Origin of the sequence: Variovorax paradoxus, from assembly GCF_022009635.1 — a bacterium.
Lineage (GTDB): Bacteria > Pseudomonadota > Gammaproteobacteria > Burkholderiales > Burkholderiaceae_C > Variovorax.
On sequence record NZ_CP091716.1, the window covers coordinates 1 to 220,275 of the forward strand.

Annotated in this window: 211 protein-coding genes, 20 pseudogenes and 1 riboswitch (1 of these 232 only partly in view); of the genes and pseudogenes, 96 read left to right on the forward strand and 135 right to left on the reverse strand. The window is 66.7% G+C overall.

Going from position 1 to position 220,275, the window contains the following annotated elements:
* The 9 genes and pseudogenes from L3V85_RS00005 to L3V85_RS00040 all read left to right on the forward strand — a co-directional run.
* Positions 1 to 181, forward strand: a pseudogene (locus L3V85_RS00005) (hypothetical protein); the annotation flags it as partial.
* A gap of 20 nt (positions 182 to 201) precedes the next feature.
* Positions 202 to 1,142, forward strand: a pseudogene (locus tag L3V85_RS00010) (tripartite tricarboxylate transporter substrate-binding protein).
* A gap of 19 nt (positions 1,143 to 1,161) precedes the next feature.
* Positions 1,162 to 2,070 (forward strand): amidohydrolase family protein, encoded by a 909-nt coding sequence (locus tag L3V85_RS00015; protein ID WP_237677465.1) that lies wholly within the window; start codon positions 1,162 to 1,164, stop codon positions 2,068 to 2,070.
* Positions 2,071 to 2,089: 19 nt separating this feature from the next.
* Positions 2,090 to 2,362 carry a hypothetical protein gene (locus tag L3V85_RS00020; protein WP_237677466.1) on the forward strand — a complete coding sequence of 91 codons (273 nt, stop codon included), beginning with the start codon at positions 2,090 to 2,092 and terminating at the stop codon, positions 2,360 to 2,362.
* Entirely contained in the window at positions 2,362 to 2,526 is a 165-nt protein-coding gene (locus L3V85_RS00025; RefSeq protein WP_237677467.1) for a hypothetical protein, read from the forward strand. Before L3V85_RS00020 ends, L3V85_RS00025 begins: the two co-directional genes overlap by 1 nt.
* 24 nt (positions 2,527 to 2,550) lie before the next feature.
* Positions 2,551 to 3,177: a flavin reductase family protein gene (locus L3V85_RS00030; protein ID WP_237677468.1), complete on the forward strand. Its 627-nt coding sequence runs from the start codon at positions 2,551 to 2,553 to the stop codon at positions 3,175 to 3,177.
* A 37-nt stretch (positions 3,178 to 3,214) separates the two neighbouring features.
* A complete protein-coding gene (locus L3V85_RS00035) occupies positions 3,215 to 4,045 on the forward strand; it encodes a hypothetical protein (protein WP_237677469.1) in 831 nt (276 codons plus the stop codon).
* Positions 4,046 to 4,078: 33 nt separating this feature from the next.
* Positions 4,079 to 4,600, forward strand: a pseudogene (locus L3V85_RS37500) (transcriptional regulator); the annotation flags it as partial.
* Between the two features lie 88 nt (positions 4,601 to 4,688).
* Positions 4,689 to 4,838: a hypothetical protein gene (locus tag L3V85_RS00040; RefSeq protein WP_237677470.1), complete on the forward strand. Its 150-nt coding sequence runs from the start codon at positions 4,689 to 4,691 to the stop codon at positions 4,836 to 4,838.
* On the opposite strand, the gene L3V85_RS00045 is transcribed toward L3V85_RS00040, so the two are convergent.
* From L3V85_RS00045 to L3V85_RS37420, 5 genes and pseudogenes are all read right to left on the reverse strand, one after another.
* Positions 4,825 to 5,571, reverse strand: coding sequence for an HpcH/HpaI aldolase family protein (locus L3V85_RS00045; RefSeq protein WP_237677471.1), 747 nt, complete (start codon positions 5,569 to 5,571; stop codon positions 4,825 to 4,827). The genes L3V85_RS00040 and L3V85_RS00045 overlap by 14 nt on opposite strands.
* Positions 5,572 to 5,591: 20 nt before the next feature.
* A complete protein-coding gene (locus L3V85_RS00050) occupies positions 5,592 to 6,515 on the reverse strand; it encodes a Bug family tripartite tricarboxylate transporter substrate binding protein (RefSeq protein WP_237677472.1) in 924 nt (307 codons plus the stop codon).
* A gap of 102 nt (positions 6,516 to 6,617) precedes the next feature.
* Positions 6,618 to 6,809, reverse strand: a complete 192-nt coding sequence (locus tag L3V85_RS00055; protein ID WP_237677473.1) for a hypothetical protein — start codon at positions 6,807 to 6,809, stop codon at positions 6,618 to 6,620.
* Positions 6,764 to 7,234 carry a fumarate hydratase C-terminal domain-containing protein gene (locus L3V85_RS00060; protein ID WP_237677474.1) on the reverse strand — a complete coding sequence of 157 codons (471 nt, stop codon included), beginning with the start codon at positions 7,232 to 7,234 and terminating at the stop codon, positions 6,764 to 6,766. The genes L3V85_RS00055 and L3V85_RS00060 overlap by 46 nt, the downstream gene beginning before the upstream one ends.
* Positions 7,235 to 7,240: 6 nt before the next feature.
* Positions 7,241 to 8,177, reverse strand: a pseudogene (locus L3V85_RS37420) (fumarate hydratase).
* Between the two features lie 149 nt (positions 8,178 to 8,326).
* Here L3V85_RS37420 and L3V85_RS00070 point away from each other — a divergent pair.
* A complete protein-coding gene (locus L3V85_RS00070) occupies positions 8,327 to 9,493 on the forward strand; it encodes a porin (protein ID WP_337250108.1) in 1,167 nt (388 codons plus the stop codon).
* The gene (locus L3V85_RS00075; RefSeq protein WP_237677429.1) at positions 9,483 to 10,523 is read left to right on the forward strand and encodes a ketopantoate reductase family protein; all 1,041 of its coding nucleotides are present in this window, start codon (positions 9,483 to 9,485) and stop codon (positions 10,521 to 10,523) included. Before L3V85_RS00070 ends, L3V85_RS00075 begins: the two co-directional genes overlap by 11 nt.
* Here the strand turns inward: L3V85_RS00075 and L3V85_RS00080 are convergent, their stop codons facing one another.
* Positions 10,524 to 11,051 (reverse strand): DUF1566 domain-containing protein, encoded by a 528-nt coding sequence (locus L3V85_RS00080; protein ID WP_237677475.1) that lies wholly within the window; start codon positions 11,049 to 11,051, stop codon positions 10,524 to 10,526.
* Between the two features lie 258 nt (positions 11,052 to 11,309).
* Between L3V85_RS00080 and L3V85_RS00085 the strand changes: the two genes are divergently transcribed.
* The 5 genes and pseudogenes from L3V85_RS00085 to L3V85_RS00105 all read left to right on the forward strand — a co-directional run bounded on the left by L3V85_RS00085 (position 11,310) and on the right by L3V85_RS00105 (position 16,526).
* Positions 11,310 to 12,542 carry a SpoIIE family protein phosphatase gene (locus L3V85_RS00085; RefSeq protein WP_237677431.1) on the forward strand — a complete coding sequence of 411 codons (1,233 nt, stop codon included), beginning with the start codon at positions 11,310 to 11,312 and terminating at the stop codon, positions 12,540 to 12,542.
* Between the two features lie 15 nt (positions 12,543 to 12,557).
* Positions 12,558 to 13,127, forward strand: a pseudogene (locus L3V85_RS00090) (SiaB family protein kinase).
* A 34-nt stretch (positions 13,128 to 13,161) separates the two neighbouring features.
* On the forward strand, positions 13,162 to 13,551 hold the full coding sequence (locus L3V85_RS00095; RefSeq protein WP_237677433.1) for a DUF1987 domain-containing protein: 390 nt from the start codon (positions 13,162 to 13,164) through the stop codon (positions 13,549 to 13,551).
* Positions 13,552 to 14,292, forward strand: a complete 741-nt coding sequence (locus L3V85_RS00100) for a GGDEF domain-containing protein (protein WP_237677476.1) — start codon at positions 13,552 to 13,554, stop codon at positions 14,290 to 14,292.
* Positions 14,289 to 16,526, forward strand: a pseudogene (locus L3V85_RS00105) (putative bifunctional diguanylate cyclase/phosphodiesterase). Before L3V85_RS00100 ends, L3V85_RS00105 begins: the two are co-directional and overlap by 4 nt.
* 70 nt (positions 16,527 to 16,596) lie before the next feature.
* Here the strand turns inward: L3V85_RS00105 and L3V85_RS00110 are convergent.
* From L3V85_RS00110 to L3V85_RS00120, 3 genes are all read right to left on the reverse strand, one after another.
* Positions 16,597 to 16,893, reverse strand: a complete 297-nt coding sequence (locus L3V85_RS00110) for a type II toxin-antitoxin system RelE/ParE family toxin (protein WP_237677434.1) — start codon at positions 16,891 to 16,893, stop codon at positions 16,597 to 16,599.
* The gene (locus tag L3V85_RS00115) at positions 16,890 to 17,198 is read right to left on the reverse strand and encodes a type II toxin-antitoxin system RelB/DinJ family antitoxin (RefSeq protein ID WP_237677435.1); all 309 of its coding nucleotides are present in this window, start codon (positions 17,196 to 17,198) and stop codon (positions 16,890 to 16,892) included. The genes L3V85_RS00110 and L3V85_RS00115 overlap by 4 nt, the downstream gene beginning before the upstream one ends.
* A gap of 115 nt (positions 17,199 to 17,313) precedes the next feature.
* Entirely contained in the window at positions 17,314 to 18,288 is a 975-nt protein-coding gene (locus tag L3V85_RS00120; RefSeq protein ID WP_272934592.1) for an AraC family transcriptional regulator, read from the reverse strand.
* Positions 18,289 to 18,363: 75 nt separating this feature from the next.
* On the opposite strand from L3V85_RS00120, the pseudogene L3V85_RS00125 reads away from it, so the two are divergent.
* Positions 18,364 to 19,172: pseudogene (locus L3V85_RS00125) on the forward strand (SDR family oxidoreductase).
* A gap of 32 nt (positions 19,173 to 19,204) precedes the next feature.
* Here the strand turns inward: L3V85_RS00125 and ilvB are convergent.
* Positions 19,205 to 20,861 (reverse strand): annotated as a pseudogene (ilvB, locus tag L3V85_RS00130) (biosynthetic-type acetolactate synthase large subunit).
* Between ilvB and L3V85_RS00135 the strand changes: the two are divergent.
* Positions 20,790 to 20,939 carry a hypothetical protein gene (locus L3V85_RS00135; RefSeq protein ID WP_237680727.1) on the forward strand — a complete coding sequence of 50 codons (150 nt, stop codon included), beginning with the start codon at positions 20,790 to 20,792 and terminating at the stop codon, positions 20,937 to 20,939. The pseudogene ilvB and the gene L3V85_RS00135 sit on opposite strands and share 72 nt — an antisense overlap.
* 243 nt (positions 20,940 to 21,182) lie before the next feature.
* On the opposite strand, the gene L3V85_RS00140 is transcribed toward L3V85_RS00135, so the two are convergent.
* The 8 genes and pseudogenes from L3V85_RS00140 to L3V85_RS00180 form a co-directional block, all read right to left on the reverse strand.
* A complete protein-coding gene (locus L3V85_RS00140) occupies positions 21,183 to 21,581 on the reverse strand; it encodes a hypothetical protein (protein WP_237677477.1) in 399 nt (132 codons plus the stop codon).
* Entirely contained in the window at positions 21,578 to 22,528 is a 951-nt protein-coding gene (locus tag L3V85_RS00145; RefSeq protein WP_237677478.1) for a branched-chain amino acid ABC transporter permease, read from the reverse strand. The genes L3V85_RS00140 and L3V85_RS00145 overlap by 4 nt, the downstream gene beginning before the upstream one ends.
* A gap of 17 nt (positions 22,529 to 22,545) precedes the next feature.
* A pseudogene (locus L3V85_RS00150) lies at positions 22,546 to 23,432 on the reverse strand (branched-chain amino acid ABC transporter permease).
* Between the two features lie 19 nt (positions 23,433 to 23,451).
* Positions 23,452 to 24,651, reverse strand: coding sequence for an ABC transporter substrate-binding protein (locus L3V85_RS00160; RefSeq protein WP_237677481.1), 1,200 nt, complete (start codon positions 24,649 to 24,651; stop codon positions 23,452 to 23,454).
* Positions 24,652 to 24,674: 23 nt separating this feature from the next.
* The gene (locus L3V85_RS00165) at positions 24,675 to 25,397 is read right to left on the reverse strand and encodes an ABC transporter ATP-binding protein (protein ID WP_237677482.1); all 723 of its coding nucleotides are present in this window, start codon (positions 25,395 to 25,397) and stop codon (positions 24,675 to 24,677) included.
* Positions 25,394 to 25,645 carry a hypothetical protein gene (locus tag L3V85_RS00170; protein ID WP_237677483.1) on the reverse strand — a complete coding sequence of 84 codons (252 nt, stop codon included), beginning with the start codon at positions 25,643 to 25,645 and terminating at the stop codon, positions 25,394 to 25,396. Before L3V85_RS00170 ends, L3V85_RS00165 begins: the two co-directional genes overlap by 4 nt.
* Positions 25,642 to 26,157, reverse strand: a complete 516-nt coding sequence (locus L3V85_RS00175) for an ABC transporter ATP-binding protein (RefSeq protein WP_237677484.1) — start codon at positions 26,155 to 26,157, stop codon at positions 25,642 to 25,644. The genes L3V85_RS00170 and L3V85_RS00175 overlap by 4 nt, the downstream gene beginning before the upstream one ends.
* Before the next feature lies 1 nt (position 26,158).
* Positions 26,159 to 27,424: a metal-dependent hydrolase family protein gene (locus L3V85_RS00180; protein ID WP_237677485.1), complete on the reverse strand. Its 1,266-nt coding sequence runs from the start codon at positions 27,422 to 27,424 to the stop codon at positions 26,159 to 26,161.
* A gap of 108 nt (positions 27,425 to 27,532) precedes the next feature.
* Between L3V85_RS00180 and L3V85_RS00185 the strand changes: the two are divergent.
* A pseudogene (locus L3V85_RS00185) lies at positions 27,533 to 28,113 on the forward strand (LuxR C-terminal-related transcriptional regulator).
* A 3-nt stretch (positions 28,114 to 28,116) separates the two neighbouring features.
* Here the strand turns inward: L3V85_RS00185 and L3V85_RS00195 are convergent.
* On the reverse strand, positions 28,117 to 29,703 hold the full coding sequence (locus L3V85_RS00195) for a PucR family transcriptional regulator (protein WP_237677447.1): 1,587 nt from the start codon (positions 29,701 to 29,703) through the stop codon (positions 28,117 to 28,119).
* Between the two features lie 92 nt (positions 29,704 to 29,795).
* On the opposite strand from L3V85_RS00195, the pseudogene L3V85_RS37425 reads away from it, so the two are divergent.
* The 7 genes and pseudogenes from L3V85_RS37425 to merE (L3V85_RS00230) all read left to right on the forward strand — a co-directional run.
* Positions 29,796 to 30,271, forward strand: a pseudogene (locus tag L3V85_RS37425) (FAD-binding oxidoreductase); the annotation flags it as partial.
* Positions 30,272 to 30,274: 3 nt separating this feature from the next.
* Entirely contained in the window at positions 30,275 to 31,240 is a 966-nt protein-coding gene (locus L3V85_RS00200; protein ID WP_337250128.1) for an FAD-binding oxidoreductase, read from the forward strand.
* Positions 31,241 to 31,293: 53 nt separating this feature from the next.
* Positions 31,294 to 32,487 carry an aminotransferase class III-fold pyridoxal phosphate-dependent enzyme gene (locus L3V85_RS00205; RefSeq protein ID WP_237680721.1) on the forward strand — a complete coding sequence of 398 codons (1,194 nt, stop codon included), beginning with the start codon at positions 31,294 to 31,296 and terminating at the stop codon, positions 32,485 to 32,487.
* 36 nt (positions 32,488 to 32,523) lie between these two features.
* Positions 32,524 to 33,507: an IS5 family transposase gene (locus tag L3V85_RS00210; RefSeq protein WP_237676703.1), complete on the forward strand. Its 984-nt coding sequence runs from the start codon at positions 32,524 to 32,526 to the stop codon at positions 33,505 to 33,507.
* A 51-nt stretch (positions 33,508 to 33,558) separates the two neighbouring features.
* Positions 33,559 to 34,679 (forward strand): annotated as a pseudogene (merA, locus tag L3V85_RS37310) (mercury(II) reductase); the annotation flags it as partial.
* A gap of 16 nt (positions 34,680 to 34,695) precedes the next feature.
* Positions 34,696 to 35,061 carry a mercury resistance co-regulator MerD gene (gene merD, locus L3V85_RS00225; protein WP_003465059.1) on the forward strand — a complete coding sequence of 122 codons (366 nt, stop codon included), beginning with the start codon at positions 34,696 to 34,698 and terminating at the stop codon, positions 35,059 to 35,061.
* Entirely contained in the window at positions 35,058 to 35,294 is a 237-nt protein-coding gene (merE, locus tag L3V85_RS00230; protein WP_001087809.1) for a broad-spectrum mercury transporter MerE, read from the forward strand. The genes merD (L3V85_RS00225) and merE (L3V85_RS00230) overlap by 4 nt, the downstream gene beginning before the upstream one ends.
* A gap of 51 nt (positions 35,295 to 35,345) precedes the next feature.
* Here the strand turns inward: merE (L3V85_RS00230) and L3V85_RS00235 are convergent.
* From L3V85_RS00235 to L3V85_RS00250, 4 genes and pseudogenes are all read right to left on the reverse strand, one after another.
* Positions 35,346 to 35,959, reverse strand: a pseudogene (locus tag L3V85_RS00235) (recombinase family protein).
* Positions 35,960 to 36,019: 60 nt separating this feature from the next.
* Positions 36,020 to 37,236: pseudogene (locus L3V85_RS00240) on the reverse strand (TniQ family protein).
* Positions 37,233 to 38,141, reverse strand: coding sequence for a TniB family NTP-binding protein (locus L3V85_RS00245; protein ID WP_011137966.1), 909 nt, complete (start codon positions 38,139 to 38,141; stop codon positions 37,233 to 37,235). The pseudogene L3V85_RS00240 and the gene L3V85_RS00245 overlap by 4 nt, the downstream one beginning before the upstream one ends.
* Before the next feature lie 2 nt (positions 38,142 to 38,143).
* Complete coding sequence (locus L3V85_RS00250) at positions 38,144 to 39,826, reverse strand: Mu transposase C-terminal domain-containing protein (protein WP_011137965.1); 1,683 nt, start codon at positions 39,824 to 39,826, stop codon at positions 38,144 to 38,146.
* Between the two features lie 203 nt (positions 39,827 to 40,029).
* Between L3V85_RS00250 and L3V85_RS00255 the strand changes: the two genes are divergently transcribed.
* The 3 genes from L3V85_RS00255 to L3V85_RS00265 all read left to right on the forward strand — a co-directional run bounded on the left by L3V85_RS00255 (position 40,030) and on the right by L3V85_RS00265 (position 43,971).
* The gene (locus L3V85_RS00255; RefSeq protein WP_013521180.1) at positions 40,030 to 42,996 is read left to right on the forward strand and encodes a Tn3 family transposase; all 2,967 of its coding nucleotides are present in this window, start codon (positions 40,030 to 40,032) and stop codon (positions 42,994 to 42,996) included.
* 36 nt (positions 42,997 to 43,032) lie between these two features.
* On the forward strand, positions 43,033 to 43,269 hold the full coding sequence (locus L3V85_RS00260) for a type II toxin-antitoxin system YafQ family toxin (protein ID WP_013521179.1): 237 nt from the start codon (positions 43,033 to 43,035) through the stop codon (positions 43,267 to 43,269).
* Positions 43,270 to 43,395: 126 nt separating this feature from the next.
* Positions 43,396 to 43,971, forward strand: coding sequence for a recombinase family protein (locus L3V85_RS00265; RefSeq protein ID WP_001173919.1), 576 nt, complete (start codon positions 43,396 to 43,398; stop codon positions 43,969 to 43,971).
* 152 nt (positions 43,972 to 44,123) lie between these two features.
* Here the strand turns inward: L3V85_RS00265 and L3V85_RS00270 are convergent, their stop codons facing one another.
* From L3V85_RS00270 to L3V85_RS00350, 17 genes and pseudogenes are all read right to left on the reverse strand, one after another.
* Complete coding sequence (locus L3V85_RS00270; RefSeq protein ID WP_001665065.1) at positions 44,124 to 44,555, reverse strand: OmpA family protein; 432 nt, start codon at positions 44,553 to 44,555, stop codon at positions 44,124 to 44,126.
* Between the two features lie 15 nt (positions 44,556 to 44,570).
* On the reverse strand, positions 44,571 to 45,269 hold the full coding sequence (locus tag L3V85_RS00275; protein WP_011114053.1) for a TraX family protein: 699 nt from the start codon (positions 45,267 to 45,269) through the stop codon (positions 44,571 to 44,573).
* A complete protein-coding gene (locus L3V85_RS00280) occupies positions 45,269 to 45,535 on the reverse strand; it encodes a hypothetical protein (protein ID WP_010890140.1) in 267 nt (88 codons plus the stop codon). Before L3V85_RS00280 ends, L3V85_RS00275 begins: the two co-directional genes overlap by 1 nt.
* Positions 45,536 to 45,563: 28 nt before the next feature.
* A complete protein-coding gene (locus L3V85_RS00285; protein ID WP_011114052.1) occupies positions 45,564 to 46,199 on the reverse strand; it encodes a transglycosylase SLT domain-containing protein in 636 nt (211 codons plus the stop codon).
* Between the two features lie 13 nt (positions 46,200 to 46,212).
* Positions 46,213 to 46,800: a TrbM/KikA/MpfK family conjugal transfer protein gene (locus L3V85_RS00290; RefSeq protein WP_010890138.1), complete on the reverse strand. Its 588-nt coding sequence runs from the start codon at positions 46,798 to 46,800 to the stop codon at positions 46,213 to 46,215.
* A gap of 17 nt (positions 46,801 to 46,817) precedes the next feature.
* Positions 46,818 to 48,535, reverse strand: a pseudogene (trbL, locus tag L3V85_RS00295) (P-type conjugative transfer protein TrbL).
* Positions 48,536 to 48,545: 10 nt separating this feature from the next.
* Positions 48,546 to 48,773 (reverse strand): entry exclusion lipoprotein TrbK, encoded by a 228-nt coding sequence (trbK, locus tag L3V85_RS00300; RefSeq protein ID WP_000644148.1) that lies wholly within the window; start codon positions 48,771 to 48,773, stop codon positions 48,546 to 48,548.
* A 9-nt stretch (positions 48,774 to 48,782) separates the two neighbouring features.
* Positions 48,783 to 49,547, reverse strand: a complete 765-nt coding sequence (trbJ, locus tag L3V85_RS00305; RefSeq protein WP_010890135.1) for a P-type conjugative transfer protein TrbJ — start codon at positions 49,545 to 49,547, stop codon at positions 48,783 to 48,785.
* A 20-nt stretch (positions 49,548 to 49,567) separates the two neighbouring features.
* A complete protein-coding gene (locus L3V85_RS00310) occupies positions 49,568 to 50,989 on the reverse strand; it encodes a TrbI/VirB10 family protein (protein ID WP_011114050.1) in 1,422 nt (473 codons plus the stop codon).
* Between the two features lie 4 nt (positions 50,990 to 50,993).
* A complete protein-coding gene (locus tag L3V85_RS00315) occupies positions 50,994 to 51,482 on the reverse strand; it encodes a conjugal transfer protein TrbH (RefSeq protein WP_006122479.1) in 489 nt (162 codons plus the stop codon).
* Positions 51,483 to 51,484: 2 nt separating this feature from the next.
* Positions 51,485 to 52,384 (reverse strand): P-type conjugative transfer protein TrbG, encoded by a 900-nt coding sequence (gene trbG / locus L3V85_RS00320; RefSeq protein ID WP_013521178.1) that lies wholly within the window; start codon positions 52,382 to 52,384, stop codon positions 51,485 to 51,487.
* A 17-nt stretch (positions 52,385 to 52,401) separates the two neighbouring features.
* Positions 52,402 to 53,184, reverse strand: a complete 783-nt coding sequence (locus tag L3V85_RS00325; protein WP_006122481.1) for a conjugal transfer protein TrbF — start codon at positions 53,182 to 53,184, stop codon at positions 52,402 to 52,404.
* Positions 53,181 to 55,739, reverse strand: coding sequence for a VirB4 family type IV secretion/conjugal transfer ATPase (locus L3V85_RS00330; protein WP_011114047.1), 2,559 nt, complete (start codon positions 55,737 to 55,739; stop codon positions 53,181 to 53,183). Before L3V85_RS00330 ends, L3V85_RS00325 begins: the two co-directional genes overlap by 4 nt.
* Positions 55,736 to 56,047 carry a conjugal transfer protein TrbD gene (locus L3V85_RS00335; protein WP_001207961.1) on the reverse strand — a complete coding sequence of 104 codons (312 nt, stop codon included), beginning with the start codon at positions 56,045 to 56,047 and terminating at the stop codon, positions 55,736 to 55,738. Before L3V85_RS00335 ends, L3V85_RS00330 begins: the two co-directional genes overlap by 4 nt.
* A gap of 3 nt (positions 56,048 to 56,050) precedes the next feature.
* Positions 56,051 to 56,515 (reverse strand): conjugal transfer system pilin TrbC, encoded by a 465-nt coding sequence (gene trbC, locus L3V85_RS00340; RefSeq protein ID WP_011114046.1) that lies wholly within the window; start codon positions 56,513 to 56,515, stop codon positions 56,051 to 56,053.
* Between the two features lie 16 nt (positions 56,516 to 56,531).
* On the reverse strand, positions 56,532 to 57,494 hold the full coding sequence (gene trbB, locus L3V85_RS00345) for a P-type conjugative transfer ATPase TrbB (protein WP_011137962.1): 963 nt from the start codon (positions 57,492 to 57,494) through the stop codon (positions 56,532 to 56,534).
* A gap of 309 nt (positions 57,495 to 57,803) precedes the next feature.
* Complete coding sequence (locus tag L3V85_RS00350; RefSeq protein WP_011137961.1) at positions 57,804 to 58,166, reverse strand: transcriptional regulator; 363 nt, start codon at positions 58,164 to 58,166, stop codon at positions 57,804 to 57,806.
* Between the two features lie 113 nt (positions 58,167 to 58,279).
* Here L3V85_RS00350 and L3V85_RS00355 point away from each other — a divergent pair, with 113 nt between their 5' ends.
* The 5 genes and pseudogenes from L3V85_RS00355 to L3V85_RS00375 all read left to right on the forward strand — a co-directional run bounded on the left by L3V85_RS00355 (position 58,280) and on the right by L3V85_RS00375 (position 62,897).
* Positions 58,280 to 58,621, forward strand: coding sequence for a single-stranded DNA-binding protein (locus tag L3V85_RS00355; RefSeq protein ID WP_000019167.1), 342 nt, complete (start codon positions 58,280 to 58,282; stop codon positions 58,619 to 58,621).
* A gap of 46 nt (positions 58,622 to 58,667) precedes the next feature.
* A complete protein-coding gene (gene trfA / locus L3V85_RS00360; RefSeq protein WP_011114072.1) occupies positions 58,668 to 59,888 on the forward strand; it encodes a plasmid replication initiator TrfA in 1,221 nt (406 codons plus the stop codon).
* A 278-nt stretch (positions 59,889 to 60,166) separates the two neighbouring features.
* The gene (locus tag L3V85_RS00365) at positions 60,167 to 61,150 is read left to right on the forward strand and encodes an IS5 family transposase (RefSeq protein WP_237676703.1); all 984 of its coding nucleotides are present in this window, start codon (positions 60,167 to 60,169) and stop codon (positions 61,148 to 61,150) included.
* 41 nt (positions 61,151 to 61,191) lie between these two features.
* A pseudogene (locus L3V85_RS00370) lies at positions 61,192 to 62,222 on the forward strand (TniQ family protein); the annotation flags it as partial.
* A 60-nt stretch (positions 62,223 to 62,282) separates the two neighbouring features.
* The gene (locus tag L3V85_RS00375) at positions 62,283 to 62,897 is read left to right on the forward strand and encodes a recombinase family protein (RefSeq protein ID WP_000904941.1); all 615 of its coding nucleotides are present in this window, start codon (positions 62,283 to 62,285) and stop codon (positions 62,895 to 62,897) included.
* 52 nt (positions 62,898 to 62,949) lie between these two features.
* Here the strand turns inward: L3V85_RS00375 and merE (L3V85_RS00380) are convergent, their stop codons facing one another.
* The 6 genes from merE (L3V85_RS00380) to merT are packed head-to-tail and all read right to left on the reverse strand — an operon-like array spanning position 62,950 to position 66,096.
* Entirely contained in the window at positions 62,950 to 63,186 is a 237-nt protein-coding gene (merE, locus tag L3V85_RS00380) for a broad-spectrum mercury transporter MerE (RefSeq protein ID WP_001087809.1), read from the reverse strand.
* Entirely contained in the window at positions 63,183 to 63,548 is a 366-nt protein-coding gene (merD, locus tag L3V85_RS00385) for a mercury resistance co-regulator MerD (RefSeq protein WP_003465059.1), read from the reverse strand. Before merD (L3V85_RS00385) ends, merE (L3V85_RS00380) begins: the two co-directional genes overlap by 4 nt.
* A 16-nt stretch (positions 63,549 to 63,564) precedes the next feature.
* Positions 63,565 to 65,211 carry a mercury(II) reductase gene (gene merA, locus L3V85_RS00390; RefSeq protein WP_000136268.1) on the reverse strand — a complete coding sequence of 549 codons (1,647 nt, stop codon included), beginning with the start codon at positions 65,209 to 65,211 and terminating at the stop codon, positions 63,565 to 63,567.
* Positions 65,208 to 65,453: a mercury resistance system transport protein MerF gene (merF, locus tag L3V85_RS00395; protein WP_000654684.1), complete on the reverse strand. Its 246-nt coding sequence runs from the start codon at positions 65,451 to 65,453 to the stop codon at positions 65,208 to 65,210. The genes merA (L3V85_RS00390) and merF overlap by 4 nt, the downstream gene beginning before the upstream one ends.
* A gap of 2 nt (positions 65,454 to 65,455) precedes the next feature.
* Positions 65,456 to 65,731: a mercury resistance system periplasmic binding protein MerP gene (merP, locus tag L3V85_RS00400; RefSeq protein WP_000735441.1), complete on the reverse strand. Its 276-nt coding sequence runs from the start codon at positions 65,729 to 65,731 to the stop codon at positions 65,456 to 65,458.
* On the reverse strand, positions 65,728 to 66,096 hold the full coding sequence (gene merT / locus L3V85_RS00405; protein WP_237677488.1) for a mercuric ion transporter MerT: 369 nt from the start codon (positions 66,094 to 66,096) through the stop codon (positions 65,728 to 65,730). The genes merP and merT overlap by 4 nt, the downstream gene beginning before the upstream one ends.
* Positions 66,097 to 66,167: 71 nt before the next feature.
* On the opposite strand from merT, the gene merR reads away from it, so the two are divergent.
* Positions 66,168 to 66,602: an Hg(II)-responsive transcriptional regulator gene (merR, locus tag L3V85_RS00410; protein WP_000429838.1), complete on the forward strand. Its 435-nt coding sequence runs from the start codon at positions 66,168 to 66,170 to the stop codon at positions 66,600 to 66,602.
* A gap of 58 nt (positions 66,603 to 66,660) precedes the next feature.
* Here merR and L3V85_RS00415 read toward each other — a convergent pair whose 3' ends face one another.
* From L3V85_RS00415 to L3V85_RS00435, 5 genes are read right to left on the reverse strand one after another with little or no spacing between them, the layout of a single operon-like run.
* Positions 66,661 to 66,924: a hypothetical protein gene (locus L3V85_RS00415; protein ID WP_423838535.1), complete on the reverse strand. Its 264-nt coding sequence runs from the start codon at positions 66,922 to 66,924 to the stop codon at positions 66,661 to 66,663.
* 23 nt (positions 66,925 to 66,947) lie between these two features.
* On the reverse strand, positions 66,948 to 67,343 hold the full coding sequence (locus L3V85_RS00420; RefSeq protein ID WP_196996155.1) for a hypothetical protein: 396 nt from the start codon (positions 67,341 to 67,343) through the stop codon (positions 66,948 to 66,950).
* On the reverse strand, positions 67,340 to 67,699 hold the full coding sequence (locus L3V85_RS00425; protein WP_196996156.1) for a transposase: 360 nt from the start codon (positions 67,697 to 67,699) through the stop codon (positions 67,340 to 67,342). The genes L3V85_RS00420 and L3V85_RS00425 overlap by 4 nt, the downstream gene beginning before the upstream one ends.
* A 14-nt stretch (positions 67,700 to 67,713) precedes the next feature.
* Entirely contained in the window at positions 67,714 to 68,049 is a 336-nt protein-coding gene (locus L3V85_RS00430; protein ID WP_196996157.1) for a helix-turn-helix domain-containing protein, read from the reverse strand.
* On the reverse strand, positions 68,030 to 68,407 hold the full coding sequence (locus L3V85_RS00435; protein ID WP_196996158.1) for a type II toxin-antitoxin system RelE/ParE family toxin: 378 nt from the start codon (positions 68,405 to 68,407) through the stop codon (positions 68,030 to 68,032). Before L3V85_RS00435 ends, L3V85_RS00430 begins: the two co-directional genes overlap by 20 nt.
* 191 nt (positions 68,408 to 68,598) lie before the next feature.
* Here L3V85_RS00435 and L3V85_RS00440 point away from each other — a divergent pair, with 191 nt between their 5' ends.
* A complete protein-coding gene (locus L3V85_RS00440) occupies positions 68,599 to 69,189 on the forward strand; it encodes a recombinase family protein (protein WP_196996159.1) in 591 nt (196 codons plus the stop codon).
* A gap of 4 nt (positions 69,190 to 69,193) precedes the next feature.
* Entirely contained in the window at positions 69,194 to 72,154 is a 2,961-nt protein-coding gene (locus L3V85_RS00445) for a Tn3 family transposase (protein WP_196996160.1), read from the forward strand.
* Between the two features lie 39 nt (positions 72,155 to 72,193).
* Here the strand turns inward: L3V85_RS00445 and arsH are convergent.
* The 3 genes and pseudogenes from arsH to L3V85_RS00455 all read right to left on the reverse strand — a co-directional run.
* A pseudogene (gene arsH / locus L3V85_RS00450) lies at positions 72,194 to 72,838 on the reverse strand (arsenical resistance protein ArsH); the annotation flags it as partial.
* A pseudogene (locus L3V85_RS37505) lies at positions 72,807 to 72,908 on the reverse strand (ArsR/SmtB family transcription factor); the annotation flags it as partial. The pseudogenes L3V85_RS37505 and arsH, both read right to left, overlap by 32 nt.
* Before the next feature lie 197 nt (positions 72,909 to 73,105).
* A complete protein-coding gene (locus L3V85_RS00455) occupies positions 73,106 to 73,861 on the reverse strand; it encodes a TSUP family transporter (protein ID WP_031942744.1) in 756 nt (251 codons plus the stop codon).
* Positions 73,862 to 74,104: 243 nt separating this feature from the next.
* On the opposite strand from L3V85_RS00455, the pseudogene L3V85_RS00460 reads away from it, so the two are divergent.
* A pseudogene (locus tag L3V85_RS00460) lies at positions 74,105 to 74,303 on the forward strand (IS481 family transposase); the annotation flags it as partial.
* Between the two features lie 42 nt (positions 74,304 to 74,345).
* Here L3V85_RS00460 and L3V85_RS00465 read toward each other — a convergent pair.
* The 5 genes from L3V85_RS00465 to L3V85_RS00485 form a co-directional block, all read right to left on the reverse strand.
* On the reverse strand, positions 74,346 to 74,813 hold the full coding sequence (locus tag L3V85_RS00465; protein ID WP_031942745.1) for a nuclear transport factor 2 family protein: 468 nt from the start codon (positions 74,811 to 74,813) through the stop codon (positions 74,346 to 74,348).
* Entirely contained in the window at positions 74,810 to 76,015 is a 1,206-nt protein-coding gene (locus tag L3V85_RS00470) for an aromatic ring-hydroxylating oxygenase subunit alpha (RefSeq protein WP_031942746.1), read from the reverse strand. Before L3V85_RS00470 ends, L3V85_RS00465 begins: the two co-directional genes overlap by 4 nt.
* A gap of 64 nt (positions 76,016 to 76,079) precedes the next feature.
* The gene (locus L3V85_RS00475) at positions 76,080 to 77,045 is read right to left on the reverse strand and encodes a Bug family tripartite tricarboxylate transporter substrate binding protein (RefSeq protein ID WP_237677489.1); all 966 of its coding nucleotides are present in this window, start codon (positions 77,043 to 77,045) and stop codon (positions 76,080 to 76,082) included.
* 134 nt (positions 77,046 to 77,179) lie between these two features.
* A complete protein-coding gene (locus L3V85_RS00480; RefSeq protein WP_031942748.1) occupies positions 77,180 to 77,956 on the reverse strand; it encodes an IclR family transcriptional regulator in 777 nt (258 codons plus the stop codon).
* A 25-nt stretch (positions 77,957 to 77,981) separates the two neighbouring features.
* Entirely contained in the window at positions 77,982 to 78,947 is a 966-nt protein-coding gene (locus L3V85_RS00485; RefSeq protein ID WP_028605018.1) for a PDR/VanB family oxidoreductase, read from the reverse strand.
* A 95-nt stretch (positions 78,948 to 79,042) separates the two neighbouring features.
* On the opposite strand from L3V85_RS00485, the gene L3V85_RS00490 reads away from it, so the two are divergent.
* Positions 79,043 to 79,504 carry a MarR family winged helix-turn-helix transcriptional regulator gene (locus L3V85_RS00490; RefSeq protein ID WP_031942749.1) on the forward strand — a complete coding sequence of 154 codons (462 nt, stop codon included), beginning with the start codon at positions 79,043 to 79,045 and terminating at the stop codon, positions 79,502 to 79,504.
* A gap of 5 nt (positions 79,505 to 79,509) precedes the next feature.
* On the opposite strand, the gene L3V85_RS00495 is transcribed toward L3V85_RS00490, so the two are convergent.
* From L3V85_RS00495 to L3V85_RS00515, 5 genes are all read right to left on the reverse strand, one after another.
* The gene (locus L3V85_RS00495; protein ID WP_031942750.1) at positions 79,510 to 80,511 is read right to left on the reverse strand and encodes a Bug family tripartite tricarboxylate transporter substrate binding protein; all 1,002 of its coding nucleotides are present in this window, start codon (positions 80,509 to 80,511) and stop codon (positions 79,510 to 79,512) included.
* 80 nt (positions 80,512 to 80,591) lie between these two features.
* Complete coding sequence (locus L3V85_RS00500; RefSeq protein ID WP_031942751.1) at positions 80,592 to 81,869, reverse strand: Rieske 2Fe-2S domain-containing protein; 1,278 nt, start codon at positions 81,867 to 81,869, stop codon at positions 80,592 to 80,594.
* 144 nt (positions 81,870 to 82,013) lie between these two features.
* Positions 82,014 to 83,537 carry an FAD/NAD(P)-binding protein gene (locus L3V85_RS00505; RefSeq protein WP_237677490.1) on the reverse strand — a complete coding sequence of 508 codons (1,524 nt, stop codon included), beginning with the start codon at positions 83,535 to 83,537 and terminating at the stop codon, positions 82,014 to 82,016.
* Between the two features lie 366 nt (positions 83,538 to 83,903).
* Complete coding sequence (locus L3V85_RS00510) at positions 83,904 to 84,887, reverse strand: IS5 family transposase (RefSeq protein ID WP_237676703.1); 984 nt, start codon at positions 84,885 to 84,887, stop codon at positions 83,904 to 83,906.
* Entirely contained in the window at positions 84,779 to 86,212 is a 1,434-nt protein-coding gene (locus tag L3V85_RS00515) for a M20/M25/M40 family metallo-hydrolase (RefSeq protein WP_237677491.1), read from the reverse strand. The genes L3V85_RS00510 and L3V85_RS00515 overlap by 109 nt, the downstream gene beginning before the upstream one ends.
* Positions 86,213 to 86,303: 91 nt before the next feature.
* Here L3V85_RS00515 and L3V85_RS00520 point away from each other — a divergent pair, with 91 nt between their 5' ends.
* Positions 86,304 to 87,083, forward strand: a complete 780-nt coding sequence (locus L3V85_RS00520; protein WP_237677492.1) for a DUF72 domain-containing protein — start codon at positions 86,304 to 86,306, stop codon at positions 87,081 to 87,083.
* A 33-nt stretch (positions 87,084 to 87,116) separates the two neighbouring features.
* Here L3V85_RS00520 and L3V85_RS00525 read toward each other — a convergent pair whose 3' ends face one another.
* Positions 87,117 to 87,617, reverse strand: coding sequence for a bactofilin family protein (locus L3V85_RS00525; RefSeq protein WP_237677493.1), 501 nt, complete (start codon positions 87,615 to 87,617; stop codon positions 87,117 to 87,119).
* 112 nt (positions 87,618 to 87,729) lie between these two features.
* Here L3V85_RS00525 and L3V85_RS00530 point away from each other — a divergent pair, with 112 nt between their 5' ends.
* A complete protein-coding gene (locus tag L3V85_RS00530; protein ID WP_237677494.1) occupies positions 87,730 to 88,650 on the forward strand; it encodes an ion transporter in 921 nt (306 codons plus the stop codon).
* Here the strand turns inward: L3V85_RS00530 and L3V85_RS00535 are convergent.
* The 4 genes from L3V85_RS00535 to L3V85_RS00550 form a co-directional block, all read right to left on the reverse strand.
* Entirely contained in the window at positions 88,595 to 89,182 is a 588-nt protein-coding gene (locus tag L3V85_RS00535) for an IMPACT family protein (protein ID WP_237677495.1), read from the reverse strand. The genes L3V85_RS00530 and L3V85_RS00535 overlap by 56 nt on opposite strands.
* A gap of 30 nt (positions 89,183 to 89,212) precedes the next feature.
* Positions 89,213 to 89,803: a methionine biosynthesis protein MetW gene (gene metW / locus L3V85_RS00540; protein WP_237677496.1), complete on the reverse strand. Its 591-nt coding sequence runs from the start codon at positions 89,801 to 89,803 to the stop codon at positions 89,213 to 89,215.
* Entirely contained in the window at positions 89,800 to 90,963 is a 1,164-nt protein-coding gene (gene metX / locus L3V85_RS00545; protein ID WP_237677497.1) for a homoserine O-succinyltransferase MetX, read from the reverse strand. The genes metW and metX overlap by 4 nt, the downstream gene beginning before the upstream one ends.
* 128 nt (positions 90,964 to 91,091) lie before the next feature.
* The gene (locus L3V85_RS00550) at positions 91,092 to 91,655 is read right to left on the reverse strand and encodes a TMEM165/GDT1 family protein (protein ID WP_237677498.1); all 564 of its coding nucleotides are present in this window, start codon (positions 91,653 to 91,655) and stop codon (positions 91,092 to 91,094) included.
* Positions 91,656 to 91,674: 19 nt separating this feature from the next.
* A riboswitch (yybP-ykoY riboswitch) is annotated at positions 91,675 to 91,853 on the reverse strand.
* A gap of 260 nt (positions 91,854 to 92,113) precedes the next feature.
* On the opposite strand from L3V85_RS00550, the gene L3V85_RS00555 reads away from it, so the two are divergent.
* Positions 92,114 to 92,653 carry an RNA recognition motif domain-containing protein gene (locus L3V85_RS00555; protein ID WP_237677499.1) on the forward strand — a complete coding sequence of 180 codons (540 nt, stop codon included), beginning with the start codon at positions 92,114 to 92,116 and terminating at the stop codon, positions 92,651 to 92,653.
* 90 nt (positions 92,654 to 92,743) lie between these two features.
* On the opposite strand, the gene L3V85_RS00560 is transcribed toward L3V85_RS00555, so the two are convergent.
* Genes L3V85_RS00560 through L3V85_RS00575 form a run of 4 tightly spaced genes read right to left on the reverse strand, consistent with a single transcriptional unit; the run spans position 92,744 to position 95,767 of the window.
* Positions 92,744 to 93,529, reverse strand: a complete 786-nt coding sequence (locus L3V85_RS00560; RefSeq protein ID WP_237677500.1) for an SDR family oxidoreductase — start codon at positions 93,527 to 93,529, stop codon at positions 92,744 to 92,746.
* Positions 93,530 to 93,558: 29 nt separating this feature from the next.
* Positions 93,559 to 94,221, reverse strand: a complete 663-nt coding sequence (lptC, locus tag L3V85_RS00565) for an LPS export ABC transporter periplasmic protein LptC (protein ID WP_237677501.1) — start codon at positions 94,219 to 94,221, stop codon at positions 93,559 to 93,561.
* Positions 94,218 to 94,766, reverse strand: coding sequence for a KdsC family phosphatase (locus tag L3V85_RS00570; protein ID WP_237677502.1), 549 nt, complete (start codon positions 94,764 to 94,766; stop codon positions 94,218 to 94,220). The genes lptC and L3V85_RS00570 overlap by 4 nt, the downstream gene beginning before the upstream one ends.
* On the reverse strand, positions 94,766 to 95,767 hold the full coding sequence (locus L3V85_RS00575) for a KpsF/GutQ family sugar-phosphate isomerase (RefSeq protein WP_237677503.1): 1,002 nt from the start codon (positions 95,765 to 95,767) through the stop codon (positions 94,766 to 94,768). Before L3V85_RS00575 ends, L3V85_RS00570 begins: the two co-directional genes overlap by 1 nt.
* Before the next feature lie 86 nt (positions 95,768 to 95,853).
* Between L3V85_RS00575 and L3V85_RS00580 the strand changes: the two genes are divergently transcribed.
* Positions 95,854 to 97,839 carry a monovalent cation:proton antiporter family protein gene (locus L3V85_RS00580; protein WP_237677504.1) on the forward strand — a complete coding sequence of 662 codons (1,986 nt, stop codon included), beginning with the start codon at positions 95,854 to 95,856 and terminating at the stop codon, positions 97,837 to 97,839.
* Positions 97,840 to 97,864: 25 nt separating this feature from the next.
* On the opposite strand, the gene L3V85_RS00585 is transcribed toward L3V85_RS00580, so the two are convergent.
* The 8 genes and pseudogenes from L3V85_RS00585 to rpmH all read right to left on the reverse strand — a co-directional run bounded on the left by L3V85_RS00585 (position 97,865) and on the right by rpmH (position 103,561).
* Positions 97,865 to 98,533 (reverse strand): hypothetical protein, encoded by a 669-nt coding sequence (locus L3V85_RS00585; RefSeq protein ID WP_237680728.1) that lies wholly within the window; start codon positions 98,531 to 98,533, stop codon positions 97,865 to 97,867.
* A gap of 219 nt (positions 98,534 to 98,752) precedes the next feature.
* Positions 98,753 to 98,800 (reverse strand): annotated as a pseudogene (locus L3V85_RS37510) (hypothetical protein); the annotation flags it as partial.
* A gap of 103 nt (positions 98,801 to 98,903) precedes the next feature.
* Positions 98,904 to 99,365, reverse strand: coding sequence for a Crp/Fnr family transcriptional regulator (locus L3V85_RS00595; RefSeq protein ID WP_237677505.1), 462 nt, complete (start codon positions 99,363 to 99,365; stop codon positions 98,904 to 98,906).
* 89 nt (positions 99,366 to 99,454) lie between these two features.
* Positions 99,455 to 100,861, reverse strand: a complete 1,407-nt coding sequence (gene mnmE, locus L3V85_RS00600) for a tRNA uridine-5-carboxymethylaminomethyl(34) synthesis GTPase MnmE (RefSeq protein WP_237677506.1) — start codon at positions 100,859 to 100,861, stop codon at positions 99,455 to 99,457.
* Between the two features lie 75 nt (positions 100,862 to 100,936).
* Positions 100,937 to 102,622 carry a membrane protein insertase YidC gene (gene yidC / locus L3V85_RS00605; RefSeq protein ID WP_237677507.1) on the reverse strand — a complete coding sequence of 562 codons (1,686 nt, stop codon included), beginning with the start codon at positions 102,620 to 102,622 and terminating at the stop codon, positions 100,937 to 100,939.
* Positions 102,619 to 102,906, reverse strand: coding sequence for a membrane protein insertion efficiency factor YidD (gene yidD / locus L3V85_RS00610; RefSeq protein ID WP_106936290.1), 288 nt, complete (start codon positions 102,904 to 102,906; stop codon positions 102,619 to 102,621). The genes yidC and yidD overlap by 4 nt, the downstream gene beginning before the upstream one ends.
* Positions 102,903 to 103,325 (reverse strand): ribonuclease P protein component, encoded by a 423-nt coding sequence (locus L3V85_RS00615; RefSeq protein WP_237680471.1) that lies wholly within the window; start codon positions 103,323 to 103,325, stop codon positions 102,903 to 102,905. The genes yidD and L3V85_RS00615 overlap by 4 nt, the downstream gene beginning before the upstream one ends.
* Positions 103,326 to 103,426: 101 nt before the next feature.
* Positions 103,427 to 103,561 carry a 50S ribosomal protein L34 gene (gene rpmH / locus L3V85_RS00620; RefSeq protein ID WP_007834827.1) on the reverse strand — a complete coding sequence of 45 codons (135 nt, stop codon included), beginning with the start codon at positions 103,559 to 103,561 and terminating at the stop codon, positions 103,427 to 103,429.
* A gap of 342 nt (positions 103,562 to 103,903) precedes the next feature.
* Here rpmH and dnaA point away from each other — a divergent pair, with 342 nt between their 5' ends.
* The 9 genes from dnaA (at position 103,904) to L3V85_RS00665 (ending at position 120,976) form a co-directional block, all read left to right on the forward strand.
* Positions 103,904 to 105,283 carry a chromosomal replication initiator protein DnaA gene (gene dnaA, locus L3V85_RS00625; protein ID WP_237677508.1) on the forward strand — a complete coding sequence of 460 codons (1,380 nt, stop codon included), beginning with the start codon at positions 103,904 to 103,906 and terminating at the stop codon, positions 105,281 to 105,283.
* 88 nt (positions 105,284 to 105,371) lie between these two features.
* On the forward strand, positions 105,372 to 106,478 hold the full coding sequence (gene dnaN / locus L3V85_RS00630; RefSeq protein WP_093242281.1) for a DNA polymerase III subunit beta: 1,107 nt from the start codon (positions 105,372 to 105,374) through the stop codon (positions 106,476 to 106,478).
* A gap of 136 nt (positions 106,479 to 106,614) precedes the next feature.
* A complete protein-coding gene (gene gyrB / locus L3V85_RS00635; RefSeq protein WP_237677509.1) occupies positions 106,615 to 109,224 on the forward strand; it encodes a DNA topoisomerase (ATP-hydrolyzing) subunit B in 2,610 nt (869 codons plus the stop codon).
* Between the two features lie 159 nt (positions 109,225 to 109,383).
* On the forward strand, positions 109,384 to 112,587 hold the full coding sequence (locus L3V85_RS00640) for an AAA family ATPase (RefSeq protein ID WP_237677510.1): 3,204 nt from the start codon (positions 109,384 to 109,386) through the stop codon (positions 112,585 to 112,587).
* Positions 112,587 to 115,856 (forward strand): AAA family ATPase, encoded by a 3,270-nt coding sequence (locus tag L3V85_RS00645; protein WP_237677511.1) that lies wholly within the window; start codon positions 112,587 to 112,589, stop codon positions 115,854 to 115,856. The genes L3V85_RS00640 and L3V85_RS00645 overlap by 1 nt, the downstream gene beginning before the upstream one ends.
* 22 nt (positions 115,857 to 115,878) lie before the next feature.
* On the forward strand, positions 115,879 to 118,149 hold the full coding sequence (locus L3V85_RS00650) for an AAA family ATPase (protein ID WP_237677512.1): 2,271 nt from the start codon (positions 115,879 to 115,881) through the stop codon (positions 118,147 to 118,149).
* 325 nt (positions 118,150 to 118,474) lie between these two features.
* On the forward strand, positions 118,475 to 118,996 hold the full coding sequence (locus tag L3V85_RS00655) for a hypothetical protein (protein ID WP_237677513.1): 522 nt from the start codon (positions 118,475 to 118,477) through the stop codon (positions 118,994 to 118,996).
* A gap of 115 nt (positions 118,997 to 119,111) precedes the next feature.
* The gene (locus L3V85_RS00660) at positions 119,112 to 119,597 is read left to right on the forward strand and encodes a hypothetical protein (protein WP_237677514.1); all 486 of its coding nucleotides are present in this window, start codon (positions 119,112 to 119,114) and stop codon (positions 119,595 to 119,597) included.
* Positions 119,598 to 119,731: 134 nt separating this feature from the next.
* On the forward strand, positions 119,732 to 120,976 hold the full coding sequence (locus L3V85_RS00665; protein WP_237677515.1) for a metallophosphoesterase: 1,245 nt from the start codon (positions 119,732 to 119,734) through the stop codon (positions 120,974 to 120,976).
* Between the two features lie 10 nt (positions 120,977 to 120,986).
* Here L3V85_RS00665 and L3V85_RS00670 read toward each other — a convergent pair whose 3' ends face one another.
* Positions 120,987 to 121,496, reverse strand: a complete 510-nt coding sequence (locus L3V85_RS00670) for a polyhydroxyalkanoate granule-associated phasin (RefSeq protein WP_237677516.1) — start codon at positions 121,494 to 121,496, stop codon at positions 120,987 to 120,989.
* Positions 121,497 to 121,706: 210 nt separating this feature from the next.
* Here L3V85_RS00670 and L3V85_RS00675 point away from each other — a divergent pair, with 210 nt between their 5' ends.
* A complete protein-coding gene (locus L3V85_RS00675; protein ID WP_237677517.1) occupies positions 121,707 to 122,285 on the forward strand; it encodes an acyloxyacyl hydrolase in 579 nt (192 codons plus the stop codon).
* Here the strand turns inward: L3V85_RS00675 and L3V85_RS00680 are convergent.
* The 3 genes from L3V85_RS00680 to L3V85_RS00690 are packed head-to-tail and all read right to left on the reverse strand — an operon-like array spanning position 122,273 to position 125,299.
* Positions 122,273 to 123,223, reverse strand: coding sequence for a lysylphosphatidylglycerol synthase domain-containing protein (locus tag L3V85_RS00680; RefSeq protein ID WP_237677518.1), 951 nt, complete (start codon positions 123,221 to 123,223; stop codon positions 122,273 to 122,275). The genes L3V85_RS00675 and L3V85_RS00680 overlap by 13 nt on opposite strands.
* 19 nt (positions 123,224 to 123,242) lie before the next feature.
* Complete coding sequence (clsB, locus tag L3V85_RS00685) at positions 123,243 to 124,514, reverse strand: cardiolipin synthase ClsB (protein ID WP_237677519.1); 1,272 nt, start codon at positions 124,512 to 124,514, stop codon at positions 123,243 to 123,245.
* A gap of 11 nt (positions 124,515 to 124,525) precedes the next feature.
* On the reverse strand, positions 124,526 to 125,299 hold the full coding sequence (locus L3V85_RS00690) for an endonuclease/exonuclease/phosphatase family protein (RefSeq protein ID WP_237677520.1): 774 nt from the start codon (positions 125,297 to 125,299) through the stop codon (positions 124,526 to 124,528).
* Positions 125,300 to 125,522: 223 nt separating this feature from the next.
* Here L3V85_RS00690 and L3V85_RS00695 point away from each other — a divergent pair, with 223 nt between their 5' ends.
* Positions 125,523 to 125,954, forward strand: a complete 432-nt coding sequence (locus L3V85_RS00695; protein WP_237677521.1) for a serine/threonine protein kinase — start codon at positions 125,523 to 125,525, stop codon at positions 125,952 to 125,954.
* A gap of 84 nt (positions 125,955 to 126,038) precedes the next feature.
* Here L3V85_RS00695 and L3V85_RS00700 read toward each other — a convergent pair whose 3' ends face one another.
* From L3V85_RS00700 to L3V85_RS00720, 5 genes are all read right to left on the reverse strand, one after another.
* The gene (locus L3V85_RS00700; protein WP_237677522.1) at positions 126,039 to 126,593 is read right to left on the reverse strand and encodes a Spy/CpxP family protein refolding chaperone; all 555 of its coding nucleotides are present in this window, start codon (positions 126,591 to 126,593) and stop codon (positions 126,039 to 126,041) included.
* 139 nt (positions 126,594 to 126,732) lie between these two features.
* Positions 126,733 to 127,818, reverse strand: coding sequence for a flavodoxin family protein (locus L3V85_RS00705; RefSeq protein WP_237677523.1), 1,086 nt, complete (start codon positions 127,816 to 127,818; stop codon positions 126,733 to 126,735).
* Positions 127,819 to 127,905: 87 nt separating this feature from the next.
* Positions 127,906 to 128,802: a pirin family protein gene (locus tag L3V85_RS00710; protein WP_237677524.1), complete on the reverse strand. Its 897-nt coding sequence runs from the start codon at positions 128,800 to 128,802 to the stop codon at positions 127,906 to 127,908.
* Positions 128,803 to 128,848: 46 nt separating this feature from the next.
* The gene (locus L3V85_RS00715) at positions 128,849 to 129,406 is read right to left on the reverse strand and encodes a hypothetical protein (protein WP_237677525.1); all 558 of its coding nucleotides are present in this window, start codon (positions 129,404 to 129,406) and stop codon (positions 128,849 to 128,851) included.
* On the reverse strand, positions 129,403 to 130,830 hold the full coding sequence (locus L3V85_RS00720) for a carotenoid oxygenase family protein (RefSeq protein ID WP_237677526.1): 1,428 nt from the start codon (positions 130,828 to 130,830) through the stop codon (positions 129,403 to 129,405). Before L3V85_RS00720 ends, L3V85_RS00715 begins: the two co-directional genes overlap by 4 nt.
* A gap of 129 nt (positions 130,831 to 130,959) precedes the next feature.
* Here L3V85_RS00720 and L3V85_RS00725 point away from each other — a divergent pair, with 129 nt between their 5' ends.
* Complete coding sequence (locus tag L3V85_RS00725) at positions 130,960 to 131,601, forward strand: TetR/AcrR family transcriptional regulator (protein WP_237677527.1); 642 nt, start codon at positions 130,960 to 130,962, stop codon at positions 131,599 to 131,601.
* Here L3V85_RS00725 and L3V85_RS00730 read toward each other — a convergent pair.
* The 5 genes from L3V85_RS00730 to L3V85_RS00750 all read right to left on the reverse strand — a co-directional run bounded on the left by L3V85_RS00730 (position 131,598) and on the right by L3V85_RS00750 (position 137,198).
* Positions 131,598 to 132,353 (reverse strand): GNAT family N-acetyltransferase, encoded by a 756-nt coding sequence (locus L3V85_RS00730; protein WP_237677528.1) that lies wholly within the window; start codon positions 132,351 to 132,353, stop codon positions 131,598 to 131,600. The two genes, L3V85_RS00725 and L3V85_RS00730, sit on opposite strands and share 4 nt — an antisense overlap.
* Positions 132,354 to 132,358: 5 nt before the next feature.
* Entirely contained in the window at positions 132,359 to 133,555 is a 1,197-nt protein-coding gene (locus L3V85_RS00735; RefSeq protein ID WP_237677529.1) for a biosynthetic peptidoglycan transglycosylase, read from the reverse strand.
* 83 nt (positions 133,556 to 133,638) lie between these two features.
* Entirely contained in the window at positions 133,639 to 134,208 is a 570-nt protein-coding gene (locus L3V85_RS00740; protein ID WP_237677530.1) for a hypothetical protein, read from the reverse strand.
* On the reverse strand, positions 134,189 to 135,118 hold the full coding sequence (xrtQ, locus tag L3V85_RS00745; protein WP_237677531.1) for an exosortase Q: 930 nt from the start codon (positions 135,116 to 135,118) through the stop codon (positions 134,189 to 134,191). Before xrtQ ends, L3V85_RS00740 begins: the two co-directional genes overlap by 20 nt.
* A gap of 19 nt (positions 135,119 to 135,137) precedes the next feature.
* Entirely contained in the window at positions 135,138 to 137,198 is a 2,061-nt protein-coding gene (locus tag L3V85_RS00750) for a VIT and vWA domain-containing protein (protein ID WP_237677532.1), read from the reverse strand.
* Positions 137,199 to 137,410: 212 nt separating this feature from the next.
* Here L3V85_RS00750 and creD point away from each other — a divergent pair, with 212 nt between their 5' ends.
* The 4 genes from creD to L3V85_RS00770 all read left to right on the forward strand — a co-directional run bounded on the left by creD (position 137,411) and on the right by L3V85_RS00770 (position 143,277).
* A complete protein-coding gene (creD, locus tag L3V85_RS00755; RefSeq protein WP_237677533.1) occupies positions 137,411 to 138,874 on the forward strand; it encodes a cell envelope integrity protein CreD in 1,464 nt (487 codons plus the stop codon).
* On the forward strand, positions 138,871 to 140,163 hold the full coding sequence (locus L3V85_RS00760; RefSeq protein ID WP_237677534.1) for a glycoside hydrolase family 3 N-terminal domain-containing protein: 1,293 nt from the start codon (positions 138,871 to 138,873) through the stop codon (positions 140,161 to 140,163). Before creD ends, L3V85_RS00760 begins: the two co-directional genes overlap by 4 nt.
* A gap of 20 nt (positions 140,164 to 140,183) precedes the next feature.
* Positions 140,184 to 142,586 carry a penicillin-binding protein 1A gene (locus L3V85_RS00765; RefSeq protein ID WP_237677535.1) on the forward strand — a complete coding sequence of 801 codons (2,403 nt, stop codon included), beginning with the start codon at positions 140,184 to 140,186 and terminating at the stop codon, positions 142,584 to 142,586.
* Between the two features lie 85 nt (positions 142,587 to 142,671).
* Positions 142,672 to 143,277, forward strand: coding sequence for a hypothetical protein (locus L3V85_RS00770; RefSeq protein WP_237677536.1), 606 nt, complete (start codon positions 142,672 to 142,674; stop codon positions 143,275 to 143,277).
* 4 nt (positions 143,278 to 143,281) lie between these two features.
* Here the strand turns inward: L3V85_RS00770 and creC are convergent, their stop codons facing one another.
* Positions 143,282 to 144,733 carry a two-component system sensor histidine kinase CreC gene (gene creC, locus L3V85_RS00775; protein WP_237677537.1) on the reverse strand — a complete coding sequence of 484 codons (1,452 nt, stop codon included), beginning with the start codon at positions 144,731 to 144,733 and terminating at the stop codon, positions 143,282 to 143,284.
* On the reverse strand, positions 144,730 to 145,524 hold the full coding sequence (creB, locus tag L3V85_RS00780) for a two-component system response regulator CreB (RefSeq protein WP_237677538.1): 795 nt from the start codon (positions 145,522 to 145,524) through the stop codon (positions 144,730 to 144,732). The genes creC and creB overlap by 4 nt, the downstream gene beginning before the upstream one ends.
* A gap of 577 nt (positions 145,525 to 146,101) precedes the next feature.
* On the opposite strand from creB, the gene L3V85_RS00785 reads away from it, so the two are divergent.
* Complete coding sequence (locus tag L3V85_RS00785) at positions 146,102 to 147,061, forward strand: YcjF family protein (RefSeq protein ID WP_237677539.1); 960 nt, start codon at positions 146,102 to 146,104, stop codon at positions 147,059 to 147,061.
* Positions 147,062 to 147,170: 109 nt separating this feature from the next.
* Here the strand turns inward: L3V85_RS00785 and cueR are convergent, their stop codons facing one another.
* Together cueR and L3V85_RS00795 are read right to left on the reverse strand one after the other, a co-directional pair.
* Positions 147,171 to 147,569, reverse strand: coding sequence for a Cu(I)-responsive transcriptional regulator (cueR, locus tag L3V85_RS00790; protein WP_237677540.1), 399 nt, complete (start codon positions 147,567 to 147,569; stop codon positions 147,171 to 147,173).
* The gene (locus tag L3V85_RS00795; RefSeq protein ID WP_237677541.1) at positions 147,566 to 147,763 is read right to left on the reverse strand and encodes a heavy-metal-associated domain-containing protein; all 198 of its coding nucleotides are present in this window, start codon (positions 147,761 to 147,763) and stop codon (positions 147,566 to 147,568) included. The genes cueR and L3V85_RS00795 overlap by 4 nt, the downstream gene beginning before the upstream one ends.
* Positions 147,764 to 147,898: 135 nt before the next feature.
* Here L3V85_RS00795 and L3V85_RS00800 point away from each other — a divergent pair, with 135 nt between their 5' ends.
* On the forward strand, positions 147,899 to 150,136 hold the full coding sequence (locus L3V85_RS00800) for a heavy metal translocating P-type ATPase (protein WP_237677542.1): 2,238 nt from the start codon (positions 147,899 to 147,901) through the stop codon (positions 150,134 to 150,136).
* A gap of 10 nt (positions 150,137 to 150,146) precedes the next feature.
* On the opposite strand, the gene L3V85_RS00805 is transcribed toward L3V85_RS00800, so the two are convergent.
* From L3V85_RS00805 to L3V85_RS00825, 5 genes are read right to left on the reverse strand one after another with little or no spacing between them, the layout of a single operon-like run.
* A complete protein-coding gene (locus L3V85_RS00805) occupies positions 150,147 to 150,629 on the reverse strand; it encodes a GNAT family N-acetyltransferase (protein ID WP_237677543.1) in 483 nt (160 codons plus the stop codon).
* Positions 150,630 to 150,689: 60 nt separating this feature from the next.
* Positions 150,690 to 151,820, reverse strand: a complete 1,131-nt coding sequence (locus tag L3V85_RS00810; protein ID WP_237677544.1) for a sterol desaturase family protein — start codon at positions 151,818 to 151,820, stop codon at positions 150,690 to 150,692.
* A 35-nt stretch (positions 151,821 to 151,855) separates the two neighbouring features.
* The gene (locus tag L3V85_RS00815; protein WP_237677545.1) at positions 151,856 to 153,139 is read right to left on the reverse strand and encodes a beta-ketoacyl-[acyl-carrier-protein] synthase family protein; all 1,284 of its coding nucleotides are present in this window, start codon (positions 153,137 to 153,139) and stop codon (positions 151,856 to 151,858) included.
* On the reverse strand, positions 153,136 to 153,441 hold the full coding sequence (locus tag L3V85_RS00820; protein ID WP_237677546.1) for a phosphopantetheine-binding protein: 306 nt from the start codon (positions 153,439 to 153,441) through the stop codon (positions 153,136 to 153,138). Before L3V85_RS00820 ends, L3V85_RS00815 begins: the two co-directional genes overlap by 4 nt.
* A 34-nt stretch (positions 153,442 to 153,475) precedes the next feature.
* A complete protein-coding gene (locus L3V85_RS00825) occupies positions 153,476 to 154,336 on the reverse strand; it encodes an alpha/beta hydrolase (protein ID WP_237677547.1) in 861 nt (286 codons plus the stop codon).
* Between the two features lie 136 nt (positions 154,337 to 154,472).
* On the opposite strand from L3V85_RS00825, the gene L3V85_RS00830 reads away from it, so the two are divergent.
* Both L3V85_RS00830 and L3V85_RS00835 read left to right on the forward strand, forming a co-directional pair.
* The gene (locus L3V85_RS00830; RefSeq protein WP_237677548.1) at positions 154,473 to 155,162 is read left to right on the forward strand and encodes a response regulator transcription factor; all 690 of its coding nucleotides are present in this window, start codon (positions 154,473 to 154,475) and stop codon (positions 155,160 to 155,162) included.
* A 7-nt stretch (positions 155,163 to 155,169) separates the two neighbouring features.
* Entirely contained in the window at positions 155,170 to 156,564 is a 1,395-nt protein-coding gene (locus L3V85_RS00835; RefSeq protein WP_237677549.1) for a sensor histidine kinase, read from the forward strand.
* Between the two features lie 17 nt (positions 156,565 to 156,581).
* On the opposite strand, the gene L3V85_RS00840 is transcribed toward L3V85_RS00835, so the two are convergent.
* The 7 genes from L3V85_RS00840 to gstA all read right to left on the reverse strand — a co-directional run bounded on the left by L3V85_RS00840 (position 156,582) and on the right by gstA (position 162,988).
* Positions 156,582 to 157,337: a VOC family protein gene (locus L3V85_RS00840; RefSeq protein WP_237677550.1), complete on the reverse strand. Its 756-nt coding sequence runs from the start codon at positions 157,335 to 157,337 to the stop codon at positions 156,582 to 156,584.
* Between the two features lie 8 nt (positions 157,338 to 157,345).
* A complete protein-coding gene (locus L3V85_RS00845; RefSeq protein ID WP_237677551.1) occupies positions 157,346 to 157,807 on the reverse strand; it encodes a GNAT family N-acetyltransferase in 462 nt (153 codons plus the stop codon).
* Positions 157,804 to 158,289, reverse strand: coding sequence for a RidA family protein (locus L3V85_RS00850; RefSeq protein WP_237677552.1), 486 nt, complete (start codon positions 158,287 to 158,289; stop codon positions 157,804 to 157,806). Before L3V85_RS00850 ends, L3V85_RS00845 begins: the two co-directional genes overlap by 4 nt.
* Before the next feature lie 155 nt (positions 158,290 to 158,444).
* Positions 158,445 to 159,548, reverse strand: coding sequence for an alkene reductase (locus L3V85_RS00855; RefSeq protein ID WP_237677553.1), 1,104 nt, complete (start codon positions 159,546 to 159,548; stop codon positions 158,445 to 158,447).
* Between the two features lie 85 nt (positions 159,549 to 159,633).
* On the reverse strand, positions 159,634 to 161,442 hold the full coding sequence (locus L3V85_RS00860) for an acyclic terpene utilization AtuA family protein (protein WP_237677554.1): 1,809 nt from the start codon (positions 161,440 to 161,442) through the stop codon (positions 159,634 to 159,636).
* Positions 161,439 to 162,221, reverse strand: coding sequence for an enoyl-CoA hydratase/isomerase family protein (locus L3V85_RS00865; protein ID WP_237677555.1), 783 nt, complete (start codon positions 162,219 to 162,221; stop codon positions 161,439 to 161,441). The genes L3V85_RS00860 and L3V85_RS00865 overlap by 4 nt, the downstream gene beginning before the upstream one ends.
* 158 nt (positions 162,222 to 162,379) lie before the next feature.
* The gene (gstA, locus tag L3V85_RS00870; protein WP_237677556.1) at positions 162,380 to 162,988 is read right to left on the reverse strand and encodes a glutathione transferase GstA; all 609 of its coding nucleotides are present in this window, start codon (positions 162,986 to 162,988) and stop codon (positions 162,380 to 162,382) included.
* 184 nt (positions 162,989 to 163,172) lie between these two features.
* Between gstA and L3V85_RS00875 the strand changes: the two genes are divergently transcribed.
* The 10 genes from L3V85_RS00875 (at position 163,173) to L3V85_RS00920 (ending at position 171,415) form a co-directional block, all read left to right on the forward strand.
* A complete protein-coding gene (locus L3V85_RS00875) occupies positions 163,173 to 163,358 on the forward strand; it encodes a DUF1328 family protein (protein ID WP_013538518.1) in 186 nt (61 codons plus the stop codon).
* Positions 163,359 to 163,361: 3 nt separating this feature from the next.
* Positions 163,362 to 163,508 carry a hypothetical protein gene (locus L3V85_RS00880; protein WP_172839905.1) on the forward strand — a complete coding sequence of 49 codons (147 nt, stop codon included), beginning with the start codon at positions 163,362 to 163,364 and terminating at the stop codon, positions 163,506 to 163,508.
* A gap of 10 nt (positions 163,509 to 163,518) precedes the next feature.
* Positions 163,519 to 164,406: a transglutaminase-like domain-containing protein gene (locus L3V85_RS00885; RefSeq protein ID WP_237677557.1), complete on the forward strand. Its 888-nt coding sequence runs from the start codon at positions 163,519 to 163,521 to the stop codon at positions 164,404 to 164,406.
* A 175-nt stretch (positions 164,407 to 164,581) separates the two neighbouring features.
* Positions 164,582 to 166,531, forward strand: a complete 1,950-nt coding sequence (mnmG, locus tag L3V85_RS00890) for a tRNA uridine-5-carboxymethylaminomethyl(34) synthesis enzyme MnmG (protein ID WP_237677558.1) — start codon at positions 164,582 to 164,584, stop codon at positions 166,529 to 166,531.
* Positions 166,528 to 167,169 (forward strand): 16S rRNA (guanine(527)-N(7))-methyltransferase RsmG, encoded by a 642-nt coding sequence (gene rsmG / locus L3V85_RS00895; RefSeq protein ID WP_237677559.1) that lies wholly within the window; start codon positions 166,528 to 166,530, stop codon positions 167,167 to 167,169. Before mnmG ends, rsmG begins: the two co-directional genes overlap by 4 nt.
* Positions 167,170 to 167,308: 139 nt before the next feature.
* The gene (locus tag L3V85_RS00900) at positions 167,309 to 167,923 is read left to right on the forward strand and encodes a LysE family transporter (RefSeq protein WP_237677560.1); all 615 of its coding nucleotides are present in this window, start codon (positions 167,309 to 167,311) and stop codon (positions 167,921 to 167,923) included.
* A 15-nt stretch (positions 167,924 to 167,938) separates the two neighbouring features.
* Positions 167,939 to 168,859, forward strand: a complete 921-nt coding sequence (locus L3V85_RS00905) for a ParA family protein (protein ID WP_237677561.1) — start codon at positions 167,939 to 167,941, stop codon at positions 168,857 to 168,859.
* Positions 168,860 to 168,875: 16 nt separating this feature from the next.
* On the forward strand, positions 168,876 to 169,421 hold the full coding sequence (locus tag L3V85_RS00910) for an RBBP9/YdeN family alpha/beta hydrolase (protein WP_237677562.1): 546 nt from the start codon (positions 168,876 to 168,878) through the stop codon (positions 169,419 to 169,421).
* Entirely contained in the window at positions 169,421 to 170,389 is a 969-nt protein-coding gene (locus L3V85_RS00915; protein WP_237677563.1) for a ParB/RepB/Spo0J family partition protein, read from the forward strand. Before L3V85_RS00910 ends, L3V85_RS00915 begins: the two co-directional genes overlap by 1 nt.
* Positions 170,390 to 170,503: 114 nt before the next feature.
* The gene (locus L3V85_RS00920) at positions 170,504 to 171,415 is read left to right on the forward strand and encodes a CsgG/HfaB family protein (protein ID WP_237677564.1); all 912 of its coding nucleotides are present in this window, start codon (positions 170,504 to 170,506) and stop codon (positions 171,413 to 171,415) included.
* A gap of 96 nt (positions 171,416 to 171,511) precedes the next feature.
* Here L3V85_RS00920 and L3V85_RS00925 read toward each other — a convergent pair whose 3' ends face one another.
* On the reverse strand, positions 171,512 to 172,936 hold the full coding sequence (locus tag L3V85_RS00925) for an FAD-binding oxidoreductase (RefSeq protein WP_237677565.1): 1,425 nt from the start codon (positions 172,934 to 172,936) through the stop codon (positions 171,512 to 171,514).
* A 76-nt stretch (positions 172,937 to 173,012) separates the two neighbouring features.
* On the opposite strand from L3V85_RS00925, the gene L3V85_RS00930 reads away from it, so the two are divergent.
* The 4 genes from L3V85_RS00930 (at position 173,013) to L3V85_RS00945 (ending at position 175,141) form a co-directional block, all read left to right on the forward strand.
* Positions 173,013 to 173,513, forward strand: coding sequence for a DinB family protein (locus L3V85_RS00930; protein ID WP_237677566.1), 501 nt, complete (start codon positions 173,013 to 173,015; stop codon positions 173,511 to 173,513).
* A 26-nt stretch (positions 173,514 to 173,539) separates the two neighbouring features.
* Positions 173,540 to 174,139, forward strand: coding sequence for a cob(I)yrinic acid a,c-diamide adenosyltransferase (locus L3V85_RS00935; RefSeq protein ID WP_237677567.1), 600 nt, complete (start codon positions 173,540 to 173,542; stop codon positions 174,137 to 174,139).
* Entirely contained in the window at positions 174,136 to 174,498 is a 363-nt protein-coding gene (locus L3V85_RS00940) for a hypothetical protein (protein ID WP_237677568.1), read from the forward strand. The genes L3V85_RS00935 and L3V85_RS00940 overlap by 4 nt, the downstream gene beginning before the upstream one ends.
* Before the next feature lie 121 nt (positions 174,499 to 174,619).
* Entirely contained in the window at positions 174,620 to 175,141 is a 522-nt protein-coding gene (locus L3V85_RS00945) for a class IV adenylate cyclase (RefSeq protein ID WP_237677569.1), read from the forward strand.
* 4 nt (positions 175,142 to 175,145) lie between these two features.
* Here the strand turns inward: L3V85_RS00945 and L3V85_RS00950 are convergent, their stop codons facing one another.
* Positions 175,146 to 175,787 (reverse strand): GDSL-type esterase/lipase family protein, encoded by a 642-nt coding sequence (locus L3V85_RS00950; RefSeq protein ID WP_237677570.1) that lies wholly within the window; start codon positions 175,785 to 175,787, stop codon positions 175,146 to 175,148.
* A gap of 160 nt (positions 175,788 to 175,947) precedes the next feature.
* On the opposite strand from L3V85_RS00950, the gene L3V85_RS00955 reads away from it, so the two are divergent.
* The 6 genes from L3V85_RS00955 to L3V85_RS00980 are packed head-to-tail and all read left to right on the forward strand — an operon-like array spanning position 175,948 to position 182,130.
* Complete coding sequence (locus L3V85_RS00955) at positions 175,948 to 177,129, forward strand: ABC transporter substrate-binding protein (RefSeq protein ID WP_237677571.1); 1,182 nt, start codon at positions 175,948 to 175,950, stop codon at positions 177,127 to 177,129.
* 3 nt (positions 177,130 to 177,132) lie between these two features.
* Positions 177,133 to 178,962 (forward strand): ABC transporter permease, encoded by a 1,830-nt coding sequence (locus L3V85_RS00960; protein WP_237677572.1) that lies wholly within the window; start codon positions 177,133 to 177,135, stop codon positions 178,960 to 178,962.
* Positions 178,963 to 178,976: 14 nt separating this feature from the next.
* Entirely contained in the window at positions 178,977 to 179,534 is a 558-nt protein-coding gene (locus L3V85_RS00965; RefSeq protein WP_237677573.1) for an OsmC family protein, read from the forward strand.
* A complete protein-coding gene (locus L3V85_RS00970; protein WP_237677574.1) occupies positions 179,518 to 180,360 on the forward strand; it encodes an ABC transporter ATP-binding protein in 843 nt (280 codons plus the stop codon). Before L3V85_RS00965 ends, L3V85_RS00970 begins: the two co-directional genes overlap by 17 nt.
* Complete coding sequence (locus L3V85_RS00975; protein ID WP_237677575.1) at positions 180,357 to 181,202, forward strand: ABC transporter ATP-binding protein; 846 nt, start codon at positions 180,357 to 180,359, stop codon at positions 181,200 to 181,202. The genes L3V85_RS00970 and L3V85_RS00975 overlap by 4 nt, the downstream gene beginning before the upstream one ends.
* Positions 181,203 to 181,233: 31 nt before the next feature.
* Positions 181,234 to 182,130, forward strand: a complete 897-nt coding sequence (locus tag L3V85_RS00980) for a VOC family protein (protein ID WP_237677576.1) — start codon at positions 181,234 to 181,236, stop codon at positions 182,128 to 182,130.
* Positions 182,131 to 182,149: 19 nt separating this feature from the next.
* Here the strand turns inward: L3V85_RS00980 and L3V85_RS00985 are convergent, their stop codons facing one another.
* On the reverse strand, positions 182,150 to 182,542 hold the full coding sequence (locus tag L3V85_RS00985) for a VOC family protein (RefSeq protein ID WP_237677577.1): 393 nt from the start codon (positions 182,540 to 182,542) through the stop codon (positions 182,150 to 182,152).
* A 204-nt stretch (positions 182,543 to 182,746) separates the two neighbouring features.
* Between L3V85_RS00985 and L3V85_RS00990 the strand changes: the two genes are divergently transcribed.
* On the forward strand, positions 182,747 to 183,172 hold the full coding sequence (locus L3V85_RS00990) for an RcnB family protein (protein WP_237677578.1): 426 nt from the start codon (positions 182,747 to 182,749) through the stop codon (positions 183,170 to 183,172).
* Between the two features lie 78 nt (positions 183,173 to 183,250).
* On the opposite strand, the gene L3V85_RS00995 is transcribed toward L3V85_RS00990, so the two are convergent.
* Together L3V85_RS00995 and L3V85_RS01000 are read right to left on the reverse strand one after the other, a co-directional pair.
* Complete coding sequence (locus L3V85_RS00995; protein WP_237677579.1) at positions 183,251 to 183,505, reverse strand: hypothetical protein; 255 nt, start codon at positions 183,503 to 183,505, stop codon at positions 183,251 to 183,253.
* Positions 183,506 to 183,632: 127 nt separating this feature from the next.
* Positions 183,633 to 184,577 carry a CysB family HTH-type transcriptional regulator gene (locus L3V85_RS01000; RefSeq protein WP_237677580.1) on the reverse strand — a complete coding sequence of 315 codons (945 nt, stop codon included), beginning with the start codon at positions 184,575 to 184,577 and terminating at the stop codon, positions 183,633 to 183,635.
* A gap of 177 nt (positions 184,578 to 184,754) precedes the next feature.
* Between L3V85_RS01000 and L3V85_RS01005 the strand changes: the two genes are divergently transcribed.
* Both L3V85_RS01005 and L3V85_RS01010 read left to right on the forward strand, forming a co-directional pair.
* The gene (locus L3V85_RS01005) at positions 184,755 to 185,357 is read left to right on the forward strand and encodes a TetR/AcrR family transcriptional regulator (protein WP_237677581.1); all 603 of its coding nucleotides are present in this window, start codon (positions 184,755 to 184,757) and stop codon (positions 185,355 to 185,357) included.
* A gap of 217 nt (positions 185,358 to 185,574) precedes the next feature.
* Entirely contained in the window at positions 185,575 to 186,501 is a 927-nt protein-coding gene (locus L3V85_RS01010; RefSeq protein WP_237677582.1) for an alpha/beta fold hydrolase, read from the forward strand.
* Between the two features lie 9 nt (positions 186,502 to 186,510).
* On the opposite strand, the gene L3V85_RS01015 is transcribed toward L3V85_RS01010, so the two are convergent.
* Positions 186,511 to 187,452, reverse strand: a complete 942-nt coding sequence (locus L3V85_RS01015) for a fatty acid desaturase (protein WP_237677583.1) — start codon at positions 187,450 to 187,452, stop codon at positions 186,511 to 186,513.
* Positions 187,453 to 187,603: 151 nt separating this feature from the next.
* Between L3V85_RS01015 and L3V85_RS01020 the strand changes: the two genes are divergently transcribed.
* Together L3V85_RS01020 and L3V85_RS01025 are read left to right on the forward strand one after the other, a co-directional pair.
* Complete coding sequence (locus tag L3V85_RS01020) at positions 187,604 to 188,584, forward strand: Bug family tripartite tricarboxylate transporter substrate binding protein (protein WP_237677584.1); 981 nt, start codon at positions 187,604 to 187,606, stop codon at positions 188,582 to 188,584.
* A gap of 98 nt (positions 188,585 to 188,682) precedes the next feature.
* A complete protein-coding gene (locus L3V85_RS01025; protein ID WP_237677585.1) occupies positions 188,683 to 190,308 on the forward strand; it encodes a rhodanese-like domain-containing protein in 1,626 nt (541 codons plus the stop codon).
* Here L3V85_RS01025 and minE read toward each other — a convergent pair.
* From minE to L3V85_RS01050, 5 genes are all read right to left on the reverse strand, one after another.
* On the reverse strand, positions 190,286 to 190,564 hold the full coding sequence (gene minE / locus L3V85_RS01030) for a cell division topological specificity factor MinE (protein WP_093057088.1): 279 nt from the start codon (positions 190,562 to 190,564) through the stop codon (positions 190,286 to 190,288). The two genes, L3V85_RS01025 and minE, sit on opposite strands and share 23 nt — an antisense overlap.
* Positions 190,565 to 190,567: 3 nt before the next feature.
* Positions 190,568 to 191,383: a septum site-determining protein MinD gene (gene minD, locus L3V85_RS01035; RefSeq protein WP_237677586.1), complete on the reverse strand. Its 816-nt coding sequence runs from the start codon at positions 191,381 to 191,383 to the stop codon at positions 190,568 to 190,570.
* Positions 191,384 to 191,453: 70 nt separating this feature from the next.
* Positions 191,454 to 192,227 carry a septum site-determining protein MinC gene (gene minC, locus L3V85_RS01040; protein ID WP_237677587.1) on the reverse strand — a complete coding sequence of 258 codons (774 nt, stop codon included), beginning with the start codon at positions 192,225 to 192,227 and terminating at the stop codon, positions 191,454 to 191,456.
* Positions 192,228 to 192,366: 139 nt separating this feature from the next.
* Positions 192,367 to 193,650 (reverse strand): solute carrier family 23 protein, encoded by a 1,284-nt coding sequence (locus L3V85_RS01045; RefSeq protein ID WP_237677588.1) that lies wholly within the window; start codon positions 193,648 to 193,650, stop codon positions 192,367 to 192,369.
* A gap of 139 nt (positions 193,651 to 193,789) precedes the next feature.
* Complete coding sequence (locus L3V85_RS01050) at positions 193,790 to 194,212, reverse strand: hotdog fold thioesterase (protein WP_081267295.1); 423 nt, start codon at positions 194,210 to 194,212, stop codon at positions 193,790 to 193,792.
* Between the two features lie 87 nt (positions 194,213 to 194,299).
* On the opposite strand from L3V85_RS01050, the gene L3V85_RS01055 reads away from it, so the two are divergent.
* Positions 194,300 to 195,637, forward strand: a complete 1,338-nt coding sequence (locus L3V85_RS01055; RefSeq protein WP_237677589.1) for a hypothetical protein — start codon at positions 194,300 to 194,302, stop codon at positions 195,635 to 195,637.
* Here L3V85_RS01055 and L3V85_RS01060 read toward each other — a convergent pair.
* The 3 genes from L3V85_RS01060 to L3V85_RS01070 all read right to left on the reverse strand — a co-directional run bounded on the left by L3V85_RS01060 (position 195,621) and on the right by L3V85_RS01070 (position 198,841).
* Positions 195,621 to 197,009, reverse strand: coding sequence for a tripartite tricarboxylate transporter permease (locus L3V85_RS01060; RefSeq protein ID WP_237677590.1), 1,389 nt, complete (start codon positions 197,007 to 197,009; stop codon positions 195,621 to 195,623). The genes L3V85_RS01055 and L3V85_RS01060 overlap by 17 nt on opposite strands.
* A complete protein-coding gene (locus tag L3V85_RS01065) occupies positions 197,006 to 197,458 on the reverse strand; it encodes a hypothetical protein (protein WP_237677591.1) in 453 nt (150 codons plus the stop codon). Before L3V85_RS01065 ends, L3V85_RS01060 begins: the two co-directional genes overlap by 4 nt.
* A gap of 66 nt (positions 197,459 to 197,524) precedes the next feature.
* Positions 197,525 to 198,841 carry a hydroxymethylglutaryl-CoA reductase, degradative gene (locus tag L3V85_RS01070; RefSeq protein ID WP_272934804.1) on the reverse strand — a complete coding sequence of 439 codons (1,317 nt, stop codon included), beginning with the start codon at positions 198,839 to 198,841 and terminating at the stop codon, positions 197,525 to 197,527.
* Positions 198,842 to 198,951: 110 nt separating this feature from the next.
* Between L3V85_RS01070 and L3V85_RS01075 the strand changes: the two genes are divergently transcribed.
* Positions 198,952 to 200,340 (forward strand): PLP-dependent aminotransferase family protein, encoded by a 1,389-nt coding sequence (locus L3V85_RS01075; protein WP_237677593.1) that lies wholly within the window; start codon positions 198,952 to 198,954, stop codon positions 200,338 to 200,340.
* Positions 200,341 to 200,370: 30 nt separating this feature from the next.
* Here the strand turns inward: L3V85_RS01075 and L3V85_RS01080 are convergent, their stop codons facing one another.
* Positions 200,371 to 201,927: a class I adenylate-forming enzyme family protein gene (locus tag L3V85_RS01080; protein WP_237677594.1), complete on the reverse strand. Its 1,557-nt coding sequence runs from the start codon at positions 201,925 to 201,927 to the stop codon at positions 200,371 to 200,373.
* A 58-nt stretch (positions 201,928 to 201,985) separates the two neighbouring features.
* Entirely contained in the window at positions 201,986 to 202,768 is a 783-nt protein-coding gene (locus tag L3V85_RS01085) for a crotonase/enoyl-CoA hydratase family protein (RefSeq protein ID WP_237677595.1), read from the reverse strand.
* A gap of 79 nt (positions 202,769 to 202,847) precedes the next feature.
* On the opposite strand from L3V85_RS01085, the gene L3V85_RS01090 reads away from it, so the two are divergent.
* Complete coding sequence (locus tag L3V85_RS01090; protein ID WP_237677596.1) at positions 202,848 to 203,660, forward strand: PaaX family transcriptional regulator; 813 nt, start codon at positions 202,848 to 202,850, stop codon at positions 203,658 to 203,660.
* Positions 203,661 to 203,666: 6 nt separating this feature from the next.
* On the opposite strand, the gene L3V85_RS01095 is transcribed toward L3V85_RS01090, so the two are convergent.
* The 4 genes from L3V85_RS01095 to L3V85_RS01110 form a co-directional block, all read right to left on the reverse strand.
* Positions 203,667 to 205,478 carry a feruloyl-CoA synthase gene (locus L3V85_RS01095; RefSeq protein WP_237677597.1) on the reverse strand — a complete coding sequence of 604 codons (1,812 nt, stop codon included), beginning with the start codon at positions 205,476 to 205,478 and terminating at the stop codon, positions 203,667 to 203,669.
* 126 nt (positions 205,479 to 205,604) lie between these two features.
* The gene (locus L3V85_RS01100) at positions 205,605 to 206,552 is read right to left on the reverse strand and encodes a 3-hydroxyacyl-CoA dehydrogenase NAD-binding domain-containing protein (RefSeq protein ID WP_237677598.1); all 948 of its coding nucleotides are present in this window, start codon (positions 206,550 to 206,552) and stop codon (positions 205,605 to 205,607) included.
* Positions 206,549 to 207,757 carry an ABC transporter substrate-binding protein gene (locus L3V85_RS01105; RefSeq protein ID WP_237677599.1) on the reverse strand — a complete coding sequence of 403 codons (1,209 nt, stop codon included), beginning with the start codon at positions 207,755 to 207,757 and terminating at the stop codon, positions 206,549 to 206,551. The genes L3V85_RS01100 and L3V85_RS01105 overlap by 4 nt, the downstream gene beginning before the upstream one ends.
* Positions 207,758 to 207,793: 36 nt before the next feature.
* The gene (locus L3V85_RS01110; protein WP_237677600.1) at positions 207,794 to 208,714 is read right to left on the reverse strand and encodes a 3-keto-5-aminohexanoate cleavage protein; all 921 of its coding nucleotides are present in this window, start codon (positions 208,712 to 208,714) and stop codon (positions 207,794 to 207,796) included.
* A gap of 168 nt (positions 208,715 to 208,882) precedes the next feature.
* On the opposite strand from L3V85_RS01110, the gene L3V85_RS01115 reads away from it, so the two are divergent.
* Together L3V85_RS01115 and L3V85_RS01120 are read left to right on the forward strand one after the other, a co-directional pair.
* Positions 208,883 to 209,266: a DUF1090 domain-containing protein gene (locus L3V85_RS01115; protein ID WP_237677601.1), complete on the forward strand. Its 384-nt coding sequence runs from the start codon at positions 208,883 to 208,885 to the stop codon at positions 209,264 to 209,266.
* A 34-nt stretch (positions 209,267 to 209,300) separates the two neighbouring features.
* The gene (locus tag L3V85_RS01120; protein WP_237677602.1) at positions 209,301 to 210,011 is read left to right on the forward strand and encodes a Crp/Fnr family transcriptional regulator; all 711 of its coding nucleotides are present in this window, start codon (positions 209,301 to 209,303) and stop codon (positions 210,009 to 210,011) included.
* Between the two features lie 9 nt (positions 210,012 to 210,020).
* On the opposite strand, the gene L3V85_RS01125 is transcribed toward L3V85_RS01120, so the two are convergent.
* On the reverse strand, positions 210,021 to 211,832 hold the full coding sequence (locus tag L3V85_RS01125; protein WP_237677603.1) for an NAD(P)/FAD-dependent oxidoreductase: 1,812 nt from the start codon (positions 211,830 to 211,832) through the stop codon (positions 210,021 to 210,023).
* A gap of 371 nt (positions 211,833 to 212,203) precedes the next feature.
* Between L3V85_RS01125 and L3V85_RS01130 the strand changes: the two genes are divergently transcribed.
* The 3 genes from L3V85_RS01130 (at position 212,204) to L3V85_RS01140 (ending at position 215,710) form a co-directional block, all read left to right on the forward strand.
* Complete coding sequence (locus tag L3V85_RS01130; RefSeq protein WP_237677604.1) at positions 212,204 to 213,595, forward strand: hypothetical protein; 1,392 nt, start codon at positions 212,204 to 212,206, stop codon at positions 213,593 to 213,595.
* A gap of 292 nt (positions 213,596 to 213,887) precedes the next feature.
* Positions 213,888 to 214,493, forward strand: a complete 606-nt coding sequence (locus L3V85_RS01135) for a TetR/AcrR family transcriptional regulator (protein ID WP_237677605.1) — start codon at positions 213,888 to 213,890, stop codon at positions 214,491 to 214,493.
* Positions 214,490 to 215,710: a glycosyltransferase gene (locus L3V85_RS01140; RefSeq protein ID WP_237677606.1), complete on the forward strand. Its 1,221-nt coding sequence runs from the start codon at positions 214,490 to 214,492 to the stop codon at positions 215,708 to 215,710. Before L3V85_RS01135 ends, L3V85_RS01140 begins: the two co-directional genes overlap by 4 nt.
* A gap of 11 nt (positions 215,711 to 215,721) precedes the next feature.
* Here L3V85_RS01140 and L3V85_RS01145 read toward each other — a convergent pair whose 3' ends face one another.
* From L3V85_RS01145 to L3V85_RS01155, 3 genes are all read right to left on the reverse strand, one after another.
* Positions 215,722 to 217,647 carry a sigma-54-dependent Fis family transcriptional regulator gene (locus L3V85_RS01145; RefSeq protein WP_237677607.1) on the reverse strand — a complete coding sequence of 642 codons (1,926 nt, stop codon included), beginning with the start codon at positions 217,645 to 217,647 and terminating at the stop codon, positions 215,722 to 215,724.
* Between the two features lie 139 nt (positions 217,648 to 217,786).
* The gene (locus tag L3V85_RS01150; protein WP_237677608.1) at positions 217,787 to 219,700 is read right to left on the reverse strand and encodes a tannase/feruloyl esterase family alpha/beta hydrolase; all 1,914 of its coding nucleotides are present in this window, start codon (positions 219,698 to 219,700) and stop codon (positions 217,787 to 217,789) included.
* 106 nt (positions 219,701 to 219,806) lie between these two features.
* Positions 219,807 to 220,275, reverse strand: partial view of a helix-turn-helix domain-containing protein gene (locus L3V85_RS01155; RefSeq protein WP_237677609.1) — the 3' portion only. It continues 410 nt past the right edge of the window; only the last 469 of its 879 coding nucleotides appear in the window; its start codon lies beyond the right edge, outside the window; it ends in the stop codon at positions 219,807 to 219,809.

The window sequence follows — 220,275 nt, forward strand, 5'->3', positions numbered from 1 at the left end:
GCTTGGCGTGGCGTACGTGCCCGGCTTCGCGTTCTTCGCGGACCGATCGCGCCGCAACCTGCTGCGCCTGTCTTTCGTGACCGCGCCGCCCGCCCAGATCGATCGGGGCATCGAATTGCTGGCGCAGGCGCTGAACACGGCACTCGACCAGCCGACAACAAGAAAAGGAGACCACCCATGATGAAACGCCGCCACTTCTCCATGTCGCTCGCGCTCGCGGCGCGCGACCTCGCCCGTGCCTTCCGTGTGGGCGCAGGACACCACACGCACATCCTGGTGGGCTTTCCGCCCGGGGGCGGCGTGGACGCGGTGGCGCGCCTGCTGGCGGACAAGCTGCGGGTTTCGCTGAACACCAATGTGCTGGTGGACAACCGGCCCGGCGCGGCCGGGCGCATTGCGCTGAGCGAGCTGAAGCGTTCGCGGCCCGACGGGCGCACGCTGGCCATCGCGCCGGGCGGCGCGCTGACCATCCTGCCGTGGCTCTACCCGGCCAGCCTGGGCTACGACCCGGTCAAGGACTTCACGCCGGTCTCGCGCCTGACCACGCTGGACCTTGCCATGTCCGTCGGGCCGGCCGTGCCGCCTGGCGACGTGAAGGCGATGTTCGCGTGGATGAAGGCCAACCCCGCGAAGGCCTCCTATGCAACGTCCGGCGCGGGCTCGGTGCCGCATTTCGCGGGGCTGGTGATCGCGCAGGCGACCGGCGTTCCGCTGCTCCATGTGCCCTACCGGGGCGCGCGGCCATCCAGGACCTGATTGGCGGACAGGTGCCGCTGATGATCGACAGCCCGGCCGAAGTGGTGGAGATGCACCGCAACGGCAAGCTGCGCGTTCTGGCCGTGACCGGCGCCCAGCGCACGCCCGCCCTGCCCGACGTGCCGACGCTGCGCGAATCGGGCATCGATGTGGTGGTCGACAACTTCTTCGGCCTCTATGGGCCCGCGAACATGCCGGCCGCCGCCACCGAGCGCATCGACAAGGCCGTGGCGCAGGCGCTCGCATCGCAGGACGTGCGCGACAAGCTCCTGAACCTCGCGATGGTGGCCGACCACGGCAGCCCGCAGTTGCTCGCGAGCACGCAAGCCTCCCAGTACAAGCGCTGGGAAGACCCCATCAAACGCTCCGGCTTCAAGGCCGAATGAAGAGACAACGCACCACACCATGACAGACATCAGCACAACCACCGGCACGCCCGCTCCTCTCAGGGTCAATCCCCCGCCGCACCCGAACCCCAGCCGGCCCGCCTACCGGCTGCCGCCCGGCGCCTGCGACGCGCACTGCCACGTGTTCGGGCCCGGTGCGCGCTTTGCGTACTCGCCCAAACGCACCTACGAACCGACGGACGCGCCGGCGGCGGTGCGCGCGCTGCATGCGCTGCTCGGCATCGAGCGCGTGGTGCTGGTGCAGGCCAGCATCCACGGCCACGACAACAGCGCGATGCTGGACGCCATCGCACAGTCGCCCGACACCTACCGCGGCGTCGCGATGGTGCCCGCATCCATTGCCGACGCCGAGCTGCGAGCCCTGCACGAGGGCGGCGTGCGTTCGCTGCGCTTCAACTTCGTGCGGCGGCTGGGCGGCGCGCCCGATCTCGACGCCATCCGCAGCCTGGCCCATCGCGTGAAGACGCTGGGCTGGCACCTGGTGCTGCACTTCGACCCGCAGGACCTGCCGGTGTACCGCCAGTTCCTCGACGAGCTGCCGCTGCCCTACGTGATCGATCACATGGGCCGCGTGCTCGCCGAAAGCGGCCCGCGGCAAGAGCCTTTCGACGCGCTGCTCGAACTCATGAAGGACGAACGCTGCTGGGTCAAGGTGAGCGGCGCGGAGCGTACCTCGCACCTGCTGTCGGGACCGGGCCTGCCTTTCGAGGACGCCGTGCCCTGCGCGCCGGCTGATCCAGGCGGCCCCGACCGCGTGCTCTGGGGCACCGACTGGCCGCACCCCAGCGTGCGCGAGATGCCCGACGACGGCAAGCTGGTCGACCTGCTGCCGCTTTTTTCAGACGATCCCGCCGTGCTCCACAAGCTGCTGGTGGACAACCCCACGCGCCTTTACTGGCAAGACTGAAACGGCACGAAAGCCACGCATGAACCACATCGAAAAACTCGCGATTCGCCAGGCGCTCGAGGCACTGGCCGTCGACTACTGGTACGAGGTCGACTTCAATTGGGGCCAGGACGCCCACGCCTACTACACCGAGGACGCGGTATTCACCACCAGCCAGAAGTCGCGCACCGGCCGCGCCGCCATTGCCGACTTCTACAACGCGCGGCAGGCGCGGCGCGCGCGTCGCTGCACGTGGTGCAGAACTTCCGCGTGGTGCCGGTGTCGCCGCAGCGCGTGGACTGCAACTACGTGATGAGCCTCTACGCTGCCGACGGCGAAGGCGTGCTGCCCTCCCGGCCCGCGATCATGATCGCCGACGTGCGCGAGACGGTCGTGCGCCAGCCCGACGGGGCCTGGCTCTACGCGCTGCGCACGCTGCGTCCGCTGTTCCGGGACGACACGCCGACCACGGGCTGAAGCGCTCGAACGAAAGAAGTCCCCATGCTCTTCATCGACCCCGAAAACGCACCCGGTTTCAAGCGCACCCTGTTCAACGCCATCGTGGCGCCCCGGCCCATCGGCTGGATCAGCACGATGAGCCCCGAAGGCCAGGTCAACCTGGCGCCGTTCTCTCACTTCAACCTGGTTTCCACGGCGCCGCCGGTGGTGATGTTCTCCTGCAACGCGCCCGCCGACCGGCACGAGAAGGACACCATCACGAACGTGCGCGCGACCGGCGAGTTCGTCACCAACCTCGTGACCTGGGAGCTGCGCGACCTCATGAACATCAGCTCGCTCGACGCGCCCTACGGCACCGACGAGTTCGAACTCGCCGGCCTGGAGAAGGCGCAAAGCCAGAAGGTGCGACCGCCGCGCGTGGCGCGCTCGCCGGCGAGCATGGAATGCAAGCTGCTGCGCATCGTCGAGATCGAGCCGCAGGGGCCGGGCGACACGGTCAGCAACGTGGTGTTCGGCCGGGTGGTCGGTATCCACCTGGACCCGGCCTTCGTCGAGCCGAACGGCCGTTTCGACGTGGCGCGCACCCTGCTCACGCGGCTGGGCGGCAACCAGTACGCGTCGGTCGGCCCGCTGGTCGAACTCTCGCGGCCGAGCCCGCGGCGCGACTGACGGCACGCACCGCAATCAAGTCAATGAAAGGAACACGATGACGAACACCACACCCGAAACCGGCGTACGCCGCGCCTCGGTCCACGAGCTTGCGCCGGGTTCGGTCGCGCGCGGACAGAACTTCTGGGTCCAATGGATCGAGGGCGCGGCCCCGGTCGAAGCCACCAGCCTGAACGAGATGCTGCTGCTGCTGCCCGACGGCGGCGCCACCGTGCACGCCGGTGCCGAGGTGCGCGAAGTGCCGGGGCGCAGCGTCTGCGTGCTGCCGGCCGGCGCCGTCACGGTGCGCCTCGCGGGTACGGGCCAGGGCACGGACCGCGCCGCGCTGGTCGCGTCTTCGCGGCCCGACCTGGCGCCCGGCGTGGCGCGCAACCAGACCGACTACGCCGTGCCCGACGCCCGGGTGCGTCCGGTCGGCGACGACTACCGCCGCGCATCCGCCGGTGCGATCCGCGTCATGGAAGTCGACGCGATCCAGCCCCCGGCCGACAAGCCCCGGCTCAAGATGTTCCAGACCGATACGCTGAGCATCAACTGGGTCGAATACCAGGAGGCGCGCGACCGCACCCAACTGAGCCCGCACAACCACGCCGACTTCGAGCAGGGCTCGCTGGCGATGGCGGGCGACTTCGTGCACCACCTGCGCGTCAACTGGGGCGGCAACGCCGACCAGTGGCGCGACGACGAGCACCTGCACGCGCCTTCGCCCTCGATGATCACGGTGCCGGTGCTGCTGGTGCACACCACCGAAGGCGTGGGCCCGGGCCGCCATCTGCTGATCGACGTGTTCTCGCCGCCGCGGCACGACTTCATCGACAAGGGCTGGGTGGCCAACGCAGGCGACTACGAGCGCCGCAAGGCCGGCTGAAGCACGACAGGCGCGGCCTACACTGCGCCCTCCATGCCATCCTTCACTCCCATCCGTGCCGTCGAGCGCGCCATCGACGTACTGGCCGCGCTCAACCGTTCCCCGTCTGCACGCTCGACACGCTGCACCGCCAGACGGCATTCCCGCCCCCTGATCCGGCTGCTCGAAACGCTGGAGGGCAAGGGGCTGGTCACACGGGCACCGCAGTACGGGGCCTACAGCCTCACATCGGGCGTGCGGCAGCTGTCGTCGGGCTACCACGGCGAGCCGCGACTGGTGGAGGCCTCGATGCGCCCCATGGACGAGCTGACGCGCAAACTCAAATGGCCCATTGCGCTGGCGGTGCCCGATTACGACGCGGTCGTGATCCGCTACAGCACGATTCCCAGCTCGCCGCTGTCGTTGCTGCACTCCAGCATCAACATGCGCCTGAGCTTCATGACGCGCGCGCTCGGCCGGGTCTACCTCGCGGCCTGCACGGCGCAGGAGTGCCGCGCGCTGCTCGACATCCTCAGGGTTTCGGACGATCCGGAAAATGCGCCGGCGGCCCAGCCGCGCACCGTGCAGGCGATGCTGCGGCAGATCCGCCAGCAGGGCTATGCGTTGCGCGCCCGATGTCAGGCCGGTCTCGAACACGCTGGCCGTGCCCATCTTCGAAGGACGCAGGGTCGTGGCCAGCGCCGGGCTCACATGGATCACCTCCGCCATCAGCGAAGAGCAGGCGGTGAAGAAATTCCTGCCGCCGATGCAGGAGATGGCCCTGCGCATCAGGGAGCGGCTCAGCGCGCTCTAGATGTCCTGGGCGGTCCGGCAAAGGCCTGCACCGCCTGCCGCAGCAAGGTCTGGTCGGACGAAACGACGAACCAGTTGGCGCCCTCGGCCATGAATTGCTCGCGCTCGGGCGTGCCGCCCACGTGCATGCCCGCGAGCTTGCCGGCTCGCGTGGCCGCCTGCAGCGCCACGCGGGTGGCCTGCAGCACCTCCGGCGCGCGATCGTCCAGCCCCATCGACAACGCCAGGTCGGCGCGGCCCACGAACAGGCCCGCCACGCCCGGCACGTCGGCAATCGCCTGCGCTTCCTCGACGGCCTGCGCGCTCTCGATCTGGCAGACGATCTGCGCCTGGTCGCCCAGCTGCAGCGCCTGCGCCATGCCCAGGCTCGCGTAGCCCGCAAAACGCGGGCCGCCCGAGTAGCCGCGGCGGCCGCCGCGGTAGCGCGCCATGGCCACCACCTCGCGGGCTTGTTCGGCGGTGTCCACGTGCGGCACCAGCAGCCCGGCCGCGCCGATGTCGAGGCAGGAAAGAATCACCGCCGGATTGATCTCCGGGATGCGGATGAACACCGGTATCCCAGCGGCGCGCCCGCCCATCACCATCAGGTCGAGCAGCGCGCGATCGAAGGGCGCGTGCTCGGCGTCGACCACGACGAAGTCCAGGCCGGTGGTACCGAGCACTTCGACGGTTTGCGGCGAACCGGTCTTGACGAAGGTGCCGAGTTGCGCTTCGGCCGTGCTGCTGTCTTTCATGGGCGTATGCCTGCCTTTCTTCAGTCGAGCTTGATCTGCGCGGTCTTGATCACGCGCTGCCACTTCTGGCCGTCGGCCTCGATGCGCTGGCGCAGCAGTGCCGGCGCACCGCTTGCCACCACGCCGCCGTATTGCTGCAGCTTGCTCTTGCCCTGCGGGGATTCGAGCAGGCGGTTGATCTCGGCGTTGAGTCGCTGCACCATGGGTGCCGGCATGCCTGCCGGCCCGACCATCGCGAACCACACCGTCGCCGTCTGGTCGATGCCCTGCTCCTTGGCGGTCGGCACATCGGGCAGGCCGGGAAAGCGCGTGCCCGATGTCACCGCCAGCCCGCGCAGCTTGCCTGCCTGGATGTTCGGAATGAAGGTGGAGACGGGCGCCGAGATGGCCTGCACCACGCCGCCCAGCAGGTCCGTGAGCGCGGGGGTGTCGCCGCGATAAGGCACGTCCTGCAGGCGCACGCCGACTGTCTGCGACAGGTCGGCCAGCGCCAGGTGGCCGATGGTGCCGTTGCCGGGCGTGGCGACGGAGAACGCGGAAGGTTTGGCCTTCGCCGCCTCCACGAACTCCTTGAGGTTGCGCACCTTCAGCTGCTCGGGGTTGCTGACGAAGACCATCGGGATCTCGCAGACCAGCGCAATCGGTGTCAGGTCCTTGTCGCCGTCGAAGGGCATCGACTTGTAGAGGAACTTGTTGTTCACCAGCGGGCCCGAGGTGACCAGGCCGATGGTGTAACCGTCGGGTGCGGCCTTCGCCACGGCGTCGGTGCCGATGTTGCCGGCCGCGCCGGCCCGGTTGTCGACCACGACGGGGGCGCCCAGGCGCTCGCCCAGGCCCTGCGCGAGATAGCGCGCCACCATGTCGGTGCTGCCGCCAGCCGGGAAGGGCACGACCATGCGGATCGGGCGGTTCGGCCACCCGCTGTTCGAGGCCCATGCAGCCATCGGCGAGAGCTCGCGGCCACGCCTGCGCCAACTGCACCGATGGCGCCCAGGCTCGCGCCGAGCCAATGTCTCCTGTTCATTCTTGAAGTCTCCTGAGGTTTTCTAAAGGGATGCCTTGCGGGCGGTTTCCAGTCGCTGCAGCAATTGCGGCATGCGGGCCTGCGCCTGATCGCGCAGCTGGTCGTAGAGGCTGTTGCCGTGGGCATCGATCGCCACCGTGGCGGGGCCGAGCGCGGCCACGTTCAGGGTCAGCAGGCGGAACTGCGAGATGTATTCGTTCCAATGGGACGACACCACGCGGCGCAGCAGCGCGAGAGCAGCGGCGCTCCGCCGCCGAGAAAGGACAGGTAGACGCAGCCGGTGTCGCGCAGCGCCTGCACGCAGGCCGCGTCGAGCCCGCCCTTGCCGCCGGTCAGCCGCAGATCGAGGCCGCGCACCAGCGGCGGCATCCAGGCGTTGTAGCGCGTGCTGGTGCTCGGGTTCATGTAGAGCGGCACGGGGCCGTCGGCGGTCTCGCGCACGAAGGTGCTCAGGTGGAAGAAGGCGCCGCCGCGCAGATCGACCGGCAACGCCTGGCCGTCGGCCACGGCCTGCGCCATGCGCTGGTGCGTGGGCAGGCCGATGCTGACGGTGATATCGCCGTCCAGCGTCACCATGTCGCCGACCGCGAGTTCGCGCACCTTCTCGCGCGAGAGGGGAAGTTCAAGCTTGTGGAGCATCGCGGCCTACCAGTTGAGGTCTTCGACGCGGCCGTCGTTGTAGATGCGCGCTGAGGTGCGGCGGTTGATCCAGCAGTTGAAGCACACCGCGACCGGTACGAAGCCATGGCTCGCCGCATAGTCGATGTGTACCGCCATTGCGCTGGCATCGCCGCCGGTGCCCATGGGGCCGAAGCCCATGGCGTTGATGGCGTCCAGCAGGCGCTGCTCCATGGCCGCGAGGATGGGCTCCGGGTTGGTGCGGCCGAAGGCGCAGCACCGACTCCTTGGCCAGCCGCGCCGCGTAGTCGAAGGTGCCGCCGATGCCCACGCCGACAACGATGGGCAGGCAGGGTTGCGAGCCCGCGCGCAGCACGGTGTCGAGCACGAATTTCTCGATCTGCTCGAGCGTCGGGTACACGAAGGCGTCGACGGCCTCCCAACGGCCGGTGCCCATGGCCTTGGGCGCGCAGACGATTTCCATGTAGTCGGCGTCGTCGATCACATCGAAGCTCAGCAGCGGCATGTCCTTGCGCCAGCTGCGCGCATGCGTGAGCGGGTTGGTCACCATCTTGAGGATCGGCGGGTCGATGTGCTGCACCAGGTCGGCAAAGCCGCGCACGATGGCCTCGCGCACCGGCCCGTCGAACTGCACGCGCGTGCCGATCTTGATGCTGTAGGTGGGAATGCCGACGTCGGTGCACACCAGCTCGTTGCCCTGCTGCGCGGCGTCGGCGCTGTGCAGCATGATCTTGAGCGTGTGCTTGCCGGTGCTGCCGGTCTCGGCTGTTTCGGCGCGCTGCAGCGCGGCACGCGTGTCGTCGGGAATTTTCTTCAGGGAGCGCTCATAGAGCTGCGCCGTCACTCGTTGAAGAGTGGCACTGTCGATGGCCATGTTTACGTGGGATTCGCTTGTCTCGATGGCCCGTACGATGCGCTGTCGCGAGCAAGTGTTCAAGCGCATTCTTTGAAGTTTTCACCTGTAGAAAGTCTGAACGTTTCGTTTGCGCCGGTGCCGTCGCCCTCCAACAATGCGCCCCAACTTTCATGGAGGAGACAAGCAATGAGGTTTTTCGCGATGGGACTTGCAGCCGCCGGCCTGGCCGGTGCGGCGTGCGCCCAATCTTCGGTCACGCTGTTCGGCGTGGTCGATGCGGCATCAGCGGCTATTCGAACAAGTCGACGGACCCGAAATCGGCCACGCTGGCCAATCCGTTCTATCGGAACCAGGGCAGCGTCACCGCGAGCCAGCGGGTGCTGTCGAACTCGGGCCTTGCGTCCAGCCGCGTCGGCTTTCGCGGCGTCGAAGACCTGGGCGGCGGACTGGCCGCGAGCTTCTGGCTCGAATCATCGATCACCAACGACTCGGGGCAGGAAGGCATCCAGAGCTTCGCGCGCCGCTCGACAGTCAGCCTGTCCGGCAGCTTCGGCGAGATCCGCCTGGGCCGGGATATCAACGCGACCTTCACCAACGACTTCGTGTTCGACCCGCTCGGCGTCAATGGCGTGGGCGTCAACCTGCTCTACCGCGCCGGCACCGCGATGAGCAAGATGGGCGTGCCGCAATCGGCGGGCGTGTCCCCGGTGCTGACCAATGCCTATGCGCGCAGCAGCAACATGGTGTCCTACTTCCTGCCGCCGAACCTCGGGGGCTTCTATGGACAGGTGCAGTACGCCTTCAACGAGAAGACCCAGACCTCGCCCGGCGTGCTGACGCCCGCCGCGACCGACACGCGTTCGGGCCGCTTCGTCGGCGGACGCTTCGGCTACGACCGGGGGCCGCTGAACGTGGCCCTGGCGCTCAGTCGCAACACGCTGCTGAGCGACTACCTCACGGGCACCACGCTGCGACAGGACACCGTCAACCTCGGCGCGGCCTACGACCTGGGCGTGGCGAAGCTCTTCGGCGAGGTTTCGCGCATCAAGAACCGGACGATCGTCACCGGCCTGGCGGCCAGTACAGCGTCCGACCTCGATCTCTCGGGATTGATGTTCGGCGTCAACGTGCCGGTGGGGCCGGGCGTGATCCGGGCGTCTTATGCAAAGGTGCGGTACGACTACCACCGGCCGTTCAACACCACGCCGGACCCGAAGGCGCGGCAGCTGGCGTTGAGCTACGTGCACAACCTGTCCAAACGCACCGCCCTGTATGCGAGCGTTGCGCGCATCGACAACAGGAACGGCGCGGCGCTGTCCGTGGGTGGTCCGAGCTTCGTGTCGGGCGCTCTTGTGCCAAGCCGCTCGACCGGCTACGACTTCGGGCTTCGCCATGCCTTCTGATTCCATGCGCACCCCGACGAACGGGTGCCCCCTGCGCATCGCGGTCATTGGCGCGGGCGCCATCGGCGGCCACTTCGCGGCGCGGCTCGCGCAGGCCGGGCACTCGGTCACCGTGCTCGACCGCGGCGCCACGCTGGAAGCGATTCGCGAGCACGGCCTGCGCTACACAAGCGGCCCGCAGCCGCAGCAATGCATCGCGGTTCGCGCCGCGGCATCGCCGCTCGAGATGGAGCCGCCCGAACTCGTGGTGCTCGCGCTCAAGTCGCACGTGCTGCCGGCGGTGGTGCCCACGCTGTCGCCCCTGCTGAAAGAAGGAGCCACTGTTCTGCCGGTCGGCAACGGCTTGCCGTGGTGGTATTTCCTGGTGCCCGGAAAGCCGCTGTCCGGTTTGCGTCTTCGAAGCGTGGACCCCGAAGGCGCCATCGAAAGAAGCATCGACGTGCAACAGGTGCTCGGCGGCAGCGTGATGGCGTCCTGCCACTGTTCGGAGCCGGGCGTGGTAGTGCACAGCGCCGGCGGACGCGTCGTGGTCGGAGAGCCGGCCGGCGGACTCAGCGAACGTGCGCAGCACTGGGCCGGCGTGCTGGCTGACGCCGGGCTTGGCGCCGTCGCGAGCGACGATATCCGCAGCGAGCTTTGGCTCAAATTGCTGGGCAATGCCTGTGCCAATCCGCTGAGCCTGCTGACCGGCGTGACCACCGACCGGATGCTGGACGATGATCCGATGCGCCAATTGTTCGAACGCATGATGACCGAGTGCATCTCGCTCGGTCGGCGGCTGGGCCTGACGATCCAGACCGACACGGCGCAGCGCATGGCGCAGACACGCAAGCTCGGCGCGATCAAGACCTCGATGCTGCAGGACATGGAGGCCGGCCGCGGCGTGGAACTCGATGCGATCCTCGGTGCCGCGCTCGAAAGCGCATCGGCCTTGCAGCAGCCGGTGCCCTACCTGGAGAGCGCGTTCGCGCTGGCCTGCATGCGGGCGCAGCAGGCCGGGTTGTACTTCTCGCGAAGTTCGGCCCGCTGATCAGCGCGCCCGGTCGGCCACCGGGCGCACGGCGTGCGTGGATTCGGCGTCCTCGTTCAGCCCGATCCACGCGTTGCCGAAGTTCACGGCATAGAAGTGCTGATCGGCCTCGCTGCCGGAGCCCGACCAGAACTTGATGGGCGGCGTATCGGGGAAGCGCGCCGCGTCGATGGTGGGAATGGTGGTTTCGCCTACGCACCAGCGTGGCAGGGTCACGGGAGACTGCTCGGGGCTCAGTGCGAGCGTGAAGCTCTCGTCCACCAGTCCGTGGTCGCAGCGCCGCAGGGCGGCCAGTTCCCCGATGGTCGGCAGCCGCCACTGGGTGATGCCCTCATGGCCTTGGGTATTGAGCGCGTGAACGCGTGCCTGGGCATCCATCAGGCCCAGCCTCTCGGGCTCGCCCACACAACGTTCGCCCTTCGAGGTCTGGCCCACGGCGCAGCGCAGCCATCGCAACCCGGTGGTGGCATCGGTGACGACAGCCGCCGACTCAGGGCGGGTCGTGGTGAAACGGCTTGTTCGTTGCAACCGCCGAGCAGCAACAGGGTCATCAAAGCAGCCGCCGACGACCAAGGCTTCGCATCGCGCATTCAAAATCCTCCATGACATATAGGTTCTTGGCGGATTTTCCACTCTAGGAGGTGGCACCGGCTTCGCTCAGCCGCGCCCGGCCCGCAATTGCTTCGCCTGTCAGAGCAGCCGCGGAGAGCCGTCATCCGACTGTCATAGATACGAAACGTTAAAACATAACATAAGTACACATCTATCCAGCAGGCGCCGTTTTCCATGCCCGAAACCTCCGAGTATTTGAGCGATTTCCGGCCGCGTTTTCGCCAGCCCAGCGCGGCGGATCTCTGCACGGAAGTGCCGTGCATGACGACCGAGGAGACGAACGAGAAGGTGATGGAGGTTTTCAACCGGCACCGCGACCTCGTCAGCCTGCCGGTGGTGGAGCAGAACCAGCCGATCGGCCTGATCAACCGGAACATCTTCCTGTCGCAGATGAGCAAGCCGTTCCGCGTCGAGCTGTATGGCCGCAAGAGTTGCATCGCCTTCATGGACAAGGACCCGCTGATCGTCGATGCGGCGCTGGACCTGGAAGCGTTGACCTTCAAGACCGTGGCGCACGGCGAGAAGGCCCTGTCCGACGGCTTCATCATCACGCGCGACGGCGAGTTCGCCGGCGTCGGCAACGGCTTGCAGCTCATGCGCCTGGTGGCGGACCTGCAGGTGTCGCGCAACCGCCAGATCATGCACAGCATCGAATACGCCAGCGTGATCCAGCGCTCCACCCTGCGCAGCTCGCTCGACGCCCTGTCGCGCGCCTGTCCCGAGGCCCACCTGGTGTGGGAGCCGCGCGACGTGGTCGGCGGCGATTTCTACCAGTTCAGCACCGCGGCGGACGGCTGGTTCGCCACCGTGGCCGACTGCACGGGGCACGGCGTTCCCGGCGCCTTCATGACGCTGATCGCCTCCACCAACCTGAATCAGGCCATCGAGCAGCACGGGCCGCGCGACCCCGCCCTCCTGCTGGGCAACGTGAATCGCAGTATCAAACATATGCTGGGCCAGATGGACGGGCAGGACGCAACGCCCGGCTCGGACGACGGCATGGACGCCGCGTGCTTCTGGTTCGAGCCCGCGCATGGCCGGCTGGTGTTTGCCGGCGCCCGGCTGTCGCTGTTCCTGCTGCGCCCCGGCGCCGATGCCGTGGAACTGGTCGAGGGGCAGCGCAAGGGCGTGGGCTACATGGACACCGAGTTCGACTTCGGCTGGACCAACCAGGAACTGCACCTGCCCCAGGGCAGCCTTGTCTTCGTGAGCACCGACGGGCTGATCGACCAGGTCGGCGGCCCCCGCGCCATCGCACTGGGCAAGCGTCGCGTGCGCGAACTGCTGCTCGAGCAGCGCGGGCGCACGGCCGCGCAAGTCAATCAGGCGGTGCTGGACGCCCTGCGGGCCTGGCAAGGCGAGCACCACCGCCGCGACGACCTGACCTTTTTCTGTTTCCGCACCTGACACGGGAATTCACCCATGCCCTTCCCCCCGATCGCCGACAAGTACGGTTCCTTCTTCAACGTGGCGCGCCAACACCAGGTCATCTTCTATTACGTGGGCTACTTCTCCCAGCACATCGTGGCCGCCATGTCCGACGCCGTGAAGCTGCAGCTCGAGGTGGCCGGCGTGGCCGGCCCGACACGGCGCAAGCTGTTCTCCTCGTTCGTCGAGATGGCACAGAACATCATTCACTACTCGGCCGATACACTCACGGCCGCGAGCCTGGACAGCGGCGAGTTGCGCCACGGCTCGGTCTGCATCCGCCGCGAGCGACGGCGGCTTTCTACTGCTGTGCGCCAACCCCGTCGAGCCCGCGATCGCCGATGCGTTGCGCGAGAAGCTGGAGACGCTGCGCAGCATGACGCTGGAAGAGATCAAGCAGGCCTACCGCCAGACGCTGCGCGAAGAAACGCCCGAAGGCAGCAAAGGCGCGGGCATGGGACTTCTCACGGTCGCTCGCGACGCCCGCGAGCCGCTGGAGTTCGATTTCGACGCTGCCGACAGCGCCGGTGGCTCCCGGTGTTCTACCTGAAGGCGGCGATCTAAACCGCCCAAGCCCGGCAACGAATCGAGATTACAGATGGAAAACCTCTACATCGCCCCGACGCCCAGTTCCCCCCAGGTGGACTTCAAGTTCGACGCTCGGACACTCAGCCTGCGGGGCGAGTCCTATCCCGAAAACGCCGCCGCCTTCTATGGCGAGGTGATTGCGCGACTCAAGGAATACCTGGCCCAGCAAAGCGGCACCCAGATCGAGGTCAATATCGCATTGGCCTACTTCAACAGCTCCAGCACCAAGATGCTGTTCAACCTGATCGCGGCGCTCAACGACGCGGTGGAGGCCGGCAACCGGGTGAACCTGAACTGGTACCACGACGAGGACGACGACACCATCCTCGAATTCGGCCAGGAGCTCAGCGAAGACTTTCCCGCGATCGACTTCGCGAGCCATCCCGTGAAGCCGGCCTGAATGGACACCGCCGCACCGCCGGATCTGTTCGACGCCGAGAGCCGGGCGCTGCAAGCCGCGCGCGCCGCCTACGACGCCAGCGCCACGACGCAGTCCGAACCCTGCCGGCAGGCGCTGGGCGAACTGCTCACGGCCTACGAACGGCTCCTGCGCGAAACGCGCCGGCTGGTGCGCCGCAGTGACCGGGCCGAATTCGACATGAACCAGCTGAACCTGCGCCTGCAGGACCTGGCGGCCGAGCTCGAATACCGCGCCACGCACGATCCGCTGACCGGCGTGCTCAACCGGGCGGCCATCATCGAGCTCGTGAACAGCCATTTTTCGGACGGTGACATCGCACTGATCGTGCTGGACATCGATCACTTCAAGCGCATCAACGACAGCTTCGGCCACCCCACGGGAGACCGCGTCATCCAGGCCGTGGTGAGCTGCCTCAAGCAAGAGGTGCCGACGACGGCGCAGATCGGCCGTGTCGGCGGCGAGGAATTCACCGTGGTGCTGCCAGGGCAAGGCGGCGATGCCAGCGGACAGGTCGCGCAGGCGCTGCGGCGTGCCATCGAGGCGTATGCATTCGATCTGCCCGACGGCAGCGGCGTCACGGCCAGCTTCGGCGTGTGCTGGTCGCCGCGCGGCAGCAACTTCGACAGCGCCTACGGTCTGGCCGACGAAGCCCTGTATGTCGCCAAGCGCGGCGGACGCAACCAGGTCGCGCTCGCATCCGGCCACGCGCAACCCGCATGAGGCGCGAGGCTGAGCCGGGCCGGTCGGCCCGCGCGAAGGGCCGGGCGCCCGACTGGCGCGTGCTGGTCGTGGACCAGGACGCCGACGTGCATGCGGCAGCGCGCGCCGCGCTGCAGGGCCTCACGCTGTTCGAACGCCCCCTGGTGTTCGTGCATGCCTACTCGGGCGAGGAAGCGCGCGCGCTCGTGCTGCGCGAGCACGACCTGGCCGTGGTCATCCTGGACGTGGTGACGGAAAGCACGAAAGCCGGGCTGGACCTGGTGGACTTCATCCGCCACACCGCCGGCCTGCGCAACACGCGCATCGTGCTGCGCACGGGCGGACCGGGCCATGTGCCGGCGCTGGACACGCTGCTGCGCTATGACATCAACGACTACCGGACCAAGGCCGAGCTCACGCAGGACCGCCTGCTGGCCATGGTCGTCACGGCCGTGCGCTCCTACAAGCAGCTGTGCGCCATCGAGGCCAACAGCCGCAGCCTGGAGCTCATCGTGCGCTCCAGCGCCTCGCTGCTCGAAGAGACCGATCTGCGCGCCTTTGCCCGCAGCATCATCACCCAGCTCATCGCGCTGCTCGGCGCGGCCGGGGACGGCCTGGTCTGTGCACCGGGCATGCAGCCGGCCAGCCCGTACCGCGTGGTGGCGGCGGCCGGCCGGTTCACCGGCCTGGTCGATCTGCCGCTGGATGCGCTGCCCGAATTGCCCGAGCTCTCCGGGCTGCACCTGTTGCGCCGCGCGCTCGCTCGGCTGCAACGTCTATGGCGAGGACGGCGGCGTGGCCCTGCACATCGGCCGCAAGGACGATCAGGACATGGCCGTCTTCATCGACACCACCGGGCTGCGCGGCACTGTCGACCGGCAGCTGCTGGACGTGTTCTGCGTCAACCTCAGCACGCTGCTGCACAGCCGAGGGCTGCTGGAGCGGTTGCACGAATACGCCTACTACGACCCGCTCGTGCGACTGCCCAACCGGACCCACTTCGTCGAAAAGGTCGACGACTGCGCACGGCAGGGCATGCGGGACCACATCCTGGCGCTGGTCGACATCGACGACTTCAGCGCCACCAACGACGTCATGGGCCACCGCTTCGGCGACCGCCTGCTGGAGACCGTGGCCCGGCGCCTGGCCGATGCATTGCCGGCCGAAGTCGTGCTGGCCCGCCTGGGCGCCGACACCTTCGGCGTGCTCGGACCCGTCGGCCAGGTGTCGCCGACGCAATTGCTGGAATGCGTGCGCCAGCCGCTGGCCGTCGACGGCGTGCCGCACAAGGTCTCGCTGACCTGCGGCTACGTCTTGCTTCCGGAAGACGCACAGGCTGGCGTCGATCTGGTCAAGGACGCCACGATTGCCTTGAAGCGCGCCAAGCGCGACCACCGCGGCCAGCACCTGCAGTACTCCGGGCACATGGGCACCGAGGCCCGCGCTCGCGCCTTGCTGCTGTCCAATTTGCGTGCCGCCATCGACAACGCGCAGCTGTTCCTGGTCTATCAGCCGCAAATCGACCTGAACACCCGCGCGCTGGTGGGCCTGAAGCCCTGCTGCGCTGGCGCGCCGATGACGGCAATCTGGTGCCGCCGGACCGGTTCATTCCGGTGGCCGAGCATTCCGGCCTGATCGTGGCGCTCGGGCAATGGGTGTTGTCCACGGCCTGCATGACCATGCGCGAGCTGCTGGATGCGGGCTGCGCGCCGCTGCGCATGGCCGTCAACGTCTCGACCGTGCAGTTGCGGGACCCGGGGTTCTTCGAGACCGTGCGCGCGGCGTTGTCGCACAGCCGGCTCCAGGGCAGCCACCTGGAACTGGAGATCACCGAATCCGTCGCCGTGCTGCCCACGCAACTGCTGGAGTCCACTTTGACCGCCTTGCGGGCCGAGGGCATTTCCATTGCCATCGACGACTTCGGCACCGGCTATTCATCGCTGAGCTATCTGGAGCGGCTGCCGCTGGACCGCATCAAGATCGACGGCACTTTCGTGCGCCAGCTCAGCGAGACGCAAGGGGCACGCATCGCCGAAATGGTCGTGCAACTGGGCCGCAAGCTCGGCCTGCACGTGCTGGCCGAAGGCATCGAGGACGATGCCGCCTGGCAAGCGCTGCTGGCCATGGACTGCAACGAAGGCCAGGGCTACTGCATTGCTCCGCCCATGGACAAGGACAGTTTGTTCCGCTGGCTTCAGCAGCGGGCCGATCGGCGCGAGGGCATCGCGCTTCACAGCGGGCTGGACGGGGCCTGATCGATGAGGGCGGCCTGCGGACCACACGCCCTCGCGCTGTCGAACCATGAGATCTGCGTGCCACGCGTCTTCACGACAGATCTGTCAGTCCACCGGGCCACGACTGTGCACTGTGAAGAACTCGCAAGATGCGAACGCCATCTTCTTCGACCCGATACGCCACGATGTATGGCGTGCGACGAATGACAAGTTCGCGGGTTCCTTCGATGCGCCCCGGACGCCCGCCCTCTGGAAACTGCAGCAGCACCAATACCTGCGTGGCAATGCGCTCATCTACCGAGATTGCCGCGCGTGAGTCATCTTTCTCGATGAAATCGAATATTCGCTCGCGGTCATCCATCGCCAGCGGCGACCACTCAAGCCTCACGCGCCACCTTCACCGGCCTTGAGCTGCGCGGCCGCACGACGCTTGGCGAAATGCGCCTCGACTTTTTCATGAGGAATACCCGGGCGAGGGTCGTCCAAGGCCTCCTGGACCTTGGCCCGGAACCAGGCGTCATACGCCGCGGGATCGACGGTCAGGCCCGCCGGCAACGCGCCCTCTTTTGCCACGCGCGTCAAAACGATCCTCATCACATCCGACACGCTAAGACCGATGTTGTCGAGCACAGCAGTCGCGCGCTCCTTGATTTCGGCGTCGATGCGGGTCTGCACCAATGCGTTTGCGGCCATGGCGGCCCTCCTGGTCAGAAAACAATCGATCAATTGTAATTCAATTGAATGACAAATGAGCTGCTCACGGTGCGGGCACGGAGGCGTGTGCAGTCGGCCGCCATGCCGCGAAGGTTCAAGCGTCGAGCCTAGCCTCTGCAGGGGCTGCAGGCGGATCGGCACGCCCCGTGCGTGCAAACGCGCTGGGAGAGAGCCCCACGGAACGACTGAAGGCAGCACTGAACGCGCTTGCCGATTGGTAGCCGACTGCATGAGCGACCTCGCCGAGCGAGAGTCCGTCATGCCACAGCATGTCCTTAGCCAGGGCCATGCGCCATCGCAGCACGTACTCCATCGGTGGCGCGCCAAGAATTTGTGTGAAGCGCGCGGCAAAGGCCGCGCGCGACATGCCGACCTTGCTCGCGAGATCCTCGATGGTCCAGCGCCGCGCGACGTCCTCATGAATCAGTCGCAGCGCATTCGCCATGCGCGGATCGGCCAGGCCCGCCAGGAGTCCTGAAATCGGCGCTGCGTCCTGCGCGGGTTGCCAGCGCAGCGCTTCGATCAGCATGATCTCGACAAGGCGCGTCAGGATGGCGTCGCCACCGGGTCTCGGCGTCATGCTCTCTTCGCCGATGGCGCGCGCAATCCAGCTCAAACGCGCCGCCCCGCTGTCCGCCGCCTTGATGTGGACCACCATGGGCAGAAGCCCCACCAGCAGCGGAGCGCTCGTCGGGTCGAACAGGAAGTAGCCGCCGAGCATCCTCACCGCCGCCTCGTCCTCCTGGGTGCCATGTCGGACCTCTCCCGCCGGACTCGCCTCCGCGATACGCATGGCGGGGCGATCCATTGCCTCGAGGTCGCTCCCCATGCGCAAACCCGGCGTTGCGGGCAGCAATACGTAGTCCCCCGGTTCCATGAGAAAGGGATCTGCCGAGTCCAGCCTCAGCCAGCATGAGCCTTGCACCATCAGGCAGAAGCTGGGCTGCCCGTAGCTCGGATATTGCACCGCCCAACTGCCCGCGCCACTGACGAACTTGGACAGCACCGTTTGGGGTCGCAGCAAGGCCACGATGGAAGCCAGTGGGTCCGCATTTAGACGATCTCGCATGAAATCCAGATTATGCGATATGGATCGTCTTGGTCAAGCGCCCTAGCATCGACCCATCTTGAAAGGAAGACGAACATGAAAACGGTACTGATCACGGGCTGCTCCTCAGGTTACGGCAAGGCCACGGCAGCGCATTTCCTGGCGCTGGGTTGGAACGTCATCGCGACGATGCGCAAGCCCGACCCGGCGCTTCTGGGAGCGTCTTCGGAGCGGTTGCGCGTGGTCCGGCTCGACGTGACGAACGACGAGAGCATCGCGCATGCAGTAGACCAAGGCATCGCGGCCTTCGGCCAGATCGACGTGCTGGTCAACAACGCCGCATCGGCTTGTTCTCGGCCTTCGAGGTCACGCCCAAGGAAACCATCCGCGAGCTGTTCGAGACCAACACCTTCGGCGTAATGGCCATGAGCCAGGCCGTGATTCCCCACATGCGCGAGCGCGGCGAAGGCGCCATCGTCAACGTGACGTCCAGCGTCTGCTTCGCGGGGATGCCGCTGGTTGCACCCTATGCCGCCAGCAAGTTCGCGATCGAAGGGTTCACCGAAGCGCTGTTCTTCGAGCTGGAGTCCATCGGCGTGCACGTGCGGCTCGTCGAGCCGGGCTACGGCCCCGGTACCGCCTTCACGGCCAATGGCATGGACCGCATGGACGGGTTGATCTCGCCGCCGTACCAGGCCTATGCAGGACAACTCCTGGCGCAGTTCAAAGTCGCTGGCGCGGTGACGACGCCGAATCAGGTCGCGGCGGCCGTGTTCGCGGCCGCCACGGAAACGTCGGAAAAGCTGCGATTTCCGCGGGCCCCGACAGCACCCACCTGGCCGATGCGCGCTGGAACAGCACCGACGAGCAGTTCCTTGCGGGAATGCGGTCGATGCTGCGGATGAAGGCTTAGCCGCGCGTCATCGGCTCCGCCCCCTCAAAGGTCTTCGCTTCCCAGCAGCATCTCGTTGATGCCCTTGCCCACTTCCACCACGGGGAAGACGTTCTCCGTCGGATCGATCCGGAAATCGAGAAGCACGGTGCGGTCGCGCATGGCCCGGGCTTCCTGCAGTGCGGCTTCGATATCGGTCGGGCGTTCGACCAGCATGCCGACATGGCCGTAGGCTTCGGCGAGCTTCACGAAGTCCGGCAAAGCGTCGAGATAGCTGTGGCTGTACCGGCCCTCGTGGCTGATCTGCTGTTGCTGCCGGACCATCCCGAGATAGCGGTTGTTCAGAAGAACGATCTTGATCGGCGTGTCGTACTGCAGGCAGGTCGACAGTTCCTTGGTGCTCATCTGCACGGAGCCGTCGCCCACGATGCAAAAGACCTCGCTGTCGGGTCTTCCCATCTTCACGCCCATCGCGTAAGGGATCCCAACGCCCATGGTGCCAAGCCCACCTGAATTGATCCAGCGCCGCGGTTCCTCGAAGCGGAAGTACTGCGCGGCCCACATCTGATGCTGTCCGACATCCGACGCGATGTAGACATCGTCATCGCGGGTGATCCTGCAAAGCGTCTCTATGACGCGCTGCGGCTTGATGACGAACGTGTTGTCGCGATCGTAGTCAAGACAGCGTCGGGCGCGCCAGATCGCGATCGCCGACCACCACTCGGCCATGTCCTGCGCCGCGGGCCGAGCCGTTGAAGCATCGAGCAAGCAGAGGAGTTCCACGAGAACGGTCTTGACGTCGCCGACGATGGGAATGTCCACCTTCACGCGCTTGGCAATGCTCGAGGGATCGATGTCGATGTGAATGATCTGGCGCCTGCTCTGCGCGAAGTGCGCCACGTTGCCGATGACCCGGTCATCGAAGCGCGCCCCGATGGCCAGCAGCACGTCGCAGTCCTGCATGGCGTTGTTGGCCTCCCAGGTGCCGTGCATCCCCAGCATCCCCAGAAATTTGGGATCCGAGGCCGGGTATGCGCCCAGGCCCATGAGCGTGCTGGTGACCGGAAAGCCCAGCCGATCCACCAGCGTGCGCAGTTCATCGCAGGCGCCACTGAGAAGCACGCCTCCGCCGGTATAGATGTAGGGACGCCTGGCGCTCAGAAGCAGCTGCAGGGCCTTGCGGATCTGACCGCCGTGTCCTTGCATCGTGGGCTTGTACGACCGCATTTCCAGCGCCTGCGGATAGCCCGCATGGACGATCCTGCTGGCCGACACGTCCTTCGGGAAATCCACCACCACGGGGCCGGGACGGCCGCTGCGTGCGATGTGAAACGCCTTCTTCAGCGTCTGCGCGATGTCCCGTGGGTCCTTGATCAGGAAGTTGTGCTTCACGATCGGGCGAGTGATGCCGACCGTGTCGCACTCCTGAACGCGTCCTGCCCGATGGCGGGGTCGGCACCTGGCCGCTGATGACGACCATCGGAATCGAGTCCAGGTAGGCCGTCGCGATGCCGGTCACGGCATTGGTCAAGCCGGGGCCGGATGTGACGAGCGCCACGCCGACGTGGCCGGTGGCGCGCGCATAGCCGTCGGCCGCATGCACGGCCGATTGTTCGTGCCGGACCAGGACATGCTGGACCTGCTGCTGCTTGTGCAGGGCGTCGTACACATGAAGTACGGCGCCGCCGGGGTAGCCCCACAGGCAGGTGACACCTTCTGCCTGAAGGCATCGGATGAGGATTTCAGAGCCCGTGAGCTCTTCGCTGGATGCATCGAGTGAAACCGATGCGGCGGAGGTTGCGCCGGGCAATGCCGCGGCTGCCGGGGGATGCCCGGCGGGAGAGTTTTTCATGGTCTACCTTTGTGAATTTCTCTAACGAAATACCTCGGGTGCCCCTTCCCCCGACCCTTGTGAGGTGGTGTTGGGACCTTGGACCCAGCGGCCATGGACGCAATGCTTGCTGCGTCGGGCCGGGATCTGTTTGCCGTTGAAGTGCAGCGGCGATTATCTCCGCATCGGGTGCTACAGCCGCTGCAGGACGGCCGAGACGGCCTGTTCGGGAAATGCCCCCGTCCCGCGAAGCAGGTTGACGGTGAATACCGTCCGGCCCAGCTCCTGCCATGGAACATTGAGTGCAAAGGACAGATCGAGCGCTTCCAGTTTCCTGTAATCCGCGAAGGACGCGCGGAACTCGGCGCTGGTTTGCGACCTGAATGCCTGACCGCCAAAAATCACGCGATCGGCCCACGGGCTTCCCATCAGGCGCTTGATGCCCCCGCTGGGATAGTTCACCTCGTCGGTCGAGAAGTGGCGTCTGACCAGGTTCTCGTGCCAGTCCACTTCAAGCACCGTCAGCAGGTCGAAGTTCACGCGCAACGCCAGGCGCTTCGCGAACAGCGTCCAGTCCCGTTGAACCGTCACGCGTGGCTCGCAAGCGGAGTCGAGCCGGCGTCCGGTTCGCTGGTGGTTTTTCCCGACTCGCGCCGCGACGCTGGCGCCGCGAGAGCTTTCTGGTTGACGCTCTGGAACACGCCTTCCGGCTTGAGCTGCATGATCACGATCAGACTGACTGCGATGACCAGCTCACGCAACGAGGCGACCTGCACGGCCGTCAGTCCTGGAATGACTGCTGCGATGAAGCGCGTCGACTCCAGCAAGGCAACGACGGCAAGCGACCCTGCGAGTGCCCCCACCACGCGTGTGTACCCACCGGCGGTGGCCGCAAGGAAGATGTAGATCGTCAGCAGCGGAACGAATCCGTCGGGGGCGATGTAGCTGGTGAGATGGGCATAGATGCCTCCCGCCAGGCCCGACAGCGCGGCGCCGACGAAGAAGGTCTTGAGCTTGAGTTGCAGCACGGGCTTGCCCGCGACCGCGGCCACCTGCTCGTCGTCTCGCACGGCCCTGAGCGCGCGTCCATACGGCGACCTGAACAAGCGGACAAGGCCGAACGCCGCGGCCGCGACAATCGCCCAGACCAGCAGAAGGTAGAACCAGGGGTGGATGGCGCCAAGCTCCGCCTTCAGCGGCGACCGGATGCCCGAGAGCCCGTCGCTGCCGCCGGTGAGCCATTTCTCGTTGGTCGCGACAAGCCGGATGACTTCGGCAAAGCCCAGCGAGACGATCGCCAGGTAGTCGCCACGCAACGGCCGCGTCAGGTACGACAACACGACCCCCACCGCACCGGCCATCAGCGCCGCGCACATGAGCGAGATACCGATCGGAATGCCGGCGTTCGACAGCAGGGCGGAGGCGTACGCACCGACGGCGTAGAAGCCGACGAGGCCGAGATTCACCATGCCGCCCTGCCCCCAGATCGTGACCAGTCCGAGGGACAACAGAGCGTAGATGCCGGCCAGCGTGGCCATGAAGACAAGGTAAGAGGTCACTTGCGAACTCCCGATGCTCCGGCGAACAAGCCGCTTGGACGAATCAACAGCACCAGCAGGATCGCGGCGAAGGCCGTCGCCGACTGGTAGACGGGAGAAATGACCAGAAGCGAAACCTCGCTGACCATGCCGATCAAGAGCGCCCCCAGCACCGCCCCGGTGAGGCTCGTCAGCCCACCGAGCACGCTCGCCGAGAAGATGATCAGCAAGAGACGCGAACCTGTGGAAGGGTCCACGCTGGTGTCGATGGCCAGCAAGGCGCCGCCGATGCCGGCCAACCCCATGCCGATGAAGGTGGCCAGGTTCGACAGCCTTGTCGGGTCGATGCCCTTGAGACGGGCCAGGTCGGCGTTGTCCGCCACGGCCCGCATGGCCTTGCCCACGCGCGTCACGGTGAAGAACGCCGCCAGCACCACCGCGATCGCCAGAGCGATGCCGAGGTTGTGCACCTGCTGCGGCCCCACCCGGATGCCCGCGAACTGCACATCGCGTGCAATGGGCATCTCGAAGCTGTTCAGGTCGCTGCCGAAGCCGAAGCGCAGCGCGTTCTCCAGTGCAAGGTTCAATGCGATGGACACGATGGCCACCATCAGCGGTGTATGCGCCGAGATCTTGCGGCGCATGGGAACGAGCGCGAGACGGTCGCCCACCACCCCACCAGCCCGGCCAACGCGAACGCCGCCACCAGCACGGGAACAAGCGGCCAGTGCAGATGGGTGTTGACCAGCCAGCCTCCGTAGGCGCCCACCGTCATCTGCGCGGCAATGCTGAAGTTGATGAACCCGAGCACGCTGAAGATGAGCGTCAGGCCCAGGGCGGGAAGGGCGACGACCGCCCCCATCACCAGGCCGTTGACCAGGTGCTGAACAAGATCGGAGAACATCTGGATCCTTCGGTTCGGGTCAAGCGACCTTTGTCACGACGAGCTTGCCCTTCTGGATCTGCTCGTAGCGAAAGAAGACGCCCTTGACATCACCGTTGTCGGCGAAGTCGAGCGGCCCGCTGGCACCGTCGAAGTTGATGCGGCCGCCGGCACCCAGCAGCTTGAGCCCTTCGGCGGCACTGTCGACCACCTTGGCCTGCGTCGATTGGGAGATGCCGCGCAGGTGGTCCCGCACCGTGGTTCCGTTGGCCTCGGCCGTCGGCGCGCTGGCGAGCGCAAGAGCGACAAGCATCACGTGGTCGTAGACTTGGCAGGAATAGCTGTCGAGCGCCTCGAGCTTCATCCTGGCCACCAGGCGCTTGTAGGCACCTGCGGTCACCGACGCCGAAGGAACCAGCGAATACGCGCCTTCTGCGACCTCGGCGGGCACGGCCTCCACGAGCTTCTGGTTGATCCCGAACGAGAAGCCGATGCGCTTGCCGTCGTAGCCGGCACGGTAGAGGTCTTTCAATACCACCGAGGTGTCGGGAACGTAGCCGCCAAGCACGATCACATCCGGCCGGGTGCGCAACGCCTGGTCGACCTCGGAGCGATAGCTGGACTTCTTGTCTTCGTAGATCAGGCCGGCACCCGCGCCGCCGGCCCGTGTGAAGATCCCCGAGATGATGTCGATGTACGACTGCGCGAACGGCGTTTGCGGCCCCATGAAGAACATCTTCCTGCAGCCGAGTTCGATGCCGAGGTCACCCACCCGCGTGCCCTGCAGTGTCACCGTGGGCGAGGTCCGGAAGACATAGCCCTGGTGCGGCAGCTTCGTGATGCTGTCCGCGCCCGAGGAGGTGGCCAGGACCGTCTTGCTCTCCCAGCACAGCGGCGCGATGGCCGAAGTCACGGACGATGCATAGGACCCGCCGATAGCGACCACGCGATCGACGTCGATCAGCTTGCGCGCAGCGCGCACCGCGGCTTCCGGGTTGCTCTGATCGTCTTCGATGACGACTTCCAGACGGCGTCCGTTCACCCCTCCGGCCGCGTTGACCTCCTCCGCGGCGATCTGCGCGGCACGGCTCATGGTCGCACCGAACTGGCTGGTGGCGCCGGTCAGGGGGATCAGGATTCCGATCCTGATCGGCTCCTTGTTCTGCGCCCACAGCACGGGGTGCGCAACACCGAGGGCCACCGCGGCGCCGGTGGAAAGAAAAGATCTTCTGCTAGTCATGGCCATGCTCCAAGGAAGTTGAATCAGTGATGAATCGGTGCGCCGCCGAGGAACAGGTGACGGATCTCGTCATCCGCCAGCAGCTCGCTGGCCTTCGTGTCCCTGAGCTTTCTCCCGGCGACAAGCACGATCCCGCGCGTGCCGTACTCCAGAGCCAGCAGGGCGTTCTGCTCGACCATCAGAATCGCAAGGCCCTGGGCGGCCAGCTCGCGGATCAGGTCGAACACTTCGTCGGCCGCGGCCGGCGACAGCCCGGCCGTCGGTTCATCGAGCAGGAGCACGGTCGGCTGCGTCATCAGGGCAATCGCCATCGCCAACACCTGCCGCTGGCCTCCGGACAGGTTGCCGGCCTTGTGCTTCAGGCGCGGCTTGAGCAGCGGGAAGCGTTCGAGCTGCGCCTCGATTCGCGACCTGGCCTGCGCACGCACCAGGTAGCCTCCCATCTCGAGGTTCTCCCTGACCGTCAGGCTCTGGAAGACGTTGCGCTCCTGAGGCACGAAGCTCAGCCCCTGTGCACAGGCTTCCTGCGCGCTGCCCGACAGGAGATGACGGCCATCGATCTGCACATGGCCGGTCTTGGGCTTGAGCAACCCGGCGACGAGCTTCAGGAAGGTCGACTTGCCAGCCCCGTTGGGGCCGATGATCACGGCAAGGTCACGCGCCCGCACCTCGAGATCGATGCCCTTGACGATCTCGTCCGCACTGCCGTAGCCGCCGCGGATGTCGCGCACGTTCAGCGTCGTCATGTGCGGCTCCTTCCAAGATACGAGGACTGGACACGCGGGTCCGACGTGACCTGGTCGAAGCTGCCGTGCATCAGGTACTTGCCCTGCGCCATCACGACGACTTCTTCGCAGAGCCGTTGAATGAGCGCCATCTCGTGTTCGATCAGGAGGATCGCGATGCCTTCGGCCTTCACGATTTCGAGCTGATCCGCGATCTCGCCGACAAGCGTCGGATTGACTCCGGCCATGGGTTCGTCGAGCAGGATCATGTCGGGCTCGGCGAGCAGCGCGCGATCTCCAGCAGCTTCTTCTGGCCGCCCGAGAGCGCGGGCACGAGGTTGTCCAGCACGTGATCCAGACGGAGCCTTCGCGCCATGGCCCAGGCTTTTTCCCGAAGATCTTCCTCGCGTGCGCGGACCGCCGCGCCGCCGAGAAGACCGGCAAGAAAACCTTCTCCGCGCTGCCGCGGGCCATAGAGCATCAGGTGCTCGAAGACGGTCATCCGCGGACAGCCGCGCGCGAGCTGGAAGGTCCTGATCAGACCCGATCGCGAAATGCCCTCGGGCCGCAACCCGGTGATGTTCTTGCCCTTGAACGCGATTCGCCCCGACGCATGCGGCAGCAAACCCGTGATGGCATTGAAGAGCGTCGTCTTGCCGGCACCGTTGGGGCCGATCAAGCCGGTGGTCTTGCCGCGCGAGACATTGAAGGTCGCACCGTCCAGTGCATGGAGTCCGCCGAACGTGGCACGCACGTTCGAGATTTCAAGGAGTGCATCCATGTCAATGCGCCAGCGAGGTGCTCGCACGTACCGGCAGTTCATTCTTGACGAACTTCCCGTCCTTCAGGATGGCGGCGATTCCCTCGCCCTGCCCCGTCAGCACACCGATGTCGCGCAGCGGGTTGCCCCGCACGACCAGCAGATCGGCGATTGCGCCAGGCCGCACCACACCCAGCTTGCCGGCATGCTGCACGATCTCCGCGGCCACGGTCGTGGCGCTGCGCAGCGCCTCCAGATTCCCGACGATCTCTGCGCGCACGCGCAGCTCCTCGCTCTGGTGGCGATGCGACTCGCCCAGCAGGTCGCTGCCGTAGCCCATCTTCACGCCGTTGCGGTGAAGCAGCGCAACCGCCTGCCGGCCTGCCTGGCGCACATCGTCCACTTTGGCGATCGACTCCACAGGCAGCCCGAGCGAGGCGCCTTCGAGCGAAAGCATGTCGAAAGTGATCAGCGTCGGCACGACGAAGACGCCCTTCTCCTTCAGCAGCACGGCCGTCGCCTCGTCCACCAGATTGCCGTGCTCGATGGTTCGGACACCGGCTTCCACCGCACGCCGGATGGCGTGCGGTGTGTAGGCATGCGCCATCACGTAGGTCTGCCACGCGGTGGCCTCTTCGACGATGGCCCGCAGTTCGTCCATCGAGTAGCCGGTGTTTCCGATGGGATCGTTCGGCGAGGTCACGCCGCCGCTGGCCATCACCTTAATCTGGGTTGCCCCTTTGGTCAGCTCTTCCCGCGCGGCGCGGCGCACCTCGTCGACACCGTCCACGACGCGCCCGATGTTGCCGATGCGGAACGAACATGCGCAGGACTCGAGCTGGTCGCTGCGTGCACGGAAGTCGCCGTGCCCGCCGGTTTGCGAGAGTGCCTTGCCGGACGTGAAGAGCCGGGGCGATTCGATCAACCCGTCTCTGGCGGCCTGGCCCAGGGCCCAGTCGCCACCGCCCGCGTCGCGCACGCTGGTGAAGCCGCGCATCAGCATCCCCTTGAGGATCGGCAGCGACCGGATGATGCCCAAGGCGTTGGGCAGCCGTGCCGCGAGTCCCAGGTTGACCGAGGAAGCCGTGACATGGACATGGCAATCGATCAGACCGGGCATCAACGTCAGGCCATCGAGGTCGTAGACGGCTTCGGCCGCCCTCGGCCGGGCAAGCCGCGCCCCGACCTCCGCCACCTGGCCGTCGACAACGACGACGTCCATGCCATCGACCAGCTCACCCTGTTCGAGATCCAGGAGGTTCGCATTCCGCAGAACGAATATCGACATGAAAATTTCCGCCCAAAACACCTAATACGATAGGAGTCTAGGAGTCGTATACTCCTACGACAATAGGTGTCGAGCACCTAAGTGTTTTTTCCTAGGGAGTTTTCATCGATGCGCAATAAGGCACCCGACAAGAACGCGGCGATCGACTACCACCGCGCCTTTCAAGATGCGCCCGTCGGCCAGGCGCTGGGACGCGACCGGCTGATCGTTGCCTGCAACCGCGCCTTCGCCGCCATCTTTCGAGCGCAGGTCGACGACCTCATCGGTACGTCGTTCGAGCGGCTCTACCCCACGCAGACGCACTTCGAGCAGACGGGCGATCGCATCGCCCCGGTGCTCGCCAAGCACCGCACGTTCTCCGACGACCGGGTGATGCGCCGGCTCGACGGAGAACTCTTTTGGGTGCACGTGAGCGGGTTCACGTACACACCGGAAGATCCGCATCACGACACGCTCTGGGCTTTCACCGACCTGTCCACCGGACGCAAGGTGAACTCGGCGCTGCGCGGCTCCATGACGCCTCGCGAGCGCGATATCGCGGCCCTGCTGATCGAGGGAAAGACAGGCAGGAAGTGGCGCGGGCACTGAACATCAGCCCGCGCACGGTGGACATCTACAAGACACGCTTGCTGCGCAAGTACAGCGTGAGCAGCACGCCTGACCTGGTGAAGCGCCTGCTCGCCGGCTAGGCGTCAAGCCTGCTCGGCCAGATACAGCCGCACTCCGAACTGGAGACGGAAGCGCCCTTCGACGCAGTCCAGGTCCAGCTTGGTCAGTTCGCTCAGGCGCCCCAGGCGGTAGCGCAACGTGCTGATGTGCACGTCGAGGCGATCGGCGGCGCGCTGCAGGTTGAACCCCTCGTCCGTCAATGCGATGGCGGTATCGATCAAGGCTTGCCCGCGCCTGTCCGCTTCCAGCGCGCCGAACAGCCGCTGGATGAAGACCCGCCGCGCGGCCGCATCGCCGGCCAGCACGCGAGGGAACATCGCTTCATCGAAGAAGTGGACGCGCCCGGGCTTGGTGTGCGGCATGAGGTCGGCCATCTCCAGTCCCGCCGAATGCATGCCTGCGACACCCTGGTGAACCTCGCTCACGCCCATCGCGCAGTGGCCATGGGAGATGCTTGACCAGAGCCATTCGATGTCCACTTCGTGCGGCACGAGCGCATGGATCTGGTTGGCCGACAGGCTGATGAGCGGCTGCGCCCCCTTCTGGCGAAGCGCCCGCGCGACCTGCCCTGCGAGTTGCTCGCGACGCCCCAGGCCTTCGCTCGAAAGCGGGTTGGGCTCATCCAGCAGGATCGTCGCCAGGCGGTAGGACTGCTCAGGGTCCCAGCCGAGCAAACGGGCGCGCTCGATGACGCTCGGCGTTTCGTCAAAACGCCCTTCCAGCAACGCGGCGACAAGCGCATAGCCAAGGCGCGCCTCGTGGGCCGACAGCTCGCGCTGATGCGCGATCTGCAAGGCAGCCACGATGCTCGCCTGCTCCACGGCACGCAGATCGATCTCGCTGAGCGGCGGCACGCCTTCGGCCACCAGAACGTAGCCGAGGCCGCCATTGCGATTGCGTACCGCACAGCCCACCACACTCTGGGCTGTCGTTGCCAGTCGCGACGGGCGCGGATGCCAGCGGATGGCGCGCGTCTGCGCATCCATCGCCTTGATGCCGCCGCCCGCGGACAGCGCCTGGAAGATACCCGGCTCGAAAGCCGGCGACGCATGGCCGCCCTGCTCCACGATGTGGCCTGCCAGCAGACCGCCCTCGGTGGCGTGAATCTGCACCGAGCGCTCCAGAACCTGGCCGAGCACGCGTGCCACGTCCTGCAGGCTGTCGCCTGTTGCCGCGGCCTCGGTGAGCTGGCGGTGGATCTGCGCCGACTTCGCCAGGGCGCGGCTCTGGCGGTCCACGAGTTCACGATGCACGTATTGCGTGATCGAACTGAACGGCACCTCCCAGGGCAGCTCGATGAGCGGCAGGTGCGCCCGGTTCGCGGCGGCAATGGTTTCGGCCGCGAAATGCTCGACGAAGTTGGGAACCGCCAGCACCACGCCGCAAGCCCCCTTGGCCGCGAGCTTGCCGATCAGCACGGCGGCGTCCTTGTCGCCCTTCGGCCAGTTGTAGCCGGTGCTCAGAAGCAGATGGCCCGGCTCCACCCATTCCTCGATGTCCGGGTGATCCACCACCTGAACCCACGAAATGTCCCTTGCCAGGTGCGCCGAAGCCGCCACCACGGTCCCCACCTGAAGGGGGGATGTGCGAAAGGCTTCATCGAGTTGCATGGGTCAAATTCTACGAATCAACGGAGAACCTGGATATCGATTCCCATCTTTCCTTCATATCCGAAGACCGCCATCGCTCTTAAATTTGCCCCATGCCCTCATCGCACATCGAGAGTCTTTCTGTCTTGGTCGGCGCCGCGAATTGCCTGGTCGAGGAAGAAAGCACGCACCCCTTCACGACCGACTACCGCGGCGTGTTCCACGGAAAGGCGCTCGCCGTCGTGCGTCCGGCCGATACGGCCGAAGTCAGCCGCGTGGTCGCGTACTGCCACGCCCACGCCATTCCGGTCGTGCCTCAGGGCGGCAACACCTCGTTGCTCGGAGGTTCGGTCCCGGACGGGGCCGGCAAAAGCATCGTGCTCAGCCTGTCACGCATGAACCGCATCCGCTCGGTGGATGCCGTGAACGACACCATGGTCGTCGAGGCCGGCGTGACTTTGCATCAGGCGCGGATGAAGGCCGAGGAGGTGCGCAAGCTCTTCCCTTGCGCATCGGATCCGAAGGCAGCTGCCAGATCGGCGGAAACATCTCGACCAATGCAGGCGGTACAGCGGTCCTGCGATACGGCAACATGCGCGATCTCGTTCTCGGCATCGAGGCCGTGTTGCCCGACGGGAACGTCTGGCATGGGCTGCGCGCCCTGCGAAAAGACAACACCGGCTACGACCTGAAGCAGCTGTTCATCGGCGCCGAGGGCACGCTCGGCATCGTCACCGCCGCCGTCCTCAAGCTGATGCCCCAGCCGCGCTCCGTCTGCACCGCCTTCCTGGCGTTCGATACAACGGAGATCGCGCTTGGCTTCTTCATGGAATTGCGCAAGTGCATCGGTCAGGATGTGACTGCCTACGAACTGATTTCGCAGCCCGCGCTCGACCTGGTTCTGAACCATCTGCCCGATTCGCGAGCGCCTCTTTCCGTGTCCGCCGAGTGGTACGTGCTCGTCGAGATGGCCTCGGGTCGATCGCAAGAGGAACTCGAGAGCGATTTCTATGGCGCCGTGCAGGTCGGTCTGGAAAACGGCAGCGTCCGCGACGCGGCAGTGGCGGCAACGCAGGCGCACGCCGCCGATTTCTGGCGGATCCGGGAGGAAATATCGGATGCCCAGACGCGCGCAGGCGGAAGCGTTCGCTGCGACATCTCCGTGCCGCTTTCGAAGATGCCGGAGTTCATCGCACAAGCCTCGGCCGGCGTACTCGCCCTGGAGCCGCACACGCGCATGGTGGTCTACGGACACGTTGGCGACGGCAACGTGCATTTCAACCCGCTGCGACCCGCCTGCGAAACGGCCGCTCGATACCTGGCCCGCGCCAGCCGGCCGATCACGCACATCGTGGACGAGATCGCCATGGCCATGAACGGTTCGATCTCCGCCGAGCACGGCGTCGGCGCGGCCAAGCGGGACGAGTTGCTGAGCGTGAAGTCTCGCGTCGAGCTCGAGATGGCATGGCGCATCAAGCGCGCCTTCGATCCCGGCAACCTGTTCAACCCGGGGAAGTTCCTTCCTCGACTGGATGCCATGAAAGAGGCCGCGCCTTGACCGCCATCGGCCCCGGCACCGCGATTTTCCAGACACTTTCAACGAGGACTTCCATGCACATGTCAGACCATTTCGCCGAACTCACCGAGATCGACCGTCGTCACTGGCTTCATCCCGTTGCCCCGCTGCGGCAGCACGAGAAGCGGGGCGCGACCATCTGGCAGGCGGCCGACCGCATTCATCTGATCGACGCCACCGGCCACCGGGTGCAGGATGCGTTCTCGGGCCTGTGGTGCGTCAACGTCGGCTACGGGCATGAATCGATCGTGCAGGCCGCCGCCGAGCAGATGCGCCGACTTCCGTATGCCACGGGCTACTTCCATTTCGCGAACGAGCAGGCCATCCGCCTTGCAGGCCGCCTGACGGCGCTGGCACCGGCGGGGCTGACCCATGTGCTTTTCGGCCAAGGCGGCTCCGACGCCATCGACACCGCCATCCGCGCCGTCCGCTATTACTTCAATGCGACCGGCAGACCGAACAAGAAGCACTTCATCGGCCTGGAGCGCGGCTTTCACGGAAGCTCCGCGGTCGGCAGCGGGTTGACGGCGTTGCCGCTTTTTCACCGCTTCTTCGACGTGCCGGCGCCGCAGCAGCACCACATTCCTTCGCCCTACCCCTACCGGCACGCGGACGGGCCCGACCCGGCGGCGGTGCTCGCGAGCACGGTGCGCGCGCTGCGTGACAAGGTGGCCGCGCTCGGTGCCGACAACGTGGCGGCGTTCGTCTGCGAGCCGATACAGGGCTCCGGCGGTGTGATCATTCCGCCACCGGGCTTTCTGGCCGCCATGCGCAAGGCGTGCGACGAACTGGGAATCCTGCTGATCGTCGACGAGGTCATCACCGGCTTCGGCCGCACGGGGCCCATGTTCGCCTGCGCTTCCGAGGGTGTGACGCCGGACGTGCTCACGCTCGCCAAGGGGTTGACCGCCGGCTACGCGCCGATGAGCGCGACCCTGATCTCGCAGGAGCTCTACCAGGGCATCGCCGACGGTGGCAGCGACGGGACTGCGTTCGGCCATGGCCAGACCTATGCCGGCCACCCAGTCAGCGCCGCCGTGGCCAATGCGGTGCTCGACCTGTACACGGACGGCGGCCTGCTCGAAAACGGCCAGCGTGTCGGCCAGTATTTCGAAGCGAAGCTGAAAGATCTCGAGTCCCTGCCGTGCGTGGGCGAGGTCCGTGTGCGCGGCCTGCTCGGGGCCGTGGAACGGCGTTGGTGCATGGATACTGCGCAGGCGTTCTGTTAGGCTCGCGGCCCTGATAAAAAGACCGCCTCCCGCCACATGCCCAACAAATTCAACGCCGATCACCGCCATCATATTCCGAAGATGCGGCACTTCGTGCGTAACTGGCCCGAATATGAATCGGGACTTCGCAACCGTGGCAGCCTGACGTTCTGGGTTACCCCGCAGGCGATGCAACTCTGGCCAGCCCAAGCGCGCAGCACACCAGGCGGGCAGTCCATCTATTCGAATCAGGCCATCCAAACCAGCCTGATGCTGCGCCTGGTATTTGGCCAAGCCCTGCGACAAACCGAGGGTTTGATGAGGTCGATTTTCCAGCTTCTCGAGATTGATCTGAAGGCCCCCGACCACACTACCTTGAGTCGCCGAAGCATGACCCTCAAGGCTTTGCCACGCCAGTGCGCGCTGCCCGCCGGGCCGCTGCATTTGTTGATCGACAGCACCGGGCTGAAGCTGTTTGGCGCAGGCGAATGGCTGCAGAAAAAGCACGGACAAAAGTCGCGGCGTAGCTGGAGAAAGCTGCACTTGGCAGTGGACGCCAGCACGGGGCACATCGAGGCGTCGGTCTTGACTGGCCAGGATGTCGATGACCCATCTCAGGTTGGTCCACTGCTTGATCAGATCGAGCACGAAGTCGCCTCTGTTACCGCCGACGGCGCCTATGACGGCGAGCCAACCTACGAGCGGATTGCCCAACGCGATACGCAAATCGACGTCATTATTCCACCGCGCGTTACCGCCCAGCCCAGCGCGCAATTCGAGGCAGCGCCGACCACACGCGACAACCACCTGTTGATGATTCAAAGCTTGGGACGGCTGGAGTGGCAAGAGGCCTATGGCTACGGCAAACGTGCGCTGGTGGAAACCACGATGGGTCGCTTCAAGGCCATCATCGGGCCAAAGTTGCGTGCCCGTGATCCACGTGGCCAGCAGGCCGAGGCAAATGCTGCGGTGGCGGTGCTCAACCGCATGCTGAGCGCTGGACGCCCGAACTCCGTCCGCACTTCAGCAGCTGCCGTCTAAGCCCCTGCGGGGTTGGGGTAACCCCGGTCCCAGCGGTATCCATGCACCAACGCCCTGCGGCACGCCAAATACGAAGGCATCCTGGACGGCAATCCAGCCATCACCGTTTTGCACGGTGAAGCGCGTTTCAAGGACGACCAGAGCCTGGTCGTCCGTTTGAACGAGGGTGGCGAGCGCGAGGTAACGTTCGACCGCTGCCTGGTCGCCACCGGTGCCAGTCCGGCCGTGCCGCCGATTCCGGGCCTGAAAGAGTCACCCTACTGGACTTCCACCGAAGCGCTTGTCAGCGACACCATTCCCGCACGCCTGGCCGTGATCGGTTCGTCGGTGGTGGCGTTGGAACTGGCGCAAGCCTTTGCCCGGCTCGGCAGCCAGGTCACGATCCTGGCACGCAGCACCTTGTTCTTCCGGGAAGACCCGGCCATCGGCGAGGCCGTGACAGCCGCTTTCCGCGCCGAGGGCATCGAGGTGCTGGAGCACACGCAAGCCAGCCAGGTCGCCCATGTGAACGGCGAATTCGTGCTGACCACCGGACACGGTGAATTGCGCGCTGACAAGTTGCTGGTTGCCACCGGTCGGGCACCGAATACGCGCAGCCTCGCGCTGGACGCGGCGGGGTCACTGTCAATGCGCAAGGGCCATCGTTATCGACCAAGGCATGCGCACGAGCAACCCGAACATCTACGCGGCCGGCGACTGCACCGACCAGCCGCAGTTCGTCTACGTGGCAGCGGCCGCCGGCACCCGTGCCGCGATCAACATGACCGGCGGCGACGCAGCCCTCAATCTGACCGCGATGCCGGCAGTGGTGTTCACCGACCCGCAAGTCGCCACCGTGGGCTACAGCGAGGCGGAAGCGCACCACGATGGCATCGAGACCGACAGTCGCACGCTGACACTCGACAACGTTCCGCGAGCGCTTGCCAACTTCGACACACGCGGCTTCATCAAGCTGGTCATCGAGGAAGGTAGCGGACGGCTCATCGGCGTGCAGGCGGTGGCCCCGGAAGCGGGCGAACTGATCCAGACGGCGGTGCTCGCCATCCGCAACCGCATGACGGTGCAGGAACTGGCCGACCAGTTGTTCCCTACCTGACAATGGTCGAGGGTTGAAGCTTGCGGCGCAGACCTTCAACAAGGACGTGAAGCAGCTTTCCTGCTGCGCTGGATAAAAAAAGGAGGTTTTCAATGAGCGCCTACACCGTGTCCCGGCTGGCCCTTGATGCCGGGGTGAGCGTGCATATCGTGCGCGACTACCTGCTGCGCGGATTGCTGCGTCCGGTGGCGTGCACCCCGGGCGGCTATGGCCTGTTCGATGATGCCGCCTTGCAACGGCTGTGCTTCGTGCGGGCGGCCTTCGAGGCGGGCATCGGCCTGGACGCGCTGGCGCGGCTGTGCCGGGCGCTGGATGCTGCGGACGGCGATGAAGCGGCCGCGCAGCTTGCCGTTCTGCGCCAGTTCGTCGAGCGTCGGCGCGAAGCGTTGGCCGATCTGGAGGTGCAGTTGGCCACCATGCCGACCGAGCCGGCACAGCACGCGGAGAGTCTGCCATGAACAGCCCCGAGCGCTTGCCGTCCGAGACGCACAAACCGATCACCGGCTACCTGTGGGGCGCGCTGGCCGTGCTCACCTGTCCCTGCCATTTGCCGATTCTCGCCATTGTGCTGGCCGGCACGACGGCCGGCGCGTTCATCGGAGAGTACTGGGGTATCGCAGCCCTCACGCTGACCGGTTTGTTCGTCCTGTCTGTGACACGACTGCTGCGGGCCTTCAAAGATCGATCATGAGCGCTTCCCATTGAGACAAACCACGCTGTCGCTACGTTGCCTCATGCCGCATCAAATTCGGCTGAGTAGCTTCTCGCCATCTGGACGTAGCTCACCCTTGGGTGAAACATGCCGATACAGGGTCTGCCGCGTGACGCCAAGTTCCTGGCACAGGTCGCCGACCTTGGTCTCTGGCTGACCCATTGCCGCCATCGCCAGCCGCAGCTTGGCGGCGGTCATCTTGAACGGCCGGCCGCCTTTCCGCCCGCGCGCGCGGCCGAGGCTAGGCCGGCAATCGTGCGCTCCGCGATCAACTCGCGCTCGAACTCGGCCAGGGCGGCGAAGATGCCAAAGACCAGCTTGCCGGCGGCGGTCGTGGTGTCGATGGCCGCGCCGTGCCCGGTTAATACCTTCAAGCCGATGCCGCGCCCAGTCAGGTCGTGCACGGTGTTGATGAGATGTCGCAGGTCGCGTCCGAGCCGATCCAGTTTCCACACGACCAGTGTGTCGCCAGTTCGCAACGCCTTCAGGCAGCTCGTCAAGCCGGGCCGATCCTCGCGCATGCCGGATGCCTGGTCCTCGTAAAGATGTACTGGATCGACCCCGGCGGCAATCAGCGCGTCGCGCTGCAAATCGGTAGCCTGGGAGCCGTCCGCCTTCGATACCCGCATGTAGCCTATCAGCATGTCGTACCTGTCACATATACGTTCGATTATGTGACAGTGTGCGCCGGAAAGTTAAGGTCGTCAAAATTTGTCACTTAACCCGTCATTCTGTCTAAGACATGCAAAGGATCCGTCAGGCTCATAATGTGACAGAAATTCCGTGGCGATGCCTTCCTTCGCGAAGGTGGCGCGCAACTGTTCCAGGGAAGCGGGGTCGCGCCGACCATAGGAAGCCAACGCGAACAGCGAGCGTGCCGTCTCGGGGTTGTGCCGCGCTTCAATGATGGCCTCGTCGATGGCCTGGACTGCACGCTGCCAGTGATTGATGGGTTCGGGCTTCGGCGCTTTCGTCGGCAGGCCACTGGTGAACCCTGTTTGGGGCTCGGACCAGAACAGCTTTGCCTGCTCGCCTGGCGGGCTTATGTACCTCACCTCAATCAAGCTGATTGCCGTTGCCGCCGCCTCCAGCATCTGCAACCGTACTGCCGGATTCAGGGTTTCATACGGTCGCCACAGACTTTGCCCAGCACGCAGCGGATGCCCGCAGCCTTCCCAGACTTGGCGGAGATACCCGCGTAGGTTCCGCACGCCGAAAGCGGTGTGTTCAGCTCATCGAGCAGCGTGCGTAGCAGCCGAAACCACAATCCGGCATGGATGCGTCGGCGCGGCAGCTCCAGGTGACCGGTCGTCAGTGCCTGCCAGGTACGCTGGTCCATCGCCGCAATCGCGTCGCTGGCGGTGCGCGGTTCGGCGTCGGCGTTCTCCCAGCCTAGAAACCGCCCTGGCACGCCCCAATAGGATTCCAGCCGGCAGCCATGCAGCGGGCAGCTCAGCATCAGGGGCAGCTTCCACGCGAGCAGTACGGCTTGGTTCTCCGGATCGTTCAGGCATAGCGGACAGGCGCGGTGTATCGGCTGGCTGGGCAGCCAGGCACGCCAGCTCGTGATGGATCGCGTCTTACGGCGGTGTGTCGGCAGCAACACCGAGAGCTGGAACGCATAGGTCTCCAATGCATCTGGAATCTGATCATCAAGGCTGTCCAGTAGCCAAGGCACCCAGCCGGCAAAGCTCATGCAACGCAGCCGGTTCAGTTCGATGCCGCTCCGCTGGGAAAGCATCGCCAGCAGCGCCAGTGGTGGCGCGGTGTCCAGGTCATCAACCTGACCGTGACCAAGATCGTGCTCCAGCAGCTCGGACACCTCTATGTGATAGCAAAGGGCCACGCGGTTGAGCCACGAAGACAAGGCTTCACCTTCCCTGGGAGCCGGATGCAGTGGCCAGCGTGGCGCTGGCTTCACATCAGTTCCCGCTCGAATTGCCGACGCCGCTCGCTGGGGCCGGTGTAATCGGCCATGCTCAGCGTGCGATGGTTGATCGCTTCCTCGCCGCTCTCCACGGCGGCGAGGGCTGCCGCCATCAGCAAGTGCGTCAGTTCGCCGATGGTGCCTTCGCTGCGTGTGAGCAGGTAGCGGGCCATGTCCAGCGTGGCAATCGACGAGGGGCGCCGCAGTGGAAGCGAAGCGGCGAAGCTGGCCAGCAGTGAGCAGCAATCGTCGTTGGCCTCCCATACCGGCAGCATCATCGGCTCGAAGCGATTTTCCAACTGGTCATCGGAGCGGATGACCAGGTAGGCGTCGCGCGTGCCGACCCCGACCAGTGGGATGCGCAGTTCATTGCCGAGGAAGCGCAGGAGATTGAGAAATTCCCGGCGGTTGACGCTGTTACCGGCCAGGACGTTGTGCAACTCGTCGATCACCAGCATGCGCACGCCGACCTTGCGCAGCAGTGCCAGCGCCAGTTGTTCCATTTCTGGCAGCCGTGGGCGCGGTCGCAATGGCGCACCCATCGCCGCGAGCAGCGCGACGTAGAAGCGGATTACCGACGGTTCGGATGGCATCTGCACGACCAGTACCGGAATGTGCTCCTGGTCGGCGTCGGCGCTGGCCGGATGCGTGCGCCGGAACTTCTCGACGATCATCGACTTGCCGTTGTTGGTCGGGCCGACCAGCAGCAGGTTGGGCATGCGTTGCTTGTTTGGCCACGCATACAGGGTTTCCAGCCGGTTCAGCGCCTCGACCGCGCGCGGATAGCCGATCCAGCGGTCGGCGCGAAGGCGCTGGATGCGCTCGTCCGCCGGCAGCCGAGCCAGCCCCTGTGCCGCTGGCAGCAGGTGTGACAAGTCGATGATGGGATATTCGTCCACGGCTACCACTCCTCAATCTGGTCGAACGGTTTGGCCGGCGGCTGGTTGTCGGCCTGTGGGTCAGCCATGTCCGCATCTGGTGGTGGCGTGGTTTTGACAGGCGGTGCCGTTGCCTTGAGATGCTGGCGTCGATCCGCGTCGCGCCGCGCCTTGCGCGTAGCTTTCTGCGCGGTGGTCACGATTTCTCGCATCTGGCCGATCATGCGGAACAGCGCTGACTCATCCACCTGTTCGCGCCCTTGCTGCCGTAATTTCGCCAGCGCCTGCCGTTGTTCCCATAGGGTGACAGCCGGGTGCGACAAGGTACGGTAGGGAATTTCCAGGTAGTGCTGCCCCTCTGGTTCCAGCACCCATATGCGGCTGATGTCGCGCGGGTCGCGCCGGATCAGGAACGCAGGCAAGCGGTCCCGCCGAGCTATCCACGGCTTGAGCGCATCGGCGTAGTAGTGGATGTGGTCGATGACGAAGCCGGTGCGGGTCAGCGTGCGGCGGATGATGGGCAGAAAATCGACCAGAAAAGCCGTAGCGCGAGTGATGACGGTTGGCACGCCGGTCCGCGTGATAGCTTCGGCCCAGCGCGCGGCCGGCGGTTGGAGCAGGCCGTTGTGCACGGAGCCGTGATAGGTGCCGACCGCCAATGTGAGCCAGCGCTCCAGCTCGCGCAGTGTCAGGGCGGCCATCTTCTCGGAGGCGTATTCCCCGCGCTGGTCAGGATTGGAGAAGGTCGTCCCCGGCAATTCGTCGTGGATCATCTGCATCGCCGTGCCGATGATCCGTTCCACGATACCGCCGTAGTGCGGCTGCCCGAGCGGGCGATAGTCCAACCGGATGCCATGCTGCTCGCAGCCACGGCGCAGCGCCTCGCTCTTGAACTCAGCCGCGTTGTCCAAGTAGAGCAGTCTGGGCTTGCCGCTCATCGGCCAATCCATCTCTACGTTCAACCCTTCCAACCAAGGGCGCTTGTCGCAGGCGGCATGCACCAAGCACAAGCCGACCGAGACGGCGGACGGGGCTTCCAGCGTAACGACCATGCCAACCACGCAGCGGGTGAATACGTCGATGGCGAGGGTCAGGTATGGACGGCCAATCGGTTGCCGGTCGCGCTCGTCCACCACGATCAGGTCGATGACTGTGTGGTCGATCTGCACCTGCTCCAGCGGCGCGGAGACGGGTGGCGGAACACCACCAACACCTTGCAGGTCGCGGGCGGCATCTTGTCCTTCCCGGCGGTGAGTGACCTCGCGCGGATCGAGGCCGGCGATCCGCAGAGCCACCGTGTTGCGCGCCGGCACCCGCAGCTTTTGCAGCTTGCACGCCCGCACAACTTCGCGGTGGAACGCCGCCAAGCTACGCTTCTGCTTGGTCAGGAAGCGCTTTTGCAGTAACTCGCGGATGATTCGTTCGACCGACTCCGGCAAGCGGCCTTTACCTTTGCCACCGCTCGACTGCCCAAGAGCCAAGTCAGTGACCAGCCCCGATCCTAGCCGGGCACGGCGGATCAGGACGTAGACCTGCCGCCGGGACAGCCCCAATGCCTGGGCTGCCGCGTCGGCCGCTTCATGCCCAACCGTCTCCGACTGCGCCAACGGCCCAATGATCTCCGCGCGACGACGCGCACGCTCCCATGCCTGTTCTGGCAGGGTGGCCACGCCGTGCTCGGTAATCGGTGCGGTATCGGTCGCCATGCTCATCTCGCTTTGGTGCACACGAGTATTGAGCATAGACGAGTTTCGTGCAGAGGAGTCCTGATATCTGGCTGTCAGGAGCCGTATGCACAAGAGGCTTCAAACCGCGCTGAATGGTGCAGTCGTCTTCTGAAAATGACAGCCGCGCCGGTTGCCTTGGCGGGCTTGTCACAAACCTACGTTTTCAAGAAGAAGGAAACCGCATGCCCCGCCGTTCGATCCTCTCCGCCGCCGAGCGCGAAAGCCTGCTGGCGTTGCCGGACACCAAGGATGAGTTGATCCGTCACTACACGTTCAGCGAAAGCGACCTCTCCATCATCCGGCAGCGGCGCGGCCCGGCCAATCGGCTGGGCTTCGCGGTGCAGCTTTGCTACCTACGCTTTCCGGGCGTCATACTGGGCGTTGATGAACCGCCGTTCCCGCCCTTGCTGAAACTGGTCGCCGACCAGCTCAAGGTCAGCATCGAAAGCTGGGGCAAGTACGGACAGCGGGAGCAGACCCGGCGTGAGCACCTGATCGAGCTGCAAACCGTCTTCGGTTTCCGGCCCTTCACCATGAGCCACTACCGGCAGGCCGTCCACACGCTGACCGAGCTGGCCATGCAAACCGACAAGGGCATTGTGCTGGCAAGCGCCTTCATCGAGCACCTGCGGCGGCAGTCGGTCATTCTGCCTGCTCTCAACGCCGTCGAGCGGGCGAGCGCCGAGGCGATCACCCGCGCCAACCGGCGCATCTACGACGCCTTGGCCGAACCGCTATCGGACATGCATCGCCGTCGCCTCGACGATCTGCTCAAGCGCCGCGACAACGGCAAGACGACCTGGCTGGCCTGGCTGCGGCAATCCCCGGTCAAACCGAACTCGCGGCACATGCTGGAACACATCGAACGCCTCAAGGCGTGGCAGGCGCTCGACCTGCCCTCCGGCATCGAGCGGTCGGTGCACCAGAACCGGCTGCTCAAGATCGCCCGCGAGGGTGGCCAGATGACGCCAGCCGACCTGGCCAAGTTCGAGCCGCAGCGCCGCTACGCGACTCTGGTTGCGCTCACCATCGAAGGCATGGCGACCGTCACTGACGAAATCATCGACCTGCACGACCGCATTCTGGGCAAACTGTTCAACGCCGCCAAGAACAAACATCAGCAGCAGTTCCAGGCATCCGGCAAGGCGATCAATGCCAAGGTGCGGCTATTCGGACGCATCGGCCAGGCGCTGATCGAGGCCAAGCAAGCCGGCCGCGATCCGTTCGCCGCCATCGAAGCCGTCATGTCCTGGGATGCCTTCGCCGAGAGCGTCACCGAGGCGCAGAAACTCGCGCAGCCCGAGGACTTCGATTTCCTGCACCGCATCGGCGAGAGCTATGCCACGCTGCGCCGCTACGCGCCGGAATTCCTCGCCGTGCTCAAGCTGCGGGCCGCGCCCGCCGCCAAGGACGTGCTCGACGCTATCGAAGTGCTGCGCAACATGAACAGCGACAACGCCCGCAAGGTGCCCGCCGATGCGCCAACCGATTTCATCAAGCCGCGCTGGCAAAAGCTGGTGATGACCGACGCCGGAATCGACCGGCGTTACTACGAACTGTGCGCGCTGTCGGAGATGAAGAACGCACTGCGCTCCGGCGACATCTGGGTGCAAGGCTCCCGCCAGTTCAAGGATTTCGAGGACTACCTGGTGCCGCCAGCGAAATTTGCCAGCCTCAAGCAGGCCAGCGAATTGCCGCTGGCTGTGGCCACCGATTGCGACCAGTACCTGCATGAACGGCTGACGCTGCTGGAAACGCAGCTCACCACCGTAAACCGCATGGCGCTGGCCAACGAGTTGCCGGATGCCATCATCACCGAATCGGGACTGAAGATCACGCCACTCGACGCGGCGGTGCCCGACACCGCGCAGGCCCTGATCGACCAGACCGCAATGGCCCTGCCGCACGTCAAGATCACCGAATTGCTGCTGGAGGTGGACGAATGGACGGGCTTCACCCGGCACTTCGCGCATCTGAAATCGGGCGACCTGGCCAAGGACAAGAACCTGCTGCTGACCACGATCCTCGCCGACGCGATCAACCTGGGCCTGACCAAGATGGCAGAGTCCTGCCCCGGCACAACCTACGCCAAGCTGGCCTGGCTGCAAGCCTGGCACATCCGCGACGAAACCTACGGGGCGGCGCTGGCCGAGCTGGTCAACGCGCAGTTCCGGCATCCCTTCGCCGAGCACTGGGGCGACGGCACCACGTCGTCATCGGACGGCCAGAACTTCCGCACCGGCAGCAAGGCCGAGAGTACCGGCCACATCAACCCAAAATACGGCAGCAGCCCAGGGCGGACGTTCTACACCCACATCTCCGACCAGTACGCGCCGTTCCACACCAAGGTGGTGAATGTCGGCGTGCGCGACTCGACCTACGTGCTCGACGGCCTGCTGTACCACGAATCCGACCTGCGCATCGAGGAGCACTACACCGACACGGCGGGCTTCACCGATCACGTCTTCGCGCTGATGCACCTGCTGGGCTTCCGCTTCGCGCCGCGCATCCGTGACCTGGGCGACACCAAGCTCTACATTCCAAAGGGCGATGCCGCCTACGAGACATTGAAACCGATGATCGGCGGCACGCTCAACATCAAGCACGTCCGCGCCCATTGGGATGAAATCCTGCGGCTGGCCACGTCGATCAAACAAGGCACGGTGACGGCCTCGCTGATGCTGCGCAAGCTCGGCAGCTATCCGCGCCAGAATGGTCTGGCCGTCGCCCTGCGCGAGTTGGGCCGCATCGAGCGCACGCTGTTCATCCTAGACTGGTTGCAAAGCGTCGAGCTGCGCCGCCGTGTGCATGCCGGACTGAACAAGGGCGAGGCCCGCAACGCGCTGGCCCGTGCCGTGTTCTTCAACCGCCTGGGCGAAATCCGCGACCGCAGTTTCGAGCAGCAACGCTACCGGGCCAGCGGCCTCAACCTGGTGACGGCAGCCATCGTGCTGTGGAACACGGTTTATCTGGAACGGGCCGCGAACGCCTTGCGTGGCCACGGTCAAGCCGTCGATGACGGCCTGTTGCAGTACCTGTCGCCGCTCGGCTGGGAGCACATCAACCTGACCGGCGATTACCTCTGGCGCAGCAGCGCCAAGATCGGCGCGGGCAAGTTCAGGCCGCTACGGCCGCTGCAACCGGCTTAGCGTGCTTTATTTTCCGTTTTCTGAGACGACCCCTCTATTGAACGAACAGTATCAGGAGTCCGCTGCACGAATGATGACCTCAAGCCGGTTCTGGTCGCGCTGGCGACCGATCAGCCCCTGGATGTGCGATACCGCGACCACGATCTTTCCGGCGATTGGGCGGGCTACCGCGAATGCCACATCAAGCCCGACCTGCTGCTGATCTACCGCAAGTCCGACGCCGACACCCTGCGACTGGCGCGGCTTGGCTCCCATAGCGAGCTGTTCGGCTGATGCCAGTCGCCTTGTCCGCCAAACGATCATTAGGCGGCCAAACCGGACGCCTGTCCGAAAACATCTTGCGCAACGGGATGACGGACAATAAGATAGGCGGACGGTATAACGGACAAATGGGCGGAAATGGCACTCATCGGCTATGCGCGGGTATCGACGGCGGAACAGGACACCGCCTTGCAGACGGATGCGCTGCGCAATGCAGGCTGCGAACGGGTTTTCGAGGACACGGCATCCGGGGCCAAGGCAGACCGGCCCGGCTTGGCCGATGCGCTGGCTTATCTGCGCGATGGCGATGTGCTGGTCGTCTGGCGGCTGGATCGGCTTGGCCGCTCCCTGCCGCACCTGATTGAGACGGTCGGCAAGCTGGAAGCACGGGGCGTCGGCTTCCGCTCGTTGACTGAAAACATCGACACCACCACGCCGGGCGGACGGCTCATCTTCCATGTGTTCGGTGCGCTGGGCCAGTTCGAGCGCGACCTGATCCGCGAGCGCACCAAGGCCGGGTTGACCGCTGCCGCCGCACGCGGGCGCAAAGGCGGACGCAAGCCGGTTGTCACTGCCGACAAGTTGCAACGAGCGCGGGAGCTTGTCGCCAACGGCTTGAATGTCCGCGAGGCCGCCGCACGCCTCAAGGTAGGAAAAACCGCTCTCTACGCTGCCTTGCAGGCGGCCAGTTCTGGCAGTGCAGCCGACTCCTGATATTTCGTGCAGTCGCCTTCTGAAAACGACAAGCATCGTCAGAAATGGCGATGCTGTCAAGGGAAGCCGGCCGGGCCTGCATCGTCAGAGCCGACGATGCGAAGCTGCTGGAGCGACCTGCAGCACCGCCAGGAATGGCGATGCCGGATCGCTCAGTAGGTGGGGATGTAGACCACCTCAATGTCCACGCGCTGGTTCTCGCGCCGGCCCTCGGCCGTCGAGTTGTCTGCCACGAAATCGGCGGCCGATGCGAAGTTCACCATGATCTTGAGCGGCGAGACGCCGCGCGCCACCAAGTACGACCTGGCCGAGAGCGCACGGCGTAGTGCAAGGGCCTCATCGGCCGCGCTGGGCCGTAGTGTGCTGGTGCGCCCGCTGATGTAGATGATCGCCGCATTCCTAGCGTCGGCCAGCAGCTCCAGGGCCTCTGGCGTCGGCTGGAATGTCGCGCTGCTGTCGGGGAAGGACACCGATACGCCGGACTTGATCGGCGTGCCGAAGTTGCCGGCGTCGCCGGCGGCCAGTGCGCTTTGCGCGCTGACCAGGAACGCCAGAGAGAGGGCCAGAAGAACGGGTTTTCGCATGGGGCAGGACTCCAATCAGAAGAACAGGTAGCCGGCCTTGCTCATGGGGATGCGGATCAACCAGAGCGAGGCCAGGTGCAGCGGGTAATAGGCGTAGAAGGCCCAGCGCAGGCGCGGCACGCGCACATCCACCCGCGAGGCCAGGAAGAGCACCGGCAGGGCTGCCAAGGCCCACAGGTTGCGATTGACGAACCACAGGGCCGCGCAGGCCAGCACCGCGACCGCCGCGGCGGCCCAGCTCGGCCGGCGCGTGTACGACCACACCGCCAGGCCGAAAGCCACGGCCGGCCACCAATATTCGACCGAGCTGCCGCCGACCAGGAACACCACGCCGGCGGCCGCCAGGTGCAGCTTGCCGCCACGTTCGACCAGGTAAGCCGTGGCCGTGACGACCAGCAGCGTGAACATCACGTTGAGCGGCCACCAACCGGCGTACAGGCCGCCGAGGGCCACGAAGGGCACGGAGGCCAGCGCGCCGAACATCGCCAGGCGCGACATGGTGCGGCCGTACACGCCGCGTTCGAGCGTGCCCGGCCGGGCCAGGTTGTAGGCCAGGACGAACACGAAAAGGGGGAGCGCCACGCGGCCGGCCTCGAACAGCACCGGCAGCGTCGCGTTGAACAGGTACTTGTTGACGTGATCGCCGGTCATGAGAACCAGTGCGAGCCACTTCAACGCTTCGACGGTTCCATCAGGAATCCGCAGGGCCTTCATCAGCGCCGGCCCCCGCGAATCGCGTAGGCGCGCAGCACCAGGAAGATGATGTAGAGCGCTGGCAGTGAGAGCACGAAGGCGATGGGCTTGCCGATCCACGCCGGCAGCGCCCACAGCAGAAGGCCCAAGGCGAAGATCGGGCCGAGGCCCAGCAGAAGCAAATCGAGCTGGTTCTTGGCCTGCCCTTCCGCCCACTTGCAATAGGCTTGAAGCAACCGGCCGACGCCCAGCGTGTACCGCATCATGAAGGCGTGGAATTTGTCCATGTTTAGCCGCTAAATCGGAAGAGCCGGCCTACTCGGCCGACCCCTCGCGTGAAGTGTTGAAAGACACCGTGCGGGGCACGTAGCCGGCCACCGACACGCTGCGAGCTGCTGCGGCCGCTGGGGCGGCCTGCTGGGGTGCTGGTGCCGGCCTGGCCGCCGGCGTCGCCCGCTGGGCCACCGTCGCGGGCTGGCTGGGCGTCGAGGGCGTGGCCCCGGCCTTCGTCACGTCAAGCGTGACGAACCGAGCTTCGAGCCAATCGGCCCACTTCGACGCCTTGCGCATCAAGTCGGCCCGGTACACCGCGTTGTACTGCGGCGTGCGCGAGTGGTAGTTCGCCGCCTTCGTCCAGAGGTCGCCCTTGTCGTTGCGGATGTGCATCCGCAGCCGCCAGGCGGCCAGGTCGAACGAGTAGCAGCCGGCAGCCGCCACATCGTTCGCCGTGATGCCGTATCGGGCCAGGTCGCCCAGGTACGCGGTGTTGAACTGCATCGGGCCAACGTCATGCGTGCCATTCGAGTTGCGCACCCACTGGCCCGGCTTGCCGCCCTCTTTCTCGGCGACGGCCAACACGATGTTGACCGGCACCTCGTACTTGACGGCGGCCGAGATCGAGCAGACGACGCGCTCCTGGAGCTGCGGCGGCAGATCGGCGAAGAACGGCATGCCCTCCCCTCCCTCAGTTCAGCCAGGACTGACGGCGGCGCTCTTCGTCCTCGCGCCGGATGCGTTCGTTGTACTCGGCCAAGGCGCGGTCATAGTCGCGCGCTTCGACCCAATACCCGCCCCGCTCTGGCGTCCCGACATAGCGCGGCAGCGTGCCGCTGCTGGCGAAGTCGGTGTAGGCGTGGCCGGTGTAGGCCCCGCAGTAGTCAGGCAACTGGTTGCTGATGTACGTGCGCCCATCGTCGTAGCCGCCCGTCCACATCACCAACGTCGAGTTCAGCGACTGCGCGTCGCAACGGCCAGCGCCGCGCGAGATCGCCGACACGAGCGACTGCATTTCCGGCGTCTGGCTCGCCACCGGGCAAAGCTGGAGGAAGTTCAGGCGGGCGCGGATCGTGTCCGACAGCTTGCGCTTCGTGATGTTGAAGTACCGCGACAGCGACGGCGTGCATTCGCTCGGGCGCGTGCCCGACGACAGGCACAGGATCGCCTCGCAGGCCAGGCGCGTGTCGCCGGTCAGCACGTCTTGCGCGCTGGCCGTGCCGGCGGTCGATCCGAGGGCTGCCACGAGGGCGGCCAGGGCAAACAGTTTCTTCTTCATGGTTGGACTCTCCTTGGTTACGCAGTTGTGCCGTCGCGGCCTTGCTCGCGGTTGGCGAACGCAGCTACTTCGGACTCGGGATCGGCATCGGCAGGGCCGCCTGCCAGGCTGTTGTCGCCGAAGCTCGGCGCGGGCTGCTGGTCGGGCACGTCGATGTTCTCGGCCGTGCCGCTTCCTTGCGCCTTGATCGCGGCGGCGATCTTTCCGCCAGTGGTGTCGGCGATCCGCTCGGCTGCGGCTTCGCGCAGGCTCGCGGCTTTGGCCTTGGCAACATCGGCGGTTCCCTTCGCCAAGTTCGCGCCGGCGTCGGCGGCGATGCGGCCGGCCGTGCCGAGGGCCGATGCGGCCGATGCGAGCAAGCCGGGGCCGGTGCTGCCCGGTGCGGCCTGCTGCCCTTGCCCTGCCCCGCCGGCGGGCTTGGGTTCGTTCTTGGCGGCCTTGTCGGCACTGCTGCCGGTGCTGGCCGTCGAGCTGCTGCCCTGGCCGCCGGCGTCGGCTTTGCCGCCGCCCTTATCGCCGCCCTTCGAGCTGCCCGAGCTGCTGCCGGTCGAGGGGCTGCCGCCACCCGACGAAGAGCCACCGCCGGAGCTGCCGCTAAAGCCCGCAGCCTGAGCGAAGGGCGTGCTGCCGGTGCCGGCGTCGCCGCCGCCGCCCGCACCGCCGCCCGAGCTGCCGCCGCCCGAGAAGGCCGACATAACGTCCGTGCCTGCCGACACGTTCTCATTGGCCTTCGAGAAGGCGGCCATGACGGCAGAGGCACCACCGGCGGCCGAGGCTGCGCCGGCGGCCAGAGCGGCGCCGCCGGTCGCGGCCGCTGCTGCTGCCATGCCTGCGGCACCCAACGCAGCACCTGCACCGAACTGGCCGATGCCGGCACCGCCCACGCTCGCGCCGGTGATGATCCCGGCGATGAGCGGCGGAATCTTGTTGACCAACGCCAAGAGGATGATGACGACGATCAGCATCACGCCCATTTCCTTGAGGCTGATGCCGGCGCTCATGCGCGAGTAGTAGTCATCGAGGAAGGTCTTGCCGATGCCCACCAGGAGCACCATTGCGAAGAGCTGCGCGGCCACGCCCAGGACGACCTTGTAGTAGTTGATCGCCATGTCGGAAGTCCAGCGCGAACCACCGAAGCCGAGGAAGAACACGCCGCCGTAGGCGAGCACCCAGCCCGACGCGAGCAGCAGAAGCATATTCACACCGACCAGGGCCAGGATGACCAGGATCGCCACGGCCATGAGGATGCCGGCCATGCTGTCCACCGGCGACCACACCGAGGACTGATCCATCACCTTGTCGAAGATCGCAAAGCCCACGTCCACGATGCCCGAGGGCGACAGAGCATTGCCCAGGCCCGTCGCGTTGCCGGCGAGCTGCCGCAACGACGCATAGATGGACGAGGCGAAGTTAGGGCCGTTGGTTAGCGCCCACCAGAAGAAGCCGGTAAAGATCGTGAAGCGGACGAACTCCGCGAAGAACTCGCCAATGTCGGCCTTGCGCAAGGCCATCATGCCGAACGTCCAGACCATCGAGATCACAACCAGCGTCCAGAAGAGCCAGGTTGCGGCCGTGGTGATGACACCGGCCCAGCCGCTCGCGGCGGCCTGGTAGCGATCCAGCACGCTATCGAACACGCCGGCGTTGTCGATGGCCGCGTGGGCATCGACCGCGAAGAACGCCAGCCAGACGAACAGCGGCAGGGCGAGGGTTTTAGATTGGCTGGCATTCTCATCGTCAGCACCTCACCATTCGCGTTTCGGGCTGGGCTTGAAATCCCCACCACGACGCAAGCACAGCGACGAAAAAGCCTGCTGGACGCCCTTGTCCTCGATCTTGGCGATGTTCTCGGGCTTGCAGTTCTCGTCGTTCACTTCCGGCATGGGGGCCGTGGCCGGCTTGTTGTCGCAGCCGGCGACCAAGGCCGCCACGAGGGCGGCCGAGGCCAAGGACAGAGCCTTGATTGCTTTCATGAATCCCCCTTACCAGGTGCGCGCCGGGCTGGCCCGGTAGCTGCCCTGGCGCAGTTGTGCGGCCGCTGCCGCCTGCTGGGCTTCCTTGTCGGCGTCGGCCTGCATCTTGGTTGCCATCGCGTTCTGCTGCGCGATCAGCAGGCCACGAATCTGCAAGAGCTGGTTGGCCTGCTGGCTGGCGAGCTGGTTGGCGTAGCCGATGGCCTGCATTTGGCCCTGCGCGCCCTGCGCTGCCGATTGAAGACGCTGCAACGTCGCTGCATCGGCCGTGAGATTCGTTTGCTGCCTATCGAGGCCCTTGAACAAGGCATCGTTGGCCTTCTTCTGCGACTCGCTCGCGAGCTGGGCCACATTCCGAAGTGCTGCGCGTTCCGCGTCGGAGCACCCTGCCGCCGTAAAGCACGGCGAGTTCTTGTAGTAGTTCACGTCCTGGAACTTGCCGATGTAGCTGTCCAGGCTGCCGAGTTGGGTCTTGTAGTAATCCAGCGTGTTGACCGCGTTCATCAACCCGTTGATGGTCGATTGCGCCTGATCCCAGATATACGCGGCCGGGGCCATCGTGTTCTGGAGTTGGTTTTGATACTGCTGGAGCTGGGTGCTGTACTGCTCAATTTGCTTGAGCGTCTGGGCCACCGATTCGATGGCCGTCATGATGTTCTGCGACAGGTTGGTGCCGTCGATGACGGGGATGCCAGCCTGCACAGGTGTGACCGCCAGCGTGCTCGAAACAGCAATGACGAGGGCCAATTTAGCGGCTAAAAACTTCGGCTTCATGGTGCTTTTCTCCTATGGCGTTAGTAATCGAAGGAACGGTACGGCTTGGAAAACGTCATGTCCTTCGTGACCACGACGTTGAAGCGATACCCCGGCCGAATTTCCAGCGTCGGCGAAATGCTCAGGTTCTTGGCGATGAGTTGCGCCGTAACCTGGCCGAGCTGCTGGCCGAGGGCTTCGCTTAGGGCACTGCTGGCGCTCGGTGCGCCATAGGTGTTTGTGGCCTGGTTCTGGCGTTGGCTGTAGGTGATGCCTGCTGTCACGCCGGACATGAGGAAGGCCGAGCCGAACAGGCGCACATAGTGGTTGTTCACCTGGTCGTGGAAGCCCGCGTATCCCGCGCTGTCCGCGCCTGGCATCGCGCCAATGTCCATCGCCTTGCCATCGGGGAACACGATGCGTTGCCACGCAACCAGCACGCGCGCTTGGCCGTAGGCCACGTCGCTCGAATACGAGCCGACGAGGCGCGATCCCTGCGGGATCAACAGGTGCTTGCCGGTCGGTGTGTCGTACACGTCCTGCGCGACCTGGGCCATGATTTGGCCCGGCAGATCGGAGTTGATGCCCGAAATGAGCGTGGCCGGCACGACGAAGCCCGCGCGCAGCTCGAACGGTGTGCGCGGCGCTTCCGGCTGCGAATCCAGCTTCCAGCGGTCGCCCTGCCCACCTTGGCCGAACTGCGCCATGCTGTTGCGCCCGCCGCCGCTGGTCGAGGTTTGCAGGAGCTGCGGCGCACCGCCCGCGCCCATGCCGCCGGCGGCCGGAGCCGCGCCGCCACCACCGACGCCCATGCCGCGAATCTGCGCCAGGCGTGCTTGATAGGCGGCGGTCGGATCGTTGCTGCGCTGCGCGTCGATTTGCTGCTGCACCGCTGCGATGCGGTTCAGCATTTCATCGCGCGTCTGCGGCGTGCCGGTGTAGGTGCTCGGGCCACCCGGCGCGGAGCCGTTGCTACGCGGGGCATCCACGCGCACGGTGGTCTTGGCCTTCACGGCTTCGCCGAACATCTGCATCTTCGCCATGCGGATGCGCTGGGCCTCGTCGTCGTTCACCGGCTGGCCCGGGTTGCCGGGGTTGGCCGGCGGGGCCGGCGGCGCGTCCGGGTTGGACGGCCGCGCGATCTCCAGCGGAGCCGACGCCGGGCCGGTCGGCATGTCGGGCACCTTGAGCGGGCTTGCCGGCTCGATCAAGCCGCCGGTCTTGTCGCCTGCGATCTCCTTGGCGAACATCGACGTGTTGCCGGCCTTCTCCTTGGGGCCGTCCGCCGGCGCGTTCTGCTTGGCCGCGCGATCCGCCGCGACCAGGGCCATGACCAGCACGAACGACAGCAGGACGCCGCCGAGGATGTACATGGGCATGTTGTTGACGCGACGGACGCCCGCCTTCTTGGACACTTCGCCAGGCGAAGCGTCAGGTGCCATCTGATCGGCGTTTTCTGTCATGGCGTCACTCCTTGCGCACCCAGTACCCGGCCGGCGCGAACGTGCCGTTTTGCGCCAGGTAAGGGCGGGTGATGGATTGATTGCCGACCATCAAGGTCAGGCGGTACAGGTTCGAGTCGCCAGCCTGGTCGAGCACGTAGCGCAACGGCAGGCCGCCCGACGCGGCCGTGGTGGCCGGTGCGCTCGCCTGCGATGCCGCCGAGGCCGGGGCCTGCGTGGAAGCGCCGGCCGGGGCGTACTCCAGGAGGGCATAGCCCTTGTCGCGCAGCGACTTGACGAGCGCCTGGCCGAACGGATCGGGCGTCGGCTGTTGCAGCTCCAGGCGCGTGCGCGCCGGCGCGTACAGCGTGGCGAGCTGCTGCACCGCGTCGGTGGCGAGCTTCTGCTGATCGAGCGCGGCCGACTGGACGAAGTTGCCGTACTGGCTGGTGGTTGCGCAGCCGCCGAGGCCCAGGGCGAGGGCGAGCAGCGCGAGAGAGACGATCTTGCGCATGGTCACTTCCTCCGGCTGATGGTCACGCGGTCTTGGCTACTGCCAACACCGGCAATCAGGATCGCGTGGTCAAACACCGTGTCCACGATGTAGCGATTGCCCTGCACGCGGTAATTGACCAGCACCGTTTCGTCGTCGGTGAACAAGCCGCCCTCTTTGCGCACGACCAGGAGCGTCGGCGCTTCGGTCTGCTGCATCGTGCCGGGCATTTCGATGATGGTCTTGCGGCCATCGTTGTAGACGCGCACAGGCTTCCAGCTCGCCGACCCGGACAGCTCATAGTCGAACGAGAGATCGCCCAGGTACTCGCCCGTCGCCGGCAGGGTGTTGTCGGTGCGTTCCTGCTTCTCGCGGCGCTGGATCGCGTCCCACTTGGCTTGCGCTTCCTCGGGGTACGTGAACGAGACTTGCGGCATGTACTCGGTGCGATGCGAGCGCAGGCGGAAGTGGTAGCTGCGGCGGTTCGTGGTCACAACCAGGCTGGTTTCGAGGCCCACGTCCATCGGCTTGATGATGAGGTGCTGAACCTCGGTCGCGCCGCTGCCGGTGATGGCCGGTTCCACCGTCCACCTGGCCGTGTCGCCCAGGTTGATCGAGTTCACTTGTTCGCCGGGCTGCAAGGCCACGTCGCACACCTGGAGCACCGCGCAAACGATGCTCGGCTGCTGCGCGCCGTACACGAACTTGATGGCACCGCCCGAGCCGGCCACCGGCTTGATGCCGGTCGCCGACCCCGCTTCCCACCGTTTGGCGATGGCGAGCGCCGCGCGCTCTTGAGCGGTCAGCGTCGGGTTGGTCTTGTTGAAATACTTGTCGGCAATGTCGTCGCCAGGGGCGGCCAGAGCCAGGGAGGGCACCGCCACAGCAGCGCCCACGATCAAAGCGGAGAGGGTTTTCTTCATGGTGGATGACCTCGAATTCATTGGATGCGGGACCAGGAGTAATCACGCACGTAGATGCTCAACGGGTTGTTCCGCAGTTGCTCATCGGTGGTGTTGGGCGTGACCTCGGCGATGTAGGTAGTCACGAGCGCGCGCCAGGTGACGGGCTGACCTTTCAGCGTGCCTTGGCGGTCGCGCGTGGTTTCCACCCACTCGACTTGCCAGGTGTCGGGCGTTTGCGGGATGACGGTCTTGATCTCGACGCTGACCATTTCCTTCTCGGCGCGCTTGAACGGGCTGGAATCGGGCGTGCCGTTCAACCACTCGTTCATCTTTGGCGTCGCCGGATCGTTGGGGGCGAGCATCGAGTACGCCTTGAACACGCACTTGCGCTGCAAGGCCACGTCAGGCGACACCATGCGCGCGCAGCTCATCCAGTCCGCAACGGCGGCGTGGATGACACGCGGATCGGCCTTCCCTGCGGCCTGCACCGGGCCGGCGGCCACCGTCTGGCCCAGCTTGTCCACCTCGACCACGTAGGGGATGAACTTCGACTGGCTGCCGATGTGGATCACGCCACCCACGCCGGCCAGCGCGATCAACAGCGACAGGATGCCTATCACCTGCCAGGTTTGGCGCTGCGAGACGACGCCGCCCACGTGATCGTTCCAGGTGCGGCGCGCGGCCAGGTAGGGGTTCTCGGCCTCGCCCGCACGGCGGCCGCCGGCGAGCGGTTCCTTCGAGCGGCGCGGATCGCGCGGCTCGGCGGAGTTGGCGGGCTTCTTGAAGATCAAGCCCTTGAGGGTGTCGGCGATGCTCATGCGGCCTCCAGGTAGTCGTTGAGATTCAGCCCACGGCCGGCCAGCCACTCATGCACCCATTCGTGGCCGAACTTGGCTTCGAGGCTCTTGATGGTGGCGACCGATTCCTTGTCGGACGCACCGACGAAGGCCAGGGCCATCGGCCCCAGGGCAAGGTCATAGAGACGGCGGCCGTTCTCCGAGACGTAGTAGTACTGACGCTTCGGAATGGCAGTCGCCAGGATTTCGATCTGACGCGCGTTGAGGCCCATACGGCGATAGAGCGCCGATGTGTCCTCATCCCTGGCGTAGACGTTAGGCAGGAAAATCTTGGTCGCGGTCGATTCCACGATCACGTCCAAGATGCCCGAGTTGGCCGCGTCGGAGAGGCTTTGCGTCGCCATCAGCACAAGGCAGTTGGCCTTGCGCAGCACCTTGAGCCATTCCCTGATCTTGGCGCGGAACGCGGGGTGGCCCAGCATCAACCAGGCTTCGTCCAGGATGATGACGGAGGGCTGGCCTTTCAGTGCGCGCTCGATGCGGCGGAACAGGTAGAGCAGCACCGGCAGCGCGAACTTCTCGCCCAGGTTCATCAGCTCTTCGATCTCGAACACCGTGAAGTCGGACAGCGACAGGCCGTCCTCTTCGGCGTCGAGCAGGTGGCCCATCGAGCCGTCCACCGTGTACTGCTTGATGGCCTCGCGGATCGCCTCGTCCTGAATCGTCACCGAGAACTCGGAGAGCGTGCGCGCGCCGCTGGCGTGCATGCTCATGATCGCGTTGCCGATCTCGTTGCGCTGCGCCGGCGTGGTGTTGACGCCGTTCAACGCCAGGATGGTGTCGATCCACTCCATCGCCCAGGCCCTATCCCCCTTCGTTTCGAGGAACTGGAGCGGGCAGAACGCCAGGCGGTCATCGTCGGCGGCCACCGTGAAATGCAGGCCGCTCTTGCCCTTCGTGGCCGCGCGGATGCCGGCCGCGAGTGGGTACATCGACATGCCCTTGTCGAAGGCGTAGATCGACATGCCGGCGTAGCGACGGAGCTGCGCGGCGATGATGCCCAGGTGCGTCGATTTGCCTGCGCCGGTCGGGCCGAACATGAAGGTGTGGCCCAGGTCGCGCACGTGCAGGTTCAGGCGGAACGGCGTAGCGCCCACCGTCACGCAGTGCATGAGCGCCGGCGACAGCGGCGGGTACATCGGGCACGGAGCCGTGGCGCTGCCCGTCCAGATCGAGCTTGTCGGCAGCAGGTCGGCCAGGTTCATCGTGTTGATGAGCGGCCGGCGCACGTTCTCGACGCCGTGGCCGGGCAAGCTGCCCAGGTACGCATCGAGCGTGTTGATCGTCTCGATACGGGCCGCGAAGGCCAGGCGGTTGACGGCCTTCTCGACCAGGAGCGCGGAGGCCGCCAGGCGCTCCCGATCCTCGTCCATCAGCACGACTACGCTGGTGTAGTAGCCGGCCGCCACCAAGCCGCTGTTGACCTCGGCGATGGCCGCCTCGGCGTCGCCGACCATCGCGGCCGCGTCCTGGTTGATCGAGCCGGTATTCGTGTTGAACACCTGATCGAAGAAGCCGCGAATCTTCTGCTTCCACTTCTTGCGGAACTTGTCCAGGTGCTTCAAGGACTCGTGCTGATCCATGAAGATGAAGCGGCTCGACCAGCGGTATTCGCTGGGCAGCTCGGCCAGGGCCGAGAGCACCCCAGGCGTTGACTCCAAGGGGAAGCCTTCGATGGCGACCACCTGGATGAACTTGCGCCCGATCTTGGGCACGACGCCGCCCCACAGCTCTTGCCCGCCGATTACCGCATCGAGGTACATCGGATTGCTGGGCAGCATGACCGGGTGATGGAGGCCCGTCACGCAGAACTGCAACCAGCTCAGGAAGTCATCGTGCGTGACTTCCCTGCCCTCTTCCGACACGACTTTTTGGCCGCGCAGGCGCGTCATCTTGACCGCCGAGGACAGGCGCGATTCCAGGCTGGTGATCTCGCGCTTGAACTGCGCAATCAGGCCCGTAGTGCGCGCCGTATGGTCGGGAGCCACCGCATCGTCATCGAACATGAGTTCGACAAACTTGCGCTGGGCCAGCACTGGCGGGAACCACGTGACGGTCAGGACAAAGTAGCCCTCGAACATCGCGCCCAGGCCCTCGAACAAGCGCCGGCGTTCCTCGTCAATGGCGAAGGAAACGGAGTCGGGGAACGATGACACGCCCCGCTCCGAGTAGTTCGGCGCAGGCCGACGCACAGCATCGACATGCACCATCCAGCCGTTCCCCAGGCCCGCCAGGGCCTGGTTGATGCGGAACGACACCATTTCCCGCTGTTCCTCGGTGCTGCTGGCGTTGTCATCACCCTTGTACAGCCAGGCGGCCATAAAGGAGCCGTTCTTGCCCACGATCACGCCGTCATCGACCACGGCGGCGTAATTGAGCAGATCGGCCAGGCCGGCATCCTTGGCGCGATGCTTCTTGAGCTTCAGCTCGGCATCGACAGCCCGGATGCGGGCAAAGAGGATGAGCAACAGAACCGCACCGAGCACAGCAATGGCAATTGCGATTGCTTCGATCATTTGTATTGCTTCCCTTGACTCGGCGTGTTGTCACGGAAGGGCGTGCTGCGAGCCGGGTAGTACGGCTTGTACCGGCGGTGCCGCAGGTACACGTGTCGCAGCTTCGGATCGGCCTTCGCCATGAGGCGCAGCGCGAAGAGCGCGCCGAACCACAAGGCGATGCCGAACACCGTTGCCCTCACTTCTTGGGCGCTGAAAATCAGCGCGCCGGCCAGCAGGCCCGAGAACATCACCAGCTCACGATCCCCGCCCATGAACAGGTTTTCTCGGTTGCCGGCCCTACGGATGGGGATCGCGCGCAGAGCCATGACTTACCCCGCGATGTGGCCGCGCTCGGCCCAGCGCATGACGGCTTCGCCGGGGAAGCCGGCCACGTCCAGCGCGGCGACCTTGACCTGGTGCAGCGCGCCATCGGTCAGGGCGGCGATTTCCGCGCCACGGCCGAAGAACGTGCTCATCATGTTCTGCGCGCCGACCAGCAGGGCCATGACCAGGACGATGAAGATCAACGTGCGGAAGAAGCCGTTGAGTTCGCCGCCGAAGATCAGGATGCCGCCGGCGACCACGATGCCGATGATCGACAGCGCGAAGGCCACCGGGCCGGTGACGGAGTTGCGGAGGTTGGTCAGCCAGCTCTCATACGGCAGAGAGCCGCCGGTGCCCTCGGAGGCGAATGCGTGCTGGGGGGCCAGCAGGAAGAACGCCAGGAGGGCGAAGAGGCCCATGTAGAACAGGGCGTTGCGGTTGAGGCGGAATGCCGGGAAGGTTGCTTGCATTGGTCGTAACTCCTAGTCAGAGGGTTTTGGTGATGTACTGGCCGTTGGCGAACCCGGAAACCTCCAAGATTTCCTGGATGCGCCGCGAGCCTTCGACGCGGGCGATATGAACAACCACGTGAACCGCCTCGCCGATAAGCGGTTCAATGGGTTTCGGGGAATCGGGGTGCATGCTGATGAGCATGGCGAGCCGATCCAATCCAGCTTTGGCGTTGTTTGCGTGCAGGGTTGCAGCACCTCCTTCGTGCCCGGTGTTCCAGGCCATCAACAGATCAAGGGCTTCGGGGCCGCGCACCTCGCCGACCAGGATTCGGTCGGGGCGCATGCGGAGGGTGGTTTTCAGCAGCGCCGTCATGTTCACGTCGATGCTGGTGTGGTACTGGACGTAGTTCTCGGCGGCGCACTGGATTTCGCCGGTGTCCTCGATGATGAAAACCCGCTCGGTCGGGTCTTGAATCACCATCTCGTTGATGATCGCGTTCACCAGCGTGGTCTTGCCCGAGCCGGTGCCGCCGATCACAAGGATGTTCCGGTGCGCGCGCACCACTGCAATCAATGCCTCGCGCTGCGGCGCGGTCATGATTCCGCGTTCGACGTACTGATCGAGCGTGAAGATGGCGACGGCCTTCTTCCGAATGGCGAAGGTGGGTGCGGGCACAACCGGCGGGAGCTGGCCGGCGAAGCGACTGCCATCAAGGGGCAGCTCGCCTTCCAGGATCGGCTTGGAGCGCGTGACTTCCTTGCCGTGGTAGCCCGCGATGGTTTCGATGATGGCTTGCGCCTGCGCGACGCGCAGCGTGCCGATGCACTTCATCGGCTCGCCCAGGCGTTCGAGCCAGAGCTTGCCGTCCGCGTTGAGCATGATTTCAACGGTCTTGGGATCGTTGAGGGCGGCCAGCAGCTCCGGCCCCATGTCGCGTTCGAGCTTCTTCTTCGCCCGTTCCTTGATGCTGTTGTGTTCTGGTTTCTGGTCGGTCATTCCGTATGCCCTGTATGCCGTTGCGTTTCGCGCATTCTACACAGGTTCATACGATATACCGAACTAATTTCGACCGCAACACCGAAGCGCACAAGGGTGACTTCGGCCGCGACGTTGCATCGCGGATTGCAGGGGCGAAAGAGGCGACAACGCGGCGCATGCTCCGTGCGCCCTCGCGCCGAACCCGTGGCGTTTGCGTTATGGGTTGTCCGGGGGTTGAGCCACCCCGGCGGGCTTTAGCGGCTAAAACTTGGCTGGCTCTTGTGGCTCAGTTCCGCGCCGCTTCCCTTCCCTTCTCACATCCTGGCGTCAACTCCCTCTAAGTTTCTTCCTTGTCGCTTCGCCCCACTTCTTGACGATGAACGCCTGGTGTTCTGGCAGCACGGCCGCCACGCGCTCGAAGCCTGGCGGCAGGCTTCGGGGTGCCTTGCCGCCGGCCAGGGTGTCAAGGGCTTCTTTGTCCAGGTCGGTCGATTCAAGCAGGAGCGGCAGGGGAGTTTCAAGGGCCTGCGCAATGTCCTCCATCACCTTTAGGGAGGGGTTGGCTTTGCCAGTAGTGAGATCGGACAGGAAGGAGATCGAAACCCCCGACCTGTTCGATAGCTCCTTTTTCGTCATGTGCCGCTCATCGAGCAGCCGGAGCACGTTCGTGAAGAAGATGTAGTTGTACAAGGCCCGTATGCCTTCTCGGTGCGGGCGGCAGAAAATTTTAGCCGCTAAAGTTCTTGACCACGGACGCAGGTTTAGCTAAACTGACGACTCCATTAGCGAAAGGAGCATGACGAATGAGCCACAACCTGTTCCAGTTTATCGGTAATCTTACCCGCGATACCGACGTTCGCCATAGCGAAAACAGCGCCCGCGCCGTTTTCGACCTGGCTGTCAATCGCGTGTGGCGCAACGCAGCCGGTGCGAAGCAGGAGCAGACGGACTTCTTCCGCATCAAGTCGTTCGGCGGCCTGGCCGAGAACGCGGGCAAGTACCTGGGCAAAGGCTCCAAGGTGTTCGTCCAGGGCCGCATCGAGCCGACGAAGTACGAGAAGGACGGCAAGACCGAATACGGGTTCGATTTCATCGCCGAGGAAATCGAATACCTGGACACCAAAGCGCCAGGCGGCGGCCAGTAAGGCCAGGCCCGGCCACGGCCGGGCAGTATGCTAGGAGGGAGATTAGATGCAGAACGAGTTCAACGAGCAGGAATACAGGCGCAAGCTCATCGAGGGCGGGCTTAGCGAAGCCGACGCCACCGACCTTGCCGCCCGTACCGCCGCCGCTCGCAGGGACTCGGGCAGCGCCGGCGGGGCCTTCCGCCCCGCCGGTTCCCTCTTCGAGCTGCCGGCCACGGCCGGCGACAACGAGGCGGCTTTGCCGCCGAAGCTACCGACGCCGGCAAGTGCCGCCGTCGAGCGATCCGAGCGCATGGCGCAGGAATCGGCCGAGCTTGCGCGCACGATGGGCCTGCCGCCCGAACCGCGCACCGCCGTGAACAAGATGGCCGAGCAGATCGGCGCGCTGGCCCAGGACAAACGGAGTAGTGCGATGGCGACCAAGAAGCGAACGGCCGGCGGTGAGCTGGCCGAGAAGGTCAGCGAGGCCAAGCAGACGGCCTTGCTCAAGCACACGAAGCAGCAGATCAAGGACATGCAGCTCTCGCTGTTCGACCTGGCTCCCTGGCCGGATCACATGCGGGCACTGCCCAACGACTTCGGGCGGTCGGCGATCTTCACCGTCCGCAACAAGAAGGTGCCGCGCGCCGCGCTGCAAGGCCAGTCGATCTACCACGTCAACAAAGACGTGGAGATCACCTACACCGGGATCGAGCTGCGCGCCGACGACGACGAGCTGGTATTCGCCCAGGTGCTGGAGTACGCGAAGCGCACCGCGCTCGGAGAGCCGGTTTCCTTCACGTTCTACGAGCTTTGCCAGGACTTGGACTGGTCAATCAACGGTCGGTACTACACAAGGGCCGAGGAATGCCTGACGCGGCTCCAGGCGTCGGCCATGCAGTTCTCATCCCAACGCATCGGCCGGCTCGAATCGGTGTCGCTGATCCGGCGCTTCCGCGTCCTGGATCGCGGCAAGCGCACGTCGCGCTGCCAGGTCGAGATCGACGCCGAAATCGTGGTGCTGTTCGCCGGCGACCACTACACGAAATTCGTGTGGGAGAAGTACCGCAAGCTGTCGCCCACCGCGCGGCGCATGTTCGACTACTTCGCCACCCACAAGGAGCCGTACCCGCTCAAGCTGGAGACGTTCCGGCTGATGTGCGGCTCGGATTCCACCCGGCCGAAGAAGTGGCGCGAGCAGGTAGGCGAAGCGTGCGACGAGCTGCGCGAAAACGGCCTGGTCGAAAGTGCGTGGGTGAACGACGACCTGGTGCATTGCAAGCGGTGATCGCCCCCCTGCCCTCCCCTGGAGCCGCCCGAGATCGAGGCGGCTTTTTTTCTCGAGCATCGCCACTTCCGGCGAGGCAGTACCGCGCACCAGCTCGCGCACGTCGAGCTGCAGCATCGTCACTTCCGGCGAGGCTGGCCACGTCCTGGCCACGGTCGACCATCGCCACATCCAACGATGACGGCCGCCGCTGGATCTCGCATCGGCGTTGGTGCATGGATACTGCGCAGGCGTTCTGTTAGGCTCGCGGCCCTGATAAAAAGACCGCCTCCCGCCACATGCCCAACAAATTCAACGCCGATCACCGCCATCATATTCCGAAGATGCGGCACTTCGTGCGTAACTGGCCCGAATATGAATCGGGACTTCGCAACCGTGGCAGCCTGACGTTCTGGGTTACCCCGCAGGCGATGCAACTCTGGCCAGCCCAAGCGCGCAGCACACCAGGCGGGCAGTCCATCTATTCGAATCAGGCCATCCAAACCAGCCTGATGCTGCGCCTGGTATTTGGCCAAGCCCTGCGACAAACCGAGGGTTTGATGAGGTCGATTTTCCAGCTTCTCGAGATTGATCTGAAGGCCCCCGACCACACTACCTTGAGTCGCCGAAGCATGACCCTCAAGGCTTTGCCACGCCAGTGCGCGCTGCCCGCCGGGCCGCTGCATTTGTTGATCGACAGCACCGGGCTGAAGCTGTTTGGCGCAGGCGAATGGCTGCAGAAAAAGCACGGACAAAAGTCGCGGCGTAGCTGGAGAAAGCTGCACTTGGCAGTGGACGCCAGCACGGGGCACATCGAGGCGTCGGTCTTGACTGGCCAGGATGTCGATGACCCATCTCAGGTTGGTCCACTGCTTGATCAGATCGAGCACGAAGTCGCCTCTGTTACCGCCGACGGCGCCTATGACGGCGAGCCAACCTACGAGCGGATTGCCCAACGCGATACGCAAATCGACGTCATTATTCCACCGCGCGTTACCGCCCAGCCCAGCGCGCAATTCGAGGCAGCGCCGACCACACGCGACAACCACCTGTTGATGATTCAAAGCTTGGGACGGCTGGAGTGGCAAGAGGCCTATGGCTACGGCAAACGTGCGCTGGTGGAAACCACGATGGGTCGCTTCAAGGCCATCATCGGGCCAAAGTTGCGTGCCCGTGATCCACGTGGCCAGCAGGCCGAGGCAAATGCTGCGGTGGCGGTGCTCAACCGCATGCTGAGCGCTGGACGCCCGAACTCCGTCCGCACTTCAGCAGCTGCCGTCTAAGCCCCTGCGGGGTTGGGGTAACCCCGGTCCCAGCGGTATCCATGCACCAACGCCGCATCGAACTGAACCGGCTGCGTTGCATGAGCTTTGCCGGCTGGGTGCCTTGGCTACTGGACAGCCTTGATGATCAGATTCCAGATGCATTGGAGACCTATGCGTTCCAGCTCTCGGTGTTGCTGCCGACACACCGCCGTAAGACGCGATCCATCACGAGCTGGCGTGCCTGGCTGCCCAGCCAGCCGATACACCGCGCCTGTCCGCTATGCCTGAACGATCCGGAGAACCAAGCCGTACTGCTCGCGTGGAAGCTGCCCCTGATGCTGAGCTGCCCGCTGCATGGCTGCCGGCTGGAATCCTATTGGGGCGTGCCAGGGCGGTTTCTAGGCTGGGAGAACGCCGACGCCGAACCGCGCACCGCCAGCGACGCGATTGCGGCGATGGACCAGCGTACCTGGCAGGCACTGACGACCGGTCACCTGGAGCTGCCGCGCCGACGCATCCATGCCGGATTGTGGTTTCGGCTGCTACGCACGCTGCTCGATGAGCTGAACACACCGCTTTCGGCGTGCGGAACCTACGCGGGGTATCTCCGCCAAGTCTGGGAAGGCTGCGGGCATCCGCTGCGTGCTGGGCAAAGTCTGTGGCGACCGTATGAAACCCTGAATCCGGCAGTACGGTTGCAGATGCTGGAGGCGGCGGCAACGGCAATCAGCTTGATTGAGGTGAGGTACATAAGCCCGCCAGGCGAGCAGGCAAAGCTGTTCTGGTCCGAGCCCCAAACAGGGTTCACCAGTGGCCTGCCGACGAAAGCGCCGAAGCCCGAACCCATCAATCACTGGCAGCGTGCAGTCCAGGCCATCGACGAGGCCATCATTGAAGCGCGGCACAACCCCGAGACGGCACGCTCGCTGTTCGCGTTGGCTTCCTATGGTCGGCGCGACCCCGCTTCCTGGAACAGTTGCGCGCCACCTTCGCGAAGGAAGGCATCGCCACGGAATTTCTGTCACATTATGAGCCTGACGGATCCTTTGCATGTCTTAGACAGAATGACGGGTTAAGTGACAAATTTTGACGACCTTAACTTTCCGGCGCACACTGTCACATAATCGAACGTATATGTGACAGGTACGACATGCTGATAGGCTACATGCGGGTATCGAAGGCGGACGGCTCCCAGGCTACCGATTTGCAGCGCGACGCGCTGATTGCCGCCGGGGTCGATCCAGTACATCTTTACGAGGACCAGGCATCCGGCATGCGCGAGGATCGGCCCGGCTTGACGAGCTGCCTGAAGGCGTTGCGAACTGGCGACACACTGGTCGTGTGGAAACTGGATCGGCTCGGACGCGACCTGCGACATCTCATCAACACCGTGCACGACCTGACTGGGCGCGGCATCGGCTTGAAGGTATTAACCGGGCACGGCGCGGCCATCGACACCACGACCGCCGCCGGCAAGCTGGTCTTTGGCATCTTCGCCGCCCTGGCCGAGTTCGAGCGCGAGTTGATCGCGGAGCGCACGATTGCCGGCCTAGCCTCGGCCCGCGCGCGCGGGCGGAAAGGCGGCCGGCCGTTCAAGATGACCGCCGCCAAGCTGCGGCTGGCGATGGCGGCAATGGGTCAGCCAGAGACCAAGGTCGGCGACCTGTGCCAGGAACTTGGCGTCACGCGGCAGACCCTGTATCGGCATGTTTCACCCAAGGGTGAGCTACGTCCAGATGGCGAGAAGCTACTCAGCCGAATTTGATGCCGGCATGAGGCAACGTAGCGACAGCGTGGTTTGTCTCAATGGGAAGCGCTCATGATCGATCTTTGAAGGCCCGCAGCAGTCGTGTCACAGACAGGACGAACAAACCGGTCAGCGTGAGGGCTGCGATACCCCAGTACTCTCCGATGAACGCGCCGGCCGTCGTGCCGGCCAGCACAATGGCGAGAATCGGCAAATGGCAGGGACAGGTGAGCACGGCCAGCGCGCCCCACAGGTAGCCGGTGATCGGTTTGTGCGTCTCGGACGGCAAGCGCTCGGGGCTGTTCATGGCAGACTCTCCGCGTGCTGTGCCGGCTCGGTCGGCATGGTGGCCAACTGCACCTCCAGATCGGCCAACGCTTCGCGCCGACGCTCGACGAACTGGCGCAGAACGGCAAGCTGCGCGGCCGCTTCATCGCCGTCCGCAGCATCCAGCGCCCGGCACAGCCGCGCCAGCGCGTCCAGGCCGATGCCCGCCTCGAAGGCCGCCCGCACGAAGCACAGCCGTTGCAAGGCGGCATCATCGAACAGGCCATAGCCGCCCGGGGTGCACGCCACCGGACGCAGCAATCCGCGCAGCAGGTAGTCGCGCACGATATGCACGCTCACCCCGGCATCAAGGGCCAGCCGGGACACGGTGTAGGCGCTCATTGAAAACCTCCTTTTTTTATCCAGCGCAGCAGGAAAGCTGCTTCACGTCCTTGTTGAAGGTCTGCGCCGCAAGCTTCAACCCCTCGACCATTGTCAGGTAGGGGAACAACTGGTCGGCCAGTTCCTGCACCGTCATGCGGTTGCGGATGGCGAGCACCGCCGTCTGGATCAGTTCGCCCGCTTCCGGGGCCACCGCCTGCACGCCGATGAGCCGTCCGCTACCTTCCTCGATGACCAGCTTGATGAAGCCGCGTGTGTCGAAGTTGGCAAGCGCTCGCGGAACGTTGTCGAGTGTCAGCGTGCGACTGTCGGTCTCGATGCCATCGTGGTGCGCTTCCGCCTCGCTGTAGCCCACGGTGGCGACTTGCGGGTCGGTGAACACCACTGCCGGCATCGCGGTCAGATTGAGGGCTGCGTCGCCGCCGGTCATGTTGATCGCGGCACGGGTGCCGGCGGCCGCTGCCACGTAGACGAACTGCGGCTGGTCGGTGCAGTCGCCGGCCGCGTAGATGTTCGGGTTGCTCGTGCGCATGCCTTGGTCGATAACGATGGCCCCTTGCGCATTGACAGTGACCCCCGCCGCGTCCAGCGCGAGGCTGCGCGTATTCGGTGCCCGACCGGTGGCAACCAGCAACTTGTCAGCGCGCAATTCACCGTGTCCGGTGGTCAGCACGAATTCGCCGTTCACATGGGCGACCTGGCTGGCTTGCGTGTGCTCCAGCACCTCGATGCCCTCGGCGCGGAAAGCGGCTGTCACGGCCTCGCCGATGGCCGGGTCTTCCCGGAAGAACAAGGTGCTGCGTGCCAGGATCGTGACCTGGCTGCCGAGCCGGGCAAAGGCTTGCGCCAGTTCCAACGCCACCACCGACGAACCGATCACGGCCAGGCGTGCGGGAATGGTGTCGCTGACAAGCGCTTCGGTGGAAGTCCAGTAGGGTGACTCTTTCAGGCCCGGAATCGGCGGCACGGCCGGACTGGCACCGGTGGCGACCAGGCAGCGGTCGAACGTTACCTCGCGCTCGCCACCCTCGTTCAAACGGACGACCAGGCTCTGGTCGTCCTTGAAACGCGCTTCACCGTGCAAAACGGTGATGGCTGGATTGCCGTCCAGGATGCCTTCGTATTTGGCGTGCCGCAGTTCATCGACACGGGCCTGCTGCTGGGCCAGCAGTTTGCTGCGGTCAATCGCAGGCACAGTTGCCGCAATACCGCCGTCGAACGGACTTTCCCGGCGCAGATGGGCAATATGGGCAGCGCGGATCATGATCTTGGACGGCACACAGCCGATATTGACGCAGGTGCCGCCGATGGTGCCGCGTTCGATCAGCGTGACCGTCGCGCCTTGCTCGACGGCCTTCAGCGCCGCCGCCATCGCGGCCCCGCCGCTGCCAATGATGGCGATATGCAAACCGGCGCCCTCAAGTGCATCACGGATTTTTGGTTCATCTTTGAAATCACCAACCCGGATCGAGCCTTGATAACCCAATGCGGCGATGGCGGCCAGCAGTTGGTTGTGGCTCACGGCGGTGTCTGCCATGACTTGCGCGCGGCTTTCTGGATAGGACACCACAGCGGCATTCACGCCGGGAATCTTTTCCAAAGCATCTTTGACATGGGTGGCGCAGGATGTGCAGGTCATGCCATTCACGGTGATTTCGGTCATTTTTTTACTCCATTGAATTTCGGGGTGCAGCAGGCATCGGCTTGGCGTTTTCGTTGGATGGCGTAGATGGTCAAGCCGATGAAAATCGCCAGCGCAGGCAGCAGCACATAGTCCAGATAGCCGGTCAGCGCGGACAAGCCGACCACACCGAGCAAAATGACCAGAACAGGGGTGAAGCAACACAGCGCCACGAGGGTTGTGCCAATGATGCTGACCCGCAGCAGTGTCTTCGGGTCTTTCATGATCAGTTCTTGACTGATGATGGGTAGCCCGCATCCTCGGTAGCCTTGGTCAGTTTCTGCACGCTGGTCTTGGCATCATCGAAGGTGACCACCGCTTCGCGCGTCTCGAAGGTCACGTCAACTTTACTGACGCCATCGACCTTGGAAATCGCCTTCTTGACAGTGATCGGACAGGCCGAGCAGGTCATGCCCGGTACGGACAGCGTAACGGTCTGGGTGGCGGCCCACACGGGGGCAACAACGGCAGCGAGGGCAAGGGCGGAAAGCAGCTTTTTCATGGTGAACTCCTGTGATCAATAGAAAATGGCACGACGTAGGGAAATCCGAGCGCGACCAAAACCAGCACGGCCACGCCCCAGAAAATGAGCTTGTAAGTAGCTCGCACTTGGGGAATCGCGCAAACCTCACCCGGTTTGCAGGCGGCTGACGGCCGGTAGATGCGCCGCCAGGCGAAGAACAACGCCACCAGCGCCACGCCGATAAAGATGGGGCGATAGGGTTCCAACACCGTCAAGTTGCCGATCCAAGCGCCGCTGAACCCCAAGGCGATCAGAACCAGCGGCCCGAGGCAGCAAGCCGAGGCGAGGATGGCGGCCAGCCCGCCAGTGAAGAGCGCGCCGCGCCCGTTTTGAGGTTCAGACATACGTTTGTCCTTTCGAATCTGAATTGGATAGCTTAAGCTTACTTCCGTAGTTATGTACGGAGTCAAGCGATATGGAAAACAATTTGGAGAACCTGACCATTGGCGTTTTCGCCAGGACGGCCGGGGTCAATGTGGAGACCATCCGGTTCTATCAGCGCAAGGGCTTGCTCCCGGAACCGGACAAGCCTTACGGCAGCATTCGCCGCTATGGCGAGACGGATGTAACGCGGGTGCGCTTCGTGAAATCAGCCCAGCGGTTGGGCTTCAGCCTGGATGAGATCGCCGAGCTGCTGCGGCTGGAGGATGGCACCCATTGCGAGGAAGCCAGCAGCCTGGCCGAGCACAAGCTCAAGGACGTGCGCGAGAGGATGGCTGACCTGGCGCGCATGGAGGCCGTGCTGTCTGATTTGGTGTGCGCCTGCCATGCGCGGAAGGGGAACGTTTCCTGCCCGCTGATTGCGTCACTGCAAGGGAAGAAAGAACCGCGCAGTGCGGACGCGGTGTAGCCCGAGGGAACTACGCCTTAGCGTGCTTTATTTTCCGTTTTCTGAGGCGACTCCAACGTCAGAAAAGACCGTGCGGTCGACTTTTGATATTTCGTGCTGTCGCCTTCTGAAAGTGACAGCGGCCGTCCTTGCCCATCGACCAGACGCTGCTGACCTGGTTTTCCAGCAAGGGCAGGTGGGCGCTCAGCGCATCCGGCGATGCACTGGCCAGCGCCGTGCGTTCGCGAGTTCGCCAGCGCTGATGCCAGAGCTTCTTGTCCTCGCGCTCGCTGCGGCACGTCGTGTGCCCAACGATGGGTGTCTTGCGGCGGCTGCGACTCATAACGTGTCTGTCTCCCAGAACATTCAGGACTGATCCCAGGCGTCGATGGTCAAGACCAGATCGGCAGGACAGGCGGCCACACGGTCGGCATGCACTTCGACCTTTCCCATCCAGCCGGGCGGCTGGGCGTATTCCTCGCTTTCGTCGATACCGAAAATCCAGACGCCATCCTTGGACGGCTGGATGCCGCCGCCCTCAATCAGCGGCAGCACGTCGGCAGCGCGAGCGGTGTAGCGGTTTGGGTAGCCGCCTCCGGCGAGCTTGGCAACCGTGCCCGCTTCCGTCAGGCGCTCAATCCAGCGGATGCCGTCCGCGCCTGTCTCCCACTGCGCCAGGATGGCCGCACGGCGGGCCTCCTGGTCGGCGCGGTCGCGTTCCTCAGGGCTTTGCGTCGATATGACGATCCACCAGCCGATCATTCGGCACCGTCCAATCCGCCGTAGTACAGGCTGTCCGGGTACAGCGCCGTCAACCGCGACAGCGTGTCCTGTATCTCTTCCAGCTTGGTCATCATGTAGGAAACCTGCTCGTCCAGATCACCGGCCAGCTCGAACAGGTCGGCAACCTGGCTGCGCGATCCCTCGTTGATGACGGCCATCGCCAGTTGGTGCAACTTCAGCAGGTCGGTGCGAAGCTGCGGCGGGGCGGCGTCTTCGCCATCGTTGAGATCGTCGCGCAGCTCGTCCATGGCATCGACCGCACGCAACAGCGAATGCGTCTCGAAATTCTCCGGAGACAGCTTGTCCCATTCTTCGTCGGTAATGCGCGCGGCCATCGTGACGTTCCTGGTCAGGCGGTGGCGAGCGTCAGGTGCCCGACCGGCTCGGATGCCGGGCGCACCTTGATTTCGATGTCGTAACCGAGGCGATTCAGGCAGTCCATCAGCTTGCGCTCGGACAGGTTGGTGAAATCGCCGTGCATCATGCCCGACACCTTCGGTTGCGGGATGCCCATGCGCTTGGCCGCGGCTTGTTGTGTCAAGCCAAGCGCACGCATCGCTTTCCTGATCTCGACTACCAGGCCGGTTTTGATTTTCAGTTTCTCGGCATCGGGCAGTCCAAGGTCGGCAAAGACGTTGCCCGAGCTGCGTTGAACCTCGACGCCTTCAATGATTCGTTTTTGCATTTCGTAGCTCCTGTGCCAATGCTTCGGCCACCTTCAGCCGAGCGCGGATGATGTCCATGTCCACCTTTGGCGTGGCGATCCCGCTCTTGCTCTTCTTCTGGAAGCAGTGCAGGACGAACACCGCTTCCGCAAACTTCACCGTGTAGACCGCCCGATACGTGCCACCGGCATCGTCTTCGATGACTTCCAGCACACCGGCACCGCCAAAGCCCTTGAGCACCTTGGCCGCGTCGTCCTGGTCGCCCATCTGCGCCAGCGACAGCGCGTAACCGAAACGCCGACGCACGTCCGGCGGCAACGCCATCAGATCCTTGTAGCTGCTCGCGATCCATTCGAGCGGTTTTTCTTTGTCGGTCATGATGGCATCTTATACCTGTTCAGGTAATTTCACAAGTACGGCAGGTTCAAGGGGCATGTCGTGAAACACTTGTTTTACGACACCTCCGCAAAAGTCATGTGCACCAACCCATGGATGGCCTCAAAATTGTGCGGAAAACTCTGTCGCCACGCGCTACCATACGGAAACCTATTTCTGATGGTTATCCGCCTATGTTGATTGGCTACATGCGCGTGTCGTCTGACACCGACCGACAGAGCACGAACTTGCAGCGCGATGCACTGCTCGCCGCCGGCATCGATCCGCGTCACCTGTTCGAGGATCACGCCTCAGGCGCGAAGGATGACCGCGCCGGCCTGGCGCAGGCGCTGGAATTCGTCCGGCCCAGTGACGTGCTGGTCGTGTGGAAGCTCGACCGGCTCGGCCGCTCGCTGTCGCATCTGCTTGGCATCGTGACCTCACTCAAGGATAAGCGGGTGGCGTTCCGCTCGCTGACGGAGAACCTGGACACCACGACGCCATCGGGCGAGTTCCTATTTCAGGTGTTCGGCGCACTCGCGCAATATGAGCGCGCCTTGATCCAGGAGCGCGTCGTCGCGGGGCTGACCGCCGCGCGCAAACGCGGTCGGATCGGCGGCCGACCACCTGCCATCGTTGGCGAGAAACTGGACGCCATCATTGCCGCGCTCGATGGCGGCATGTCCAAGGCGGCGGTGTGCCGTAACTTCAATGTCAAGCGCACCACCTTGATCGAAACGCTGGCGCGGGTCGGCTGGCCCGCACCATCGCAACCAGGAGCGTAGGGGCATGGCGGACGGCAACGCGGAAGATCAGTGGCTGTTGGCACCGGCCGAACGCGAGCTGGTGATGACCAAGAACCGAGCGACCCGGCTGGGCTTTGCCATCCTGCTGACCTTCTTCCGCGAGCGCGGCCGTTTCCCGCGCGACGAAACCGAAGTCGAGGCACAGGGCATAGCCGCGCTCGCCAAACAATTAGACGCACCCGCGCCCATTGACGGCGAAGCCTTCCTCACGGGCCGCACTGCCGAGCGGTTGCGCGGCGAAATCCGTGCGCGTTTCGGCTTCCGCGAAGCGACGGTGGCCGACGCTGAGCTGCTGACGGAGTGGCTGCGCGATCATGTTGCCGGAGAAGTCGGCGGTGACATCGAGCCGATGATCGAACGGCTGGAAGGACGTTGCCGCGAACTCGCCATTGAACCTCCGACACCAGACCGGATGGAGCGCATCGCGCGTAGCGCGTTGCGTGCCCACGAAGACCGCTTTCATAACGGAGTCCATGAGCGGCTGCCGCCCGCAACCCGCGAACGCCTGGATGCCTTGCTGCGCCCCGAAAAATCGGGCCACGGGGAGAGCGCCGTTGAAGATGCTCAAGGCGAAGCCGCAGGCAGCGCGCCGGCCGTTCTGCTGAAACTGCGCGGCAGTCCCGGCCGCCCAAGTCTTGCCAGCATGCAGGACGAGTTGGCGAAGCTGGAACTGATCCGGGGCATCGACCTTCCCGCCGATCTATTCGACCAAGCTTCGCCGCGCGATCTGGAGCGCTGTCGCCAGCGTGTGTCGGTCGAGGTTCCCCGCGATCTGCGCCGGCATCCCGATGCCGCGCGCCTCACTTGGCTGGCCGCTTTCGTCTACCTGCGCGCCCGCAGCCTGACCGATGACCTGGTGGACTTGTTGATCGAAACCATCCACCAGATCGGCGCGCGTGCCGAGCGCAAGGTCGAGCGCGAACTGCTGGAAGATCTCAAGCGCGTGTCCGGCAAGCAGAACCTGCTGTTCAACCTGGCCGACGCTACGTTGGCCCAGCCGGATGGCGTGGTGCGCGACGTGGTGTTTCCGGTGGTCGGCGAGCAGACGCTGCGCGATCTGGTCAAGGAGTGGAAGGCCACCGGCCCGACCTATCGCATCACGCTGCGCACGGTGATCCGCAATTCGTACCAGGGGCACTACCGGCGCATGGTGCCGACCTTGCTGGCCGCGCTGGAATTCCGTTCCAACAACGACCGCCACCGCCCGGTGATGGATGCACTCGACTTGGTGAAGCGCTTTGCCGACACCAAGGTGCACGTTTTCCCGGCTGACGTGGATGTGCCGCTCGATGGCGTGGTACGCGGCCTATGGCGCGAAGCCGTGATGGAGAAGGACGCCGCCGGCCGGGATCGCGTCAACCGCGTCACCTATGAAATCGCGGTGCTGGAAGCGCTGCGCGAGCGGCTGCGCTGCAAGGAAATCTGGGTGGTCGGCGCAAACCGCTACCGCAACCCCGACGACGATCTGCCGACCAACTTCGAGCAAAACCGCGAGGACTACTACCGGGCGCTGAGTCTGCCGCTCGATGCGGAGCGTTTCATCGCCGACTTGCAAGCCGAGATGCGCGAGGCGCTGTCCACCTTCGACGCCGGCTTGAAGAAGAACCCATTCGTCCGGCTGAGCAGCAAGGGCGGTGGCTGGATCACGCTGACGCCACTTGATGCGCAACCCGATCCGCCCAATCTGACTGCGCTCAAGGCCGAACTCAACGCCATCTGGCCGATGACCAGCCTGCTCGATATGGTCAAGGAAACCGATCTACGGCTGAGCTTCACCGATGCCCTGAAAAGCCCGACCTCCTACGAGACGATGGATCGCTCGGTGTTGCAGCCGCGCCTGCTGCTGTGTCTGCACGGCCTGGGCACCAATGCCGGCTTGCAGCGCATGGCCGGACTGGATTCCGGCACCACGGCACGCGACTTGGCTTATGTGCGCCGCCGTTACATCAGCGTGGACGCGATGCGTCGCGCGATTGCCATCGTCGCAGACGGCACACTGCATGCCCGCAACCCAGTGATCTGGGGTAGCGGCACCACCGCCTGCGCGTCGGACTCCAAACACTTCGGCGCATGGGATCAGAACCTCACCACGCAATGGCACGTCCGCTACGGCGGGCGCGGTATCATGATCTACTGGCACGTCGAGCGCAGCTCGCTGTGCATCCATTCGCAGCTCAAGTCGCCGTCGTCGTCGGAAGTGGCGTCAATGATCGAGGGCGTGATCCACCATTGCACCGAGATGGAGGTGGATCGGCAGTATGTCGATTCGCACGGCCAGAGCACGGTCGCGTTCGCCTTCTGCCGACTGCTCGGCTTCCAGTTGCTGCCCCGGTTGAAGGCGATCCACTCACAGAAGCTGTACCGGCCGGAAACCGGCAAGGCCGATGCCTACGCCAACCTGCAACAGATTCTGACCAAGCCCATCGACTGGGACTCGGTGCGGCAACAGTACGACCAGATGGTCAAGTACGCCACCGCGCTACGCCTAGGGACGGCGGAAACCGAAGCCATTCTACGACGCTTCACCAAGAAGAACGTACAGCATCCGACCTACAAGGCGTTCGCTGAGTTGGGTAAAGCGATCAAGACCATTTTCCTGTGCCGCTACCTGCACGACGAGGCGCTGCGCCGGGAAATCAACGAGGGGCTGAACGTGGTCGAGCAGTGGAACGGCGCGACAGACTTCGTATTCTTCGCCCGCCGTGGCGAGATGGCGAGCAACCGCCGCGAGGATCACGAAGTCAGCATGCTCGCGCTGCACCTGATCCAGAACTGCATGGTCTATATCAACACGCTGATGATCCAGAAGGTCTTGGCCCTGCCGCACTGGCAAGGCAGGTTCACGCCGCGCGACTACGCCGCCCTGACGCCGCTGATATGGGAACACGTCAACCCATATGGGCGGTTCGACCTGGACATGAATACCCGGCTTGATCTGCCGTGATCGAGATGGCGGTTGATGACACGACTGCTTGTTCTACCCCAGGTAAGGACTGACGTCTCGTGTCATCAGCGTGAATTTAAACAGCTCCTCGTTTACGTCGACGACCCGGTCGTAGTAGGCCGAGGGTTTCATTCAGCCCTCGTCAGTGAATTCGGTGAATGCCTTGGCGACACTCGATTGGTTTGGGATGGTGATCATGCGCATCCAGCGACCCAGGATTCGCATCTGGTTCACCGCGTTGAAACTTTGGCTGCCGCCGGAAACTTGCATAACCGCCAGAGTTTTCCCTTGGGTCGGACGGACGGCCCCGATCGACAGGGGAATCCAATCAATCTGCGTTTTCATGATGCCCGTCATGGCTCCGTGTCGTTCTGGCGAACACCAGATCATCCCTTCGGCCCACGCTGCAAGCTTGCGCAGATCCTGGACCTTGGGGTGCGTTTCGGGCTCGCTGTCGGCCAGCGGGAGTCCAGCAGGATCGAAGATCTTGACTTCGCCTCCCATGGCCTGAAGAAGACGTGCCGCTTCGAGGATCAGAAGCCGGCTGTACGAACGCTCACGCAAGGATCCGTAGAGCAGCAGGAAAGGTGGCAGGGGTCGAGACGGGACGCGACCGCCAGTCGTCGCTCGGTACCCAGCTCTGCCGGCCGTCCGAAAGTTCCTTGAGATGAAAGGACAATGCACTGCGCGAAACGCCCAAACCTAGCGCCATCGTGCCCGGAGTCAAGCCTAAACGGCCGGCGACCACCAGCGCGAGCCCCCTCCCCCATTCCGCATCCAGAAGCCCAGAAGCCTTCGGCGGGCAGGACAGCATCGACCCGCGTGACACCCGGCGGTACCTGTGCCGCTTCATCGATGGCGCGTAGTCCCGCAGCGCACCATCCTCGGACCGAAGCTCAGGGCAGGGGTGCTGCCCTCAGGGGGAACCCTGGTTCCTCATGCGGTGGGGAATCAGCGTCCCAGCAGGGCTGAGGCGACGATGCTGACGCCGGTGGCGAGAAGCAACACACAGACGGTCCTGAGCACCGTCTCGCGTCGCCAGCGGGGGGGATAGCGTCGCAGCAGCCAAGATGTCCCCAGCACCGCAGGGGCGGCGAGCAGGATCATCTTCACCGCAACCAGGCTGAACTGTCCCGTTGCCAGGACGACGACAATCCGCATCGCGCTCATCGTGGTCAGCGCGGCGACCAAGGTGGCCCGCAGTGCTTCCATTGGCATGGGCTGTCGGTAGAAGTGGTACACAAGCGGGGGGCCGCCGGCCGAAAACAGGCCGCCCAGCAGTCCCGAGAGCAGGCCGAAGCCGCCGAACCAGATGCCGCTGGACCGTACTGGCAGCACGTTTCCCGGCCGCAACATGGTGATCGCGCACGCGAAGATGGTCACGCCAAGCGTCACGCCCAACACGGTCATGACGTTTGCGCTCAGCCACTTTAGCAACATCACACCCGCGAGAACCCCCGGCGCGGATCCAGCCACCGCCTCGAGATAGGCAGTACGGTCGACGTGTCTCAGCGAGGTGCGCAGCATTGCCGCCGCGCCCAGCACGGCCAGCGTGGTTGCCACGTTCGCCAGGTCCGTCACGGGCGCAAGCTGGAAGAGTCCGGCGAGCCCAAGCAGTACCAGCACGAACGCGAAGCCTGTCAGCCCCTGCGCCAGGGTCGCGACCACCACGAAAGCGATGAACAGTGCGACCTGGGCGCCGCTCATGCGCCCCTCTCGCCACGAAAGTGCAATCCCTGGCGACCGGAAATGATCTGGAGTGTCCTCAGCACCTGCATGCCTTGCGAAGCCAGCGGAATGATGTGCATTCGTTGTATGTTCATGCGTTCAAAGGTGTTCACCATTCGACAGCATTCGATCTCCGGACCTATCACATGCCGAACGCTCGCGGAAGGCATCTAGCCCTGGCTCAATGTTCAGTCGAACGGAGGCTCAAGTTAGCTCGGCGGCGACACCTTGGGCATTCGTCGCGTACGAACTCGCTGTGTATGCCCAACAGGAAGGCTGAACGGTTCGTGCAAACCAACCTGCGCGAGTGGGCGTACGTCCGCCCTTATGAGAGTTCAGCGAGCGCGGAGCCGCCCTGCAGCCTCTTACTGACGGCAACTGGCTTCGCCAACACTCCGTTGAGAATCGCAAGCCGCCCATCAGAGGAGGATTCGCGCGTGAACAACGCCTTGGGATTCGACATTTAGAGCGGCAGATGCGTAAATGCATCGAGAACGCGTGTCTCCAGTTGCACCCGATGGACGCTGAAGCGCCAGCCGCTCCCGACCCGGACCAGCTCGTCCAGGTAGCGGCCGACCGCGAAGAGACTGGTCTCCCCCGTGGGCAAGGTGCGAAACACCGAGAACGCGGTTTCTCCACGCGCCTCGTCACCCGTCACGCTCACCAGCGGCGGTCCAAGAACATGCAGGCGTCTTGCTGGATCTCGCACGTGTCTCGGCACCTCCGAGATGGTCTTTTGCAACAGCGGCAGCTCCTGCTTCCACCAGGCCAGTTCCTTGCCTAGCTCGGTGCTGTAGGCGGTGACCTCGTACGTGCCGGCGGCATCGAACTGCTGGACCCATTCTGAAAGCTTCTCGGCGTTCAGAAGTGAGGCAGTGCGTTGAATGAACTGCTGGACCTCAAAGGCGTCCACTAGGTTTTCATAGCTCACGACGTCACCTCCTGCGCGTCCCGAGCGAATGGAGCAGAGGCGCTGCGCCCCATCAATCGGCCCCACTCTTGATAATAGGCTCGAAGGTTCGCGTCGTCGGTCGGATTGAGGTCTTCTTCGCGTGCGAGGATGCTGTAGCGGACTGCGTCGGCGCGCATGGACCGGTACTGCGATTCCACCGCAATCAGGTCTTCGGGCAGGTTGCGGCCCGCCGGACCCCAGAACATGTTGTGGTGCCGCAGCCTGAGTTCCCGCGTCTCAGCGTCGTCGTCGGCGACACCGAGCCCCCGCCATTCGATCATTGTGTGCTGCTCGTCGATGGGGCTCATGCGGTCAATTCGCACCACGTTGGAACGAATATTCACCATCAGATCGGGGAAGAAGTTGACCACCCGCATTTCGTTGTCGCGCATGCCCGGCAACGTACCGCCGGTCACGTTGGTATAGCCACCGCGCTCGTACGCGACGGCTGCCTCGCCGTCAGACCAGTAGCCACTGTGGCCATTGGGAAATAGCCTGAGCTTCATCGGGCTGCTCTTGCCCAACACCCAAGGCTGCGTGGATCGGTTGATCGTGTGCAGCATACTGTGATACCGCTCGCTGTTATTGTCCTGCCACAGCTTCCAGTTCGCCTTGACCACGGCCTTGTGAAAGTGGATGACTTGCATCGGCACAGAGCCGAGTGGACCCTGCAAGGGTTGGAGGATATCTCCGAGATATTCCTGCAACGCAGGCGCGTCCGGATCCAGGCAGGTGAAGACGAGCCCGAGCACGGACTCGGTCCTCACCGGAACCAGGCCGAGCGCAGCCTTGTCTAGACAGGCGCGCTCGTATCCTTCCGGCTTGGAGACCACCCGCAGGCTTCCGTCCAAGCCGTAGTTCCAGTGGTGGTAGAAGCAGGTGAACGAGCGCACGTTGCCTGACTCTGAGCGCACCACCTCCGCCGCGCGGTGCCGGCAAACGTTGAAGAAGGACCGGATGCTGCCGCTTTCGTCGCGGACCACGATGAGCGGCTTTCCCGCGACCTGCGTGGTGCGGAAGTCACCGCTGTTCGGCAGCTCGCTCTCATGGCAGACAAACTGCCACACCTTGGAGAACAGGCGTTCCTGTTCCTCCCGGAAGATGGATGGATCGGTGAAAATCCGGTTGTCCAGATAGTGGCTGGGCGGCAATGCCGGAGGCAAGTGGCCAGGGTTCTGCATGGGATGTACCTGCTTGGTTCGGCGCGGAGCGCGCGCCTTGGGAAAAAATCGGTTGCCGGTAACGCTACTCGGCGACGAGGCTCGCCCGCTTGGCGACGCTGCCCCAAATTTCAGCTTCCCGCTTCAGGAATTTCGCAAATTCCTCCGGTGAGTTTGCAACAACGTCGAACTCATTGGCTTCCATCCTTTTCTGGACTTCGGGACTCGTGAGCGCCCGCGCGAACTGCTGCTGCATGTCGCGTACCACCGGGTCCGGCGTGCTGGCCGGAGCAAGGAAACCGATCCAGATGGTGGCACTGAAATTCGGGAAGCCTGCCTCCGCCATGGAAGGGACATTGGGAAGCGCCTTCAGCCGCTTGCTGCCGGTAACCGCGAGCGCTTTCAGCCGGCCGTCCTTGACGTATGGAATGACGTTTGCCGCCGCGAATACCCCTGCGTGGGTCACCTTGCCGAGGAGATCGGTGATGGCGGGCGCAGCCCCCTTGTAGGGGACGTGCTTGAGCTCGATGCCCGCACGGGACTTGAACAGCTCCATCGTGAGGTGCGACGCGCTGCCGGCGCCGATGGATCCGAAGTTCATATTCCCATCGGACTTCTTCGCCAGGGCCACGAACTCAGCCAAGGTGGACACTGAGACTTCAGAGTTGACCACCAACACCTGCTCGGAAGTGACACCCAGCGTGATCGGCTTCAGATCCTTCTGCAGATCGTATTGCAGGTTCTTCGAGAGGAACGTACTGATGACGAGCGGATTGAAACCGGTGAGGATGGTGTGACCGTCACCCGGCGACTTCGCAACTAGGGTAGCGGCAATGTTGCCCGACGCGCCCGGTTTCGCATCGGCAATCACCGACTGACCGAGGGCCTGCTGCAACCCCGGGATCACGGCACGCGCGACGAGATCAACCGTTCCCCCCGATGCCGGGACCACAATGCGCACGGGCTTGCTCGGTGTCCAGGATTGCCCGAAGGCAAGAGGAGAAGCCAGAGCGGCCGAAGCAACGCAAATCAGCGTGAATATTTTAGGCATTGGAGGTCCCGAGGAGGAGGAGGGCGCGGTGTGTCTCGACGGCGGCTTCAATCTTTGATACCAGCCTATTCTAGTCGTTCCCGCGGGGCCGGCGTCTTGCGGTTTTCCCTGAAAATGTCCGGAGTGTGGACAGATCAGAGTCGCGTTGAGATGTCGCACGCCGCATTGGCGGTCTGGCTGCGAGAGGAGTGCAGTGCGGCGCCGCGCAGCCGCATCTCCGCCCCGAACACGCAGACTGCCGCCACCGGCTGGCCGCTTTTTGTCAGCACCGGCGAGGCGACGGCCACCGTCCCCGCCATCACTTCGGCGTGCGTCACGAGCACACCGTCCTGGAGCACGGTCTGGAGGTCACGGGCGATCAGGTCGCGTGCATGTCTACTGAGCTGACTAAGCGACTGCCGCCGCTGGTCCGGCGTCAAGTGCGCCAGTATGACCTTTCCGCCGGCACCGTTGTGCAGCGGCTCGGTATAACCCACTCCGCGGCTGAACGAGAGGGCCTGAGGGCTCTTCCGCTCGAAGACGCACATGCGATGGGTAGCGGAGACGGGCATCATGAGCGCGACGGTTTGCTGGGTGCTACGCCAAAGCTGTTCTAGCGGGCCGGCAGCCAGAGTGACCAGTGGAGGCGCAGGCGTCCACGTGCTCGCGAGCAAGCCGGTGCGGGCGCCCAGCTGGAAACGTAGCGGGTTCCCGAACGAGTAGATCAGTCCCCTGGTTTCCAGTGTTCGCAACAGTCGGTAGAGAGTGGGTCGGGACAGCCCGGTGCGCTGCTGCAGCGCCGGAATATCGAGAACCGGCTCCTGCTGTGTGAAACTGAAGAGCACTTCGATGGCGCGTTCCACGGAACGCACCGAGCTGTCACTCAAGATCTGGCTTGTGGTGGGTTGCGACTTCGAATAGAGCTCTGCCATACACATGCTTGCTGAGACTTACCGATTAAAGATCCAGAACAAGGCAAGCTGACCTGGAGCGGGAACAGCAAGGCAGGAACTGGTCGTTCGCGGCCTGCTCCTGCGGCGTCAGGTACATGTCCCGATGGTCGGGCTCTCCTTCGAGCACGCGTGTGAGGCAGGTCCCACACACGCCTTGCTCGCAAGAGGTCGGCACCAGGATACCTGCGGCCGCAAGCGCCGAGGTCACCGAGGCATCGGCCGCAACGCGGATGGTTCGACCGGAGCTGGCTAGCTTAACCTCGAAGCTTCCGTCGGTGGCCAGCTTCTGCGGCGCGGCGCTGAAGAATTCGTAGTGAAGCTGGTCCTGCGGCCAGCCGCTGCTGCGCGCATTGGACAGCACAGCGTCCATAAAACCCTTGGGACCGCAGGTGTAGATGTGGACTCCGCGCCGTGGCGTGCGCAGCAGCGCGGGCAAGCCGAGCTTCTGCTGCTGCGGGCCGTCGTCAAGGTGCAACTGCACGTGCGCTGCATAGCCCGCCTGCTGGATGCGCTCCCGGAACGCTGTGCGTTCCACCGAACGCGAACAGTAATGCAGGGTGAAAGGCTGCTTGAGCACGTACAGCCGCTCGGCCATGCACAGCAAGGGCGTGATGCCGATGCCGCCGGCGATCAGCAAGGTCTCCTCGGCACCCGGAGTGAGTGGGAAATGGTTCCGCGGTGCGCTGATGGTGATCACATCACCTTCGCGCACGAGCTCGTGCATCGCGCGCGATCCTCCCCTGCCCCGCGGGTCCTTGAGCACGGCAATCTGGTAGCGGTGCGACTCCTCAGGATCGTTGCACAGCGAGTACTGGCGCGTGACACCAGAGGGCAACAGAACGTCCACGTGCGAGCCCGCAGAGAACGGAGGCAGTGCCCTGCCGTCGGTGCTCACCAGTTCGAACAAGGCAATGTCCAGCGCAAGGGGAATCTTGCGCGCCACGCGCACTTGCAGCATTTGCGCATTCATGGTCTCGACTTCTCCCGACTGGCAGACGAAGAAATGCTCGCGCCGCGCTGCGAACCGGCAGCCGACGCGGCTGTCCCGATCCGTAGAATCTGCGCATGCGCAACTCTCCCCGTGTGCCCCTTGAAAACAGAATCTCTTACCGCTGCCTGTCGGTGGCATCGCGCATCACACGCCATCTCGCCCCGCGGTGGAAGAGCGAGTTCGGCCTGACGGTGACCAGCTGGCGTGTCATGGCCGTCATCGGACGCTACGAGCCGCTGTCGGCGATGCAGGTCGCCGAGCGCACCAGCACCGATGCCTTCTTCGTCGGCCGGGCGATCGACAAGCTGGTCGAACAGGGATACCTCAAGAAGGGCGTGGACCCCGACGATCGCCGGCGCTTGCGACTGAGCCTCACGGCCACCGGCAGGAAAGTCCACCGGCAGGTGGAGGACATGATCAACCTGGTGGAAGCCGACCTGCTCGCCGGGATTCCCGCCGATCATCTGAGTACTTTCTTCGCCACCATGTCCCTGCTGGAAAGCCGAGCCGGCAGGCTTGGCGGCTGCGATCCGTAGCCGGGTCACTTGTCGAGAGTGATCCCCGCCTTGCGAATCACGCCGCCCCAGCGCTTGTACTCGGCCTTCAGGTAGGTATCGAACTCCTCCGGAGTCATCCCTCGGCTTTCCACGCCGAGTTCCTTCAACTTCTCCTGGACCTCACCCTGATTCAGGATCTGGCGCATCTCATCGGAGAGCTTGCGGCGGATCTCGATGCCGGTACCTGCGGGTGCCAGCACCGCGAACCATGGGCCCGAGACGATTTCAGGGTGACCCGCCTCGGCGAAGGTCGGCACCTGCGGCAGCACGGTGCTGCGTCGGGCAGACGCGATGGCGATGGGCCGCAGCTGGCCGGATCGGATGCGCGGCACGAGGTTGATCGTGTCCCCGATCATCATGCCGACCCGCCCGGCCAGAACGTCCGTCAGGGCGGGAGGAAACCCCTGATAGGCAACGTGAGTGAGACCAAGCCCAGTCAGCTGGTTGATCAGTTCGCCGGTGACATGCCCGGTGGTGCCCACTCCTTGCGTGCCAAAGGTCATCTTGTCCGGGTTTGACTTGGCAAAAGCAAGCAAGTCGGAAAAATTAGCCACCGGAAACGCTTGGTTGGTCACCAAAAGGTTCGGTGCCTCGGCCACGAGGGTGACCGGCGCGAACGCAGTTTCGGCGTTGTAAGGCAAGCGCTTCATCAGGAACGGATTGAGCACCAGTGGCCCCTGCGCCGTAAACAGGAAGGTGTGCCCGTCGGCCGCGGCCCGCGCTACCGAGTCCGCACCGACGGTTCCGCCTGCGCCGGGGCGGTTCTCCACCACGACGTTTTGACCGAGCCGTCCTTCCAGGTGCCGGCCCATCAGACGGGCCACTACGTCGATTGAGCCGCCTGCGGCAAACGGGATCACGAAGCGGATCGGCTTGGAGGGCCATGCAGCATCCCTGGGCTGCGCCTGCGCGGCGAACGCAAAGGCGGTGGCCACTACAGCGGCAGTCAGCGCGAGGGGTCGGCGGAACTTCACGAGAACATTCACTGGAGTCTCCTTTGGATTGGTGGTGAGGCACGGGCTCGCTTCGCTTTGGCGGCGCGCGCCGACCTCCTGCAGCGGCGCGCTCAGGCGCTCGGCACGGTGGCAGGATGGGTTCCCGCCTGCTCTGCGGTCATCTCCTTGGGCAAGAGCATGGCGACGGCGCGCCGCTTGTACAGATCGGCGCGCGAGACGGCCGCCGGGATCGTGCCTTCCGTGGCGAACTTCTTCGCGGATTCGATCAGGCGCCGGCGGCACTTGACGATTGCGGTATCCGAAGAGCCCAGGTGTTCCTTGGTCCGGTCGGCGATCGCGCCCTGGCTCTCCTGCACTACGAGATCCTGCAGCTGGGCGCTCAGGACGCCGGTGAACGAGCCGCTCTTCTGGAGGGTGCGGTCCATTAGGTAATCATTGGCGCGGTTGCCCTCGGGGATGTAGGTTCCCGAAACGAGCTTCGCGTAGTCGAGCCCGCCGCCCTTGTACTCGGCGAGTTCATCGTTGCTCAGAGGACGTCCAGCGTGGTAGCGGATGCGGTACCACCAGCAGTTCTCATCGTCGATGGGGATGAACAGGTTGGCCCTGCAGACCAGGCCTTCGGCTGTCGGCACCAGGACGGCGGTGGGCATCAGCCACTGCGTGATGCGCCAGTAGAAGGTGTCCTCGCCTCCGTCCCGGCGCGCAGAGATGCGCATACCGTAGTCGGTGTCCTCGCAGAAAAAGCGTGGCGCCCCGTCGGCATCGCCGTACTCCTGCAGGTGGCCTACGTTGAACACGTCCTTCTCCATGGGCGCGATGGACCGGTGCAGAAAGGTAAGGTGCGCTGTGTCGATGCTGCCTTCCAGCGCCTGCTGGTAATTGCATTTCATCAGGCACTTCGAGGTGTAGAAGTTCTGTGCCGGCAGGCTCATGAATTCCATCTGCGGCAAAGGCGGGACGCACTCCTGCGGGCCCAGGTAGGCCCAGACGATGCCTCCGGCTTCGTGGACCGAGTATGCCTTGGCGCGAATGTTCGGATTGCACCGCATCGGGCTGCCGGCAGGTTCACTCGGCATGTCCAGCAGCTCGCCGGTGACGCTGAACTTCCAGCCGTGGTACACGCAGCGCAGCCCGCCTTCCTCGTTGCGCCCGAAGAACAGCTCGGCCAGGCGGTGCGGGCAATGCGCGTCCAGCAGGCCGACCTTCCCGCTGGAGTCCCGGAAGGCGACGAAGTTCTCGCCCATCAGCCGAACCCGCACCGGAGGGCAATCCGGCGCCGGCAGCTCCTCGCACAGAAGCGCGGGCTGCCAGAACTGCCGGAACAGGCCACCCATGGCCGTGCCGGGGCCGACGCGGGTGAGGATCTCATTGTTTGCAGAATTCAGCATGTTTGACCTCGGACGAAAATTACTTGCGGTTCGCTATTATTCGATCGCATCCACCGGCTGTCAATGCCGCCGCCCCGTCCCCACCGCCGGTGGGGCATTCACCGGTCACACATACGGGGCTGCCGAGGCTAAGCGGCCCGAAACTCAGCAATCCAGGGTGCGCAGCACGTCCGGCAGGATCCGCCGGATTTGACCGGAGATGAACGGCACCCCGAGCGGGTCGCCGAACACTCCGGCGGTAGGCGGACCGATGGCCCTCAACGTGGGTTGCGGGTTCCCGGCCGCATCCAGCGCTTCGCAGTGGGATCCCACATGCAGGCCGATGCCGGTCGGGTCCAGCCGCAGCCAACCGTGGTCTGCGAGGGCATTCAGAAAGGGGTTGAACCGCCAGCCAGCGCCGGGGTCAAGCCCGGTGCAGTTCACCACCCAGTCGAAGTGCCTGACCGCCGGTTCCCCCGAACGCGTGTCCTTCATTTCCACCCGGATTCCGCCGTCTGGCGCAGAAGGATGGACCGCAAGCAGCGTGGCGGCCGCAAAGCGCACGCGGCCGCTGCTCTCCGCCCGCCTCACGCCGGCGTCGTTCATGGGCGGGCAGCGGAACCGGTGGGCGTCGTAGTAGACGCGCAGTCGCCGCAGGAAGCGGTTTTTCTCCTCGACAGGCAGCTGCGGCCAGATCTTGAACACGGCATCGCGCAAAGCGTCGAAGCTGTCTTGCCAAGGCAGCCCCGCTGCGCTGCAGCGGCGCATCTCGCGGCGCAGCGCCTTCGACCATGCGCGGATGCGCAGGGGCTCGTCCCGAAGGAAGGCAGGCACCGGTGGATCGAATACCACCGGTGGCCGGTGTCCCTTGGGCGCTGCCGCACCGAGGATATGTGGGGCGTGCGGGCGCGGCCGAAGCCCCCGACGGGACACGACGAGGAGCTCGGCTCGGTGTTCGCGGCGCAGCAGCGTCGACACGATGTCCAGCGCCGTGAGGCCGCTGCCCACCACCAGCACGCGCGCATCGGCCGGGATGGCTTCGAGGCACCCCGGCTCCAGCGGGTTTGCGATGATTCCCGGATGCCCGGCGTGTTCTGGCAGGAAGGGCGGCCGCAGCGAGGGCTCCGGGTTGCCGGTGGCGAGCACCAGGAGGTCGGCCTCGAGCCGGCGGCCGCCCGACGTGACCACGCGATAGGCCCCGTCCGGGCGCGACACCGCCACGGCGAGGTCCCTCACGTGCTCCATGCTGGAGCCGGGGCGAGCGTGCGACGCCTCGCGCCGCAGCAGGTCGGTCAGGAACGCTCCGAAATCCCGCCGCCGCAGGAAGACGTGCCCGCCCCCGGAGCGGCACTTCTCGTCGGAGTGCAGGACCCCGGCTCCTTCAACCCATTCCCGCAGTTCGCCGGGCCGGTCCGGGTCGATGACATGACCTTCGAGCGGCGCGTTCAGCCGGTGGTCGGCGTCGGCTGCGGAGTACGCAAGCCCGCGCCCGAGATGCTCGCGCGGCTCGATGATGGAGATCGCCACGGGGAACGTGGCAGCACGCAGTAGTTGCAGGGCGAAACAGGCGGCGGAGAACCCGCCGCCCACGATCACGACGCGCCGGGACTGCACTGACCCTCCCCTGTCCGGGTGCGATCCTGCGGCGGCACGGCCCGAGGCCTGCCGCTCGGCTGGGTCGTTGGACATGCAGGAGCTGTGTCTAGCGCTGGAGCCACGATTCGACGCGGCCCGTGAAGGTGTGGTGCATCGCGCCCGATCACCTTTGCGTACTGGCCGGCGCTGAGCGTGCGATTGCTGGCTGCCCAGATCTGCGCGACGCACGGCGTGTTCACCGGGTCCCGGGTGAAGGCGGATGCCTCTGCCATGCCTGCTGGAGACGGCGCAGCTTGTCTGCATCTGCGGTTGCCTTCTCGCGGGTCGTCACATAGACCGCGACAGTCCAGCGCGTCAGCAACTCGATCCCCTTGCTTCCCGCCATGTCGAAGACCGTGTGAGCGCGGCGTTGGTGCATGGATACCGCTGGGACCGGGGTTACCCCAACCCCGCAGGGGCTTAGACGGCAGCTGCTGAAGTGCGGACGGAGTTCGGGCGTCCAGCGCTCAGCATGCGGTTGAGCACCGCCACCGCAGCATTTGCCTCGGCCTGCTGGCCACGTGGATCACGGGCACGCAACTTTGGCCCGATGATGGCCTTGAAGCGACCCATCGTGGTTTCCACCAGCGCACGTTTGCCGTAGCCATAGGCCTCTTGCCACTCCAGCCGTCCCAAGCTTTGAATCATCAACAGGTGGTTGTCGCGTGTGGTCGGCGCTGCCTCGAATTGCGCGCTGGGCTGGGCGGTAACGCGCGGTGGAATAATGACGTCGATTTGCGTATCGCGTTGGGCAATCCGCTCGTAGGTTGGCTCGCCGTCATAGGCGCCGTCGGCGGTAACAGAGGCGACTTCGTGCTCGATCTGATCAAGCAGTGGACCAACCTGAGATGGGTCATCGACATCCTGGCCAGTCAAGACCGACGCCTCGATGTGCCCCGTGCTGGCGTCCACTGCCAAGTGCAGCTTTCTCCAGCTACGCCGCGACTTTTGTCCGTGCTTTTTCTGCAGCCATTCGCCTGCGCCAAACAGCTTCAGCCCGGTGCTGTCGATCAACAAATGCAGCGGCCCGGCGGGCAGCGCGCACTGGCGTGGCAAAGCCTTGAGGGTCATGCTTCGGCGACTCAAGGTAGTGTGGTCGGGGGCCTTCAGATCAATCTCGAGAAGCTGGAAAATCGACCTCATCAAACCCTCGGTTTGTCGCAGGGCTTGGCCAAATACCAGGCGCAGCATCAGGCTGGTTTGGATGGCCTGATTCGAATAGATGGACTGCCCGCCTGGTGTGCTGCGCGCTTGGGCTGGCCAGAGTTGCATCGCCTGCGGGGTAACCCAGAACGTCAGGCTGCCACGGTTGCGAAGTCCCGATTCATATTCGGGCCAGTTACGCACGAAGTGCCGCATCTTCGGAATATGATGGCGGTGATCGGCGTTGAATTTGTTGGGCATGTGGCGGGAGGCGGTCTTTTTATCAGGGCCGCGAGCCTAACAGAACGCCTGCGCAGTATCCATGCACCAACGCCCTTGTTGAGCGCATCTTCGAACCACGGCGTGATGGTCGGGGCATTCCAGCCGGTGGCGCCGCCGTTGCTTTCGAAGGTCACGCGGGCCTGGTAGGGCGCGTTGTCCTCCAGCAGGGCCTTGAGCGTCTGCACCGTCTCGGCCGCGTCGACCAGCGGCGGCAGGCGCAGCGAGAGCTTGAAGGCGGTGTAGGGACGCAGCACGTTGCCCGCGTCCTTCAGCGCCGGAAAGCCTTCGGCGCCGGTGACCGACAGCGTGGGCTTCCAGGTGCGATTGAGCAAGGCCTCGACCGGGTCGGTGGTGGTCGGCAGCGCGAACATGGTGGAGCCGCCGCAGTCGTAGTGCGCCCACGGGAAGCGCTTGTAGACCTCTTCGCCCAGGATGGCGGCGGTGGCCTTGGCCTGCGCCAGCCGGTCGGCCGGCACTTCGCAGTGGAAGCTCGCGGGCAGCAGGCGGCCGGTGGCGCTGTCTTCGAGGCGGTCGAGCACCTGCCGCATGATGCGGAAGCTCGAGGGCACGAGACCCGAGGCATCGCCCGAGTGGATGCCTTCGGTCAGCACTTCGACCTTGAGCGTGCCGCTGGCCATGCCGCGCAGCGAGGTGGTGAGCCAGAGCTGGTCGTAGTTGCCGGCGCCGGAATCCAGGCAGATCACGAGTTCGACGTTGCCCAGGCGCGGACGCAGCGCGTCGACGTAGGGCAGCAGGTCGTAGGAGCCGCTTTCCTCGCAGGTCTCGATCAGGCCGACGATGCGCGGATGCGCCACGCCCTGGGCCTTGAGCGCCTGCAGCGCGGCGACGCTGGCGTACACCGCATAGCCGTCGTCGGCGCCGCCGCGGCCGTAGAGCAGGCCGTTCTCGTACTTGGGCGTCCAGGGACCGAGGTCGTTACGCCATCCGGTGAACTCGGGCTGCTTGTCGAGGTGGCCGTACATGAGCACGGTCTCGTCCATGTCGGTGCCGGATGCCGGCACTTCGAAGAACAGCACCGGGGTGCGGCCTTCGAGCCGCACGATCTCGAGCTTCAGGCCCTCGACCTTCTGCGCCTCGACCCAGGCCGCGGCGTTGCGCAGCACGGTCTCGAGGTAGCCGTTGGCGGCCCAGTCCTTGTCGAAGCCGGGCGACTTGGAGGGAATGGCGATGTAGTCGGTGAGTTGCCTGACGATGTCGCCGTCCCATCGGGCGGTGACGTCGGACAGGGCACGCTCGGCGTCGAGCGTGCCGGCGGGCATTTCGCGGTGCAGGGGGGCGTTCATCGGTGGGTTCTCCGCGGGTGGACGAAAAGACGCATTTTGCGCCTTGAGGCGAGCGCGCGTAGAGTGCGGGCGATCTCAAACCGGAGGCCATGTGAGCAAGTCAGCATCGACTCGGATCAAGGTGGGTATTGGAGGCTGGACCTACGAACCCTGGCGCGACAACTTCTACCCCAAGGGGCTCGCGCACGCGAAGGAGTTGAACTACGCGAGTCGCAAGGTCAGCGCCATCGAGATCAACGGCACCTACTACAGCACCTTCAAGCCCGAGACCTTCAGGAAGTGGCACGACGACACGCCCGCCGACTTCATGTTCTCGCTCAAGGCCTCGCGCTTCGCGACCAACCGCAAGCTGCTGTCGGGCGCGGGCGATTCGATCAAGCGCTTCATCGACAGCGGCGTGGCCGAGCTGGGCGACAAGCTGGGCCCGATCGTCTGGCAGTTCATGCCGACCAAGCAGTTCGACGCGGAAGACTTCGAGGCCTTCCTCTCGCTGCTGCCGAAGAAGGAAGGCAGCCGCGTGCTGCGCCACGTGATGGACGTGCGGCACGAGAGCTTCATGGTGCCCGCGTACAAGGCGCTCGCGAAGAAGCACAAGGTGTCGACGGTGTTCACCGACGCCGAGAAGTTTCCGTCGTTCGAGGAGCCCGAGGGCGACTTCGCCTATGCGCGGCTCATGATGGCCGACGCCAAGCTCAAGGCCGGCTATGCGCCGAAGGCGCTGGACACCTGGGCCGAGCGCGCGCGGGGCTGGGCCGAATCGCCGAAGAAGCGCGACGTGTTCGTCTACTTCATCAATGGCGCGAAGGAAAGGGCACCGGCCGCGGCCGGTGCCCTGCTGGAGCGCCTGGGATGGGTGCCGCCGGCTGCATGAAGCCGGGCAGCGCAAGATAAACCAGAGACTGCGTCAGCCCTTGGCGCCGAAGCTGATCTCGCCCGACAGCTGACCGCCTTCTTCGATCACGATCTTGCCGTAGCGGATCTTGCCGGTGACCTTGCCGGTCGAGTGGATGACGAGCTTCTCGCGCACGGTGAGGTTACCGTCGAACACGCCGCGGATTTCGGCGATGTCTATTTCGGCCGAGCCCTTGAACTCGCCCTGTTCGGCGATCTGCATCAGGCGCGAATCCATGGTGGCTTCCACCAGGCCTTCGACCACGAGCGTGTCGCAGTCGGTGATCTCGACGCCCTTGAGCTTGATGTTGGGGCCGACGGTGAGCTTGCTGCCGCCTTCCTTGGCTGCGGGGGCCGCCGCTGCATTGAGGCCGCCTTGCTGCGCGGTCAGCGACGAGGGATTGACGGGGGAACCGGAGAGGTTGGTGGCTGCGCCGACGAGCGGAGCGGGGCGGGAAGTCAGCGAGTCGGTGTCTCGGTCACGTTTGCCGAAGAAGGGGGACTGTGTAGCCAATGGGGAGCTCCTCAAGAAAGGGGACTATCGTAAGAACGCACTCACGGCATGCGGCACTTCATTGCGCAAGAAGCGTAACTGAATAAGTCGTCCGCGACACGACAATGCCCTCATGACCCGCCCGAATCTCGAAGCCCTCTCCACGCCCGCAGCCACCGACTCCCGCTTCGACAAGCCCGCGCACGGCTGGCGGCGCACGCTGTTCACGGTGATCTTCGAGGCCGACACGCGCGCTGGCCTGTGGTTCGACCTGGCGCTGATCGCGGTCATCGTCACCAGCGTGCTGGTGGTCATTCTGGACAGCGTGCAGTCGATCCGCGAGCACTGGCGCCCGGTGTTCAACGCGCTCGAATGGGTGTTCACGATTCTCTTCACGCTGGAGTACATCGCGCGGCTGTGCTGCGTGAACAAGCCGCTGCGCTATGCACTGAGCTTCTACGGCGTGATCGACCTGCTGGCGCTGCTGCCCACCTTCCTGGTGGCCCTTGCGCCCGAGCTGGCCTACCTGATCGACGTGCGCATCCTGCGGCTCTTGCGCGTGTTCCGCATCTTCAAGCTGTCGCGCTATTCGGCGGAGTACCGCGCGCTGGTGATGGCGGTGGCGTCGAGCCGCCGCAAGATCACCGTGTTCGTCGGCTTCGTGATGCTGGTGGTGCTGGTGATGGGCACGCTGATGTACGTGGTCGAGGGGCCGGAGCACGGCTTCACGAGCATTCCGGTGGCGATCTACTGGGCCATCTCGACGATGGCCACGGTGGGCTTCGGCGACCTCGTGCCCAAGACCGACCTGGGCCGCGCGATCGCCTCGGTGATGATGCTGCTGGGCTGGGGCGTGCTGGCGGTACCGACGGGCATCGTCACGGCAGAGATGGCGCGGCGCGGGCCGAACGACGAAGCAGTGCCCGTGCCCGTGGCCCCGCGCGGCGTTCTTGCAATGACAGCGCCGGCACCCGCTCCCGCCGTGCCGGCGAAGCGCATCACTCCGTCGGCCAGACGACGCGCCCTTGCGCAGCATCGCCGAGGCAGGCGATGAAGGCATCGGCGTCGGGCTCGGGGAGCGTGAAGGCGAAGTGCACGTCGCTGTCGTGCCGCACGCTCTCGATGACCGCACCGGCCGAAGCGAGTTCTCGACGCACCAGCCCTTCGAGCGCATAGGGCACGGCGCACCGCAGGCTGCGCTGGCGCAGCAGCGGCACGAGCGTGGCGCCGAGCAGGGCCTGCGCCACCGCGTCTGTGTAGGCCCGCACGAGGCCGCCGGCACCGAGCTTCACGCCGCCGAAGTAGCGCACCACGGTCGCGAGCGCGCCCTCGACCTGCTGGTGGCGCAGCACCTCCAGCATCGGCCGTCCCGCGGTGCCGCCTGGCTCGCCGTCGTCGTTCGCGGCCGACTGGCCGCCGGCCATCAGGGCCCAGCACACATGCGCTGCAGCGGGATGTTCGGCGCGCAACGACGCGACCACCGCCAGCGCGGCCGCGCGGTCGGCCACCGGCTGCACGCAACCGATGAAGCGGCTCTTCTTGATGAGCAGCTCGCTGTGAACCGGCTGCGCCAGCGTGAAGCTCATGCGGTGCGGTCCGGCATGTGCATCGGAGGCTCAGCCGCCGCCGCGCTCGAACTTGAAGACCGCGGTGCTGGCGCGCGCATTGGGCAGCCAGCGCACGTCGCGGCCGTCCTGCAGGCCGAAGGCGTCGAGCACGCGCAGGTTGTTCTTGCCGGCCAGCACCTCGAAGTCCTTGAAGGTGCCGACGCGGATGTTGGGTGTGTCGTACCACTGGTAGGGCAGGCGGCGCGTCACCGGCATGCGGCCGCGCGCCACGCTCAGCCGGTTGGGCCAGTGCGCGAAGTTGGGGAAGGCGACGATGCCGATGCGGCCCACGCGCGCGGTCTCGCGCAGCATCACCTCGGCATTGCGCAGATGCTGCAGCGTGTCGATCTGCAGCACCACGTCGAACGAGGCGTCGTCGAACATCGACAGGCCTTCGTCGAGGTTGAGCTGGATCACGTCGACACCGCGGCGCACGCACTGCAGCACGTTGCCGTCGGCGATTTCCACGCCGTAGCCGGTGCAGCCGCGCTCGCGCTGCAGCAGGTCGAGCAGGGCGCCGTCGCCGCAGCCGAGGTCGAGCACGCGCGAGCCCTGGGGCACGAGTTGCGCGATCAGCCGTTGATGTTCGAGGTCGCTCATTGCTGGAACTCCTTGGCGACGCGCTCGAAGTACGAGCGGACCACGCCCATGTAGCGCACGTCGTCGAGCAGGAAGGCGTCGTGCCCGTGCGGCGCGTCGATCTCGGCGTAGCTCACGTTGCGGCGGTTGTCGAGCAGCGCCTTCACGAGTTCGCGGCTGCGCGCGGGCGAGAAGCGCCAGTCGGTCTTGAAGCTCACGAGCAGGAACTTGGCCGTGGCGTTCGCGAACGCGGCGCTGAGCTTGCCGCCGTGGCTGCGCGCGGGGTCGAAGTAATCGAGCGCGCGGGTGATCAGCAGGTAGGTGTTGGCGTCGAAGTACTCGCTGAACTTGTCGCCCTGGTAGCGCAGGTAGCTTTCGATCTGGAACTCGACGTCCTGCGTGGAATAGCGGTAGTCGAGCCCCGCGGCCTCGCCTTCGACGACGCTGCGCAGGATGCGGCCGAACTTGGCGTTCATCACGTCGTCGCTGAGGTAGGTGATGTGGCCGATCATCCGCGCGATGCGCAGGCCGCGCTTGGGCACCACGCCATGCTCGTAGAAGTGGCCGCCGTGGAAGTCGGGGTCGGTGACGATGGCGCGGCGCGCGACCTCGTTGAAGGCGATGTTCTCGGCCGTGAGGTTGGGAGCGCTGGCCACCACCACGGCGTGGCGCACGCGATCGGGGTACTGCAGCGTCCATGAGAGCGCCTGCATGCCGCCGAGGCTGCCGCCCATGACGGCCGCCAGCGTGTCGATGCCGAGCGCGTCGAGCAGGGCGGCCTGGGCGTCGACCCAATCCTCGACAGTGACCACCGGGAAGTCGGCGCCGTAGACGCGGCCGGTGGTGGGGTTGACGTGCATCGGACCGGTCGAGCCGAAGCAGGAGCCGAGGTTGTTGACGCCGATCACGAAGAAGCGGTCGGTGTCGACCGGCTTGCCGGGGCCGACCATGTTGTCCCACCAGCCCTCGGAGCGGGCCTGGCCCTGGTAGACGCCCGCCACGTGGTGCGAGGCATTGAGCGCATGGCACACCAGCACCGCGTTGCTGCGCTCGGCGTTCAGGGTGCCGTAGGTTTCGTAGGCGAGCGTGTAGTCGCTGATCGATGCGCCGCTGCGCAGGGCCAGCGGGCCCGCGAACTGCATCGACTGCGAAGTGACGACCAAGGGAGGTGACGACGACATGAATGAAAAAACCCGGCCTCGCCAAAAACGAGCCGGGTCTGCCGCGCCTGTCTTTAGCTGAATTTATAAAGCGCCCGCAAGCTGAAGCAAATCGGCGCAGGGGCAGTATATCGCCCCCTCGGATGAGGTTACCAGCCGATGATCATGATCACGCCCAGCGCCAGGAAGATCGCGGCGGAAATGCCGTGCACGAGCTTGATCGGCACGCGGCGCACGATCTTGTCGCCCAGCCACACCACCGGCGCATTCGCCAGCATCATGCCCAGCGTGGTGCCGGCGACCACCCAGAAGTAGTCCTGCGTGAAGCGGGCGGCCAGCATGACGGTGGCGATCTGGGTCTTGTCGCCCATCTCGGCGAGGAAGAACGCGATTACCGTGGTGCCGAAGACGCCGAACCTGGAAACGCCGGGTGCATCGTCGTCGTCGAGCTTGTCGGGAATGAGCATCCACACCGCCATCGCGATGAACGAGCCGCCAAGAATCCATCGCAGCACGTCGGGGCCAAGCCAGTGCGTGATGTAGTTGCCGACGGCACCTGCCAGGGCGTGGTTGATGATCGTGGCGGCGAAGATGCCGAGCACGATGGGCCAGGGTTTCCTGAAACGGGCTGCGAGCAGAAGGGCCAGGAGTTGGGTCTTGTCGCCCATTTCGGCGAGCGCAACTACGCCGGTTGCAACGAGAAAAGCTTCCATTTTTTGAACGTGGGGTTTCTTGGCCGAAGGACGCAATTGACCGTGCAACACCTTCGGCCATATTCCCGAAGTTGCACGGTCAAAGGTCTCGCCAGGTGTTTTCTCACTGCACGCGCCATGTCCTGTGGGGCAGGACAAGTCTGTTGACGCGGGCCCCTCTCGCAAATCGGAAGGCGGCTACTCCCCAATGACGGGCAGGATTCTACCTGTAGCGCCAAGGGCCTCACTCAATTTTGTAAGCGTGCGCTAGCTTTTGATTGTTTTCACAGGTGCTACCTCAAGAAGCAAATTCCTGCTTGCTTTTCGGATATTTCACCCATAATGCACGAGCCTCCCTCTTCATTTTGGTGGGGAGGCAGTTCGGTGATCGGTCAGTTTCGCGCGACTCGACGGCTCTCGTTTGAGTGATGCTTTCGGGACTCCATCGCTTTTCTTGATGTGTTTATAGGAGTCCCTTGATGGGCAACAAACTGTACGTCGGCAACCTGCCTTACTCGGTGCGCGACGGTGATCTCGAACAGGCCTTCGGCCAGTTCGGCGCAGTGACCAGCGCCAAGGTCATGATGGAGCGCGACACCGGCCGCTCGAAGGGCTTCGGCTTCGTCGAGATGGGCAGTGACGCGGAAGCACAGGCCGCCATCAACGGCATGAACGGCCAGCCCCTGGGCGGCCGCAGCGTCGTCGTCAACGAAGCACGTCCCATGGAAGCTCGTCCCCCGCGCAGCGGTGGTGGCGGCGGCTACGGCGGTGGTGGTGGTTATGGCGGCGGCGGTGGCGGCGGCTACGGCGGCGGCGGTGGTGGCGGCTACGGTGGTGGCGGCGGTGGCCGCTCCGGCGGTGGCGGCGGCTACGGCGGCGGTGGCCGCAGTGGTGGCGGCGGTGGTGGTGGCGATGGCGGTTTCCGCAGCCCCTACGGCGCCGGTCCCCGTGGCGGTGGCGGCGGTGGTCGCAGCGGCGGTGGTGGTGGCTACGGCGGCGGCGGCAACAGCGGCTACTGAGCACTGCGCCTCAAAACGCAAAAAAGACAAAAGGCTCCTTTCGGAGCCTTTTTCTTTGGTCGCTCGCTTTTCCGCCGATCTGCGCGCCGCTCAGGCCTCGCCGCTTCGCTTCTTGCGCCCGCGCCCCTGCACCGCGCGGTCGAGCACGGCGTTGGGCAGCATGCGCATGATCTTGGCGACCACGCCCATCTGCCACGGAATCACCCGGTAGCTCGTGCCGGACTCGATGGCCCGCAGCGCCTGGGCCGCGAAGTCTTCGGCCTTCATGAGAAAGGGCATGCCATAGCGGTTGCCTTGCGTCAGCGGCGTGTCGATGTAGCCGGGGCAGAGCGTGACAACCTTCACGCCGCTGTTGTGCAACTCGCCGCGCAGGCTCTCGCAGTACGCGACCACGCCGGCCTTGCTCGCGCAGTAGGCGCCGTGGCCCGGCAGGCCGCGGATGGAAGCGACGCTGCCAATGCCGACCAGCCGCCCGCTGCCGCGCTGCACCATCGCCCGCACGAACGGATGGAAGGTCGCGGCCAGGCCGACGTTGTTGGTGGCGAAGGTCTGCGACAGCACGTCGAGGTCGGAGCGCTCCGCGGTGTCGATGCCGATGCTGATGCCCGCGTTGGCGATCACCACGTCGGGCAACCCCTGCTGCGCGATGCATGCGTTGCCGGCCGCCACGATGCTGTCGGTCTGCGCCACGTCGGCGCTGTAGATCCGGTAGCGGTCCGCGCTCAACCCTCGGGACTTCGCCCAGGCCTCGATCTCCGTCGTGCGCCGGGCCACCAGCGCCAGCCGGTACCCCGCGTCGTAGAAGCTCGCGGCCATGGCCTGGCCGATACCGCTCGACGCGCCGGTAATGAAGACGAGCGGGGTCGAGGTGGTCATGCGGGATCTTTCGGGAAGTCTTCTTCTTGTCAGCGCTTCTTGGCAGGCGCGGGAGCAGCAGCGGCGGCCGACGGAATCAGCACGCCGCGCACCCGGCCCCTCAGGTTGGCCACGCCGGTCAGGTTGTCGTAGTCGAGCGTGTCGCCGGTGAACTGGTCCTTGTCGCGGATCAGCGTAACCGGCTGGTTCGAGGTGACGCGCTCGGTGTCGACGAAGGCGTGCAGGAACTCGCCACGGAATTCGAGGCGCGGCGTGGGCTTGCCGTCGGCGCCAACGGACGGATCGCGGATGACGATCGCATTGCCGAACAGCTGCAGTTCGCTGCCGTCCGAATTCGACAGCCCACGGTTGGCGGTGGAGCGCGTCACCAGGCCTTCGGGCGAGATGGAGCGCATGCGCACCTTGTCGACCTCGATGGTGTCGGTGTCGGGATAGTGCCGGCCTTCGACGCCGAACAGTTCGCTGCGCAATTCGCCGTTCGGCAGGAAGTTCTTGATGACGAAGTCGCGCATGAAATAGTCGGGCTCATGCGTGGGCGCGGCCTTGGCGGTGGGCTCCAGCAGCTTGGGCGCATTGCGCACCAGCCAGTAGGTGCCGAGCGCGACGGCTGCCGTCAGGATGATCGGCAGGTAGATCGTGGCGCGGTCGAGGACGTTGCGCACCAGCCCCCATGCGCGTTTCACGTTGTTCATGTGTTCGGGCCCCGGGCAGCATCGAGCATGGCGCGGTACTGGCCGCAGGCCGTGAGGAGCAGGTCGCAGAACTCGCGCGCCGCGCCTTCGCCGCCCCGCGCCTGGGTGACATAGCGGGCGATGCCGCGCACCTCGGCATGCGCATTGGCCGGCGCCGCCGCGAAGCCGACGCGCGTGAGCACCGGCAAATCGGGCCAGTCGTCGCCGATGGCCGCGGCCTGCGCCCACGTGAAGCCGAGCTGGTCGAGCATAGCCTGCGCGGCGGGCAGCTTGTCTTCGGTGCCGTAGCGCACGTGTTCGATGCCCAGCGCCTCGAGCCGCACGCGCAGCGGCTTGGAGTCGCGCCCGGTGATCACGGCGGGCGTGATGCCCGCCTTGCGCAGCAGCTTGAGGCCGTAGCCGTCGAGGATGCTGAAGCGCTTGAGCGTTTCGCCGTGCTCGGTGAAGTACACGCCGCCGTCGGTCAGCACGCCGTCGATGTCGAAGAAGACGATGCGCACGTCCTGCGCGGCGAGCAAGGTCTCGGCCTGGAACTCGAGCGCCATCAGATGACCTTCGCGCGCATCAGGTCGTTGGTGTTGATCGCACCCACGACCACGCCCGCGCCGTCGATCACGAACAGCCGGGTGATGCCGCATTGCTCCATCAGCTCGGCGGCTTCCACGGCCAGGGCGTCGACGCGAATGGTGCGCGGGTTGTGATGCATCACGTCGGCAGCCTTGGGGCTGCGCAGGTCGGCGCCGGCCTCGATCAGGCGGCGCAGGTCGCCGTCGGTGAAGATGCCCGAGGCACGGCCGTCGGGCTCGACCACCGCGGCGGCGCCGAAGCCCTTGATGCTCATCGCGCGCATCAGTTCGCTGATGGTGGCCGAGGGCGGCACGCGCGGCACCTCGTCGCCGGAGCGCATGACGTCGCTCACGTGGGTGAGCAGCTTGCGCCCGAGCGCGCCGCCCGGATGCGAGCGCGCGAAGTCTTCCGAGCCGAAGCCGCGCGCGTCGAGCAGCGCCACGGCCAGCGCGTCGCCCATCGCCATCTGCGCGGTGGTGCTCGCGGTAGGCGCGAGGTTGAGCGGGCAGGCTTCCTTGGACACGCCGGCGTCGATCACGATGTCGGCATGGCGCGCGAGGGTGGATTCGGGGCGGCCGGTCATGGCGATCAGGGGCACGCCCTGGCGCTTGACGACCGGCAGGATGACGGTGAGCTCATCGACCTCGCCGCTGTTGGAAATGGCCAGCACCAGGTCGACCGACTTGATCATGCCCAGGTCGCCGTGGCTGGCCTCGGCCGGGTGCACGAACATCGCGGGCGTGCCGGTGGATGCGAGGGTGGCTGCGATCTTGCGGCCGACGTGGCCGCTCTTGCCCATGCCCATCACGACCACGCGGCCGCGCACTTCGAGGATCTTGCGCACGGCGTCGACGAAGCTCGGCCCGACACGGGCCTTCAGGCCGGAGACGGCTTCGGCTTCGATGTCGAAAGTGATGCGTGCCCGGGAGAGGATCGCTTCGGGGTCGACCACGGGGGCCGGGGCGGGACGGGAGCTCATCGGCCGATTTTACGGGGCGGCCAGTCCGGGGATATACGCGCCCCGGCGAAGCCCGGGGCACGGACATTGCTCTAGCATCGGCGCCTATGTCTTCGTTCGATCTCACGCTGTTGTATTTGCTTGCCGCGGTGATCGGCGTGGTGGCCTGCCGCTCCCTGAAACTGCCGCCGATGCTGGGCTACCTGTCGGCCGGCGTGCTGATCGGGCCGCATGCGTTCGCGCTGGCGCAGAACTCCGAGGGCATCCGGCACCTGGGCGAGTTCGGCGTCGTGTTCCTGATGTTCGTGATCGGGCTGGAGTTCAGCCTCCCCAAGCTGCGCGCGATGCGAAAACACGTGTTCGGGCTGGGCCTGCTGCAGGTGCTGCTGACGATGACCATCGCCACGGTCGGCGCGCTGCTGATCGCGCGGCTGCTGCCGCCGTCGTGGCAGCTCGGCTGGCAGACCGCGCTGGCGCTGTCGGGCGCGCTCACCATGAGCAGCACCGCCATCGTCGTCAAGCTGATGGCCGAGCGGTTGGAGCTGGAGAGCGAACACGGCAAGCGCGTAATGGGTGTGCTGCTGTTTCAGGACTTGGCGGTGGTGCCGCTTCTGGTGCTGATTCCCGCGCTGGGCGCGCCACCCGAGGCGCTGGCCAAGGCGCTCGGCCTCGCGCTGCTGAAGGCCACCTTCCTCATCGGTGTGCTGCTCTACGGCGGCCCCCGCGTCATGCGCTGGTGGCTCACGCTGGTGGCGCGGCGGCGCAGCGAGGAGCTGTTCATCCTGAACGTGCTGCTGGTCACGCTGGGGCTGGCCTGGCTCACCGAGCTGGCCGGCCTGAGCCTGGCGCTGGGCGCGTTCATCGCGGGCATGCTGGTGTCGGAAACCGAATACAAGCACCAGGTCGAGACCGACATCCGCCCGTTCCACGACGTGCTGCTGGGGCTGTTCTTCATCACCGTGGGCATGTCGCTCGACTGGCACATCGTGGTCGAGCGCTGGATGCTGGTGGGCGTGCTGCTGCTGGTGCCGCTGGGGTTCAAGCTCGGGCTGGTGACGGTGCTGGCGCGGGTGCTGGGCGCCACCTCGGGCGTGTCGTTGCGCACCGGCCTCTATCTGGCGCAGGCCGGCGAATTCGGCTTCGTGCTGCTGACGCTGGCGCAGGAGCGCAGCCTGTTGCCGCCGTGGCTGGCCAACCCGGTGCTAGCGTCGATGGTGCTGTCGATGCTGGCGACGCCTTTCATCATCATGTACAGCAACGCCATCGTGCGAAAGCTCGTGGCCAGCGACTGGCTGCAGCAGTCGCTGCAGATGACGAGCATCGCGCGCAAGACCATCAACACGGCGCAGCACGTGATCATCTGCGGCTACGGGCGCTGCGGCCAGAACCTGGCGCGCATCCTCGAACGCGAGGGCATTCCGTACATGGCGCTCGACCTCGACCCCGACCGCGTACGACAGGCCGCAGCGGCCGGCGACTCAGTGGTGTTCGGCGACGCGGCACGGCTGCAGGCCCTGATGGCGGCCGGCCTGGCGCGCGCCAGCGCGGTGGTCGTCACCTACCTCGACGTGCCGGGCGCCATGAAGGTGCTGGCCAACGCGCGCGCCCATGCCGCCCACGTGCCGGTGATCGTGCGCACGCAGGACGATCACGACCTGGAGAAGCTGCAGGCCGCCGGCGCCACCGAGGTGGTGCCCGAGGCCATCGAGGGTTCGCTGATGCTCGCGAGCCATGCGCTGGCGCTGGTGGGCGTGCCGATGCGGCGCGTGATCCGCGTGGTGCAGGACCAGCGCGACGCGCGCTACAACCTGCTGCGCGGCTACTTTCACGGCGCCGACGACGACAAGGCCGACGAGGTCGACCACGAGCGGCTCAACAGCTTCACCCTGAGCGCCGGCGCCCGCGCCATCGGCCAGACGCTGGAGCAGCTGGCGCTGCCGACGCTGGGCGTGCGCGTCGCGAGCCTGCGCCGCCATGACGGCCAGCCGCGCACACCGGGCGCCGACACGGTGCTGACCGACGGCGACACGCTGGTGCTTTCCGGCAAGCCGACCGCGCTGGCCGTGGCGATCGAACGGCTGCAGAAGGGCTGAGGCGGCCGAGGCCGCCCGGCCCGGCTCAGTTGATCAGCGTCGGGTTGCGCTTTTCCTCGTCGATGCGCTGCTGGCGGCGCACCGCCTCGCATTGCGCATGGGCCTTGTACTCGGCCTTCAGGCACTGCGCGGCCATGCACTGCGCCCGCGCGATGAAGTTGCGGTCGCCGCACTGGGCCAGGGGTTCGGGGGGAGGAGGGGCGGGTGCCGGTGGCGGCGGGGCTGCCGCGACGGCGGGTGCTGGGGTTTCAGGGGTGCCGGTCGCGGGGGCTGCGACGGTTGCCTGTTTGCGCGGCCGGGCCGGGGGCTTGGCGCTAGCCGCGAGCGGCGCGGCTTCGGCGGCCGGAGGTGCCTCTGCCGCTGGAGGCTCCGGCGCGGCGGGCGCCGGGGGTGATGCCGGCTCCGCCGGTGGCGCCGCGGGCTCGACGGCCGGTGCCGATACCGCCGGCTCGGTGTCTGTGATCGCGGCGGGCGCCTTGCGGGTTCCGTAGCCGTACCAGCCCGCGACCATCATCAGCACCGCCACCGCCAACAGCCCGAGCCACAACAGGATCACCCGCTTGCGCGGTGGCCGCTCGACAGGCCGCCGGACCTTGACCCGGGTGCGCTTGCGTTCGGCCTTCTCCTGTCGCGCGGTCTCGAAGCCCGACGACGGGGCGGGAGGAGGCGGCGGCGGAGGGTCGTCGTAGACCATGATCATGGTCTCCTGGTCGTCCGACGGCGCGGGGGCCGACGATCTTCCGAAGAACGAACGCCGGGGCTCAAGCTCGCCGGGGTCGAAGAGCGGCGCCGGAATGGTCGGAGCGCGCAGCTGGGCGGGGGCGGTGGTGGCCCACTCGCGCTCGGGGCTCGGCGGCGGGGGAATCCGGGTTGCCTTGCCGGACAGCGTGTTGCCGCAGCTCCGGCAGAAATTGGCGCCGTCACGGTTTTCCGTGCTGCAGACCGGACAGATCAAGGCCATGGCTTACTACTGACTACTCTCTAACTCTCGGGAACCGGAACGAAAAGGACTGCTGGCGGGCATGCCCGCAGCTGGAAAGTCTCTGGCGGAGGCTGCCAGGGCCTCAGGTCACGGCGACGCGCTTGGAGCGGTGCGCCATGCGCTTGGCGATCACGGCGCCCAGCGCCATCGAGATTTCCAGCGCCAGGTTGGGCTGGCGGTTCGACATCTCGGCAAAGCGGATCGCGGTGAGCCGCCACACGCGGCCCGCGCCGGTGACCACCACGTTGGCGGAGTGCGGCAGGCGCGAGAAGAACGAGCCTTCGCCGACCACCGAGCCGGCGGTCAGCACGGCGAGCTTCATCTGCTCCTTGCTGCTGACGCGATGCACGCTGATGGCGCCGCTCTCGATGAAGAACACCGAGCGGTCCGGCGTGCCCTGTTCGATCAGCACGTCGCCGATGCTGGTGTCTATGGGCTGCAGGTAGCCGACCAGCGTTTCCCACTGCTGGACGCTGAACGTCAACGCAAAGGCGTCGCTGCTCGTGTTCTCCGCGATGGCGCGGCTCAGATTCTGTATGGACATGGTTTTCTCAACCCCCGCATCGGTGCAGAAGTATCCGCGATGGCCACCAGATTGGGCTACAAGTGTTTACGTTTTTCCGGCGCCTGTCGCTATTTCCCAATGCAAAAGCGCGAAAAGATGACCCCCAGCAGGTCATCGGCACCGAACTCCCCGGTGATCTCGTTCAGCGCGTTCTGCGCCAGCCGCAGTTCCTCGGCCAACAGGTCGAGCAACTGGGCCTGTGCCGCGAGGTGGCTCGCCGCCAGCGCCAGATGCGCTTCGACCTGGGCCAGCGCCTGCACATGGCGTGCGCGCGCCAAATACACGCCCTCGGGCACGGCTTGCCAGCCGGCCATGGCCAGCAATTGCTCTCGCAATGCCTCGATGCCCAGGCCGGTCTTGGCGGACAGCGCGATGCCTTCGGCAGGCTCTGTCGAAGGCGCCGCGTCCTGCTTGTTCCAGACATCCAGCACCGGCACGCTCGCCGGCAGCTTGCGCCGCAGGCCCGCGAGGATCTCCGCGTCGGCGGCAGCGTAGTCCGGCAGGGCAGCGCGGGTCAGGTCGTGCAGGAACAGCACGGCGTCCGCGCTTTCGATCTGCCCCCACGCGCGCGCCACGCCGATCTGCTCGACCTCGTCGCTGCTCTCGCGCAGGCCGGCGGTGTCGGCCACATGCAGCGGCACGCCGTGGATCTGGATGGTCTGCGAGACCACGTCGCGCGTGGTGCCCGCCACCGCGCTCACGATGGCCAGTTCGGCGCCCGCCAGCGCGTTGAGCAGCGAGCTCTTGCCCGCGTTGGGCTGGCCCGCGATCACCACCTTGATGCCCTCGCGCAGCAGCGCACCCTGGCGCGCACGCTGCTGCACGGCGGCCAGTTGCGACTGCAGCTTCGCCAGCTGCCCGGCCGCATCGGCCTTCTGCAGGAAGTCGATTTCTTCTTCCGGAAAGTCGAGCGTGGCTTCGACCAGCATGCGCAGGTGGATCAGCGCATCGCGCAGCGTGTGGATCTCGCGCGAGAAGGCACCAGACAGCGAGCGCCCGGCGCTGCGCGCGGCCGCTTCGGTGCTGGCGTCGATCAGGTCGGCAATCGCCTCGGCCTGCGCCAGGTCGATCTTGCCGTTGAGGAAGGCCCGCTGGCTGAACTCCCCCGGCTCGGCCACGCGCAGGCCGGGCAGGCGCGGGCGGCCTGTGACCGGATCGGGCTCGGCCGCCGCCTCGAGACAGCGCGCCAGCAGCAACTGCAGCACGACCGCGCCGCCGTGCGCCTGCAGCTCGAGCACGTCTTCGCCGGTGAAGGAATTCGGCGACGGAAAGTGAATGGCCAGGCCGTGGTCGACCGGCTCGCCGCCTGCATCGCGAAACGGCAGGTAGGTGGCTTCGCGCGGCTTGAGTACGCGGCCGCAGATGGCCTCGATCAGCGGCGCCAGCCGGGCCCCCGACACCCGCACGATGCCGACCGCCCCGCGCCCCGAGGCAGTGGCGATGGCGACGATGGGATCGGTGGTTCGGGCGAGCATGGTGCGGATTCTTTCAGCAAAAAGGGCCGCTTACGCGGCCCTTCGTGGGATGGCTTGGATGCCGTGCGGCTGTTGCTACTTGGTGCCGAGCACGCCCAGGCGCTTGTTGATGAACCACTGCTGCGCGATCGACAGCACGTTGTTCGTGATCCAGTACAGCACCAGGCCGGCCGGGAAGAAGATGAACATCACGCTGAATGCGAGCGGCATGATCCACATCAGCTTGGCCTGCATCGGATCGGGTGGCGTCGGGTTGAGCCAGGTCTGGAACAGCGAGGTGGCCGTCATGACGATCGGCAGGATGTACCAGGGGTCCGGTGCCGACAGGTCGCTGATCCAGCCGATCCACGGTGCATGGCGCATTTCGACCGACGACAGCAGCACCCAATACAGCGCGATGAACACCGGAATCTGGATCACGATGGGGAAGCAGCCGCCCATCGGATTGACCTTCTCGGTCTTGTAGATCCGCATCATCTCTTGCTGCATTTCCTGCGGCTTGTCCTTCAGCCGCTCGCGCATTTCCATGATCTTCGGATTGATGGCCTTCATCTTGGCCATGCTGGCGTAGGCCTTGGCGTTGAGCCAGTAGAAGGCCGCCTTCAGCAGCACCACCAGCGCGACGATCGACCAGCCCCAGTTGCCCAGGATGCCGTGCAGCTGGGTAAGCAGCCAGTACAGCGGCTTGGAGATGATCGCGAAGATGCCGTAGTCCTTCACCAGGTCCAGGCCCGGTGCGATGGCTTCGAGCTTCTTTTCTTCCTCAGGACCGGCGAACAGCGCGCTGTTCACGACCTGCGTGGCGCCCGGGGCGATCTTCGGCAGCGTGGCCACCATCGAAACGGTGAACAGGTTGTCGCCCAGGTCCTTCACGCGGAACTCGCGGCGCAGCTGTTCGCTGGCCGGGTCGCCCTTGAGCAGCCAGGCCGACGCGAAGTAATGCTGCACCATCGCGATCCAGCCGTCGTTGGCCGGCGGTGGCGGTTCGATCTTGCCCTTGGCGATGTCCTTGAAGTCCAGCTTGTGGAACTTCTTCTCGTTGGTGTACGCGGCCGGGCCGGTGAAGGTGTTGGTGCCGAACATGGTGCCGGCGGCCACGGTGCCGTGACGCAGCAGCTGCATGTAGAGCAGGGCGTCGCGCGGCTGGTCGCTCACATTGACGACTTCGTGGCGCACGCCGATGGCGTAGTCACCGCGGTGGAACACATAGGTCTTGACGTACTTCAGGCCGCCGACGGGTGCGCTTTCGAAGCTCACTTCCAGCGTGTTCTGGCCGTCGGCCATTTCACGCGGGCCGGCCTTCGGCGTCATCTGCGTCAGGTGGTTGGGGAAAGCCTCGCCGGCCACCGGGTTCAGCAGGCCGGTCTGCGCGACGTAGCGCGTGGCGGGCGAGCCGTCTTCGAACAGCACGACATGCTTGCTGCGGTCGGCTTCGTCGTACTTCAGCAGTTCGAGGTAGTTGACCGTGGCGCCTTCGCTGTCGATCGTGGCCTTGAACAGGTCGGTGGTGACGTTGACCTTCTCGCGCGGCGCGGCCGGCAAGGCCGACGTCGGCACGGCACCCGCGCTGCCGGGGGCGGCGGACGCGGTGGGCACGCCGTTGGCGGTGGCGGGCGTGCCGGCGGCCGGGGCGGTGACGGCCGGCTTGCTCGACGGCAGGAAGGTCGGCTTGTTGCCGTTGAAGACCTGCCATTGGTCCCACAGCAACACCAGCGAGAACCCAAAAATCACCCACAGTATCGTGCGGCGGATATCGTTCATGACGAAGACTTCTTGTCGGAGGAGAGAAGAGACGAAAACAGCGATCCTGACTTGTCAGTGCGACGCTGTGATTTCGGTGGAACCGGATCGTGGCCGCCCTGGCACCAGGGCTGGCAGCGCGCGATGCGGTGCAGAGTCAGGTAGCTGCCCTTGAGCGCGCCGTGCACCTCGAGCGCCTCGATCGAATACACCGAGCATGTCGGCGTGAAGCGGCACGACTGGCCGAGCCAGGGGCTCAGCAGCAGTCTGTAGGCCTTCACGAAGCCGATCAGCAGGCGTTTCATGATGATGAGGAAGAGGCAGGCGCGGAAGAAGAGGGCGCCGGCGTGCGCGCGGCCCGTGCCAGCAGTTGCTGGAGTTCGGCGCGAACGGCGCTCTTGAGCTTGTCTGAGGTGGCGCTCACGAATTCCTTGCGGTCGAAGCCCGCGCGCAGCCGCACCACGTGCGCGGCACGTGGCAAAACGACACCCTGAGCGGCGCTCACGGCGTAGATCTGGCGCTTGATGGCGTTGCGCGTGACCGCGCGACGCGCCCAGCGCTTGGGCACCATGGCACCCAGCCAGACGTCGTCGGACGCGAACAGCGGCGGTGCGCCCGATGCGGAATCGAGCGCACAGCGATGCAATGCGAAATGAGCAGTGCGCGCCACGGTGGCACCTGCGAGGACGGCCTGGAATTGCGCGCGGGTCTTGAGCCGCTGCATGGAAGCCTGGCCGCGCACGTCGTTACCGGTCAGGCCGGACGCACCGGCCGCGGAAGCTGGCGCTGACGTATCGGCTGCTGGCAACGGCAGGTGGGCTGCCGTCAGACGGCCAGGCGCTTGCGGCCCTTGGCGCGGCGTGCGTTGATGACGGCACGGCCGCCGCGGGTCTTCATGCGGACCAGGAAGCCGTGGGTACGGGCGCGGCGGACTTTGGAAGCTTGATAAGTGCGTTTCATGATGATTTCCTAATTCCCTGTTCGCGCGGACTCTCTGCCTGAAAAAGCATGAGAAGCCAGCGGGGCGCCGGGGGAGCGTGTTGGGATGACCCAGGGATAACCCCTGAACTCCTACTCCTAGCTCCAGTGACGAACGCAAAGAGGTTTTCAGGGAAACCCGCAATTATCGCAAACATTGGCCGCCCGAACAATCTTCGACTGGATTTGCGGGCCTTTCGGCATCCGGGACAGCGTGTGGATAAGGTTTTGACAAGTTAGAATGCCAGCCGCCTTCCAGCAGAGAATATCCACAATACCTATACCAAGAAATGCCCGAAGGTCTCATCACTTTTTCTCCCGCCCATGTCGACTGACGGCATCGGCGAAAGCCTCTGGCAGGCCTGCGTCGACCAGCTCGCGCAGGAACTGTCCGAGCAGCAGTTCAACACCTGGATCAAACCCCTGACGGCACAGGTCGCCGACGACCTGTCGCGCATGACCGTGTTCGTCGCCAACCGGTTCAAGCTCGACTGGATCCGGGCCCAGTACGCCGGCAAGATCGCGGCCATGGCCGAGAAGATGTACGGCCAGCCGGTCGCCATCGAGTTAGCGCTTGCTCCTCGCGAAACGCCCGTGCGCTCTGCGCCTGTGGCGGTCATGACCGAGACCGACGTGCCGCGCGACGTGGCCGGCCCGGGCGAGGAGCCCGCCGCCGCCGGCTTCAAGAACCGGCTCAATTCGGGGCTCACCTTCGACACCCTGGTCGAAGGCACGGCCAACCGCATGGCGCGCGCCGCGGCCATGCACGTGGCGGGCATGCCCGGCCATCTTTACAACCCGCTTTTCATCTACGGCGGCGTCGGCCTGGGCAAGACCCACCTGATGCATGCCGTGGGCAACCGGCTGCTGGCCGACCGCGCCGATTCCAAAGTTCTCTACATCCACGCCGAGCAATTCGTGTCGGATGTGGTCAAGGCCTATCAGCGCAAGACTTTCGATGAGTTCAAGGAACGCTATCACTCGCTCGATCTGTTGCTGATCGACGATGTGCAGTTCTTCGCCAACAAGGACCGGACGCAGGAAGAATTCTTCAACGCGTTCGAGGCCCTGCTGGCCAAGAAATCCCACATCGTGATGACCAGCGACACCTACCCGAAGGGGCTGGCCGACATCCACGAGCGCCTGGTTTCGCGCTTCGATTCGGGTCTCACGGTCGCCATCGAGCCGCCCGAGCTCGAAATGCGCGTGGCTATCCTGATCAACAAGGCGCGCGCCGAATCGGCCGAAATGCCGGAAGAAGTGGCCTTCTTCGTCGCCAAGAACGTGCGCTCCAACGTGCGCGAGCTCGAAGGCGCGCTGCGCAAGATCCTGGCTTACTCGCGCTTCAACCAGAAAGAGATCTCGATCGCCCTGGCGCGCGAGGCGCTGCGTGACTTGTTGTCGATCCAGAATCGGCAGATCTCCGTCGAGAATATCCAGAAAACGGTGGCCGACTACTACAAGATCAAGGTCGCCGACATGTACAGCAAGAAACGCCCGGCCAGCATTGCGCGGCCGCGGCAGATCGCGATGTACCTGGCCAAGGAACTCACGCAGAAGAGCCTGCCGGAAATCGGCGAGCTGTTCGGTGGGCGCGACCACACGACGGTGCTGCACGCGGTGCGCAAGATTTCGGGCGAGCGCCAGCAGCTCACCGAACTCAACCAGCAGCTCCACGTGCTCGAGCAGACGCTCAAGGGCTGAAGCCAGATGTCATCCAGGATGCCCCTCGCGACAGCGGAGAATGGCGTCTTACAAGCTGATTCAAAGAGATAGAGAAGAGGAAGAAGACATGATCGTTTTGAAGGCAAACCAAGACAAAGTCCTCGCCGCGCTGCAGTCCGTGGCGGGCATCGTCGAGCGGCGTCACACCTTGCCGATCCTGGCGAACGTGCTGATCCGCAAGACCGGCGGCCAGCTGCAGCTGACCACCAGCGACCTCGAGATCCAGATCCGCACCACCGCCGAACTGGGCGGCGACGAAGGCAACTTCACCACCACCATCGGCGCGCGCAAGCTCATCGACATCCTGCGCACCATGCCTTCGGACCAGACCGTGAGCCTCGAATCGAGCGCGAGCAAGCTGGTGCTCAAGGGCGGCAAGAGCCGCTTCACGCTGCAATCTTTGCCGGCCGAAGACTTCCCGCTGGTGCAGGAAGCCGCCAACTTCGGCCCCGTGTTCAGCGTGCCGCAAAAGACGCTGAAGGACCTGCTCTCGCAAGTGTCGTTCGCAATGGCCGTGCATGACATCCGCTACTACCTGAACGGCATCCTCTTCGTCGCCGAAGGCAAGCAGCTGAGCCTGGTGGCCACCGACGGCCACCGCCTGGCGTTCTCGTCGGCCACGCTCGACGTCGAAGTGCCGCGCCAGGAAGTCATTCTTCCGCGCAAGACTGTGCTCGAAATGCAGCGCCTGCTGTCCGACGCCGAAGGCGCCATCGAGATGCAGTTCGCGAACAACCAGGCCAAGTTCAGCTTCGGCGGCATGGAGTTCGTCACCAAGCTGGTCGAGGGCAAGTTCCCCGACTACAACCGCGTGATTCCCAAGAACCACAAGAACACCGTCACCCTGGGCCGCGCGCCGCTCTTGGCCAGCCTGCAGCGCACCGCCATCCTGACCAGCGAGAAGTTCAAGGGCGTGCGCCTGAACATCGAGCCGGGCACGCTGCGCATCGCGTCGAACAACGCCGAGCAGGAAGAAGCCCAGGACGAGCTCGACATCGACTACGGCGGCGACGCCATCGAAATCGGCTTCAACGTGACCTACCTGATCGACGCGCTGTCGAACATGGACCAGGACATGGTCAAGCTGGACCTGGCCGACTCCAACAGTTCGGCGCTGCTGACCATCCCCGAGAACGCATCCTTCAAATATGTCGTGATGCCGATGCGTATCTAGCAGACAGACACCGAAGCGCCTTGCGCACACAGCCCGCGGCCCCCCGCGGGTTTGCGCTTTCAAGAGGCGGCGAATTGAGCTTTTGAGAGCCCGAAAAATCACGCGCGAATGCCGTGAGAGACAGAGGAATATCCGAATGAGTGCTGAAGAAAACAAGCCCGACGTGCCGCACACCGAGCCCGTCTACATCCCCGAGATCGAAACGGCCGCAGCGGCCGACAACAGCTACGGCGAAGGCTCCATCACCATCCTCGAAGGGCTCGAGGCCGTGCGCAAGCGCCCCGGCATGTACATCGGCGACACCTCCGACGGCACCGGCCTGCACCACCTGGTGTTCGAAGTGGTGGACAACTCCATCGACGAAGCGCTGGCCGGCCATTGCGACGACATCGTCGTGACCATCCATTCGGACAACTCGATCTCCGTCACCGACAACGGCCGCGGCATTCCCACCGGCGTGAAGATGGACGACAAGCACGAGCCCAAGCGCTCGGCGGCAGAAATCGCGCTCACCGAGCTGCACGCCGGCGGCAAGTTCAACCAGAACAGCTACAAGGTGTCGGGCGGCCTGCACGGCGTGGGCGTGAGCTGCGTGAACGCGCTCAGCGTGATGCTGCGCCTGGTGGTGCGCCGCGAAGGCAAGATCCACGAACTCGAATTCAGCCGCGGCTTCGTGCAGAACCGCCTGCTGGAAACGGTGAGCGGCGTCGAAGTCTCGCCCATGAAGATCATCGGCGACACCGACAAGCGCGGCACCGAAGTGCACTTCCTGCCCGACACGCAGATCTTCAAGGAGAACAACGATTTCCACTATGAAATCCTCTCCAAGCGCCTGCGCGAGCTGAGCTTCCTGAACAACGGCGTGCGCATCCGCCTGAAGGACGAGCGCACCGGCAAGGAAGACGACTTCTCGGGCGCCGGCGGCGTGCGCGGCTTCGTGGAGTTCATCAACAAGGGCAAGACCGTCCTGCATCCGAACTCGTTCTACGCCGAAGGCGAACGCCCGGCCGACACCTACGGCGGCATTCCCGGCACGCACATCGGCGTCGAAGTGGCGATGCAGTGGAACAGCGGCTACAACGAGCAGGTCCTCTGCTTCACCAACAACATCCCGCAGCGTGACGGAGGCACCCACCTCACGGGCCTGCGCGCCGCGATGACCCGCGTCATCAACAAATACATCGAAGAGAACGAGTTCGCCAAGAAGGCGAAGGTCGAAGTCACCGGCGACGACATGCGCGAAGGCCTGTGCTGCGTGCTGAGCGTGAAGGTGCCCGAGCCCAAGTTCTCGAGCCAGACCAAGGACAAGCTGGTGTCCAGCGAAGTGCGCGCGCCGGTGGAAGACATCGTCGGCAAGCTGCTGACCGACTATCTGCAGGAACGCCCGAACGACGCCAAGATCATCTGCGGCAAGATCGTCGAGGCCGCCCGCGCCCGCGAAGCCGCCCGCAAGGCGCGCGAAATGACGCGCCGCAAGGGCGTGCTCGACGGCATGGGTCTGCCCGGCAAGCTGGCCGACTGCCAGGAAAAGGATCCCGCCCTGTGCGAGGTCTACCTGGTGGAGGGTGACTCCGCCGGCGGCTCCGCCAAGCAGGGCCGCGACCGGAAGTTCCAGGCCATCCTGCCGCTGCGCGGCAAGATCCTGAACGTCGAGAAGGCTCGCTACGAGAAGCTGCTCACCAGCAACGAAATTCTCACCATGATCACCGCCCTGGGCACCGGCATCGGCCGCGCAGGCGCGACCACGGCGGGCGGCGGCGCGGACGACTTCAACGTCGCCAAGCTGCGCTACCACCGCATCATCATCATGACCGACGCCGACGTCGACGGCGCCCACATCCGCACGCTGCTGCTCACCTTCTTCTACCGGCAGATGCCGGAGCTGGTGGAGCGCGGCCACATCTACATCGCGCAGCCGCCGCTGTACAAGGTCAAGGTCGGCAAGGAAGAGCAGTACCTGAAGGACGGCCCCGCGCTCGACGCCTTCCTGCTCAAGGTGGCGCTGAAAGACGCGCGCATCGAGACCGGCGGGGCCAGCTCGACCACGCTCAGCGGCGACACCCTGGCCGAACTGGCGCGCAAGCACCAGGTGGCCGAGGCCGTGATTGCGCGCCTGCGCAACTTCATGGACGCCGAGGCGCTGCGCGCCATTGCCGACGGCGTGGCGCTCGACCTCGATACCACGCCCGCCGCCGAGGCTTCGGCCGTGGCGCTGCAGGCCAAGCTGCGCGAACTCAACACCACCGGTGTGCCGGCCGAGGTGAGCAGCGAGTTCGACGCCCGCACCGACAAGCCGCTGCTGCGCATCAGCCGCCGCCACCACGGCAACATCAAGAGCAGCGTGCTCACGCAGGACTTCGTGCACGGCGCCGACTACGCCGCATTGGCCGAAGCCGCCAACACCTTCCGCGGTCTGCTGAGCCCCGAAGGCGCGCTGGTCAAGCGCGGCGAGGGCGAACGCGCCAAGGAAGAAAAGGTCGACGACTTCCGCCAGGCCATGAAGTGGCTCATCAGCGAAGCCGAACGCGCCACTTCGCGCCAGCGCTACAAGGGCCTGGGCGAAATGAACCCCGAGCAGCTGTGGGAAACCACCATGGACCCGACCGTGCGGCGCCTGCTGCGCGTGCAGATCGACGATGCGATCGAAGCCGACCGCGTGTTCACGATGCTGATGGGCGACGAAGTGGAACCGCGCCGGGAGTTCATCGAGCAGAACGCGCTGCGGGCTGCGAATATCGACGTGTAAGCCTTCCAGGCTTCCCAGCACCCCAGAACGCCCGGCCCTTGCCGGGCGTTTTGCTTGGCGGATGCGTCAAACCCTTGAGGCAGAATCTCCGCCAATTTCGTTCGTGCCCACAGGACTCTTCCCATTCCCTCCAGCCTCGCCTTCTTCGAACTGACCACCGTGGCCGGCGATACCGTCGTCACGTCGCTGGCCTTTCCCGAGATGGCGTGGCTCGGCAGCAGCGCGCATGCGATGGCCCGGCGCATGGCGCAGGCAGTGCAGTCGCACCTGATCGACAAGGGCCGCTACCTCGAGGCCGTGCAGATCAGCGATCCGCCGGCATTCGAGCGCCATGAGTTCGATGTCGACCTGCCGGGCGGCAGCGACCCGCTGCTGCACCCGCCGCGCCGCTGCCACCATGTCGCGTTTCTCTCCAGCGGCCCGGCGAACACGCCCTGCATCGGCTACGTGCCCGCTCTGGGCATCGTCGCGCTCGCCGAGGCGGAGCGCCTGCGCGAAGCCGTGAGCGAAGCCATCGTGCTCGAACACCGTCGCGCCGGCCGGCAGACCGACGTGCGGCGCCAGGTGGCGGCCCAATGGTTCGAGCAGGTCGAGCTGACGCAATTGCCGCTCGACCTCGTGTTCCACAGCGCCGAAGCATTGCGCAAGCTGAAGGACGATCGCGCCAAGCCGCTGCTTCCCACGGTGGCCGACGAGATGAGCGTCGGCTCGCGCACCGCCATCGGACTGGCCGTGCCGCTGACCGCTTTGCAGCGCGCGGCGGAGGGCCGGTTCGCGCGCAGCGTGCTGGTCGTCGGCGCGGAAAGCAGCGGCAAGACGGCTCTGATCCACCAGTACGCGCGCGAGCGCCGCGACCGCGCCGCCGGCTCTCCGTGGGAAACCAGCGCGGCACGACTCATCCAGGGCCTGACGCGCGACGGCAGTTGGCAGCAGGCGCTGACCACGCTGTGCCGCGAACTGGCCACGCGCGAAGTGGTGCTCTATGTCGGCCACCTTGCCGAGCTGTTCGAGGTCGGGCAATACCAGGGCAACAGCATCAGCCTCGGCGATGCCTTGCGCGAGCCGCTGGCCCGCGGCCAGTTGATGGTGCTGGCCGAAGCCACGCCCGCCGAACTCTCGCAGATCGACTTGCGCAGCCCCGGCTTCTCGGCGCTGTTCCAGACGCTGCGCCTGCCCGAACTGCCCGAGGCCGAGCAGGAACGCACGATGCTCGCCGCAGTGGCGGCGCTCGCGGCGCAGCACCGCGTCGCGGTGTCGCCGGATGCGGTGTCCGAGCTGATCGCGCTGCAGCGCCGCTTTTCGCCGTACTCGGGCTTCCCGGGCAAAGGCATCCGCTTCTTCGAAGAACTGATCCTGCACGTGCGCGGCCAGCAGGGCGCGGTGATCGGGCGCGACGATGCGCTCGCCGCGTTCTGCGCCGAGACCGGCATGCCGCGTCGCATGCTCGACGCGCGGCTGCCGCTCTCGCTCGACGAAGTCGACGGCTTTTTCCGCAGCCGCCTGTTCGGCCAGCCCGAGGCGCTGTCGGTGGTGACGAATCTGCTGGTCGCCACCAAGGCCGGGCTCGCGCGCGGCGGCAAGCCGATCGCGTCGATGCTGCTGATCGGCCCGACCGGCGTGGGCAAGACGGAGACGGCCAAGGCGTTGGCCGAATTCATGTTCGGCGATCCGCGCCGCATGATCCGCATCGACATGAGCGAGTACGCCGACCCCGCCGCCGTGCTGCGCCTGCTCGGCGATCTTGGCGGCGACGAGGGCGTGCTGATCGGCGCGGTGCGGCGCCAGCCGTTCTCCGTCGTGCTGTTCGACGAACTCGAAAAAGCCCACCCCAGCTTCTTCGACCTGCTGCTGCAGGTACTCGGAGAAGGCCGCCTCACCGGCGGCGACGGCCTCACCGCCAACTTCTGCGGCAGCTTCGTGGTGATGACGTCGAACCTGGGCGCGGAGGCGATGCAGCGCATGCCGATGGGCCTGGGCGCGGTGCGCGGCGATCCGCGCGCCCATTTCGAGCAGGCGGTGCAGCAGGCTTTGCGCCCCGAGCTGTTCAATCGCATCGACCACATCGTGCCCTTCGCCCCGTTGTCGGCCACCGAGCGCGCACCGATCTTCGGGCGCGAGATGACGCTGCTGCGCAAGCGGGAAGGCCTGCTCGAACGCAGCGCCGAACTGACGCTCGACGACGACGTTGCCGCCCGTCTCGCCGCGCTGCCCGGCGACGAGCGCTACGGCGCCCGCGACGTGCAGCGCGTGCTGCGCCGGCAACTGCTGCTGCCCCTCGCACATGCGCTGGCACCGCATGCCTATGTCACGCCGCTGGCCGTGCGCATCGGCGCGGGCGACACCGGCCAGCCGCTGGGCGTGCGCGCCGACCCGCTGCAGCGCCCGGTCGACAACGCGCCGCTGCTGGCCGCCGAGGCATTGGCCGACGCGCGCCGCCATTGGCAACGCGTGACCGAAGGGCCGCTCTTCGTGAACCTGGTGAACCAGGTGTTCCGCCTCGACGACGAGCGGCGCCGCTACGAGAAGAAGCGCAACCGCGCACCGCACTTGCCGCACTGGGACGGCACGCCGTCCGCCAGCCGCGCCCGCACCTTGGCCGCTGTGCAACAGACGGCACAGGGCTTGTTCGCCGAGATCATGACGCTCGAGGGGCAAGCCCTGCTCGCGCTGGTAGGCGAGTCCGATGCGCCGCCAGACATCGCCGCGTGGCGCACCCGCTTCACCGCGTTCAAGCAGCAGGCCTTTCATGCCGTGCGGCCGGACAGCGGCGTGTGCACCGTGGGCCTTTACGCCGCGCCGGCATTGGCCACCACACTGCATGACGCGTGGTGCGAACTCGCGGCGCTTGCCGGCTTCGAATTCCGCCCGCAGGTGGTGCGGCTCGGCGACGAACCCCGCAAACCCGCGCCTCCAGCCGACGCAGAGGCGCGCGAGGAAAAGCGCGAGGAAAAATCAGAAGACGAGGCCCCGCCCAGCCCCTACCTGAAGTTTCCCTGGCCGCAGGCATCGAGCCGCAAGAGCCTGATCGTGGGCTTCGAGATCGAACTCAAGGGACCGGCGGTGTTCGACTACTTCCGCCAGGAGGGCGGCGTCTGGCGCATCTGGGTCGGCGACCGCAACAAGTCGGACGCCTGGGTTTCGGTGCGCAGCGGCACGCTCTCCAACTTCGAGACGCCGCACAACGTGCACCGCCAGCATTTCTTCGACAGCCGGCCTGTGCACCGCTTTCTGAGGGACGGCATGCTGGCCGCGCAGCAGGCCGACTGGAAAACCTCGTTCCCGGACGCACCCGCCTGGAAGCGTGCGCTCGACGCGCAGTTCGACGCGCTCATGGACCGCATGCTGCTCGGGGAGGACGACTGATGAGCGGACGCGGCAGCCTGCGCATCCCGGTTTTCGTCACGCATCGCAAGGAGGCGGGCTACCGGCTGCGCTGCCTGTTCCTGCCGGAGATCGACGCGACGGCCATGCGCTACGAAGCGGCGCTGAACAAGTTGCGCCAGGCGGTCGTGCATCACTTTCGCGGCACCCGCAGTACGCGCGCCACGCTCGACGAGCGCCTGTGGCTCGGCTTTGCGCCTGAACTGCGTTTCGAACTCGTGCCGCTGGGTTTCGACAGCGGCCGCCGCTGGATCGAAGGCGCATTTGCCGCGGCCCACTTCACCGTCGGCGCACGCCGCTACGCCTGCCTGCCGCAGCTCGACGGCATGGTGGCCGACCTCGGTGAACTGCATCTGGACAAGGGGCAACGCACCGAGCGGCTGGTGGCCAGCATTCAGGCCTGGTTCCGTGAACAGCGCAAGGAGCGGGGCGACGCCTTCGACCCGCAGCGCTGCCTGGCCGCGCCGAACGACGAACTCGGCGAGCTCGAAATCTCGATGCACCTGGCTCAGGGCCGCTTCCCGTTCGAGAGCGAGCACGACCTGCGCGCCGCGATGCGCGACGACGGCATCGGCGACGGGCCGACCGAGATGGCGCGCGCCGCCGTCGATCTGAACGATCTTTATCCGGATGAGCTGACCCAGGCGATCCTGCGCGACGAGGCCATCGAGGAACTGGGCCGCGCGATCTACCGGCCCGACGGCGGCGCCGGCGCCATCGTGCTCGTGGGTCCGCGCGGCGCCGGCAAGACGGCGCTGGTGCATGGCGCACTGCGGCAGTTCATGGTCTCCGAAACGGGCCGCGACCGCGCGAAGCTGCAGAAGATCTGGCATCTCGACCCGATGCGCGTGATCTCCGGCATGAGCGTGATCGGCCAGTGGCAGCGCCGCATGGCCGTGCTGCTGCAGCATCTGCAGTTCCGCCTGCGCGACGACTTCCGCATCGCCAGGCCCGATCACTTGTACTGCGACAACCTCGTCGCGCTGCTGGCCATCGGCAAGAGTTCGCAGAACACGCTGACGCTGGCCGACGTGCTGCGCCCGCTGCTCGAGAAGCGCGCCTTCACCATGATCGGCGAAGCCACGCCCGAGGCCTGGCAGAAGGTGCAGCAGCGCGACCGCCGCTTTGCCGACCTGTTCCGCGTGATCCGCGTCGATCCGCCGCCGCGCGAGGCGGCCATCCGCATCGTCGCCTGGCGCCGCGCCGAACTGGAGCGCCAGCACGAGTGCCGCATCTCCGCCGCCGCGGTGGCCGAGCTGCTGAAGATGGAGCGCCGCTTCGCCGCCGACGAGGTGCTGCCGGGCTCGGCGATCCGCGTGCTCGACCGGCTCGCCGTGCGCCATGCGCGCGGGGAGGTCGGCCGCGCCGAAGTGCTGGCCGCCTACACCGCGGCGTATCACTTCCGCGAGAAGCTGTTCTCCCGCCAGATCGGCCTGGCACCAGCGGAAGCCGCGGCGCATTTCGCGGCGCGGCTGATCGGCCAGCCCGAGGCGCGCGCGCAGCTGGTCGATGTGATCGCGCTAATCAAGTCCGGCCTCGCGGCGCCGGGCAAGCCGCTGTCGTCGCTGCTCTTCATCGGACCGACCGGCGTCGGCAAGAGCGAGGCGGCGAAGCTGCTGGCCGACTACCTGTTCGAGGACGAGGGCGGCCTGGTGCGCTTCGACATGAACGAATACGTCGACGGCGATGCGACCGGCCGCCTCATCGGCGACGCCTACCGCCCCGACGGCCAGCTCACCGCCGCCGTGCGCCAGCGCCGAGCCTGCGTGCTGCTGCTCGACGAAATCGAGAAAGCCCATCCGTCCGTGCACGACCTGCTGCTGCAGGTGCTCGGCGAAGGCCGGCTGACCGATGCGCTGGGCCGCACCACCGACTTCTCGCAATGCGTGGTCGTGCTCACCTCGAACCTCGGCGCCGCCGCGGCGAGCCGCCATACCGGCTTCGTGCGGCAGGAAGCCGACGTGGCGCATACCTACCGCGAGGCGGTCGAGCGTTTCTTCCGGCCCGAATTCCTGAACCGCATCGACCAGGTCGTCGGCTTCACGCCGCTGGGCGCGGACGACATCGCCGCCATCGCCCGGCTGCAGCTGGAGCGCGTGCTGGCGCGCGATGGCTTCGTGCGCAGGCTGACCTTCCTGAATGTGTCGGCACAGGCGCTGGACCACTTGGCGCGGCTCGGTCACGACGAGACGCTCGGCGCGCGGGCGCTGAAACGCGGCATCGAGCGAGCACTGACGCAGCCCATCGCGCAGCGCCTGGCGTCTTCGCACAGCGGCCAGCCGATGCTGCTGGACGTGAGCTTCGGCGAGGGCGGCCTGACGACCCGGGCCACCGTGCTCGACTACGCCGTGCGGCGCGCGGTGCCGCTGCCGGAAGACACCGGGTCGGCGGCCGGCTACCAGGCGCTCGCGGGCATTGCCGACGCGCTGCACGAACGCCTGCGCGCGCAGCTCGACGCAGCGCCGGCGGAACCTGAAGCACTGGCGCTGCGCGCGCTGCAGGTGCGGCTGGACCCGCTGCGCGAGGTGCTGGCACGCCGCAGCTGGGATCTTTCGGAGCGCCGCGTGGCGCCGGGGCGCACGGTCAAGCAGAACCAGCCGCGGCCACGCGAGTGGCGCGTGGCGAGCCGCCAGCAGGCGCTCGACGAGCTGATGGTGCAGCAGGACATCCGGGAATTCTTCGAGCAACTGTTTGCCGGCGCGTCACCGGTGCGCGGCATGGACACCGAACTCGTGCGCTGGCAGCTCGAGATCGACCAGCTGGCGAGCCGCGCCGACAGCCTTGGCCGGCATGGCATCGAGCGAGTGGCGGTGGAGATCGTGCCGCTGCAGACCGGCGCCGGCGAGGCCACGGTCCGGACGGCATGGGCCGACTACGCAGCGCTGATCGCGCAGCTCGACCTGCACGAACTGCCGTCGCCGCGCGCAGGCGTTCGCTGCTTCGAGGGCATCGGCCTGCGCGACGCGTTCGGCGGGGAATGCGGCATCCACCTCTGGTACGCCGGCGACGACCGGCCGTTGCCGCTGGCGGTGCGGCTGCTGTCCGCGGAGCCTGATGCCGCACCGGAACCGCTGCCCACCGAGATCGTGCGCATCCGCCTGGAGCCCGCGCGGCCAGGCGACCACCGGCGCCTGACAGACCTGCGCTCAGGCCGCGTGCGCAAGTTCAGCGGCCCGCTCACCGAAGAAGACTGGCGCCTGATGCTGTGGGACAGTCGTGCCGCAGGCCGCGCGCCCGCCGCGCAGGACTGAGAAGGAAGAGACCCGCATCCGCATGGCCACGCTTTCGTACCCCCTGGTGTGCTGGCAGCTCGACGACACGTCCGTCTGCGGCATCCTGCTCGGCACCGACTTCCAGGTGATAGAGCGCAATGCCCGCCGCGTGAAGGCCGCGCTGGCCGAAACCCTGCAGCGTGAACGCGAGCGCGACGGTTACGTGCCCGAGCCGGACATCGACGAAGCGCGGCTCAAGCTCGTGCATGTGTCGGTGAGCCTCGCGCACCGCACTGAAAAAGGCAGTTTCCCGGTGCCTCGGGCCACGGATTTCCACGTGGCGGCGGTGTTTGGCGAGAACGAGGAAGACGGCTACGCCAAGTGCTACCTGCCCTGGCTCGACCAGAGCTTCTATTACTACGACGACGCGCAGTTGCCGGTGCTGATCGAGCACTACACCCGCGAATGCCTCGACGGTCTCTCGCCCGAAGATGCGCAGCGTTTCCTGATGCCCGCCGCGCCGTGGCTCGACCAGATCGACGTGCGGCGCGACGACAGGACCACGAACAGGCAGCATGTGCCGCGCCATCTGCGCGAGGCTCATGCGCAACTCGACGCCGTGGCCGACCGCCTGCCCGAGACCGGCGCGCGCCGCGGCCTGCATGTGTTTCCCGAGGTGGCCTGGGAGCAGGGCGCACTGAGCGACGAAATAGCGGCACGGCTCGCGCGCGGCGGCAACCTGCTGCTGGTGGGCGAGCCCGGCGTCGGCAAGAGCGTGGTGATCCTCGAGGCGATCCGCAAGGCGCACCGCCTCACGGCCGCGCGCGACGCGCCGCCGACCTTCTGGCGCAGTCATGCCGAGCGGCTCGTCGGCCGGGCGAAGTACCTGGGCGAATGGCAGGCGCTGTGCGACCAGACGGTGGAATGGCTGGACATGTCGAACGGCCTGCTGTGGGTCACGGACTTCGTGAACCTGCTGCAGGTCGGCGGCGAAAGCCCCGAGGAATCGATGGCCGCCTACCTGCTGCCGGCGCTGCGCCGAGGCACATTGCGGCTGGTCGGCGAAGCCAATCCCAGCGAACTCGAGATCGCGCGCCAGCGCCTGCCCGGATTCATCGACTGCTTCGAGACCCTGCGCCTGCCCGAGATGGACAGCGTGCGCGCGCGCCGCGTGCTCGACCTGTTCGCGGGCCACGCGAAGAACACGCTGTCGATCGAGATCGAGCGGCCGGCGCTGGACACCGGCTACCGGCTGCTCGGGCGTTATGTGCGCTACGACAGCTTTCCAGGCAAGGCGGTGCGCTTCTTCGGCGACTGCGTGCGCGAAGCCATTGCCGGGCAAACAGGCGTCGTGACCGAAGCCAGCGCCATCGCGCACTTTGCCAAGAGCACCGGCCTGCCCGAAAGCTTTCTACGCGACGACCAGCCGCTGGACGACACCCAGGTGCACGGCTTCTTCGCGCAGAAGCTGTTCGGCCAGGACGCGGCCATCGGGCACCTGAAAGACGTGGTCTATCTTTTCAAGGCCGGGCTGAACGACCCGGCCAAGCCGATTGCGACCCTGCTGTTCGCCGGGCCGACCGGCGTCGGCAAGACCGCGGCGGCCAAGGCGCTGGCGCGCTATTTCTTCGGTGCCGGCGACGACGCGGACCCGCTCTTTCGCATCGACATGAGCGAGTTCCAGCACGCCTTCCAGATCGCGCGCCTGATCGGCTCCGGCAAGCGGCCCGGGAAGCTGGTGGAGCACGTGCGGCGGCAGCCGTTTTCGGTCGTGCTGCTCGACGAGATCGAGAAAGCCGACGCCTCGGTGTTCGACCTTCTGCTCACCGTGCTCGACGAAGGCCGCCTGCGCGACAGCCGCGGGCGCATGACCGACTTTCGCAGCACGGTCATCGTGATGACCACCAACCTGGGCGTGCGCCACGGCGCGTCGCTGGGATTCGGCGAGCCGGCGAACGGCGGCGGCGCGGTGCACGACATCCGCCAGTTCTTCAGGCCCGAGTTCTTCAACCGCATCGACCGCGTCGTGCCGTTCGCGCCGCTGTCGCGCACGGCCATCGAGGCCATCGCGGTGCAGGAGCTGCAGGCGATCGCGCAGCGCGAAGGGCTGGCGCGACGCGGCGTGCGGCTGAACTTCTCGCCCGAGGTCGTGGCGTTCGTCGCGGACAAGGGGTTCAGTCCGAAATACGGCGCCCGGCCGCTGCAGCGCGCGGTCGAGCAGCATGTGGTGGCCGCGGTCGCGCGAGCGATGTTCGGGCCGGTCGCGGACGGGGCTTGCCTGGAAGTGGGGCTGGTGGACGGCGTCGTCGTGGCGAGACCGGGGCTCGGCTGAGCCAGGCTCCGCGCGAGTCCTTGGCGCGCGGGTGGATCAGCCACGGATCCTTGCTCGCCATGCACCGCCGTAGAACTGCGCCATGCACCCTAGCGGATTCCGACGCGGCAGCGCCCCCCGAAAACAGCCCGCATCAGGGTTTCCGTGAGGTTTGTGAGCGAATGTGGCTTACACGGCCGTCACACGGGCGTCACCAGCTATGAAAACAATAGCATTCACATTCAATCCGAGGATCGTTCCTCGTAAACGCTATATCTAGCCCGACTCTTGCTAAGCAAAATCCTCGACGGATTTCACGTCACGCAAGTTCGAGGACCACACAGCAATGAACCCTTCGCGTCTCCGCCGGCCACTGGCCGCGCTGGTTTTGGGCGGCACAGCAGCTTTCCTCGGGGCCCTGACTTCGGCCCATGCGTTCTCCAACCCACCCATCCAGGTGGCGCAGGGCATCGAATACATGAGCGGCGGCGCCACCCGCGACGAAGCCGCCTTCATGGAAATGGTGTCGCCCCGCTGGGCCGCGACCATCGCGCTGGGCGTGAGCGACGGCAAGGGGGCGCAGCAGCCCGGCTTTCCGGCCAAGGCCCACGTCGAAATCCGCCAGAAGTACACCGGCCAGGCCGTGATGACCTTGGACTCGCAGAGCCCCTACATGCTCGCGCGCCTGAATCCCGGCGCCTATGACGTGAACGTGACGCTGGGCGGCCTGACGCTCACGCAGTCGCTGGTGGTGATTGCCGGCGTGCCGGCGCGCGCGTCGTTCGTGTGGCCGTCGAATTTCGACATGGCCTCGGTCACGCCGCCGCTGCCGCAGGCGCTGGCACAGACGGCCTCGACCACCCGTTGAGAAACCGGCGCACGGCCGCGGCCGTTGCGTCCTCGGTCAGCCTTTCCTAAGTCGCGCCCCGCACAGTGGGGACATCGTGGGTTCTCGCCACGACGACCAGGAAAGGATCCAGACCATGACTTCCCGCTTTTCATCGCGCATGCGGCCCGTGGCGGCCGCGATGCTGTGCGGCGCCGTTCTGCTCGGCGCGTTCTCGGCGGCGCAGGCCGCGGTGAACCCGCCGATCTACATGACGCACGGCGTCGAGTACATGAGCGGCGGCATCGGCAGCGACGAAGCCCAGCTGATGGAAACGGTGCTGCCGCGCTGGCCCGCCAGTTTCGAATTCGCGATCAAGGACCACAAGGGCGCCGAGTTCGCCGCCAACGTGCACGTGACGGTGCGCGACAGCAGCGGTGTCGCGCTGCTCGACAACGTGGTGTCCGGCGGTCCGTTCATGGTGGCCCGGCTCGACCCGGGCAACTACGAAGTCGAGGCCCAACTCGGCAACCAGGTTTTGAAGCAGCAGCTGCGCGTGCCGCAGGGCGCATCGGCCAAGGCGACCTTCGTCTGGCCGGCGGGCACCGACATGGCTTCGGCCGGCACGCGCGCGGTGCAATAACCGGTGAAAGTGGGCGCCGGCACCGCATGCCGCCGGCGCTGATTTTCGGGCTCCGGTTGAGCCCACAACGCCCGCTATCCGGGCGCCTGTCGCTATAGAAAAAATAGCGGCTCTGGCGCCATCGGGCGTCTTGAATGCGCGGCATGCGCCTTGCAGATGGTGTATCCCGGGCAATGCCCGACCCCATTGCCCCGATGCCGATCCGTCCCCTGAGCGCGCTCACTGCGCTGCTCCATGCCTACATCGCGCTGCGCCTGCTGCCGGCGCTCGCCGTGCTCACGCCTGCATGGCCGCTGGCGCTGCTCGCGCTGATGGTCTCGGCGCTCACGATTCCGCTGCCTTTCCTGTCGCGCCGCATCGAGCGCAACGCTTCGATGGGCGAAGCACTCAAGTGGATCGGGCTGATCAGCATGGGCTGGTTCTCCTCGATGTTCGTGTTGACGCTGGTGCGCGACGCGGGCCTGCTGCTGACGTGGCTGGCCAGCGCACTGGGCGGCGTGCAGGTGCAATGGAACACGCTGCGCCCGTGGAGCGCGCTGGCGGTGCTGGTCATTGCCACGGCCACGTCGGCCATCGGTTTTCTGAACGCTCGGCGCACGGCCAGCGTGAAGCGGGTCGAGGTGCCGATCCGCGGGCTGCCGCAGGCGCTCGAGGGCTTCACAATCGCGCAGCTCAGCGACATCCATGTCGGGCCGACGATCAAGAGCGGCTACATCCAGCGCATCGTCGAGGTGGTCAACCGGCTGGGCGCCGACACCATCGCCATCACCGGCGACCTGGTGGACGGCAGCGTGCCGGAACTGCGCGAACACATCGCGCCGCTGGCCGGGCTGCGCGCGCGGCACGGCACCTTCGTGGTCACCGGCAACCACGAGTACTACGCGGGCGCGCATGCCTGGATCGACGAGCTGCGCCGACTGGGCCTCAAGGTTTTGCTGAACGAGCACGTGGTGCTGCAGACGCGCAACGTGCGCGGCGCGCAGACCGACGAAGAGCTGTTCGAAAGCGCGCTGGTGCTGGCCGGCGTGACCGACTTCACCGCCGGTCATTTCGACGCGGCCCACGCCAGCGACCCGCATCTGGCGTTGCACGATGCACCGCCGCTGGTGCACACGCGTGTGCTGCTGGCGCACCAGCCGCGCAGCGCGCCGCTGGCCGCGGCGGCGGGCTACCAGCTGCAGCTGTCGGGCCACACGCACGGCGGCCAGTTCTTTCCATGGAATCTGTTCGTGCCGATGCAGCAGCCTTTCACGGCGGGCCTGCACCGCCTGCACGACATGTGGGTCTATGTGAGCCGGGGCACCGGCTACTGGGGTCCACCGAAGCGCTTTGGCGCGCCCTCCGAGATCACGCTGCTGACGCTGGTACCGGCCGCCTGAGCGGCCTCGGTCAATCGGGGCTGGATTCGAGTTCGGCCAGGCGCCGCGCGTTCGACGTGGCGGCCGCGTGAATCGGCTCCAGCCCTTCGCGTGCGATGTGCACCGCCATGTCCGACAACTGGCTCGCCGCGCTCACGGTGTCGGTTGCCGACTGCACCAGCGCATCGCCGTGCGCTGCCGCCTGTGCCGGCGTGACGCTGCCGGCCAGCGAGAAAAATGCCGTGGTGCTCTGCACCCACTGCTGGAGCACGCGGTTGGCCAGCGAGAGATGGCTGCTGTGCCACTGCTTCACCATTGCGATGCCCGATTCGCTGGCGGCCGCGAGCTTTTCATTGCCCATGAGCTGGAACTCCGCGAGGTCTGCCGCGCTGGGCGCGAGCCCCGCCTTGGCGATGCGTTCGGTGCGCATGCGGATCACGGAACCGGAGGAGAGCAGCATCTCGTTGGTCTTGAGCGCCAGGTCGAACCACTGCATGAGCGGATGAACCAGACCGGGAGCGGAGGTGAGAGACGGCGACATGGTGGAGGTGCGCGGAGACGCTTGGAGGAGGTCAGCCCACTATAGGCCTCACTGGTTACGATTGCTGCAGTGCAACAAATTCAAACCTGCATTTTTGTTGATCAAGTCCTACTTTTCGATGTGGAAATTACGTGCCGAACAGATGCTGAATCGCCGGGAAATTGATCATCTGGTTGTCACATCTCGCTCTCCGCATAAGAAAACCACATCATGAGATTGCAAACATGCCAGCCCCTGCGGGCCGCCGCGTTCGCGGCTTTGTTCGGCCTGCTGGCTTCGGCGGCTCATGCATTCGATGACAACCCACGCGGCGTCTATTTCGATTTCGGCCATGCCGCGCACGGCGAGAAGGGCGATGTCAACGTCGCCACCGTGGGCATGGTGTTTCCGTGGGCGCCGGGCCAGCCGGTGCAGCAGGGGTCGTTCACGCGCTACTGGGATGTGTTCCTGAGCCAATGGAACGCACCGCCGCTCGAAGCCGGCGGCCATCGCAACTACACGCAGATCGGCGCCATCTACACCTTGCGCTACCGCTTCGGCGAAGGAAGCTCGCCGTGGTTCGCCGAAGGCGGCGTCGGCGGCACGTTGATGGACCACATCTACCGCACGTCCGATCGCAGCTTCAGCACCGCCTTCCAGTTCACCGAGGTGCTGGGCATCGGCCGCAGCTTCGGCGAGCGCGGCGAGCACGAAGTGGCGCTGCGGGTGCAGCACTTCTCGAACGCGGACATCAAGAAGCCCAACCCCGGCGAGACCTTCCTGCGCCTGCGCTACACCTATCGCTTCTGAAGCCGCCGCGCGCGCACTTCCGTTACCAGATAGCCCAGCGTCGCCACCGTCAGCGGCAGCAGGTAGTACAGGCCCCGGTAAGCCAGGAGCGCACCGAGCAGCGTGGCCTCCGGCACCTGGTGCGCGAGCAGCGCCACGAACACCGCCTCGAGCACGCCGAGCCCCGCCGGCACATGCGTGACCACGCCCGCCACCGCCGCCACCAGCAGCACCGCCAGCACGTGCGGATAGCCGACCGCGCCCTGCAGCAGGAACCAGATCACGCCGCCGATCAGCGACCAGTTGGCGCACGACATCGCCAGCTGCAGCAGCGCCATCGCGAGCCCCGGCGTCTTGAACGCATGACCGCGCACGCGCCACACGCGCCCTCTGACAAAGGCGCACAGCAGCACATAGGCGAACGCCAGCATCAAGAGCACCGCGCCCAGCATGCGCAACCCGTCGTTGCCGATCTTCCAGCCCGGCGGCAAGTCCAGCGGCCAGAAGCAGAAGGCCACGCCCGCCACGAGCAGGTAGCCGATCCAGTTGGTGAACATGCTGAATCCCAGCACGCGCGTGATGGTCTCGTTGCCCAGCCCCAGTCGCGAATAGAGCCGGTAGCGGAACGCCACGCCGCCCACCAGCGAACCCAGGTTGAGGTTGAAGGCGTAGCTGATGAAGGTCACGCCCATCACCGTGCCGGTGCCGAGCCGGTGCCGCGTGAGATGCCGGCCCAATAGGTCGTAGGTGCTGTAGAGCACGAAGCTGCAGGCCGCCATCGCTCCGGCCGCGAGCAGCGTGGTGGCGGGCAACGCGCGAATCGCGTCGAGCACGTCGTCCCAGTCGATGGTGCGCGCCTGCCGTACCAGCAGCCATGCGATCAGCGCGAAGAAGCCCCACACCGCGGCGCGGCGGACCCAGGGCCACCAGGATTGGCGGGACAGGGCCATCGTGCTCATGGGTGCATGGCGCCGCGGTTCAGGCGGCTTCCGTCTGCGTGGCGCCGCCGGTCGGGTGGCTGGTGCCGGTGTCGCGGCGGCTGGCGAGTTCGGTGGCTTCGGCCAGCGTGAGGCGCGGCACGTGGCGAGGCAAGCGGCCCAGCAGCGCCGGATACCAGCGCAGGATGTGGAAAACGAAGAAGCTGCGCACCAGCCGCCAGCCGCTCCACTCGCTCGCGAGGTCGGCCGTGTCGATCTGCTTGCAGCTGTGCTGCATGAGATGGTCCAGGCGCTCAGACAGCACCGCGTTGAAGGCCTGGTCGCGCACGATCACGTTCGACTCGAGGTTGAGCGACAGACTCAGCGGATCGAGGTTGCTCGAACCCACGGTGCTCCACTTGTCGTCCATCAGCGCGACCTTGCCGTGCAGCGGGCGGTCGCAGTACTCGTAGATGCGAACGCCCGCATGCAGCAGGTGGTGATACAGCATGCTCGCGGCGGTCTTGACGATCGGCATGTCGGGCTCGCCCTGCAATATCAGCCGCACGTCCACACCGCGCCGCGCCGCGCGCCGCAGTTCCTTGATGAGCCGGTAGCCCGGAAAGAAGTACGCGTTGGCGATCACGATGCGCTCGCGCGCCGCGCGGATGGCGGCGCGGTACTGCTGCTCGATGTCGTTGGTGTGGTGCCGGTTGTCGCGCGTGACGAACATCGCGTCGGCCTCGCCGGCCGGCGCATGCGCGACCGCAGCCGGTGCCTGCCGCAGCCGGCGCCGGAACCAGCCCGCGCCCTTGCCGCCGAGCGCGATGGCGCGCAGCACGAACTGGTGGATCTCGGCCACGATCGGCCCGTGCAGCTCCACGGCGTAGTCCTGCTTGGCCTTGGGCCCGAAGTCGAGCAGGTGGTCCGCCGAGTAATTGATGCCGCCGACGAAGGCGCGCTCGCCGTCGATCACCACGATCTTGCGGTGCATGCGGCGGAACACGTTGAGCCGCTTGCCCAGAAAGCGCTGGCCGGGGTCGAACACGCGCACCTTCACGCCGGCCGACGTGAGGCCTTCGATGAACTCGCGCGACAGGTCGGGCGAACCGAAGCCGTCGATCATCAGGTCGACCTTCACGCCGCGCAGCGCTGCTTCGCGCATGGCGGCGTGCAGCTGCAGGCCGACCTTGTCCTCGAACAGGATGAAGGTCTCGACGATGGCTTCGCGCTTCGCCTGCCGGATGGCTTCGAACACGCGCGGAAAGAAGGCCTCGCCGTTCTCGAGCAGCTCCACGCGATTGCCGCCGGTCCAGTGGTTGTTGTTGTTCATGGCAATGGAGCTCAAAGATCGATGTCCGCCACCAGCGGAGCGTGGTCCGAAAGGTGCGACCACGGCCTGCGCGGCAGCACCACGGGCGCGTGCACGCCGGCGTTGCGCACGTAGATGCGGTCCAGCGGCAACATCGGAAAACGTGCCGGGAAAGTCCGGGCCGCGCGGCCGTGCGCATGCACGAACACCTCGCGCAGCGATGCGCCTTTTTCGAGCACGTCATGCGCGCGGCTGCGCCAGTCGTTGAAGTCGCCGGCCACGATCAGCGGCGCATCGGAAGGCACCTCGTCGCGCACGATGTGGCACAGCAGCTCGAGCTGCTGCTGGCGGTGCGCCTCGGCCAGGCCGAGGTGCGCGCAGATCACGTGCACGTCGACCACGCGGGCCGGCAAGCGCAACACGCAATGCAGCAGGCCGCGCTTTTCGGGGCCGCTCACCGACACGTCGTGGTTGCGGAAATGCACGATGGGGAATTTCGAGAGCACCGCGTTGCCGTGGTGCCCCTTCGGATACACCGCGTTGCGCCCGTAGGCGAACTGCGGCCACATGGTGTCGGCCAGGAATTCGTAGTGCGGCGCCTCGGGCCAGTTGCTCACCCGGCGCGAGTGGCGCGAATGCGTGCCCAGCACCTCCTGCAGGAACACCACGTCGGCGCCCACGGTGCGCACCGCGTCGCGCAGCTCGGGCAGGATGAACTTGCGATTGAGCGCCGTGAAGCCCTTGTGGGTGTTCACGGTCATGACCTTCAGCGAGGCGTGCGCGGAGTCGGGGGGAGAAGAAGACATCGTTGAACGGGTTGTACGTTGCCCCGCGCGCGCCGACTGTAGGAACGCGCCACCTTCTTCCGACCCCTTCGCGCGCGGGCGGCCGGCTCCTACAGCCAGGCCTGCCGCACCCCCACAACGCACCAATCTGGTGGCTCCTACGGTGGGTTTCAGGGCTTGGAGACAACGGCCCTTCGTTTCATCCACCGATACAGAGACAGACAAGCCACAAGGAGTACTCACCATGAAGAAGCAAGCCATCTTTCACGCCGCCGTTCTCGCCGCGCTGCTGGGCGCCGCCGGCATGGCGCAGGCGCAGGCCACGTCCATTCCCGCGCAGCCGGACCCGTCGGTCGGCGGCCAGGCCAGCACCATGACGCCGGCGGGCGTCGCCAATCCGCCGCAGCGGCCGGACAACTCGATGCCGGCTTCGCGTGAGTCGGTGAAGGCCGAAGCCCGCGTGCAGAACCGCAACAACGCCAACAGCATGGTGCCCAAGGGCGAGGCGACCACCACGGTCAACCACCAGCCCAACGCCATGCCGCAGCCGACCGGCGAGATGTCGCGCGCCGAGGTCAGCCAGACCGGCCGCAAGGTCAAGCCGCAGTTCGGCCAGAAGGGCGAGCGCCCGGACGTCGTGACCAACCCGACGGACAAGACCGGCACGCCGAAGTAATTTCCGCCTTCCCGCGGCCTCGTGGCTTCGGGAATGAAAAAAGCCCGCAGCGCTTGCACGCTGCGGGCTTTTTGTCGATGGCGATCAGCTCTTGGCGGGAGCCTGGCCGCGATGGCCGTCGGGGCCGCCACGGTGCCAGCGATGGCCGCCGAAGTGGGCGGTCTCGATGTCGAAGGTCTTCTGCTGGTCAGGCGAGAGCGTGGCATAGAAGGTCTTCGTGGCGTCGGCGCGCTTGGCGAACATGGCGCTGCGTTCGGCCTGGCGGGCCTGCATGCGCTCCAGACGCTGCGGCGTGGTCAGCTTGGCGAACTCGGCGCGGTCCATGTGCGGACGCGGACCGGCGGGCGGCTGCGTCGCGGTGGTGAACGCGCTCCATGCGCTTTCCTGGCCTGCGTTCAGCTTGAGCTTTTCCTTCAGAGCGGTCAGGCGCTTGGCACGGCGTTCCTGCATGCGCTCCATGCGCTGTGCGGGGTCCATGCGCTTGTGCTGCGCCTTGGGCGCTGCTGCGGTGTCGGCCTGGGCCACCGCGGCGCTGGGTGCAGGAGTGGCGGCCGGCGCTTGAGCGAAGGCGCCCGAAGAGGCGAGGGCTGCCGAACCCAGCAGGCTGGCCCAGACGATGCGTTGGCGAAGAGAAATCATGAGAAGTGCTTCCTTTCGAAGAAGCCCGCCACCGATGGGCAGCAGGTGAGACGAAGTGTGGAAGACCTCTGTATCGCGCCGGTTAGCCCAGCGTGAGCTTGCGTAAAGAATGGTGAACCCGGCCCGGGGCCGGCGTGATTCATTTGGGCCGGGGATGCTTCAGCCCCCGGTCCGGCGCCTGCAGCTTGCCCGCGCGCAACTCGCCCACCGCGCGCGCCACGGCGCGTGCCACGTTGCGCACTTCTTCCTGCACGTCGGCGTCTGCATCCAGGGTGTCGTGGCTGGTGGCGTAGGGCTCGTAGTAGCCGATGTAGCGGTCCAGCCGCGCCTGCATGCCGGCGTCGATCAGCCCCATCCAGTCGAGCCAGTCGCAGAGGTTGCGGCGCAGGCTTTCGATGCCGGCCACGTCGCCATGCACCACTACGCCGTAGACGCGGCCGTCCAGGTGCTTGGGATAGCCCCAGCCCTCGAGCTCGAGCGCCTTGGCTTCCTCTGGCTTCTTGCCGTGGGTGCTGGTGGGGTCGGGGTTGCCGCCGTCGGCACATACAAGGCGGTCGATCATGAGCTTGAGCGGGCTGGTGGCCTGGTACCAGTGCGCGGGCGTGAGCAGCACCACGCCGTGCGCGGCCACCCAGCGTTCGTAGATCTCGTTCATCCAGTCGCCGGTCTGGCGCAGCGAATGGTTGGGATAGCAGCTGCATGGCCAGTGGCACAGCGGCATGGCGGTGGACACGCAGCCCTTGCACGGGTGGATCTGCCGGCCGTACTCGGAGGTGAGCAGGCTCAGGTCGAGCAGGTCGGTCTCGATGCCGCTGCCTTCGAGCACCTCGCGTGCAAGCTCCGCGAGGCGCCACGTCTTCGACACCTCGCCGGGACAGGTGCCGTCGTTGCGCGGCGAACCGTTCACCAGCAGCACGCGCGAGCGCGTCTGCGGATTGCCCCATGCGGCCTGCGCCGCGTCGATGCGCGCCTTGGCCTCCAACCAGTCGACGGACAGGTCGTAGTCGGGGTCCGCATAGCCGGGCCCGGCCTTGCGCGTCACCGGCGCCTTGCGGCCTTGCTCGTAGGCTTCCCACGCGATCAGCTCGATGCGCTGCAGCGACGCGGTTTCGGCCTGGAAGGCCGGGTCCTGGAACGGCTGCATGAAGCGGTCGTGGAACTGGGCGCGCTGCAGCGTGTCGGGCGCCTGTCCCTTCCTGATCGTGGGGGTCTTGGAGGAGGGCATGGGCGCAATCTAGGCGGCGCCCGCAGTGGGCCGCATCCGCGCGGCATGCCGTCTTTCGGTAGGTGGGCGACTACAGCCCCGGCGCCCTCAGCCGAGCTTGCCGTTCTGGAAGTCGTGCACCGCCTGCTTGACCTGCTCCTGCGTGTTCATCACGAAGGGGCCGTACTGCGCGATGGGCTCGTGCAGCGGCTTGCCCGCGATGAGCAGCGCACGCGCCGGGCTGTGATTGGTCGCGCCCGCGCGCAGCACCACGCCGTCGCTGCCGGCGTCGTTCGCCAGGATGGCCATGCGGCGCGTCGGTATCTCGCTGCCCGCGATCCACAGCGATTCGCGGAACACGTAGACCAGCGCGTTGTGGTCTTCGGGCAGCGGCTGCGCGAATTCGGCGCCCGGCGGCAGCGTGATGTCGAGGTACAGCGGCTCGGTGTGCTCGCGACGCACCGCGCCCTCGATGCCGTGGCTCGCACCGGCGATCACGCGCACGTGCACGCCGCCGGTGGTGGTGAATTCGGGGATCTCCTCGTTCTGGATGTCGCGATACCAGGGCTCGCGCATCTTGTCCTTGGCGGGCAGGTTGAGCCACAGCTGGAAGCCTTCCATGAGGCCTTCTTCCTGCTCGGGCAATTCGCTGTGCACGAGGCCGCGGCCAGCGGTCATCCATTGCACGCCGCCGTTCTCCAGCAGGCCTTCGTGGCCGGCGCTGTCGCGGTGGCGCATGCGGCCCGCGATCATGTACGTCACGGTCTCGAAGCCGCGGTGCGGATGGTTGGGAAAGCCGCCGATGTAGTCGCCCGGGTTGTCGCTGCCGAAGGCGTCGAGCATGAGATAGGGGTCGAGCCGCTTCTGCAGGGGCTGCTGCAGCACGCGGGTGAGTTTGACGCCGTCGCCATCGCTGGTGGAAACACCGGCCACGATGTGGTCGATGCCGCGCGGCGTGGCGACGGGATCGGTGGGGTGGTTGGCGTGGTGGTTGGCGTTCGTCATGCGTCCATGGTGGCACTAACGCGCGCCCGGCGCCACCCGTGCGCTGTCAGCCGGCGGCTTGAAATCTGGCGCGCATGTGCGCGGGATACCACTGGGTGAAGCGGATCGCGCCGGCGATGGCCGCCACCGTCACCGCGATGCCCACCCACAGCGGCAGCGCGGGCATGTAGATCATCGCCACGTCGGCCAGCACCATGAGCGCGAAGGCCGCGGCCCAGGCTGCCGTGATGACGTTGTTGACCAGCCGGAAGCCGGGCTGCTCCCAGATCTCGGGTGGTGTCTGCTCCTTGGCGTACTGCAGCGTGAAGGGCTGGCGGATGGCCATGCTGGCGAGCACCACGATCAGCAGGCCCGCATCGACGCGCAGCCGCACGCCCAGCAGCGACCAGGTGGTGTGCGTGGCCACCGCATACAGCGCGAGGCCGCCGAACAGCAGCAGGGTGCCGATCTCCAGCACCTTGACCGTGCGGCCGGGCGCGAGCCAGTCGCGCACCAGAAAGAGGGCCGACACCAGCGCGGCGGCCGACAGCGCCGGCACCACGCCCAGCAGCCGGTCGAACAGCGCGAAGACGATGAATGGCGCGAAGGCCAGCAGCATGTTCATGACGTCGCTCCTCGCTCTGCTTGTTGCCCGAACCAGTTGCCGTGAAAGCCCACCGGCACGCGGTGCGGCAACGAGGCCACGCACACGGGGCCCGCGGCGAGGGCGCGCGCATCGAACACCACCAGGTCGCTGGTGTTGGTGGCGCCGCGCCACACGGTGGCGAGCAGCCAGCCGTCGCCTTCTTCCGCGTCGGCCGAGCGCGGCACGAACACGCCTTCGGACACCACGTCGGGCGCGGGAAACAGGTACATGTCGCGGTGCGGCGTGGTGTGGTCGATGTGCACCAGCCCCGCGTACAGGCGCGGCGGCTCGCCGGGCTGCGACACGCCCCGGCACACGTACCAGCCGTGGCGGTAGGGCAGGCCGGCCACGCGCTCGTCGATGCGCGGGAACTCGCCCGGGATTTCTTCCAGCGGCGTCTGCGTGAACTCGTGCGCCGGGTTCGACAGGTCGAACTGCCAGCGCACGAGGCGGCTCACCGGCGGCTTGTCGCCGACGGGCGAGCCGTCGGGCCTGGGGAACAGCGGCGGCGTAGGGAACTGGACCACGTCGGCGAACAGGCTGCCGCCGGCCTCCCAGGCGTTCATGACATGGAACACATAGCAGGCCGGGCCCTTCCACCAGACGATGTCGGCGGTGCTGCCGTCGCGCGGCATCAGGCCGACGCGGGTGCCGTATTCGGGCTCCCAGGCGTAGGGCGGGCGGCCGCTCTGCGCGCGCTCCATGCTGGCGGTGAGCGGCATGATGGGGAACATCACGTGGCGGTCGGTCACCATGAAGTCGTGGACCATGCTGGCGTAGGGCGCCTCGAAGCGTTCGAAGCGCGTGACGCGGCCCTCGGGCGACATCACGCCGAAGCTCATGCCGTTCGACAGTGGAGCCGGCGTGCCGTAGCCGAAGAACAGCAGCTCGCCTGTCTTGGGATCGGTCTTGGGATGGGCGGTGAAGCTGCCTTGCAGGCCGCCGCCGAAGTCGGTGGCGCCCAGCGTGTCGAGCGCGGGCAGCGCCATTTCCACCGGCAGATGCGCCTCTTCCAGCGCGAGCATGCGGCCGGCATGGCCGATGACGTTGGTGTTGGCGGAGCCGTCGTCCTTCAGGTGCTCCAGTTCCTCACTCGAGAACGCGGTCTGGAAGCCGCCCGAGAGATCGCGCCCCTCGGCGCCTGCCCGCCAGCGCTGGGTGCGCACCCAGCGGTTGCGATAGTGCACCTCGCCGTTGGCCAGGTGGAAGGCGTGCAGCATGCCGTCGCCCGAGAACCAGTGCGCCTTCGGATCGGGCACCACCGGATTCGGGCCGTTGCGCACCAGCGTGCCGCGCAGACCGGCGGGCAGCGTGCCTTTCAGCGGCAGCGGGCCGAGCTCGGTTTCGAAATCGATCGGGTCCATATTGGGAGGCGGGGCGCTGCGGGGAATGGCGTCGTTCATCGGGGCTCCTTGGGGTTCGTCGAAAAGGTGTCGTGGGATATCTTTCCAGTGGAAATATCTGCGACCTCGCATGCGAAGTCAAGAAATTTTTCCAGTGGTAAGATTTTTAGGCCTCACGAACTCCCGACGATGACCGACGAAACCCTGCTGCCCAAGCGCTACCACCACGGCTCACTGCCCGAAGCCCTGCTGGCCGCGGCCGAAGCCGTGCTGCTGCGCGATGGCATTTCGGGGCTGGGCCTGCGGGCGATCGCGCGCGAGGCGGGTGTGTCGCACACCGCGCCCAAGCACCATTTCGACGACACGACCGGGCTGGTGAGCGAACTCGCGGCGGTCGGCTATCGGCGCCTGGGCGACGCGATGCGCGATGCGGCCGCCGGCAGCACCGAGACGCGCGAGCGGCGCAATGCCATCGCCCGCGCGTATGTGCACTTCGCCCACGACAACCCGGCCATGTTCGGCCTGATGTTCCGCAACGAAAAGATCGACATGGAGCGCCCGGCCCTGTCGGAAGCCTCGCACGAGGCGATGCGGGTGATGGCCGCCGTCATCGGCGCGAGGAACGAGCCGCCGGGCGGCGCGCCGGTCTCATTGAGCAGCGGCGAGGCAATGCGCATCACCGCGGCCTGGGGCTATGTGCACGGGCTGGCGATCCTGCTGGTCGACCAGCGGCTGCGCGGCATCGTCAAGGTGGCGCCCGATTTCGAGAGCCCGATCGACCTGGTCGACAAGGCGCTGAGCGACGTGCGTTTCGGCTTCGAGGCGGGCTAGGCGCGCTTCCAGTAGCGGTACTGCCAGCAGGTTTCGAAACCCGCGCGCTTGTACAACGCCAGTGCCGGCGGATTCGCCGCGTCGACCTGCAGGAACACCCGCTCGAAGCCGCGCGACATGGCCGCCTGCGCCAGGCCGGCCAGCACGCGCCCCGCCAGCCCCCGGCCGCGCTGCGCCTGGTCGGTGCGCATGCCGTGCACGCTGCACCAGCCGTGGCCGAACGCCATTGCGCCGGCCGCCAGGGTACGGCCGTCTTCGCGCACGCTGGCGAACAGCGTGCCCTTGGCGCGCGACAGGGTACGCACGCGGTGCGCGCCGTCCACCGGGTCGAAGCCTTCGCCGAGGAACAGCGCCGCCCAGGCGTCGTCGGGGGTGGTGTCGACATCGGCCGGCGCACCGCGCCCCTCGGCCACCTGCAGCATTCGCGGCGTCGAGCCGAGCTGCACCAGCGTCGGGTTGTCGCGGGCGTAGTGGCGTCGCTCCAGTTCGGCGCGCAGGCCGTCGAAACAATCGGCGTCGGCCAACCGCAGCAAAGGCACGGACTGGCGGCTGTCGTAGCGGTCTTCGATGCGGTCGAGGGTGGCCGCGTCGACCGCGCCGCGATGCAGCGGCACGGCGGATTTGGCGCGATTGACCGTGCCCTCGGCAAAGGGCAGCAGCCAGCCGTCGAGTTCTTCGGTGAGGTCGGGCGCCACCGCCGCGACGGTGGCGCGTTCGATGGCTTCGATGTCGGTTTCTGGGATCGGATTCATGAGCTTCATTGCGTGACGGCCTCGGGCGCCGTGAACTTCGCCGCGGCCACGCTCTTGAGCAGCGCCTCGCGCTGGTTCCTGTTGATGCCGCGGATGCTTTCGGCGACCCACTTGGTGCGGTCGGCGTCGATGTGGCCGTCGCGCCGCCATTGCTCGAGCACGGCCTGCGGCTTGTGCAGCATGGCCGCGAGCCACACGGCCTGCGCCGGCTCCAGCGTGCGCGCGCTGCGCTTGAAGTAGCGCCGCGCCGCCGCCTCGGCGCCGCAGATGCTGCCGCCCCACGGTGCGTTGTCGAGGTACAGCTGCAGGATGCGGGCCTTGCCCAGCGTCTGCTCCATCTCGACCGCGTAGAGCATCTCGCGCAGCTTGCGTTCGGCGGTGCGGTCGCTGCCCGTCACCAGCAGCTTGGCCAACTGCTGCGTGAGCGTGCTGCCGCCGCGCTTGGTCTGGCCCGGCTTCTGGTTGTTGTCGATCGACGCGAGGATCTCGGTCAGGTCGTAGCCGGCATGGGTGAAGAAGCGCTGGTCCTCGGCCGCGACCACCGCGCGCGCCAGCCAGCTGTCGTTGGTCAGCCTGGCCGACGGGCCGCAGCTGGTGCGGGCATTGAGCATGGCCTCGGTGCCCAGCCCCTCGACCGTGAACTGGCTGATGGTCGGCTGCACCGAGAAGGTGGCGTCGGGCAGCAGCAGCTGGCCGTGCAGCGCCAGGGTGCCGCCGATGCGCGCGCTGCGCAGCTCGGGCAGGGTGGGCACCAGCACCGCGTACCAGCGGGCGATGGGCGCATCTTCCACGTTGGCGCTGAGCTGCAGGCTCTTGGGCGTGAGCTTGCCCTCCCAGTGGCCGTGGAGCCGGGTCGTGTCGGTGCTCTCGGGCGTGGCCTCGAAGGTGCCGTTGAGCGTGTTGCCATCGCGCTTGACGGTGGCCACCAGCCGCTCGACCTTGATCGGCTGCGTGCCGAGCGCCGGCACCTCGGCACTGCAGGGGGCGCATTGCATTTCGAGCAGTTCGCCGGTCGGCTTCCAGGCGAAGCGCACGGCGCCGGCGCGGGTGTCGAACGAGCGCCCGTCCAGGTACGGTGCGAACCACGGCGAGGTGGCCACGCGCAATGCGGTGGGCACGCCGATCTCGAAATTCAGCGGGCCCGCCTTCACCGTGGTGCTCCATTCGCCGGCAGCCGGCGCGAGCGCCAGCTTGACTATCAAAAAGATAGCAATACACGCCGTGATGACAAGGGCCATCAGGCTGAAAAGCACAATACGCAGGGTCTTCTTCACAGGCTCGTTTCTCAGATCGGTCTCGCCACGGTGACAGCTTGCCACGGTCCATGCGATTGGCCGCTGGCAGCTGCCCAGTACCAGCTTGAAGTGTCTGTGAAAGCCGTGCCCCGGGCGTCGACGATGCGCTCGCAAACACGGATTTTTTGCGCGCCGTGCCGTTGCGCAACAAAACAGCGCCACAAACGTTCCTGCGCGTCGCGTTCCAGCCGGGCCTGCTCGATGCGATAGCCCAGCGCGCGGTAGCAGTCGGCCGCCGGGTGCAGCATGCGGGTGGGCTGCTTCACCTCGCGCATCACCAGGGTCTGCGTGCCGTCGGTCATGCGGCCGATGGCACCCGGAAAGTTGTCGGCAAAGCGCTGCTCCACGTCGCTCAGTGCCAGTGGCCGCAGCGGCAGGCCGTCCCACTGGCTGGGCCATTCGTGCGACACGGCCACGGCCGGCGGCTCGGTGGGCGCACGCAGCGCCACGCCGGCCGACCACAGCATGCACAGCAGCATCGCCAGCGCGAAGGCCGACTTGTGGCCGATGCGGTTGATGAAATGGTTGGCGAGCCAGCGCTCAAAGAACGGTGTCGACACGGCGGCCTCCTTGGGCGGTGATCAGGCCCGGAATGGGTTGTTCGGCGAGTCCGGGCACATGGCGCTCCGGCACCATGAGACGGGCGATGGCGCCGCACACGACGGCAAGCACCACCAGGCCCAGCGTGTTGTGCGCCCAGGGTGCCAGCGGATGGCCGGCGCCTTCGAAGGCAATCAGCAGGCTGTTGCGCACGATGTTCCCGGCCAGCACCAGCAGGCCGACCATCGGCAGGCGGCGCAGGAAAGTCTGGTCGCCGCGGCGTGCCCACAGCGCCACCGCGCAGGCCGTGAAATAGCCGAGCCAGACCATCTGCACGCCGGAGCAGGGCGCATCGACGATCACGAGGCGGCCGTCGACCATCAGGCTGGCGCCTTCACGCATCACCTCGAAGCCTGGCGCGAGCAGCCACCGGCTGGCCTCCGCCGTGACCACGCGCAGCGGATAGCCCGCATAGAACTGGAGCGACGACAGCAGCGGCAACGCCAGCACCGCGAGCCCCGCCAGCGGCAGCCTGCCCACGTTGCGCGGCAGGAAAGCCAGCAGTCCGCAGGCCAGCGCCAGCACGGCCACCAGCCCGGCCGCCAGCGGCGGCAGCGCGGGCAGGCCGCCGAGCCCTGTGCGCAGCAAGGTCGCGAGCACCGTGCCCGCGCCCGCCAGCGCGAGCCAGCCCAGCCGCGGCGAGGCGCGCAGTTCACGCCGGCGGTTCCAGGTCAACGCGGCCAGCGCGACCAGTGCCAGCAAGCCCAGCGGATCGTCGGAGCCGTCGCGCATGCGCTGGACCATCCAGGCCCAGGTCGGCATCAGCGCCAGGAATTGCAGGCCGAGCCAGCCTGCGGCCGGCGCGCGGTCGATGAAGATGCCCCAGTCGACGATGCGCGGGTGACGATGGGCAAGTGCTGCCAGAGACATTCTTTTCTTTCTCGGTGGTTCAGGCAGTGAAGCGGCGCGCGTCGTTGCGGCGGGCCCGGCGGCGCAGCATGGCGAGCATCGACAGCACGACGGCGATGGCGCCCAGCGTTTCGGGTTCGGGCGTGCTCGGCACTTCGGCGCCGAGCGCCAGCTCGCTCACGCCTTGCGGAAGAGGCAAGGGCTGGTTCACGTCCACGCTGTTCTGCGGCGCCAGGTTGCGCACCACCTTGTCGACGGCGATGAAGCTCGTGTACTGGGTGAGCAGGCTGTATTTCAGGCCCAGTTCGGTGATGCGTTCCTTGAAGGCGGTGCCGCCTTCCAGCGTTTCCTGGTCGCTCAGGCTCTGGATGCGGTGACGCGCCCAGAGCGTGCGCAGTGCCGCCGTGTCCTGGCGGGTGCGGTCGTCGATGCGCACTTCCTGGCGATAGGGGCCGTTGGCGCCCAGGCCTTCGATGATCACGCGGCCTTTTGCTTCACCGCGCCACTTGCCGAACACGATCACCGGGCGTTCGCCGAGCACGTCGGGCAGGGCCTGCGGCTCCACGTCGTACACGTCGAGCCCGCCGAAAGTGGCCTTCACGTTCGTGAGCACCGGCGACTCGACCATGCGGCGAAAACGCGCGGCCTGCTCAGGCGCCTGGATCGGGTCGGTGATGATGAAGGGCTCGCCCATGCCGGCGCGCGCAATGCCTTCCATCAGGCTGCGGTTCACCGACGAGCCGATACCGAAGGCGAACACGTTGGCCTTCGACAGGTTCTTGCGCACCAGCTCGAAGGCTTCGCGCTCGACCGTCACGTAGCCGTCGGTGACGACCACCACGGTGCGCGACACCTTGTCCTCCTTCGGCTCGGCATACACGCGCTTGAGCGCGGGAATCAGCTCGGTGCTGCCGCTGCCGCTGTAGTTCTGGATGGTGGCCAGCGCCTGTTCGATGTTGGCGCGCGTGGCCGGCACCGACTTGGGCGAGAGCATCTTGTTGCTGCCCGAGAACAGCAGCACGTTGAAGGTGTCGCTCGGACGCAGGCCGCCGATCAGGCGCTCGAGCACCGTCTTCGCGGTGTCGAGCGGAAAGCCGTGCATCGAGCCCGAGATGTCGACCACGAAGATGTAGTCGCGCGGCGAGATGGCGCTGGCGGCCACGGCCTTGGGCGGCTCGACCATCGCGAGGAAGAAGTTCTCCGCGTTCTCGCCCTGGCCCTTGTAGAGCATCAGGCCCGATTCGATCTTTTCGCCGGCCAAGCGGTAATCGAGCACGAAGTCGCGGTTGTCCGCGGGGCGGCCGTCAGCCGTGAGCACGATGTCGGCGTGCTGGTCTTCGTCGCTCTTCTTCACGTCGATAGCGTGCGTGGTCGAACGGATTTCCTTCAGGCCCATCGGCGTGTCGATGCTGGCCCTGAGCTTGAAGCTGGTGCCGCTCGCCGCGCCTTCCGCGAGCGTGGGCTGCGCCACCCACTTGGCCTGCGCGTTGGACGACTGCGGGCTGTTGTAGCGCGGGCCCACCACCGTGGGGAACACGAACTCGTAGTTGCCCGACTGCGGCACCAGCAGCTCGGTGTAGCGCAGCTCCACCTTCACGTCATCGCCCGGCAGGATATTGGCGACGTTCATCTGGAACACGTTGGGCAGGTGCTGCTCGAGCAGCGCGGCGGTCTTGCCTTCTTTCTTGGCCGTGTCGTATTCGATCTGCGCCTGTTGCTTCTCCCGGATCTGCGCGGTGATGAGCCGGTCGGCCAGCCGCACGTTGAGGCCGCTCACGGCCGCCTTGGTCGAGCCCGGGAAAACATACTTGGCCTCGATGGCGCGCCGGCCTTCGTTGCGATAGGTCTGCGTGACCGTCACGTCGGCGATCACGCCCGAGATCTTCACGGCCACCTCGGTGCCCTTCAGGGGCAGGCGGTCGACCGAGGGGTCGTCGCTCTTGACGAAGAAATACGGGCTTTCCGTCTTCAGGCGCGGGCCGGCGGGCGCTTCCTGCGCATGCAGCGGGCGCACGCCCAATGCGACGAAGCCCGCGGTCGCCAGGCTCACGGTGGCGAGCCAGAGCCAGCGGCCGGGGCGTGGAGTGGAGGGGGCATTCATGGCGGTGTCCTTGTCCGTGCGAACTTGCACGGACATGAATGTCGGCACCGCGCGAGAAGCCAGTTGGAAGGCTCCTTGAAGTCGAACGAGGCGCTTTCCCGCTGTGTGAAGTCTGTGTGAAGTGAGGCGCGCAGGGTGCTTCACACAAGCTTCGGGTCGCGCGAAGAGCATCGCCGCTTCACCGATACCGATGCAGACGAGGAGAGAAAAACATGCTTCAGTTGTTGAAGGCCTTGCAGAGTTCGATGCTGGTCAAGGTGGCCGGCCTGTTCTTCCTGCTGTTGCTGCTGTGCATTCCGCTGGCGGAAATCGATTCGATCAACCGCGAGCGCGGCGAGAGCCAGCGCGAAGCGGCCCGCGAACTCGCCGCCACCTATGCCGGCCGCCAGACAGTGGTCGGCCCGCTGCTGCTGGTGCCGTATGTCGAGCGATGGATGGAACCGCTGCGCAACGCGCAGGGCAAGGTGATCGGCCAGGAGCCGCGCAGCAAGGAAATGGCTCATGTGGTGTTTCCGGACAAGCTGCACATCGAAGGCACGATGGCGCCGCAGGAGCGCTACCGCGGCATCTTCAGGATTCCGTTCTACACACTGAACGCCACGCTCGGCGGCGGCTTCGCCGCTTTCGACCCGAAGGCCGTGTCGCACAGCGAGACCGATTCGAAGATCGAGTTCAAGGCGCCCTTCATCGCTTTCAACGTGAGCGACCTGCGCGGCCTCGACGGCTCGCCCGCGATGGTGATGGGCGGCGAGGCGCTTCGCTTCAGGCAGCGCGTGCCCGGCCTGGCCGACGACGCATGGTTCGCCGACGGCATCCACGCGCCCGTCACCGGCGCCGCGCTCGCCGCATGGCAGGCCGGCACGCCGGTCGCCTTCGAAATGAAGATCGGCCTCGTCGGGCAGGACACGCTGGCCATCGCTCCCATTGCCGAGGAAACCACCGCGCACCTCACTTCGCCCTGGGCGCATCCGAGCTTCGGCGGCCGCTTCCTCGCGGCGGAGCGCAGCGTGACGCCGCAAGGCTTCGATGCGCACTGGCGCGTGTCGTCGCTCGTCACGTCGGCGCGCGAGCAGGTGCGTTCCGGTCTTTCGGGCCGTGGCGGCCCCGCCGACGGCGACACGGCCGATGTGGTCAGCGCGAACGCCACGACCGCCAACGCGCCGCGCCGCAACATGGGTCCGCTGCAGACCTTCGACGTGTCGCTCGCGCAGCCGATCAACGTCTATTCGATGAGCACGCGCGCGGGCAAGTACGGCGCGCTCTTCATCGGCCTGGTGCTGATGGCCGCCTTCATGTTCGAGCTGTTCCGAAAGCTGCGGCTGCATCCGATCCAGTACGGGCTGGTGGGCCTGTCGATCGCGCTGTTCTTCCTGCTGCTGCTCGCGCTGTCCGAGAAGTTCGCGTTCTGGATGGCCTACGCCGGTGCCGCGACGGCCAGCGTGGTGCTGCTGGCCGTGTATTTCAGCGCGGTGCTGGAAGGCTGGCGGCGCGGGCTGTCGTTCGGTGCCTTCGTGGCGCTGCTGTATGGCGCGCTCTATGGTCTGCTCGCATCGGAAAGCAATGCGCTGCTGCTGGGCGCGTTGCTGATCTTCGGCATGCTGGCCGTGCTGATGCTCGTCACGCGCAAGGTCGACTGGTATGCGCTTTCGCGCCGTACGGACAACGCGCCGGCATGAAAGCCTTGCGGGTCGTCGCCGGAGCACTGGGCTGGCTTGCCCTGGCCGCGCTGTGGTTCTGGGCGTGGCACCTGAAAGACCCGCATCTGCGTTTCATGCGCGAGTGGGAACTGAGCTTGCTGCTGGGAGTGCTCACAGCCGGCATCGCCGTCGCATGGCGATTCGCGCGCGGCAGGCTGCGTCCCGTGGCGCTGGGCCTGGCCTTCGCGGCCTTGCTCACGGCCCTGGGCAACGAAGCTGCGTCGCGCCAGCACCGGGCCGAAGTCGAAGCCGCGTCGGGCCCCGTGGCGCAGGCGCTCGGCGCGCGCTTCATCGTCGGTTATGACGATGCGGCGCAGCTGCGCGACCGCGTCCGCAAGGGGCTGATCGGCGGCATTTTCGTGACCGGCCGTAATGTGAAAGGCCGCACCGCCGCCGAACTGCGCGATGAAATCGCCGGCCTGCAGGCGCTGCGCCGCGAAGCCGGGCTGCCGCCGCTGGTGGTCGCGACCGACCAGGAGGGCGGCGCCGTCTCGCGGCTGTCACCACTGGTCGAGCCGCAACCCGCATTGGCCACGCTGCTCGATGCGGACGTGTCCGACGAAGAACTCGCGCAACGCGCCCACGCCTACGGCGCACGACAAGGCAGGGCGCTCGCCGCTTTAGGCATCACGCTCAATTTCAGCCCGGTGGTCGACCTGCGCCCCGGCCGTGCGCCGGGCCGCTGGGACTTTCACACCCGCATCGACGAACGCGCCATTTCGGCCGACCCGGCAGTCACCGCACAGGTAGCGCTCGCTTACGAGCTGGGCCTTGAATCGGCTGGCGTTCGCGGCACGCTCAAGCACTTTCCGGGACTGGCCGGCGTGACCGAGGACACCCATCATTTCGCCGCCGTGCTGCACACGCCGGCGGCCCGGCTTGCAACACATGACTGGAAACCATTTCAAGAAGTGTCGAAACAATCTGACGCAGCGATCATGCTGGGCCATGTGATCCTTCCGGAACTCGACGCGGAACATCCGGTCTCTTTCTCGCGCAGAATCGTGCGGCAGGTGATTCGGGGCGAGTGGGGCTACCAGGGCCTGCTCGTCACAGACGACCTCACGATGGGCGCGGCCTACAACCGCGGTCTTTGCGACGCCACCGTCCGCGCCCTCGGCGCCGGGGTGGATCTGCTGCTGATCGCCTACGACCACGACAAGTACTTCGACGCCATGCACTGCGCGCTGCAGGCCGCGCAGCGCGGCGCACCCGATCTCCTGTTGCCGGAACGCGACGACGCGCGGCGGCTCCAATCTTCTCGCTAGCTAGCCAGTAATTCCTTTCTATGTCCAAACGCTCAAGCTCCACCCCTCCCGACGACGACGGTTCCGCGCCCGCCGATCCGAACCGCCGCTGGAAACGCATTGCCGGATGGGGTGCCGTGGTGGTGGGTTCCGGCGCGCTGGTGGTGCTGGTCGCCGCCATCGTGGCCGTGGTCGCCATCTATCCGAAGCTGCCGGATGTTTCGGCGCTGTCCGACTACCGCCCCAAGCTGCCGCTGCGCGTGTATTCGGCCGAGGGCCAGATGATCGGCGAGTTCGGCGAAGAGCGCCGCAACCTCACGCCGTTCGCGAACATCCCGAAGGTCATGAAAGACGCGGTGCTGGCCGTGGAAGACGCGCGCTTCTACGACCACGGCGGCGTCGACTACAAGGGCTTCCTGCGCGCGGCCGTCGCCAGCCTGAAGGGCGGACGCAAGCAGGGCGCCTCGACCATCACGATGCAGGTCGCGCGCAACGTGTACCTGAGCTCGGAGCGGACCATGAGCCGCAAGACCTACGAGATATTGCTCGCGCTGCGGCTCGAGCAGCAGCTCACCAAGGACCAGATCCTGGAGATCTACCTGAACCAGATCTACCTGGGCAACCGCGCCTACGGTTTCGCCGCCGCCGCCGAAACCTACTTCGGCAAGCCGCTGCAGGACGTGACCATCGCCGAGGCCGCCATGCTGGCCGGTCTGCCGAAGGCACCGGGCGCGAACAACCCCGTGGCCAACCCGCGCCGCGCGCGGGCGCGCCAGCTCTACGTAATCGACCGCATGCAGGAAACCGGCTTCATCACCGCCGAGCAGGCGGCAGCGGCGAAGAAGGAAGAACTTCACCTGCGCGATGCCGCCGACCCGAACCGGCTGCATGCCGAATACGTGGCCGAAACCGTGCGCCAGATGATGTACGCGCAGTACGGCGACAGCATCTACACCAGCGGCCTGAAGGTCTACACCTCGCTGGTCGCGGCCGACCAGGCCGCCGCCTACAAGTCGCTGCGCAAGGGCATCATGGACTACGAGCGCCGCCAGGCCTACCGCGGCCCCGAGAAGTTCGTCGACCTGCCGACCGAGCAGAAGGAAGTCGACGAGGCCGTCGACGACGCGCTGGCCGAACACCCCGACAACGGCGACGTGATCGCGGCCGTGGTGCTCGATGCCAATCCGAAGGAAATCAGCGCCGTGCGCGCCAACGGCGAAACCATCCAGATCACCGGCGATGGTCTGAAGCCCGCCCAGTCGGGCCTTGCCGCCAAGGCACCGCCCAACATCAAGATCCGCCGCGGCGCGGTGATCCGCGTCGCGAAGACGCCGAAGAACACCTGGGAGATCACGCAGCTGCCCGAGGTCGAGGCCGCCTTCATCGGCATGGACCCGCGCTCCGGCGCCATCAAGGCGCTGGTCGGCGGCTTCGATTTCGGCAAGAACAAGTTCAACCACGTGACCCAGGCCTGGCGGCAGCCGGGTTCGAGCTTCAAGCCCTTCATCTATTCGGCCGCGCTCGAAAAAGGCTTCACGCCCGCCACCGTGGTGAACGACGCGCCGCTGTACTTCGACCCCAGCGCCAACGGCGGCCAGCCGTGGGAGCCGAAGAACTTCGAAGGCACCTACGAAGGCCCGATGCCGCTGCGCACCGCGCTCATGAAGTCGAAGAACCTGGTGACGCTGCGCGTGCTGCAGTCCATCGGCGCGCCCTATGCGCAGGACTGGGTCACGAAGTTCGGCTTCGACAAGGACAAGCAGCCCGCCAACCTGCCGATGGGCCTGGGCGCCGGCTCGGTCACGCCGATGCAGATGGCCGTGGGCTATTCGGTGTTCGCCAACGGCGGCTACCGCGTCAACCCGTACCTCGTGACGAAGGTGACCGACATGAAGGGCAAGGTCCTCATGGAAACCGAGCCGCCGGTGCTCGACGAATCGCGCCGCGCCATTCCACAGCGCAACGCCTTCATCATGAGTTCGCTGCTGCAGAGCGTGGTGCGCAACGGCACCGGCTTCAAGGCCTACCAGGCGCTCAAGCGCGACGACCTCTACGGCAAGACCGGCACCACCAACGATTCCTTCGACACCTGGTTCGCGGGCTTCCAGCCGACCATGGTCGGCGTGGCCTGGGTCGGCTACGACACGCCGCGTCAACTGGGCGTGCGAGGCGAAACCGGCGGCAGCCTGAGCCTGCCGATCTGGACCGGCTACATGCAGACCGCGCTGCAGGGCGTGCCCATGACGCAGCCGGCCGAACCGCCGGGCGTGGTGCGCATCGACGGCGAGCTGTACTTCGACGACTTCACGCCGGGCCACAACGTGGCCAGCCTGGGACTGGACAGCACCGAGGCGCCGCAGCCGGTCGAGGAACTCACGAGCGCGCCGATCGGCGCGCCCCCGCCGCCCGAGGAACGCAACAAGATCCTCGATTTCTTCCGCTAGCGCAGCTCTGCGAAAAACAAGGCGGGATGGCGGTGCCTACACTCGGTGCTGCTTCCCGCCTTTTTTCTTTCATTCCCCCGCATCCATGGAAATTCTTACTCTGGTGGCGCTCATCGCCGCCGGCTTCTACATCCTCAAGTCCAGAGACCAGCGACAGCGCATCGCACTGCTGGGCAGCCACCTCGGCCGCTACCAGATCGAGAAGCTGATGGAGAGCCTCACTTCGGGCTACCTGCGCTGCCTCGGCGAGGACGATGCCGAACGCCGCCAGCAGATCTGGAGCCTGCTCGACTCCACCGAAGAAAAGCTCGCGGGCCAGTTCGACAGCTTCGCCGCCGAGTTCTCGCGCCTGCCCGAACCGCTCACGCGCGTGAGCAAGCTGCCGGTGGGAATCCCGATGGCCACCACCATCTTCCCGGCCGCGAGCTTCGACTTCCGCCAAGCCCTGCTGATCCATGCGCGCGGCATTGCCGGCGTGATGCGCAACGAATCGAACCGCACACCCAAGTCCAAGGCCTTCACCATGTCGGCCGAGCTCTTCTTGATGCAGCACACCTGCCACTGGTACTGCAAGTCGAAGACCGTGGCGTCGGCGCGCATGCTCGCGCGGCACCAGACCTCTTACGAGCAACTGCTCGATGCGGTGAGCCCGGAAACGCGCAGCGCCTACGCTGCGCTCACCGGCCAATAAGCGCTCAGTGACTCCGCCCCGGATGTGACAACAACGGCAACGTGAGCGTCGCCACCGCACCGCCGCGCGACGCGTTGCCCAGCTCGATGCGCCCGCGGTGCAAGGCCGCGATTTCCTTCACGAACGCCAGCCCGAGCCCGGTGCTTTTCTTCTTGCTGTCCGGCCTGGCCAGCGAATAGAACTTCTGGAAAACCTTTTCCTGCGCGTACTCCGGAATGCCCGGTCCGTGGTCGCGCACGCTCACGCGCGCCAGCCTCGAAGTGGTTTCCAGCGTGAGCAGCACCTCGCTGTCGCGCGGTGAAAAATCGATCGCGTTGTCCAGCAGGTTGCTGATCGCGCGGCGCAGCAAGAAGGGGTCGCCTTCCGTGCTGGCTTCGCTGCGGATGTTCACCAGCAGCCTGATGTTGCGCTTGGCCGCCGCGGGCTGGGCGCTGATGGCGATGTCGTCGATCAGCGAAGCCAGCGCCACGGGCTCGGTGCGGTCGAGCGCGCGCCGCGTCTCGAGCGCGGTGAGTTCCATCATGCGGTCGACGATTTCCTGGATGCGCTGCGTCTCCCGCTCGATGTTCTTCAGAAAGCGTTCGCGCTCGGGGTGCGGCATCGACGGTTCCTGCAGCAGCTCGGCCGCGCCGCGGATGGCGGAGAGCGGGCTCTTCACTTCGTGGGTGAAGGTCTGCACGTAGTCGGCCACGTAGTTGCGTCCCGTCAGTGCATCGCGCATTTCGCTGAAGCCGCTGCGCACGCCGTCGATGGCGCGGCGCACCATGCGCGACAGGCTCAGGGTGCGCTGCGCGCGCACCCAGGTCCAGTAGTCGCGGATCAGCCCGAAGGGCCGCACCAGCCACACCGACACGATCACCGCCAGCAGCAGCAGCGCCAGCCCCGAGCCCACGCCGACCCACAGCGTGCGCGCCCGCGCGTCTTCCACGAACTGGCCGAAGCTCTGCACCGGCTTGCCGACGCTGACCATGCCGACGATCTCGTTGTTCCAGCGTATCGGCGCGCCGACGTACATGACCGAGGTGCGCGGATCGCCGTCGACGTCGCGCGAAGTGCGCGCGCCATAAAGGCCGGCGAGCGTGCGGCTCACGTCCATCCACTGCGAATAGTCGGCGCCCAGGTGCCTGCCGAGCGAATCGAACATCACGCGGCCGTTGCGGTCGGTCACGTACACGCGCAGTTCGACCTGGCTCTTGTGCAGGTTGTAGATCTGCGCCGAGAACTCGCGCGCATAGGCGGTGCGAAACAGCGGCTCGAGCCGCGCGGTGTTGATGGCGCCGGCGATCACGTCCTGCTCGACCAGGCTGGCCAGCAGCTGCGAGGTCTCGACCAGCGATTCTTCCGCCGACTCGCGGTAGCGCGGGTCGATGTCCGAGACCACGCGGTACAGCAGGAAAGCGATGCCCGCCGTGTAGATCAGCAGGATGCCGATGAATATGCGCGTGCGCCTGGTCACGGCGCCTTGGCTGGCAATTCTTCGTTCAGTGCATAGCCGGTGCCGCGCAGGGTGCGGATCGGCTCGACATCCGGCGCAACCGCCTTGAGCTTGGCGCGCAGGGTCTTGATGTGCGCGTCGACCGTGCGGTCGAAGCTGTCGCTGGCGTCGTCCCAGACCAGTTCGAGCAGTTCGTCGCGGGTGAACACGCGCCCTGGACGCTGCACCAGCAGTTTCAGCAGGCCGTATTCGTAGCGCGAGAGTTCGAGCAGGCGCCCGTAATAGCGGATCTGCATCCGCTCGCTGTCCAGCGAAAACGGCATTGCAGGGGGTTGGGGGGTCGCTGGAGACGCGTGAGTGCCGATTTGATGGGGTACCCCATGGTTCGGTGCTGAAGCCATTCCCGGGCTTCCTGACGCGTTTCTGGCACTGCGCCGCAGGATGGTCCGTACGCGGGCGACCAGCTCGCGTGGAGAAAACGGCTTGGCAATGTAGTCGTCTGCGCCCAGTTCCAGGCCCACCACGCGGTCTATTTCGTCGCTGCGGGCGGTCAAAAAGACCATCGGCACCTCCGGCCCGCCCATCGACTGATTCAGCGCCTGGAGGCGTTTGAAGAGTTCGAAGCCGTTGAGATCGGGCAATCCGATGTCCAGGATGGCCAGCGCGGGCGGTTCCTGGGCGAACTGCGCGATCGCCTCCTCGGCCGTGGCGCACCAGATGGGCGTGAAACCGTCGCTTTTCAGGACGTACTGCAGCGTGTCGGCGATGCCCGATTCGTCTTCGGCGATCAGGATCCGGGGTTTGAAGCTCATCCCGCGGATGTTACCGACGGGGGACCGCGCCGGGAGGACCGGTTTTCGACCAAGGCGCCGGGGCCGGCGCGGCCTTTCGCGGCTTTTTTTTCGGGCGAGGCTTGTCCCTTTCCCATCTTCTTATTCTTCTTATTCAAATTAGTAGTAGTAGATAAGGGTCGGCCTCCTCTGTGGACATGCCGCTTTTTTCGTTATGTGACAACGACTTGTCATGCACGCGTCACTGTGCGTAGCCGCGCTTTCGCGATGTACCCGGCAAATGAACAACTTTGGGTAACCCGACCGCGCTGTGGATAACCGATGGCTTGTGCCACAACTGTCCCCAGAGTTGTCCTTTGACACCCCCTTGGAAATCTGCGAAAGACGTTTTTCGGGCAGGGAAATACATTGCGCAAAAATGAGGCAGTCTGTAGATTTCCCTTGTAAATCAACAGCTTGCAACGGCCCTACATAAAAGCTCCAACGTTATCCACAGAGTTGCTCAAGTTTTGTGGGGAGAACGTGCCCGAATGAGGCCGCGCCGTCGCAGGCAAGAAAACCCAGCCCTTCTTCACCTCCGAATTGCGAAATATCGAAAATGACACCTTCTGAAACACAGGCCATCGTGACCCTCAGCCTGCTGGCGGCCTTCGTCGACGGCGAAAAGCACGAACGCGAGCGCGCCGAGATCAAGCGGATCGCGGAAGGTCTGTCCCAGGCCGACGGCCTGAACCTGCCCACGCTCTACCAGGACGTGCTGATGAAGCGCGTGTCGCTGGCGTCGGTGGCGGGAGAACTGAAGAGCACCGAGTCGCGGCAGCTCGCCTATGAAATGGCGGTGTGCGTGTGCGACGCCGACGGCACGCAGTCGGATTCGGAGCGCATGTTCCTGGCGGACGTGCGCACCTCGCTGGGGCTGGATGCCTCGGCGGCCGTTTTTTCTCAGCGGGCGGAGGAAATCGCGGCGGTGCCGGTGGCGGCGACGGCGGCAACCGCCGCGGCGGCCGGCACGGCGGTGGCCACCGCTGCTGCGAATTCACCCGACAGCGCCGAGCTCGACAAATCGATCCTCAACGCCGCCATCCTCAACGGCGCGCTCGAGCTGCTGCCCGAGACGCTGTCGACGATGGCGATCATTCCGCTGCAGATGAAGCTGGTCTACCGCATCGGCCAGGCTTACGGCTACCAGCTGGACAGCGGCCACATCAAGGATTTCCTGGCCACGGTCGGCGTGGGCCTGACCTCGCAGTACCTGGAACAGGCAGGGCGCAAGCTGCTCGGCGGCTTGCTGGGCAAGGTGGGCGGCGGCCTGTTGCGCGGGCTGGGCAACCAGGCCGTGAGTTCGGGAATGAGCTTCGCCTCGACCTATGCGCTGGGCCACGTGGCCAAGCGCTATTACGCCGGCGGCCGCACGCTTTCGACGCAGATGCTGAAAGATGCGTTCTCCGGCGTGGTGAAGGAAGGGCAAAGCCTGCAGACGCAGTACCTGCCGGCGATCCAGGAAAAGGCCCGCACGCTGGATGCGGGCAAGGTGCTGTCATTGGTGCGGGGCGCCTGAACGGTTTTTTCCAGGAACACCGTGGAACCGGCTTTGCCGGGCCACCGGTGTTGCCCCCGGCGAGGGGGTTGGCGCAGCGACACGAAGTGCGCGAAGCCTGGGGGCGTACCTAGTTCGCCAGGTCGTCGAGGATCGGGCAATCCGGCCTGGCGTCCCCGTGGCAGCAGTGAACCAGGTGAGCCAGCGTGTTGCGCATCGACTGCATGTCGGCAATGCGCTGTTCCAGTTCGCCGAGGTGCTTTTCGGCGATGCGCTTCACGCTCGAGCTGGCGCGCCGGCGGTTGTGCCACAGCCCCACCAGCTCCGCGATTTCCTCCATCGAGAAACCGAGGTCGCGCGAGCGCTTGATGAAACGCAGCGTATGGATGTCGGCGTCGTCGTACTGGCGGTAGCCGCTCTCGGTGCGCGCCACTTCCGGCAGCAGGCCCAGCCCTTCATAGTGCCGGACCATGCGGGCCGACACGCCGGAGCGCTGCGCCGCCTCGCCGATGGTGACGCGGCCTGTCATTGCTGGACGGTGTAGCCCGCGTTCTCGATCGCGGCCACGATGTCCTTGCGCGGCTGCTCGCTCAGCACGTCGACATGGCCGGTGGGCAGGTCCACCGTCACCTGCGCTTCGGGGTCGACCGTCTGCACGGCGTTCTGCACCGCGTTCACGCAGTGGCCGCAGCTCATGCCCGAGACCTGGAATTTCTGGCTCATCGTCTTTGCTCCTGTTGAAGAAGTGATTGGGGAGAAGGCCTTAGTTTGAACCCTCTCACGATGTCAATGTCCAGGAAAGGGGTTCTGGAAATTTCCGCTTGACCTTGCCATGGTGTGAGGCTTTAGCCTTGGCGCATGGAAAACCTTCTGCAGCAACCCCAGACCACGCTCGACCTCTCGGTCGGCGGCATGACCTGCGCCTCGTGCGTGATGCGTGTCGAGCGCGCGCTCAAGAACGTGCCCGGCGTGCAGGACGTGAGCGTGAACCTCGCGACCGAATCGGCGCGCATCGTGGCGGCGCCCGGCGACGACATCGACGTGCGCGTTCGCCGCGCGGTGCGCGCCGCCGGCTACGAGCCGCGCGCGGCGGCAAGCGCGGCCGACGAGGCCGCGGCGCTGTCGCCCTGGCATGGCTTCGGCCCCGTCGCCGTCGGCCTGCTGCTGTCGATTCCCCTGATGGCGCCGATGGTCGGCAGCCCGTTCGGGCAGGACTGGATGCTGCCGCCGTGGGTGCAGCTGTTGCTGGCGGCGCCGGTGCAGTTCTGGCTCGGCGCGCGTTTTTATCGCGCGGGCTGGCATGCGGCGAAGGCGCGCACCGGCAACATGGATCTGCTGGTGGCGCTGGGCACCAGCGCTGCCTTCGGGCTGTCGCTCTGGCTGTGGTGGCGCGCGGCCACCGGCGAGCATGCCGGCCATGGAGAAATGCCGCACCTGTATTTCGAAGCCTCGGCGGTGGTGATCACTCTGGTGTTGCTGGGCAAGTGGCTCGAGGCGCGCGCCAAGCGCCAGGCCACGTCGGCCATCCGTGCGCTGCAGCAGTTGCGTCCGGAGGTGGCCCACCTGGTCGGCGCGCGTGGAAAGGAAAGCGATGTGCCGCTGGCCGAGGTGATGGTCGGCGACCACCTGGTGGTGCGTCCCGGTGAACGCGTGCCGGCCGATGCGCGTGTGATCGAAGGGCAGTCCGAAGTCGACGAGTCGATGCTCACCGGCGAGCCGCTGCCCGTGCCGAAGGGCCCCGGCGATGCACTGACCGGCGGTGCGGTGAACGGCGACGGCCGCATGGTGATCGAGGTGAGCGCGGTCGGCGCCGAAAGCGTGCTCGCGCGCATCATCCGGCTGGTCGAAGACGCGCAGGCCGCGAAGGCGCCGATCCAGCGGCTGGTGGACAAGGTCGCGGCCGTGTTCGTGCCAGTGGTGCTGGTGATCGCGTTCGTCACGCTGGCGGGTTGGCTGATTGCAGGCGCGGGCATCGAGACGGCCTTGATCCATGCGGTGGCGGTGCTCGTCATCGCCTGCCCGTGTGCGCTGGGTCTTGCGACACCGGTGGCGGTGATGGCCGGTACCGGCGTTGCAGCGAAGCACGGCATTCTCATCAAGGATGCGCGCGCGCTCGAAATCGCGCACCGTGTTGACACGGTCGCCTTCGACAAGACCGGCACGCTGACATTGGGCCGGCCCGTGCTGACCGAACTGCTGCCGGTGGCGGGCGCCATCGCGGCGGAAGACAAGTTGCTGGCGGTCGCAGCCAGCCTGCAAGGCGGCAGCGAGCATCCGCTCGCGAAGGCGGTGCTGGCCGCTGCCGCACAGCGCAATCTGCAGGCTCCGGCATTGAGCGCGATGCAGGCCATGCCGGGCCGCGGCGTGCGCGGCAATGTCGACGGCGCGAACTGGGCCATCGCCAGCCTGCGCTGGTGCCGCGAACTCGATGCGATGCCCGACGCGACGGATGTCGAGCGCCTGCAGGCCAAGGGCGCGACGGTGTCCGCGCTGCTGCGGCTGGATGACGCGGGTTCGGCGCATGTGCAGGCGCTGCTCGCCTTTGCCGACGAGCCCAAGCCGCAGGCCGCCGAAGCCATTCGCACCTTGCGCGCGCGCGGCCTTCGCGTGGTGATGATCTCCGGCGACAACCTGCGCGCCGCGCAGGCGATGGCGGCGCGGCTGGGTATTGCCGCAGAAGATGTTCGCGCCGACGTGCTGCCGGCCGACAAGGCCGCGCAGGTCGCTGCCTTGAGAAAGAACGGGCACGTGGTGGCCATGGTCGGCGACGGCGCCAACGACGCGCCCGCGCTGGCCGCGGCCGATGTCGGCATCGCGATGGCGCCTTCGGGCGGCGGCACCGACGTGGCCATGGAAGCGGCCGGCATCACGCTGATGCGCGTCGACCTCGCGCTGGTGGCGCAGGCCTTCGAACTCTCGGGCCGCACGGTCGCGAAGATCCGGCAGAACCTGTTCTGGGCCTTTGCCTACAACGTGGCCGGCATACCGCTCGCGGCCTTCGGGCTGTTGAGTCCGGTGGTGGCCGGCGCGGCGATGGCGCTGTCGAGCGTGAGCGTGATGGCCAATGCGCTGCTGCTGCGGCGCTGGAAGCCCTGACCCGGTTTTTTCAGTCGACCAGCAGCGCCATCATGTGGTCGTCGATGGCTTCCGCGTCGCTGGCGCGCTTGTAGAACTTGCGCAGCGTGCCTTCGCGTTCGAAGCCGAGCTTCTGGTAGAAGCGCAGCGCCGGCGCGTTGTCGCTTTCGACGATGAGTTCGATGCGCTTGACGCCGTCCGACTTGAGCCGCTCGATGGCGTCGGTCACCATGGCCAACGCAATGCCCTGGCCGTGCAACGCGGGATCGACAGCGAGCGTGCCAAGGCTGGCCACGTGCCGCACCCGGCCCGGGTAGCGCGCGGCGCGGTAGAAGCCCGCGATGCGGCCATCACGCTCGTAGACGAAGAAGTCACGGCCGTCGAGCAGCTGCCGGTAGATCGGGCGGAAGTCTTCGAGCGGCATCGGGTCGTAGCCCAGGTAGGGCACGACCTTCTCGTGCATGTAGAGGGCGAAGACGGTGTCGATGTCTTCCGGGGTGGCGAGCCTGCGCATGGGGGAGTGCCTCGGGGCGATGGAAAGCGCCGAGCATAGCGAGCAGGCGCCGTGCGCCGCTCAGCTGGAAAGCAGTACCGCCGAAACCGCCAGCAGCGCCGCTTGCGCGACCCAGGCCCAGCGCAGCCGCAGCTTCGAGTCGAGCACCGCGCCGATGGACCAGAAGCCCCCGACCGCCAGCGCGAGCAGCGCCAGCCCGATCTGGAAGGCCAGGTCGTCGGCGCGCCACAGGAAGGCCAGCGTCACGCCGACCCAGCATGCGAAATGAAGTGCGGCCGAAGCGACCTGCGGGCGTGTCAGTTGGGGATCGTGGATGCGCATGGCTTCTTCCAGCGAAAAAGGTGCTTCCGGAAAGCGTGCCGCCACGTCGGCCGGCCGCCAGCCCGGCGGCTTGAACCACACGGCGATCTTGTCCTGCCAGCGACGCGTGTGCCAAGCGTCGCGCAGCAGCGGCGCATAGGGTCCGAGGATGGCGCGCAGCGGATCGAAGCTCGCGAGCGCCTTGCGCGTGCCGTACACGCAGCGTTCGGTTTCCTCGGCGAAGGTACCGAACATGCGGTCCCATATGACCAGCATGCCGCCGTAGTTGCGGTCGACGTAGCCGTCGTTCACCGCGTGATGCACGCGGTGGTTCGACGGCGACGAAAACACCCGGTCGAACCAGCCGAGCTTGCCGATGTGCTCGGTGTGGATCCAGAACTGGTAGACCAGCACGATCAGCCCCGCCAGGCCGAACTGCTCGGGCGGCACGCCGACCACCGCCATCGGCAGGTAGAAGGCCCAGCCCAGGAAGGCGACGGTGCTTTCCTGCCGCAGCGCGGTGGAGAAGTTGAACTGCTGGCTCTGGTGGTGCACCGAGTGCGCGGCCCAGAACACCGCCGACTCATGGCCCGCGCGATGCAGCCAGTAGTCGAAGAAGTCGAACAGCACCACGGCCAGGATCCAGCCGAGGGCGCTGTCCCAGAAGCTGGGCCGGGTCCAGATGGCGACGGCCGGGTAGACCATCGCGTACAGGCCGATCTGGAACAACTGGGTGCAGACCGCGAGGGCCTGGCTCAGCAGGCCCTGGCTCAGGCTGCCGAGCGTGTCGCTGAAACGGTAGGTGTTGCGCCGCTTGAGCCAGCCCCAGGCGAACTCGCACGCCATGAGCAGCGCGAACACGGGCACGACGAAGACAACCAGCCGATGCACCGCGTTCGATTTTTCAGGAAGTGTTCAGCGAATCTTCAGCGTTCGGCCGCGCGACCGGCCACGATGACCGCATTCGTGCCGCCAAAAGCGAAGGAATTGGACAGCGCGTAACGGATTCCCTTGGCCTCGCGCGCCTCTCCCTGGACGAAATCCAGGTCGAATGCGGCGTCCGGGGTCTGCAGGTTGGCGATGGGCGGCAGCGCTTCCCGGGCCAGCGCGCGCAGCGCCGCGATGAGCTCGATGGCGCCGCCGCCGCCGAGCACGTGGCCGTGGATGGCCTTGGTCGCGCTCACCGGCGTGGCGTTGCCGAACACCTCGCGGATCGAGGCCGCTTCGGCCGCGTCGCCGGCCGAGGTGGCCGTGCCGTGGGCGTTGATGTGGCCCACGTCCGAGGCTTCGATGCCGGCGTCGCGCAGCGCGGCGCGCATGGCGCGCACCTGGCCGGCGGTGTCGGGGTTGGTGATGTGCGTGCCGTCGCAGTTGGTGGCGTAGCCGGCCAGCACGAAGGGCGCGGCGCCGGCGCCGCGGGCGGCGGCGTGCGCTTCGGATTCGAGCACCAGCGCGGCCGCGCCTTCGCCGATGGCAAAGCCCGCGCGGTCGCCCGAGAACGGGCGGCAGGCGGAGGAGGGCGCGTCGGCCGGCGGCGGCGCCATCACGCGCATGGCGTGCCAGCTGGCCATCACGCCGGGCGTGAGCATGGCGTCATGGCCGCCGACGATGGCGACGTCGATCCAGCCGCCGCGAATGGCGCGCATGGCCTCGCCGATGGCCACGGCCGACGAGGCGCAGGCACAGGCGTAGGCAATGGCCGAGCCGCGGGCGCCGAAGTGCAGCGCCAGTTCGGCCACCGCGGCGTTGGGCATCACGGTGAGCACGGTCGTCGGGCGCATGCGGCGCTGTTCGCCGTAGAGCACGCTGGTGGTGTTGTCGAAGGTGCCGGCGCCGGCCAGGCCGCTGCCCCAGAAGATGCCCAGGCGGTCGCGGTCGATGGTCTCCAGGTCGAGCCTGGCTTCGGCGGCGGCGTCCTGCGCGGCGGCCAGGGCCATGGCCGTGCCGCGGTCCAGCGGCAGGCGGGAGGTGCTGCGCACGCCGTTCGATTCGAAATCGCAGGCGGCGACGGCAAGCTCCATCGTGTCCATGCCCTTGATCTCGAGCGTCTGCGCGCGAACCGCCGAGCGGCCGGCGAACAGGGCGTCGTCGAACTCCTCGACGGTGCGGCCGATGGGCGTGATGAAACCGAGGCCGCTCACGCGCACCGGAGCGGATGCGGCGCTCGCGGCGGAAGCGGCGAGCACGGCGTGGGCGGCTCCGCTGCTCATGCCGTAGCTTCGGCCGGTTGAGCGGGCTTGGCGGCGGCGCCGTTGCTGCTTTCGGCGTCGATCACTTCGCACAGGCGCTGCAGCGTGATGCCGGCTTCGCGCGGATCGAGGCGGTCTTCGGGAATGCGCAGGTGGAATGCGTCTTCGACGGCGAAGACGAATTCCATCAGCGCGAGCGAATCGAGGCCGAGGTCGGACAGCGCGGTGGCGGGCGAGATGGCCGAGCGCTCGACGCGGAAGTCGGTCTCGAGGATCGTCGCGATGCTGTTGAAGGTGGGCGAAGAGGAGTCGGAAGAAGACATGGGAATGCTTTCCTTTCAGGCGTGGGCGGTCGGGTCAGGCGTACAGGGGATGTTCGGGCATCGTGCCATGCGCCACCGCGTCTGCAAAAGACACTGTTTCACGCACCACCTGTTGACGGTCGTTGTCGATTGTGATCATGTGGTAGCTGTTCGCGACCACCACCGTGCGGAAAGCGCGGCAACGCAGGCCGCGCGCCAGGATGTCGAGGTTGGCCACGCTGGCCACCTCGTCCTGCTGGGCATGCAGCGCGAGCACGTTGTCGCATTGCACGCTGTTGAGGTTGCGGCGCACGTGGCGGATGAGCCGGTCGTGCTCGCGCAGATGGCCCACGCCGATGACCGAGCTGCCCGCGCGCGACACCTTGCGGTGGCGCAACTCGCGCTCGATCCAGGCGCGCACGCGCTCGTTCTTCACGCCGTAGGGCGGGCGTTCGCGGTATTGCCAGAGCCGGCCCAGTGGCGTGTAGAAGGCCAGCGGCAGCAGGAACTGGGTGCGCGGGATGGCCCAGCCATCGAAGCGCAGCGTGGTCGACATGAGCACCAGCGCGTCGACGTCGGTGCCGCAGCGGATGGCCGCGCCCAGCGCGAGCGAGGAGCCGGCCGAGATGCCGATGAGCATCACGCGGTCGTGCTGCGCGCGCAGCGCCTTGACCTCGGCCTGGATGGCATCGATCCAGCGTTCGAACGGCGCGGCGTGCTGCAGCGGCACGTCGGCATCGAACGAGTAACCCTCGATCGACAGCGGGTGCACCGAGTAGCCGCGGCTGCGCAGTGCCGATTGCACCGTCAGCAACTCGTCAGGCGTGCTGCACAGACCATGCAGCAGGACCACGGCGGTGCGTTGCACCTCGGGGGGCACCATGCTCAACAGATCGGAGGGTTCGCGTGCGCTCATCGTGTTGCGCCGGCCATGAAAATGGCCCGTGGTTCATATTGCTGTCGTATGCTCATGTTGCGTTTATCGCTGGAGCGACTGACCGGCTGCTGACCCGTCATTCGTGAGGGCAGATTACCCCAACCAATCAAACACCATGCGAATTCTGCTTGTCGAAGATGACGCCGTTCTGCGCGATGTCATGGTCCGCAGCCTTGCGGACGCGGGCCACCGGGTCGACGTTTCGACCAATGTCGAAGATGCCGACCACCTCTGGCGCGTGCAGCCCTTCGATGCGGTGCTGCTCGACCTCAACCTGCCCGCCACCGCCAGCCCCACCAGCGGCCTGGCCAGCGGCCTCACCGCGCTGCGCCAGGCGCGTGCCCGCGGCGACCGCACACCGGTGCTGGTGCTCACCGCGCGCGGCCGCACCGAGGAACGCATTGCAGGCCTCGACGCCGGCGCCGACGACTACCTGGGCAAGCCCTTCGACCTGGCCGAGGTCGAAGCCCGCCTGCGCGCATTGGTGCGCCGCGCCAAGGGCACCGAAGACATTGTGCTGCTGGGCCAGCTCAAGCTGGACCGCAAGGCACGCCGCTTCTCCACCACCAGCGGTCCGCTCGACCTGCCCGCGCGCGAATTCGAAGTGCTGTGGGAACTCATGAGCCCGCCGGGCCGCACCGTGAGCAAGCGAGCGCTCTCCGACAAACTCTCCAGCTTCGACGAATCGCTCGGCGACAACGCGCTCGAGGCCTTCATCTCCCGCCTGCGCAAGAAGCTGCAGGGCACCGGCGCCAGCATTCGCACACTGCGCGGCATCGGCTACCTGCTCGAAGCCGAGGCGTGATCCGCGCGTGACCGGCGAGCCCACAGACCCGCAACAGGCCGTGCAACGCGCGCCGTCGCTCACGCGGCGGGTGCTGCGCAATGTGCTGGTGCCGCTGGCGCTCACGTGGATGGTGGGTGCGGTCATCGCGCTGGTCATCGCCAACTATTTTTCGGAGCAGGCCTTCGACCGCGGCATGCTCGACGACGCCTACGCGCTTTCTGCCAACGTGCAAGCCGGTGAACGCGGCATCGAGCTGCTGCTGACGCCGCGCGAAGTGGCCACGGTGCTGTTCGACCAGGTCGACAAGGTGTACTTCGCGGTGCAGCGGCTCGACGGCACGTTGATCTCGGGCCAGTCGGGCCTGAATGCGCCGCTGCCGGTGGACGGCTCGCGCTACCGCTTCTCCGACATCACCTACGAAGGCAGCGCGTTGCGCGCCGTGGTGCTCGAGCACGACGCCGAGCCCGACATCAGCATGCCCTACCGCGTGATCATTGCGCAGACCACGCTGAGCCGGACCGCGCTGGTGCGGCAGCTGCTCGGCTATGCGTTGGCGCCGCAGATCCTGCTGCTGGTGCTGCTCGCGATCTGGCTCTGGTACGGCATTCGCAGCGACCTGCGGCCGCTGGCCGACCTGCAGCGCGCGCTCGACCGGCGCGACGTGCACGACCTGTCGCCGGTGCAGGTGGCGCAGACATCGCGTGAGCTGCAGCGCTTGGGCAATGCGGTCAATTCGCTGTTCGAGCGCCTGGGCCAGAGCGTGCAGGCGCAGCGCGAGTTCGTGGGCAACGTGGCGCACGAGCTGCGCACGCCGCTCGCGGGCATTCGCGCGCTGGCCGAATACGGCCTCGCGCAGCACGACACCAACGTATGGCGCGAGCAGCTCGAACGCGTGTCCGAACGGCAGGGGCGTGCGAGCCACCTGATCGACCAGCTGCTGGCACTGGCGTTGGCCGAAGAGGCACGCACCGAACTCAAGCGCGTGCCGGTGCGGCTCGACGTGCTGGCCGAGCAGACGGTGCTGCGCCACCTGGCACGCGCCGATGCGCGCGGTGTCGACCTGGGCGCGCGCGGCCTCGACGACGGCGTGGTGGTGTATGCCAACGAAGCGCTGGTGGAAGGCATCCTCGACAACCTGATCGACAACGCGCTGCGCTACGGCGGGCGCACTATCACGGTCGAACTGGCGGGCCGCACGCTGAGCGTGATCGATGACGGCCCCGGCATTCCGATCGAGGCGCGGCGCGACCTGATGCAGCGCTGGGCGCAGGGCCCGGCCGGCGAAAAGCTGGGGCAGGGCTCGGGGCTCGGCCTGTCGATCGTGTCGCGCTATGCGGAGTTGCTGGGCGCCGAGCTGCGCCTGGAGGCCGCCGAGCCGACCGGCCTGCGCGTGAGCGTGGCGTTCGGCGAAGTGGCCTGAAGCCTTCGCGCTTTCATTCAGCGCGAGAGCGGCGTGCCCTGGTGGAACGCCATGCGCCAGCGGCCATGCCGCCGTCGCCACAGCGAGCTGCGCAATGAGTCCGCCGCGGGCCGTTCGGGAATGGCCTCGCGGTGCACGCGGTAGGTGACCAGCGCCACGTCGGGCGCCATCCGCATCACGCGAAAGTCCGCCATCGTGCGCTGCGAAAAAGTCTCGTCGCGCAGCGCTTCGATGATCGCGGGGCGCGTCCATATTTCGCCCGAAACGCCGAGTTCGTGAAAGCCGTCGTCGAGCAGTTCTTCGAGCTGTGCAGCATCGGCGCGCACCTCGCGCAAGTGCAGTGCGCCTTCGAGTTTGAGCAACAGCGCATCGAGGTCTTCGTGCGGCGCGGCTTCGTACAGCTCGAGCGGCAAGCCGTCAGGGTCGGCGAAGAAGGTGAAGCGCCGGCCGGTGTATTCGTCGGTGCGCAGCGGTTCCACGGCAATGCCTTGCGCCGCGAGTTCATCGGCGGCGGCCTGCACGTCGTGCACTTCGAAGGACAGATGCCGCAGGCCCTGTGCCTCGGGCCGCGTGAGTCGCGCGGGCGCGGCGGGGAACGAGAAGAGCTCGATCTGCGAGCCGTCCGGCAGGGCCAGGTCGAGCTTGTACGAATCGCGCGCGGCGCGGTGGTTCTCGGCGACCACGCGCAGGCCCAGCACCTCGGTGTAGAAGCGTCTGGACACCGCGTAATCGGCGCAGATGATGGCGGCGTGATGGATGCGTTCGAGCTGCATCGCAAGGCTCACTTCAATGGCTTGCGCAGGAACACGCGGGTGCGTTGCTCGAGCACGTGGCGCTTGTATTCGACGTAGCCGATGCGCTCGTAGAGCGAGCGGTTCTCGGTCATCTTTTCGTTGGTGAAGAGGTAGATCGAATCGTGGCCTTGCCGCAATGCCTCGCGCTCCGCCAGCTCCAGCAGCGCGCGGCCGACGCCTGTGCCCTGGTGCTGCGGACGCACCGCGATCACGTCGATGAGAAAGCCTTCGTCCGTGACGTCGAGCACCAGCGCGGCGACGGTCTGCGCCTGTTGTGTCGCGACCCAGACTTGCGCATTCGCGATGGCGATTCCGTAGTCCTTCGTCATCGGCAATGGCGTGAGGCCGAGGCGCGGAATGTAGTGGCGAAAGGCTTCCACAGCGCATTCGGTGATGGAGGATGCATCGGCCGCATCGGCGCGGCGCAGGGTCCAGCTCGTGTCGTTCATGCCTCGAATTCCACCTCGCCCTCGATCTCGACCGGAATGTTGAACGGCAGCTCCGCCATGCCCACGGCGCTGCGCGCATGCATGCCGATCGCCGGGCCGAAGAGTTCGAGGATCAGGTCGGAAAAGCCGTTGATCACGGCCGGCTGCTTATCGAAGCCCGGCGCCGAGGCCACCATGCCGAACACGCGGGTCCATGCGGTGATGCGGTCGAGATCACCGAGCGCACGCTGCAGGCTCCCGAGCATCGCGAGCGCGGTGAGCCGTGCGGCCGCATACCCTTGTTCCACCGTGAGCTCACGGCCCAGCTTGCCGAGCGGCGTGGCGATGTTGCCGTCTGCATGGAGCGGGCCGTGACCCGAGACGAAGGCACGGCGACCGAGCAAGCGCACGAAGGCGAAAGGCAGCACCACGCCGGGTGGCGGCGTGATGGTGGGCGGCAGCACGAGGCCGAGGGCGGCGAGCTTGTGTTCGATGTGGGCCATGGATGAGCGCGCGGCGGGGAGCGAGGAAAGAACAGAGACAAAGGCCCGCGGCGCGAGTGCCGAGCGTACGGGCTGGCGGGCGCGCACGCAAATCGGCCCGTGCACGCCAACGGAGTGCACGGGCCGTGGAAGAAAGAACCAGGAACCGACCGAGATCAGGCCAGTGCCGGATAGTCCGTGTAGCCCTTGGCGCCGCCGCCGTACATGGTGGCCTTGTCGAGCTCGTTCAGCGGTGCGTTCTCGCGCAGGCGGCGAACCAGGTCGGGGTTCGAGATGAAGGGCTTGCCGAAGGCCACGAGGTCGTCGCCTTCCTTCAGCGCTTCTTCGGCCAGCGGGCGGTCGTAGCCGTTGTTGACCATCCATGCGCCCTTGCCGCCGGCTTCGCGGTAGGCGGCCTTGAGGGCTTCGTAGTCGAAGGGGCGGTCTTCGATTTCGCGCGGGCCGCCGGTGGCGCCTTCGATGATGTGGATGTAGGCCAGGTTGAGCTGCGCGAGCTGTTTCACCACGTAGGTGAACAGGGGCTGCGGGTCGCTGTCGTGCGCGTCGTTGGCGGGCGTGACGGGCGACAGGCGGATGCCGGTCTTGCCGCCGCCGACCGCGTCGACCACGGCGCGGGTGGTCTCCAGCAGCAGGCGGGCGCGGTTCTCGATGCTGCCGCCGTAGTCGTCGGTGCGCTTGTTGCTGCCGTCCTTCAGGAACTGGTCGAGCAGGTAGCCGTTGGCGCCGTGCACTTCCACGCCGTCGAAGCCGGCGGTCTCGACCGCGCTGCGTGCGGCCACCGCGTAGGCGTGCACGATGCCGGGCAGTTCGCCGGCGTCGAGCGCGCGCGGCTCGGAGGTCTCGACGAAGGTCGGCACACCGTCCTTGATGAGCACGGTCTTGGTCTTGGCGGTGATGGCCGAAGGTGCCACGGGCTTGCCGCCACCGGGTTGCAGTTCGGTGTGCGAGACGCGGCCCACGTGCCACAGCTGCACGACGATCTTGCCGCCCTTGGCGTGCACGGCGTCGGTCACGCGCTTCCAGGCGTCGAGCTGTTCGGTGCCGTAGAGGCCGGGCACGTCGGAGTAGCCCTGGCCCTGGTGGCTGATGGCGGTGGCCTCGGTGATCAGCAGGCCGGCACTGGCGCGCTGGGCGTAGTAGGTGGCCGCGATGTCGGGCGGAATGGCATTGGGCGAGCGATTGCGCGTCAGCGGCGCCATCACGATGCGGTTGGCGAGCTTCAGGTCGCCGGCCTGGACGGGGTCGAAGAGGGTGGACATCGTGCGATCAAAGGCAAAGTTGAAACAGGCGCAAGGCTAAGCGCCCGGACTCAACCCTGCTGCCGTACGGTTGTCCGGATTGATGCTATGCAAGCAGCGCCAGCAACGCCGGGCTCGCGCGCAGCGGCATGGCGAGCAGGATCTGCCCCATGCCCTTGCCCAGCGGGTCGTTGCGCAGCGAAGCCATGCCGCCGCCGCCCAGCGCTTGCTCGCAGACGAAGTTGAAGGCGCCGATGCCCGGCACCTCGTATCGAGTGACGCGGCCCTTGACGAGATGCGCCAGCCAGTCGGCCACGCGTGCCTCGGTGAGCTGCTCGCGCAGCAGCGGGAGCAGGGCGGGGTGGCGCGCGATGACGCCGATGTTCGAGGTGTCGCCCTTGTCGCCGCTGCGGGCCCAGGCCAGGCGCAGCAGGGGTACTTCGACCGTGTCCTGCGATGGCGTCGTCGTCGTTTGTTCGGCTCTGGCAGCCTGTGGGATGGGTACGAAGGGTGACGAGGGAGTTTCCGTGCGAGGCACGTCGATGCGCTCGCCATTGATGGTCACGCTCGCCTCGACCAGCGACTTGTCGAGCAGGAACGCGTACTGCCGTATCGACGGCGACACCGATGCGCGTCCGCCGCCCGCGCCCGTGGTGCCCGGAGCCCACGAGGTGCCGGCTGGCGCCACTTCGCGCGCGAACAGCTCCAGCGCGTCCTTGCGCGAATGCGTCACCGCGAGCCGCAGCACCGCCTCGCGCGTCTGCAGGGCCTGCGCATGCGGGCCGTAGCACGACTCCGCGCCCAGCACCTCGAGATGCGTCGCGCTGTAGGGACCGAAGCCGTTCCGCGCGAACAGCGTGCCGGTGCGCGAGAGGATCGCCTCGCCGGTGCGCCGGGCCTTGGCCACCGCGTCGAAGCCCACGATGGTGAGCTGCGCCGCCGTCTTGAAGCCATCGACGTAGGTGGCGCTGACCTTGTAGCTGGCGGTCGGCGCATGGCCGCGCGCGCCGTGCACGCGCACCCGGTGCTCGCCGGCCTGTTCGATGCGCACCTGTGTGAAGTCGGCCACCACGTCGGGCAGCAGGTAGGCGGCGGGGTCGCCGATTTCGTAGAGCATCTGCTCGCCGACGACGGCGGGCGTGAGCTTGCCGCCGGTGCCCGCGGGCTTGGTCACGACGAAGCTGCCGTCGGCGCCGCATTCGACGATGGGGTAGCCGATGTTCGGCCAGTCGGGCACCGTGTCCCAGTCGGTGTGCAGGCCGCCGGTGGCCTGGCAGCCGCATTCGATGATGTGACCGGCGAGGCTGCCGGCCGCGAGCAGATCGAAGTCGTCCGGCTGCCATTTGAATTCGTGCATCAGCACGCCGAGCGTGACGGCCGAATCGACGCAGCGGCCGGTGATGACCACCTGCGCGCCCGCGTCGAGCGCGGCCTGTATCGGCCCTGCGCCGAGGTAGGCGTTGGCTGTGAGCACGCGTTCGGGCAGCGCGGCGCCGCTCTGCAGTTCGCGCACGGGCGGCTGCGACTGGCGCAGCTGGGGCAGCAGGGGCGACACGTCGTCGCCGCTCACCACGGCGATCTTCAGCGACACGCCTTGCTCCGCCGCGAGCGCGGCCAGTGCGTCGGCGCAGCCTTGCGGGTTCACGCCGCCCGCGTTGCTCACCACGCGGATGCCCTGTTTCACGACATCCTTCAGCACCGCCTTCATCGCCACCGAGACGAAGTCGGTCGCATAGCCCAGCTCGGGCTTCTTGAGCCTCGCTCCCGCAAGGATGGACATGGTGAGTTCGGCGAGGTAGTCGAACACGAGGTAGTCGATCTGTCCGCTCTTCACGAGCTGCGGCGCGCCGACGCTGCTGTCGCCCCAGAAGCCGGATGCGCCGCCGATGCGGACGGTGCGTTGGTTGTCGTTCATCGGCCGCTCCACTGTGGCTTGCGTTTCTCGCGGAAGGCGAGCTGTCCTTCGGCGGCGTCCTCGGTCAGTGCGAAGAGGCCGATCTGGCTTTCGGTGAAGGCCATCGATTCCTCGAAGGCCATCGCCTCGATCTTCTTCATGGTGTACAGGCCGCGCCGGATGGCGGCGGGCGACTTGTCGAGCATGCGGCCGAGCAGCCAGTCGAGGCTTTCGTCGACGTCGTCGCTCACGCGGTTGACGAGCCCGAGTTCGAGCGCCTGCGCGGCAGTGACGGGCTCGCCGGTGATGCACATCTCGGCCAGCACGCGGCGCGGCAACAGGCCGCCGAGCACGCTGAGCACCTGAGCGGGGAAGAGGCCGACCTTCACCTCGGGCAGGCCGAACACGGCCTGGCTGCTGGCCACGGCCATGTCGCACATCGCCATGATCCCCATGCCGCCGGCCATGCAGGCGCCGTTGACGCGTGCGATCAGCGGCACGGTGGATTGGCGGGCCTGGCGGAACAGGTTGGCGAAGCCTTGGTAGGGCGCGGCGTAGTCGAACTTGAAGGAGGTGCCGCTCTGCAGGTCGGCGCCGGCGCAGAAGGCGCGCGTGCCGGCACCGGTGATGACCACGGCGCGAACCGCGCCGTCGTCGTTGGCGCGGCGAAGGGCATCGCCCAGGCCGGCGAGCACGGCGGCGCTGATGGCGTTGCGGCGCTCTTCGCGGTCGATGGTGAGCCACATGACGGGCCCGCGCATCTCTTCGCGCAGTTCGGTGGGGGGAGGGGTTTCGGACATGGCGCGATGGGTTCCTTCGTCGGTGCTTCGGTCTTCTTGCGAAGCGGTCCCCCGAGCGTGACCCGAAAAAAAAGCCGCGACATGCGGCTTGTGGCTGAAGCGGGCCGGGTTTTCCCTGAGGGTCGCCCGGCCGTCTTGCTGCTTCTGCTGGCTTCGGCTTACTTCAGCAGGCCTTCAGCCTTCATTGCTTCCTGCACCGCGGGGCGGGCGCCGACGCGTGCGTGCCAGGCCAGCAGGTTGGGGTAGCCGGAGATGTCCACGCCGGTGGGCTTGCTCCAGTTGGTGACGGTGAACAGGTAGCCGTCGGCCACGCTGAAGGTGTCGCCCATCAGGTATTGCTTGCTGGCGAGTTCGCTGTCGAGCCACTTGAAGCGCGAAGCCAGCTTGTCCTTGGCGATGGTCTTGGCTTCTTCCGGCATGGCCGGGTTGAACAGCGGGCTGAAGCCCTTGTGGATTTCCGTGCCGATGAAGGTCAGCCACTCTTGCAGGCGATAGCGCTGCATGGTGCCGGAGGCCGGTGCGAGGTTCTTGGTGGGCGCCAGGTCGGCGATGTACTGCAGGATGGCTGGGCCTTCGCGCAGGCGGGTGCCGTCGTCGAGTTCGAGCATCGGCACGTAGCCCAGCGGGTTGATGCCGTAGTAGTCGGTGCCGTCTTGCAGCTTGTGGCTCTTGGTGCTGGCCAGCACGGGTTCGAAGGCGAGGCCGGCTTCGTGCATCGCGATGTGGGGAGACAGCGAGCAGGCGCCCGGCGAGTAGTACAGCTTCATTCGAAATAACTCCAATGGTTTGGCGAGGTGTGATTCTTCTGGGAGACCACGGCGGATGCTAGCGGGTTTGGCGGCATCGCGTTTTTGTCCTACGGCGGCTCGCGCGAGGCGACTATCGGGCACCGCGGCGGCCGTTTCTAAGCTCCCTGACGCGGTGGGCAAGGCCCTGCCGAAGGAGTCTTGAATGTTGAAGTACGCGATCATTTTTGCCGTCATCTCGCTGGTGGCGGGTCTGCTGGGCTTCGGCGGCGTGGCTGCCGGCGCGGCCGGCATTGCCAAGCTGCTGTTCGGCCTGTTCCTGGTGCTGGCCGTGCTGTTCGTGGTGCTGGCCGCCCTGGGGGTGGGCGCCGTGAAGAAAGCGCTGGACTGACCGATGCTGCGCAACAAACCCCGGTGGCCGCAGGCGCGGTCGCTGGGCTGGCTTCTGCAGAGTCCGGCGCATCGCGTGCTGCGAGTGCTGCTCGTGACGCAGGCCCACTGGCAATTGCCTGAACACCGTTCGCGTCGACGACGCACCTGAAGAGAAGCTCATGCACATCTCCCACATCGACGCGCAGCTCGACTACGAGGTCGCCGCGCCGGCGCACATGCTGCTCAACATCGAGGCGGCGCGCTCGGGCGGGCAGGCTGTTGTCAGCGAGGCGCTGAGCATCGAGCCGCCGACCGAGATGCAGGTGTTCTGCGACGAGTCGAGCGGCAATCGCTTCATCCGCTTCGACGCCAGGCCGGGGTCGCTGAAGATCAGCTACAAGGCCACGGTGCAGCGTGCCCATGTGCAGGTGCCGACCGATCTGCGCGAGGTGCCGGTGAGCGAGGTGCCCGACGAAGTGCTGCACTACATGATGCCGACGCGCTACTGCGAGTCGGACCTGATGTCGCGTTGCGCGCAGCAGCTCTTCGGCGATCTGCCGCCGGGCATCGGCCGCGTGCAGGCGATCGTCGACTGGATCCACGAAAGCATTGCCTACGAGCCGGGCAGCAGCGACTCGACCACCACCGCGCGCGAGGTGTTCGTGGAACGTGCCGGCGTGTGCCGCGACTTCGCGCACCTGGGCATCACCTTCTGCCGCGCGCTCAACATTCCGGCGCGGCTGGTGGTGGGCTATGTGTGGTTCGACGAACCGCCGCAGGATTTTCATGCCGTGTTCGAAGCCTGGCTCGGCGGGCAGTGGGTGCTGTTCGACGCCACGCGCATGGCGCCTGTCGACCGTCTGGTGCGCGTGGGCACCGGGCGCGATGCGAAGGACGTGGCTTTCTGCACGATCTTCGGCAACGTGCGCATGACCGACAAGAAGCTGGTGATCCGCGAACTGCAGGACGAAAGCCTCGCGCCGTCGAAGGCGCCGCCGCCCACGGGCACGCTGGTGGGCATCGAGAAGCCCGTGCCGGTGGTGCAGGTGGCTGAAGTGACGGGCTGACGCGGCTTGTTTGCTATCAAATAGATAGCGAACTTGTCAATTGCCGTGGGCCTTCGAGACTGATTTGGCATGGCCCTCTAGCTTGTCCACACAACGGGCGCGAGGCGGCACCGGCGATTAAAATTGGTGCCCCCTTTTGCGCCGCGCACGCGTCAGTTGTGCGCCCCCATTTCAAATGCTGTACCCCGAAGAATTCGACGTGATCGTCGTCGGCGGTGGCCATGCCGGCACCGAAGCCGCGCTCGCCGCCGCGCGCATGGGCGCCAAGACGCTGCTGCTCTCCCACAACATCGAAACGCTGGGCCAGATGAGCTGCAACCCCTCGATCGGCGGCATCGGCAAGGGCCACCTGGTGAAGGAAGTCGATGCGCTCGGCGGCGCGATGGCGATTGCCACCGATGAAGCCGGCATCCAGTTTCGCATCCTCAATTCGAGCAAGGGCCCAGCCGTGCGTGCGACGCGTGCGCAAGCCGACCGCGTGCTCTACAAGGCGGCTATTCGCCATCGCCTGGAGAACCAGCCGAACCTGAGCCTGTTCCAGCAGGCGGTCGACGACCTGATGGTGGAGGGCGACCGCGTGGTCGGCGCCGTCACGCAGGTGGGCATTGCTTTCCGCGCGCGCACCGTGGTGCTGACGGCGGGGACTTTCCTCGACGGCCGCATCCATGTCGGGCTGGACAACTACCAGGCCGGGCGAGCGGGCGATCCGCCGGCGGTGAGCCTGTCGGCGCGGCTCAAGGAACTGAAGCTGCCGCAGGGCCGCCTCAAGACCGGCACGCCGCCGCGTCTCGACGGCCGCAGCATCGATTTTTCGAAATGCACCGAGCAGCCGGGCGACGGCATGCCGGGCGGGGCAGGGCCGATGCCAGTGTTCAGCTTCATGGGCCGCACGGACATGCATCCGCGGCAGATGCCCTGCTGGATCACCCATACGAATGCGCGCACGCACGAGATCATCCGTTCGGGCTTCGACCGCAGCCCGATGTTCACCGGCAAGATCGACGGCGTGGGTCCGCGCTACTGCCCGAGCGTGGAAGACAAGATCAACCGCTTCGCCGACAAGGAGAGCCACCAGATCTTCCTGGAGCCCGAAGGCCTGACGACGAACGAGTACTACCCGAACGGGATCTCGACCAGCCTGCCGTTCGACATCCAGTACCAACTGGTGCGCTCGATGCCTGGCCTGGAGAACGCGCACATCCTGCGTCCGGGCTACGCCATCGAGTACGACTACTTCGATCCGCGCGAACTCAAGAGCAGCTTCGAGACCCGTTCGGTCAAGGGCCTGTTCTTTGCGGGACAGATCAACGGCACGACCGGCTATGAAGAGGCGGCGGCTCAGGGTCTGTTTGCCGGCATCAATGCCGCGCTGCAATGCCGGGGCGAAGAAGCCTGGCTGCCGCGCCGGGACGAAGCCTATCTGGGCGTGCTCGTCGATGATCTGATCACCAAGGGCGTGACCGAGCCTTACCGCATGTTCACCAGCCGCGCGGAGTTCCGCCTGCAGCTGCGTGAAGACAACGCCGACATGCGCCTGACCGAAGCCGGCCGCAAGCTGGGCCTGGTGGACGATGCACGCTGGGATGCATTCAGCCGCAAGCGCGATGCTGTTTCACGTGAAACAGAGCGGCTCAAGTCGATCTGGGTAAACCCACGAAACCTGCCGGCTTCCGAGTCCGAGCGGGTGCTGGGCAAGGTCATCGACCATGAGTACAACCTGGCCGATCTGCTGCGCCGGCCCGATGTGAACTACGAAACGCTGATGTCGCTCGACGGCAGCAAGTACGCCGCTCCGGTGGCCTTGAGCGAAACCGAGATCGAGCAGATCGAGATTTCGGCCAAGTACTCCGGTTACATCGAACGCCAGCACGACGAGGTAGAGCGTGCCGCGCACTTTGAGAACCTGAAGCTGCCGGCCGATTTTGACTACGGGCAGGTCAAGGCGCTGAGTTTCGAAGTAAGGCAGAAGCTGGACAAACACCGCCCAGAGACGCTGGGCCTGGCCTCGCGCATCTCCGGGGTGACGCCCGCCGCCATTTCGCTCCTGATGATCCATCTGCGCAAGGGTGGTCACAAGGCCTTTTCTCGCGATGCGGCCACCACCACGGAAGCGGCCGTGGAATGACGGCACCTATCGATACGCTGCGCGCTGGCGCAGCAGCCATGGGCGTGGCCTTGTCCGACCAGCAGGGCGAGCAGCTGTTGGCCTATGGCACCTTGATGCTCAAGTGGAACAAGGTCTACAACCTGACCGCGTTGCGCGATCCGGCGAGCGTGCTCACGCACCATTTGCTCGACAGCCTGGCCGCGATCGCGCCGCTGCAGCGTGAGTGGGCAGGGAAGGGCAAGCTGCTGGATGTGGGCTCGGGCGGCGGATTGCCCGGTGTTGTGATCGCCATCATGCGGCCCGACATCGACGTGAGCTGCCTCGATGCCGTGGCCAAGAAGGCCGCGTTCGTCCAACAAGTGGCGGCTGAACTGGAGTTGCCGAACCTGCGCGGGCTGCATGCCCGGGTCGAGTCGCTCACAGGCAGCTATGACGTCATCAGCTCCCGCGCTTTCGCTTCGCTGCCCGATTTCTTCAATGGCTCAGTGCATCTGCTGGCGCCCGGCGCCGTCTGGCTTGCGATGAAGGGTAAAGTGCCGGCCGACGAACTCGCGGCTTTGCCGAAGGGCGTCGCAGTGTTTCACGTGGAACAACTGACGGTTCCCGGCCTGGGTGCAGAGCGTTGCATCGTCTGGGCCCGCAACGAATCCGCCTGACCAGGCGTCTCGATTCACGAAAAGAAGCACCGGTGCCGGCAAAAGCCGGCGCCGGAACGGCCTTCACGGCGTCGTGCTCGCTTAGACTCGATGCCTCCCCTCTGGTCTCTCTCCGGCTCGCTTTTTCGAGGCAAAACCCATGTTCGGCATCGCTGACTACGGCGCATTCGTCGCCGCCATCGTCCTCTTCCTCCTGATTCCCGGCCCGGGCAACCTGGCGCTGATCACCTCGACCAGCAAAGGCGGAATCCGTGGCGGACTGGCAGCGACCACCGGCGTGATCCTGGGCGACCAATGCCTGATGTGGGCTGCGGTGGCCGGCGTGTCGGCCGTGCTGGCTGCTTACCCGGCCGCGTTCAAGGCTGTGCAGTGGCTGGGCGCTGTGTACCTGGGCTGGCTGGGCCTCAAGATGCTGCTCGCCAAGCCCGGCTCGGCACCCATCCTGAACATCAAGCCCAGCCACTTCATGCGCCAGGCCTTCACCATCACCTTGCTGAACCCCAAGGCGATCGTGTTCTACATGGCCTTCTTTCCGCTGTTCGTGGACCCGGCCCGTCACCAAGGCCTGATCACTTTCGGCGCAATGGCCGTCACCATTGCCGCACTGACCTTCCTGTACGGCCTGACCTCGACGTTGCTCACGCACTTCCTGGCCGAGCGCATCCGTGCCAATCCCCGGATTTCGGGCACGCTCGAGAAGCTCGCCGGCACCTTCCTGATCGCCTTCGGCGTCAAGCTCGCAATTTCCCGCTGATCCTCCCGCACAGACATGGCCAAGATTTTCTGCATTGCCAACCAAAAGGGCGGCGTCGGCAAGACCACCACCACCGTCAATCTCGCCGCCGGCCTGGCCAAGGTCGGCCAACGGGTGCTGATGATCGACCTCGACCCCCAGGGCAATGCCACCATGGGTTCGGGCATCGACAAGCGCCAGCTGGAGCTGACGGTGTACGACGTGCTGCTCGAATCGGCCTCGGTGGCCGAGGCGCGGGTCAAGGCCGACAAGCTGGAGGAGGGCGGCTGCGGCTACGACGTGCTGGGCGCCAACCGCGAGCTGGCGGGTGCCGAAGTCGAGATGGTTGCGCTCGACCGCCGCGAAAAGCGCCTGCGCACCGCTCTTGCCGCGGTCGGTGCGGAGTACGACTTCGTGCTGATCGACTGCCCGCCCAGCCTGAGCCTGCTGACGCTGAATGGCTTGTGCGCGGCCCACGGCGTGATCGTGCCGATGCAATGCGAGTACTTCGCGCTCGAAGGGCTGACCGACCTGGTCAACACCATCAAACAGGTGCACGCCAACCTCAACAAGAACCTGCAGATCATCGGCCTGCTGCGCGTGATGTTCGATCCGCGCATCACGCTGCAGCAGCAGGTGAGCGAGCAGCTCAAGTCCCACTTCGGCGACAAGGTGTTCGATACCGTAATCCCACGCAACGTGCGGCTGGCCGAGGCGCCGAGCTACGGCCTGCCGGGCGTGGTGTTCGACCCGGCCGCGCGAGGCAGCCAGGCTTTCATCGCGTTCGCCCAGGAGCTGGTCGAGAAGATGCCACCCGCCAGCGCGTTCGCCTCGGGCGCGGTGGCGCCGCCGATCGCGCCGGTCGAGCGCATCGCGCCGGACCTGCCGATCCCGGCCGACGTGATGGCGCCGGCTACGGCGCCGGAGTCCGATTCGACCAGCGAAAACAACGCCTGACGCGGGGCCACGGCACATGACTGCACCCCGCATCCTGCTGCTGCCCGGATGGCAGAACAGCGGCCCCGGCCATTGGCAGACCCGCTGGGAATCGGTGTACGGCGACCATCGCGTCGAGCAGCACGAGTGGATGCGTCCGCTGCGCGGCGACTGGTCGATCCAGCTCGAGGAAGAAGTGCTGGCTTCGCCCGGCCCCGTGGTCCTTGCCGCGCACAGTCTCGGCTGCATCCTCGTCGCAGCCTGGGCCTCGCACTCGCGCAACACCCACAAGGTGCGCGGCGCGCTGCTGGTGGCGCCCGGCGACCTGGAGCGCGACGACCTGCGCCAACAGATTCCCGGCTGGGCGCCGATCGTGCGGCAGCCGCTGCCGTTTCCGGCGGTGCTGATCGCCGCCAACGACGACCCGTACTGCGAAGCCTCGCGCTCGCGCCAGCTGGCCAGCGACTGGGGCGCACGCTTCGTCGATGCCGGCGCGCGCGGCCACCTGAACGCCGAATCCGGCCTGGGCGACTGGCCCGAAGGCCGGGCCCTCCTGAACGAAATCTCGAAAGAAAAGAACTGATGGCGACCAAGAAACCCAAGGGCCTCGGCCGCGGCCTCGAAGCGCTGCTCGGCCCGACGGCCGCGCCTTCCGCCGACAACGGCATCGGTGGCGGCGGCAGCAATGGCCAGGAAGAGGGGCGCGCGCCGCAGAACCCGAACACGCTGATGCTCGACCAGATGGTCGCCGGCGTCTACCAGCCGCGCACGCGCATGGACGAAGGCGCGCTGTACGAACTCGCCGAGAGCATCAAGGCGCAGGGCATCATGCAGCCGATCCTGGTGCGCCGGCTCGATGCCGAATCGGCCGCCGCCAAGAACGCCGAATACGAAATCATCGCGGGCGAGCGCCGCTTCCGCGCCGCCAAGCTGGCGGGCCTCGACAGCGTGCCGGTGCTGGTGCGCGACGTGCCCAACGAGGCCGCGGCGGCGATGTCGCTCATCGAGAACATCCAGCGCGAAGACCTGAATCCGCTGGAAGAAGCCCAAGGTTTGCAACGTCTTGTTACAGAATTTGGCCTCACGCACGAGCAGGCTGCGCAGGCCGTGGGCCGTTCGCGCAGCGCCGCCAGCAACCTGCTACGCCTGCTGAACCTGGCGGAGCCCGCGCAGCAGATGCTGATGGCCGGCGACATCGACATGGGCCATGCTCGTGCGCTGCTGTCGCTCGACCGCGGCACGCAGATCACGGCGGCCAACCAGATCGCCGCCAAGAAGATGTCGGTGCGCGAAGCCGAGGCGCTGGTGAAGAAGCTCGCCGCCGAGTTCACGCTCACGCCTTCGCGCCGCAGCAACGACGGCGAGAAGTCGCGCGACCTGCAGCGCGTGGAAGAAGAACTGGCCGACCTGCTCACGGCCGAGGTCGAGGTGCGCATCAAGAAACGCAGCAAGCGCGGCGGCCGGATCGAGGAGAGCGGCGAGCTCGCCATCCACTTCGGCTCCATCGAGGCACTCAACGGATTGATCGAGCGCATCCGCCGGACAGCCTAGTTTTGCGAAGCGGATGTCGGTCATTCGTTTGATTGATTCCTGCAATCCTTTGCGCGTATCCTCGACCGCTGGTTTTTTCACCCCCAAATTTCTGACAACAGAGGGAGCTCCTTCATGCAGTTCACCAGGTTCTCGCTCGCGGCCGTGGCCGTCGGCGCATTTCTTCTTACCGGTTGCGCCGCCACCGACATGCAGATGGGCAGCCAGTCGGCCAAGACCATGGCCACCGGCAGCGCCGCCGGCGGAGCGACCGACAACGCCAGCAGCCAGCTCGAGCGCTGCGAGTCGCCGCTTGGCACGGTCTCGCTGATCGAGAACCAGAGCGCCGGCTGGTACACGATCCTCACGGGCGAATACCGCCTGCCGCCCACCGCCAACCTGCTGCGCCTGCTGGTGCAACAGTCGAACTGCTTCATCGTGGTCGAGCGCGGCGCGGCCGGCATGAACGCCATGACGCGTGAACGCGCGCTGCAGCAGTCGGGCGAAATGCGCGGCGGCAGCAACTTCGGCCGTGGCCAGATGGTGGCTTCCGACTACGGCCTGTCGCCCGAGATCGTGTTCAGCAACAGCGATGCCGGCGGCATCGGCGGCGCGCTCGGCGGCCTGGTGGGTGGCGGCCGTGGCCGTGCGCTCGCGCAGCTCGGCGGCAGCATGCAGACCAAGGAAGCCAGCGCGCTGCTGACCCTGATCGACAACCGCTCCGGCGTGCAGGTCGCGGCCTCGGAAGGCAGCGCCTCCAAGACCGATTTCGGCGCCTTCGGCGCGCTCGCCGGCCGCAGCGCGGGCGGCAACATCGGCGGCTACACCAACACGGCGCAGGGCAAGGTGATTGCCGCCGCCTTCATGGACGCCTTCAACCAGATGGTCCGTTCGCTGCGCAACTACAAGGCGCAGACGGTGCGCGGCCAGGGCCTCGGCGGCGGTGGCCGCCTGGGTGTGGACGGCGGCGCCGCGCCGTCGCAGACCTACGTGCCGGCCGAGAAGCCGGCTGCGCCCACGCGTCGCCGCAGCAACAGCAGCAACTGATCGATCGGGTCGCCTTGCGCGACTCGAAAAAAAGCCCGGGGCTCTCGCGAGCCGCCGGGCTTTTTCATGGAACGCCTGGGAAAGGCGAGCGGCCTGTCAGAGGCTGAAGATCTTCCCGGGGTTCATGATGTTCTTCGGGTCGAGCGCGCGCTTGATGGTGCGCATCATGTCGATGGCGCCCGCGCCCGCTTCGGTGACCAGGAAGTCCATCTTGTGCAGGCCCACGCCGTGCTCGCCGGTGCAGGTGCCTTCGAGCGCCAGCGCGCGGCTCACCAGCGCATGGTTCAGCTCCTCTGCCTTCACGCGCTCTTCGGGGATGTTCGGGTCGAGCAGGTAGCCGAAGTGGAAGTTGCCGTCGCCCACGTGGCCGACCAGGAAGTAGGGGATGCCGCTGGCATCGGCCTCGGCCACCGAGTCGAGCAGGCAGTCGGCAAGCCGCGAGATCGGCACGCAGGTGTCGGTCGAGATCACGCGGCAGCCCGGACGCGACTGCACCGCCGCGAAGTAGCTGTTGTGCCGCGCGGTCCACAGCCGCGTGCGCTCTTCCGGCGTGCTGGCCCATTCGAAGGCATTGCCGCCGTGGCCGCTGGCGAGTTCCTGCACCGTCTCGGCCTGCTCCTTCACGCCGGCGGGCGAGCCGTGGAACTCCATCAACAGCATCGGCTCTTCGCGCAGGTTCAGCTTGGCATACGCGTTCACCATGCGCACCGTGTTGACGTCGATCAGCTCCACGCGCGCGATCGGCACGCCCAGCTGGATGGTCTCGATGGTCGTGCGTACCGCGGCCTCGATGCTCGGGAACGAGCAGATCGCGGCCGACACCGCCTCGGGCAGCGGGTAGATGCGCAGCGTGATCTCCGTGACCACGCCCAGCGTGCCTTCGCTGCCCACCATGAGGCGCGTGAGGTCGTAGCCGGCGGAAGACTTCTTCGCGCGCGTGCCGGTGCGGATGACTTCGCCGGCGGCAGTGACCACTTCGAGCGCCAGCACGTTCTCGCGCATGGTGCCGTAGCGCACCGCGTTCGTGCCGCTGGCGCGCGTGGCGGTCATGCCGCCGATGGAGGCGTCGGCGCCGGGGTCGATGGGGAAGAACAGGCCCGTGCTCTTGATCTCTTCGTTGAGCTGCTTGCGCGTGACGCCGGGCTGCACCGTCACCGTGAGGTCGTCGGCGTTGATCGACAGCACCTTGTTCATGCGCGACACGTCGATGCTGATGCCGCCTTGCACCGCCAGCAGGTGGCCTTCGAGCGAGGAGCCCACGCCGAAGGGAATGACCGGCACGCTGTGCTCGCTGGCCAGCTTCACCGCATCGGCCACGTCCTGCGTGCTTTCGGCGAACACCACGGCCGAGGGCGGCGGCGCGTCGAAAGAAGATTCGTCGCGCCCGTGCTGCGTGCGTACCGCCAGCGCCGTGGAACAGTTGGCGCCGAAGCGGGTCTTCAGCCCGTCGATCAGGCTGGCGGGAACGTCGCGCAGATGAAGCTCCGGCATCAGGTGCGAGGTTTGGGTCGGGGCGTTCATCGGGGCGTCTCCTGCTGGGGGTGAGGGGGATCGGCCATTTTACGGAGCGAGCACCATAATGCGCTTCGGAAAAAACATGAACCCCACCACCCTCAGCGCCCTCGCGGCCTTCCCGTCGCAACTGGAGGCCCACTACGCGGCCATTCCCCCGGCCTTCAGGCACTGGACGCCCCCATCGTGGGAGGGCGTGCCCAGCGAGGCATTCACCGCCATCGAACAGCTCTGCCATGTGCGCGACATCGAGATCGAGGGCTACCACGTGCGCTTTCGCCGCACGCTGCAGGAGTCGCACCCGACCCTGGCCTCGATCGACAGCGAGCCGCTGGCCGCCGAGCGCAACTACGGCGCGGCCGACGCCGCGAAGGTGCTGGCCGACTTTCGCCTGGCGCGCGTGCAGACCATGGAGATCATCTCCAGCCTGAGCGACGCGCAACTGCGGCGCACGGCCGTGTTCGAGGGCTATGGCCCGCTGACCATGCGCAGCCTCATTCACTACCTCTGTAGCCACGACCAGCAACATCTTGCAGGCCTGCAGTGGCTGGCCGGCAAGATCGACGCATCGACCGTCGCGCAATAGCAATAGATAAGCAAGCAGGAGCGCCCATGGGCAACCGACTTTCCCAGATCGCCACCCGCACCGGCGACGACGGCACCACCGGCCTCGGCGACAACACCCGCGTGCCCAAGGACCACCTGCGGGTGCATGCGATGGGCGACGTGGACGAACTCAACTCGCACATCGGCGTGCTGCTGTGCGAGCCCATGCCGGAGCCCGTGCGCGAGCTTTTGGTCGACGTGCAGCACCAGCTCTTCAACCTCGGCGGCGAACTCTCGATGCCGGGCTTCACCTTGCTGAAGGCCGATGCGCTGCTGCAGCTGGACAACGCCCTGGCCGAGCACAACGCCGCGCTGCCTCGCCTGGCCGAATTCATCCTGCCGGCCGGCACCCGCGCGGCCTCGCTCGCGCATGTGTGCCGCACGGTGGCGCGCAGGGCCGAACGCGCGGTGGTCGCGCTCGGCGCCACGGCAGAACTCAACGATGCGCTGCGCCAGTACCTGAACCGGCTCAGCGACCTGCTCTTCGTGCTGGCGCGCGTGCTCAACCGCATGAACGGCGGCGACGACGTCTACTGGAAGAGCGAACGGATGGCGCGTGCTGCTGCGGCGGCAGCGCAAGACGAGGACAACAAGGAGTCTCCATGAAATTTCCGAACACGATCTGCAGCGCATCGCTCGCCGCGGCGATGGCCGCCGCGCTCCTGCTGCCCGCGGCTGCGCAGGCCCAGAGCGCCGACAACCCGCCCAAGGCACAGCGCGCCCACACGCTCAAGCAGCCGTCGCGCAGCGGCAAGGTGGTGGGCAGCGTGCAGCGCGGCGCCAACGCGGCGGGCCGAGGCATCGACCGCGCCGACGCGGCCACCCGGCGCGGCGTCAACAACGTGTCGGAAAAAGCCAGCAGGCCCGTGCGCAACGTGGGCGAGGCCTTTGGACGCAAGCTCTCGCCGGGCTCGAGCGGTCGCGCCGCGCCGCCGCCCGTGGGGCCGCAAGGCAACGCCCCTTAGGAAAGCAATACCGTCAATCCAGAAACACCGTGGAACCGGCTCCGCCGGGCCACTGGTGTTACCCCCGGAAGGGGGTTGGCGAAGCGACACGAAGTGCGCGAGGCCTGGGGGAGAACCAAAAATGGCAAGAAACATCGAGATCAAGGCCCGCATCGACAGCGTGGACCGCGTAGCAGCCATCGCCGCAACGCTGGCCGACAAAGGCCCCATAGAGATCGCACAGGACGACACCTTCTTCCGCTGCAACGACAGCGCCGATCGCCTCAAGCTGCGCACCTTCGCGCCCGACCGCGCGGAGCTGATCTTCTACCGCCGCGCGAACAGCGCAGGCCCGAAGGAATCGTTCTACCTGATCACGCCCTGCAGCACGCCCGACGTGCTGCGCGAATCGCTCACGCTCGCATGGGGACAGGCGGGGCGCGTACGCAAGCAGCGCCGTTTGTTCATCGTGGGCCGCACGCGGGTGCACCTGGATCGCGTCGAAGGCCTCGGCGAATTCCTCGAGCTTGAAGTTGTGCTGGAAGAGGGCGAGTCCGCCGACGCCGGCATCGCACAGGCGCATGCGCTCATGGCGCAACTGGGCGTGGGCACCGACCAGTTGGTGCAGGGCGCCTATGTCGACCTCCTGAACGACGCCGCCTGATCGATCAGCGCCAGCCCGCGGCCTTGAGCTTGTCCGCGAGCTGCTGCGCGATCTTCGCGTAGCCCTGTGCGTTCGCATGGATGCGGTCGGAGCGCAGCGACGCATCCGACAGCACGCTCGAATACACATCGGCGAGCAACAACGCCTGCCCCGCCTTCGACACCTCTTCATAGAACGGCGCATCGCTGAGCGAGCCGACGAATGCGCGCATCGCGTCGGGCGCCGGCGTGGCCAGCACCGCGACATGCGGCGTGTGCGCGCGTGCCTGTTCGATCAGCGCCGCGATGTTGTCGCGCGTGGCCGTGGCCGGCACGCCGCGCAGCATGTCGTTGCCGCCGATGGCGATCAGGATCGCGTCGTAGCTCGCGCCGTTCAGCAGCGTCGGCAGGCGCTGCAGCGCGCCCGCCGAGGTGTCGCCGTTGACGCCCTCGTTGTCGACCTGCCAGCCGGTGAGTTCGCCCAGCTTCACGGGCCATGACGCATCGGGCGGCGCGCCGTAGCCGAAGGTCAGGCTGTCGCCGAGCGCCAGCACGCGGGCGCCGGGCTTCAATGCGTTGTTTGAAGAAGCCTTGCGCTTGCCGCAGGCTGCCAGCGCGGCAGCGGCGGGCACGCCGGCCAGCAGTTGGAGGAGGTGTCTTCGCTTCATGCTGCGCGCAGCTTAATCGCGGGCCGAAGCCGTTCAGGCGCTTGCCCCTTTTCTCGGAAAGCGCATAAGCCTCCCCGTTTTTGTTCGTTCCCCGGCGAAGAGCGCAGGCGAAGAATCGCGGCCCTGCACCTTCATTCATCACCGACCGGGGTCCGACACCATGCCGCTGCTTTCACGCCACCGCTTCCTGCGCCATGTGGCCGTTCTATCCGCTGCCTTGCTGGCTACGCCGCTCGCGGCCCTGGCGGCAGCTGCCACGGGCGAGCCCGTGTGGTTCGGCGTGAGCGGTCCGCTCACCGGGCAGAACGCGCAGTACGGCGCGCAGTGGAAGGCCGGGTTCGATCTCGCGCTGGAACACATCAACGCGCAGGGCGGCATCCAGGGCCGGCCGCTGGCCTACAACTTCGAGGACAGCCAGAGCGACCCGCGCCAGTCGGTGGCCATCGCGCAGAAGCTGGTGAACGACAAGCGCGTGCTCATCGAGCTCGGCGACTTCTCCAGTCCGGCCTCGATGGCTGCTTCGCCCATCTACCAGCGCGCGGGGCTCGTGCAACTGGGCTTTACCAATTCGCACCCTGACTTCACCAAGGGCGGCGATTACATCTGGAGCCCGTCGATCAGCCAGGCCGACGCGCAGCCGCTGCTGGCCGAGCTGGCGGTGAAGACGCTGGGCTTCAAGCGCATCGCTGTGCTCTACCTCAACACCGACTGGGGCCGCACCAGCAAGGACGTGCTCGTGAAGGCAGCGCAGGAACGCGGCGCGCAGGTCGCGATTGCCGAGGGCTACCAGCCCGACGAGAAAGACTTCCGCTCGACGCTGGTGCGCGTGCGCGACGCCAACCCCGACGGGCTGGTGCTCATCTCCTACTACCCCGACGGCGCGCTCATCGCGGGCCAGGTGCGCAGCGTGGGGCTCAGGCAGCCCATCGCCGCGGTGGGGTCGGTGTATTCGCCGAAGTTCATCGAGCTGGGCGGCGCTTCGGTGAACGGCATCTTCACCAACACCGCCTTCTATCCGGACGAGCCGCGTGCCGAGGTGCAGGACTTCGTGAAGAGCTTCCGCGCGAAGTACAACAAGGAGCCGGACGCGTTCAACGCCTACGCCTACGACGCCGTGGTGTACGCCGCCGCCGCGCTGCGCCAGGCCGGCGCGAACGCCGACCGCAAGGCCGTGCGCGATGCGTTCTACAAGATCAAGGACGTGCCGAGCGTGATCTTCGGCAAGGCCAGCTTCGACGCGCAGACGCGGCGGATCATCGGCGTGAAGAGCGTGAACCTCGTCGTGAAGGACGGCAAGTGGGCGCAGCTGGACGAGAAGGCGGCCGTGGCTGCCGCCAGGTAGCCAATGAGCTTCACCTCCTTCTTCGACTACACCGTCAACGGCCTGATCATCGGCAACATCTACGCGTTGCTGGCGGTCGGGCTCGCGTTGATCTTCGGTGTCTCGCATCTCATCAACTTCGCGCACGGCTCGGTGTACACGGTGGGCGCGTACATCGGCTGGGCGTCGATCACCTACCTGCACACACCCTTGCCCGTCACCATCGCGCTGGTGGTGCTGGGCTCCGGTGCGCTCGGCATGCTGATCGAGCGCGTGGGCCTGCGTCCGCTGCAGGGCGCCGCACGCATCGCGCCGCTGCTGGCGACCATCGGCATCAGCTTCGTGCTCGACATCCTCGTGCAGCTGGTGTTCAGCCCCGACCCGCGCTCCCTGCCCACGCAGCTGCCCGACTGGCGCCTGCGGATCGGCACCGGCACCATCGGCGCGCTCGACATCCTCATCGCGGGCATCGGCATCGCGAGCGCGGCGGTGCTGTTCGGCTTCCTGCGTTTCACCAAGCTGGGCTGGGCCGTGCGCGCGACCGCGCAAGACCGCGACGCGGCGCAGCAGATGGGCGTGGACGTCGACCGCGTGAACCAGACCGTGTTCGCCATTGCCGCCGCGCTGGGCGGGCTCTCGGGCCTGCTGGTGGGCATGTACTACAACAACATCAGCCCGGCGATGAGCTTCCAGGCCACGCTCAAGGGCGTGGTGGCCACGGTGGTCGGCGGCGTGGGCAATGTGCCGGGCGCCATCGTCGGCAGCCTGCTGCTGGGGCTGATCGAAAGCTACGGCGTGGCCATTCTCGGCACGCCGTACCGCAACCTCTTCGCCTTCGCGCTGCTGCTGGTCATATTGGTGTGGAAGCCCAACGGCCTCTTCGGCCGCAAGCGCGCGCTGCCGCCCGAGCCGCTCACCGGCACCTTCATCGCGCCGAGCAAGCCGTGGCGCGTGCCGCCGCGCCTGCTGCTGGCATTGTTCGCCGCGGCGGCGGCATTGCCGCTCTTCGATCCGTCGCCGTACCTGCTGCAGACGCTCACCAACGCGTGGCTCTACGGCGCGCTCGCGTTGAGCCTCACGCTGGTGGCGGGCACCATCGGCCAGATCTCTCTGGGCCATGCGGGCTTGCTTGCCATCGGCGCGTATGCCTCGTCGCTGCTGGTGCTCGACCTGCACCTGCCGGTCGGCACGGGCATCGTGCTCGCGGGCATCCTCACTTCGCTGATCGGCACCGCGCTCATCTTTCCGGCGTTCAGGCTGCGCGGGCACTACGTGTCGATCGCCACGCTGGGCATCGGCGAGATCGTGGCGCTCACCATCCTCAACTGGGAAAGCCTCACGCACGGGCCCATCGGCGTGTCGGGCATTCCGCCGCTGTCGCTGTTCGGGCGTGATGCTTCGTCGAACGAGGCCATCTACTGGGCTTCCTTCGGTGCGATGGTGCTTCTTGCGCTGCTGCAGTGGCGCCTGCTGCGTTCGCACCTGGGCCGCACCTTCCGCGCGGTGCGCGAAGACGAAGTGGCGGCGCGCGCCTACGGCGTGAGCCCCGACCGCTACAAGGCGCTGGCCTTCGGCTTCGGCGGCTTCGCGGCCGGCGTGAGCGGGGCCTTCACCGCGCACATGTATTCGTACATCAACCACGAGACCTTCGGCTCGCAGATCTCGATCCTCGCGCTGACGATGGTGATCCTCGGCGGGCTCGGGAACATCAGCGGCGCGCTGCTGGGCGCGGTCGCGCTCGTGAGCCTGCCGGAGCTGTTCCGCGTGACGGCCGAGTACCGCATGTTGATCTACGGCGTTGCTTTGCTTTTACTCATTCGCTTCCGCCCGCAAGGCCTGCTGGGCACTGTCTGAAAGAACACCACACCATGAGCCACCTGAACGATTACCTCGCCGAGAAACGCGCCGCCGTGCTGGCGCGCAATGCCGCCGTCGAGGCCGGCACCGCGCAGCCGGTGCAACTCAAGGCCAGCGTGAAGGCCGAAGGCCGCAGCGGCGTGCGCCGCCTGCGCATTCGCGACCACCAGGTCATCAGCGACAGCCCGCCGGATTTCGCGGGCTACAACCTCGGCCCCAGCTCGCCCGAGTTGCAGCTGGGCGTGCTCGGCACCTGCGTCACGCACATCTTCCTGATCCATGCGGCCGAACGCCAGGTGCCGCTCGAGAGCCTCGAGGTGGAAGTGACCGGCATCATCGATCCGCGCGGCGGCAAGCCGGGCCATGAAAAGACGCCCATCTGGCCGCACGAGATCGGCTACACGGTGCACATCGATTCGTCCGCGAGCCGCGAAGACATCGACGCGCTGTTCGAGGCGGTGGAGCGCAACTGCCCGATCCTGAACCTGCTGCGCAATCCGCAGGCCATTCGCGCCGAGGTGAAGCTCGTCAACTCCAAGGCGAAAGTCGCCGATGCCGTCGCTGCTTGAGATACGCGGCCTGGTGCGCCGCTTCGGCGGCCTCACCGCCGTCGATGCCGTCGACCTGCATGTGGGCGAGGGCGAGCTGCTGAGCGTGATCGGCCCGAACGGCGCGGGCAAGACCACGCTGTTCAACCTGGTCACCGGGCTCGACAGGCCCGATGAAGGCCAAGTGCTGTTCGGCGGCGAAGACATCACCGGGCTGCCCGCGCAGCAGCTCGCGCAACGCGGCCTGGCGCGCACCTTCCAGCACGGGCGTGTGTTCGCGAACCTCTCGGTGCTCGACAACGTGCTGGTCGGCGCGCACACACGGCTGCGCGCCGTGAAACCACGCGCGGGCGGCGTGCCGGGCCTGGGCGCGCTGTCGGAACTCGCGCTGGCGCTGTTGCAGCCTGCCGCCGTGCGCCGCGAGGAAGAAGCGCTGCGCGAAGAGGCGCGCGAGATCATCGCGCTCTTCGGCGAACGGCTGGCGCCGCGCATCGACCACCCGGCCTACAGCCTCTCGTACGCCAACCGCCGCCGCGTCGAGATCGCACGCGCGCTCGCGCTGCGGCCGCGCCTGCTGCTGCTGGACGAACCCACGGCCGGCATGAACGAAAGCGAGACCGCCGAGATGCTGGAGATCATTCGCGGACTCAAGGCGCGTGGGCAGACCATCCTGCTGATCGAGCACAAGCTCGACCTCGTGATGCAGTTGTCCGACCGCGTGGCCGTGCTCGACGACGGACGCAAGATCGCGCAAGGGCTTCCCGACGAAGTGCGCAACGACCCGGCGGTGATCGAGGCGTACCTCGGCCATCGCCACGTGGGCGCGGCAGAGGCGGTGCCCGCATGATCGCAACCGTCGCCCGCTCGGGTCTTTCGCCTTCGCCCCTGTGGGGAGAGGGCCGGGACGAAGAACTGCCTGAACGTGCCGCCGCACCGGCCCCGGGCGAGTCGCAAAAGCCGCTGCTCGAACTCAAGAAGATCAACAGCTTCTACGGCCCGGTGCAGGCCCACTTCGACCTCGACATCGAAGTGCGCAAGGGCCAGATCGTGAGCCTGCTCGGCGGCAACGCCAGCGGCAAGTCGACCACCATGAAGATCGTGCTCGGCCTGCTCAAGCCGCGCTCGGGCGAAGTCAATTTCAACGGCGCCTCCATGCTCGGCCTGAGCACGCCGCAGATCATCCGCAAGGGCATCGGCTCGGTGCCGGAGGCGCGCCGGCTGTTCCCGGCCATGACCGTGCGCGAGAACCTGTTGATGGGCGCCTATGCGCGCGGCGACCGCAAGGCCGTGGCCGAAGACCTCGAACGCATGCTGGAGCTGTTCCCGCGCGTGGCCGAGCGCATCGAGTTCCAGGCCGGCACGCTCTCGGGCGGCGAGCAGCAGATGGTGGCGATGGCGCGCGCGCTCATGGGCCGGCCACGGCTCATCTGCATGGACGAGCCGACCATGGGCCTGTCGCCGCTGTATGTCGACAAGGTGCTGGAGCTCATCGCGCGCATCAACGCGCAGGGCGTGTCGGTGTTCATGGTCGAGCAGAACGCGAGCCTCGCGCTGCAGATCGCGCACCACGGCTACGTGCTGCAGACCGGGCGCATCGTGCTCTCGGGCCCGGCGCGCGAACTGCTGGCCGATGCGCGCATACGCGATGCCTACCTCGGCGGCGACGGCGCGGCGCGCACCGCTTCCTGATCCAGCGAAAGCTCACAGAGAGAACCCACACATGCCATTGAAACTCGACCACATCGTCATCGCGGTGCACGACCTGGAACGCACCATCGCCGACTACGGCGCGCTCGGCTTCCACGTGCTGCGCGGCGGAGATCATCCGGGCCGCGCTACGCACAACGCGCTGGTGGTGTTCGAAGACGGCAGCTACTTCGAGCTGATCGCGTGGCGCGAACCGTCACCGTCCGAACGCTGGTGGCAGCTGCTGCAGAAGCACGGCGAGGGCATCGTCGACTTCGCGCTGCTGCCGCGCGACACCGCCGCCACGGTCGCCGACGCGAAGGAGCGCGGCCTGGTGCTGGAGGGCCCGCTCGACGGCGGCCGCGTGCGGCCCGACGGCGAGCGCCTGCGCTGGCAGATCGCGCGCGCGCCCTCGGCCGACTTGCCCTTCCTGTGCGGCGACCTCACGCCGCGCGCGCTGCGCGTGCCCGAAGGCGAGGTGCGCGTGCATGCCAATGGCGCGCTCGGCGTGGCGAGCCTGGCCATTGCGGTGCGCGATCTCGATGCGACGCTGGCGCGCTACCGCGCATTGCTGGGCACGGTGCCTGACGACGCCGGCACCCACATCGGCGATCCCGTGGCGGTGCCGGGCAGCCATCTGCGCGTGGCGGTCGTCACGTTGGGGAGCAGCGTGCTCGTGCTCTCGTCCCCGCGCGAGAACGCGACCAATGCGGGGGAGGGCAGCGACACGCTCACGCAGCGCATCGCCGCGCGTGGAGAAGGGCCCTATGCGCTGGTGCTGCACACGGACCGTCCGCAATCGACCGGCACCTTCGACCTTGCCCGCACGCACGGCGCATTGATCGAGCTCGACCTGCCGCCGCTGGACCGGCATGCGAAGCAGGAGGCGGCCTCGCGAGGGTATCGGGCCGACAGCGTGGTGGGCGGATAGGCAGGCGGAGGCCGGCCGCTCAGGCGGCGCGTTCGCGCAACTGGAACACGTTGCCTTCGGGGTCATGGCCGTCGCAATGCCGGTGGCCGTTGAACGCCCATTCGGCTTGCGCCGGTTTCAATGCGCCGCCGCTCTCGGTCGCCAGCTGGCGCGCGTCGGCGAGGCTCGTCACCGGGAAGATGAACTTCAAAGCGGTGTTCTCGCGCAGCGCCGGCGGTTGCGTGATCTCGACCTTGGCGGCGATGGCCGGATTCATCGCGACGATGAAGAGCTGCAGCGCGGCGGATTCGAGGCTCGCGTGGTCGGCCTCCGTGTGCGTGACCGTCAGGCCCGCAACGCGCGCGTAGAACGCGCTGAGGCGCGCGACGTCCTTGGCATAGATGACTGCCGCTGCAGGGGCCTGTCTGGTCATTCGTTCTCTCTCTCCTCGTCGATCTTGTTTCGATTCTGCCAGCGGGGTCCTGCATGCCGTGTCGTGGTTCGCCGTTTGCAGGACAAGGCCTCGCGCGGATACCAGCGCTTACCTGATTTCACCTGACTGCGACCTGAAACGGTCGTTACGGACACATGCGAGGCACACAATGGATTCGTCTCATCAACGCATGGAGGATTCCAGATGAACATCAAATCCAAGAGCATGGCTGTTGCAGCCGCGGCACTCGCGATGTGCATGGCCGCCGGCAGCGCCCTTGCGCAAGATCGCCGTTTCGACGGCCGTCCCGGTCCCGGCGACGGACGCTTCGAACAGCGTGGTCCCAATTTCGATCACCGTGGCGGCCCTCCGGGCTACTACCGCGGCAACCAGGACTTCCGTGACGGCCGCCAGTTCGATCGCCGCGGCTTCCCGCAGCCGCATGCCGAATGGCGCCGTGGTGGCCGCGTGCCGCCGGAGTACCGTGGCCGCAACTACGTGGTGCAGGACTGGCGCGCCTACCGGCTGCAGCAGCCGCCCCGCGGGTATCAGTGGGTGGGCGTGGGCGGCGACTTCGTGCTCGCGGCCATCGCTACCGGCGTGATCGCGAACATCATCGCAGGCCAGTAAACAGACGCTGTTTCGGCTATTGCGCGAAACAGCCCTACCGAAAGAACGCCGCAGGCCGCAAGGCTTGCGGCGTTTTTTTCAGACCATTGCGGTGGGTGCCGACTGGGCGCAGACGTTGCGGCCGGTGATGGTCAGGCGAAGGCCGCCGCCGTGCCATTCGAGCCAGTTCAGGCTCACGTAGGCGTCGATGTCTGCATCGTCGATGCGGTCGGCCTGGCGGCTCTGCAGCAGTTCGACCGTGGCGGGGAGGCTTCGTCTGAGCCGTTCGCGACGCTCTGCGGCCTTGAGGGCGGCCCTTGATTGCTGTTGCTGCTGCTGCGGGGTCGATGCCATTGCTGATCCGTTTCCAGGAAGCCAGGGAATTAACCCGAATGTACGCCGCCTGTGTGAACCTGCATTCTTCTTTTTTAACCTTTCTGTCGTCCGTAGTACACACCCCCCAAACGGCACTGGACAGGCTCTAGATTTCGTAGTGCGAGGCTTTGGCCTCGTCGCCCAGGGCCTTTTCGACCACCGCCCGCGTCAGCGTGGGCGCGAACGATTCGATGAAGGCATAGACGTACTTGCGCAGGTAGGTGCCCCGCCGCACGGCCAGCTTGGTGAGGTTGATGCCGAAGAGCCGCCCCGCGTCGAGCGCGCGCAGCTGCGTGTCGCGTTCGGCCTCGTAGGCCACGCCGGCCACGATGCCCACGCCAAGGCCCAACTGCACGTAGGTCTTGATGACGTCGGCATCCATCGCGGCCAGCACGATGTTGGGCTGCAGCCCGCGTTGCTCGAAGGCCTCGTCGATGCGCGAGCGGCCGGTGAAGCCGGTGTCGTAGGTGATGAGCGGGTAGCGCGTGAGCGCATCGAGCGTCAGCGGCGCGTCCAGCAGCGGATGGCCCGGCGGCACGATCACCGAATGCGTCCAGCGATAGCAGGGCAGGGCCACCAGCTGCGGATAGTCGCCCAGCGCCTCGGTGGCGATGCCCACGTCGGCCTCGCCGTCGAGCAGCATCTGCGCGATCTGCTTGGGCGAGCCCTGGTGCAGGTGCAGTTTCACGTTCGGGAACTGCGCGCGGAATTCCTGCACCGCCACCGGCATCGCATAGCGCGCCTGCGAGTGCGTGGCCGCCACCGACAGAAGGCCGCTTTGCTGCGCGACGAACTCCTGGCCCGCGTGCTTGAGGTTGCTGCTCTCCATCAGCATGCGCTCGATGATCGGCAGCACATGGCCGCCGGGCTCGGTCAGGCCCGTGAGCCGCTTGCCGGCGCGCACGAACAGCTCGATGCCGAGTTCTTCCTCGAGCTCGCGGATCTGCCGGCTCACGCCGGGTTGGGAGGTGTGAAGGGTATGGGCGACTTCGGTCAGGTTGAAGCCGCAACGAACGGCCTCGCGTACCGAGCGCAGTTGTTGGAAGTTCATCTGGCGCGCAAGAGAGTCGGGGCCCCGGTTGAGGCCGACTGGAGATTCTCGGCAGAACTGCTTATTCGGGGAACGATGCGTTTGTTGGTTTCACATGAGCAAAACATCTTTAAGGCTCTGGATGCCGCTTCTGAAGGCTTGGATTGATATTTCGCACGACTGTGCTAAAGTTGGCGCATGGACGCCAAGACCCAGAAAAGCGAACTCACCCGCGCCGCCATCGTCGGCGCGGCGATGAACCTTGCGCTGGCCGAAGGCCTGGAAGCGATCACGCTGCAGGCCGTGGCCAGCCGGCTGGGCCTGTCCAAGAGCGGCGTGTTCTCGCGCGTGGGTTCGCGCGAGGCGCTGCAGAAGGCCGTCATCGAGGAATACGGCCGCGGCTTCCTGGCCGACGTGTTCGTGCCCGCCATGCAGAAGCCCAAGGGCCTGCCCCGGCTCGACGAGATCGTCGCGCGCTGGATCGCCCGCACCCGCGACGTCGAAATGCACACCGGATGCCTCTACATGGCCGGCGCTTTCGAATTCGACGACCGCGAAGGGGAGTTGCGCGACGTGCTGTTCGACGAGGTCACGCGCTGGCGTGCCGCGCTGCGCCGCACCGTGCTGCAGGCCGTCGAGACCGGCGAACTCAAGGCCGACACCGACCCCGCGCAGCTCGTGAGCGAGCTCAACGGCGTGATGATGACCCAGCTGCACGACGCGCGCTTCCTGCGCGATGCGCAAGCCGCCGACCGCGCCACGCAGTCCTGGCGGCGCATTCTTTCCAGTTACCGGGCCTGAGTCGTTCACGACGCAGGCGGACCTCTCACGTCTTCATTTGCCAGAATTTCGCACACCTGTGCGATAAATAGGAGAAGCACCATGCTGATCATTGCCCTCTTTCTTGCCGCCTACGCGCTCGTCGTAGGCGCCCGGTGCCTTCGCGACACCCTGCGCAGCCTGCCTCGCAGCAACCGCGACTGGGTCTGGTACTGAACCCCAGAAGGAATCGCACGCCATGACGAGCACTTCCAGCACCACCTCCACCGCCGGCCACGCCGCGCAGTCGAACTACTACCGGCCCGGCCGGGTGATGCGCGCGCTGCGCTTCGCCCTGACCACATCGCAGCGCCTGTGGCCCGCGCTGGGCGTGCGGGCCGCCTACCGCCTCTTCGGCACGCCGCTGCCGCCCAAGTGGCTCTACCGTGCGCAAGGCCCCGGCGCCGAGTGGCGGCGCGAGGGCTGGGCCTTCGAGGACGCGGGCGTCGGCATCTACCACCTGGCCGCGCAGGACTCGGGGGCCGAATCGGCGCCCGTGGTGCTGCTGGTGCACGGCTGGGGCGGCCATGCCGGGCAGATGCTGCCGCTGGCCCAGGCGGTGGCCGATGCGGGCCTTAGGCCCGTGCTGCTCGAATTGCCCGCGCATGGCCGCAGCGCCGGCACGATGAGCAACTCGCCGCAGTTCGCACGGGCCATCGCGTATGTCGCGGCGCGGCTCGCGGCCGATGGGCATGCACTGCGCGCGGCCGTCGCGCATTCGCTGGGCGCCAACGGCCTGGCGCTCGCGGCGGCGCGCGGCTTGCCGGCGCAGCGGCTCGTGCTGCTGGCGCCGCCGGCATCGCCGCGCGAATACACGCGCTACTTCGCGCACACCTTCGGCCTCAGCGAGACCACGCGCCTTGCGATGCAGCGGCTGTTCGAATCACGCGAGGGCGTTCTGATGCCCCAGCTGGAGCCCGCCGCCGTGGGGCCGCGCATCGGGCAGCGCACGCTGATCGTGCACGACAGGGACGACCGCGTGAACCGTTTTGCCGATGCAGAGGCGTACCGCGATGCGATCCGCGGCGCGCAGTTGATGGAAACGCAGGGCTGGGGCCACCGCCGCATCCTCAAGGAGACCGAGGTGCTGGCGCGTGTCGTGCGCTTCGTGACGGCGCCCGACTGAAGGCTCGCGCTACCAGGTCGGGTGGACGGGCGTGAACACCGGCCTGAACAGGTGCTTCCGCACGATCTCCGCGTAGCCCCGGTAGTAGAAATTGCCGTTCGCTTCCAGCACCGCCGCGCGGTGCCTGCGGAAGTACACCGGGATCTCGTACCAAGGCATGGTCGGCGCGCGGTGGTGCACATGGTGCAGGTTGTTGAAGAGGTACAGCAGCCCGAACACCCAGTTCGATTCGACGATGGCCACGCGCTCGTGCGGCGTGTCGGCCCAGCGGTGTTCGGTGAAGGTGCGCAGCGAGCCCAGCATCATGCCGGGGTACACGAAGTACAAAAGGTACTCGCCCAGGCCCATGCCGCAGACCGAGACCACGTAATACAGCACCGGCGCCACGCTCAGCGCATGCCAACCCCACGTCGGCAGCCTCGAGAAATTGCCCGACAGCACTTGCCCCGTTTCGAAGCGGACCAGCTTCCACAGCCGAAGAAACGGGCCCAGCACCACGCGGAACGCGATCGTCTGGTTCGCGATGTAGATCCATCGCCACACCGGCCCGTAGCCGGCCCATGCGGGCGCCGAGTGGTAGGCGCTCTCGGTGTCGCGCTCCGGGTGCGTGAGGTGGTAGTTGACGTGGTGCGAACTGTGGCCGCGGTTGTAGAACGGGTAGGGCAGCCACAGGTTCAGCGGCGGCCACACCACCGCATGGCGCAGCCACCTGGGCAGGTGGCGCATCGCGTGAATGCTCTCGTGCTGCAGCGAAAAATGCAGCTGCGCGAGAAAGCCGCCGACAACGAACAAGGCCCAGCCCGGCAGCGCCGCATGCCACCACACCAGCGCGGCCCACGCGGCATAGAGCGCGGCGGCCAGCAGCAGCGTGGGCACTTCGTAGTGCCACCACCAGTGGCGGCGCACGGGTGTCGTTCTTGCGGTGTTCGGTGCGGCGGCGGTCGAAGTCATGGTGCGAAGGACTGCGATGCTAGGTAGCAAGCGGCGTCCTGCATGCGCGCTTTTCGCATAAGCATGGTCGCGAAACTTCGTTCCCCGCCGCCGGGGGCGGACCTACGCTCGACCGCTTTTTCCGCGCTCCCGCGTGCCTTCGCGCCTCCTCATGAAACTCTCTTTTCCCCGCTTGGCCTTCGTGCTGTCTTCCGCGCTCTTCGGCCTTGCCCAAGCCCATGCCGCCGCCGTGGACGACTACCCCAGCAAGACCATCCGCGTGGTCGTGCCGTACCCGGCCGGCGGCATCGCCGACAAGATCGCGCGTGAAGTCTCGGAGCAGCTGCAGCAGCGCCTCAAGCAGCCGGTGGTGGTCGAGAACCGCAGCGGCGCGGCGGGCAACATCGGCTTCGACTACGTGGCGCGCCAGCCGGCCGACGGCTACACGCTGCTGCTCGCGCCGGCATCCAACCTCACGGTGCAGCCCGCGCTCTTCAAGCAGCTGACCTATGACCTTGCGCGCGACTTCACGCCCGTGTCGCTGCTGGTGCAGACGCCGCAGGTGCTGCTGGTGAACCCGAAGCTGCCGGTCAGCAGTCCGCGCGAGCTGATCGACTATTCGAAGAAGAACCCCGGCAAGGTCAACTACGGCATCAGCGTGGGCGCGTATTCGCACCTGGCGGGCGAGTTGCTCAAGACCCAGACCGGCGCCGACTTCACGGCCATTCCCTACCAGGGCAGCGCGCCGGCCATCAACGACTTGCTGGGCGGGCAGACGCAGTTCATCTTCAACGAGGTGATCACCGCCATTCCTTTCGTGAAGGCCGGCACGCTCAAGCCGCTGGCCGTGGCCTACAAGACGCGTGCGCCGTGGCTGCCCGATGTGCCGACCACGGCCGAGGCGGGGCTGCCGAACTTCGAGGTCACCTCGTGGTACGGCGTGGTGGTGCGCAGCGGCACGCCCGCACCGCTGGTGCAGCGGCTTTCGCGCGAGCTGCATGACATCGTGCAGACGGCGGATTTCAAGAAGCGCTACGACGACATCGGAGCGTTCACCGTCGGCAATACGCCGGAGGAATTCGGCCGCTTCATCCAGACGGAGACGGTGAAGTGGACTGCCGTCGTGAAACAGGCTGGTATTCAGCCGAACTGAAATCTATTGTTCGGGGCGTGATCATGCCGACGGGGGACATTCGCGGAGGGCAGGACCCGGTGGCCTGTGCACGCGCCCCGAACAAACCAGAGCCCCCAATGGACACCATCACCCCGACAGCACTGCAAGCCCTGCTCCTGGCAGAGCCCGCGACAGAACTCTCGCTGCTCGACGTGCGCGAGACCCGCTATTTCGTGCAGCGCCATCCCAACCTCGCGCGCAACGTGCCCTTCAGCGGACTCGAGCTGCAGATAGAAGCACTGGTGCCGCGCCGCACCACGCCGGTCGTGCTCTACGACGACCACGACGCATCCGATGGCGTGGCCCAGGCCGCCGCAATCGTGCTCAACCGGCTGGGCTACACCGACGTGCGCACCCTCAACGGCGGCCTGCAGCGTTGGCTAGGCGAGGGCCTGCCCGCCATCGACGGCTACGGCACCCTGGTCAAGGCCTTCGGCGACCGCGCCCGGCTGCACTACGGCACACCGGGCCTGCCCATCGAGGCTTTGCGGGAACGCCAGCGCGAAGGCCGGCCGACCACGCTCGTCGACGCGCGGCCGCATGCCGAGTTCAGGTTCCTCTCGCTGCCCGGCGCTCGCAACCATGCCGGCACCGAACTGGCCCTGCGCCGCTTCGAGGCGGACGAGGCCGACCACCTCTGGGCCATCAACTGCTTCAGCCGCACGCGCGGCATCGTCGGCGCGACCACGCTGCGGTTGCTGGGCCGTGCGCCCGACGCGGTGTTCTTGGAAGACGGCGTCATGGCCTGGGGCCTGCAAGGCGCGCCGACCGTGCAGAACGCCGCGCCCGACGATGAACTGCCGCCCGAATCGCCCGAAGTGCTGCGCCGGATTGCCGACGACCTGATCGGGCGCTTCGGGCTGCCCCTGGTGGATGCCGCCCAACTGGCCCGCTGGCGCGACGACGATGCGCGCACCCTCTACGTCTTCGACGTGCGTCCCGCCGCCGATCCGGCCTTGTCGGGCACCGACGTGCGCCAGGTACCCGGCGGCCAGTTGCTGATGCATTTCGAGAACCTCGTCGGCACGCGCGGCGCGCGCATCGTGCTGCTCGACGACCAGGCCCACCGGCTGCGCGCCGCCATCACGAGCTTCTGGCTCACCCAGCTCAACCAGGCCGAGGTCTACATCCTGGACGGCGAACTGGCGCCCGACCAGGCACCGCCCGCGCCCGGCACGACGGTCAGGGACGCCCCGGTTCCGATCGCCGCCGATGCCCTGGCCCGGCTGCGTAGCGACGGCGTCGTCACCGTGATCGACGTCGGCCCCAGCCTCGACTACGAACGCGGCCACCTGCCGGGCGCGCTCTACATGCTGCCGGCCTCGCTCGCGCCACTCGCCGAGCATGCCGCCCCCGGCCGCACGCTGGTCTTCACCTCGCCCGACGGCGTGGCCGCGGCCCGCGTGGCGCGCGACGCGCGCCAGCGCTGGCAGGAGGATTCGGGGGCGGTATTCACCTGGCTCCAGGGCGGAACACAGGGCTGGGGGGCTTCGGGACGGCCGCTTTCGACCGATTACGTGCCGCCCCAGCTCCTTACCCCCTTCGACGACGACTGGGGTTCGGTGATGCGCGTCTTCGGTCCGCGCCGCGATGCGGCCTGGGCCGACTATCTCGCGTGGGAGCGCGCGCTGGCCGAACGGGTCCTGCAGGACCCGTCCGTGCGTTTTCGCTTCTTTGCGCTCAGCGCGCGGGCGCCGGCGTAGGGTCGGGCAGCTCGATCTTGATGTCGAGCACTTCGAGGTTGTCCTGGGTCTCCAGGTGCACCTTGATGTCTTCCGCGTTGATCGACACGTACTTGGAAATCACCGCCACCAGCTCGCGCTGGAGTTCGGGCAGATAGTCGGGCCGCTTCTTGCCGCTGAGGCTGGACCGCTCGTGCGCGAGGATGATCTGCAGCCGCTCCTTCGCGACGCTGGCAGTCTTCTTCTTTTCGCCCAGCAGGAACGAGAGAAAGGACATGGCCTACTTGCCTCCGAAAATCCGCTTGAAGAAGCCCGGCTTCTCGGCGTCGACGAAGCGCATCGGCTTTTCTTCGCCCAAAAAGCGCGCGACCACGTCGCTGTAGGCCTGCGCCACGTCGGTGTCCTTGTCGTGGATCGCCGGCACGCCCTGGTTGGAGGCATGCAGCACGCTTTCCGACTCGGGAATCACGCCGATCAGCTTGATGCGCAGGATGTCCTGGATGTCTTCCAGCGACAGCATCTGCCCGCCCGCCACCCGATTCGGGTTGTAGCGGGTGATCAGCAGGTGCTCCTTGATGGGGTCGCTGCCGTCCTTGGCGCGCTTGGTCTTGCTGCTGAGCATGCCCAGGATGCGGTCCGAGTCGCGCACCGAGGACACCTCGGGGTTGGTGACGATCAGCGCCTCGTCGGCGAAGTGCATCGCCATCATGGCGCCGGTCTCGATGCCGGCGGGCGAGTCGCAGACGATGTATTCGAAGTCCATCGCGGCCAGGTCGGTCAGCACCTTCTCGACGCCTTCCTGGGTGAGCGCTTCCTTGTCGCGCGTCTGCGAAGCGGCCAGCACGAAGAGGTTTTCGCACTGCTTGTCCTTGATGAGAGCCTGGCTCAGGTTGGCTTCGCCCTGGATGACGTTGATCAGGTCGTACACCACGCGGCGTTCGCAGCCCATGATCAGGTCCAGGTTGCGCAGGCCCACGTCGAAGTCGATCACGGCCGTCTTCTTGCCCGCGAGCGCGAGCCCGGATGCGAAGCTGGCGCTCGTGGTCGTCTTGCCGACGCCGCCCTTGCCCGAAGTCACCACCACAATTTTGGCCATGGCCATTCCTTCTTGTTTCGATTCAGTTGTTGGTTGTCAGGGTCGCCGCTTTCCGTGAGCCTTCAGGGGCTCAGGGAATGGGATCGATCGCTATTTTTTTGCCGTCCAGGCGAACCTGGGCCGATTTTCCCAGCACCGAGTCGGGCAGCGCCACTTCGTTGGTCCGGTAGATGCCGGCGATGGCCACCAGCTGGGCTTCCATGCAGGTCGAGAAGATCCGGGCCTCGGTGTTGCCGCGCGCGCCGGCAATGGCCTTGCCGCGCAGCGGCGCGTACACATGCACATTGCCGTCGGCGATGACTTCGGCGCCGAAGCTGACCACGGCGGTCACCACCACGTCGCCGCCGCGGGCGTAGACCTGCTGGCCCGAACGCAGCGGCTTGTCGATCAGCAGCGTGCCGTTGGCCGGCACCGGCACCTCGCGCACGATCTGCGGGGCTTCGGACGGGGCGGGTTCCGCCGGCGGGACAGGGGGGCGCGGCGCCGGAGCCGACGGCATGGCCGCCACCGACAGGCCGGCCGCGCGCGCCGCCGCATGCTGGGCCGCATTGCCGCCGCGCACCGCGATGGGCTGCGTCTGGTGGCGCGCCAGCAGGCTGCGCAGGGCGGCGAAGTCGATGTCGCCGGCGGCCTCGCCACCCTCGCCCTGCGCTTCCTGCAGCAGCGAGAGGTCGATCACCACCGGCTCCTGCTCGAAGAAATCGGGCGAATCCGCCAGCTGGGCGTCGAGCGCCTCGGCCAGCACGTCCAGGTCGGACGTCTTGAGGATCACTGCGATCAGCGGCAGCGTGGCGCTCTTGAATTCGAAAACCGCCTTGGTGCGCGCGGCGGAGACATCGGCCATTGGAAAACGTCGGTGCGAAAAGCGTTGGAGTCTAACGGGCGCCGGCCAAACCCCGGTGAAGGGCCCCCGTCCGAAGCGCCCCGGGGAACACTTCTTTCATGAGGTTGCACTTTTCCGGGGTGGGGAGGCGCGCCGGTCGTCAGTTCTTCGAGCGGCCCAGCAGGGCGTACAGGATGATCGCGCCGAAGGTGGCGGTCCCGATGCCGCCCAGGGCGAAGTCGCCGAATTTCAGCGTGAAGTCGCCGGTGCCGATGATCAGCGTGATGGCCGCCACGATCAGGTTCTTGTTCTGCGAGAAGTCGACCTTGTTGTCGACCCAGATCTTGGCGCCGGCAATCGCGATCAGGCCGAACACCACGATGCTCACGCCGCCCATCACCGGCAGCGGAATGGCCTGGATCAGCGCGCCGAACTTGGGGCTGAAGCCCAGCACCAGCGCAATGAGCGCCGCCACCACGAACACCGCGGTGGAGTAGATGCGCGTGGCCGCCATCACGCCGATGTTCTCGGCATAGGTGGTCACGCCCGTGCCGCCGGCGCTGCCGCTCACCACCGTGGCGATGCCGTCGCCGATGAAGGCGCGGCCCATGTAGGCGTCCAGGTTGCGGCCGGTCATGGCGGTCACCGCCTTCAGGTGGCCGAGGTTCTCTGCCACCAGGATGATCGCCACCGGGGCGATCAGCAGCATCGCGTTGGCCGTGAACACCGGCGCGGTGAAGGTCGGCAGGCCGACCCAGGCCGCGTTGGCGATGCCGCTCAGGTCCACCGGCTTGCCCAGCCCCATGCCGTTGGTCAGCACTGCGTAGACCACGGTGGCCAGGATCAGCCCGACCAGGATCAGCAGGCGCTGCAGCATGCCGCGCGTGAACACCGCAACCAGACCGACGCACAGGAAGGTCACGGCCTGCATCCACGACTCGAAGTTGCTGGCCGCCATGTTCTTGATCGGCACGCTCGCCAGGTTGAGCCCGATCACCGCCACCACCGCGCCAGTGACCACCGGCGGCATGAAGCGCTCGATCCAGCCCGTGCCGATGGCCTGCACCAGCGCCCCGATCAGGATATACACCACCCCGCAGGCCACGATGCCCCCCAGCGCCACCGCGATGTTGGCGTTGGGCCCCTTGCCCGCGTAGCCGCTGGCCGCGATCACCACGCCGATGAAGGCGAAGCTCGAACCCAGGTAGCTGGGCACCTTGCCGCCGGTCACGAAGTAGAAGATGAGCGTGCCGATGCCGCTCATCAGAATGGCGATGTTGGGGCTGAAGCCCATCAGGATCGGTGCCAGCACCGTGGCGCCGAACATGGCAATGACGTGCTGCACGCCCATCGCGCCGGTCTGCAGCCAGGGCAGCCGCTCGTCGGGCGCGATGACCGCGCCGTTGGCCAGCGCGGACGCGGGCCGTTCAGTCCAGTTGAACATTCTTCTTTCTCCTCTTGTTGGGGGTGGTGGTGCGCGGTGGCCAGGACTGTCCCGGCTTTCCCGGGGCGTGATTGTGGGCGATGAACCCCACCCTGAACACCGGCACGCACCCTGCGCCGGAGAAAGAAAATCGCCGCCCTCAGCGCGGCTGCAGCACCGCCATCGTGATGCGCGAGACGCAGGTCAGCTCGCCCGCCTCGTTGGTCAGGTCGATCTGCCAGACCTGCGTGGTGCGGCCCCGGTGCACCGGCCGCGCCGTGCCGATCACCCAGCCGCTGGTGACCGAGCGGATGTGGTTCGCGTTGATGTCCAGCCCCACCGCGCGGTCGCCCTCCGGCGCGGAGTAGTGGGCGCCGCAGGAGCCCAGCGTCTCGGCCAGCACCACCGACACGCCGCCGTGCAGGATGCCGTAGGGCTGGCGGGTGCGCTCGTCGACCGGGCAGCGGGCACGGATGAAGTCGTCGCCCACCTCGAGGAACTCCATGCCCAGCGTGGAGACGGCGGTGCCGACATGGTTGCGGGTCAGCTCCTCGACGGAGATTTCTTTCTTCCAGATACGCATTCGGTTCTTCTTTCCTGTAAGAGGTAGCTAAAACTATAGCGACGGCGGCTGACATCGGCAGTCGCCTTTGCGTGTTAACTTGGGTCGATGAAGCACCCCGTCCGCCGCTGGCTCATCGGCATCGCCGCCGCCTTGGTGCTCGGCGCGGGCGTCCTGGTACTGGTGGTGCGCTCGAAGCTGCCGACCGACGAAGAGGTGGCCGCGAAGATTGCCGGGGGCTTCGAGCAGCGCTTCGGCGTGCCGCTGAAGGTGGGCGGCGCGCACTGGTCGCTGCTGCCGATGCCCATGCTGGTGCTGTCCGACGTCGCCACCGAGCAGCCCCGTCCCATCACCCTGCAACGCGTCACGCTGCGGCTCAAGCTGGCGCCGCTGCTGCACCGCGTCATTGCGCTGGACGACGTCGAGATCGAAAGCCTGGTGCTGCCGAGCGCTTCGGTGCGGGCCTTTCGCGGCAAGGGCCCCAAGCCCGCCGAGGGCGCAGCCCCCGTGGCGCTGCCGGCGCCGTGGACGCTGGCGCCGGTGCCCGTGGAACGGGTGCGCTGGCGCGACCTGAGCTGGATCGACCGGCGCGACATTGCGCTGGCCTACGACGGCGACATCTTCTTCGACCCGCAGTGGCGCCCGCGCCAGGCCCGCGTCGAGCGCGCGGGCATTACGCCGCCCGCCCGCCTGCGGCTGGACCGCGAAGCCGGGCAGGACCGCTGGCGCACCCGAATCGACGTGGGCGGCGGCACGTGGAACGGTGTCGCGCGTTTCGAGACGCTGGCCAGCGGCAAGCTGCGCGTGTCGGCCGAACTCGACCCGCGCCAGGTCGACATCGAAAGCCTGGTGCAGGCCTTCGACCGCCGCACCTCGGTGGCCGGCAAGGTCTCCGGCCACTCCACGCTGGTGGCCGAGGCCGACAGCGCCGAGGAACTGGGCGCGCTGGTCCGCAACCTGCACACCCGCACCACCTTTTCGGTGCAGCCCGCCACGCTCACCAAGCTGGACGTGGCCAAGGCCGTGACCACCGCCGGCATCAGCCGGGGCGGGCGCACGCCGCTGGACGAACTCTCGGGCACGCTCGACACCCAGGGCACCGAAAACGGGGTGGTGCTGCAGTATTCCAACCTCAAGGCCCGCTCCGGCGTGCTTACCGCCACCGGCAAGCTGAAGCTGTTCAACCGCAAGCTCGACGGCGAGATCGCGGTGGACCTGGTCGACGGCGTGGTCGGCGTGCCGCTCAAGATAGGCGGCACCGTGAGCGATCCCGAGCTGTCGCTGACCGGCGCGGCGCTCACGGGGGCGGCCATCGGCAGCGCGGTGCTGCCGGGCGTGGGCACGGCCATCGGGGCGCGCGTGGGGCAGCAGGTCGAGAAGCTGTTCGGCGGCGGCAAACCCGCGCCCGCCCAACCCGCGCCGAAACCTCCTAGCCGAAAGCCTTGATCACCGCGGGCACCGTCAGCACCGCCGTGTAGTAGCCCATGAACTGCACGCCGGTGTTGAAGCCGATGGCACGCGACAGCAGGCCGCCGAGCAGGCCCATCGTCAGGATCACCAGCAGCCCGAGCAACTGGCCTTCCCACACGCTGATCACCACGATCAGGCCGACGAAGGTCGCGATGATCGCCTCGTGGCTCACCTTGCGCGACACGAACAGCGCCGCGCGGCGCGCGAAGTTCATCGTGAACGGATAGGCCACCAGCGCCGCGAGCACCACCGCCAGCATGCCGTAGCCCAGGAACTCCCAGTGGCTCAGCAGGTTGTGCAGGTTGTGGGTCTGCCCCGTGGCCGAGTCGATGGTGAACACCGGCGGCGCGTTGAACAGCGGCGCGGCCGGCCCAGCCGCCACCGGGCTCAGCGGCAGGCCGATGGCGATCAGCGGGATCAGCGCCTCGGCGATGTAGGTGGCCTCGGTCACGCCGTTGCGCGCGGCCAGCGTGGTGGTGAGCCGGTGGTACGCATGCCGGATGCGCGAACCGACCAGCTCGCCCAGCACCACCGTCATCGCGACCGGGCTGAACACGAAGGTGGCGCTGGAGATCGTGGCCGTGGCGAGGGTCCACTTCACCTGGCCGCGGTCGAGCACCCTGAACGGATTGGGAAAGTAGCCCGACCAGCCCTTCACGTCCGGCGCGAGCGAGAAGGTGCGCACCTTCTCGCGCTTCATGCGCGCACGCGCCGCGGGCGAGATCACCGAGAACAGGTCGGCCACCAGCGGCCCGATGGCAATGCCCAGAAAGTAGCTGATGCTGAGCTTCACGCCGTACTTGCCGGTGAGCGCCTGCAGCGCCACGATCACCATCACGAAGGGCACCAGCGTCGCCACCGAGGCCCAGCGCCCGCTCGAGAAATACGCGATGGCCACGGCCGCCACCACGAAGATCCACGGCGCCGCCTTGGTGATGGCCGCGCCGTAGGGCGCCAGCAGCACCGCGAACAGCACGGCCAGCGGCACCGCGATGAAGGCCGCGATGATGGCGCCCGACACCATCTTGCGCAGCGCGATGTGCGGCACGCCCAGGTTGCGCAGCACGTTCGCGTCCTGCAGCAGCGGCGTGGCCATGGTGTCGCCCGGAATGCCCAGCAGCGCGGTGGGCACCGCGTGCGTCATGTGCTTGGCCACGGCGGCCGCCAGGAAGAAGGTGAACACGCCTTCGGGCGGCACGCCCAGCAGCACCACCAGCAGGGTGAGCGGCGCGAGCGTGGTGGTTTCGTCCGTGCCCGAGACGAGGCCGATGGCCGCGAACACGACGGCGCCGACCAGGCCCATGCCCGTGGCGACGAGGATCTGGTTCAGGAGTGCGGCATCGATCACGGCGCGGCCCCTTCGGTGCGTTGGGCGCGGGGCTCGTACGACGCGAACAGGTCGTAGATCTCGAGCTCCTTCATCTCGCGCACCACGGACGGCGGAAGGTCTTCCACCGAACCCAGGTCGCCGTGCTCGCCGGCCAGTTCGGCCAGCACCTCTTCGCGCCAGCGCGGATCGGCGGCCGCACCCTCGACGACCTCGCGCTTCGGCGTGAAGAGCTTCGCGCAGATCAGGCCCGACAGCACGCAGCCGCCCAGTCCGGCCAGCATGGCGTAGGCGCGTGCCAGCTCGGGCGTGCCGACCGCGCTCATGAGCACGCGGCTGGCCGCCAGGTAGCCCGTGAGGCTCACCGCGACGCCGATGACGATCGACCAGGCGAGATGGCCCAGGTCGGCCGTGTCGCCCCATATCTCCACCAGCCGCCAGCGGGCGGGCGTTGCACTGTCTGTGTTCATTTGTCGTTGTCTCCGTCTGTGGTTGTGTGACGGCCACCCCGGGTGGCCGCCGTGTCGTGCGCCTGCCTATTTCTTCTTGCGCAGCGCTTCGAGCAGCGCCACGGCGCGGTCGGTGCGCACGTCGTGCTCGGCCGCCATCTGCTTGGCGATGCTGTCGATCTCGTCGCCTGTGGCGCCCGCGACCAGCGCGATGTTGCGGGCATGCAGCGCCATGTGGCCGCGCTGGATGCCTTCGGTGGCGAGCGCGCGCAAGGCGCCGAGGTTCTGCGCGAGGCCCACGGCCACCGCGACTTCGCCGAGCTCCTGTGCCGACTTCACGCCGAGGATCTTCAGCGCGAGCCGCGCGAGCGGATGCGTCTTGGTCGCGCCGCCGACCAGGCCCACCGGCATCGGCATCTCGATGGTGCCGACCAGCGCGCCCGTGGTGTCCTTCTCCCAGGTGGTCAGCGAGGTGTAGCGCCCGCCGCGGCAGGCGTACGCATGCGCGCCGGCCTCGACCGCGCGCCAGTCGTTGCCGGTCGCGACGATCACCGGGTCGACGCCGTTCATGATGCCCTTGTTGTGCGTTGCGGCGCGGTAGGGGTCGATGGCCGCGAAGGTGTACGCGTCGATCACGCCCTCGACCACTTCTTCGCCGCTGCGCTCGCGCGTGGCCAGCACCTGGGGAGCCAGGCGCACGCGGGCACGCGCGAGCCGCAGGTCCGCCAGGTTCGAGAGGATGCGCAGGCGCACCGTGCCGCCCGTCAACTTCTCGACCAGCGGCGACACCGCCTCGGCCATGGTGTTGACCGTGTTCGCGCCCATCGCGTCGCGCACGTCGACGATCAGGTGCATCACCACCATCGCGCCGCGCGGCGTGTCGCCGAACACATGCACCTCGATGTCGCGGCAGCCGCCGCCCAGGCCGATCAGCACCTTGTCGCGGCTGTTCGCCACGGCCAGGATCTCGTCGCGCGCCCGCAGCAGAGCGAGCCGCGCGCCGTACGGGTCGGTGATGCCGATCAGCTGCACCTGCGCGCGCATCAGCGGTCCGGTGCTCGAAGCCTCGAAGCCGCCGCCCTCGCGCGCCAGCTTGGCCATGAAGGAAGCGGCGGCCACCACCGAGGGCTCTTCCACCGCCATCGGCACGAGATAGTCGCGCCCGTTCACGGTGAAGTTGCCGGCCACGCCCAGCGGCAGCTCGAAGGTGCCGATCACGTTCTCGACCATGCCGTTGGCGCGGTCCACGCTCAATGCGCCGGGGCCGGCAAGCAGCGCCACTTCGTCCTCGGTGAGCGACGCGGCCTGCGCGATGTGGGCGAAGCGCTGCGCGGGCGCGAGTGCGCGGAAGTTGGGAATGCGGGAATCGACGGCCATCGTTGCTTGTCTCTCGGGAAGATGAATTCGGGAGCAGGCAATTTAGGTCGGCTGTACCGCCGGCGGAAGGCACAGTTTGGCGGGACAGTGCGGACAGTGGTGCGCGAAGGCGGGGCGCTGTGTCACAGTCGGCGCCCATGACCACCATTGCCGATTCGCTCGCCGATGCCATCGCGCGCCAGATCGCCAGCGGCGCCTACAAGGCCGGCGACAAGCTGCCTTCCTTGCGCGAGCTCGCGCAGCTGCACCGCTATGCCAAGAACACCGTTGTCGCCGCCTTCGAGCTGCTGGTGTCGCGCGGGCTGGTCGAGCCGCGCCGCGGCTCGGGCTACTTCGTGCTGCCGCAGCAGCAGGCGGCCAGGCCGGTGGAAGAAGACGCCGGCAGCCTCGGCCGCGCCATGGACATCGTGTGGCTCATGCGCGAGCAGCTCAAGACGCAGCCCGACGCCATCGCCGTGGGCGACGGCTTTCCGCCGGTCGAATGGCTGGCCGACGTGCGGCTGGACAAATACCACCCGAAGGTCGTGCGCACCGGGCTCGGCGCGCTGTTCCGCTACGGCAGCCGCTTCGGCTATGCGCCGCTGCGCGACCACCTCGTGCGCAAGCTCGCCGACTTCGGCATCGGCGCCGAGCCCAGGCAGATCGTGCTGACGCATGGCGCCAACGAGGCGATGGACATCGTGATTCGCTACTTCGTGCCGCCCGGCGGAAAGGTGCTGGTGGACGACCCCGGCTACTACCCGCTGTTCGGCAAGCTCAAGCTCGCGGGCGCCCAGATGCTGGCCGTGCCGCGCCTGGCCGACGGCCCCGACCTCGACGTGCTGGAGCAGCTGCTCATTGCCGAGCGGCCGCGCCTGTTCTTCACGCAGTCGCTGGCGCACAACCCCACGGGCTCCGACATCTCGCCGGCCAAGGCGTTTCGCGTGCTGCAGCTGGCGCAGAAGTACGACCTGCTGATCGTCGAGAACGACCCGCTGGCCGACTTCAAGCCCACGGCCCTGCCGAGGCTCTCGGCGCTGGACCAGCTGGAACGCACCATCTACATCGGCAGCTTCTCGAAGTCGTTCTCGGCGGCGCTGCGCGTGGGCTTCATCGCCTGCGGGCCGGACCTTGCCAGCGACCTCGCGGACCTGAAGGCGCTGATCCACGTGAGCAGCTCGGAGTACAGCGAGCGCACGGTCGACGTGATCCTCAGCGAGGGCCACTACCAGCGGCACCTGAACCGCCTGCAGAACCGGCTGGGCGAAGCCACGCGCAACGCACTCAAGCTGTTCGACGCGGTGGACGCCGAGGTTTTCGCGCGCAGCCCGCAGTCGCTCTACATCTGGGCCGCGCTGCCCGGCGTCGACGATTCGCTGGCCTTTGCCCGCGAGTTGCTGCCGCGCAAGATCGTGATGGCGCCGGGGCGCATCTTCAGCGTCGATTCGACCCGGGTGTCGCGCTGGTCGCGCTTCAACGTGGGGGCCATGGCCGACCCGCGCTTCGCGAAGGCGCTGCGCACCGCGCTGCGGCGGCGCGGTGCGTGATCAGCCTCGGTCCATCGCGGTCAGTCGCAGTCAATCGCGATGGCGTTCGCGCAGCTGCTTGCGGTTGAGCTTGCCCACGGCGGTCTTCGGAATCTCGTCCGCGAAGATCACGCGCTGCGGCTTCTTGTACGAGGCCAGTTGCCCTGCCACGTGCGCAACCAGCTCGGCTTCGTTCGCCTGCTGGCCGGCGCGCAGCACCACCACCGCGGTGACGATCTCCACCCACTTCTCGTGCGGCAGCCCGATCACCGCGCACTCGCGCACCGCCGGGTGCGAGCTCAGCGCGTTCTCCACCTCGCGCGGGTACACGTTGTAGCCGCCGCTGATGATCATGTCGGAGGTGCGGTCCTTCAGGTGCAGGAAGCCGCGCTCGTCGAACACGCCCACGTCGCGGGTGCGCACCCAGCCGTCGGCGGTGAAGGTCTCGGCGTTCAGGCCGGCGGCGTTGTAGTAGCCCGTCACCGCCGAGGGCGCGCGCACGGCGATCTCGCCAGGCGTGCCGTGCGGCGCCTCGTTGCCGGCCTCGTCGAGCAGCCGCATCTCGATGTCGATCGCGGGCTGGCCGCAGGCGTCGAGCAGGTCGTCGGTGTGATCCTCGGGCCGCAGCACGGCCAGGCACAGCGGCACTTCGGTCTGGCCGTAGTACTGCCAGAAGCGATGCCGGCCCCAGGCCGCCATCGCGCGCTGGATCACGGGGCGCGGCATCGGCGACGCGCCGTAGATCACGTAGCGCAGCGCGGCCACGTCGGTGGTGGCGATGCCGGGATGCTCGAACAGCATCTGCAGCATCGTGGGCACCAGGTTGATGGCGGTGATGCGCTCGGCCTGCAGCGTGCGCAGGAACAGGCCCGGCTCGAAGCCCGGCAATATCACCGTGCGCGCGCCGCGCAGCCAGAAGGGCAGTACGAACACGCCGCTCGCGTGAATCAGCGAGGCCGCGTGCAGCATCGCGTCGTCGGGCGCGGCGGGCAGCAGGTTGAGCAGCACGTTGCGGCAGATGGCCGCATACGAGGCCTGCGTGTGCTGCGCCGCCTTCAGCGTGCCGGTGGTGCCCGAGGTGAAGAGCGTGAGCACCACGTCGTCGTGCGAAGGCGTGAAGGCGGGCGCCTGCGCCGGGTGCGCGCCGGCTTGCGCCAGCAGGTCGGCCGCGCCTTCGAGCGCCGCGCCCATGCCCATGCAGACCAGCGCCGGCACCGCTTCGCGCAGCGCGGCCGCGCGCTCGGCCAGGTCGGGGCCGAACACCAGGTGCGTGCTGCCTGTTTCCGCCACCATGCGCGCATGCTCGGCCAGCGACAGCCGCGAGTTCAGCGGCACGCGGTTGATGCCGGCCTTCACGCAGGCGAAGTCCAGCGGAACGCTGTGCAGGCCGTTGTTCAGCAGCAGCGCCACGCGCGTGTGCGGCGTTGCGCCGGCGGCGTGCAGCGCGTGCGCGATCCTGCTGCTCAGCTGGTCGACCTCGGTGAACGTGAGGCTGCTGTCGCCGAAGACGATGGCGGTGCGCTGGCCGTGCTGCAGCGCGCCGCGGCGGATCAGTTCGAGGTAGGTCGGGCCACGGGCCGGCGAGGCGGTCGCTGGTGGGGAATGCAAGGCTTGTCTCCTGTCGGGTTCTGTGGAATCGGAAAAACGTCGGATCGAAGGCGCCGCTTCAGCGCTTGAACTCGCCGTGGCGGCCGGCGCCGCCGGCAAAGCGCGCGGCCCCGGCCTCGCCCTCGGCGAAGACCATCGGCACGCCTTGCGCGCCTTCGCGGCGCAGGGCCTCGGCCAGCGGCATGTCCCACTGCTCGTAGGCGGACCGGCGGTCGGCCAGCATGCATTGCTGCGGGAACGCGGCGAGCTGGCGGGCCAGTTCCTGCGCGGCGGCCAGTGCGCCGCCGGGCGGCGTGACGCGGTTGGCCAGGCCCATCGCCAGCGCCTCGGCCGCGCCCACCGGGCGGCCGGAAAGAATCATGTCGAGCGCCCGGCCCATGCCCACGATGCGCGGCAGGCGCACCGTGCCGCCGTCGATCAGCGGCACGCCCCAGCGGCGGCAGAACACGCCGAACACCGCGTCTTCGTCGGCCACGCGCAGGTCGGCCAGCAGCGCGAGTTCGAGCCCGCCGGCCACCGCGTAGCCGTTCACCGCCGCGATCAGCGGCTTCGACAGCGCCATGCGCGTCGGGCCCATCGGGCCGCTGCCGCCACCTTCCAGGTCGAGTTCGTTGCGCCGGTCCGGGTCGCCCACGGCGGTGAGGTCGGCGCCCGCGCAGAAGTTGCCGCCCGCGCCGGTCAGCACCGCCACGCGCAGCGAATCGTCGGCCTCGAAGCGCTCGAAGGCCGCGCGCAGCTCGGCGGCCACGGCGCCGTCGACGGCATTGCGCTTGTCGGGACGGTTCAGCGTGATGGTGAAGACCGAGCGGTCTGCCTCGCAGTTCACGTATTGCATGGCCATGCGCGGCGTCCTTTCAGGGCAAAATTGCGGGAATGATCGTTCATGGTCATCGTAAGAAACATTTCATCATTACGCAAACATGGACAAGGTATGTAATGTTCAGGTCGCCATTCCCAGCGCGCCCGACCTGATCCTCGATCTGCTCGTGGCCGATGGCGGCCTGCTGAGTTCGCAGGCGCTGTGCCGCGCGGGCGCGCTCATGGGCATCGGCGAATCGACCCTGCGCGTGGGCCTGACGCGGCTGGCGGCCGACGGCAAGATCGCACGCGGCGAGCGCGGCAGCTACATGCTCAACCGCGACGGGCCGGCGCTGTCGCGCGCGGTCGACGACTGGCGCCACAAGCGGGCGCAGGCCATCGCATGGCGCGGCCACTGGCTGGCGGTGCACGACTCGGGCGTGGCGCGGGCAGACAAGACGGCATGGCGCCATCACAAGCTGGCGCTGTCGCTGCGCGGCTTCGCGGCGCTGCGCCCGGGGCTGCACATCCGGCCCGACAACCTCGCGGGTGGGCTGGAGGCCGAGCGCGCGCAGCTCGATGCGCTGGGCCTGTCGCCCGATGCGCTGGTGTTTCGCCTGGCCGACCTGGACGAGGCGGCGCAGGTCGCGGCGCGCAAGCTCTGGAACGTGCGCGCGCTGGAGGCCGACAGCCGGCGCCTGCAGGCCGGCCTGGAGCGCAGCGAGAAGCGGTTGCGCACCCAGCCGCTGGAGGCGGCGGTGCGCGAGTCGCTGCTGCTGGGCCGCGCCGTCATCGGGCACCTGATCCGCGACCCGCTGCTGCCGGCCGAACTCATGTCGCCGGCCCCGCGCACCGCGCTGCTGTCCGCCACCCGCCGCTACCAGGACAAGGCGCGGCAGCTGTGGCGCAAGTGGCTGGCGCTGCCCGCCGCTTGAGCCGCTTCAGTCCAGCCGTACCACCTGCGCGTCGCCGCCGGGCGTGCGCGCATGCAGGCGGTCCACCTCGGCGGCGCGGCGCGCCAGCACGGCGCGCTGGTTGATGTAGCCCTTGTCGGTGATCTCGCCCGCGTCCAGGCTCGGCGGCTCGGCCAGCACCAGCGCGCAGGCCGGGCATTGCGACGAGCCCGCGCCTTCGTCGCGCAGCGCGCGCAGCATGCCCGCGATGCGCTCGTGCAGGGCTTCGGCCGGCAACGCTGCCGCCTGGGGGCTCGGAAACACCAGCATGCCGATCTCGTCGCGGTCGTGCCCGGTGAGCACCACGTCCTGCGCGTGCGGCGCGAGCATCGACACCAGCTTCACGCGCAGCGTGCCCACCGACACCCAGGTGCCGCTGGAAAGCTTGAAGTCTTCCGCCACCCGGCCGTTGAAGATCACGCCCTGCGCGGGCTGGGCCGAGTCGGCGAGGAAGCCCGCGTCGCCGATGCGGTAGTAACCCTCTTCGTCGAAGGCCTGCGCCGTCTCGCGCGGTGCATCGCGATAGCCGGGGAACACCGAGACGCCCTTGACGCGCATCTCCAGCTTCTCGCCGTTGGGCACGAATTTCAGCTCCAGCCCCGGCAGCGGCGCGCCGATGCAGCCGGCGCCGTCGAGCTTCCAGTGCGCGGAGGTGATGGCGGGCGAGGTCTCCGTCGCGCCCCACGAGGTGGTGAGCCACAGCGGCCGGCTCGGGCGCACGCGCTTCGCCACCGCCTCGAGCCGCTGCCAGGTGGAGGGCGCGAGCGCCGCCGCCGCGTAGAACGCGAGCCGCAGGCGCGACAGCACCTCGGCGGCCAGCGCGTCGTCGGCTTCCAGGTACGGCAGCAGCATGTCGAAGCCGCGCGGCACGTTGAACAGCAGCGTCGGCTTCACCTCGCGCAGGTTGCGCACCGTCTTCTCGATCAGCCCCGGCGCGGGCCGGCCTTCGTCGATGTAGAGCGCGCCGCCGTGGCACAGCACCATGTGCAGGTTGTGGTTGCCGCCGAAGGTGTGGCTCCAGGGCAGCCAGTCGACCAGCACCGGGGCCTCCCGCGCGAGGAAGCGCCAGGTCTGCGCCATCATCTGCTGGTTGGCGCAGAGCATGCGGTGCGTGTTGACCACCACCTTGGGCTTGCCGGTGGAGCCGGAGGTCAGCAGGTACTTGGCGTGCGTGTCGGGCAGCACGGCGGCGAAGGCCTGCATGACGGCGGGTGTTTCCTTCACCGCGAGCAAGCGTTCGAATGGCACCGCACCGGGATGCGCATCGGCATTGCGGCTGAACACCGTGGCGGCCTCCACGCCGCAGCCCGCGAGCGAGCCGCCGTAGACCTTGGCGTCCGATGCATAGATGAGCGCGGGTTTCAGCGCCTGCAGCATGCCGTGCAGCCGCGACGTGTCTTTCGCCATGCGCGAGTAGGCGCTGGAGAGCGAACAGGCCGTGCGCCCGATGTGCATGGCCGCGAGCATCAGCACCGCGTGGTCGATGGCGTTGTCCGAGAGGATCACGACGGGCTGGCCCGCCGGCAGGTTCATGTCGAGCAGCGCCTGCGCGACGGCGCCGACGGCCTGGCGCAAGGCGCGGTAGTCGAGCTTGCGCCAGCCTTCGCCGGTCTCATCGCGCTCGGCGAGGGCCAGCGCGTCGGGTGTCTCGCGCGCCCAGCGTTCGATCCATTCGCCGATGCAGCGCGCATACGGCTTCAGCGCCACCGGCGAGCGCAGCGCGAACGAACCGTCGTCGAAGTCGATGCGTACCGTGCGGGGTGGGGCGATCAGGGTTTCGTCGTGGAGGAAATCGGTCATTTGTGTTTTCCGGCGGTTGTTCGGGGTGCGTGCACAGGCCACCGGGTACTCCCCTGCGCGAATGTCCCCCGGCGGCGAGAGCGCGCCCTGAACTCACAGCGCAACGCTTCCAAAGGCAAGGTCCAACTACTCGAGCTTGCCGCTATCAGCCTTCGCGCGAATCAGGTTTAACAGCAGGGTGTCGCGCGCCGCTTCGAGATCCGCCGTGCGGCGTTGACCCAGTTCCTCGTCGACGCCTTGCTTCACCTTCTGCTTGAGCTCCGCAGTCATCGACGGCGCGCCCAGGTCCTTCCACCAGTCCTCGATCGGCCCACCCAGGTGCGCCAGCACATGCTCGATGCCGCCCGCGCCGCCCGACAGGTGCAGGTTCATGAACGGCCCCATCACCGCCCAGCGCAGGCCGGGGCCGTGCGCGATGGCCGTGTCGATGTCGGCCACGCTCGCCACGCCTTCATCGACCAGGTGAAAAGCCTCGCGCCACAGCGCGGCCTGCAGCCGGTTCGCGATGTGGCCCTTGACCTCGCGCTTCACGTGGATCGGCCGCTTGCCGATGGCGGCGTAGAACGCCATCGTGCGTTCGATGGCCTCGGCCGAAGTCTGCTCGCCGCCGATCACCTCCACCAGCGGAATCAGGTGCGGCGGGTTGAACGGATGCCCCAGCACCACGCGCTGCGGATGCGCGCAGCCCGACTGCACGCCGCTGATCGCCAGGCCCGACGAACTCGAGGCGAGGATGGCCTCCGGCGGTGCCGCCGCGTCCATGCGCCGGAACAGGTCGATCTTGAAATCCATACGCTCGGGGCCGTTCTCCTGCACGAAGTCGGCCACCGACACCGCGTCTTCCAGGCTGTCGTGAAAGCGCAGCCGGTCGACCGACGCGCCCGGCGACAGGCCGAAGCGCTCCAGCGTGGGCCAGTGCTGCGCCACCGCCGCGCGCAGCCGCTCCTCGGCGCCGGGCGAAGGATCGGCCGCGTTCACGTCCAGCCCGTGCGCAAGAAAGTACGCGACCCAGCTCGCACCGATCACGCCGGTGCCCACCACCGCCACGCGCTTCACGTCCAGGGATGTGCTCATGTCGATTTCCACCGCGTGCAGCGGCTCTCCGCCTTGGTCGTCCATGCGGCCTCGCCGCGGATCGGCTCGACCACCTTGTAGTAGTCCCACGGCTCCTTCGACTCGGCCGGGGTCTTCACCTGCATCAGGTGCATGTCGTGCACCATCAGCCCGTCGTCGCGCAGCCAGCCGCCCTTGACGAACATGTCGTTGAATTTGGTCTTGCGCAGCTGCGCCATCACCTTGTCGGCATCGTCGCTGCCGGCGGCCTTCACCGCCTGCAGGTATTGCAGCGCGGCCGAGTAGTCGCCGGCATGGAACGAGGAGGGCATGCGTTTGTGCTTGTCGAAGAAGCGGCGCGACCACTCGCGCGACTCGGGGCTCTGGTTCCAGTACCAGCTGTCGGTGAGGTACATGCCCTGCGAGGTCTTCAGTCCCAGCGCGTGCACGTCGTTGATGGTGATGATCATGCCCGCCAGCTTCATGTTCTTGCCCAGGCCGAACTCCGCCGCCGACTTGATGGCGTTCACCGTGTCGCCGCCCGCGTTGGCCAGCGCCAGCACCTGGGCCTTCGAGTTCTGCGCCTGCAGCATGAACGACGAGAAATCGCTCGCGCCCAGCGGATGCTTGACCGAGCCGGCCACCGTGCCGCCGCTGGCCAGCACGGTCTTGGTCGCGTCGTTCTGCAAGGCCGCGCCGAAGGCGTAGTCGGCCGCCACGAAGTACCAGCTCTTGCCGCCGGCCTTGACCACCGCGCTCGCGGTGCCCCGCGCCATGGCCACCGTGTCGTAGGCGTAGTGCACCGTGTAGGGCGAGCAGTACTCGTTGGTGAGGCTCGATGCGCCCGAGCCCACCACGAAGTACGGCTTCTTCTTGTCCGCCGCCACGCCGGCCATGGCGATCGCCGCGCCCGAGTTGACGCCGCCGATCAGCATGTCGACCTTCTGCACGTCGAACCATTCGCGCGCCTTGGCGGCGGCGATGTCGGGCTTGTTCTGGTGGTCGGCCGTGACCAGTTCTATCTTCTTGCCGTCGATGGCGCCGCCCATGTCGGCGATGGCCATGCGGATGGCCTCGGCGCCGGCCGGGCCGTCGTAGTCGCGGTACAGGCCCGACATGTCGCTGATGAAGCCGATGCGGATCACGTCGTCGGACACCTGGGCCGAGGCGCCCGCCGAGAAGGCGGCGCCCAGCGCCAGGGCCAGAGCAGTGCGGGAAGCGTTCATGTGTTTGTCTCTGATCGTTGGTCGTTGTTGTGTGGTTCAGCCCAATGCGAACTCGGGCCGCGGCGTGCCCGTGCGCGGCAGGCCCATCATCTGCCGCGCCTCGGCCGGCGTGGCCACTTCCATGTCGAGCTCGCGGATCATCCGCACGATGCGCTCGGTGAGCTGCACGTTGGTGGCCAGCTCGCCCTGGCGGAAGTAGAGGTTGTCTTCCAGGCCCACGCGCGCATGGCCGCCCAGCAGCAGCGCCGCCACGTTGGCTTCGAGCTGCGACGGGCCGATGCCGCTCACGCAGAAGATGCTGCCCTTGGGCAGGGTGTCGACCATCATCTGCAGGAAGCGCGGCGAATACGGCATCGCGTTCTGGAAGTTGCGGTGCACGTTCATCACCAGGTTGATGAAGTAGGGCTCGTCGTCGTGGCCTTCCTGGATCAGCGTGGTCGTGTCCTGCAGGATGTGCGTGGGGCTGAACACCTCCCACTCGGGCTTGATGCCGCGCGCCTTCATGCCGGCGGCCAGCTCGCGCCCGCGGGTGATGGGCGTGTCCATCAGGATCTGCTTGCCCTCGAAGCTCAGGTTGAGCGTGGTGGCGTCGAGCGTGCACATCTCGGCGCCGGCGTCCATGCCCTTGATGCGCTCTTCCCACGCGATCTCCCAGCGATCGCCGGCCAGCGGCTTGACCATGTCGCCGTGCACGCCGCCGCCGGTGGAGTTGTTGATGACGATGTCGCTGCCGCCCGCACGGATGCGACTGTTGATGTCGCGGTACACGTCGGCATTGCAGGTGGCGCCGTCGTCCGGGCGGCGCGCATGGATGGCGACCACGCTGGCGCCGGCGTTCCAGCAGCGCAGCACGTCGGCGGCGATCTCGGCGGGCTGGGTGGGGAGGTGGGGGTTCTGCGATTTGTGCGCCATGCCGCCGGTGGGGGCGATGGTCACGATCACTTTGCGCTTCGACATGCTCGGAGGCTCCTGGTGTCTGTCTGTCATGGGGGCGCGCCATTATTTTTTGAGGCGCGCGCGCACTCAGTCATCGCGACGACATTTGGGGGCAGGGTTTACCTGCGCCAGCGGCTAAAGTCGCCACTGCCTTCCCCACTCTTCCTCACGCAGCAAGGAGCAGCGCCCATGAAATTCCTGCCTCTCGTCCTGGCGACCGCCGCCGCACTGATGACATCGGGCCTGGCGATGGCGCAGCCGGGGCCCAGCGCCACCTGCGCGGCCAAGCGCGACGCCATTTCGCGCGACATCGAAGCAGCCAAGGCCGACAACCAGACCCACCGCGTTCGCGGCCTCGAAAAGGCGCTGGCCGAAGTGCGCCGCAACTGCAGCGACGCCAAGCTGGCCGCCGAGCACCAGCAACGCGTGCGCAGCCAGGAGCGCAAGGTGGCGCAGCGCGAACGCGAGCTGCAGGAAGCCCGGCGCAAGGGCGATGCCGACAAGGTCGCGCGGCGCGAAGACAAGCTGCGCGAAGCGCAGGCGGAACTGCAGCGCATCAAGGACCTGCCGTAATCCTTTCAACGCCGCAGTGCGCCCCCGAGAGCCCATGCCCACGACCAAGCAATCCCTTCAGCACGCGTCGCTGACCATCCCGCAACTGCTGCAGGGCTCGGCCTGGTTTCCGCTGCTGGACGTGGCCGCGGGCGAGCGCGTGCTCGACGAGATGCGCGAGGTCGAGGTCGCGGCCGGCGCCGCGCTGTGCCGGCGCGGCGACACGCCGGCGCACTGGTACGGCACGCTCGAAGGGCTGCTCAAGTGGTCGATCACCTCGAGCGACGGGCGCTCGGTGACGCTGGGCGGGCTGTCGGTGGGCAGCTGGTTCGGCGAGGGCACGCTGCTGCGCGCGCTGCCGCGCTCGGCCGACATCATCGCGCTGCGGCCCAGCCGCGTGGCGCAGCTGCCGCTGGAGACCTTCGAGTGGCTGCATCGCACGCAGCGCGGCTTCGACCACTTTCTGCTGCAGCAGATCAACGAGCGGCTGCACTGGTTCATGGGCAGCTACGCGGCGCACCGCCTGCTCGACGCCGACAGCCAGGTGGCGCGCGCGCTGGCGGGGCTGTTCCACCCGTGGCTGCATCCGGGCAGCGAGCCGCACCTGCAGACCTCGCAGGAGGAGATCGCGAACCTGTCGGGCGTGTCGCGCCAGCGCTGCAACGCGGCGCTGAACCGGCTGAAGGAAGCGGGCTTTCTTCGCATCGAGTACGGCGGGATCACCGTGATCGATCTGGAAGGGTTGCGCCGCTTCATCAGCGAATGACGGACCGGCTCAGCGCGTGTGGTGCGACGGCGCCCGCTCGTACACCGGCGTGTCGATCCCTTCCATGCGCGCCTTCAGCTGCAGCGCCAGGAACTGCGAGTAGTGCCGCGACTGGTGCAGGTTGCCGCCGTGGAACCACAGGTTGTCGACCTGCGTCGGCTTCCACATGTTGCGCAGCTCGCCTTCCCACGGTCCCGGGTCCTTGGGCGTGTCGGAGCCCAGCCCCCAGCACTTGCCGACCTTGTCGGCGATCTCCGGCGAGATCAGGTCGGCCAGCCAGCCGTTCATGGAGCCGTAGCCGGTGGCGTACACCAGCAGGTCGGCCGGCAGCTCGGTGCCGTCGGTCAGCGTCACCGAGCGTTCGTTCACCCGCTCGATGTTCACGCCGCTCTTCAGGTGGATGCTGCCGTTGGCCACCAGCTCCGAGGCGCCCACGTCGATGTAGTAGCCCGAGCCGCGGCGCAGGTACTTCATGAACAGGCCCGAGCCGTCGACGCCGAAGTCCAGCAGGAAGCCCGCCTTCTCCAGCCGCGCGTACAGGTCGGCGTCGCGCTTCTTCATCTCCTCGTATACCGGGATGTGGAAGGTGTGCATGATCTTGTAGGGCACCGACGCGAAGATCAGGTCGCCCTTGTGGTGATCGATGCCGTTCCTCACCGCCTGCTCGGAGTAGAGCTCGCCCAGCGCCAGCTCCATCAAGGACTGCGAGGGCGCGATGTGCGTCGACGAGCGCTGGATCATCGTCACGTCCGCGCCGTGTTCCCACAGCGCCGCGCAGATGTCGTGCGCCGAGTTGTTCGAGCCCAGCACCACGCACTTCTTGCCCGCGTAGGCCTCGGACCCCGGGTGCTGGCTGGAATGGTGCTGGTCGCCCTTGAAGTTCTCCGCGCCCGCCACCTTCGGAACGTTCGGATAGCCCGAGACGCCGAGGGCGAACACCAGCTGCCTCGGCCGCAGCACCACCGGCTTGCCCTCGCGCTCGACCGTCACTTCCCAGCGCTGCGTGGCTTCGTCGAAGCGGGCCTTCCTGGCGGTGGTGGAGCTCCAGTAGTTCAGCTCCATGATCTTCGTGTACATCTCCAGCCAGTCGCCGATCTTGTCCTTGGGCGCGAACACCGGCCAGTCGTCCGGAAAGGGCATGTAGGGCAGGTGGTCGTACCAGACCGGGTCGTGCAGGCACAGCGACTTGTAGCGCTTGCGCCAGGAGTCGCCGGCCTTCGCGTTGCGCTCCACGATGATGGCCGGCACGCCCAGGCGCCGCAGCCGCGCTCCGAGCGCGATGCCGCCCTGGCCGCCGCCGATGATGACCACCTCGGGCTGCTCGGTGTAGCCCAGCGCCGCCTCTTCGTCGCGGCGCTTCTCCAGCCAGTTCTTGCGACCCTTGTGCACGCCATGCTCCGCGCCCTTGACGCGGTTGTCGCCCGTCTTTTCCTCGAAGCCCTTCAGCTCGGTCATGGTGGTGAGCAGCGTCCAGGCCTTGCCGTTGCGAAGCCGCAGGTGGCCGCGCCCGCGCGCCACGCGCGTCTCGAAAGTAAACCATGCATCGACCACGCCATCGGCCTCGGTCGCTTCGCCTTCCACTGTGAAGGCCGTGGGCTGCGTGTCGGCCAGCCGGGCCTGCAGCATCGCGCGGATGGCGGCCGGGCCTTCCTGCGTGCGGATGTTCCAGGTGAAGGCGACGAGGTCGCGCCAGAAGCTGTCGGGCTCGAAGAGCGCGACGGCCGCGTCGATGTCGCTGCGCGCGAGCGCGGCGGCGAAGTCGGCGAGCCATTGGGAAGCGGCCTGGGTGGGGCCGCTCGGGCTGAGGGTCGGGTCTGTCATTGAATGTCTCCGGAGCGTCGTTGATGGATGCGCGGCGCCGTGGCGCGGGGCGCGACGTGCATGGCGCACCTTTCGTGCCGCGCGGCGGGCCACGAGAAATCAATGAGTTGTGTGGTGTTTTGTCGCACTGCCGCTGTCGTGTCTCACGTTCAGTGCGACGGGTTTGCGATGCCGTGAGACGCATGCGTCCCTGTTGTTAAAACCTTGGAATTACTTCAAAGGGCGTGTCGTGCGCCTTAACTGAACAATGTGGCGTGAAGACGACTTTCGGTAGGCCTTTTATCTTCATAAACGAAGGTTGTCGTTACATTCGCAAGGGCCCCGGCGCCGCCGGGGTGCATTGATCTATACGAATTCAGAGGGACAAAGAGATGAGGGAAAGCATTGGTACCGCGTTTGCCGCGGCCTTGGTGTTGGGTCTTGCCGGTTGCGGCGGCGGCGGTGGCGGGGGAGGAGGCGTGCCGTTGCTTCCGATCGCGGTCGCGCCTGCCCCAGCCCCGGCCCCGCAACCGCCTGCTGCAGCGGAGTTGAAGCTCACGGTCGAGATCGCGGGTGCCGCCGCGACGCCGGACGGTTCCGGCAAGTACGGCGTATTGCCCGGCCAGCAAGTGACGATCAAAGCCAGCGACAACGTTGCATGGGCGGGCGACGCCGGCGTCAGCGTCGTGACGCGCACGGATGTCGACACCACCGTCACACAGTGGGTCTCGCGTTTTACCAATTCCAGCAAGACGCAGACCGGCACCTACAAGCTCGTGGCCAACGCCTCGGAAGGCCGCTCGAAGGAGCTGAACTTCATCGTGCAGACCGGCGACTATCGCAATGGTGACTACACGGTGTTCGCCGCCAATGGCTCTCGCCACAAGCTCAGCATCGACTTCGAGAAGGCCACCTACAGCATGACGGACACGGCCGGCAACACGACTTCCGGCGCGCTGACGCCACCTTCTTCCCCGACATACGACGGCGACTGGAAGGTGCAGAACAGCCGAATCACCGGCACCAACGTCTCGTCGTTCTGGGTTGTGGGTGACAACATCCTTGGCGGCTTCCCGTTCGAGAAGCCTTTCTCGACGCCGGTGTCTTACGCGGCAGCACCCCTGGTGGCGACGCGCGCGTTCGTCCTCACGCAAAGCAAGCTGGACGGCACATATGACCGCGCCCGCATCAGCTTCTCGGCCTCGGGTGGCGAGTCGGCCATCGCGCAGATCCAGATCTCGGGCGGCGGCACCGTGATGAAGCAGTGCACCAACCAGATCATCTACCGCATCGACAGTTGTCCGGCGGGAAGCGTGGTGACTAGCGCGGTTGAAGCGGATGCCGAGCCTGGCATGTGGCAGCTGAAGAATCCGGCGGACGGTACCTTGCTGGGCCGTTTCGGTGTTGCGATGATCGATGGCGACAAGACCTATCTGAGCGCCGGGACTTCGCCTGCCGACGGAACGCAAGTTCTGGCGATCGGCGTGCCGGCAGCGTCGGAGTACGTGGGCTTCATGACCGGCATGGGCTGGTCGACGAGCGGCACGATGGACATGACGATCGCTTCCCTGACGCAATATCAGATGGTCCAGACCGGCGACAACTCCGCCGTCTTCAACCTTGCCGTGAACGCTCTCGGCGCTTCGTCGCCCGTTGGCATCCGTTCGGCCGAATCGGGCGGTGATTTCTTCTTCACGATGCGTTCGAAGCGGCTCGACGTGCTGATCGGCGCACGCAGCCCGTCGGCCCGCGCAGGTTTCCTGCACCTGGGCTTCATCCAGTAAGTCATAGACGCGGCCGGTCTGGCCGCCAACGAAGCCCGCAGGCCGTCAGAGGCGCTGCGGGCTTTTTTCATGGGCGCTGCGTTTGCCTGAAACGCGTGGCAAGCAATGGTGCATGTGCTGCTCATGGGCCAATGAAAGGCAGCGCAGTTCCCCGTTCTTGCAATGCATGCATTCTTCCGAAAGTTGAGCATCGTATAAACTTGAACGACGTTCAAAATTCGAGGGCAAGAACTTGCCGGCACCTGAACTCCCCGGCCGCCGCGAACGCCGCCGCGCCCAGACACTTGACCACGTGGCCGCCACCGCCATGCGCCTCTTCGAGTCGCAGGGCTACGACGCCACGACCATGGAGCAGATCGCCCAGCAGTCGGACCTTGCTAAGGGCACGCTCTACAACCACTTCCCGACCAAGGACGCGATCCTCGCGCACTGGGTGCACCTGAAGCTCGCGGACGACACACAGCGCCTGCATGCCGCCATCGACTGGCAAGCCGGCTTCGGCGAACAGCTCTCGCATCTGCTGGAGGCGTCGACCGAATGGACCGGGCAGCATCGCGACCACCTGCTCGACTACTTCCGCTTCCGTTTCCTCAACATTGAGAGCGAGCTCCAGGGCGGTGGCGCCAAAAGCAACAGCGGCGACCTCCCGCGCGATCTCATCGGCCTCTTCGACGCACTGATCGCCGCGGCCCAGAAGAACGGCACCCTGCGCACCGACGTGTCCTCCGCGCACCTCGCCTCGCTGCTGCATCACCTGTACTTCGGTGCGCTGATGCGCTGGCTCACGCTGCCGGGGCTGGTGCTGCGCGAGGAGTTCGCGGTGATCGCCGATCTCTTCATCACCGGCGCGCAGGCGGGCAAGGACGCGAAGGCCGCGCGCAGGAAGCAGCAGCCATGAAGATCGCCGTCGTCACCTACGGCACCGAGGGCGACGCCCGGCCGCTCGCCGCACTGTGCCGCGCGCTGGACGATGCCGGCCACGGCTCGGTGCTGCTGGCGGACGCCTCCACCCTCGGCACCACGCAGCGGCTGGGCGTGCGCTCCCATGCACTGACCGGCGACATCCAGGGCACGCTGGCCAGCGTGATCGCGCTCGGCAACCGTCCGGCGGCGGCCATGAAGGCGCTGGCCGCCATCGCCAACGAGAACGCCACGACATGGCTGCGGCAGACCGTCGAAGCAGCGAGCGGCTGCGACGCGATCGTTTGCTCGGGCCTCGCCGCCTTCACCGGCCTCTCGGCGGCCGAGGCGTTGCGCGTGCCGGCCATCGGGGCGGGCATGTTCCCGCTCACGCCCACGGCGGCCTTCGCCTCGCCCTTCCTGCCGCCCGCACGGGTGCCGCGCCTGCTGCGCCGCGCGAGCCATCACTTCATCAACGCGATGCTCTGGCGTGCCTTCCGGCCGGCGATCAACGCCGCGCGCGCCGAGGTCGGCAAGCTGCCGTCGCGGCGCGCGATGTGGAACGCGCACCCGATGCTCTACGGCGTTTCTCCGAGCCTCGTGCCGAGGCCGGCCGACTGGCCGGACAACGCCATGGTCTGCGGCCAGTGGATTCCTCCTGCGCAGGATTGGAGTGCGCCGCCCGACCTGGAGGCGTTCCTCGACGCGGGCGAACCGCCGGTCTACGTGGGCTTCGGCAGCATGACCGGCTTCGACAGGCAGCGACTGCGGACCACGGTGATCGACGGCGTCGCCGGGCGCCGCGCGCTGTTGTACGCCGGCTGGGGCGGCATCGACACGCAGGGCCTGCCTTCCAACTTCCATGTGGTGGGCGACACGCCGCACGACTGGCTGCTTCCGCGCACCGCGCTGGTGGTGCATCACGGCGGCTCGGGCACGAGCCACTCGGCCTCGCGCGCCGGCGTGCCCTCGGTCGTCGTGCCCTTCGCGGGTGACCAGCCTTTCTGGGCGCACCGGCTGGCCGAGGCCGGCGTCGCGCCGCCGGCGGTAGCGGGTGGGCGCCTGCAGGCGGCCGATCTCGCACGCGGCATCGCCTTCGCTGAGGACGAACAGGTTCGCGCGCGGGCCAGGGCGCTGGGCGAACGGATGCGCGCGGAAGACGGCCTTGGGCAGGCCGTGGCCGCGATCGAGCGCTTCGTGCCTGCCGCGGCCTGAGACTGTCGCAGCTACCCGCGGCGCGGCACCACGATGCCCAGCCGCTTCATGTGCCGGTAGGCGGTCGCGCGGCTCATGCCTAGCTCGTCGGCTGCGTGCGCCACACGCCAGCGGTGGCGCTTCAGCGCGTCGAGCAGTCGTCTGGCTTCGGCGGCCACGTCTTCATCTGGCTCCGTGTCGCAGACCGTGTCCGCGCGCGCCTGCAGCTGCAGGTCCTGCGCGCTCACGCTCGCGCCGGTGCAAAGTGCCAGCGCGAGTCGCAGCGCATTGCGCAGCTCCCGCAGGTTGCCCGGCCAGTCGTGCGCCAGCAGCCGTTGCATCGCCTCTTCCGACAGCCGTGCCGGCGAAGGCATTGCCGCGGCTTCCTCGTTGAACATGCCTTCGATCAGGTAGCGCATGTCGCCGCGCGCGCGCAGCGGCGGCAGCTTCAGCACCGCGCCGCACAGGCGGTAGTAGAGGTCCTCGCGGAAGCGCCCCGACGCCACCAGCCCGGGCAGGTGCCGGTGCGTGGCCGCCACCACCGCGATGTCCACCCGCTGCGGCGACTCGGCGCCCAGCGGCAGCACCTCGCCCTCGGAGAGCACGCGCAGCAGCCGCGTCTGCAGCGCCATCGGCATGTCGCCGATCTCGTCGAGGAACAGCGTGCCCCTGTCGGCCTGCGCGATCAGCCCCTTCATGCCCTTGGCGCGTCCGCCCGTGAAACTGCCGGGCGTGTAGCCGAACAGCTCGCTCTCGATCAGCGAATCGGGAATGGCCGCGCAGTTCACCGCCACGAAGGGCATTGCCGCGCGGCTGCTCGCGCTGTGCAGGGCGCGCGCCAGCACTTCCTTGCCGCTGCCGGTCTCGCCTTCGACCAGCACGTGGATCCCGCGGTCGACAAGGCGGCGCGCCTGCGCGAGCAGCTTCTGCATCGCCGGGTCGTCGCCCGCGATGCGCTCCAGCGGCGGCAGGCGGTCGGAAGGGCGCGCGCTCGGCGCGGCGGTCGCGGGGGCCTGCGCCCTGCGCGAGCGCGGCGCGATCAGCGAGGCGTGGTATTCGCCGCCGCCCGGCAGCAGCACCGTGTGCGCGAACGGCATCAGTGGCGATATCGCGCCGCCGTTGCCGATGCGCCAGATCGCATCCATCGGCATGTGCAGCAGCTCCGACACCGCGCCGCTCAACGCATGGCCGGCAAAGGCCTGCCGCGCGCCGCCGTTGGCGCCCGCCAGCGTGCCGCCGTCGTCGAAGGCCAGCATCACCTCGCCGGCCACGTCGACCAGCCCGAAGGCGCTGCCCAGCCGCAGGATCCAGTGGCCGCGGAAGTTGCGCAGGAAATCGGCGTCCTCGATCATCCGCGCATACATCGACACCAGGTGCCGCACGAGGTGCTGGCTCTCCTTGGCCTCTGGCGAGCGCAACGCCGACACGTCGAGAATGGCCGTGAGCTTGCCGCTGTGGTCGAACAGCGGCGCGGTGGTGCAGGTGAGGGCGATGTGCGTGGCGTCGAAGTGCTCGGTCTGGTGGCAGGTCATCGGCTGGCGCTCGACCAGGCAGGTGCCCACGCCGCAGGTGCCGGCATGCGCTTCGTTCCAGTCGGCCCCCAGGTACAGGCCGGCCTTGCGCAGCTGGTCGTCCCACGCGGGGTTGCCGATGTAGTCGACCGTGATGCCCTCGGCGTCGGTCAGCAGCACCATGTAGCCCAGGTCGGCCACGCGGCGGTAGATGTCTTCCATGCCCGCCCGCGCGGCCCGCAGGAAGTGCTCCAGCTGCTGCTGGTGCGCGCGCACCTCCTGCGCCGGCAGGATGCGCGCGGGCGTCGGCTTCGACGGATCGAGCCCGTGGTCGCGCACGCAGCGCGCCCACGACTTGTGGACCAGGCTCTGCGTCGGATCGGCCAGCGCCGCGCCGGTGGCGATCGAATAGACGTTGTCGATGTGACGCGATTGCAGGGAAGTCATGCTCAACCTCGCTGTGCCGGGGCAGCCGGACATCATTCGGCTGCCGCACTGTCGCAGGCCAGAGGTTAAACCCGGTGAAGTCCGAAGACCGCCTTTGTGCTTTGCAACAGAGTGTGCGAACCCGCTTCTCGCTTTTCTTTCAGCGGCAGGCGTAGCTGGAGGCCGCCTTCACGTCCCCGCCCAGGTAGGCGATCTTCTTCGGATAGGTGCAAAGCGGCCGTGCGAGCGACTTGTCGGCGTTCTGCAGCACCAGGGCATCCGGAGCCACGCCCTTCTCGACCCAGTCGGTCAGCGCCGTGAAGAGCTGGTTCGGCGCCGGCAGCGGCGGGTTGGCCGCGGGGCTCGTGCCCGCGAGGCCGTTGACCGAGCCCACGCCGGCGCAGTGGCCCATCGCCGGGATCTCCACGTAGCGGTAGAACTTCTGCAGTGCATCGATGCCGCCCATCGCCTTCGCTGCGCGCTCGTAGTAGTTGGCCGTGCCCGAGCTCGGAATCAGCTGGTCGGCCAGCCCGTGGTACGCCAGCAGCTTGGCGCCGCGATCGCGGAAGCGGGTGAGGTCGGGGTTGTCGGCGTTGATGTTCGCAAAGGCCGTCTGCAGCGCCTTGCCGCGGTCGCTCGCGTTGGCAAGCTGTGCATACGAGAGTCCCTTCCACTTGTCCGCGCCGTTGCCCGTGGCGTTGATGAAGTCCGGCGTGGCGAGCGTCGGGTCCTGCAGGTTGAGCGCCACCTGGTGCGCGGCGATGTGGAAGGGGGCGGGCACGCCGCCCACCGAGTCGGCCAGCGAGAGGCCGGGCACGCCGGGGCTGTTGAGTGCCGTGCCGCGCGTGAGGCCGTACCAGAGCTGGTTCGACGCCAGCGTGGCGCCGTAGCCGATGTCGCTCGCGGGTGCCGGCGCGCTGCCGTCGCGCGTCTGGCCGTACCAGATCTTGTTGACGGCCTGGGCCTGCGCGGTGCTCAGGCAGGCGGCGGTGGCGTTGGTGCCGCCGCTGCCGGTGCACAGCACGCTGGTGTCCTGCGCGGGGTCGTACTTGCAGGCGGCCGGGTCGCTGACGAAGCCGTCGTGCTGGCCGGTGAGTGCGCTGTCGCAGGCGCTCACCGCCGACGAGGACACCAGCGCCAGCTGGTCCGGCGTGAGCGGCGTGCCGCCGAGGTCGCGCTGCATCACGACCTGCGGGTACAGCTCGGCGGTGATGAAGTTGGTCCAGTTGATCGCGCTGTTGCCGGCCAGGATGCCGTCGAAGTCGTCGGGGTTCACCTGGGCCTGCATGTGGCCCTGGCGCCCGCCGGTGGAGCAGCCGTCCCAGTAGGCGTACTTCGCGTCGCGCTGGTAGAAGCCGGCCGCCAGTGCCTTGGCCTTCACGGCCATCTGGTGGATGCCGCGGCTCGCGAAGTCGGTCCACAGCGTGGTGTTGATGGTGCCGTCGGGGTTCATCGCGAACGAACCGTCGACCGAAGGCAGCGGTGCCTTCGACGCATGGCCCGCGTCGGTCACCGCGCTCACCGAGCCTTCGCCGGCCGCGATCGCGGCGGCATTCGCGCCGCCGATCTGCGTCTTCGCGCCGATGCCCGCGTCGCCCACGAAGCCGCCGCCGCCGAGCACGCGGATGCGGTTGTTCCACGCGGCCTGCGAAGGCAGCCACACCTCGATGCCGATGCCCGGCGAGGTCGAGGGCGCATCGGCCGGCCCGGCGTGGCCCGGTCCGACGTTGAGCTTGACCATGCACACGTCGCTGGCCGCGACCGTGCCCGAGGCCTTGCCGTCGAGGTTCAGGTCGTCGCCCTTGTGGAACTGCCTCACCACAGTCACGGTGGTGTCGGCGTCGGGCTTGAACGCGGACTTCAGGCTCTCGTCGCAGGCCAGGGCCACCGGCGCGGCGGACGGTGGCGGCGCCGGAGCGGGAACGATGGGCAGCACGGCAGGGCCCGACGAACTGCTGCCGCCACAGGCGGTGAGCGCGGCGGCGGCAGCCAGGCTCAGGCAGAAGGCGGCGGCCGCACGGGCGGCGCCGCGCCGTTCATGTTCGATGGGGGTGATGGGGGTGGGCGTCGGCATCTTCTCGTCTCCTGTTGTGTAGAGACATGAATTTGCCCGCGCCCCCAGCGGCGGTATATCGACATGCGATCACCGCTTGCAGGATTCCTTCACCCGTCCCCGGGACTTACCCGCGCCGCGCGCGTGCCGGCGTGGTGCCCACCATCTGGCGGAACACCTGGGTGAAGTGCGCCTGGCTGGAGAAGCCCACGGCCTGTGCGATCTCGGCTAGCGACTGGTTGCCGCCGAGCAGCGACAGCGCATGGCGCACGCGCTGCTCCATCACGTAGCGGTAAGGCGTCGCGCCCGTGCTGGCGCGGAAGAGCCGCGTGAAATGCACGGCGCTCAGGTGCAGCTCGGCCGCGAGTTCGTCGATGCCGAAGTCTTCGGCCAGATGCTGCATGACCCAGTCGTACACCTTGCGCAGGTCGGTCTGCGAGAGCCGCCCGCGCGGACGCCGCGCGCTGCCCGTGGCGCCATAGCGGTTCTGCAGGTAGCTCGCGAGCGCCATCGACAGGCCCTGCGCGTGCATGCGCCCGGAACTGCAGCCGCGCTCCACCTCGTCGCGCATGGCGATGGCCAGCGCCGACAGCGTG

What these genes read in the sequence shown, in the direction of transcription:
- L3V85_RS00825 (WP_237677547.1), bottom strand. Translation starts at nt 154,336, where the DNA reads ATGAGCGCACGCGAACCCTCCGATCTGTTGAGCATGGTGCCCCCCGAG.
- L3V85_RS00710 (WP_237677524.1), bottom strand. Translation starts at nt 128,802, where the DNA reads ATGACGAACGCCAACCACCACGCCAACCACCCCACCGATCCCGTCGCC.
- merF (WP_000654684.1), bottom strand. Translation starts at nt 65,453, where the DNA reads ATGAAAGACCCGAAGACACTGCTGCGGGTCAGCATCATTGGCACAACC.
- creB (WP_237677538.1), bottom strand. Translation starts at nt 145,524, where the DNA reads ATGAGCTTCAAACCCCGGATCCTGATCGCCGAAGACGAATCGGGCATC.
- L3V85_RS00840 (WP_237677550.1), bottom strand. Translation starts at nt 157,337, where the DNA reads ATGCAGCTCGAACGCATCCATCACGCCGCCATCATCTGCGCCGATTAC.
- trfA (WP_011114072.1), top strand. Translation starts at nt 58,668, where the DNA reads ATGCAGAACGAGTTCAACGAGCAGGAATACAGGCGCAAGCTCATCGAG.
- cueR (WP_237677540.1), bottom strand. Translation starts at nt 147,569, where the DNA reads ATGACAGGCCGCGTCACCATCGGCGAGGCGGCGCAGCGCTCCGGCGTG.
- L3V85_RS00145 (WP_237677478.1), bottom strand. Translation starts at nt 22,528, where the DNA reads ATGGCCACGCTGGCCGGCATCTACGCTCTGTTGTCCCTCGGACTGGTC.
- L3V85_RS00195 (WP_237677447.1), bottom strand. Translation starts at nt 29,703, where the DNA reads ATGCAACTCGATGAAGCCTTTCGCACATCCCCCCTTCAGGTGGGGACC.
- L3V85_RS00690 (WP_237677520.1), bottom strand. Translation starts at nt 125,299, where the DNA reads ATGTCTTCTTCTCCCCCCGACTCCGCGCACGCCTCGCTGAAGGTCATG.
- merT (WP_237677488.1), bottom strand. Translation starts at nt 66,096, where the DNA reads ATGTCTGAACCTCAAAACGGGCGCGGCGCGCTCTTCACTGGCGGGCTG.
- L3V85_RS01110 (WP_237677600.1), bottom strand. Translation starts at nt 208,714, where the DNA reads ATGTCGAAGCGCAAAGTGATCGTGACCATCGCCCCCACCGGCGGCATG.
- gyrB (WP_237677509.1), top strand. Translation starts at nt 106,615, where the DNA reads ATGAGTGCTGAAGAAAACAAGCCCGACGTGCCGCACACCGAGCCCGTC.
- L3V85_RS00720 (WP_237677526.1), bottom strand. Translation starts at nt 130,830, where the DNA reads ATGAACGACGCCATTCCCCGCAGCGCCCCGCCTCCCAATATGGACCCG.
- L3V85_RS00965 (WP_237677573.1), top strand. Translation starts at nt 178,977, where the DNA reads ATGAGCCACCTGAACGATTACCTCGCCGAGAAACGCGCCGCCGTGCTG.
- trbK (WP_000644148.1), bottom strand. Translation starts at nt 48,773, where the DNA reads ATGAAAGCAATCAAGGCTCTGTCCTTGGCCTCGGCCGCCCTCGTGGCG.
- L3V85_RS00980 (WP_237677576.1), top strand. Translation starts at nt 181,234, where the DNA reads ATGCCATTGAAACTCGACCACATCGTCATCGCGGTGCACGACCTGGAA.
- L3V85_RS00095 (WP_237677433.1), top strand. Translation starts at nt 13,162, where the DNA reads ATGGAAAACCTCTACATCGCCCCGACGCCCAGTTCCCCCCAGGTGGAC.
- L3V85_RS00335 (WP_001207961.1), bottom strand. Translation starts at nt 56,047, where the DNA reads ATGGCTCTGCGCGCGATCCCCATCCGTAGGGCCGGCAACCGAGAAAAC.
- L3V85_RS01115 (WP_237677601.1), top strand. Translation starts at nt 208,883, where the DNA reads ATGAAATTCCTGCCTCTCGTCCTGGCGACCGCCGCCGCACTGATGACA.
- L3V85_RS00770 (WP_237677536.1), top strand. Translation starts at nt 142,672, where the DNA reads ATGGAAATTCTTACTCTGGTGGCGCTCATCGCCGCCGGCTTCTACATC.
- L3V85_RS00615 (WP_237680471.1), bottom strand. Translation starts at nt 103,325, where the DNA reads ATGCAGCGGCTCAAGACCCGCGCGCAATTCCAGGCCGTCCTCGCAGGT.
- L3V85_RS00655 (WP_237677513.1), top strand. Translation starts at nt 118,475, where the DNA reads ATGAACCCTTCGCGTCTCCGCCGGCCACTGGCCGCGCTGGTTTTGGGC.
- L3V85_RS00800 (WP_237677542.1), top strand. Translation starts at nt 147,899, where the DNA reads ATGGAAAACCTTCTGCAGCAACCCCAGACCACGCTCGACCTCTCGGTC.
- L3V85_RS00200 (WP_337250128.1), top strand. Translation starts at nt 30,275, where the DNA reads ATGCGCGATCTCGTTCTCGGCATCGAGGCCGTGTTGCCCGACGGGAAC.
- merP (WP_000735441.1), bottom strand. Translation starts at nt 65,731, where the DNA reads ATGAAAAAGCTGCTTTCCGCCCTTGCCCTCGCTGCCGTTGTTGCCCCC.
- L3V85_RS00805 (WP_237677543.1), bottom strand. Translation starts at nt 150,629, where the DNA reads ATGCGCAGGCTCGCCACCCCGGAAGACATCGACACCGTCTTCGCCCTC.
- L3V85_RS00485 (WP_028605018.1), bottom strand. Translation starts at nt 78,947, where the DNA reads ATGAATGCGCAAATGCTGCAAGTGCGCGTGGCGCGCAAGATTCCCCTT.
- L3V85_RS00375 (WP_000904941.1), top strand. Translation starts at nt 62,283, where the DNA reads ATGCTGATAGGCTACATGCGGGTATCGAAGGCGGACGGCTCCCAGGCT.
- L3V85_RS00725 (WP_237677527.1), top strand. Translation starts at nt 130,960, where the DNA reads ATGACCGACGAAACCCTGCTGCCCAAGCGCTACCACCACGGCTCACTG.
- L3V85_RS00285 (WP_011114052.1), bottom strand. Translation starts at nt 46,199, where the DNA reads ATGCCGTTCTTCGCCGATCTGCCGCCGCAGCTCCAGGAGCGCGTCGTC.
- L3V85_RS00910 (WP_237677562.1), top strand. Translation starts at nt 168,876, where the DNA reads ATGACTGCACCCCGCATCCTGCTGCTGCCCGGATGGCAGAACAGCGGC.
- L3V85_RS00860 (WP_237677554.1), bottom strand. Translation starts at nt 161,442, where the DNA reads ATGAACGACAACCAACGCACCGTCCGCATCGGCGGCGCATCCGGCTTC.
- L3V85_RS00920 (WP_237677564.1), top strand. Translation starts at nt 170,504, where the DNA reads ATGCAGTTCACCAGGTTCTCGCTCGCGGCCGTGGCCGTCGGCGCATTT.
- L3V85_RS00915 (WP_237677563.1), top strand. Translation starts at nt 169,421, where the DNA reads ATGGCGACCAAGAAACCCAAGGGCCTCGGCCGCGGCCTCGAAGCGCTG.
- L3V85_RS01045 (WP_237677588.1), bottom strand. Translation starts at nt 193,650, where the DNA reads ATGTTCAACTGGACTGAACGGCCCGCGTCCGCGCTGGCCAACGGCGCG.
- L3V85_RS00330 (WP_011114047.1), bottom strand. Translation starts at nt 55,739, where the DNA reads ATGATCGAAGCAATCGCAATTGCCATTGCTGTGCTCGGTGCGGTTCTG.
- xrtQ (WP_237677531.1), bottom strand. Translation starts at nt 135,118, where the DNA reads ATGTCTCTGGCAGCACTTGCCCATCGTCACCCGCGCATCGTCGACTGG.
- L3V85_RS00455 (WP_031942744.1), bottom strand. Translation starts at nt 73,861, where the DNA reads ATGAGCGGCGCCCAGGTCGCACTGTTCATCGCTTTCGTGGTGGTCGCG.
- L3V85_RS00795 (WP_237677541.1), bottom strand. Translation starts at nt 147,763, where the DNA reads ATGAGCCAGAAATTCCAGGTCTCGGGCATGAGCTGCGGCCACTGCGTG.
- L3V85_RS00255 (WP_013521180.1), top strand. Translation starts at nt 40,030, where the DNA reads ATGCCCCGCCGTTCGATCCTCTCCGCCGCCGAGCGCGAAAGCCTGCTG.
- L3V85_RS00180 (WP_237677485.1), bottom strand. Translation starts at nt 27,424, where the DNA reads ATGTCGATATTCGTTCTGCGGAATGCGAACCTCCTGGATCTCGAACAG.
- L3V85_RS00670 (WP_237677516.1), bottom strand. Translation starts at nt 121,496, where the DNA reads ATGTCGCCGTCTCTCACCTCCGCTCCCGGTCTGGTTCATCCGCTCATG.
- L3V85_RS00680 (WP_237677518.1), bottom strand. Translation starts at nt 123,223, where the DNA reads ATGAGCACGATGGCCCTGTCCCGCCAATCCTGGTGGCCCTGGGTCCGC.
- L3V85_RS01050 (WP_081267295.1), bottom strand. Translation starts at nt 194,212, where the DNA reads ATGCGTATCTGGAAGAAAGAAATCTCCGTCGAGGAGCTGACCCGCAAC.
- trbG (WP_013521178.1), bottom strand. Translation starts at nt 52,384, where the DNA reads ATGAAGAAAACCCTCTCCGCTTTGATCGTGGGCGCTGCTGTGGCGGTG.
- L3V85_RS00550 (WP_237677498.1), bottom strand. Translation starts at nt 91,655, where the DNA reads ATGGAAGCTTTTCTCGTTGCAACCGGCGTAGTTGCGCTCGCCGAAATG.
- trbJ (WP_010890135.1), bottom strand. Translation starts at nt 49,547, where the DNA reads ATGAAGCCGAAGTTTTTAGCCGCTAAATTGGCCCTCGTCATTGCTGTT.
- L3V85_RS00435 (WP_196996158.1), bottom strand. Translation starts at nt 68,407, where the DNA reads ATGACCGACAAAGAAAAACCGCTCGAATGGATCGCGAGCAGCTACAAG.
- L3V85_RS01100 (WP_237677598.1), bottom strand. Translation starts at nt 206,552, where the DNA reads ATGAGCACATCCCTGGACGTGAAGCGCGTGGCGGTGGTGGGCACCGGC.
- L3V85_RS01065 (WP_237677591.1), bottom strand. Translation starts at nt 197,458, where the DNA reads ATGAACACAGACAGTGCAACGCCCGCCCGCTGGCGGCTGGTGGAGATA.
- L3V85_RS00160 (WP_237677481.1), bottom strand. Translation starts at nt 24,651, where the DNA reads ATGACTAGCAGAAGATCTTTTCTTTCCACCGGCGCCGCGGTGGCCCTC.
- L3V85_RS00580 (WP_237677504.1), top strand. Translation starts at nt 95,854, where the DNA reads ATGTCTTCGTTCGATCTCACGCTGTTGTATTTGCTTGCCGCGGTGATC.
- L3V85_RS00785 (WP_237677539.1), top strand. Translation starts at nt 146,102, where the DNA reads ATGACACCTTCTGAAACACAGGCCATCGTGACCCTCAGCCTGCTGGCG.
- L3V85_RS00555 (WP_237677499.1), top strand. Translation starts at nt 92,114, where the DNA reads ATGGGCAACAAACTGTACGTCGGCAACCTGCCTTACTCGGTGCGCGAC.
- L3V85_RS00645 (WP_237677511.1), top strand. Translation starts at nt 112,587, where the DNA reads ATGAGCGGACGCGGCAGCCTGCGCATCCCGGTTTTCGTCACGCATCGC.
- L3V85_RS00730 (WP_237677528.1), bottom strand. Translation starts at nt 132,353, where the DNA reads ATGAATCCGATCCCAGAAACCGACATCGAAGCCATCGAACGCGCCACC.
- L3V85_RS00975 (WP_237677575.1), top strand. Translation starts at nt 180,357, where the DNA reads ATGATCGCAACCGTCGCCCGCTCGGGTCTTTCGCCTTCGCCCCTGTGG.
- L3V85_RS01120 (WP_237677602.1), top strand. Translation starts at nt 209,301, where the DNA reads ATGCCCACGACCAAGCAATCCCTTCAGCACGCGTCGCTGACCATCCCG.
- L3V85_RS00045 (WP_237677471.1), bottom strand. Translation starts at nt 5,571, where the DNA reads ATGAAAGACAGCAGCACGGCCGAAGCGCAACTCGGCACCTTCGTCAAG.
- L3V85_RS01010 (WP_237677582.1), top strand. Translation starts at nt 185,575, where the DNA reads ATGACGAGCACTTCCAGCACCACCTCCACCGCCGGCCACGCCGCGCAG.
- L3V85_RS01150 (WP_237677608.1), bottom strand. Translation starts at nt 219,700, where the DNA reads ATGCCGACGCCCACCCCCATCACCCCCATCGAACATGAACGGCGCGGC.
- mnmG (WP_237677558.1), top strand. Translation starts at nt 164,582, where the DNA reads ATGCTGTACCCCGAAGAATTCGACGTGATCGTCGTCGGCGGTGGCCAT.
- L3V85_RS01075 (WP_237677593.1), top strand. Translation starts at nt 198,952, where the DNA reads ATGACCACCATTGCCGATTCGCTCGCCGATGCCATCGCGCGCCAGATC.
- L3V85_RS00530 (WP_237677494.1), top strand. Translation starts at nt 87,730, where the DNA reads ATGACCCGCCCGAATCTCGAAGCCCTCTCCACGCCCGCAGCCACCGAC.
- L3V85_RS00575 (WP_237677503.1), bottom strand. Translation starts at nt 95,767, where the DNA reads ATGAGCTCCCGTCCCGCCCCGGCCCCCGTGGTCGACCCCGAAGCGATC.
- L3V85_RS00175 (WP_237677484.1), bottom strand. Translation starts at nt 26,157, where the DNA reads ATGGATGCACTCCTTGAAATCTCGAACGTGCGTGCCACGTTCGGCGGA.
- L3V85_RS00165 (WP_237677482.1), bottom strand. Translation starts at nt 25,397, where the DNA reads ATGACGACGCTGAACGTGCGCGACATCCGCGGCGGCTACGGCAGTGCG.
- L3V85_RS00850 (WP_237677552.1), bottom strand. Translation starts at nt 158,289, where the DNA reads ATGGCCCACATCGAACACAAGCTCGCCGCCCTCGGCCTCGTGCTGCCG.
- L3V85_RS00425 (WP_196996156.1), bottom strand. Translation starts at nt 67,699, where the DNA reads ATGGCCGCGCGCATTACCGACGAAGAATGGGACAAGCTGTCTCCGGAG.
- L3V85_RS01015 (WP_237677583.1), bottom strand. Translation starts at nt 187,452, where the DNA reads ATGACTTCGACCGCCGCCGCACCGAACACCGCAAGAACGACACCCGTG.
- merA (WP_000136268.1), bottom strand. Translation starts at nt 65,211, where the DNA reads ATGACCGAAATCACCGTGAATGGCATGACCTGCACATCCTGCGCCACC.
- L3V85_RS00760 (WP_237677534.1), top strand. Translation starts at nt 138,871, where the DNA reads ATGAAAGCCTTGCGGGTCGTCGCCGGAGCACTGGGCTGGCTTGCCCTG.
- L3V85_RS00515 (WP_237677491.1), bottom strand. Translation starts at nt 86,212, where the DNA reads ATGAACGCCCCCCTGCACCGCGAAATGCCCGCCGGCACGCTCGACGCC.
- L3V85_RS00700 (WP_237677522.1), bottom strand. Translation starts at nt 126,593, where the DNA reads ATGATTTCTCTTCGCCAACGCATCGTCTGGGCCAGCCTGCTGGGTTCG.
- L3V85_RS01095 (WP_237677597.1), bottom strand. Translation starts at nt 205,478, where the DNA reads ATGACCGATTTCCTCCACGACGAAACCCTGATCGCCCCACCCCGCACG.
- L3V85_RS00970 (WP_237677574.1), top strand. Translation starts at nt 179,518, where the DNA reads ATGCCGTCGCTGCTTGAGATACGCGGCCTGGTGCGCCGCTTCGGCGGC.
- L3V85_RS00865 (WP_237677555.1), bottom strand. Translation starts at nt 162,221, where the DNA reads ATGTCCGAAACCCCTCCCCCCACCGAACTGCGCGAAGAGATGCGCGGG.
- L3V85_RS00420 (WP_196996155.1), bottom strand. Translation starts at nt 67,343, where the DNA reads ATGATCGGCTGGTGGATCGTCATATCGACGCAAAGCCCTGAGGAACGC.
- gstA (WP_237677556.1), bottom strand. Translation starts at nt 162,988, where the DNA reads ATGAAGCTGTACTACTCGCCGGGCGCCTGCTCGCTGTCTCCCCACATC.
- L3V85_RS01145 (WP_237677607.1), bottom strand. Translation starts at nt 217,647, where the DNA reads ATGACTTCCCTGCAATCGCGTCACATCGACAACGTCTATTCGATCGCC.
- L3V85_RS01125 (WP_237677603.1), bottom strand. Translation starts at nt 211,832, where the DNA reads ATGACAGACCCGACCCTCAGCCCGAGCGGCCCCACCCAGGCCGCTTCC.
- L3V85_RS00535 (WP_237677495.1), bottom strand. Translation starts at nt 89,182, where the DNA reads ATGAGCTTCACGCTGGCGCAGCCGGTTCACAGCGAGCTGCTCATCAAG.
- L3V85_RS01025 (WP_237677585.1), top strand. Translation starts at nt 188,683, where the DNA reads ATGGACACCATCACCCCGACAGCACTGCAAGCCCTGCTCCTGGCAGAG.
- L3V85_RS00905 (WP_237677561.1), top strand. Translation starts at nt 167,939, where the DNA reads ATGGCCAAGATTTTCTGCATTGCCAACCAAAAGGGCGGCGTCGGCAAG.
- L3V85_RS00270 (WP_001665065.1), bottom strand. Translation starts at nt 44,555, where the DNA reads ATGCGAAAACCCGTTCTTCTGGCCCTCTCTCTGGCGTTCCTGGTCAGC.
- L3V85_RS00250 (WP_011137965.1), bottom strand. Translation starts at nt 39,826, where the DNA reads ATGGCGACCGATACCGCACCGATTACCGAGCACGGCGTGGCCACCCTG.
- L3V85_RS00170 (WP_237677483.1), bottom strand. Translation starts at nt 25,645, where the DNA reads ATGATCCTGCTCGACGAACCCATGGCCGGAGTCAATCCGACGCTTGTC.
- L3V85_RS00510 (WP_237676703.1), bottom strand. Translation starts at nt 84,887, where the DNA reads ATGCCCAACAAATTCAACGCCGATCACCGCCATCATATTCCGAAGATG.
- L3V85_RS00855 (WP_237677553.1), bottom strand. Translation starts at nt 159,548, where the DNA reads ATGTCCACCCTCTTCGACCCCGTCCAGGCCGGCGACCTGAAGCTCGCC.
- L3V85_RS00940 (WP_237677568.1), top strand. Translation starts at nt 174,136, where the DNA reads ATGAAATTTCCGAACACGATCTGCAGCGCATCGCTCGCCGCGGCGATG.
- L3V85_RS00445 (WP_196996160.1), top strand. Translation starts at nt 69,194, where the DNA reads ATGGCGGACGGCAACGCGGAAGATCAGTGGCTGTTGGCACCGGCCGAA.
- yidD (WP_106936290.1), bottom strand. Translation starts at nt 102,906, where the DNA reads ATGAAACGCCTGCTGATCGGCTTCGTGAAGGCCTACAGACTGCTGCTG.
- L3V85_RS00060 (WP_237677474.1), bottom strand. Translation starts at nt 7,234, where the DNA reads ATGCTCCACAAGCTTGAACTTCCCCTCTCGCGCGAGAAGGTGCGCGAA.
- dnaA (WP_237677508.1), top strand. Translation starts at nt 103,904, where the DNA reads ATGTCGACTGACGGCATCGGCGAAAGCCTCTGGCAGGCCTGCGTCGAC.
- L3V85_RS00500 (WP_031942751.1), bottom strand. Translation starts at nt 81,869, where the DNA reads ATGCTGAATTCTGCAAACAATGAGATCCTCACCCGCGTCGGCCCCGGC.
- trbC (WP_011114046.1), bottom strand. Translation starts at nt 56,515, where the DNA reads ATGCAAGCAACCTTCCCGGCATTCCGCCTCAACCGCAACGCCCTGTTC.
- L3V85_RS00675 (WP_237677517.1), top strand. Translation starts at nt 121,707, where the DNA reads ATGAGATTGCAAACATGCCAGCCCCTGCGGGCCGCCGCGTTCGCGGCT.
- L3V85_RS00475 (WP_237677489.1), bottom strand. Translation starts at nt 77,045, where the DNA reads ATGCCTAAAATATTCACGCTGATTTGCGTTGCTTCGGCCGCTCTGGCT.
- metX (WP_237677497.1), bottom strand. Translation starts at nt 90,963, where the DNA reads ATGTCGTCGTCACCTCCCTTGGTCGTCACTTCGCAGTCGATGCAGTTC.
- L3V85_RS00585 (WP_237680728.1), bottom strand. Translation starts at nt 98,533, where the DNA reads ATGGTCTACGACGACCCTCCGCCGCCGCCTCCTCCCGCCCCGTCGTCG.
- L3V85_RS00650 (WP_237677512.1), top strand. Translation starts at nt 115,879, where the DNA reads ATGGCCACGCTTTCGTACCCCCTGGTGTGCTGGCAGCTCGACGACACG.
- L3V85_RS00280 (WP_010890140.1), bottom strand. Translation starts at nt 45,535, where the DNA reads ATGGACAAATTCCACGCCTTCATGATGCGGTACACGCTGGGCGTCGGC.
- mnmE (WP_237677506.1), bottom strand. Translation starts at nt 100,861, where the DNA reads ATGCTCGCCCGAACCACCGATCCCATCGTCGCCATCGCCACTGCCTCG.
- L3V85_RS01000 (WP_237677580.1), bottom strand. Translation starts at nt 184,577, where the DNA reads ATGAACTTCCAACAACTGCGCTCGGTACGCGAGGCCGTTCGTTGCGGC.
- L3V85_RS00560 (WP_237677500.1), bottom strand. Translation starts at nt 93,529, where the DNA reads ATGACCACCTCGACCCCGCTCGTCTTCATTACCGGCGCGTCGAGCGGT.
- L3V85_RS01140 (WP_237677606.1), top strand. Translation starts at nt 214,490, where the DNA reads ATGAAGATCGCCGTCGTCACCTACGGCACCGAGGGCGACGCCCGGCCG.
- L3V85_RS00955 (WP_237677571.1), top strand. Translation starts at nt 175,948, where the DNA reads ATGCCGCTGCTTTCACGCCACCGCTTCCTGCGCCATGTGGCCGTTCTA.
- L3V85_RS00925 (WP_237677565.1), bottom strand. Translation starts at nt 172,936, where the DNA reads ATGAACGCCCCGACCCAAACCTCGCACCTGATGCCGGAGCTTCATCTG.
- L3V85_RS00470 (WP_031942746.1), bottom strand. Translation starts at nt 76,015, where the DNA reads ATGCAGAACCCTGGCCACTTGCCTCCGGCATTGCCGCCCAGCCACTAT.
- L3V85_RS00880 (WP_172839905.1), top strand. Translation starts at nt 163,362, where the DNA reads ATGCTGCGCAACAAACCCCGGTGGCCGCAGGCGCGGTCGCTGGGCTGG.
- L3V85_RS00845 (WP_237677551.1), bottom strand. Translation starts at nt 157,807, where the DNA reads ATGAACGACACGAGCTGGACCCTGCGCCGCGCCGATGCGGCCGATGCA.
- metW (WP_237677496.1), bottom strand. Translation starts at nt 89,803, where the DNA reads ATGAGCGACCTCGAACATCAACGGCTGATCGCGCAACTCGTGCCCCAG.
- L3V85_RS01005 (WP_237677581.1), top strand. Translation starts at nt 184,755, where the DNA reads ATGGACGCCAAGACCCAGAAAAGCGAACTCACCCGCGCCGCCATCGTC.
- L3V85_RS00120 (WP_272934592.1), bottom strand. Translation starts at nt 18,288, where the DNA reads ATGCGAGATCGTCTAAATGCGGACCCACTGGCTTCCATCGTGGCCTTG.
- L3V85_RS00025 (WP_237677467.1), top strand. Translation starts at nt 2,362, where the DNA reads ATGAGCCTCTACGCTGCCGACGGCGAAGGCGTGCTGCCCTCCCGGCCC.
- L3V85_RS01130 (WP_237677604.1), top strand. Translation starts at nt 212,204, where the DNA reads ATGAGGGAAAGCATTGGTACCGCGTTTGCCGCGGCCTTGGTGTTGGGT.
- L3V85_RS00900 (WP_237677560.1), top strand. Translation starts at nt 167,309, where the DNA reads ATGTTCGGCATCGCTGACTACGGCGCATTCGTCGCCGCCATCGTCCTC.
- L3V85_RS00075 (WP_237677429.1), top strand. Translation starts at nt 9,483, where the DNA reads ATGCCTTCTGATTCCATGCGCACCCCGACGAACGGGTGCCCCCTGCGC.
- minD (WP_237677586.1), bottom strand. Translation starts at nt 191,383, where the DNA reads ATGGCCAAAATTGTGGTGGTGACTTCGGGCAAGGGCGGCGTCGGCAAG.
- L3V85_RS00440 (WP_196996159.1), top strand. Translation starts at nt 68,599, where the DNA reads ATGTTGATTGGCTACATGCGCGTGTCGTCTGACACCGACCGACAGAGC.
- L3V85_RS00365 (WP_237676703.1), top strand. Translation starts at nt 60,167, where the DNA reads ATGCCCAACAAATTCAACGCCGATCACCGCCATCATATTCCGAAGATG.
- L3V85_RS00210 (WP_237676703.1), top strand. Translation starts at nt 32,524, where the DNA reads ATGCCCAACAAATTCAACGCCGATCACCGCCATCATATTCCGAAGATG.
- merR (WP_000429838.1), top strand. Translation starts at nt 66,168, where the DNA reads ATGGAAAACAATTTGGAGAACCTGACCATTGGCGTTTTCGCCAGGACG.
- L3V85_RS00020 (WP_237677466.1), top strand. Translation starts at nt 2,090, where the DNA reads ATGAACCACATCGAAAAACTCGCGATTCGCCAGGCGCTCGAGGCACTG.
- L3V85_RS00660 (WP_237677514.1), top strand. Translation starts at nt 119,112, where the DNA reads ATGACTTCCCGCTTTTCATCGCGCATGCGGCCCGTGGCGGCCGCGATG.
- L3V85_RS00595 (WP_237677505.1), bottom strand. Translation starts at nt 99,365, where the DNA reads ATGTCCATACAGAATCTGAGCCGCGCCATCGCGGAGAACACGAGCAGC.
- L3V85_RS00085 (WP_237677431.1), top strand. Translation starts at nt 11,310, where the DNA reads ATGCCCGAAACCTCCGAGTATTTGAGCGATTTCCGGCCGCGTTTTCGC.
- L3V85_RS00945 (WP_237677569.1), top strand. Translation starts at nt 174,620, where the DNA reads ATGGCAAGAAACATCGAGATCAAGGCCCGCATCGACAGCGTGGACCGC.
- L3V85_RS00275 (WP_011114053.1), bottom strand. Translation starts at nt 45,269, where the DNA reads ATGAAGGCCCTGCGGATTCCTGATGGAACCGTCGAAGCGTTGAAGTGG.
- L3V85_RS00705 (WP_237677523.1), bottom strand. Translation starts at nt 127,818, where the DNA reads ATGCCCTCCTCCAAGACCCCCACGATCAGGAAGGGACAGGCGCCCGAC.
- L3V85_RS00035 (WP_237677469.1), top strand. Translation starts at nt 3,215, where the DNA reads ATGACGAACACCACACCCGAAACCGGCGTACGCCGCGCCTCGGTCCAC.
- L3V85_RS00100 (WP_237677476.1), top strand. Translation starts at nt 13,552, where the DNA reads ATGGACACCGCCGCACCGCCGGATCTGTTCGACGCCGAGAGCCGGGCG.
- clsB (WP_237677519.1), bottom strand. Translation starts at nt 124,514, where the DNA reads ATGAACAACAACAACCACTGGACCGGCGGCAATCGCGTGGAGCTGCTC.
- L3V85_RS00315 (WP_006122479.1), bottom strand. Translation starts at nt 51,482, where the DNA reads ATGCGCAAGATCGTCTCTCTCGCGCTGCTCGCCCTCGCCCTGGGCCTC.
- L3V85_RS00355 (WP_000019167.1), top strand. Translation starts at nt 58,280, where the DNA reads ATGAGCCACAACCTGTTCCAGTTTATCGGTAATCTTACCCGCGATACC.
- L3V85_RS00950 (WP_237677570.1), bottom strand. Translation starts at nt 175,787, where the DNA reads ATGAAGCGAAGACACCTCCTCCAACTGCTGGCCGGCGTGCCCGCCGCT.
- L3V85_RS00750 (WP_237677532.1), bottom strand. Translation starts at nt 137,198, where the DNA reads ATGAATGCCCCCTCCACTCCACGCCCCGGCCGCTGGCTCTGGCTCGCC.
- yidC (WP_237677507.1), bottom strand. Translation starts at nt 102,622, where the DNA reads ATGAACGATATCCGCCGCACGATACTGTGGGTGATTTTTGGGTTCTCG.
- L3V85_RS00290 (WP_010890138.1), bottom strand. Translation starts at nt 46,800, where the DNA reads ATGAAGAAGAAACTGTTTGCCCTGGCCGCCCTCGTGGCAGCCCTCGGA.
- L3V85_RS00665 (WP_237677515.1), top strand. Translation starts at nt 119,732, where the DNA reads ATGCGCGGCATGCGCCTTGCAGATGGTGTATCCCGGGCAATGCCCGAC.
- L3V85_RS00480 (WP_031942748.1), bottom strand. Translation starts at nt 77,956, where the DNA reads ATGGCAGAGCTCTATTCGAAGTCGCAACCCACCACAAGCCAGATCTTG.
- L3V85_RS00995 (WP_237677579.1), bottom strand. Translation starts at nt 183,505, where the DNA reads ATGGCATCGACCCCGCAGCAGCAGCAACAGCAATCAAGGGCCGCCCTC.
- L3V85_RS01055 (WP_237677589.1), top strand. Translation starts at nt 194,300, where the DNA reads ATGAAGCACCCCGTCCGCCGCTGGCTCATCGGCATCGCCGCCGCCTTG.
- L3V85_RS00960 (WP_237677572.1), top strand. Translation starts at nt 177,133, where the DNA reads ATGAGCTTCACCTCCTTCTTCGACTACACCGTCAACGGCCTGATCATC.
- minE (WP_093057088.1), bottom strand. Translation starts at nt 190,564, where the DNA reads ATGTCCTTTCTCTCGTTCCTGCTGGGCGAAAAGAAGAAGACTGCCAGC.
- merD (WP_003465059.1), bottom strand. Translation starts at nt 63,548, where the DNA reads ATGAGCGCCTACACCGTGTCCCGGCTGGCCCTTGATGCCGGGGTGAGC.
- L3V85_RS00030 (WP_237677468.1), top strand. Translation starts at nt 2,551, where the DNA reads ATGCTCTTCATCGACCCCGAAAACGCACCCGGTTTCAAGCGCACCCTG.
- rpmH (WP_007834827.1), bottom strand. Translation starts at nt 103,561, where the DNA reads ATGAAACGCACTTATCAAGCTTCCAAAGTCCGCCGCGCCCGTACCCAC.
- L3V85_RS00815 (WP_237677545.1), bottom strand. Translation starts at nt 153,139, where the DNA reads ATGAGCAGCGGAGCCGCCCACGCCGTGCTCGCCGCTTCCGCCGCGAGC.
- lptC (WP_237677501.1), bottom strand. Translation starts at nt 94,221, where the DNA reads ATGAACAACGTGAAACGCGCATGGGGGCTGGTGCGCAACGTCCTCGAC.
- L3V85_RS00205 (WP_237680721.1), top strand. Translation starts at nt 31,294, where the DNA reads ATGCACATGTCAGACCATTTCGCCGAACTCACCGAGATCGACCGTCGT.
- L3V85_RS00135 (WP_237680727.1), top strand. Translation starts at nt 20,790, where the DNA reads ATGCTGGACCTGCTGCTGCTTGTGCAGGGCGTCGTACACATGAAGTAC.
- L3V85_RS00115 (WP_237677435.1), bottom strand. Translation starts at nt 17,198, where the DNA reads ATGGCCGCAAACGCATTGGTGCAGACCCGCATCGACGCCGAAATCAAG.
- L3V85_RS00050 (WP_237677472.1), bottom strand. Translation starts at nt 6,515, where the DNA reads ATGGCTGCATGGGCCTCGAACAGCGGGTGGCCGAACCGCCCGATCCGC.
- L3V85_RS00310 (WP_011114050.1), bottom strand. Translation starts at nt 50,989, where the DNA reads ATGACAGAAAACGCCGATCAGATGGCACCTGACGCTTCGCCTGGCGAA.
- merE (WP_001087809.1), top strand. Translation starts at nt 35,058, where the DNA reads ATGAACAGCCCCGAGCGCTTGCCGTCCGAGACGCACAAACCGATCACC.
- L3V85_RS00765 (WP_237677535.1), top strand. Translation starts at nt 140,184, where the DNA reads ATGTCCAAACGCTCAAGCTCCACCCCTCCCGACGACGACGGTTCCGCG.
- L3V85_RS01090 (WP_237677596.1), top strand. Translation starts at nt 202,848, where the DNA reads ATGGACAAGGTATGTAATGTTCAGGTCGCCATTCCCAGCGCGCCCGAC.
- L3V85_RS00490 (WP_031942749.1), top strand. Translation starts at nt 79,043, where the DNA reads ATGCGCAACTCTCCCCGTGTGCCCCTTGAAAACAGAATCTCTTACCGC.
- L3V85_RS00875 (WP_013538518.1), top strand. Translation starts at nt 163,173, where the DNA reads ATGTTGAAGTACGCGATCATTTTTGCCGTCATCTCGCTGGTGGCGGGT.
- L3V85_RS00325 (WP_006122481.1), bottom strand. Translation starts at nt 53,184, where the DNA reads ATGAGCATCGCCGACACCCTCAAGGGCTTGATCTTCAAGAAGCCCGCC.
- L3V85_RS00820 (WP_237677546.1), bottom strand. Translation starts at nt 153,441, where the DNA reads ATGTCTTCTTCCGACTCCTCTTCGCCCACCTTCAACAGCATCGCGACG.
- L3V85_RS01085 (WP_237677595.1), bottom strand. Translation starts at nt 202,768, where the DNA reads ATGGCCATGCAATACGTGAACTGCGAGGCAGACCGCTCGGTCTTCACC.
- trbB (WP_011137962.1), bottom strand. Translation starts at nt 57,494, where the DNA reads ATGACCGACCAGAAACCAGAACACAACAGCATCAAGGAACGGGCGAAG.
- L3V85_RS00990 (WP_237677578.1), top strand. Translation starts at nt 182,747, where the DNA reads ATGAACATCAAATCCAAGAGCATGGCTGTTGCAGCCGCGGCACTCGCG.
- dnaN (WP_093242281.1), top strand. Translation starts at nt 105,372, where the DNA reads ATGATCGTTTTGAAGGCAAACCAAGACAAAGTCCTCGCCGCGCTGCAG.
- L3V85_RS00430 (WP_196996157.1), bottom strand. Translation starts at nt 68,049, where the DNA reads ATGCAAAAACGAATCATTGAAGGCGTCGAGGTTCAACGCAGCTCGGGC.
- L3V85_RS01020 (WP_237677584.1), top strand. Translation starts at nt 187,604, where the DNA reads ATGAAACTCTCTTTTCCCCGCTTGGCCTTCGTGCTGTCTTCCGCGCTC.
- L3V85_RS01105 (WP_237677599.1), bottom strand. Translation starts at nt 207,757, where the DNA reads ATGAACGCTTCCCGCACTGCTCTGGCCCTGGCGCTGGGCGCCGCCTTC.
- L3V85_RS00570 (WP_237677502.1), bottom strand. Translation starts at nt 94,766, where the DNA reads ATGGCGCTCGAGTTCCAGGCCGAGACCTTGCTCGCCGCGCAGGACGTG.
- L3V85_RS00415 (WP_423838535.1), bottom strand. Translation starts at nt 66,924, where the DNA reads ATGAGTCGCAGCCGCCGCAAGACACCCATCGTTGGGCACACGACGTGC.
- L3V85_RS00935 (WP_237677567.1), top strand. Translation starts at nt 173,540, where the DNA reads ATGGGCAACCGACTTTCCCAGATCGCCACCCGCACCGGCGACGACGGC.
- minC (WP_237677587.1), bottom strand. Translation starts at nt 192,227, where the DNA reads ATGGCCGATGTCTCCGCCGCGCGCACCAAGGCGGTTTTCGAATTCAAG.
- merD (WP_003465059.1), top strand. Translation starts at nt 34,696, where the DNA reads ATGAGCGCCTACACCGTGTCCCGGCTGGCCCTTGATGCCGGGGTGAGC.
- creD (WP_237677533.1), top strand. Translation starts at nt 137,411, where the DNA reads ATGCTTCAGTTGTTGAAGGCCTTGCAGAGTTCGATGCTGGTCAAGGTG.
- L3V85_RS00930 (WP_237677566.1), top strand. Translation starts at nt 173,013, where the DNA reads ATGAACCCCACCACCCTCAGCGCCCTCGCGGCCTTCCCGTCGCAACTG.
- L3V85_RS00985 (WP_237677577.1), bottom strand. Translation starts at nt 182,542, where the DNA reads ATGACCAGACAGGCCCCTGCAGCGGCAGTCATCTATGCCAAGGACGTC.
- L3V85_RS00695 (WP_237677521.1), top strand. Translation starts at nt 125,523, where the DNA reads ATGAAGAAGCAAGCCATCTTTCACGCCGCCGTTCTCGCCGCGCTGCTG.
- merE (WP_001087809.1), bottom strand. Translation starts at nt 63,186, where the DNA reads ATGAACAGCCCCGAGCGCTTGCCGTCCGAGACGCACAAACCGATCACC.
- L3V85_RS00885 (WP_237677557.1), top strand. Translation starts at nt 163,519, where the DNA reads ATGCACATCTCCCACATCGACGCGCAGCTCGACTACGAGGTCGCCGCG.
- L3V85_RS00830 (WP_237677548.1), top strand. Translation starts at nt 154,473, where the DNA reads ATGCGAATTCTGCTTGTCGAAGATGACGCCGTTCTGCGCGATGTCATG.
- L3V85_RS00015 (WP_237677465.1), top strand. Translation starts at nt 1,162, where the DNA reads ATGACAGACATCAGCACAACCACCGGCACGCCCGCTCCTCTCAGGGTC.
- L3V85_RS00505 (WP_237677490.1), bottom strand. Translation starts at nt 83,537, where the DNA reads ATGTCCAACGACCCAGCCGAGCGGCAGGCCTCGGGCCGTGCCGCCGCA.
- L3V85_RS00715 (WP_237677525.1), bottom strand. Translation starts at nt 129,406, where the DNA reads ATGAACATGCTGCTGGCCTTCGCGCCATTCATCGTCTTCGCGCTGTTC.
- rsmG (WP_237677559.1), top strand. Translation starts at nt 166,528, where the DNA reads ATGACGGCACCTATCGATACGCTGCGCGCTGGCGCAGCAGCCATGGGC.
- L3V85_RS00265 (WP_001173919.1), top strand. Translation starts at nt 43,396, where the DNA reads ATGGCACTCATCGGCTATGCGCGGGTATCGACGGCGGAACAGGACACC.